Origin of the sequence: Roseovarius litorisediminis (assembly GCF_900172295.1) — a bacterium.
Classification (GTDB): domain Bacteria; phylum Pseudomonadota; class Alphaproteobacteria; order Rhodobacterales; family Rhodobacteraceae; genus Roseovarius; species Roseovarius litorisediminis.
This window is the reverse complement of the sequence record NZ_FWFL01000005.1, coordinates 113,876-340,617: the sequence shown is the minus strand read 5'-3', so window position 1 is coordinate 340,617 and position 226,742 is coordinate 113,876. Positions and strand designations below refer to the sequence as shown.

The window sequence follows — 226,742 nt, the reverse complement described above, 5'->3', positions numbered from 1 at the left end:
AAACCCGCACATTCCCGCGCTGGACTGGCAAGTAGGGCTGGATCAGCGCGTATTGATTTTCTGTTATCTCATTCATAACAGATACTTAGCATCAAACAGCACTACGTAATAGTGTTAACAGGCCCTAGACAGTCTGTTAACTTGGCGATCAGCAACCAGTGCCACGCACAACGACCAAAAAGGTACAGAGAATAATGCGGACATCGTTCTTCAGAGATACGTTGTTGTTATATTGGTCATCAAATTCGGCACGTGCAGCGAAAGAACTACTGTTACGGTCTGAAACTTGCCAAGGCCCGGAAACACCAGGGCGCAGCGTAAAATAGGACAATCCCGGGTACAAACGACGTTGCTCCGGCATCATTGGACGCGGCCCAACCAGACTCATGTCGCCGACAAGGACGTTCCATAACTGTGGCAGTTCATCGATTGAACATTTTCGAATCAAGGCACCTAACCGGGTCACCCGAGGGTCGTCAGCCAGCTTTTGCTTTTCATTCCATTCGTTGCGCGCTGACGCATCGTCTGCCAGAAAATCTTCTAGTTTGTTTTCGGCGTCGGGAACCATAGTGCGCAATTTCCACATAGTGAAATTACGACCCGCGCGCCCAACGCGAACCTGGCGGTAAAATGGGTTATGCCCATCTCGTGAAATGAACAGCGCTAACAAAAGGACAACCGGGACGACAAAAGGTGCTGCCATAAGGACAAAGAAGAGATCCAAAAGACGTTTAAATAGATTGCAATAAATTCCGCCTCGTGCAGTTCCCGAAATGTTAGCACGAAAGGTCTCTACGGGGCTGGAGTCACTATTTGTAAAATTCTCTCGTTGAATAGTCATAATACACTCCCCAGAGGCACACATACACGAACCGACTAATAAATTGCCGGGACAAAATCACACTGCTCTGTTCCGAAACTCATCCTGGCTAAAATTAGCCTGAACTTGGGCCTCACAACTCATACTGCGGGTTTAAACGCAATCTGTAATAAAATTATTATGCCTCATCCTCTGCCTCAACAATAGCAAGCCCTCTACTAACAACCATGCCGCGAACAATGCCTCAATTTAGCCGCAGTCATACAATTTTTGTTTCTATTTTGCAGGCAAAGCTAACAAATTTTAAGCTATTGTTTCTCGAAAAACTCCAGAAGATACCGAATCAATGGCTACGCTGATGGCCAGTTCGTATCACAGCTTTGCCTTACCTCTGACTTCTTGATGCCATCTGAACTGGGTAAAACCTATTTAACATCTTGGTATTTTGACACTTTTGACCAGTTGACTCAAAGGCCCTATGATTTCTGAATGCCGGACAGAGAAAGAGTAATAGTTCTTGATTAAACAATCGTTCGGTACTGATGGGGTGCTTTTGCCACATTTTATCCACAAACTCAGGTTCTTTCTACGTTCTCGGAAAAAAAGCCGACCGGTTTCGGATGTTTCGGATACTGGAGACGCCTACCCGTCTCCGGACGTCTTACGTGAGCGGGCAGATGAACAAGTCAATTCCGCCACGCCAAACCAGCCTGTTAAAGGCCCGCTTAAGCTGCAATCAGACTTCCTGATTGCACCAATCGGGACAAACGAGTCTCCGATTGGTGCACAATTCGAAACAAATGAAGGTGGTTTCGACAAAATCGACCCTCCGGAACCCGTCAGAGAGGTAAAAGAACAGTCCTCTGAAAATTCGATACTGGATATATACACTGATTATTTTGGGCTGAACGTGCGACCGTTTTCATTGGTTCCTGACCCTGATTTCATTTTTTGGTCACCGGCCCACAGACGTGCTTACACAATGCTTGAATATGGCTTGCTGACCCGCTCACCGATCACACTGATCACCGGCGAGGTTGGATCCGGCAAAACAACCCTTCTGCATCACCTGCTAAAGAACATTGATGACCGGATAAAAGTTGGCTTGGTTGCGAATGCCCAAGGCTCACGTGGCGAACTGCTGCGGTGGGTTATGATGTCACTCGGAAAACGCATATCGGCTGATACAAACTATGTAGATATGTTTGAAGCTTTCCAGAAGTTGCTGATTGATGAATACGCACAAGGTGGCCGAGTCGTCATTATTTTTGATGAAGCGCAAAATCTCAGCCGCGAATCCCTCGAAGAACTACGGATGTTTACCAACATCAATTCAAACAAGGATGAGTTGCTGCAGTTGGTGATTGTCGGCCAGCCCGAATTGCGCGAAATGATTCGGCAACCAGGATTGCGGCAGTTTGCCCAAAGAGTGGCCGCAAATTTTCATCTTGGCGCCATGGATTCGACAACTGTTTATGATTACATAGGCCATAGGCTTCGTGCGGCAGGGGCCGCCAAGAACCTTTTCCACAGGTCAGCTAGTGACTTGATCTTTGAAAAAACCAACGGTGTTCCGCGCCTGGTTAATCAGCTATGTGACCTTGCTATGGTATATACTTTCACCAACAACCAGAAGATTGTAACTTACCGCACTGTTCAGCAGGTTCTCGATGACGGTGCGTTTTTTGGTGCCGGAAGTTTTGACAGTTCAGAAAGTTCAAATTTATGAGTATCGACTTGAAGTTTTATCTGGCCGTATTCATGCGTCGGCTGCATTACTTTCTTTTGGTGGCTCTGGCTGTTGCGGGTGTTGGCCTGACCATCGCCTACACTCTGCCCCCCACCTACAAGGCTAATGCCACACTCCTGGTTGAATCCGCTCAGATTCCTGGCAATCTGGCAGAGTCTACGGTGCAAGTCGAAGCAGCAGAATTCCTCCAAATCATCAGGCAGAGAATTCTGACACGGGCTAAACTTCTTGAAATTTCTCGCAAATTCAATGTCTTTCCAAATGCATTAGAAATGTCCGCCGATGATATTGTCGAGGGAATGCGGCGACGCATTTCCATGAGCTTGCCGCGCCGCAATGATGTCGCCTCTTTCGTGACCGTTTCCTTTGAAGCTTCGAAAGGTCGGCTTTCAGCGGAAGTAACCAATGAACTGGTTACGTTGATCTTGGAAGAAAACCTTGCTTTGCGCACAGCCGCGTCCGGGCAGACCCTAGCGTTCTTTGAACGTGAGGTCGCCCGCCTTAATCTGGAACTTGCTGATCGCGGCGACGCCATTCTCAAATTCAAGATGGAAAACAAAGACGCCCTGCCTGACAGTCTGGATTTTCGCAGGAACAGCCAGAAATCCCTTCAGGAACGTGTTTTGAACATTGACCGCGAGCTTTTAAGCCTGCGCGACCGCAAGTCGCGCCTGCAACAGCTTTATGATCAAACTGGCCGGGTTGCGGGATCGGGCAATGCTCGTATGGACCCAGACGTAGCACGCCTTCTGGAACTTCAGGACCAGCTTGCCTATGCCCTGACGCTTTATTCCGAGCAGAATCCAAAGGTGAAAAATCTACGTATCCAGATCGAAGCGATGGAAAACAAGATTGGGAAACTCACAGACTCACTGAGTGAGGAAAATCCCGGCATTACCGCATTTGATCTGCAGGTGCTGGACATAAATGGTCAGATTGATTTCCTGGCTGACCAGAAGAAAAACGTAGAACAAGAGCTAGCAAACCTGGCAAAATCCATTGATGCAACTCCTGCCAATGCGGTCCAACTGGGGTCGCTTGAACGTGATTACGAAAACCTGAGGATTCAGTACAATCAAGCTACCGCCGATTTGGCCAAGGCGCGCACCGGCGATCAGATCGAAGCGCAATCGCGTGGTCAACGAATTTCTGTTATTGAACAAGCTGTTGTACCCAACGAGCCAACCGATCCGAACCGCAAGTCAATTGCCTTTGCAAGTATCATTCTGGCGCTTGTTTCTGGTTTTGGTTTTATCGCTTTGCTTGAGTTTTTCAATCGGTCTGTACGCCGTCCCGTTGATCTAACGAAAAGTTTGGGCATCGCACCGCTGGTCACGATTCCCTATATTTTCACCTCCAGGCAAGTTTTGGCCCGTCGGGCCTTGATTCTGTCTGCTCTGCTTGTGGTAACGATTATGATACCGGCGGGCATTTACATGTTGCATCTTTACGTCATGCCAATCGACATGATGGTGGATAAAGTCCTTACCAAATCTGGTTTATCTGACCTTTTGGAAAAACTTGGTCTGAAAGTAGGATAGAGGGTTAGTTTATGGAACGCATCCAATCAGCAATAGAAAAAGCCCGCAAAGCGCGGACAAAAGCGGAAACGCGGGCAAAAGGCGACCGATCCGTAAAAGCAGCGGAAATAGAAGCGGTGCCGGCGGATCAGACTCTGAATTCCCAGCATTCCGTCTCCGCTCAAGAAGACGCCGAAAGAAATCTGGCTTGGCAGAAAATAAAACAGCTCAAGCTTGACGACAGGCACCTGCAGATCAGCCGCATTGTAGCCCACAAATCTTGCCAGGAGGCCAACCCATATGATGTGCTGCGTACAAAATTGCTACAGCAGATGAACAAAAACGGCTGGAAGCGCGTCGCGATCACATCGCCGACCGCAGGATGTGGTAAGTCGACGATCTGTGCCAATATCGCCTTTAGCCTGGCGCGGTATGTCGATTTCCGGGTCATGGTGGTCGAGCTTGACTTGCGCCGCCCGTCTCTGAAGAAAATCATTGGTCTGGCTGAGAAACATCAGTTTTCGCAGGTTCTTAAAGAGTCGGATGTCGCTGAAAACCATATGGTGCGCATCGGCGAAAATCTGATTTTTGCAACAAATAGTTCCAGCGTTTCAAATGCCGCTGAATTGCTGCAGAGTGTGGGTGCTGCCAGCGTACTGGACAAGCTTGAGGCTACTTACCGACCCAACATAGTGATTTTCGACACCGCACCAATTTTGACAGGTGATGACACGTTGGAGATTCTTGATCAGGTTGACTGTGCTTTGCTGGTTGCAGAGGCAGAAAGTTCGCGTTCCAGCGAAATTGACAAGTGCGAACACGATCTCTCTGAAAGAACGAACTGCGCCGGGATTGTACTGAATAAATGCCGTTACATGGATCGTGGTGATAGCTACTATTATTCACCTTGAACGTTTGGCAACACGCTGGGCCCAATTCGGGCCCGTTTCAAAGCGATGAAGTTGGCAAGAGGTTTGAGGCTTGTTTGCAGCTAATTTGTTCGCGGTTTAGCTGTTGAGCAAAAAGAAACCGCTTTGGCAGCAAGCAACCTGGAAGCAATCGCACCTGTTGTTCTATTGATTGCTTTTCTAGTCCGTGAGGTCGTAGCTCTTTACCCAGTGCTCGATATGCAACAGGCTCACCACCCAGCAAACCACGACGCTTGCTACCAATGTTGAGACGCCGGACAGGACGTATGCCAAAAACGCCATGCCAAGGGACGCACCATTAAGCAATGCGAGCATGGCAGATATCGCGGCGGTAATTATTGCCAACACGATCGAGCCAACAATCATTTTCACCTCCCTTTTTAGCCTTTGTCGAAATATCCGCCATCAGGATTTGTCAGATTGACACTATTCCAAAATCTGATTGGCAATTACGGCGTTGGTAAGGCGGTGTGATTAAAATTTTGCTAAAGCCCCTGTGAAACCTGCGCGTCTTGTCTTTTTTACTATTCTAAACCGGGGGGCGCCTGTGGCTCGAACGACACTAAAGCGTCAACATGCCCTTGCAACCGGTTATTCTTAATAAATATTCTTTCGCTATTGAATATATAAGGGTATCCTGTTCCAAAATGGTTAATTGAAAACCTGGAAGAGAGTGCACTATGAAACGCGTATACGTCCTGCTTGCAGCCCTTTTGTTCATTCCTTTGACATATACCAACGCCGTTGCTCAGGAGCGGTATACAGTGAAGCCGGGTGACGTCCTTCGAATCGAGGTATTAGAGGACAACACGATCAACCGCGAGACACTTGTGCTGCCTGACGGGCAGATTTCAGTTCCACTCGCAGGCACGGTTGCCGCGAAAGGAAAGACGCTCAGCCAGATCAAGGCAGATGTTGCCAGCGCGCTGGCGCCCAATTTTGCAAACGTGCCAACTGTTTTTGTGTCGCTGGCCAGTCTTGCCGTCCCACGTAGTTCGGGGCGATCGACGTCCGCAGCCACGTCAAAGGTAGATGTGTACGTTCTGGGCGAAGTGGCAAAGCCTGGTAAGGTCGAGGTTGAAACCGGTACGACATTGCTGCAGGTGCTTGCCGAAATCGGCGGGTTTTCGAAGTTTGCAGCCAAAAAACGCATTCAGCTTCGCAGGGCTGACTCGGCAGGTGTTGAGAAAGTCTATAGTGTGAACTATCAGGATATTCTTGCAGGAAAAACAAACATCGGAATGACTGTTCTGGCGCCGGGAGATGTGATAATTGTCCCGCAAAGAAAGCTTTTCGAATAACTTAGAAGCGAGAGAGCAGGGTTGAAATACGGGCCACTATTTACGGTCGCAACGGCAGGTGCATCAGCTTTTGTTGTTCTTCCATTGTTTGCACAGGAAGACGGCGGGCTTTCTGTAAGCTTGGATTTCAGCCAGCGCTTTGAAACAGCGTCAAATCTGGGTTTGGAAGTTCCGGACGAAGGCAACACCAACCTTGCGACAACATCCTTGATGTTAAATCTGGATTCCCAGACCCGCACTCAGGACTTTTCCCTCTCTTTTGGCGGCCTGTTTCGGGAAGGCGACATTCCGACAGGTGCCGGGGCCGAAACCGGGTTCGTAGAGCCTCAGGCAGCGCTGTCCTTCACCCAAGAAGGCGCCAATGCCGAGTTCAAGCTCGACGCAAAATTCCGGCAAACCGATATAGCATTTGATATACCCTTGTCAGATTTTGTTGACGCCACGGGTATTGTGGTCATTCCTCCCGATTTTGACAATCTGTCGGGAACCGGAAAACGCAACAACTTCAGTTTTGACACAAGCCTTGAGACCGGCAAAAACTCTACGGTCGGCTTCTTGTTCGAGGCTGGTGTCAGCGACTTGAGCTATGAAAACACCTCGTCCTCGTCTCTTGTCGACAATACCCGAACAAATTTCGACGCAACCATGTTTTTGCGCCCGTCAGAGACCCTGACAGGCCGGACAGAACTGCATTACGATCTCTTCGACGATCAGGATACCCTCGATACGGAACGGGAAACATGGTCAACCCTATTTGGTCTGGAAAGTGAGATTTCCAGCGGAACAATGGTTGATATTTCTCTTGGATATGAAGAGGTTATCACCGACCGCAATACCGGAAAGACAACTGAATCCGGCCTGATTGGCGGCCTGGGCATTGATCACGAGCTTGCAAACGGATCAGTCTTTGGTGATTTTACTCTAAGCCGGAACCAGGACGGTCAGCGGTATACAGTCAATGTCGGTCGTGAGATTGAGCTGCCCCGCGGAAGCCTTCGTGGATCGGTTGGGACAACCAGTCTTGAGGGCAACAGCTACGATTTCGTATTTAACGCGCTATTCGTTCACCAGCTTCCACAAGGCGCTATCAACCTGAGCGCGGACCGTCAGGTGAGCACAGACGATAACGATAATGAACGGATCGCAAGCAGCCTTGATTTTGGCTATGATCACAGCATCAACAACATCTCTTCCGTTGGGCTGGATATCAAATTTGGATTGGTCGAAAGCACCAGCACCGCCTCCGAGGTAGAGCGCTACGATATTACGGCCAGCTACAATCGCGAACTGACGCGTGACTGGAGCATGGTATCGGGTGTCAGCTATCGCACACGGGATTCTTCCTCTGTTGGCTTCGCTGATTCAACATCGGTTTTCTTCACCCTTGACCGCTCTTTTGATCTGATAAAAAGATAATCAGATCTGATTTTGCGGTCGAGTAGTCCGGCTATTTTCGTATTGTCACATCCGAAGATGATCTTTGCTCTACTGCCGCGGCGACTCCCGGCAATTCTGGCCATCATCGTGATTGCCTGCGCCCTACCAGAGCTGGTTTTGCAGGGCGCTGACAGCGGGCTGTGGGGGTCTGCCCGGTGGCGGCCTCTTTCCTATGCTCACGGCGCTTTTTGGGTAGGGCTGCTGCATGGTTGGGCCCCCAACTTTGAGTTCCAGCGATGGACAATGTTCATCACCTACTCATTCCTGCATGCAGGTCTGGGGCATCTGGTGGTCAACATGATTGCCCTGGTCTCGCTTGGCTTTCCGATCATTACCCGCATTGGGCAACCAAAGTTCAGCATTCTTTATATTGCCTCTCTGTTTGGGGGGGCCATCGGCTTCGCCTTGTGTACCACCAAACTGCAACCTATGGTCGGGGCGTCCGGTGCGCTTTTCGGTTTGCTGACAGCTCAGCTAGTCTGGGATTTCATGGACGCGAAACGCAAAAAGACCAAAACCGCAGGTCTTGTGCTTTCGACGCTCTGGTCGATGGTTCTGCTGATCCTGTTGAACATCATTATGTATTGGGTGGCTTCCGGAAATCTGGCTTGGGAAACCCACCTCGGCGGCGCGATTGCCGGCGCTGTTATGGCGCCGTTCTTACTTGGCAAAACAAAGTAGGTCCCGTTTCTACGATTATCGTTTTTTACGTTTTCACCCTCACTGCGACGCCTTCCAAATACGTCAGTGTGTCCTTTTTTTTGCCCGGTCAAACTGTCAAAAAAAATCGTGATTTGCTTGCGTGAAATGTGGTCTTAATCTTTTGCGCTTTTCTCAAACCAACCTGATTTTGGCGCCTGGCATAAACTGCACCCAGGAAAGAATCACCACCAACTTTTTGCCTTAATACAACCGCAATTCGCGCATAAGGCGAATATTTAAAGGGCTCTTAAGGTCAATTTTTTCCTTGATTAACGGCTGTTTCCCATTCATTCGCCCGAATTTGACGAAATTGTGATCAATTCAGAAACATTCGGGGCGAATTTAACCTTTTCACTTTCCTCGAATCGCATCCCGCGGTAGAACTATTGCCATAGTTGGGTTGCGCTGTTTTGTATCCCGACACGGTGGGGGCTTGAGGGTAATAAGCTCTGATTGTAACGCTCGGGCGTAATAACGTCCGGGTTTATGGGTGTAAGCCTGAATATTTGGAGGTTTAGTAGATATGAAAAATGGAATCAAAGGTCTCGCTCTTGCATGCGGCCTGTTTGCTGCATCATCAGCGTCAGCTGTAACACTGGACGTGACGCCAAGCGGTGGGCCAACAGGCGACAACCGGTTCTTGGCTGATATTGTTGCGTTCTTCGGCGTAGCTATCTCCGATATCGGCTTTGGCACGCTGAACGAAGTAACCATTGATGCTAATGGTGAGCAGCTGCAGTTCAAAGAAGCTGCTGGTGAAAGTGCCTTCGACAGCACGCTTAGCCTTGCCGGTGGGGCATATTCGAAAACCGAAACAGTGAACATCTTTAATAAATTTGGCGCGCTGGTTACGGACGCTATTTGGACTCCGGGTGCTGCCGGAACGACGTTAAGCAGTCTGGGCGGAATTGAGTTTTCGTCGACAAATGGGCTTATCGCAGGTTTTGGCGATGTCGAAATGGGTGTATTTTGGGACAAGACCAAAGGCTCCGACTCGTTCATCCTGGCGTTTGACGACAACAACAAGAACATCGGTCTTTTCGACGATGACAACCACGATGACTATATGTGGGTTGTTTCGACATCTCAGGGTGGCGGTGGCGTAAACATCGTTCCGCTTCCGGCTTCGATACTTCTGCTGGGCGGTGCTCTGGCTGGTCTTGGCCTGACACGTCGTCGCAAGCAGTCGTAAGTCGACCAATTAAAGTTTAAAAAACGCCAAGGGTATCCCTTGGCGTTTTTTTTGCGACTCAGGCCTTGCAGATTGTTAGCAAAACGCGTCGGCAACGCGTTGGCCTGGGGGCGGTGAACGCCACCGCTGCCCGTCTTCCCTACCGCATCGCCTACCGAGGATCCTGCTCTGCTGTCAGTGCGCTGGTGTGGCCGGTATCCCCTGTGGAATTGCGATGTCCGTCAGAGGCTGGTGGACCATAGACCCCAGAGCGGGCGACCACAATTTGGGGATGGGATCAGCAATCAGGCCCAGAGTTCCACAAACAGCCTTGTCAACGGCAGCCAAATACCCCGTTCCGATCAGTTGGTGGAATCTTGCATTACCAGCTGTTTGAATTCTTTCTTACGAACGGTTTTATATGTGGCGGCTTTCAGCTCGCTTTGCTGCCCGGGAACAGGCAGCGGGATATCCTGACCCTTTAGGCGGCGCGTCCAGCTTTGCATTTCCCCGTCGGTCCCATAGCTGAATTCGTCCTGCCATTTTGCCCACCAGTGAAGCAGCGGATCGAACGGCCGTTTGGCCTTACGTGCGGAATAGTCAATTGAAACAAGCTTGATCTCGCCATTCTTGCCAACCGGTTGGTAAACCCGTTTATGATGGTTGGAAAAACTGACCGAGATAATCGCTGGCGCGCTGTAATGCACGCCGTTCCAGGCAAAAACGCCAATGTCTACGCGATTGGTTGAACGTGGGGAAAGGCTTTGGGTGATCCAGGTATCGTGCCAGTCTAGTGAAATTCTCGCGCGTTCAGCCCTTTCACCCTCGGGTTCAATCCGAACTTTGTCCGGATCGCCACTTAGCAAAACCCACCGGAATTTCAGATCTCTACCGTTTGGATCCACGGTATTTTGCGTCGAAACGGCCATGTATTTTGTATAGTCGTTCCCTCGCCAGACCCGTGCAATCGCCGAAGGCGTGTCGAACAGTTTTTCCGACATTTTGGCAAGATCGGCATTATCTGTAAAACTTTCCTCTTCGACCGTAAGCTTGATAATCGGTGGAATATCCTCAGGCAAAAGCGATGCGGCTAATCCTACCATTCGTTGCAGATCAAGTCGTTCCTTGTCGAATACCGGGGGATGTACAAGCCCAGACAGATAGGCCTCATAACTGCCAAGCCCCAGTTGCGACCTCCGCAAGATCATTTGCAGGGTGGGTGCCACCAGGCGTTTTTGACGCAAAAATTCCCGCGTATCTTTTGGAAGTGCGGCCAGAGCCATCAGAATGGCATGTAGAAATGGCTGATCCGAATAGGATGACCCCTGACTGGTAATGGTATAAGTCCAGTTGGCATGAAACAGGTCGTCAGCGTCATGATCTTTATGTTCAGGATAAATGTACAGATGATTGTTGGCATAGGTATGATAGGCGCGCGACGCTTCGACCTGGGTGGTCATCGCTTGCCTTGTCTGACTTCTTGCAATCGGAAACTGTGTTATCGCTGTCGAAGAGTTTCCGATGACGATGGCCGGCAGAAAAATTCGGCCTGCCAACCCATAATCCAGATTCTGAGCACGTAGTTTGGGGCCGAATTTCAATTGCGTCAGTTGCGGAAAGTCTTCGGGGCTTAATGGCGAGTGTCCCCGGTCCCTATTTTCATAGACGACGCCTTCAAACCCGCTGGCCAGCCCACGGGCCCATAAACCGCGCAACATATCTGCACCGGGGCCGTCCAGCCTTGGGCCAACAATGGGTTGCCTCAGGTTACGGTTTGGAAAAGCAAAATTTGGTGCAAGCCACCCGACCGGTCCGACGCTGACAAGATCATCAGCCATCAACAGCTGAGTGGGTTGCGCCTGAACAGACTGGGCCGCCATTACAACTGAAAAAGCCGTTGCAACAATAGTGCGTATCCAAGACGTCAGTGCGAGCATGTGCGCGTTTCTCACAGGTTTTGAAAACGGTCTGACTGCTCCCGTTATTTCAGCAAGAGCCCATATCCCCCTCAGTCAGGCACAAACCCTTGAAGCGGACCGAAAAGGGAATACATCACCTCCGAAAGTCTGCGTTCAGCGTTTTCGTCAGTCTCTTTAAGCCCCATTTGTGTTGTCAGTCTGATGATTGCACTGTCATTTCTGCCTTTCATGAACTTGCTAAGCATCAAATTCAATTTTGCGTCGAACATCGAAGCCGTGCGTACGCCCTGCTGTTCGTACCAGTAATAAACCATCATCCGGGTGACACCTTTTTGAATGATTGCCCGATTTATGGTGAACGGCCGACCGGTTTCACTCCTTGGGGTGACGTCAATTTGTTCCAGCTTCGCGATTTCCCAACCCGCGCCAGGCAGGCACACTTCCGGGGAATGTACGCCGCCACGGTCCTGATTTTTGTACCAAGCCGTAAAAAGCTCAACAGGCGCGCCCTGTCCTGGTTTGGTCAGCGTAACCGACATATAGTCATCGGCCCCGAGAACCCGCTCAATCTCGACGTCCAGTGGCTTGTGAGGCCCAGTCCGCCAGTCGCCAATCCGGGTCGGAAACAACAGGAAAGGATCGCGTTCGATGACGACCGCCTGACGTTTTGGAATCATCGCCCATGCCGACGCCAGCGAGATTACTAGCACCGCAGCAGTAATCAGAGCAGCTGACGGGCGGACCAACCCGATGCGCTTGGCTTGGGTTCCCAAGCCATCGGTGTCCAGATCCAGAGCCTCTATCAGGCCAACCCGGTCGCGACGCAATTTGACCAACACCCAAGCCAGCGCGAACAGGATCAGAACGCAAATGATGAAAATTACCCAGCCTTCGAAGAAATGAGAAAAGCCTTCCAGATGGCTCAGACCAAAGTGATTCACGATGATTCCGGCAACAGCAATGCGAACCGAATTCATGAAAACCGTAATCGGAACGGCTGAAACCAACAAAATTGCTTTGTGCCAGGTTGGGCCTCTATAGAGCACCGCAAAGATGTAAGAAAAGCTGAGGATCGGGAACAGGTAACGCAGCCCCGAACAGGCCTCGGCGACCTGAAGCTTGTATACGCCAAGGTCGATGATATTGCCTTCAAGAAACACCGGTACGCGCAGTAGCTGCAGTAGATATACACCGATTTCTGAAGACACACCCTGCAAATAGGTCGAAACCCCATAGTACAGCGCCCCTGGAAGCGGCAACATATAGATAAGGTGTACAACCGGCGGCCAGAAATGTTTACCTGTGCGCCAACCGAAACTGATCAGCAAAAGCGCCCCGACCCAAAGGATCAGTGCATAAGCGACAATGTCGCGTATTTCGATCAGTTTGCCCGCAGCCCCCAACAAAACGGCCAAAATCAACAAGAAAACCCCTGGGCCGCGATCGGTAACCTCGCCGGCATTCACGGGGACGGTTTTCAACTGCCGTAAAAACAACAGCCCCGACAAAACAGGGATCAGCGGTCCGTGGCTGTATTCAGGCAGTTGCCAGGCTTTCAGTAGCTCGGCGATGCCTTCGTTGAAATACGCTCCAGCGCCAATGACGGCCAGCAAAAGCCAAAATGTGCCCCAATGGAAAAAGCCCTCAAACGGCTTGACCGAAAGGGAAAAACGAGACGGTTCTGCAATGGATTTTTTCAAGGGTATGAATCTTGGGTGCGTGACCCAACCTCTGTAAATACTATGTACGTTTTAACAGTGCTAATTATTAATTGATTCTTACCTTTAAAGCCATATGAAACCACCCGTTAAGCATTCTGATTATCGAAACTGAATCATTCATCTCAGTTTATTTTTTTAAGGTTGCAGCGGCTAAATCTTTGTAATTTTTAAAAAATCACCTTTATTCAGAAGCTTAGCGTTGACTGAAGAGAAATTCCTGTTTCTGTTTCAAAGGTGCCTGCTGGCGCAGCCTTGTATGGAAAAGGGGCAATCCACCGCGGCCTGTAAAAAACTCAAAGCAAGAATTGTTTTCGGATAGTAGGCTGTTCCCCTGTTTCTTTGACATTGTTTCTTGCGCTAGTGGGGCCGCAATCAGCCCGCAGGCCCATCAATGTTGCCCCCCCTTGGGGCGGAATCTTCGGAAATATGCCTCCAACGTTCTAAAACTGACCTCCGCTATCAGGTATGACACCGCAAAATACAGGATCAGAGTGGCCCATTTTTCAGGCTGTCCCGACAGTGGATTTAACCTGCTAACTATATCCAGTGCTATGAGATGATACAGATATATCCCATAACTGACCAAGCCGATCCGCGCGATAAGAGGCTCTGTCAAGAACCGTGAGATCGATGTGTTGTCGCGCACTACCAGCGCAATCAGCGTGAAGCTCATGGTCAGGTGCAGAACAAGGTTCGGCCATCCCCGAATATCCTGAGGTAAGAATTGCATCTCGAAACATAGCAGGATGAAGCCCGCCACTGCGGCATTGCGTGATCCCGTCAGCCGGTAAAGCCATCCGAATGTCGGACGACGGTTAAGCAGAATCGCCGCGATCGATCCCATAATGATTGGCGCATAGGTTGCGTTGGGCAATTTGAAAACAAGCATTCCCCACTTGTAAGGCGCCAATCCCAACAGGCCTTGGGATATGACAACGTTGAGTGCGACCACAAAAAAGGCAATTGGCAGTATCATGCGCGGCGGTATCACCAAAAGCAGCAGCGGCCACACAAGGTAATATTGCTCTTCCACTGAAAGGGACCATGTGATGCCCAGCATCGGGATATGATCCGTCAGAAAATTCGACAAAAACAGAAAATAATAGGGCACCAAATCTGCCATCTGGGCTTGGCCCTTGATCAGGATAAAGTAGGTCGAGACCACAGCAACGACAAAAAAGTAGACCGGTACGATGCGCAGAATGCGCCGTATGTAAAAGTTTTTGAGTGAAAAGGATCCGTCTCTTGCAGCTTCGCGCAACAACAGGGTTGTGATCAGGTAACCACTTAGGACAAAAAAGAAATCTACGCCTAGGAAGCCTCGCTTCAGGGCAGGTAAACTATCCAGTTTAACGGGCTGTGCATGATGCCAGATCACCATCGCTATACATACGAACCGCAGGCCATCCAGATTGGTAAAATGACGCCGGGCAAGGTAATCATCAAAGGCTTGCCCCGCTGTCAACTCTGATGCTGCCATAAAACTTCTTTCTGGATCTCTGATCGTGCGATCTGCTGTCCTGCGTAGCGACATCGTGGCCAACAGGCGTTCAGGCACGGTAAAGCATCAAATATTTTTGGTATCAACGTATATCTTGCGAAGCATTTCAATGAGAATTTTTGCCTGCCAGATAGTCAGAACCTTTGCTTAATCTTCAATAATCGGAAATCTGAATGGCCGCCGGGGGGCCGCTTGGGGCATATCCTGCAGTCAGATATCCCGGTCTGAGAAAACCCAGCCCGGGATACCCGGTGTTATATCGTTATGCGATTGTCACGGCGTCACCGTAGATGGTTTCGTACCCCATGTCTTCCAAAGCCGCGATGCTCATATCTGACAGGTAGTTGCCATTGGCGCGCAGGCTTGAGCTGAGCAACTCCTTGGTAAAGGTGGCATCGTCCCAGTGCACACCGGCTGTGCCCGACCCGCCATCGGTTTCCACAGGGACACCAAACAGCGACAGCGCATCATTCGAAGCGATAGACGCAAACTCCGAGTTGTAAGCCTCAATCGCATTTGTTCCTGTAAAACGCAGGTCGCCGCTGTAATCCTGGACAAGTCCCATGGCTTGCCAAGCCGTGCCAAAGCCCAATGAGTGCAACATCTCATGCAGCATCAGATCTTCCCACAGGCCGTAGTTCTCGATTGTGGCTACATCAGCTGTATCAAAACGCATATAGCCTGTGCTGGGCAGCTTCGTGTCGGTGCGCAGCGTGCTGTAACCACCCCAGCCCCAATAACCGCCGGTGCCATCAATGCTTGTCATCGTCGCCGTGATGCTGATGTCATCGACACCGTTATAAGATGGAATATCTGCCGTGATGATGTCGCTTACAAATTCGGCCACGTTCTGGATGTGCTGGCGCAGCATATCACTCCAATCGCCGATATAAACGATCTCCACGTTAAACCCATCAGGGTTATCCATCCCGCTGACATAAACGTTGGGGTCGTTGCTGCCGGTGTTGGTTTCACCGGTATCTGTCCCGCCTGTCGTGGTGCCACCTGTGTCTGTCCCGCCTGTCGTGGTGCCGCCGGTGTCTGTCCCGTCTGTCGCGGTGCCACCTGTGTCGACCGTATCTTTGTTTTTCCCTTTGCCGCCGCCGTCTTTTCCACCCCCGGCATGGGCGGGTTTTGCGCCCGCGCCATCCAGTGGCTCTTCGGAGGTAATTTCATCCGCAACAACTGGCTGCGTGCGCAAGGGTTGGGCCAGATCAGCCAGATCAACAGGCGCAAACGCGTCGGCGGCCTCTAAAGCGTCAACTGCGTTCTGGGTCGCAACCGGAATCTCGGGCAAATCTTCGATGCCCGGATACGATGCTATTTCAGACGGTGCTGTCTCTGGCTGTGCTTCCGCGCGGTCCTGTGCTTTCCTGCCAAATCGCCCATAAGCGTGATCGCTGGGTTCGGGGAGTTCAACCAGTGTATTAGCAAAGAAAGAGGAAATGTCCTGCGCGTCGAATTCAGGGGGCAATACATCTGTGATGGGGGTTGCTGGCCCCTGCCAAAAGTTCCGATTCTTCATGTACCGTCTCGCTCAATTTTTTACCGCCCCCGCAGGGGTCATTTTTTAATTAAAGTCTACGGCAAAAATAAGGCACCCATCAAGGGTGCCCTATCCTCTCGTATATGTGGTCGTTGTAAACTTAAGCGGATTTCCGCGCCCGGCGTCTTGCGATACCGACGATTCCAAGGGCCGAAAGCAACAGGGGCAAACCTGCAGGAAGCGGGACAAGACCCGTACCGCCACCGCCACCGCCGTCGAGACCGCACTGGGTGTTCGCGTCATAAGGATCGGTGGTGGTTCCATCAAATGAAACCGCGATACAATCGATACGCACTCTCGCCGTGGAAGAAGCGGACCAGGTCACCTTGGTGATATCGTCAAACCCAGAAAGACCAGACACATCGACGATATACTTGCCATTCTGAGAAATTGCACCAGCGGCCGTGCCGTCGGGATAGTTTGTCATATTTGCGTATGTAGTACCGAAATCGAACTGGTGCGTTATGGTGCCGTCAAAAATCGAGAAATAGTTCGTGCTGCCCGTACCCTGAACGCTGACGTAAAACGACAAAAGCGAGAAAGTGTTGTCGCCCGTCAAACGTGTCATATCCGTAACAACGCCGTTGCCGACCTCGTGAACACAACTTCCGTTGCCGCCGGTGGTCGAATCCGCACAATTTCCAGATGCCAGGTTGGTCGGATTGAAGAAGAAGTTTCCGTCCGCCGTCGTGTAGGTCGGGGCGCCGTTGGTGGCGTCATCGAAGTGAATTAGCTGAGTCACGGCGCTTGCCGAACTGGCAGCGAACACCAAGCCCATCGCAGCGACAACATTTCTCACGTTTTTTAACATATCAAACTCCTAATAAATGAGGTGCAACCTCTCACCGGGGGTTCACCTCTAACTTAACCCGTTCGCAGCAAGCTACACGCTCATGCACTGCCAAGATTATGCCACATTTCAACTACTGAAAGAAGGTGAATCACCGTTAGCTATTGATATCTCACCAATATTCTATCTCAGATTGCATTATTCTTGCCCTTGGTAGAATTAGCCTGTGCGTTTGTGTGCAATGACATATCGTTTTCACGTTATTGTGTATTTTTTCGGAGCAATCTTTTGCAACCTCGGTTTCTGGAACTGATTCGTTTCGCGAAACGACGTGTTTTGATGGTACCGTCAAGTTGACGGCGTGCGTTTGGGTTCGTACGGGCCAGTATGACCAAAGCCACTCAAACTGGATCCTTCAAAGGTCACCGATTTCCACCAGAAGGGATTTCCTCTGCCGCCTGGGCATAGTTTGGGTTTGCTTTGAGCTTATGCGATGTTGACGATCTTGTAGCCGAACAGGGCGTTGTTGTGAGTTATGAGACGATCTGCGCTTGGGTTGCGAAGTTTGGAAAGCAATACGGCCAAACCCGGATTGTTATCGCCGACAAGCTTAATCAATTCTCGCCGCACACGATCAGATCACCTGCTTATTTCGTCCCCGCCGTCACGCTTTTTCCGCCACTTCAAACCACCACTTAAGATTCAGACGCTCACGTGATCTGGCTCGATACCACATGTGAATGGCAGGTGGGCTAAATAGGCAATGACTTGTTTTTTTATTCATTTTCAATGACTAATCTCCTATGCCCGTAAATATCCCGGGGTTCGTTTGAATTCTTCGGAACCTCGGCGTGAGGGGCGGCACCCCTCACCCAACTGGGCACAGCGCGGCGCAACCGCTCGGCTTTCTAAGGTTCAGTAGCAACGGCGGATTTCCGACATGTCAATCCCCGCTCCCGGCTTCGCACTTGACCACGGCCCGCGGCCAAGGCATCACCTTTGCATGCTGATTTACAAGATTTTCCAGGCCAGCGAATGGGCCGCCCTGCGCGCCGATGGCGAAACCAAAGGCGCACCGGTAGACGTCGCCGATGGCTATGTGCATTTCTCAGCCCTTGAACAGGTGCCCGAAACTGCCGCCAGGCATTTCGCGGGGCAGGACAAACTGATGCTGCTGGCGGTCGAATCTGACGACTTAGGTGACGCCCTGAAATGGGAAGTCTCGCGCGGGGGCGCCAAGTTTCCGCATCTCTATCGCGTACTGCGCCTTGAAGACGTGCATTGGGCGCAGCCCCTGCCACTGGTGGAGGGGCAGCACCAGTTCCCGGCCGGATTTTCATGAAGGCTCTTGAACGTCTTGGTCTTGCCGCCCTGCGGCGCTGTGATCCCGAAACTGCGCACGGGTTGGCGCTAAAGGCGCTGCGTGCGGGGCTTGTGCCGCTGCCGGGCCTTGTTACTTCCCCGCGACTGCGCAGTCAGGTGGCTGGTCTGCAACTGCCCAATCCCGTGGGACTAGCCGCCGGATTTGACAAGAACGCCCAAGCGCTTTTACCCCTCAGCCGCGCCGGGTTTGGTTTTGTCGAAGTGGGGGCCATCACGCCACGCGCCCAGCCCGGCAACCCCAGGCCGCGGCTTTTCCGCCTGACCGAGGATGCTGCGGTGATCAACCGCTTCGGCTTTAACAACGAAGGCATGGAAGCCGCCGCAGCGCGCCTTGCCGCGCGTCCGCGCGATGCCGTCATTGGCCTCAACCTGGGGGCCAACAAGGACAGCGCCGACCGCGCCGATGATTTTGCCCGAGTGCTGGCCCATTGCGGCCGGTATCTGGATTTCGCCACGGTCAACGTCTCAAGCCCCAACACCGAAAAACTGCGCGATCTGCAAGGGGCTGCGGCCCTGTCTGCGCTTTTGAAAGGTGTAATGGAGGCGCGTGACTGGCTGCCGAAACCCATCCCGGTCTTTCTGAAAATTGCACCCGATCTCAGCGATGCCGAACTTTCGGAAATTGCCGATGTCGCCCGCACCTCTGGCCTTAGTGGCATCATCGCCACCAATACCACGCTGGACCGGGGCGGGCTGCAAAGCCCGATGAGGGATCAGGCGGGTGGCCTTTCAGGAGCGCCATTGTTTGAAAAATCCACCCGCGTACTGGCCCGACTGTCGCAGCTGACAAAAGGCGAGATCCCCCTCATCGGCGTCGGCGGTATCGCCTCGGCTGAACAGGCCTATGCCAAGATCCGTGCCGGGGCCTCGGCGGTGCAGCTTTATTCGGCGCTGGTCTATCATGGTCTGTCGCTGGCGGCAGATATTGCCCATGGCCTTGACCGGCTATTGGAAGCGGATGGATTCGATAATATCTCACAGGCTGTTGGCACCAACACAAAGGACTGGCTATGATCACCATCTGGCACAACCCCCGCTGTACCAAATCCCGCCAGACCGTCGCCCTGCTCGAGGAGGCAGGTCACAAGTTTACGATCCGTCCTTATCTGATCGATACGCCCGGCGCCGATGAAATACGCGCCACCATTGCCGCGCTTGGTGGGCGCGCGATAGACATGATGCGCCCTGGCGAAAAGCTGTTCAGGGAACTGGGGCTGTCAAAAGACGACGATGACGAAGCCCTGATCGCCGCCATGGTCGAAAATCCGATCCTGATCGAACGCCCGATCGTCTTTTCGCAGGGTCGAGCCGCCATCGGCCGGCCGCCCGAGGCGGTGCTGAACATTCTCTAATCTGTTGCACCGGCGCGACCTGCCGCTATATCTGGTCTGAAACGCCCCTTAGACAGGCCGCCGATGACCCTGAGCAAGACCTTCAATAGCTGGATTGATGCGGTTCTGTACGATTTGGCCCGCCAGATGCGCTGGACCTACCTGCCGCCGCTGATGATCTATTTTGCCGCTGGTTTTTCGGGGTTGACGGCCATTGTGGGTACGTTTTTCGTCAAGGATTTTCTTGATCTTTCCGCCGCCTATCTGGCCGGGCTGGCGTTCTGGGCAGGCCTGCCTTGGGCGTTGAAAATGCCTTTGGGGCATTTGGTTGATATCATCTGGAAATGGAAATGGCTGCTGGTCTATCTGGGCGCCGGGCTGATCGCGCTCAGTGTTTTTGTGATGTTTCTGATCGTTGCCCACCGCCCGATGATGGAAGCGATCATGCCTGTCAAGGCGTGGTATGTCCTTTCGTTTCTTCTGGCCCCATCAGGGCTGGTCATTCAGGATGCTGTAGCCGACGCCATGTCGGTCGAGGCCGTGCCGCGTGTGGACGACGACGGCGCGCCGATCCCCGAAGAAACCTCAAGGGCGATGCATACCACCATGCAGACCCTTGGCCGTTTTGCGCTGATTTCCGGCACCGTCGCGGTGGCGCTTTTGAATATCTACATGTTCTCGGGCATCGCTGACATGACCGAGGCGGACAAGGTCGACACCTATGCGCAGATATACCTGATGGCGCTGGCGATTCCGCTGTTGTCCGTATCCGGCGTTGTGCTGGCCGGGGTTCAAAAATATCGCGCCCGCCACAACCTGCTGCGCAAGGGACTAAGCCACGCCGATGCCGATGCACTGTTCGAACGACCGGACGAAGACACCAAAACCAACCCGTGGTATTTTATCGGTGGTGCGGCTTTTGTCGCCCTGACCCTGACCATTGGCCTGACCGAAATTCCCTTTGGGCAGGAAATAATCTTTGCCGGTTCCATGGCGATTGTGCTTTTGCTGATGCGTCAGCTTATTGCAGTGCTCAGCCGCGCGCAGGCCCGTGCACTGGTGGGCACGGCGCTTATTATCTTTGTGTTCCGCGCCACCCCCCTGCCTGGCCCCGGTCTGGGCTGGTTTGAGATTGACGTGCTGGGTTTTGATCAGCAGTTCCTGTCGGTGCTGTCGCTGATCGTTTCGGTCCTGACTCTGGTAGGCATTGTTGTGCTGCGCCCTCTGATGGCGCGCCGAACGATTGTCTACATCGTGGCGATGCTGACTGTCGCCGGTGGCATCCTGTCACTGCCCAATATCGGGCTTTACTACGGTATCCATCACTGGACCTCTCAGATGACCGGCGGTGTGGTGGATGCGCGTTTCATAGCCATCATTGACACGGCAGTGGAATCGCCGCTGGGGCAGGTCGCCATGATCCCGATGCTGGCCTGGATCGCGCGCAATGCGCCTGCCAATCTCAAGGCCACGTTCTTTGCTGTAATGGCGTCGTTCACCAATCTGGCGCTGTCAGCCAGCGCCCTGCTGACCAAATACCTCAACCAGATATTCGAAGTGACGCGCCAGGTCACCGATCCGGTAAGCGGGGTCATCACCACCCATGCAGATTATTCGCAACTGGGCTGGCTGTTGCTGGTGGTTACCGCCATTGCCGTGGGCATCCCGCTGCTGGTGATCTGGATCGTGCAATCCTCGCCCCTGCGCACAACCGACTGAGCGCAGGCTCAGCCCGCCTGCAGTTCCTTCAGCAACGCGGTCAGCACCTCCATGCCAGCACCCCATCCTTTACCAAGCCCTGCAAGCGCATTGGCGAAACAGGCTATCTCGGCCTCGCTGGCGCCTTCGGGCACCCATGTCAGGCGCATTCGTGTCTGGCCATCTTCTTCGGTGAAAATCACTGTCGTCAGCAATACCTTTGGCCAGTCGGGCATCATCGGGTTGGCAGTGATATTCCAACCGGCATCTGCCGCTGAATGGCGCCAGACCAGCCGTTCGGGTGCGGCCACCTCAAGATATTCCATGCGCTCATAATGGCTGCCTTTGCCCATCCGCATCTCGTTCAACCACAGACCGCCCGGTGTCACGTCCAACTGGTGTATTACCGTTTCCACGTTGGGCCCGTACCAGCGCGCCAGCAGATTGGGATCGGTGAATGTTTTCCACACCAGATCACGCGGTGCATCAAACACCCGGTCCAGCACAAAAGTCGGTAAATCACTCATGCTGATCGTCCTTTTTTTCTGTGGCCTTCAACTCGTCCAATAGGCTGTCCAGTTGATCGAATTGTGTTGACCAGTGTTTGCGAAAGTCTTCCAGCCAATCCACCGCCTCGGCCAGAGGCTGGGGCTTTAGCCGGGCGGGGCGGCGTTGTTTGTCAATCGCCCGCTCTATCAGCCCGGCACGTTCCAGAACCTTGAGGTGTTTTGATACCGCGGGCTGGCTCATCTCAAAGGGCTCGGCCAATTCGTTCACGGCGGCGTCACCCTTGACCAGCCGCGACAGGATCGCGCGCCGCGTCGGATCCGCCAGCGCCGCAAAAACTGCGTTCAGGGACTGGGGGGCAGATGCATAACCAACTTGTTCCATAACTAAATGGTTATATTTTTCCCAATCTGAAGTCAAGAACGACCTGATGTTACAGGTCTCGCACGTTCCAAAGCTGGTTTTCAAACGAGACATCCGTATAGAGCCTAGCCTGCAATCCGGGCAAGAAAGGCGTTTTGACACCTGTCAGGAACTCGGCGAGGGTCGCTGTGTAAACACAAACGGCCCCGCAGGGGTCACCAGCGGGGCCGTTCAGCAAGGTTTGAATTGGTCAGTGACCGAGGATCTGGCTGAGGAACAGTTTGGTCCGTTCGGATTGAGGGTTGTTGAAGAACTCTTCAGGTTCGTTCTGTTCCACAATCTGTCCGGCATCCATAAAGATCACACGGTTCGCGACCTGACGGGCAAAGCCCATCTCGTGGGTCACGCAAAGCATGGTCATGCCTTCTTCGGCCAGTTCGATCATGGTGTCGAGCACCTCTTTGATCATCTCGGGGTCAAGCGCCGACGTCGGTTCGTCAAACAGCATGATCCGCGGCTTCATGCACAGCGAACGGGCAATGGCCACACGCTGCTGCTGACCGCCGGACAGTTGCCCGGGATATTTATCGGCCTGCTCTGGAATCTTGACCTTTTCAAGATAGTGCATCGCGACTTCTTCGGCTTCCTTTTTGGGCGTTTTACGCACCCAGATCGGGGCCAGAGTCAGGTTTTCGAGGATCGACAGGTGCGGGAAAAGGTTGAAGTGCTGGAACACCATCCCCACTTCGCGGCGGATTTTGTCGATATTCTTGAGGTCGTTCGACAGAACCGTCCCGTCCACAACAATCTTGCCCTGCTGGTGTTCCTCCAGCGCGTTCAGGCAGCGGATCAAAGTGGACTTGCCCGAGCCCGAAGGCCCGGCAATCACGATACGTTCGCCCTGATTGACGGTCAGGTTTATATCGCGCAGTACGTGGAAAGCCCCATACCATTTGTTCATGCCGTTGATTTCGATAGCGACTTCATCGCTTACCGTCATCTTCGAGCGGTCGATTTCACGGTCAGTTTTTAGTTCAGACATATGCGTGGCCCTTTCTTAACGATGGCCAGTCTGAAGCTTGCGCTCCAGATACATGGAATAGCGGGACATGCCGAAGCAGAAGACGAAGAAGAACAGCGCGATAAAGCCGTAAAGCTCCCACACGATGCCATTCCAGTTTGCGTCGGCCCTGATACCCTGGGACAGGCCCAGCGGGTCAAGAAGCCCGATGATCGACACCAGCGTGGTATCCTTGAAAAGCCCGATAAAGCTGGAAACGATGCCAGGGATCGAAATCTTCAGTGCCTGCGGCATGATGATCAACCGCTGCGCCTGCCAATAGTTCAGGCCCAGACTGTCGGCGCCTTCATACTGTCCTTTTGGAAGGGCTGCGAGGCCGCCCCGGACAACTTCGGCCATATAGGCGGCCGAGAAGAGGGTCGCCATGATGATAACCCGCAGGATGATGTCAAAGTTGGTACCCGGCGGCAGGAAGATGTTCAGCAGCGTCGAAGCCACGAACAACAGCGTGATCAGCGGCACACCACGAATGAACTCGATAAAGCCCACGCAGATCGCCTTGACGATCATCAGGTCCGATTGCCGGCCCAGTGCCAGCACGACGCCAAGCGGCAACGACACGACAATGGCAACAATCCCGATGGTAATCGATAGCATGAACCCGCCAAACTGACGGCTTTCGACAACCTCAAATCCCAAGGGGATGATGCTGGACAGACCAGCCACCACTGGCCCCAGCAGGACCAACCACCACACAATCGCTGCAACCACCGCAGCAATCATGGCTGCAATCGACCCCACGGCGGTATCGACAGCCTTGTAGACGAAGTAGGCAATCGCAAAGCCTGCAACGACAGCAATCGGGTTCCAGACGGTGCCGCCCCAAAGCATCCAGGGCATCAGGAACGGAAACAGGGCCGAGAACCAGATCAATTTGCGCGGAACGTATTCAGCGAAAAGGACGGGTGCCAAGGCCACGAACAGCAGCACGAAGGCCAGGATCGGACGCCAATACAGTTCGGGCGGATAGAAACCGAACAGAAGTTGGATCCAACGTTCGCGGATCACACCCCAGCAAGCCCCCGAGAAGTGCCCCTCGCGGCCTAGCTCTGCCAGAATCTCGCGGCAGTTGGCCAGTGACGTTGCCTCCCACGTGGGGGATACCATCCAGGGGACGACAATCGACAGAACCATGTAGATGAACAGGACTGCGGCGATAGTCAGGATCGAGTTGAACCAGCCTGAGAACAGATTTTCGCGCATCCACCCGATGATACCAACCGCCGTGGCCGGGGGGGCCTGTTCAGGCAACATTTCTGTGCGGACATAAGAAAGATCGCTCATGTTACCTCTCCACCATTTTGACGCGCTCGTTGTACCAGTTCATCACCAGCGAAATCGAAAGCGAGATTATCAGGTAGATCAGCATTCCCAACATTACCGTCTCAAGCTCGCGCCCGGTCTGGTTAAGGGTAATGCCCATCAGAGTCCCTGTGATATCCATGTAACCCACCGCAATCGCCAGCGACGAGTTTTTAGTCAGGTTCAGGTACTGAGAGATCAGGGGCGGAATGATCACCCGCAGAGCCTGCGGAAGAACGACCAGGTTCATGATCCTTTTCGGACGCAGGCCCAGGGCTGCTGCGGCCTCGGTCTGGCCATGGCTGATCGCCATGATACCAGCGCGCACGATTTCGGCGATGAAGGCCGCCGTGTAAAGGGAAAGAGCCAGCCACAGGGCAATCAGCGAGTTGCGCATATGCGTCCCGCCCGCAAAGTTGAAGCCCTTCAACTCAGGGTAGCCAAGGTGAAAACCCAGTGCGATCAGAACGATGACAACCGGAATAACCACCACGCCCAGACGCAGATACCACGTGGTCGGCCTTTCGCCCGTCGCCTCTTGTATCCTGTCAGCACGGTGTTTGATGCGCCCCGAGACAAACAGCCCGGCAACAAGCACTGCCACCAGAAGAGCCAGATCAAGGCTGATGTTGAAATTCAGCGCGGAGTTTCCAAACAGATGCAGATCCCCCAAGCTGCGCGAGAATAACGGTTCGGGTACATAGACACCACGATTGGTAAGGGCAACCGTATCAAAGACCTTTAGCGTGGCCTCGGGGTCTGCGCCCCTGAAGGCACTTGGTGAGGGCAGGGTTTCAATCATGATGGCCATGACCAGCACGATCCAAAGCAGGACCGGCACGTTGCGGAACATTTCCACATAGACGGTCATGATCTTGGCAACGACCCAGTTTTTCGACAGGCGCAGGACGCCGATTGTAACACCCAACACCGTCGCCAGGGCACAGCCCATGACCGCGACAAGCAATGTGTTCAGAAGGCCGACAAACGCCGCACGCAAATGCGGACTTTGAGAATCATAGTCGATCAGGCGTTGGTTGATGTCATATCCCGCCGGTTCGCCAAGGAAGCGGAAGGAGGGTTCTTTTCCGAGTTCTGCAAGGTTTTGTGCCGTGTTCGAAATCAGCCAGCCAATCAGGATCAGAAACGCGATAAGTGCCAGGACCTGAAAGGTCGTTGAACGATAGCGCGTGTCGTAGATCAGCATGGACAGTCGAAACGACTCCTTGGGAGGGTCGGTGAGTGTCGTCATCTGGGTAGTTCCCCGTTTTTTCAGCCCGGTTTGGATTTATATTCAGCGTCAGGCGCCGTGGGCCGATTATTTGTATCCGTCGTGTGAAAAGGGCGCGGAGTGTCCCGCGCCCTTTATCGTTTCAGGTCTTAGCGGAAGGGCGGCGAATAAAGCAGGCCGCCGTTGGTCCACTGGGCGTTCAGGCCACGGGCCAGACCGACCGGTGTGTTTTCGCCAATGTTCTTCTCGAACAGCTCACCATAGTTACCACCCGCCATGATGGCGTTCTTGGCCCAGTCAGCCGACAGACCCAGCATTTCGCCCAGGTTGCCCTCGGTGCCGAGAATACGGTTGATTTCAGGGTTGTTACCCGGAGCGGCCGACAGATCACCTATGTTGGCGCTGTTGATGCCAACCTCTTCGGCGGCGATCAGGGCGTTCAGCGTCCAGCGGACCACGTCACCCCATTCGTTGTCGCCGTGGCGTACAAGCGGACCCAGAGGCTCTTTCGAGATGATCTCGGGCAGCAGAACGTGTGCTGTGGGATCTTCGAACGCCGAACGTGTTGCAGCCAGACCCGACGCGTCTGTTGTGTAGACGTCACAGGCACCTGCCAGATACTGCTGCTGGGCTTCAGCGTTGGTTTCGATCGGAACCGGCTCGTAGCTGATGTTGTTCGAACGGAAATAGTCCGCCAGGTTCAGCTCGGTTGTGGTGCCGGTCTGGATGCAGACGGTGGCGCCATCCAGTTCCGTGGCCGAGCTTACGCCCAGTTCCTTGGGAACCATGAAACCCTGACCGTCATAATAGTTCACGCCAACGAAAGTGAACTTGAGGTCCACGTCGCGCGAGAAAGTCCAGGTTGTGTTCCGGGCCAGCATGTCGATCTCACCCGACGCAAGCGCGGTGAAACGGGTTTTGCCGGTTGTGGGAACGAATTCGACAGCGCTTGCGTCACCCAGAACAGCCGCAGCAACGGCGCGGCATACACCAACGTCAAAGCCTTGCCATTCGCCGTTGGCATCGGGTGCGCCAAAGCCGACAACACCGGTGGTCACGCCACAGTTCAGCTTGCCACGTGCTTTCACGTCGTCCAACGTGCCGGCAGCGGCCGCACCGGCCGCCAGGCCAGCGGCGGTGAGCGCGCCAAGAAATACGGATTTTTTCATTTTTACCTCTTCCTGATTTTCCACCCTTCTGGGGGCGGTTCGTTCGGCCCGTTTGGGCCGGGGCGATACTGTAAAAAGGGAATTCCCCTTTCAGTGGTCGCGAGTTTGTGTGGATTCATCACAAAACGTCAAGACCCGGTTCACGAAAAACGATAGCCATTCGGCCTGATTTGGCATGAAAGGTTAGCCATTTTTACTGTGTTCCGTTACGTTACCTGATTTTCCGGCCAACGCTACTGGATTGACCGCGCAAGATCATGAAAGCGTTTGGCATGAAGAAAGTCAGATTCTTTCCTTGCCGCCATTTCGGCGGCTTCTTCGTCTTCGCCCCACTGTTCTTCCTGCCAGATTTCATCAATCCGGGACAGGCGCCAAAGAGTTTCGGGCGAATGCAGGTCATGGGTGGCAGCAAAGCCGATGATCAGCGAGCCGGTCAGACTGACAAGATCGTGAAAGGCTGTGAGCGCAAACGCATCCATTGCGTGCACGCGGGCCGAAAGTCGCTGCAGCGCTGCGCCATCCTGCGGTGCGTGTATGACACCGGTCACCGGGTTCAGACGTACATTCAAAACCGATTCGGCCCAGTCCAGCAGCGGGTCCCAGGCCTCGACCTGCCGGGCAACTAGCGCTTTGGGGCCGTCGGCACGATAACAGGTCAGATCGGCATCGCCATACGCGGCAATCAGGTCGGCCACTTCGGCATGCTGGTGGGTCACCTTGTCGATTGCGGCATTGGCCGAACGGGTGGTCGGCATGGTGGCAGGCGCAATCTGACCTTCCTGCGCATCCCATTCCGCGGCAATTTCCTGCGCCATGGTGCGGGTGGGGACCACCAGCGCCGCCTTGGCCGGCGTCCGGACCGGGCGGTTATCAAGGTGCACAGTATACCCGCCGTCGGCGGGAACGACGTTGACCTCTTTCCAGAAACGTTTGGCTTTCCAGGCGCTCATTGGCTGATTTCCCACAAAGACTCTAGACAGGCCGGCAATTGGCGAAAGTCGTCGATGATCTGGGTGGCCGCACTCAGAACGTCAGCGGCGTGATAGCCCCAGCTTACGCCGATGGCGGGGATGCCGGCAGCGCGGGCCATTTCCATGTCAAAGCTGGTATCGCCGATCATCACCGCATCGCGCGCATCAATCCCGGTTTCCGACAGGGCCGCCCGCAACATCGACGGATGTGGCTTTGACGGGTGGTGGTCAGCAACCTGCTGGGTGGCGAACATATGGCGCAACCCGTGGCCGTCCAGCAGCTTGTCCAGCCCGCGACGGGATTTGCCGGTGGCCACACCAAGAATATTCTCCGGCACCGCATGCAGGGCCCGTAACGTGGCAAGGGCGTGAGGATAAAGCGGTGACGATTCAGCAACGCCGGTTTTGGCGCGCAGGTCCATATAGGCCTCTTTGTACCACGCGACGATCTGCGCGTGCAGGGACACATCCAGCAAGGGGGCCAGCCGGGGGATCGCCACATCCAGCGAAAGGCCGACGATGCCAAGGGTTTCATCCCGCGTCGGCACCGGTTGACCAGCACGTTCAAACGCATGGGTCATGGCACCCAGAATGTCGTTTTGACTATCGACCAGCGTCCCGTCGACATCGAATATAATAAGCCGCAAGGCGCGGGTCATGCCATATCCTCAAGCGGGTCTTCGGGGGCCTCGGAGGGGATCCACTGAAAAGTATCCCAGGTGCGCGCCATATGATCAGGCAAGGGGGCGGTAAGATGCAGGATGGCGCGTGTGACCGGGTGCTCGATCTTGAGCGAGCGCGCGTGCAGATGCAGTTTGCGGCTGATATCACCGCCCAGCTGCGCACCCCAGCCATCCCCAAGATTCTCCTGACCCGAACCACCGTACTTGCCATCGCCAATAATCGGATGGCCGATCTCGGCCATATGCGCACGCAGCTGGTGGGTCCGGCCAGTGACGGGGATCAGCGCCACCCACGAGGTCCGGCTGCCCGCAGCCTCGATCACCGCATAGTCGGTCGTGGCAGTTTTTGCGCCAGGTGTGTTGTCGACGTCGCGGGGGTGCAGGCAAAGCATTTTTTCGCCCTCACCCTTGGCCCCGTGCCCCGGGGCCTTGACCAGCCCGTATTTGATCGTGCCCATGCGTGGATTGGGCACGCCGGCGACGGCAGCCCAGTAGATCTTGCGCGTGGCACGGTGGCGGAAGGCGGCGGTCAGCCCCTTGGCGGCAAGGCGCGTGCGGGCCAGGATCAAAACACCCGAAGTATCCTTATCAAGGCGATGCACCAGCCGCGGTTTTTCTTCCATCCCAAAGCGCAGCGCCTCGGCCAGACCATCGACATGCCGGGTCTGTTTACTGCCGCCCTGCACTGGCAGGCCGGGGGGTTTATTGAGCGCGATGATATCGTCATCGCGGTAGATCACGCAGGACTGGATGAACCTGGCATCAGCGTCCGAAATACGGGTTTGGTCATAGGTTGGCCTCTCACCCGGTTCGGGCAGCGGCGGAATGCGCACCTGCTGTCCCTCGATCAGGCGGGTGTTGGATTTTACCCGGCCGCCATCCACTCTGATCTCGCCTTTGCGGCAAAGTTTCTCGATCCGTGCCTGTCCCAGATGCGGGAAATAATGACGCAGCCAGCGGTCCAGCCGCTGATCGGCGGCATCGGCGGTTACGTTGAACGTTTGTACCCGGCTCATGCCCAGATCCCCCTTGCCAGCCAGACGCCCAGCACCAATGCGGCCAATGAAACCCCGACCGACAGCGCCACATAAGCCGCAGCCGCCGCGAACTGACCCCGCTCAAACAACGTAAACGCCTCAAGCGAAAAGGCCGAGAAAGTGGTGAAACCGCCCAAGACCCCGGTCATCACAAAGGGATTGAGGTACTGAACATCCCGATGAAAGGAATACACCACAAAGACCCCCATCACAAACGATCCAACAATATTGACGAACAAAACCCCTAACGGAAAATTGGTACCGCCCAGACGCAGAATCGCCAGGCCAGAGCCAAAGCGCAGGCAGGCGCCGATTGCGCCACCAAGGGCCACGGACAGAAAGGTCATGAACATAGCCGCGTCTGTCGCGCGCCGCCCCTTGTTTGTCAAGGCGGCGTCGTTGCGTGGCGCATCTCATCCGGCAATTAAAGCAGGATGAAGACTTGGCCAGCCTCCTGCTTTCGCTTTTCCCCAAATACTCATCTGCACCGACTGCCCGACACAGCACCGCCAGTCGATCTGCCCAACGCCGCCCCTCGCGTCAGTCAAAAAAAGAGCGTGCGCCTGCGCACTCCGCTTAACAACGTAAAGGCTGCGGATATGATGCGACAGGTGCCGCGAATGGCCTGTTTCAGACGCCGAAGGGCGGTTAGGGTGAGGCGACGATAAGATAAGGATGCCCGATGCAAGACCCTCTGCCCTTCCTCAGGCGCCTCTTTGACCGTGCGGTCGAGGTAGCCGATCCAATGCAAAGCCTGCACCATGCGCTGCCACCCCGTCCGGGCGGGCGGCTGGTGGTGGTTGGCGCAGGCAAGGCCAGTGCGCGTATGGCCGAGGCAGTCGAGGCGCAATATGGCCCCTGCCAGGGGTTGGTGATCACCCGCTATGGTTACGCCCGCCCCTGCAAGGGTATCGAGATTGTCGAAGCCGCGCATCCGGTGCCCGACGAGTCCGGGCTGCGCGCTACACGGCGGATGCTGGATCTGGTCAGCGGACTGGGCAAAGACGACATGGTGCTGGCGCTGATCTCGGGCGGGGCCTCGGCCCTGTTGGTGCAGCCCGCCGGTGATATTTCGCTGGAAGAAAAACAGGCAGTCAATCAGGCGCTGCTGGCCTCGGGGGCTGCGATCGGACAGATGAACACCCTGCGCAAACATCTCAGCCGGGTGAAAGGTGGTCAGCTGGCAGCAGCGGCGTATCCGGCACGTATGCTGGCGCTGATGATCTCAGACGTGCCGGGGGATGACCCGGCGATGATCGGCTCAGGCCCCACGGTAGGCGATACCAGCACGCCCGCTGATGCGCGGGCAATTCTGGAGCAGCACGGAATTGCCATGCCTGCCTCAGTGCAAGCAGTACTGGAGGGGCCACGACAGGTGATTGACCCCGGCGATGAACGGCTGACCCGGGTGGAGAATGTGATTTATGCCGCCCCCTCGCAATCGCTGGCAGCGGCGGCGGCTTTGGCGCGCGCCGAGGGCGTTGATGTGCAAATGCTCGGTGATGCACTGGAAGGCGAGGCACGGGATGTGGCGCGTGGGCAGGCCGAGATGGCCTGGAAAATACAGGAGGGTCTGGACCCTAGCGATGCGCCGGTGCTGCTGCTGTCCGGCGGCGAACTGACAGTGACCCGGCGCGGCGATGGTGTGGGCGGGCCCAATGCGGAATTTGCGCTAGCCCTGGCTTTGGCGTTGAACGGGACAAACGACATTTATGCCATTGCCTGCGATACCGACGGCGTGGATGGCGCAGCCGAGGTTGCAGGCGCCGTGATCACGCCGGACACGCTGAGCAGAGGCACCGATGCCGCCGAGGCATTGGCACGCAATGATGCGCATGGGTATTTCGGACGGATCGGCGATCAGGTAGTGACCGGGCCAACGCTGACCAATGTCAACGATTTTCGGGCTATTCTTGTTTCACCCACAAGAAACTGAATCGCCAAACGCCATTTGAAATGCAAGAATCTAAGGCCTTACATCCGGAGGATTTCATATGTATCGCAGATTATTCATGACCCTTGCCATGACCGCGTTGGCGTTTCCTGCGCAGGCGGACAACGGCGCAGGGAACAAGCCCCTGGCCATTCAGATAAATGCGGCGCAAATTCAGGAATTGTTGTCCGGGAACACCATTGTTGGTACATGGGCGGGATCAAATTACAGTCAATATTACTTTGAAAACGGGCGCACAATTTATGCCCCCGAAGGCGGGCGGCCTGACGAAGGTAAATGGAGGGTCCGGGCCGACACCAACCAGTATGACAGCTGGTGGCGCAGCACAGACTGGACGCCCTATACGATTGTAATGACCAACGACGGATTTGCCTGGGTGAATGGTGAGAACCTGGAACCTTTCAAAGTGCTGAAGGGCAAGCAGGGTGATTGGTGACAGATGCCGGGCATTCAGGACCCACACCAGCCAACCTGAAATTTGAATTGCACGCTTTTCACGATAGATCAGGGGCTAGATTCTGCGCCAGCCAAGATCTTCGAAGAAACGAAGCAGGTAGCCATCAGGATCCGCAACGATAAACTGCCGGTTCCCCACTTCACCACGATCCTTGCGGTACCATTTATCTTCCGGGCCCAGAAAAATCGGCCATTTGGCGGCCGACAGGGCATCTATCATAGGCTGAATTTGCGGAACTTTGATTTGAAGGTTGAGACCTTTTCCAAAAGGGTATCGTTTCGGCAAATGGCCATCGTCGAAATCCCGTCCAAGGCCGATCTGATCAATCATCAGTTCCGCTCCACCCAGGTTCAAATAACAAAATCCATCTTCCTCGCGTTGATACAGGCATTCAAAGCCAAGGATGTCGCAATAGAACCGCCTTGAAACACGCCAGTCAGATACGGCCAGTTCAGGCACCAGGACATTTCCCAAGATGTAACTCTCCGTTCAGGTTTTCGCAGTGGACTCTGAGGCGTTTTAAACGGTGGGTAACAATGACCCACTAAAGGTCACACATGTCTTTGCGAATGGGAACCCGCCGCACAATTCCCAAAGACCTAGCGCAGTGCCGGCAGGCCGATGCCTGTGGCCTCGAACCCACCATCTGCCGCGATGATCTGACCGGTGACATAGCTGGCCTTGTCCGAGCACAGGAAGGTGATGACCGCCGCAATCTCATCCTCGGTGCCATAGCGGTTAAGCGGAATTGCGTCGTGATAGGCGGCAATGATCTGGGGCGAATGCACCGCCATCGCCAGTTTGGTCGCCACCGGGCCGGGGCAGACGCAATTGGCGCGCACGCCATATTCGCCCAGTTCCACCGCCTGCTGCTGGGTCAGGTGTTTGACTGCCGCCTTCGATGTGCCATAGGCCACCCGCAGGGTTGACGCGCGCAGACCCGAGATTGATGCGATGTTAACGATCGCCCCCTTGGCAGTGCACAGCTTGTCCCGCAGCGCCTGCGACATCAGAAAAACACCATCCAGATTGGTTTCCATCACGGTGCGCCAGCGGGAGAAATCCGTTTCGGCAAGGGGGCCGAAATCAGCCACGCCTGCATTATTCACCAGCGCATCAATGCTCGCGCAGCTTTCCGCCAGATAGGCCGCCATCTGATCGACCTGCCCGGGTTGTGACACGTCGCAGATGACCGAATCGACATCCTTCAGCGGCGTGGCTGCCTTTTCCAGTTCAGGCGCATCGCGATCAATCATGACAACACGCCACCCCTGATCCAGGAACTGTTTGGTAGTGGCCAGCCCAATCCCGCGGGCGGCGCCGGTGACAACGGCAGTTTTCATTGGTTTTCCTCATTCACACCTATTGGGCCAAAGTTTACGCTGGAACGGACGAGGATGACCATAACGCTTGAGCGCAAAAAGGAATTCCGACAGGGTGGCGCCACGAAGGGAGAGACCGCGATGCTCAAGACGACGCAGCTACAAGATGAAATGACCGCCTGGCGGCATGATTTTCACCGCCGGCCTGAATTGCAGTTTGACCTGAACAGCACCTCGGACCTAGTGGTGGATCTGCTGGCCAGCTTCGGGCTGGAGGTTCATCGCGGGCTGGGCCAGACCGGGGTTGTCGGCATTTTGCAGAAGGGCAACGGCACGCGCAGCATCGGCATCCGCGCCGACATGGATGCCCTACCCATTCACGAGGCTAACGCATTTAAATACCGATCACAAACCGACGGGCAGATGCACGCCTGTGGCCATGACGGGCATATGGCCATGGCACTGGGGGCTGCAAAATATCTGGCGAACCACGGCGAATTCAATGGGCGGGCCGTGTTCATTTTCCAGCCCAACGAGGAATTTGGCGAAGGCGCCGCCGCGATGATTTCCGATGGCCTGTTCACGCAATTCCCGGTGGATGAGGTATTTGGCATGCATAATATTCCCGGCATGCCGGTGGGCCATTTTGCCACCCGCGCCGGGCCGATCACCGCAAGCGAGGCGCTGTTCGAGATAAAGATCACCGCGCGAGGGGGGCATGCCGCCCTGCCCCATATGGGTGTCGACGCGATTACCGTTGGGGCCGAGGTGGTGGGCGCCTTGCAAACCATTGTCGCCCGCAAGCTGGACCCGGCGCAAAATGGCGTCGTGTCTGTTACTGAATTTATCACCGACGGCAAACGAAATGTCCTGCCCGGAAGCGCCACCTTAAGCGGCGATGCAAGGGCGCTGACACCTGAAACGAATACGGGGATCGAGGCGTCGATGCGTATGATCGTCGATGGGATATGTGCCGCCCACGGGGTAAGCGGCACGGTCAGCTATAACACGATCTTTCCACCGACAATCAACGCGTCCGGCGCGGCCCGGGCTGCTGTTGAGGCGGCTCACGGAGTGGCCGACAGGGTGGATGGCGATTGCCCTCCCAAACTGTTCTCGGAAGATTTTGCGCATATGGCCAATGCGGTGCCGGGGGCTTTTGTGCTGATGGGCAACGGGGTTGAAGGCAGCTTTGCCCGACCGCTGCATTCGGCTGATTATGATTTCAACGACGCCGCCCTTGTCCCGGGGTCATCCTATTGGGTTTCACTGGTCGAGCAGCAATTACAGGGCGATCCCGATGTATGAAACACGCATGGCAGCATTGCGGCGCCGGATGGCCGAGGCGGGTATTGATGTTGCTTTGATCACTGATGACGACAACGTTTATTACCTGACCGGCTACTACGATTACCTGCATATGGAATTTGGCCGCCCGACAATCCTTATGGTGTCGCGCGATGGCGATACGCTGCTGATCACCCCAACAATCGACCTTGTGATGGCCGAAGCCGCTGCACAGGTGGATCGCGTCGCGCCGTGGAATGATGGTGCGGGGAATGAATGGCGCGAAGAGCTGCCTGCCGCCCTGTCTGGCACTGCGCGTGTCGCGATTGAACCGGATCATATGCCACCATTGGTGCGCGGCTATGTGGACACGCTGGTTGACGCAGCAAAGCTGGGCAATGTGACGCCCATTCTGGCCGATATGCGGATGATCAAAACCGGGCCCGAGCTGCAACAGGCGCGTCACGCCGGTGAGGTGGCCACGGCAATGATGGCCGCAGGCCGCGCGGCCATTGGCGATGGCGTACCGGAATACGAGGTGGCAATCGCGACCTCTCAGGCGGGCACGCGCAAAGCGGCCGAACTGCTGGCGGCGCATTACGTTGACGCCGACATGTCACCCAATACCCATTTCCTGCAGATCATGGCGTCGGGGGATACGATCACCAAAACCCATCACCGCGCCACCACGCGGGTTATGCGACACGGCGAACCGGTTTTCCTGTGCTTTTGCGGTATGACCAATTTTCACCGCTTCAAGCTGGGGTTTGACCGGACCTTCTGGATTGGTGAGATTGCGGATAAATCACAGGCTGCGGTCTATGAGGTGGCTTTGGCCAGCCAGCAGGCGGCATTGAAGGCGTTGCGCCCCGGTGTGACGGCGGAAAGCGTGCACACGGCCTATGCCGAGGTTATTCAGGGTGCGGGGTATGATTACCCGTTTCGATGCGGGCGGGCGACGGGGTATAGTTTTCTTGAAAAACCCCAGCTGGTAACCGGGGATAAAACCATTCTGCAGCCGGGTATGGTGCTGGCGGTGGATGGATCGGTTTCGGTTCAGACATTCCGCGCGCAGGTAGGGGATAGTTTTATCATCACCGAAGACGGCTATGAGCAGATCACACAGCATCCGAAAACGATTGAAGATATCATTCTTTGAGATACGATTTTTATGTGACCAAAAGCGCCAATGACCGCTGTGAGCCCAATGCGGTCCAAATTGCTTTTCCTCACCGCGCGAGGTTGGCAATTGATTTAATTGGAATTTCGACGCGCCAAAAATTCGAGAAATATCCCTACAGCTAGCGAGCCAAGAGCTATCATGTAGGGTAGATTTAAGACCCACTCACCAAAGCTGTGTGCCGCGAATGCAGCTTGATAAGTGTAGAGGATCAATATACCGCGACCAAATTCTAAAACAAAATTAGGGAGGTAATCTTCAAAGTAGCCGCCCAAAACAAATAGAGCAGGAATTGCCAGCATAGTTGAACCAAGCAATACCAGCGACCCGCCATTATAACTCCTAAAACGGAAGCGAAACACATAATCCTCGCGACGCAGCCTCTTTTCGACAAAGTATCAGAGATGGCGATGAATGCTTTGACTTACGTCAACAAAAGGAAGCCGGGAACTTCCTCTTCGTCCGCATAACAACCCTGCCCTTTCAGGTAAAATTCAGTCGTTGCCCTTTTCGGATGCGCGCTCAAACCCGGCGCGGCCGACGCTTTCGTAAGCGTCGAACCCGGCGCGTTTGGCGTCTTTTACCGAATAGATGTTGCGCAGGTCGGCAAGGTGCCGGGTGGCCATCTTTTTGGCGATGCGTTTGAGATCAAGCGCGCGGAATTCGTTCCACTCGGTCAAAATAACCAGCAGATCGGCATTGTTGGCGCATTTATAAGGATCCTCAACCCACGAGACGCCGGGCAAAAGGGCCTCACCCTCGTGGCGGCCTTGGGGGTCGGTCACCCGCACCTTGGCACCTCCGCCCACCAGTGCGGGGATGATGGTTAACGCCGGGGCGTCACGCATATCGTCGGTGTTGGGCTTGAACGTCACGCCCAGAACGCCGACGGTTTTGCCGTTGAAAGAGCCGCCGCACAGATCCAGCAGCTTGTCGATCATCCGGCGCTTGACCTCTTCGTTGATCTTGATCACCGTTTCGGTGATCTGCATCGGCAATCCGTGCTCTTGGCCAATCCGCGCCAGCGCCTTGGTGTCCTTGGGAAAACAACTGCCGCCATACCCTGGCCCGGCATGCAGGAACTTGTTACCGATACGGCCATCAAGGCCAATGCCATGGCTGACCTGCTTTACGTCTGCACCAGTTCGCTCACAGAGCGCAGCGATTTCATTGATGAAGGTAATCTTGGCCGCCAGAAAGGCATTGGCGGCATATTTGATCATCTCGGCGCTTTCCAGATCGGTGGTCAGAATCGGAAAGTCGCGCAGATAGAGAGGGCGGTAAACCTCGTTCATGATTTCGGCGGCGCGCTCGGACTGGACGCCAACAACGACGCGGTCGGGCTTCATGAAATCGTCAATGGCTGCCCCTTCGCGCAGGAATTCGGGGTTTGAGGCGACGTCGAAATCCAGATCAGGGTTGGCCTTTTTGACCACCTGCTTGACCTGACGATTGGTGCCCACAGGCACGGTGGATTTGGTAACGATGACGACATAGTCGCTGGCAATCTGAGCAATCTCTTCAGCGGCGGCCATCACATAGGTCAGGTCAGCATGTCCGTCACCCCGCCGCGTAGGTGTCCCGACCGCGATAAAAATGGCTTCGGACCCCTTGATCGCCGCAGCCAGATCGGTGGTAAACGACAAACGACCAGCCTCGACATTCCTGGCCATCAGCTGATCAAGGCCGGGTTCGAAAATCGGAACTTCTCCGCGTTCAAGCATCGCGATCTTGTCGGGATTTTTGTCAACACATACCACGTCGTGACCGAAGTCGGAAAAGCAAACACCAGAAACAAGCCCGACATAGCCCGTTCCGATCACTGCAATTTTCATAAAATCCGCCTTTTGAATTCCAACCTAGCCTTGGCCTTTAATGCGGTCACCCCGCACATTAGTCAACATACCGGACCTCCGGGAAAGCATCGGTGTTGCAGGTATTGGACAGGCACGATCGTGGCGGTTAAGAGTCGGAGTCAACAAGGTCCCGGTCGGGCCCGGGCAGGACACGAGTAGGAGTAACCCGATGTCACAGAAACTCTTTGGCACGGATGGCGTTCGCGGGCGTGCCAACAGCTGGCCGATGACAGCGGATATGGCTTTGCGTCTGGGCGCTGCCGCCGGTCGGTATTTCCGACGTGACCAGCAGGAACACCGCGTGGTGATCGGCAAGGATACGCGCCTGTCAGGTTACATGATCGAATATGCCCTGACGGCCGGATTTACCTCGACCGGCATGAATGTATTTTTGCTGGGGCCGGTGCCGACGCCTGCGGTGGGCTATCTGACCAACAGCCTGCGCGCCGATGTGGGCGTGATGATTTCGGCCAGTCACAACCCCGCCAGCGACAATGGCATCAAACTGTTCGGCCCGGATGGTTTCAAACTGAGCGATGAGGCTGAAGCGGGGATCGAATCCATTTTGGCCAAGGGCGTGACCCCGGCAGCGCCGGAAAACATCGGTCGTGCCAGACGGTTCGATGATGCGCGCGGGCGCTATGTTGAATATGCCAAAACCACCTTCCCACGCGGCAAGCGGCTGGATGGGCTGCGGATCGTGGTGGATTGCGCCAACGGAGCCGCTTATCGCACAGCGCCCGAAGTGCTGTGGGAATTGGGCGCCGAGGTGATCGCCATGGGGATCGAACCCAACGGGACCAATATCAACCTTGAATGCGGATCGACCCACCCCGAGGCGGCCGCCAAAAAGGTTGTCGAGACGCGTGCAGATATCGGCATTTGCCTGGATGGCGACGCCGACCGCGTGGTTTTGATCGACGAAACCGGCCATGTGGCAGATGGCGACCAGATCATGGGCCTGATCGCCAGCCGCTGGGCCCAGGAGGGCCGGCTGGCCGGCAACACCCTGGTGGCGACGGTGATGTCAAACCTCGGGCTTGAGCGCTATCTGAACGATCAGGGAATCGCGCTGAAACGCACGTCCGTGGGTGACCGCTATGTCGTCGAGGAAATGCGCGCCAACGGACACACACTGGGGGGTGAGCAGTCTGGTCATATCGTGATGACAGACTACGCCACCACCGGGGATGGGCTGATCGGGGCGCTGCAGTTTCTGGCCTGCATGGTTGAAACGGGCCAGAAGGCCAGCAAACTGGCACGTGTGTTCGACCCGGTGCCCCAAAAGCTGATTAACGTGCGCTATGATGCCGGGAAAGCTCCGCTTGAATCGGCTTTAGTACAAGAAGCTATTGCCAAAGGTGAATCCGAATTAAGCAGCGAGGGGCGCCTATTGATCCGCAAGTCGGGAACCGAGCCGTTGATCCGCGTCATGGGCGAGGCGGTAGATCCGGCGCTGTTGGACAAGGTTGTAAACAGGATTGTGGAAGCGGTAAGGCAAGAAAGCTGATCTTTGGCTCTGTATAAGAAATTGAAATGACGCTTTTGTCGGGTCATCCCAGCTGCGGCGCCCGGTTAACATGAAAAATGGACAAACGGCCAGATGACCAAAAAACCCACCCCGCCCCCCCTGCCCAATTTGCTGAACCGGGCGCTGGCCCAGCTGGATTCGGGCAGTCAGAAAAAAGCGCAGACAGTATTGAAGGAAATCACCAGTGACACGCTGCAGGTGATAAAGCAGGTTCAGCCACTCTTGCGCGCCACAAGGTTAGCAGGGCGCGCAGCCATGCCAGAACTAGCCCGACGTTGCGCAAAACGGGCATTGGAAATTGAGCCCCAAAACCCGATCCTGCTGAGCGAGATTGCCGACCTTGATCTGAAACAGGGACGGCCGGTGGACCTGGCCCAACTGCCCGATGAAATCACTGCAGCAACCGATGCACAAACCGCGAGATATCTTTTTATCCGGGGCAAAGCCCTGCAGGCGGCGGGGCAAAATTCACAAGCGGTGAAACATTTCAGGCGGGCCGCTGCCAAAATGACGGACAACGCAGAATATCAGGCGCGCCTAGCACAAGCGCTGCTCCAGGATCTGGCATTTGACGAAGCCGGGACCGTGGCCCGTTCCCTGCTCAAGAAGCAGCCCGACAACCCTGCCTGCAGCGCCGTATTGGCCCGTTTGGCGTTGCAAAATGGTGACTTGGTGCAGGCACAGACGCTGATCACCAAGGTTCGCCAGAAGGCTCCGGGCAACTTTGAATATCTCATGGTGCAGATAGACACGCTGACGGCCGGGGCCCGTTTTATTGAAGCAATCAAAGCGCTGACGGACTGGTTAAGTGACCACCCCCAGCATAACAGGTCCAGGCTGAAATTGGCCAGTTTGCTGACCCAGCAACGCGAGCTGAAACTGGCCGAAGCCGTGATGCGCGATTTTGACCTGGGAAAGGCCCCGGGCCTTGTTGCTGAATATGGTCAATTGATGACAGTACTGGGCCATTCGGAAAACATGGTAATGCAACTTCAACACCTCTTGGATGAAGGCGGTGCTTCGGCTGCAATGCATGTCGAACTGGCCCGGCAGTTGACCTTGTTGAAACGCCATGAAGAACGCGAGGACGTGATCCGGCGGTGTCTTGCGCAATTCCCGGGAAATAGGCAGATGCTGCTTTTTGCCCTGGAACAAGGCGACCTGCCACCAGAGCCCGAAATGCTGAATAAGCTTTTGGGGCACACGCCAAAGCCACGGGCGGTCAATGCCATTGCCAGCAGCCTGCATGCAGTTGGGGATTACAATGCAATGCTGGCACATCTGCGCACGCCCACCAATCGCACCGCAACCGTGCAGCGCAGTGCGTTCATTGCCCGGGCGTTGGTCGGTCTGGCCGAGTTGGGATTGGCAATCCGCTATTTGCGCTTTGCCCTGCGACGTTGGCCTCTGGCGATGGAATTACAGGGCCTTCTGGTTCAGGCACTGATAAAAAGCGGCCGATTTGATGACGCCCTGAAGCTGATCAAGGATCAACCCCATCCAGCCAAATCTGCCCGGATGCGGCAATGGCAGATGACAGCCAGTTTATATGTTCACAAGGCTGATCTGCCCCGGGCCGAGGCCGCCGTAAACGAAGCCAGAAAACTGGACCCCGAAAGCCGCTATCATGCTGCGGATTTACTGCGCCAGTACATTTCTCTGGGCCTGTATGAAAAGGCCAGATTCGAGCGCACTTACAATGACAACCTGTCTACGGACAGACATCCCCATTGGTCGATATCGTTAAATGGCCAGCTTTACGGCGAGCTGGAAATCGAACATCGCAATGGATTGAATTTTGCATCGGAACCCATGGGAGTGGACCGTCTGGCCGAGGAGGTGCTGAAGCGCCCCCGATCCAATATCGCGGCGCTGCGTTTTCTGGCCGAATGGATGCAGGACGAGAGGCGGCAGCCGAACCCTGATCAGGCCCGCCCCATCCCGGCGAAGATCTATCAATACTGGGACAGATCTGACCGACCCCGCGAGGTGGACCGCCTGATGCAAAGCTGGCAGGACTTGCCGGGGATAGACTGGCAGGTTTATGACCGCCCCGGCGCGCTGGCGCTGTTGCGCAAAAGTTTTGGTCCAAAATGGGTGCAGGCCTTTAACCTGGCAAACAATCCCGCAGAAGAGGCTGATCTGCTGCGGTTGTGTCTGCTGACCCGTTACGGCGGCATCTGGGCGGATGCTGATGACCGGCTGGTTGGCGATCTGACTCAGTTGCTTGCCCCCGGTAATGGTCTGGTCCTGTTTCACGAGGCCTTGGGCAACGCGGTAGGGAATAACTTTATCGCATCTCAGCCAGGCCACCCCGCCTTGATCTTGGCCGCGCGCCGGGCGCGGGGCGCTTTATTGCAGCGTTCCAATGAAACGACATGGTCGAAAACGGGCCCCGGTTTGCTCAGCCGGTCGGTCACCCATATTCTGGCTCAGAGGGTTGCGGACAACGGAACTCACGCGATCCGCATTCTGGAAGGGGGCAAAGCCGAGCGCGAAATCGTCATGCACAACCGGCTAAGCGCAAAACTGGGCAGCCAACATTGGCGCCAGACCAGCACCGGTAAGGCTAAACCGCTTGCCAAAGATCTGCTGGCGGCGCTGACAGGCGGGTAAGTCGCGGCTTTTCAATTCTACAGGGGAAAAAAAGCAAAAGACGGCATGGCCGTTCCCGCAGCGCAGTGGTTCAGATAGGTATCCGCAGTGTCCAGCGCCTCCCGGATTGTCACGTCCATATCCAGATAGCGGTAGGTGCCCAGACGACCAACAAATGTGACACCCTCGGCCTGATCGGCACGCCTGACATACGCGGCCAACATTTCTTTTTCCTCAACCAGCCGGATCGGGTAATAGGGAATGTCGTTTTCGCCGGCCGCACGGCTGAATTCGCGGTAACAGACAGACCCGTCATGCTGTTCCCAGGGTGCAAAGTGTTTGTGTTCGGTGATACGCGTGAAAGGCACCTCGCGATCGCCGAAATTCATCACGGCACAGCCCTGATAATCGCCCTGATAGTTGAAACGTTCAAAATCCAGCGTGCGATAGCCCAAACGACCCAGAGCATAGTCGAAATACCCGTCCAATGGCCCGGAATAGAACACGTGATCATAATCCGGGGCGCGCAATGGATCGAACCGGACGTCAAGATGCACATCAATGCCGGAGTGATCGAGAATGCGTGCAATCATCTGGGTATAGCCATTTTCCGGCATGCCCTGAAACCGATGGAAAAAATAATTGTCATTGTAGTCGAACCGCACTGGCAGGCGCTTGAGGATCGAGGCCGGCAACTCTCGCGGTGAACAGCCCCACTGCTTTTCAGTATAGCCCTTGAAAAACGCTTTGTAGAGATCGGGACCAACAAAACGAAGGGCTTGTTCCTCAAAGGTTTGGGGGTCGGAGATGCTGGTATCTGCCTGACTTTCGATAAACTCGCGCGCCTCATCCGGGCGCAGTGTGCGGCCATAGAACTGATTGATCGTATGCAGATTTATGGGCAGCGAAAAAACCTGTCCCTGGCTGGTGGTTTTCACACGGTTTATGTAGGGAAGAAACGTCTCAAAGCCGTTGACGTAGTCCCAAACTCCGGCGTCATCGGTATGAAAGATATGTGGCCCGTAAACATGCACAAGAACGCCGGTTTCCGGATCGCGTTCGGTATGGCAGTTCCCGCCGATATGGGACCGCCTGTCGATGATCGTGACCCGGTGACCTGCCTCGGCCAGCTTGCGGCCAATCACAGCGCCGGATAGACCCGCCCCTACCATTAGAATGCTCAACCTACCTGGTCCTCTACACCTGGATAACTTGCGGGCATGTTGCACAGCCACCTGGCCAAGGCAACATCACCACCCGGCAGTGCACTACCGACGCCAATCCAATCAGGCGGATCGGTAAAGAGACAGTCAGCCTCACGGCAACTTGAAGTGGCATCGACGAAACACCCAGAAATTCAAAAGCGTTTTGCATTTTACCCGGCTCGCGGATCGCACGCAAAAGGCCCACAATATCCGGGACATCTTGTTTGGCGCCTGAAATATTGTATCACCCTGACCCGGCCCCAAAAACCAACCTTCCGGACCTGGACCAAACCACAGGGTTGGCAGGTGTGCTCTGAGTCAGCATTTCAAGAGGCGCTTTACAGTTTCACACTCGCGCCAGGGCACCGACACTGCCGGATCATATATCACTTCCCGACCTTCCGCAGTAAGCGCCAGGTATCGGCGGTACTCTTCGGCATTATTGAAATGCTGGCCCCGGGCCACTTCGGCCAAGGCCTTTTGCCGGAAATGGGCATTATATTTGAAATGCCCAAAGATCATTTCGGCCTGGGCCTGTTTGACATCAGCGACATAATGAAGCCCGGCCGAAAGCCGCATCCAGGGTTTGTATTTCAGCAGGGCGATTTTTTGCGCCACAAACAGATCGCGCCGCGATGACGGCAACAACCGGTGACGCAGCGCCGAAGAAACCGTATGGCCATCCGAAAACGGGCCTCGCCCCGAAGGGTTGTCGATGAAGGGGGTTTTATCAACGAAACCTGCCTCAGAAAACGGATCGCCACTTTTGAATTCTACGTCACTCAGCCGCCTCTGGGGATACATGTCCAGCATTAAGATCCGGACGGCATCAGTGTCCTTGTAATCGCGGCCCGCAAGAAGTTTCGGCAGTTTGGTCTTTTCCCAACCCGGATAGACCAGTAATTCGTCAGCATCGGCCAGCAAAGACCAGCGGCCCACCCTGAGATTGGCCAGAATGTTGATCTGCCAGGCAACGCCATACTGCGAATCTTTGTAAAGAGTATCGACCGAAAAAACTGCCACATCCGGTTGATCCAGCAGGTAATCCAGCGTGCCATCGTCAGAGCAGTTGTCAGCTACCAGAAAGGCCTTAACGCCCAATTTGCGATAATGCGCCAGGAAATGCGGCAGCATGAACATTTCGTTGCGCACACAGGCAACAACAGCCAGCGGCTCGGCGTTGAGCTTTTCAAGTTTGCTCTGATCGCTGATCAGTTCCAGAATATTGGTGGCGTCGCCCAGACGGGCCTTGCCATAGGTGGGCCAGATTTTCTTGGGGAAAAGCCCCGAGGATTTCAAACCCTGAAAGGCGGATTTCTGATCGGCCTGATTATCAAGATGCACCTGCTTGACCGGCGTTGACGACCCTGCATTGAAACTGTTTTCCCACATCGCCACCGGTGTGGCGTCTTTGTAACTGCGTCTGCGAATGGACACGTAATAGTCTTCGTCTGCAACGCGAATGTTGCTCATTGCAAGCAGGTCACCGACGGTCTTGTCCTCCATGAAACTGGCACTGACAAGCCGTTGGCCCGCTTCCGTCTGGCTGTTGCGGGTGATGCATTGCATGGCTTTGCGGCTAAGCGCATATCCACTACCACCATCGGCGTATTCGGAAGGCTCGGGGGATTTGTCCAGTTCTTTGCGACCCCGCTCAGAGGTGGATTTCGAGAAATGCCATGTTCTGTCCATCTGGCCCAAAACCCGCTCCAGACGCCGCCCGTAATAGTCAAATTTGCGATAGCTTTGTGACAGGAAAAATTCTTCGGGGTCCAGAAAACAATCATCATCAATCTTGAACATATGCGAAAACGACGTGTTCTCGTAGACCCACTTGACCGAGGCCAGCGTTTTTTGCGGAAGCCCTTCGTAGCTGTCACTGGCATCGACATGTAACACGTCATCGACCAGCTGCCCCTCGCCGTCACCGACAACCACCAGAAAGGGGACACCCAGTTCTTGCAGTTTGGACAACCAGCCGTCGCGCATGCTGGCCACGCGGCTGTTGAGATTTTGCTTACACGAGAATACCACCACAAGCGTGTCAAACAAAGCCGAGCCAGCATTCCTTTGCTTTGCCATGGGCCCGCCGACAGGCAGATCTATCGCCTTTGGGTCAAAGCGCGGGAACAAGCGGGAAACACTGTGCCCCAGTTCACTACCAAGCCCTTCAGCCGTCACATGCAATGACATCAGCGCGCAATGTATTGCGGGTGCTTCAAACAGGCCTACCTGTTGCTCTTTCGGAAGTTCGGCCCGGATTGCCCCGATCCAGGCCATGACATGCAGCGCCAGATCTTCGCGGTCGATCTTAATCAGTAACTGAAAAAGATTGATCGCCATCCCGATGCCCAGAAACTCGCTTTGCTTTGACGAAAGCAGCTGAATTCTATCCAAAATTGCCCTGAGGGATTCAACTCGATTTCCGCTGTCTTTGGTGTCTAAACTGGCAGTAAAATCAATAATATACCGACTGATATCAAACTGCAGATTATAATATGGCGCCTTTTTTGACTTGAGGTATCGAGCACGTACGGCATCACGAGCAACCATGTCCAAAGCGCCTGATCTAGGGGCTTGCACGCCCGGAAAACCAAGGTACCGCATCACACTTTCAGAGGGGTCTCGCCCTGATATCAGCAGAGCATCAAGAATATCCTTGTCCTTTGGTCGTTGGAGTCCGAGCGGGCCCAGAAGCTCGAGCCGGAATCTTTCTACATCCACGGTCTTGAAAGCTTGGAAAAAGGCAAGGGCAGGTTCAACATCCACAGTCTTGTCGGACATACGTTGACGCATCAGATCGAAGCAGGACGCACCCGTTTCAAGGCGCGGACTGGGTTCTATGTTGCCGTTGGATATCTCGTCGGCGACCCGTTCCCAAAAATGGTTTGAAAGCCCAAAAACCCGCAGCGCAAATGTTTCAATTTCGCCGCCAAAATCTTCCGGCAAACGGTCTGAGTTTGATAGCAACGTTGTAGTGGCATCGATCAATTCGGTACTTGGGGTGAAATCGAAATAGGCAAGACTGCATTTATCAACCAAAGCGAAAAATGCGTAGATGAATTGCTTCAGATAATCAAATTTGGACGGCGTGTTGCACTCGGTTATGAAGAATCTGATGCTCCAATTCAGAGCGGAAGTTACCAGCCACCCGCTTTTCCTACCACCTTCGCCATGAGTATTTGCAATTTGCCACATAAGCGCCTGCGCGTCTTCCAGGCGTCCTTCCCGGCAAAGGTACGGCAAAGTTGACGTATTCCGCCAATTGTCTTCAGCGGGCCCAAATCCCCTTAGACCATAAGAATGCGCAAGACCATAAAGCTCGTGAAAGCTGCCTGCCTGGCAGAATTCTTCGGTGAGAGTTAAAACCAACTCGTGCAGCCTGGCAGGCGCCAGCGGGTAGTCGTCAAGCAGTTTTCCCAAAATCGCGATGCGATCCGGGTTCTGTGTCTGCGACAGGTATTCAGCGTACAAGCCCCGTATTTTTCCAAGCAAACGGCTTTCGGGTTCTTCAGGTTGAACACGTACCGCACCGGTATCAGAGGTGTTCAAAAAGTCGGAAACCCCGAATGTTGTCGCTGCTTTTTGCAGTACGGCCTGCGCGTGTGGCGACAGGGCCTCCCAAAATTCACCAAAGTGAACATGTTCTATCGCCAGAAGTTGCTCAAAGGTATTATTTTCGGCCGAGTCCTGACGGCACATACGTTCGATCCGCTGAAGAACCTCTTTGCGGGTCAGGATCAGCGGTTTGCCACAAGCAAAACCATTGTTACTCAGGCTGATTGTAAGATTTTCGCCGTCTGGCGCTGCCTCCCATATACGCCCGGGCAAAACTGCATAGATACCAACCTGAGGATCAGACAAGCCATGCGCCGCAGCCAGATTCAGCATTGGCCTACGTTCAACCAGGATGGCTTCGGTCAGCCCTTCAATCGTTATCTCAGGGTTTTGGCGCGGCAGTCCGGGGTCGATGGACCAGCCCTGAATATCAAGATATCCGGCAAGCTCAAGACTGCCCAGACTTTCGCGGTTTTTGTTTGCCGGGCCCTGAACTTCAAGGCTGTCCTGTACCAGGCCGCCATTGAACTCAACAAGCTGGATTTCGCTGAGGCCGGCAAAATCACCTTCAAAACTAAACAGATCGTTGCCGTTCAGACGAACGCAAACAAAATCATTCTTTTCAAAATTTATTGTCACCTTGTCGCCCCGGCGGGCGAGGGTCACTTCCTTGTAAATCTCGTCGGCCCACGTGCCATCCAGCCGTGTATTGATAACTGCAAGTCCGGTTTTGCGCCGCAACGAAAGGTGAAAGGGGATGTTTTTCCGGTGCTTGTCGAAAAAAGATACATTGGCATAGTCATATTCGGAAAAGTCCACCAAATAGCCGAAATCTGCACCGCCAATCGTCCGGAAATCAAACATCTTGTAACTCCTCACAACCCGCATTGATAAGGGTCGTCGCCTATTCCTTTTTGACGATATTTTAACCGGGACGCAAACCTTAGTCCGCACATCCGGGGGTTTAATTCTTTATCTTCCTGAAGATCTGGTCCTGTCACAGGCCCAGAATTCGGCGAACCCGCGGGCCAATGAAAGGATCAAGCGATTGTGTCTGCGCCAGTCCGGGGATCTGGCCGGAAATTTCCCCGGCGTCCGCTTCGAATGCGTCGCGTGCGGCCTGCGTCTGGAAATCGGCGAAATTCACTTTTTCCCAGATGGCGCGCGCCCATAGCCGGGCCTGCCAGCCTTCAGGCAGGACATCAGGCGGCAGGGTATGTGCAATCGACTCTAACGCAGCAGCCAATTGCGCCGCTTCGACCGGAGCTCGCCAAAATATCCGCGTTTCAGGTCGGACAGCGATACGTGCCGGATGCCCACGCAACCCCACAATCCGCGAGGCCTGCGTCACAGCCGCAATTAAAAACCCCCAGGACGACAGCGGATGGTCCGCAAAGGTGATCGCATGACGCAGCAGAAAATCACGTTTGAAAATCTTGGCCGAAGGATGGGCATGGATTTCAAGGGCGTCGCCCGTATCCGGTTCAAACCCTGTTTCAGAATTTCGCCGTTCGGGTGCGATTCCGGTATGGTCATGCAGACCCTCATGAGGCGTATTACTTCCGCCCATGAAAAATCGCGAAAACCCCATGTCTGCGTCGGCCAGGTGTAACTGATTGTGCCAAGCCATAAGCGCTTGCGGCGGCACCTTGTCGCCGGCGTCCAGAAAAACAACCGTTTCACCGCGGGCAGCGACTAGCCCACGATTGCGCGCGTCCGGTACACCCGATGCACCAGCCACAACCGCGACATTTGGGCGGGATCGGGTCTCTGCAAGAATTGCCGCGTATGTATCAGACCCTGCGGTGGTGCGCCTCTCGTCGGGAACAACAAGGATTTCAGTCTCGCGCAGGGATTGGGCAGACAGAGCGGTCAGCGTATCGCATAAAGGACCGGGGTTGCCGTCGCTGGGAATGACAATGGTCACCGGAATACGCCCCTGCAGGGAACTGATCCAGCTGGCCGGAACACCCAAAGCAGCATCAGGCGTCAAGGCGCAACCTGCTAACCAGTCGCGCGCCCTGTTTAAAAAATGAACCCGGCGTTTCGGATCGGTAATTGCCGTAGACCGCTCAAAACTTAGCCTTGTGGCAATCTGTGCCAGCGCCTGCGCCCCGCCCGATTTGCCCGACACTGCGACGATATCGGCCAGGCTATCCAAAACTGTAAATTGCTCGAATACCCGGTCCGAGCCATCCCGGGTAATCTGCCCTTCACGCCCCTGTGTCTGCAGGTAAAGGGATTTGGAGAGGCGCAAGAGATGATCCGTTTTTTCAGCGCAGCGCCAGAAAAATGCGTGATCTTCATACAGAAGATCCTCATCAAACCGGATGTCGCCAATCAGGGACCGGCGATAAAGTTTGTTCCACGCCGAGGGAAAATGGCGTGCAACCTCACGCCAGTCGCTGAAATCATGCCGCTCGGGCGGTGTTTCGGGCGAAACCGAAGGTGCCCCGTGAACGGCGGAATGGGGTTGTGGTGCAGCACCCGGATGGCAGAATCCTACAGCGCAGGAGACCCAATCAGCACCACTTTCGTGCAGGGCGGTCATCAACTCTGACAGGTAATCGGGCGCCACCCGGTCATCACTGTCGACAAAGGCCACAAATGCACCACGGGCGGCGTCGATCCCGGTATTGCGGGCTTTTGAAAGGCCACCATTGGGCTGGTCGATAAAACTAAAGCGCGGATCCCCTGCCGCGATCTTGCGGGCGATCCGGTCGCTGCCATCTGTTGATCCGTCGTTGACGACGATAACCTCGAAATCGGTAAAATTCTGTTCTGCGACCGACATTATACAGGCCGCAACATGGTCGGCCACGTTGTAGACCGGCACTATGACTGAAACCTTTGGCAGGCTCATCGCCCGGCCTGTGCAAGGCGTTGTCGTGCAGGAGTGTCGGATACAGCCATTGATGCCCCCATACCGGCCGGTCCCTGCGCATCGGGCGGCCTTGTCATCACCCTAGTTTTTACCCCTCATCTCGTCCAGCACGTGGTGCAATCCCTGCCGCCAGTCAGGTCGGGAAATGGCAAAATCAGCCGCCAGGGCGCTGCAATCCAGACGCGAGTTGAGCGGGCGCGTGGCCGGCGTCGGAAAATCTCGGGTCGGGATTCCTGTCACCGTCACATCCCTGCCCGCCTGATCAAAAATCTCGCGGGCGAACCCGGCCCATGTTGTGTCGGGTTGACCCGCGAAATGATAGGTGCCGCCCGGCTGCCCCTGAACCATGGCATGGGCCATCTTAACCAGTGCCGCAGCAATATCTGCCGCGGGGGTTGGTCCGCCGTGCTGATCACTTACAATCGACAGCGCGTCGCAAGTTTCGGACAGGCGCAGCATGGTTTTGACAAAATTCGCCCCATGAGATGAAAACACCCATGAAGTGCGCAGAATGGCATGCGGACCGCTTGCCGCCCGCACGGCATTTTCCCCAGCCAGCTTGCCGCGCCCATAAGCGTTTTGCGGCGCAACGGGATCGGTTTCTTTCCTGGGGGTCTCGCCCGCGCCGTCGAACACGTAGTCGGTCGAAACATGCAGAAACGGCAGGCCTCGGTCCGCACAGGCGCGCGCCATGGCGCCGGGCGCATCGGCGTTGATGACCATTGCCTCGGCCTCGTGCTCTTCGGCGTTGTCCACGGCAGTCCAGGCTGCGGCGTTGATCACCGCGTCGGCCTGCGTCTCCGTTATGATCGCCGCGCACGCTTTGGGGTCGGACAAATCGGCCTGATCGCGGGGCAAAAACACCGCCTGGGTAAATGCGTCGCCTTCAAGGCGCGCCAGTTCTGTGGCGACCTGACCGGTTTTGCCAAACACCAGCAGCTTCATTTCGCGGGCCCTGATGTGCCGGTGCCCAGCCGTTTGCCCACGCCGTCGCGCGCCTGCAACGCCTGCCACCAGGCCTCGTTATCAAGATACCACTGCACGGTTTTCTCTAACCCCTCTTGCAGCGTGACCGAAGGTTTCCAGCCCAGTTCTGTCCGGATGCGGGTGGGATCAATAGCATAGCGCAGGTCATGGCCGGGCCGGTCAGTGACAAAGGTGATCTGATCGGCATAGGGCGTTTCGGCCGGTTTCAGACGGTCCAGAATGGCGCAGATCATACGCACCAGATCTATGTTCTTCGCTTCGTTTTCGCCGCCGACATTATAACTGCGACCGCGTTCGCCATTTTTCAGCACACACAAAAGAGCATCGGCGTGATCCTCGACATACAGCCAGTCGCGCACGTTTTCGCCCTTGCCATAAACCGGGATCGGCTTGCCCGCCAACGCATTCAGGATCACCACCGGCACCAGTTTTTCGGGGAAATGATAGGGGCCGTAATTGTTTGAGCAATTGGTGATCACCACCGGCAGGCCATAGGTTTCGGCCCAGGCCCGCACCAGATGGTCGGATGCTGCCTTGGACGCAGAATAGGGACTGTTGGGCGCATAGGGCGTATCTTCGGTAAACAGGCCGGTATCGCCTAATGTACCGTACACCTCGTCGGTCGAGATATGATGGAACCGAAACGTATCCGGCCTGCCCTTCCCCTCCCAATAAGCACGTGCAGCCTGCAGCAGGTTATAGGTGCCGGTAACGTTGGTTTCGATAAAGGCACCGGGCCCGTCAATCGAACGGTCGACATGGCTTTCTGCGGCCAGATGCATCACTGCGTCGGGCTGATGGGCATCAAATACAGTCTCAAGCGCGTCCGGATCACGGATATCGGCCTTGACGAAATGATACAGCGGGTTGTCGGCCACCGGGGCCAGGTTTTCAAGGCAGGCGGCATAGGTCAGCGCGTCGAGATTAACCACTTCAATGCCACGCGATACGGCCAGCCGCACAACGGCAGACCCGATAAACCCCGCCCCCCCGGTCACCAGCAGTTTCATTGTGAGCCTTCCCAGATGAACGGATTGTCCAGATCGGCCAACAGTGGCGCCCCGGCATCCTTGTCAGACAGGATTGCTTCGCCCGCATCTATTCCCCAGTCGATGCCAATCTCGGGGTCATCAAAGCGCAGGCTGCGGTCACACTCGGGGGCGTAATAATCACTGCACTTGTAGATGATTTCGGTATCAGGGACACACGTGACAAAGCCATGGGCAAATCCCTCCGGAATCAACAGTTGCTTGCCGTTCTCGAAACTCAGTTCGATACCCACCCATTTGCCAAAGGTAGGGCTCCCTTTTCTGAGGTCTACGGAAACATCCAAAAGCCGCCCGCGCCCACAACGCACCAGCTTGGCCTGCGCATGGGGCGGGGTCTGAAAATGCAAGCCACGCACCGTACCCTGCGCCACAGAAAGCGAGTGATTATCCTGCACAAAGTCGAAATCCAGACCGTGCTCTGCCATTCTCTGGCGGTTCCAGCTTTCGGAAAAGAAGCCGCGAGCATCACCGTAGCGCGCGGGCGTCAAAACAACCAGTCCGGGCAAAGCCGTAGGTTCAATCAGCAACGTCGAAAACTCCTGTCTCAATAATGGATGACGTTTACCAACTGCATTTGGTTTTGTCACTGCTTACAAAGGCTTCTGGCACTTTACAGGAAACGACGCGAGTTTGGGAACACCACAGGTATTTGACACCAGTCCCTATTTGTGAGTTTTGCTTAAGAAATCGCTGCAAAAAGAATCGGTGAATATGTCAGACCTTGATGCGAAAACAGCGGGCCGGCTGGTTGCAGTGGTGGTGACGTATAATCGTCTGGAACACCTGCGGCAGACGGTCACCCGGCTGCTTGAAAGCCCTGCCAGTTTGCTTGCATCGGTGGTTGTCGTTGACAATGCCAGTTCAGATGGCACCGCCGAATGGTTGCAGGCCGAGACAGCTGGAAATGCAAGGCTGCATGTTATCCGCCAAAAGACAAACAGCGGCGGTGCAGGCGGTTTTTCAACCGGCCTGCGTGCGGCGGCATCCACCTTTGACCCCGATTGGGTTGTGGTGATGGATGACGACGGGCGACCCGCCACAGATGCCATAAGAAAATTTCACGAACTTGATCATTCCGGCTGGGATGCGGTGGCGTCAGCCGTGTATCTCCCAGGCGGTGAGATATGCGATATGAACCGCCCTTCACGAAATCCGTTCTGGCACCTGCGGGTGTTTCTGCGCACTCTGATACTGGGCGGAGGTCGCGACGGCTTTCACCTGAAACCAGCAGACTACAAAGGTAGCACTGCGCGCCATGTCGATATCACCTCATTCGTCGGTCTTTTCCTGTCCCGCAGGGCAATTGATATGGCCGGATACCCGGATCCGGCCCTGTTTGTTTACGGCGATGACGGCATCTACACTCTTGGACTCAGCCAGCAAGGCGGTCGCATCGCCTTTCAACCCGAAATTCATTTTGAGCACGCGTGTTCAACCTTTTCCGGCGAGCGACGGCGTTTTAACCAACTTTGGAAAGTCTATTACTACCACCGGAATCTGATGATGCTGTACCGAATGGCTGCGGGTTGGATGTTCTGGCCTCTGCTGTTGCTGATCTTGCCTAAATGGGTGTTGAAAGTCGCCGACCACAGCGGCGTGCGCCGGGGCTATCTGCGCTTGCTATGGGTTGGAATTCTTGATGGTCTAAGATGCAGAACCGATCGCCCGCACACGGCGGTGATCGCACTGTCACAAGAACAGGCCTGACCAACAATCCCTTTGATTAACAGATGAACGCTTTTGGGGCTTTTACCGGTTCAGGATGTCCTGATGATACCTTGCCAAAAGTACAAACCCCAGGGCCATGGTGATCAAGGCAACGGAAACGACATAGGTTACGCTGATATAGCCGGGTGAATACATCGGGTAAAATCCCATCCGCATCAAACCGCTGATATGGACCAGTGGATTGTACCAAAGGAGATTCTGGGTAAACGGGGGCAGATCTTCAACAATGAAAAAGACCGCGGAGATCAGAAACATCGGGCGCATCGCAATTGACCAGACATGCTCCCACACAGGGAACAATCCGATCAAAAGGCAATTCAGCGCGCCCGTTCCAAGGCCCAGCAACATGGCAAGGGCCATGGACAGAACAATCGGGCCCATATCCAGAACGGTGCGCGTCTCGGTAACAATCATGATCCCGACCAAAAGGATATAGCTGACCAGAATCGCTGTCAGAGAATTCAGAATGAACCTTGCCAGCAACGCATCCATCCACGTGACAGCCGGATACCCCAATAACGGTCGGGAAAACCAGATTGCCCGCATGATCATGCCATTCAGGCTTTGGTAAAGGTTGAAAGGCAGAAACCCGGTTGCATAAAACAGCAGAAAGCTGCTGCCCAGCGATGGGGTGCGCAAAACCAACGAAAACGCGGCACCCAGAATAATGATCATGCCCAATGGCTCGGCAATCGCCCAGGCGTACCCCCCGGGGGACGCCCCATAGCGGGTAGACATCTCACGCAGCATGAGAGCCGTAATTGTGCGGGGCGTTGCAAAGCGCCGTCTTCGCAGTCCAGTTATTCGCGCCGGAGGTTGGGTTTGGGGGTCACCAGAGGACATATGGCCTAAATTCCGATGCTAGCGTTTCCTGGCGCGATTATGTAGAAAGAACAGGCTAAGATCAAACCGGATCGCCAAAGGGTAAGATATTGACAAACAACGACAATACAAATCCCAGGCCAAATGTGGGCAACAACCAGCCAGGGGGCGCCAATAAAGGGCAAGTGGCGATACAGCCAAAACCGGCGGGGCCGCAGGGCAAAGGCCCGGGCGGCAATCCATTACCGCATCAGGATCAAGGCCCCAATAAAGGGCACGCCCCGCAACAAGGCCAAAGACCCGGACCCGGTAAAAAGCCGGGGCCAAATCCGGGGCCTGGGCAACAACAGGGTCAAGGGCCTGCCCAACCCCCCATTATTCAGGTGCTTCCCATCGCGGAAACTGCAACCATGCATCGCCGCCATTGGGGCCTTCTTGCCAGTTTTGCGGTCCTGGTTCTGCTGCCGCTGGCAGCGATTGTGCTGTATCTTTGGATGGTTGCCGTTGATCAATACAGCTCGAACACGGGCTTTACGGTGCGCCAGGAAGAAAGCGGCGGTGCCTCGGACCTTTTGGGAGGGTTGGCACAATTCGCAAGCACCCCCGCCTCTGCGGACAGCAACATTCTGTTCGAATACATCCAAAGTCAGGAAATCGTTCAGAAAATCGATTCCGAACTTGGTCTCAAGGATTACTACGCAACCAACTGGCAACGCGATCCTTTGTTTTCGCTCTGGCCCGACGCCAGCGACGAAGATCTGCTGTGGCACTGGCAACGCGTCGTGCGGGTGTCACATGATCAGGCGACAGGCCTGATCGACCTTCAGGTTATGGCATTTGATCCCGGGATGGCACAGAGCATCACCCAGGCGATCGTGCGCGAAAGCCAGGACATGATCAACGCTCTCAATACCGCCGCCCGTGACGACGCCATGGGGTATGCCGTGGATGATCTGAACGCAGCGATTGACCGGCTGAAACAGGCGCGCGAGGCGTTGACACAGTTCCGTACAAGAACCCAGATTGTCGACCCGGTTGCGGATATTCAGGGCCGAATGGGCGTTCTCAATAACCTGCAACAGCAACTCGCAGAGGCGCTTATTGACAACGATCTTTTGCTTGAGACAACTACAAACGTCAACGACCCCCGCCTGCTGCAGGCACGTCGCCGGATCGAAGTAATCCGTGATCGTATCGCCGACGAACGTCAGACCTTTGCAAGCGATGGCAACGACGTAGGTGAACTGGGTGAAGACTATCCGACACTGATTGCCGAGTTCGAAAGTCTGACTGTGGATCGGGAAGTTGCTGAAGAAACCTACCGCGCCGCTCTGACAGCGATGGATGTCGCCCGCGCCAATGCCTCGCGTCAAAGCCGCTATCTGGCGACCTATATCAAACCGACGCTTGCCGACGAATCCGAGTTTCCCCGCCGGTTTGTACTTTCCGGTCTGGCGGCGCTGTTCCTTGGCCTGAGCTGGTCAATCATGGCGCTGATTTATTACAGCATCCGTGATCGCAGCTAAGCTAAAAGGGCGCAGGGCCGATGATCCGCTTCGAATCCCTATCAAAAAGCTTTATGGTACGCGGGCAGCGCAAGCTGGTTATCGACAACCTGAATCTGACCCTGCCCACCGGTGTCTCGCTTGCTTTGTTGGGGCGCAATGGCGCTGGCAAGTCTACCCTGCTTGACTTGATCGCCGGCACCCAACGGCCCAATAAGGGCCGGGTCGTAAGTGATGGGACTATTTCATGGCCTGTCGGTTTTGGCTCGTCCTTTCACCGCGAAATGACCGGCGCCCAGAACGTACGTTTCATCGCCCGGATTTACGGCGTTGATACGGATGCGCTTGTGGCCTTTGTGGAAAATTTTGCCGAGTTGGGAAAACATTTTTACATGCCGGTTCGCACCTATTCTCAGGGTATGCGGGCCCGGTTGGGCTTTGGTACTTCGATGGGCATTCAGTTTGATACCTATCTTGTGGATGAAGTCACTTCGGTGGGCGACGCCTCTTTCAGGAAAAAAAGCCACGCCATCTTTCGTGAACGCGTCAAGTCCAGCAGCGCCATTCTTGTCAGTCATGACATGAGACAGATAAAGCAATTCTGTGACGCAGGTATTGTTCTGGAAAACGGGCGTCTGGAATATTTTGAGGACCTGGACGAAGCAATCGCGTTGCACCGCAAACTCTTGTCCTGACAACGATGGCATTAAGCATACTGCATGGCAGCGTGGTATAAGTCCTACGGCTTTCCCCTGAAACCAGACGCCAGCGCGTGAATACCGCCCTGCCGCAAGATTAACGTAACACGATCATTTGTTGCTAAATTCCAAACTTTGGCCGGAATATCGGCACGCTTGTCTCAAGCTGCATGTCCACCTTGGGCTTCCAGAGGTTGGCAAGGAATTGAGCAATGCTTGATTTGCGTGTTGGGGGCTGGATCGGGGCGTTAGCCTCACCTCTGACAATGAATATAGTGGATCTGCATATCGTGCCCGGCAGCGCCGGGCCGGTCCTGACGTCTGTCACCGGCGCGGGCGGAGGATTGGTGCGTTACGCTCTTTCTCAAGGCGGCCTGCCGGTACCGGTTGACGAGGTGTACTTTCCAAACCTGCCGATTGGTGCGCTAAGTGGTGGCTTGTCATTGCTGGAACTTGGGGCGCAGTCGCTTCTGCTGGTTGGCGCTGCAGATGGTAATGCGCTGTGGGGCTACACAGCCACTGTATCGGACGGTATCGGTGCACAGACGCAAATTTCAATGACGGCTAACGGTGGGCCGGGGATCAGTGGGCTTTATGTTGCCGCCGCCGGTTATGTTTATGCGGCAATGGCAGATGGGCAGGGCATCGGCGTCTACGCGCCTGACGGCCTTGGGAACCTGGCCGAGGTATCCCGGGTGCTGGACGGGGACGACAGCCATGTGCTTGATCTTGCGGAAATGACCAGCATTCGATTCAGCGAAAACGATTTTGTCGTTGCTGCCAGCGGGTCGGAAACCGGTTTGAGTAGTTACAGTGTCGATCCCGGCACGGGCGCACTGACACTGCGCGGCGTGATCGGAACGGAAAATGGCCTTGGTCTTCTGCCTGCAATCACTGCAATCGAAGCTGTTACAGTTCAGGGTAACGCCTATGTGCTTGTTGCGTCTTCCAGCACCACCGGCGAAATGGGGGCCCTGTCTGTGCTGCGATTGACGCCGACGGGTGAACTGGTTGCAACGGATCATGTACTGGACACGCTCAACACACGGTTCGGCCAGGTCCAGAGCGTCGCGACCCTTGCCGTAAATGGCCTGACCTATGTCATCGCAGGCGGCGGGGATGATGGCATCAGTGTGCTGGCCCTGTTGCCACACGGCCACCTTGTTCATCTTGCCAGCCTTGCCGACAGCAATCTCACCGGGCTCCAGAACATATCCGCAATAAGTGCGGTGCAGATCGGGGACGAGGTTCTGATACTGGTTGCTGGTCAGGGCGAGGCCGGCATCACGCAGCTTTCCTTTTCGGTTGCCAACAGCGGTTCGGTTTTCATCGCTGCGCCTGCAGCGGGTGATCTGTCTGGTTCAGCAGGCGATGACCTGCTGTCCGGGAATGCCGGGATTGACCGGATTTCTGGCGGGACAGGTGACGACATCCTTTTCGATGGTGCCGGGCAGGATACCCTTACCGGGGGCGCAGGCGCCGACCTTTTTGTGCTTGATGCAGATGGCGCGGTTGATCGCATTGCCGACTTCAACGTCGTCCAGGACCGCCTTGATCTGACTGCGCTGCCATTTCTTTACGATCCCACATTTCTGAACATTACCAGGACCAGCTTTGGCGCGGTGATTGAATGGCGCGGCGAACAGTTGGAACTTTACAGCCATGACTCTACGCCGCTCGAACGGGCAGCAGTGTTGGCTTCCATCCAGAATGGCCCGGACAGGCCCCTGTTGCTGGTTCAGCGTAACATCAAAGGAACGAATGGAAATGATACAATCACCGGCCACGCAGGAAAGGATGTCATCGAAGCGTTCAGTGGCGATGATCTTATTTTCAGCTATGACAGCGGTGACCGGCTTTTGGGGGGGCTGGCCAGGATACTTTGGATTCCGGCGCCGGCGATGACACGGTCGATGGCGGCGATGGAAGCGACCTTGCCCGTCTGGGTTCTGGCAATGACACCTATCAAGATAGTGCGGAGTCTGGCGCTTTTGGGCAAGATACGATCCTTGCCGGTAATGGCAATGACACGGTCAACGGCGGCGGCGGCGATGACGTGATCTATGGCCAGGATGGCCATGACGTGCTGACCGGAGGCACCGGAAACGACCTGCTGGTCGGCGGCGGACAGTTTGATACCCTCTACGCCGGGGATGGAAATGACGTCGTCGATGGCGGCAACGGTCGCGATGTTGCCTATCTGGGGACGGGTGACGATATCTTCGATGACAATGACCAAACTGGCTATTACGGCGCCGACACCATTTATGCCGGTGATGGCAATGACACGGTCAACGGCGGCGGCGGTGATGACGTGATCTATGGCCAGGATGGCCATGACGTGCTGACCGGAGGTGCCGGAAACGACCTGCTGGTCGGCGGCGGGCAGTTTGATACCCTCTACGCCGGGGATGGAAATGACGTCGTCGATGGCGGCAACGGTCGCGATGTTGCCTATCTGGGGACCGGTGACGATATCTTCGATGACAATGACCAAACTGGCTATTACGGCGCCGACACCATTTATGCCGGTGATGGCAATGACACGGTCAACGGCGGCGGCGGCGATGACGTGATCTATGGCAATTGGCACAATGACCTTCTGATCGGTCGCGAAGGAAATGACAGCCTGTTTGGCGGGCGCCACGATGACAAGTTATTTGGCGGTGACGGCGACGACTGGATTGATGGCGGTTTGGGCCGCGACCTGGCCTATCTTGAGGCCGGCAACGATACCTATGTCGATTCTGACCAGTCGGATATCTATGGGCGCGACACAGTTTTTGGCGGCCAGGGCAACGATACGATTGACGCCGGTGGCGGCGATGACCAACTAAACGGGGGCGCCGGGGCCGACGTGTTTGTTTTCCGCGTAGCGGCAGGCAACCGCAGGATTACTGACTTCACGCCGGATGTTGATGTTTTGAGCGTTGCCAAACCGTCAGCGTCTGTCACCTTTGACGATACGCCCGATGGGCTTTTTCTTAGTTGGCAGGACGGCAGCGTGTTGCTTGAGGGACTCGTGTCAGCACAGATCGGCGACCAAGACTTTATCTTTCTCTGACCGATGCGGCACAAGGGGGACAAGGGGGACAAGGGGCTTTGCCCATCACAACAAAACCCTGTTTGTTCTCTTGGCAGGTTTCGGCAACGGTTTTCCGGCTGGCATGGCAGATGGCATTTGGGCAATGGGCCGTGCAGGAACAGCGTAGTGCTTGCGCAATTCCGACAGATGGTCGTCCATTGTATAGGGGGCCATAGCCCCCGCCCAATAGGCCTCTATCGATAGTTTTCCTGACAGGACTTTGCCTAATACCCTTGCAAAATCGCTTACATCGCCCGCCTTGAACACAAGATCGGGGCAACGCCCCAACTCTTGCGCGCCCCCCAGATCTGACGTCATCAGAGGAATATGCCGCGCATGCATTTCAATCGCGACCTGCGGAAGGTTGTCTTCCCATAAAACCGGGATCAGGCCCAGATCAACATCCGACAACAACTCGTCCAGCTGATCGTGGGCATAGCCATCGGCAAACAAAACTGACGCAAACTTTTCTGACAACTGCGTAATTCTGTCCATCGTTTGGCTGTCTACAAGCTTGGAACAGATCACGACATTTATCCTGGCCGCGTCCTTGACCGGCAGCGCCTCAAGCGCATCAAGAAGAAAGAAAAATCCTTTGTCGCGCCTCATATACCCAAGATAGGCAAGGGTGACGGTGCCATCCGGCTTGACGAAACTGGACGCCGCCGAGGTTGCCGCGAACTTTTCAGCATGGCGGGTTCCGATATACCCTGTCTTGATCAATGCCGGGGAAATGCCGAACCGGGCAGCGACTTCACCAGCTTTTTCAGAAACGCAAAGCACATGGTCGCAATAGGTATTTATCATTTCCACCATGGCACTGCGCCGCCTGGCAAACTTTGGGTAAGCCGGTTCAACCCGTTCCAGCAAGCCTGTGGTTTTCACCTTGTCCTGCCTGGGTGCCGCGCCCGTTCCATTTTTTCTGAAACGTCGGTTGTATAGTCTTACACTCCGACCAGCCCAACGCATGCTGGGCCCAAAACCGTGGTCAAAAATCCATGTCCCGGGGCGCATGCCAAGTTTCTTCAGCCGAAAGGCAACAGCATTTGCCAGACGTACAACTCGATCGTCATGACGATGCTCAAGACAATCGGTACAACGTCGGCCACCGTCGAAATCCAGGCAGTTTTCCTTTTCATGCCACCATAGATTCACCTGCGGGCAAATCGGATAATAGTTGTGAAGGGAAAAAACCACACGGGTGTCCGGCCAAAGTTCTTTCAGGGAAAGCACCTTGGCAGGCAGGCCTTCCAGATTGTTGAAATGTACCACGTCAAAGGGGCCGTTCTTGCGGATAAAGTTGAAAAAGACCTCAGTCGTCGCCCGGTCTTCAATCTGTCTTTCGTCACCAAATGAATGATGCGCTGGCGACAGAACACCCGAATTGACGATTTCAAATCGCAACTTCCGATCTTCACTGCTACCGTGCCTGACCCTTTCCCACCGCGGCGCTGTTCCGAACAGGTCATAGGAAATACCCGACGACAAAAAAAGGCACTCAACATCATCAGAATCACCCAATGCGTGGATCAGGTTTTTCTGATAAACGCCCACACCTCCGCCACGTTTTTCGTCATCCAGATAATCAACCCAATTGTAAAAGAGAATTTTCATTCGCGCGCTTCCAGTTCCTGAATCTTGCGCTCAAGTTCAGTGATCCGGGCAGTGACCTGTTTGGCCTCGATGCGGTTAACGCGTTGGCGAAGGCGAATAAGTTCTGAAAAAATGAACCCCATCAACAGATTGGTTTCGACTTTTTGCTGCGGTATTTCTTCAGGCAGAGCATTCGTAAAATCTTCGACGGGGATGGCGCTTAATGGCAGATCGGAAAGCCATTCAACCCCGGCGCGCGCGCGTGCACGGACCATTTCCATTCCTCCACCCTTTTCCAATGCGCGGGCGTCCTGAATCTCAAGGTAGGATAGTAACTGTGTGCGAATTCTTTCTATCGTGACCGGTGGAAACTCCATGTTCTGCATCAGGCGCAACAACTCGATCGCCCGATCATCCAGACGTGGATTAAGGTTGCCGAATTCCACTGCCAGATCTTGTTTCGTTTCGACGCCGATTGCCTTCAGAAAATCGCGGTGCAGGGCCGCAGGGTCGTCGTGTCCGTCAATGTAGGGGCGGACAATCACATTCTCCGGCCCCAGAAGATCGACCCATGGGTTGATTGCCCGTCTGTAGTCAAAATGGATATCCTCGATTTCGCAATCGACTGCCTGATTAAGCTCTGGCAGGGGAAATTCCATTTTGATCAGTTGATTGTACCAGGATTCAAGGTGTGAGGCCGGATCGCGCAAATAGACGATTGCCCTGACATTCAGACCTTCAGGCCGGCCCTTCAGAACGTCACCAAGTATTTTGGCAGCGGCCGGGAACTGACCGATGCGCATTAACTCTTCGGAACTGATGATGGTGGTTTCAAGGTCTGAGTTTTCGATCGTCTCAAACAGTTCTCCCCACATTTCCCTGGGGGTGTAGGGTTTGCCATAACCATGCATAAAATTCTCGACACCGGCAGCACGCAGGATTGAAAAGGCAAAATCCGAATGCTTGGAATACTCCAGTCGAACCAAAGAATATTCGCAGCCGATCGTTTCCAGAAACGGGGCATTTTCTTCAAGAAACACCTGAAGAGCTGTGGTTCCCGTCTTGTAATGGCCGATATGAATTATCAGGGTTTTCGTCATGATTTCGGATTGTCTCAATCAACGTTCCTTGGGACTACCCCAAATTGCCATTGCGCATGAATGTCTGTGCAACAGTCGGCCTAGCCGGTCAAGAGCGCGACCACAGGTTTTTGGGACTCCTTGAGCACGAGCCTTGGGAAAGGGCCCCGACAGTTTCATGGATCTGAAATGCCAAAGTCACGTCATAATTTGTGGCCAATTGGTGCATAACCGTACCATTTTTTTCAGTTTCCCATGTAGCTGAAACATTCCACACGGAAGTTTTGAGCGCTCCGGCCAAGCACTGCTGGAACGTTGCCGCAGGGGCAGATGTCTTTGTTTTCTCGGACGCCTGTTTCAGCAATGACGTGATCCAGAACTTTTCAACAGCGATGTACGCTATAGAGTACGATCTACTGCGGTTTGCCGACGATACCACAGAAGTCGGGAATTTCGCCGATTTTGTTGCCCCATCCACGCAGGCCGGCAACAACATCGTCTACGACCCTGGTGATGACGACCTGAATACGATTACGATTCTCAATACCTTCCTGGTCAACCCGACAGTGGGTGATTTCAGTTTCCCGCAAGGCTTTGGCAGCAGGGCAACACGCTATTGCTTCAAAGGGTTGCATTGAATTTATTTCCATTTGCGATTCCAATTGCGGATCAATAATGTCCGTGGTTCTGATGATGCACGCTTTCACTATGTACCGGGAACCATTGAGCAATGGACGAGAGGCCTTGGATCATCTTGACGCTTCGCCGAACCGGCGGCACCTCTCTGACCTCTTTTCTTGCCAGGATATCCAGCTTTCCGACCATTGAACACGAGCCGTTCAATATTGACAGGTCTCTGGGCCACATCACGCGCAGCTTTCAGAACGACGGTGATATCGCCGCGATGGAGGCCGCAATTGACACCGCCCTCGATCAAAGCCCGAACATCAAGCATTGCGTCGAAATCATGCCGCCCGAACTTACACGCGCCCTGATTGACGCCTGCCTTAAACGCAATTACCGCTTTATCGTCCTGCTGCGCCGGGACGAGACGCGCCGCCTTGCATCCCTGTTTCTGGCAATTTCAACGCAGGCCTGGGGCCCCGAGGCTGCCGCCCAAATCTATCCCAGGATTATCTCGGGCGAAATTACCCCCGCTCCTATCGACCTGAAGAATGTCCGAGGTCGCGTGCGCATGGACTATTTTTCGGTGGGTCAAACGCTCAGCCTGCTACGCAACCGGCAGATTGATTTCGGCTGGTACCTGTTTGAAGAGCTGTATTTCGGCGACACCAAAATAGAAAAGCAAGCCGTTGATATCGCAGCAACACTGGGGATTGCGATTGACGCCGAGGATGAACGTCTTGAGGAGTTTTCTGATGAAAAGGGGCAGAAGTCTTCTGAAATTGGCAAATATGTCCCTAACTATGATCGGGCTATCGCGCTTTTGTCGAAATTGTGCGCCCAGTAAAGAAGCGATCTAAAGCTTTTTCACCACGCAGACCGAAAATCCAGTTTGAGGAAGCCAGTCAATCAGGACAAAATACTGAATGCTTCGTAATCCTTTTCATTCAGCTTCTTCAACTTGGCAAGCTGCTGCGGCTTGAGACTTTCGATACCAATTTTCGGACCGCCAGTCTGCATGCGCCCCAATTCAAGATTCGTACCCATGTGATCATTCATGTCCTGCATGAATTCATCCAACTCTTCTATTTTGTATATCCGCGTGAAGTATTTTTCATCATCGCCAATAAAGTCAGCCATCGGACGGGTGTGGTGGAAAATTGAATCATGCGCCTGAACATAGCCTTCAAACTTGTCGATAAAGGTATCCAAATCAGGGTCGGGCGCCAGATCAAGCTCCCGCAGCTTCTCGCCTGCAATTTCCATCGACAATTCCTTAAGAGCAACGACTCTGTTGCTGTAAGCAGACAAAAATCTTTTGACAGGATCACGCACCACAGAAACTCTGCGGAAATTCTCGATTTGCGCCTCAGGATACCTGGCCCTGAGCATGGGTCGGTAAGCAGCATTATGTATGTGTTTTCGAACGCCGTTGGCTGTAAAAGGCCGGAATTCAAAACCGTTCTCAGCCTGAAAAAACATATGATTGATGGATGTGCAGGCCGCTTTGGGTACCGCACCGTAAAACAATTTGAACTTTGCAAGGACGACGGTCATCTGGTGTTTTTGCCTGCATCTTGGATGGCGCGGTCCATAGCACCATATTGGACGTCATGAAAGTTGTTTGCCCGCTTTCCCGCAGCACACGCCGCGAGGAAAAAGGCGGTTCCGAGTTGGACCGCCCCAAATTCTGGTTTGCATGTCTATTTCTTCAGAACAAATTCTGCCAGGCACTCCCGTCATAACACCGCAGTTTTGCTGTGCTACTGTCAAAATAGACAGTGCCCTGCAGCGGGCTGACAGGCTCTGCGGACCGGGGCTCAAGTCGCAGTATGTCTTTCACATGAAGTGCCACATCCGGACCCGACCGGCCAATTGCCACTATGCCATTCGCCGGGATCTGCATGTGTTCGTTGGCGTCCACCTCGAAGGAAATAAAGCTTTGGGTGTTGCCGGAATTATTATCGTGATCGGCACTGAACACCAAACCTCTGTCGGCGGCGATTTTCGACGCGTTGCCACTCCAGTTTTGCAGGCGTATCGAAATCGGCGCATCTGGTGCACTCTTGACGATGGTCAGCGGAGATGGCGGGGTCTGTGATCCGATCCCGATATAACCGGTAGCCGCATCTACGGTAAAGGCATCAGTCCATGCCGTACCATCCGGTGAAACTTTGACCGAAAAATCATCATTACCTGTCAGGCCCATCTCGGCGCGGCCGGAAAATCCGGTCTGAAACAGCAACGATGCCGTATCCGCCAGGGTGGCCTTGTTCACCTTCAACTGGTGCCCTGCCCCCTCGTGGCTTAGCAGCGTCGCAGGTGATTGTATCGCCAATCGGTTGGTGGAATCAGACGTCGTTTTGATACCGACCCCATCCAGGTTCTGCGGCTGCCCACCGGTCTGAACCCACGCACCGGCGCTCCAGCTCAGCAACTCCTGACGGTCTTTGGCCCATGCGCGCCAACCTTCCTTCAGGGCCACAAAGTGCCAGGCCCCGTCGGCAAAACTGGCGATCTCTTCATCATGACCAGCCCAGGCACCACTGGCGCCAAACCCCAGCGCATGGGTCTCGCCTTCAACTGGCACAGCAGGCGGCACCAACGCATCGACACTCTCGACGACCAGCTGAACAAGCACGTCCAATTGTGTCAGCGCCTCGTTGTGGGTGACGTGTTTTTGCGCCTGCGAAGGCTGTAGATAGGGAAGCGACAGGATGGAGGAGGTATCAGACATAAATCTCTCACAACGGTTGAATTCGGATATCTGCAAACCTGCGCTGCGAAAGATGAAGAAAATGCACCGGCAGCGTACGCACCTTGATTACGCGGCCAAGATTTTGGGTGGACGCAGGTCGACAGGGCTGGCAAAGAAGTGCAAATTGAACGATTAAAGGGATTTTCAGGTATGACAATGCGCAAGGGTATCATCCTCGCTGGCGGTTCCGGCACCCGGCTCTACCCGATCACTCTTGGCGTATCCAAACAGCTTTTGCCAATCTACGACAAGCCGATGATCTTCTATCCGCTCAGCGTGCTGATGCTGTCGGGCATTCGCGACATTGCCATTATCACCACGCCCACAGATCAGGCTCAGTTCCAGCGCACCCTTGGCGACGGCAGCCAATGGGGCCTCAGCCTGACCTACATTGCACAGCCCAGCCCCGATGGGCTGGCCCAGGCTTATCTGCTGGCTGAATCCTTTCTGAACGGCGCGCCATCGGCGATGGTCCTTGGGGACAATATCTTTTTTGGTCACGGGCTTCCCGAACAACTCGCCGCCGCCGATGCCCAGAAAAGTGGTGGCACTGTGTTTGGCTATCGTGTGTCCGATCCTGAACGCTATGGTGTGGTCGATTTCGCGCCCGATGGCACCGTGCGCGGCATTATCGAGAAACCGGCGAACCCGCCTTCGTCCTATGCGGTCACGGGACTTTATTTTCTGGATGGCAGCGCCCCCGAACGTGCCCGGACGGTCAAACCCTCGGAACGCGGCGAGCTTGAAATCACCTCACTGCTCGAGCTTTACCTGGCTGACGGCACGCTGCAAGTGCAACAAATGGGCCGTGGCTACGCCTGGCTGGATACCGGCACGCACGCCAGCCTGCTGGACGCCGGCAATTTTGTACGCACCCTGTCCGAACGCCAGGGCCAGCAGGTTGGATCACCCGAAGAAATCGCCTATGCAAACGGCTGGATCACCGATCAGGAACTCTTGGTTCGCGCCGATCTCTTCGCCAAAAGCAGCTATGGGTCCTACCTGAAGCGGCTTTTGTGACGGTCAAATCCCGAAGTGTCGATTGCCGGGCATCAAAAATTCCTTGTGGCAAAAGCCTTCCGAAAATCCAATGGCCTTAAAAGGTTGCAAAAATAGCCTTACATTGGTCAAGAAACTGTAAAATAAACTCAGCAAAGTAGTTACAGCGACAAAGGGCAGACATGCACACGATTACTCCTGTTATTCTTTGCGGTGGCTCCGGCACCCGTCTGTGGCCCCTGTCACGCAAAAGCTACCCCAAACAGTTCGCGCATATTCTTGGGGATGAAAGCCTGCTTCAGGCCTGCGCCAAACGCCTCAGCGGCGGCTCCCGGGGTGTTTCCTTTGCCGCTCCGCTGGTGCTCACCAACTCTGATTTCCGCTTTATGGTCACCGAACAATTGCTTGAATGCGGGATTGACCCCGGGGCCATCCTGATCGAGCCCGAGGCGCGCAACACCGGCCCCGCCATTCTGGCCGCAGCCCTTCATGCCGCCGAAACCGATCCCGATGCGATCCTGCTGGTGGCCCCGTCCGATCATGTTATCCCCGATCACGACGCGTTTCACGCCGCCGTCGCCGCTGGGGTCAAGGCCGTCGAAGCGGGCCGGCTGGTGACCTTTGGCATTTCTCCCACCTACCCCGAAACCGGCTATGGATATCTTGATCTTGCAGCCCGGCCTGATGACACGGGTGCGGCCATCGAACTGAATCGCTTTGTCGAAAAACCCGATGCCGCCACTGCCGCGGACATGCTCAAGGCCGGGCACTACCTGTGGAACGGCGGCATTTTTCTTTTCGCCGCGCGCGATATCATTGCCGCCTACAAAGCACATAGCCCCAACATGATCCCTGCCGTGAAAGACGCCGTGTCAGGCGCCCAGGCCGATCTTGGCTTCCTGCGGCTGGACTCCGGCGCCTGGGGCCGCGCCGAAAGTATCTCGATCGACTTTGCCGTGATGGAAAAGGCGGACAATCTGTCGGTCGTGCCTTTCACCGGCCACTGGTCAGATCTGGGCAGTTGGGCCGCTGTTCTGCGTGAAAGCACGCAAGACGAAAATGGCGTCGCTACCTCGGGTCCGACCACGGCAATCGACTGTTCGAATTCCTTGCTGCGCTCGGAAAATGACGGGCTGCAACTGGTCGGCGTGGGATTGGAAAACATCATGGTTGTCGCAATGCCCGATGCCGTGCTGGTGGCTGATATGAACCGTACGCAGGATGTCGGCAAAGTCGTCAAAACCCTGCGCGACAAAAAGGCGGCACAGGCCGAAAGTTTCGCCCGCGATCACCGCCCCTGGGGCTATTTCGAAACACTGGCCCTCTCAGACCGGTTTCAGGTCAAACGCATCGTCGTCAAACCCGGTGCCGCCCTCAGCCTGCAAAGCCACGTGCACCGCTCCGAACACTGGATCGTTGTTTCGGGCACCGCCAAGGTAACCGTTGATGAGACGATCAAACTCGTTAGCGAAAATGAATCCGTCTATATCCCCCTCGGGGCCGTGCACCGGATGGAAAACCCCGGCAAACTGCCCATGGTCCTGATCGAGGTCCAGACCGGCGCCTATCTGGGCGAAGATGACATTGTGCGCTACGAAGATGTCTATTCACGCGGTCAGGGCGCCAAGGGCTAACGTCACCGCAGAAAAATCGTGTCTTCTCTTTATCCGGTCACTCAGGCCGGCACGACCTCAGTCATACCGGTGTTCACCTCGGCGCGCCGCAGTAGCCTTGGTGTCAACTTCCCCGGCGTTGCCCAAAACGACGCCGAATAGTGCCTCGGCTTGCTGCACTGTATATCGGCCCAGCCGCACATCTTCGGCCACCGCAACCGGGTCACGGGTGAACGGATCACCATACCCGCCACCGCCCGGCGTTTTCACCCGCACCCGATCGCCCGGGGTCAGTGGAATGTCCTGTTCTTTCGACAGATGCTCGGGCGTATAGGGCTTGCCCGATTGCCAGACGGTCACCTCGTTGGGCGCGCCATCGCTGCCACCCAGCGCCCCTTGTGGCCCAAACCGGCCATGATCCATTACAAAGCTGGCCTGCGCCTGACCACGTCGCAATTCCAGTTCGTAATCCAGCCCAAAACCGCCGCGATGTTCCCCGGCTCCGCCTGACCCTTCGCGCAGCGCATAGCGGTGATAAAGTACCGGAAAGGCCTGCTCCATGATCTCAACCGGGGGGGCCTTGGAAATGCCGATGGTCGAACACCCGTTGCTTAGACCGTCACCGTCCACATACCCGCCATAGCCGCCGCCCGACAACTGATACATCACAAAATCACGCCCCCGCGCCGGGTCATGCCCGCCCAGTGCAAAGTTGCCACTTGTGCCTGCGGGCGCCGCCGTTACCCGGTCTGGCAGCGCCTCGACCAGGGCTGCAAAAACCGCCTCGGCAATGCGCTGGCTGACCTCTGCGGCGCATCCCGACACAGGACGCGGATACTGCGCATCCAGAAACGTGCCTTCAATCCCGGTCACGTTCAGCGGCTCGAACGCGCCCGCACTGATCGGCACCTCGGGGAAAATATGACGCATCGCCAGATAGACCGAGGATAACGTCGTTGCCCGCACCGAATTCATCGGCCCTGCACAGGGCGCGCTTGAGCCGGTAAAATCAAAGGTCAGACCATCCCCGTCACGGCGCACTTCCAGCCGGATTGCCAATGGCTCATTCACCACGCCATCGCTGTCGATCCAGGCCACTGACCTGTGCACGCGGTCCGGGATCAGACTGACAAAGCTGCGCATTTGCTCTGCCGCCCGCCGTCTTAGCTCGGCGATTGCCTTACGGACCACGTCATCGCCGTACCGATCCATCAGCATGTTCAGCCGTGTCTCGCCCATCTCAAGTGCTGCAGCCTGCGCCTTGACGTCCCCAATCCGCTGATCAGCAACCCGGATGTTGGAACAGATGATGCTGTAAATCTCGGTGTCCATCACCCCCTGCTTGAACAATCTTACCGGGGGCAGGCGCAAACCCTCTTGCTCCACCGATGTTGCCGAGGCCGAAAAGCCGCCCGGCACCGCACCCCCTGTGTCCGGCCAATGGCCTGTATTGCTCAGCCAGCAGAACAATTCTTCTTTGCGATAAAACGGACGTGCAAACCGAACATCCATCAAATGCGTGCCGCCCAGATACGGGTCATTGACGATATAGACATCCCCCGGCTGCGGCGCAGCCACACGTCCGTCGGTGATCATTTCGATCAAGGTGCCTGTCGAATATTGCATCGTGCCGACAAACACCGGCAACCCGCCTGCGCCCTGGGCAATCAGCGAACCATCAACCGCGTCGTAAATACCGTCCGAGCGGTCATTCGCCTCGGCGATCACCGGCGAAAAAGCCGCGCGGCTGAAACTCAGGTCCATTTCATCACAGACCTGTTGCAAGCCCGCCTGAATGACCGACAGGGTGATCAGATCAAGGCTCATGCCGCAACCCCAACACGAATGATGAGATTGCCATGCGCATCCCCCTCGACCTGATCATGCGGCTCGATCAAAACGGTTGTATCCATCTGCTCGATGATCGCAGGCCCCTCCATCTTTAAGTTCAGCGGCAGGTGATCGCGCCAGTAAACCGGCGTCTCGTACCAGCGATCTTCAAACCACACTTGCCGACTCCCGGTCTGCGCCGCCTCCAGCGTATCCTTGCGCCCTGCCGGGTCGATCAAGGTCGACAAATCCAGCGGCGGGCGCACCCCGATTACCGAACAATTCGCGTTCACCACATTGGCCCGGATTTCGGCCAGTTCGACCCGGAACCGCCTGAAATAGGCCTCTTCAAACAGACGCCGCAGCGTGGCATTGTCCACATCTGGCCTCTCCAGATCGACCCGCAACAGATGGGTTTGGCCGACAAATTGCATATCCACGCTGTACAGGCGTCTGATCTCGCGAACCGCAACTGTCTCCTTGCCAATCAGACGTTCACCTTCCGCCACTTGGCCTGCAAAAATCTCGGCCAACCTGCCCGGCTCCAGCGCATCCACAGGCCGGTTGATGGTACGCACGAAATCATGCCGCAAGTCAGCCACGACACAGCCGATCGCATTTGTAATCCCCGGGCGCGCCGGCACCAGAACATGCGGCACACCCATTTCCCGCGCCAAAGCCGCCGCATGCAGCGGTCCTGCGCCACCAAAGGCAAACAGCGCAAAATCCCTTGGATCCGCGCCCAGCGAAAGCGATACCATCCGCGTGGCGCCTGCCATTTTCGTATTGGCCAACCTTATCACGGCTTCTGCGGCTTCCGTCACCGTCAGCCCCAGGGGCCTGGCCAGCTTTTTGCCAAAAATGTGCGCGACCTCATCCTGGTCAATCCCGTGGGTCTTGGCCAGCTGAGCGGGGTTCAGCCGCCCCAAAAGCAGGTTCGCATCCGAAATCGTCGGCTCGGTTCCGCCGCGCCCGTAACAGATTGGCCCCGGATCAGCCCCCGCACTTTCCGGCCCGACCTCCAGCAGCCCGGCAGCATTGACCCTTGCGATTGATCCGCCACCAGCCCCTACCGTGCGGACATCGACCATCGGCACATGAATCGGCATGGCATATTCGATCTCGATCTCGTTAGACACTGCCGGCTGCGCCCCCCGGATCAGCGCCACATCGGTCGAGGTGCCGCCCATGTCGTAAGTGATCAGATCCGGCAGGCCAGCCACACGGCCCGTATAGGCCGCCGCCATCACCCCCGAAGCCGGGCCCGACATCACCGTCTTGGCCGCCTCTGCCGCCACCCGTTTTGATGACACCATGCCGCCGTTGCCATTCATCACCAGCACATCACCGGGATAGCCACCTTTCTCCAGCTCCTCGGTCAAGCGCCGCAGATAACTGTCAAGTATCGGCTGCACGCTGGCATTCACCGCCGCCGTCACCCCGCGCTCAAACTCTCGGCTTTCGGACAGAATCGCATGGCCAAGCGTGATATGATCGTTGGGCCAGATCGTGGCCAGCACCTCGCCGGCGCGCCGCTCATGATCAGGGTTGGCATACGCATGCAGGAAATGCACCACCACCGAGGTACAGCCCGCCTCAAGCAAAGTCTTGCCCGCCACCAGAACAGCCGCTTCATCCAGGGGTGTTACAACCTCGCCGCCCGCATCCACCCGCTCGGGCACTTCCAGACGCAGATCGCGCGGAATGATCGGCACAAACTGCCCGGTCATGCCATAGGCCTGCGGCCTTGTGCGCCGTCCCAGCTCCAGCACATCGCGAAATCCCGCCGTGGTGATCATCCCGGTCCGGCTCAACTTTCGCTCCAACACCGCATTGGTGGTCGTCGTGGTGCCATGGACAATCAGTCTCAGGGCAGGCAGATCACACCCGGCGGCTGCCAGCGCCTCCAGCACACCAAAAGCCTGATTATCTGTCGTGCTTGGCACCTTGGCCAACCGCACCTCACCGGTGTGCTGATCCAGCCCGACCAGATCGGTAAAGGTCCCGCCCACGTCGATCCCAACCACCAGCCCTGATCGTTTTTCCACCATGCGCCTCTGCCCCTGCCATCCGGCCCGAGAGTTGGCGAGGTCTGGTCAAAAGTCAACGCTGCTCACCTGTCGGTTTTACCGTCGGGCGGGTGGCCCACTGCATTTCTTCTAAGAAAGAATCTCAGGGTTCGTTGAAACTTTCCAGGTTTCAACGTGAGGGACAGCGTCCCTCATTCCAAAAACGGACAGGCGCGGCGCAGCCGCTCATTCAGAAAACCCCACCCTGACCCGTCACGGTCCATCGTCGCCCCAATTCAGGCTGCGATACTCAAACCCTTCCTCCAGCGTTGGTTTTACCACCCGGAAATAGGGCGACAGGTCAAAATCCCGCGGCGTGAACAGTGAATGATGCCGGATATGAAAAATCTCCCGCCGCACATAATCCCCCCGTCCACCTTCCACCTTCACCTCGGGCAGGATCGGATAGCGGATCGATTGAAATGACTGCGCAATCAGGGACGAGCAGATCGCCCGCGTCGGATCGCCAGATCCAAAGGCCAGCATCCTGCGCCGCCAGCGCACAGGCACAGGCGGCGTGGGAAAGAAAAACCGCAGCAGATCGAAAATGTTGCGCAGATCATAGCGCAGCCCAAGCTTGTCCACCATGAACCCCACAATAGCCGCCCGGCCCTCGTCAGTCAGGCCCGTCGCCCGGCAGATACGGGTATTATAGCTCTCGTATTTGGAAAGAGGCACCGCCACACATCCTTCCCCAAGGTTGACTTCAATCAGACGTGGCCGTTCAGACCCATCGTCGGGGTCCGGCAGTGCATCGCCGACAAAAAACGCCGCATGGGACCAGGTGGATTGGGTCAGATATTTAATGGCGCTGGAAATACGTTCGTTGCCTTCGATCAACACAACATCACCGGGCTTCAACGTGCGGCACAGCGTGTCAAAGTCAGACGGCGTATAGGGTTCATAGCCCGAGCTTTGTTTACGCAGCTTGCGCGCCATCCGGCGCCCAAGCCAGTCCAGAGCATCATCCAATCTTGTGCCCTCACGAACGGTCATGCGGCCCCTCCGGTTCCTGCTTGCGCCTTTGCCCCGCCGCAACAACACCGGGGCATTCCAAAATATCTTCCAGACTAACCCGGATTGGCAGGATCCAAAGTATCGCAAACTGTTGTATCACAGTATTTTTATTCGCCGCGAGATATCAGGGACGCGCCAATTTGCCCCTTTCCCTGCGCGACGTGGCGGGTAATCTCGGGCCATGACAAAAAGGCAGGCCATGCGGTCAATCACAGTTCTGGCGTTTCTGGTTGTTCTGCCCGGCATTGTCTTGGCACATGCATCCGAGCAGGGGTTCGTCCTGCTTTTGCCCACTGATATCTACATCGCTGCCGGGGCGGCTTCGGTGGCGCTGACCGTGCTGCTGCTGGCCCTGCTGCCCGACTGGGTCGCGGAAAGGCTTTTCAGGCCTTTGCGAACAGTCCCCGTCAGAAAATTACCGCTGCGCCACCTGGCCAGTTGCCTGTCCGCCGTTTTCCTCGGCTTTCTGATCTGGCGAGGCCTAACCGGCCCGCATGACCCCCTGGCCAACCCGTTGCCCCTGTTTATCTGGACAGTCTGGTGGATCGCTCTGGTCGCGCTGCAAGGCCTTTTGGGAAACCACTGGCGCTGGACCAACCCCTGGACAGGCCCCGCCGCCCTGCTTGGGCGGCTCGCCGAAACACGCGCGCCGCTGCGCTATCCGCGTGTACTCGGATACGGGCCCGGTATCGCCAGCTTTCTGGGGTTTGCCTGCTTTTTGCTGGCCGATCTGGCGCCTGCCGATCCAACCCGCCTTGCTGGATTTGTCGGCTTTTACTGGCTGTTCACCTTGGCCGGGCTATCCCTTTTTGGCCCCACCTGGATGGTTCGCGCCGAGGGGATCACCATCGTGATGCGCGTCTATTCCCGTATGGCGCTCATCGGTCGCCGCAATGGCCGCCTCGCTTTTGGCCTGCCCGGATGGCAGGTGCTGACTCGGCCCACACCCCGGCTGGGTCTGGCCTTGCTTGTCGTGATCCTTCTGGCCACCGGCAGCTTTGACGGGCTGAATGAAACCTTCTGGTGGCTTGGCCTGCTGGGTATCAATCCGCTGGAGTTTCCCGGCCGCTCGGCTGTTGTCTCCCAGAACCTGACCGGGTTGTTCGTGGCAAATATCACCCTGATAACGGCCTTCACCACCTGTCTGTGGCTGGGGGAACGTATCGCCGGCACCCACCGCCCTTTGTCCCACGCGTTCTGCCTGTTTGCGCCTTCGATCCTGCCCATAGCGCTTGGTTATCATATAGCCCATTACCTTCCCGGCGCCATGGTCGATGGCCAATATGTGCTGAAGTTCCTGACCGATCCGCTGGCCAGCGGCGCCGATCTGCTGGGTCTGGGCCAGTTCTACGTGACCACCGGGTTTTTCAATACGCCCGGTACCGCCAAACTGATCTGGCTGACACAGGCAGGCGCCGTCGTGGCGGGCCATGTCATCGCCATTCTGCTGGCGCATGCCCTGGCCCTGCGCGGCGCCATCAGCACCCGTCGTGCGCTTCTGGGGCAGGCTCCGCTGGCGGCATTCATGGTGGCCTATACCTTCTTTGGCCTCTGGCTTCTGGCTTCGCCCAGGGGGCTTTAGCCTGTCAAAACGCTGGACAACACGCGCTTCAATTCGCACACTCACGCCAATTGCGGGCAGATCACCGCCCCAAAACTCAGACAGGGAGACCTGAGGCCATGACCAATTCCACCAAAACCACCCGCCGTGGTGCGCTGAAAACCCTAGCCGCCGGTGCGGGCGCTGCCACGCTGCCGATGTGGGCGCGCTATGCGCAGGCGCAAACCTCGGAACCCATCAAGATCGGCTTTCAGGTCCACCGCACCGGTATCGGCGCTGCCTATGGCCGCTGGTATGGCCGCACCACCGACGCCGCCGTCAAACTGATCAACCAGGGCGGCGGCATCAACGGCCGCATGGTTGAAGTCGTCGCCGAGGATGACGGCACCGACCCCAAGCGCGGCGCCGAAGTGGTCGAAAAATTCGCCACACAGCACAATTGCGACGTGGGTTTTGGCACACTCTTCAGCCACGTGGTTATTGGCTCGTCCCCGCGCGCGGGCGAGTTGAAACTGCCCTATTTCGTTGTCTCTGAAGGCCACCACGTGGCCAGCGGCATGCTCAACCGCTATACCCTGCAACCCGGCATAACGGACGTGAAAAGCCAGGTACAGGCGATGGCCCCCTACGTGGCCCAGAACCTTGGCAAAAAGGTAACCATGGTCTTTCCCGATTTTGCCTTCGGCCATGACCACCGCGATTATTTCACAGCGGCAATCGAGGCACAGGGCGGCGAGGTGCTGGCCCATATCGCCATTCCCCCGTCCGAGACATCCTTTACCAAATACTTCCCCAAGATCCCGCGCGAAACCGAGGTGCTCTATCACGTCATGGTCGGCCCCGCCGTTCTGACCTTCGTCAAGGAACTGGGCGAATTCTTTGGGCCGCAACGCCCCGAAATGTTCGGCTTTATCGACAGCCTCGAGGCGGTGGATATCCGCAGCCCGGGCCTGGAATACCTCGAAGGCACCTATTTCTGGGAGGGCAACCCGCGCGAGGCGCAACCCGACCAGTCCGAGCATGACAAGTTCTACCGTGCAGCCGTGGGCGTGGACGACAAGGGGGCCTCGGTCAGCGACCCCACCGATGTATCCACCTACGCCCATATGTTCGGCTGTTGGGAAACCCTGCATGTCATCAAAGCAGGGATGGAGACTGCGGGCTATACCGGCCCCGCCGACCGTGCCGCTTTGATCGAAGCGGTCGAGGCCATGACCGACATGCCCCATAGCCGCGCGCACCCCCAGGGGGCCAAACGCTTCAACGGCAAGACCCATCAGGTGTTCGGCCATCAGTATATTTCCAAGGTGACAAACGGCAACCTGCTCTGTGTCCACAAAACCTCAATCGAGGACACGCTTTATCCAGACGAGGTGGATTACACGACCCGGTCGTTCTGATACAAATCGCCCCGGGCAATTGCCCGGGGCCTTTGGTGTATTGACCTGCGTCCGATTTCCAGTAGCCAACCATCTTGGCAACGCTCAAGTAAGCCGCGGCGGCGCAGGTATGAGATTGCGTTCAGGCAGGATTGCGGGCGGATATCACCCACGATGAGCTGGGAGCCCATATGCCATCCTCGTCCCGCTCTTGACTTTCAAAATATTCACGCATCTCACTTTCGATCACTGCACGCTTGGCTTCAGCAAGCTCCTCTCCGGCCTCGCGAAAGACCTCTCCTCCGGGACCGATTGCCAAAGCAAAGGCGATGCATTCTTCCGGTGTTGTTCCGATCATGATCTTTTCATCCACACGCGTGAATGTAACATCCTCATACCCTGCACTTTTCATCATGAGCCCTGCCACTTCTTGATTTGCCATCGAAAATGGGCCGGGTCCACAGGTGTCGGCATCTTCACCGGGGGGCGGAAGATGTCGAAGCGTAATGTCTTTCGCTTTTTGCCATGCCGGATTGTCTTCACGCCGACGCCAGACAATATGTGTCATTTGCCCGCCGGGCTTAAGTGCCAGACGCATACGCCGCAATGCCGCCACCGGATTTGTGAAGAACATCGTTCCAAATCGCGCAATAACATAGTCGAACTCGTTCTCGGGCAGCGCGACCTCAGCGTCACCGCGGGAAAATTCAACGTTCGACAGGCCTTTCGCGACGGCGTCTTTCCTTCCCTCTTCCATGAACGCGTCGACGCAATCGATGCCAAGAATACGGCCTTCCGGCCCGACGATTTCGGCGACCTGAAGCGACATGTCCCCCCACCCGCAACCAACATCCAACACGGACATGCCTTCTTTCAACGGCAGCTTCGGGATGACTGCCGCAGAATGGCGTGACAATCCGCCCTGCAGGATATGCCGGTATCTGGTGAATTTTGGCTCCAGAACCGCGTTCCAGAATTTAACGAAATCTGTGTCGTCGTCTTGTTCCATAACCATGCTGCATCCCCCCGTTTGCGGTCAGAGTATCACAGTTGCAGTTGACGGCCTAATTCTGCTGAGGCGAAGCGGGCATGATCAGAAAGACCGCTTTGGGCAAAAGCAGTCATCTGACGCAATCGCTCAGGTTTCATCGCGGTTTTGATGGGCTGGATGCCTGCTATGCGGACATTGCTGCCGTTGAGTGCCGGACGGTGCCCGACCGCGGGTGGGCGCACATCCGGTCATGGCTGTCGCTTTATCATGCAACCAACATCCAACGATTTTATTGGAGTTCAACGTTGCAAAAGCGCCCGCCCATGGGGCGGTCGGGCGCTGCCCGGCGGCGCGGTGCGCCTTGATTCCGGGCAAGGTGTCAGTTCTGCAAAGGGCTCAAATCGATCATTCGGTGCGACCTGCACCTATGACTGCTATGCGGACTAAGCCGCAGTCCGATGACGAGCGAAGCTTGCCGACATCACAAGTATCTAGCGCCGCTAAGAAAAACAGCGCTTTAGGTAATTTTCGTGTTCAGGCAGCGGCGGCACGGCACAGGCAACTTGCACGGATCGGGATGTCGGCGCGCGCAATAGCCTGATCAAGTAGAAGCTTTACATGCGGCAGCTCCACACTCTCGCCGCGTCTTGCCAGACACTCGTGCAAGCCGTGCAGCGCCCAGACGTTACGGGGGTGCTGACTTGGACGCGGTAGTTTGCCATCCAGGCCCAGATCCGCTCGATAGGCTGCTTCGGCCTCGTTGTATTCGCCTGCTTCCATGAGCAGTGCGCCCAAAGCGTGGCGCGTGGGCTGTGGCCAAGACCAAGGTTCTTCGTATTCCAGATTGTCGTCCAGATCGACGGCCTTGCGAAGATGGTCCAGCCCTTCCTCGCGGCGACCCGCTTTGAAGGCGATCTCCCCTTTCATCATCTCTTCGGCCACGGCAAGAACATCGCGTGCCTTGTTGTTAAACAGCATCCGGCTTTCAGGGACCTTCGCATAGGCCGAAGTAAAACTCGCCATCGCAGCCTTGGCTTCTTCGTGTCGGCCGAGATTAGCAAGCGCCACCGCCTTGGCATAGAAGATCAGGGCATTGGTGGTCACATACAATTCCTTGTCTTCGGGCTGAGCGAGTTCAAGTATCTCGGACCACATACCGAATCGGATGTAGACGTGCGGTGCAGCGGCCACAAAGGTTTCAAAGATATCGGGGTAAGAGCGTACGACCTCATCGGGAACTTCTTCACGTAGACGTAAGGCTGCATCGACCGCCGCGGCTTTCTGGCCAAGAAACATTGCGCCATAAAAGGCGAAATGCAGATTATGGATACGATAGAGCGCGTAGAAATTTGCCGGACCAGCGTAGGCTTTGAATTTTTCATCTACTTTGGCGGCCGCAAGATTTCTGTAGAGGACGTTCTGGTAGTCACCGCACAGCACATCGATGTGGGTTCCCATGTGCACCAAATGGCCTGCGTCAGGCACCAGGTCCTTCAGGCGGTCGCCGTGGCGCAGGGCGCGTTCAGGATGCGGCGACATCTCCATCAGATGAATATACATATGCAGCAAACCGGGATGGTCCCAGGCCCCGGCGGTTTGGTCGAAAGCCCGCTCAAGCACGGCCATCGCCTCGGGCGTCGAGGCATCAGGGTTGGGAACGCCCCTATGAAAGTCCCAAAGCTGCCAAGGGGTTCTGTTCATCATCGCTTCAGCATAGGAAAAAGCGATATCCAGATCGTCGGAATTAGCCTCGTAAACTGGCTTCATTGCAGCTGCGAACCCGTCATTGAAGGGCTGGTAATCTTCGATTTCCGGATCAGTTGGGTAGCGCGACGCAAGCGCTTGGAGCAGGGCGCGCTCTACCGGCTTGGCGTTTTCCAGGGCGAGGCCCGCTTTAAGCGCTGTGTGTGCGCGTTCCAGGGCCGGTGCCTTCTCCTCCGGAGTAAAAAATTCCCATGGTTTGTTGTAATTCGGACCGATGGCATAGGCGATCCCCCAGTGTGCCAGAGTGCAGGCTGGATCAGCCTCCAGCGCCTTTTCGAAACAGACAATGGCTTCTTCATGATTGTAAGCGAATAGCCAGACAAGGCCGCGATCAAACCACATTTGTGCATCAGAAACATCACTTGCTGGGCGACTGTAGCTACCCAAGTTGAAATAATCTGACATGGAAATACTCCTCGTTGGTTTATCAACGATATCACAAACTCGACGCTCAGTCAGCCCGGCCAGATATTTCCTGAACGCTTTGCGGCGCCGTCGGCTTTGGGCTCACAGCGGTCTATTGGCTATCTGAAACGCTTCAAAAAGGTTCAAAAATACCCCAAGGATGCTTCACCACACCCGAAATTGCGTACGAAACGTACGCTCTCTTTGCGCCATGCCCCGCACGGCGTACGAAATCCACGTACAATTCGTACGAAACGTACGCGTAACCCTGATTTAGTTTATCAGCCCGGCATGGCGCATGGCGTCTTCGACCAGAACCTTGGTTTCGTCGCTCAGGCCGGTCAGGGGTGAGCGGACCTCTTCACTGCAAAGGCCCAGACGTGACATGGCGTATTTCGCGCCAACCAGCCCCGGTTCGGTAAAGATCGCCTTGTGCAACGGCATAAGTTTGTCCTGATATTCCAGACCCTTGGCAAAATCCCCGGACAGTGTTGCGTTCTGAAACTCAGCGCAGAGTTTCGGGGCAACGTTGGCGGTTACCGAAATACAGCCAATGCCGCCATGGGCATTAAAGCCAAGTGCGGATGCATCCTCGGCCGAGAACTGCAAAAAGTCCTTGCCACAGCTTGCCCGCTGTTCACTGACCCGCGCCATATCCGCCGTGGCATCCTTTACCCCTATGATTCTAGGGAGTTTTGCCAGCTCGCCCATGGTATCGGGCGTCATGTCAACAACAGACCGACCGGGGATATTGTAGATAAAGATCGGCAGCTCACAGCAATCATGCAAAGCCGTGTAATGGGCGATCAAACCGCGCTGTGTGGGCTTGTTGTAATAGGGGGTGACCACCAGAGCCGCATCGGCACCAACCTTTTCGGCATGCTGCATAAACCGGATGGATTCCAGCGTGTTATTGCTGCCTGCCCCTGCGATTACAGGGATACGACCACCCACCGCACGCACCACCTCTTCGACCACGGTTTCATGCTCTTCATGCGACAGGGTCGGGCTTTCACCGGTTGTCCCAACTGGTACCAAACCATTGCTGCCCTCACCGATGTGCCATTCGACCAGCTTCTTGAGCGTCTCAATATCCAGTTCGCCGTTCTTGAACGGCGTGACCAAAGCAGGAAAAGATCCTTTGAACATGACACGCTCCTTTCATATCGTGGTGGCGGACATTAGGCCCGGCATCAAATGCGTTCGCCTCAGCGGGTTGCCGCCAACCTGCCCGCTTTGTGAATGGACGGGCCCGGCGTGCACGCTTAGGCTGGCGATGTCTATCCTTCGCAATTGCGGGAAATGCAAGAGATGTTGCGCGCCTTAACGCTTGTTTTGTTGCTAACCATTGCAGCTTGGCCGGGATTTGCGGCTGATACGCCACGTCTTGCACCCCGCCCGCTTGCCAGCGCACTACATGCCATGCAGGCCGGTCGGTGGGAGGTTGCAGCGCAATTGGCGGCGCGTGACGGTCACGCGGCCCGCGATCTTATTGAATGGTATCGCCTTCGTGCAGGTCAGGGTTCTCCAGCTGACGTGCTGAATTTTATTAAGCGTAATCCCCACTGGCCAGGCCTTGGCTATTTGCGCCAGCAAAGCGAAGACGCCCTTACACGAGCCCGTTTTGACGACGTGCTGACGTTCTATAAGGGGTATCACCCTCAAACAGGGACGGGCGCCCTAAACTATGCTCGGGCTCTTACTGCCCGGGGGAAGGCAGACAAGGCAGACGCCGGCCTTGTTAAGGCCTGGCTGACCATGGACCTGAGCACTGAAGAACATGACGCTTTTATCGACGCGCATGCGAAATTGCTTGAGCCGCACCATGCCGCCCGCCTGGACATGGCGCTCTGGCGTGGACTGCGGGATGTTCAACAGATGCTGCCGCTTGTTACCGAGGACCAGCGCAAGCTGGCCGAAACCCGTCAGATGGTAGAAGGTGATCGCAAGGGACTGGAGGCCCATCTTGCGACCCTTTCCAAGAAAATGCTGGCTGATCCCCACGTTGCTTACGCCTTGTTCAACCGCCACATCCGCAACAACAAGACTGAGGCGGCGATTGACCTGATTCTAACCCAAAGCCACATCAAGGAGGGGTTGGGGCAACCCGAGCGATGGGCAGGCTGGCGTCGTGCACTGGCCAGGTCGCAGATGCGCGAGGGTAAGGCGCAACTAGCCTATGATCTAGCTGCAACCCATCAACTGACCGATGGTGCAAACTTTGCGGATCTGGAATGGCTTTCGGGATATCTGGCGCTGACCTACCTGGATGAACCCGAATTGGCCCTAGATCATTTCCAGCGTTTTCGAGTTTCCGTAAATTCGCCAATTTCGTTGGGGCGAGCAGGATATTGGATTGGCCGCACCCAAGAGGCCTTGAATGATCCCGAAGCAGCGCAACTGGCCTATGCGCACGGAGCAGAGCACCAGACCAGCTTTTACGGCCTGCTGGCTGCAGAACATGCAGCCTTGCCCGCAGATCCCAGGCTTGACGGAACGAACTCCTTTCCCCCCTGGCGCGATGCCCCTTTTGCTGCAACCGATCTGCACGAGGTAACCGTTCTGGCGTTGGCAACCGGCCAGCTAAACCTGGCCGAGCAATTCGTTACCCATTTGTCAGAGATCCAGGATCGCACAGGCCTGGGCCAAATGGGAGAGATGCTGCTGGAGCTGGAGCAACCGCATCTTCAGGTCATGCTGGGCAAGGCCGCCGCCCGGCGCGGTATCGTGTTGCCGGGGCCGTATTACCCGTTGCACCCGATGACCAACGAAACCCTACCGGTCCCGGCAGAACTGGCTTTGGCAATCGCCCGTCGCGAAAGCGAATTTGATTTCAACGTTGTGAGTGGCGCAGGCGCTCAAGGACTGATGCAGTTGATGCCGGGAACTGCCCGTGATGTCGCCAATGATTTGAAACTGGAACATCAGCGCGGCCGTGTAATGAGTGACTGGCGCTACAATGCCTTGCTGGGATCAACTTATCTGGCGCAACTGGCCGATAGGTTCGATGGCAATGTGGTGATGGTATCCGCCGCGTATAATGCTGGGCCTGGGCGTCCTGTGAAATGGATTGAACAGTTTGGTGATCCGCGCGGCAAAGACGAAAAAGAAGTTGTCGACTGGGTCGAGCACATCCCATTTCGAGAAACCCGAAACTATGTCATGCGCGTTGCCGAAAGCCTTCCCGTCTACCGTGCCCGGTTAGGGGAAAAACCGCTGCCTGTACCTTTTAGTCAAGAGCTGACCGGCAGCAGCGTCGCGCGTCTGGCTGACAAAATAGACTAGGGTGGCCGCCAGACCACCCTAAAATTGTACCTCAGAACGCCAATTGCCAGCCGGCTGTCAGAGTCCAGTCCGTTTCCAGCTGAAATCCGTTCAAATTCTGATAGACTGGCGCGCCGACCTCCAGTGCAAAGCGGTGACCGCGCATTGCGCCACGCTGAGCAATCAGATTGACACCACCGAAAAGGGACACTGTTTCACCCCCATAGTTGTCCGGGTTCAGCGTTGGTGACGGGCCGATCATTTCGGAATCAATCCCACTTATATCGCCCACGGTTTTTGCCTCGATCCGGCCAGACAGGCTGATCCAGGGTTTCGGTTGAACGCTGGTCCAGGCGGTCAGCCTGGCCTCATTTCCCAAGCGATAGCCATTGTTTTTGCCGGTGCGGACCACGCCAGTCAATTGCGCACCCCAGCCGATATTGCCCTGTTTGCCGATATAGGTAATGCCCGGCAACAGGTCGTAGGTACCCGAACCCAGTTGCATCCCATAGGGCATACGTACATTCATCAACATCCCAGTGGGCGCCAAAGCGTTCGCGCGCTCAGTGGTCGAGCCCGTGGGCAAACTGAAGCCAAAATTCAGATGAACCTTGTGATTGCCACGTTCCATCAGGCCATAAAGGGCTGAAACCTTGATGTCGCCCAAGCCCTCGGATTTAGTCGAGAAATTGCCAAGCACCGTAGTCCCGGCGGGGCCTGCAAACGTGATGTGATCCATTCTCTTGGTGATATAAGGGATCATTGCCATTAAGGTAAGCTGATCGTTAGGGGCATACATCGCCCCGAACATATGCATATCCATTGTCATACTGGTCGGCACGATCCGGATAGTAGGCGGTTGCATTGGGAGGCCGAAAAAGCGGTTCGGCACGGTGGTGGCAATCGTATTTGGGTCAACCCTGTTGGTGCCGCTTCGATATCCATCCATGTCCATATGCATAAAGCGATAGGACAACATCACTTCGCCCGTCTTGTGTCGGTGTTCACCCATCACGCTGATTGGGGCGTGGCCATCCGCCCGAAGAGGGGCAGGACCGCTGGCAGTCGGAGGGGTTTTTTCTCCATGGGCATGGGCCGCAGATGCGGCAAGCATTGCGCTTAAAACAAGCGCATTAAAAAAGGGGGGTTTCATTTCCTGATCTTCTCGTTTCAGCAAGCCAAATGGCGGCTGGGTATTAATAGTCTTATGGTGAGCAGACGTTCAGCAACGCCCCTGTCCGTCGATCCCGGTGATGCCTGATCCGTGACACTTTGGTGCAAAAATTTACACCACTGACGTGCTGGCATTCCGATAGATATCTATCAGGTAGCCCAGACTTGAAGGTGACCCCGCTGGAGAGGGATCCCGGCGCACAACCACCGGTTCAAAACAGGAATCTGGACAGGGGCGTTGAACCTAAGACCCGATTGGTGGCGCGCGCGCCTCATATCCGGCAATAGCTGCGTCAGTACCCGAATGGACGGCAGCGGGCAGTGGCCAGCTCCAAGAGTAGACCTGATCGCTAAAACCAAAAACAACTTCGCTGGCCGGCAAAATGCCCGGCGCCATGAAGAAGGGACAGAGTGAATTCAGAACATTTTCGTCATGTTCGGGACCATCGCCGACAAGGGGCAACCCACAAAGATCACCAACCGAGTAGGGAATACCTGTTACGGCCTGAGCAGTACGCGCGGTTTGCGCTGCAAGTTCGTGCTGACATTGAATGGCTGGTGACGCCGCGACCCGTACAGCCAACAACAAAACCAGAAGCATCGGGAAAATCCCGATCGACTTTTTGCCATTAACTGTTGATCTAACACGCATCTCAAACACTATCCCGACCACGATATCCCGGTCAGCCAATTCCAATCTTCAGGCACCGCTGATGTATCCAAAACGCTGCCCATGTACAAAGCGTAAGCCAGTTACCGATTCCATACAAGTTATTGCTTTTCGAAAGAAAATTATCTCACTTTGCGCTGTCGCCAAAGGGTGAATAGCCCCGCTGCAACAATCAGCCCCGCACCTATCGCGACATTCATCCTGATCGTTTCGCTGAATACGGTTATTCCGATTGCACTGGCAAAGACAAGTTGCAGGTAAGCAAAAGGCTGCACGGCGCTGGCTTCGGCAACCTCGTAACATTTAATCAACGTCCAATGACCCAAAGCCCCGGCAATACACAAAATGCCCATCCAGCCCCAATCAGGGGTCGTCATCGGTTCCCAGAACCACATACCAACCGCCGTCATCGCAACGGAGCCCACAGTGCCCGTCCAGAAGAAACTGGTGGCCGCACTGTCCTTTCGCGCGGCAAACCGGGTCAGCAATCCATAAAGTGCAAACATCAATGCTGCTGCCAAAGGCACGACTGCCGCGGGTTGGAACACGGCGAAACCCGGCTCGAGGATGATGGTCACCCCAATAAACCCCAGACCGATTGCTGCCCACCGCCGCCAGCCCACGTGCTCTCCCAGAACAGGGCCGGAAAGTGCTGCGATCAACAGGGGGTAACAGGCGAAAACCGCGTGTACCTCGATCAACCCGAGCAAAGTAAAACCCAGGATCATCACGCAGATTTCAGCTACCAACAACACTGCCCGGAACGCTTGCAAAAGCGGCTGCGCGGTGGCAGCGGCCGCCCTCACCCCGCCGGCCTTGCGCCCCGCAACCGTGATTACAAAAGCTGCGAAGAACCAGTATCGAATCATCACGATCATCAGAACGTTGTATTCACTGGCCAAGTGGCGCGAAATTCCGTCCTGTGCCGCAAAGACAATCGTGGTGGCAATCATCAGCAGAATGCCGAACCGGGTGTTTTGTTCGCCCATTGTTAGTTCTTCACCGCCGCGGTCATATGCCGTTTGCGGCCAAAGCCCGGCCGGCGCGAAACGGAAAACCCCGCAGCCTCAAGCCCGCGCCGAACAAAACCCGCGGCGGTATAGGTGGCTATCGTACCCCCTGGCACGGTATGTGCGCCAACGCTGGCCAATAGTCCTTCTTCCCAAAGTTCAGGGTTTTTAGCCGGTGAAAACCCATCCAGAAACCACGCATCCGCACACCCATTCCAAATGGGCAGTGTTTCCCGAGCATCGCCGCATATCAAAGTGAATTCCAGATCAGGCAAGGTAATCCGGGAGGGATACTCTTGCCAATACGGGGCCAGTTCGGCAGCTATATCCGTCAGTTCAGGAAACGCTTTGTGCGCGCGTACCATTTCGTTCGCGGACATTGGAAATGCCTCGAACGAAGTATAATGCAAAACGCCACGGACCCCGGCCAACCGCCATTCTGCCAAAGACGCCAACAGGTTCAAACCTGTTCCAAATCCAAGCTCGGCAATTTGGAAGCCATCAGAAAATCTTTCCGGCAGACCGTTTCCGGACAAAAACACATGCTGCGTCTCTGCCATGCCATTGTCCAGGCTGAAATAGGGGTCATCAAACCGGGTTGAAGCCGGCACATCGCCGTCCCGCCATTCCAGTTCAGCCCGCTGGTTCTGCATCGATGCATCCTTTAGAAGAGGGTCTATATCGTGGCGACCATGAAGAGGGATACAGAATTTGGCAATGGTCGATGTAACTGTGATGGGGGCTGGAATTTTCGGGCTTTCGGTGGCCTGGAGCTGCCTGTTACGCGGCGCCCGCGTGCAGGTGATCGACCCGGACGGCCCTGCGGCTGGTGCCTCGGGCGGCGTTGTGGGCGCATTGGCGCCGCATGTACCGGAAAACTGGAATGACAAGAAAGCGTTTCAATTCGAAAGTCTGATCATGGCAAAGGCGTTTTGGCGCGGGGTCCAAGAGGTATCGGGACTATCGCCCGGTTATGCCCGCCTGGGGCGGCTGCAACCGATCCCGGATGTGCATTCACTCGAGATGGCCCGGCAACGCGCTGAGAATGCACGCGCGCTTTGGCAAGGCAAGGCCGAGTGGCAGATTGTCAGTGTCGAAGATCACGACTGGGCACCGATTTCACCTACCGATTATCTGATCCGCGACACCCTGACTGCCCGCATCCACCCGCGCCGCGCCTGTGCTTCCCTGGCGGAAGCCATCCGTATGCGTGGCGGCACAATTACGCAGGAAGGCACCGCACAGGGTATGGTTATCTGGGCCACCGGCGTGGCCGGGCTGGAATATTTATCTGCCGCCCATACCCGAACTGTCGGCAATGGTGTGAAAGGACAGGGCGCGCTGTTGCATTTCAACGCCGCTGAACTGCCTCAAATCTTTGCCGACAGCGTGCATGTCGTCCCGCATGACGATGGCACTATCGCGATCGGTTCAACCAGTGAACGCGATTATGACGACCCCACCAGCACCGATACAGCCCTGGACGATGTAATTGCGCGCGCGATGCAGGCCATGCCCATTCTACACGGCGCGCGCGTGGTTGAGCGGTGGGCCGGTGTGCGGCCTCGTTCCCGATCTCGCGCCCCGATGCTGGGAGTACACCCTTTGAACCCAGGGCAATTCATTGCCAACGGTGGTTTCAAGATCGGGTTTGGCATGGCGCCTAAAGTGGGGCAAGTCATGGCTGACCTGATGTTGGAAGGGATGGATACAATCCCTCAAGGGTTCCGGCCTGAAGCGTCTTACTGAGCCGTCCTGAATGCGCATCTGTCAGCCGAAAAAACGGCCAATGGCCTGCAAGCTGAACGGTTTACCCTACAGCATGAGCTTGCATACATTGCCGCCCATCTGGCCCGCGTACCCAGGCAGCGCCGTCAATCCAACACAGCTGCGCCTGTTCGAAATGCAGTAACGGAGCAGTTGCCCGGAATTCGAAACTTGTCAGCGAACCCAACTGCTTCTCGGCCAGCAGAATCAACAGTTGAGCCAGCAATGGCCCATGGACAACCAGCCCACCATAACCCTCAACTTTCTTGGCGTAATCAATGTCATAATGTATTCTGTGCCCGTTGAACGTTAGTGCAGAGTAACGAAAAAGCATTGTTGAATCAAAGCACTGGACCTGGCAAACCTTTTCGTCCTGACGGGCCACAGGTGGGTTTGGTTTCGGCACATCCCGATCGGGGTCCTGGCGGTAAACCAGATCCTGCCAATCAGTGATACACAGCTGCCCCTCTTGCCAGATTTCGTGGCGCAAGGTGACAAACCCCAACGGTCCGCTGCGCCCTTGTTTTCGCTCTGTCATCTCAACGAAAGACACTCGTTTAGCGCCTTGACCTGCAATAAGCGGAGCATGAAACTTCAAACGCCCACCAGCCCACATGCGCCTTGGCAGACCCATATCCGGTATGACGCCACCCACCTTTGGGTGGCCATCCCGGCCAAGATTTTCGGGCGGCTGCGGATCCCAAAAATAAAGCTGATGAAAGAAGGGCGGCAAAGACATCCCATTTTCAATTGCCACGTCATGGCCTAGAATGGCCTGCATTGCGCGGGCGCGGGCCGGGTCGATAACATCTGAAAGGGTTTGGATGGCCTCGCTCATGTTTGCAAGCTAAGATACCGGCAAAAAAGGAACAATCCAAAAAATGCCACCTGCGGTATCCACGCTAGATCATCTGGTCCTGACTGTCGGTGATCTGGACGTTACCATTGCGTTCTACCGCGATGTCCTGGGGATGGCCCCTGAACAATTCACGCCTGCCAAGGGCGCGCCACGCTGGGCCTTGAAATTCGGTTCACAGAAGATCAACCTGCACCGGGCTGGGGCTGAATTTGAACCCAAGGCGGCCAGGCCAGTGCCGGGTTCAGCCGATTTGTGCTTTTTAAGTGAAACGCCTATTGAAGAATGGCAAAAGCACTTCGAAACCATTCGCATTCCCATCGAACATGGCCCTGTTACCCGAACCGGGTCAACAGGGCCAATTCTATCAATCTATCTGCGTGATCCTGATCAAAACCTTTTGGAAATCTCGAACATGATTGCTGATTGATCTCATATTTTCGGGTGGAAACTAAGTTGGCACGACCTCGGCACGCAGGGCTTGCATCCGAGTTGTCAGCGTCTTTTTATAGAGCTCATTCTTCAGGTTCCCATTTTCGTCAAACTCATTGCTGGCTGCGGCCACCAATACCGAAGGTCCTGGCATCAAGCGTACCTGTAACTGTGTCAAACAGCTTAGCACCATGAATTGTGCCGTTTCGCCCCCGGTACGCCCGGCCGCCGCCGATACTACCACGGTTGGTTTACCGTTCAGAACAGCCCCCGGCACGCGGCTTACCCAGTCCAGCGCGTTTTTCAGGACGCCAGGAATGCCTTTGTTGTATTCAGGTGACGAAATCAAAACCGCATCCGCCGCACTTATCTGATCAGCCAGCGCTTGTACTTGCGCGGGAATGCCTTTGGACTCTTCCAAATCGCCGTCATAAAGCGGCATGTTCAGGTCGGCTACAAGCACCTCGGCATCACCAAAAGCCCTGGCAGCCTCATGCATCAGCATTCTGTTGAAGGAACCTTTGCGCAAGGAACCCGAGATCGCCAGCAAGGTTGGCTTTGTCATTTGAATTTTCCTTCGTATTGACCTTTTTGTTAACGACAATCTGAGGGTCCATCACGGTCAAGGCAATATGCAGCGTTGCACAGTTCTTGTGCGACGCAGTTTTGTACCAGGTATTTTTTCCACGGCGCACAAAATCAAAAACCCCGAGCGCAGTAAACGTCCGGGGTTAAGATACCTGAAGATGAGTGGAAAATGTTACCAGTCGGTCGGGCCTTTATCAGCAAATGCATGTACCAAAAAATCAATGAAAGCGCGCACTTTGGGTTGTGTAAACCTTCCGGGCGGATAGACCGCATAAATACCTTGGGTTTCTACGGGTAATTCCGGAATGGCATCTTCAACCAAACCTTCTTCCAGAGATTTAGAGTAAAGGAAACTTGGCAGATACGCGATGCCAAGGCCGGAAATGGCGGCGTTCAAAAGCGACTGCCCATCGTTGACCGAAAGCCCACCTGCTGTTCGGACCTGGCGCTTCTCCCCAGAAGGTGCTGTTAGTTTCCATACAGATCCGTTTGACTGGCTGGAATAATGTAAAAGCTTGTGATCATTGAGATCGTCTATCTTGGTTGGCCGGCCATATTTTGCGAAATAGGCTGGGCTGGCGATCATACGTTTTGTGGTCTCAGTCAATTTACGCGCGCGTAGGGTGCTGTCTTCCAACTCACCAATACGAATAGCCATGTCGAAACCTTCGGAAATCAATTCGACATAGCGGTTATTCAATACCATATTGACGGTAATATCCGGGAATTCATCAAGAAATTGGCCTAAAACCGGGCTGAGGTGATTGACCCCAAAATCGGTTGCAACTGAAATGCGCAACAGACCCGACGGGTCAGATTGCATCGAACTTACAAGGGCGTCAGCCTCTCCCGCATCGTTCAAAACGCGCAAGGCACGGTCATAATAAGCCAAACCTATTTCAGTAGGGCTGACGCGACGTGTGGTCCGGTTCAACAGGCGGGCCCCCAAACGCGCCTCAAGAGACGAGACGTGTTTTGAGACGGCGGACTTTGAAATCCCCATCTTCCGGGCGGCGTCTGTGAAACCTCCTTGATCCACAACCGTGGCGAAGGCCTCCATTTCGGTAAGGCGATCCATTAATTGATACCTCTGTCCTTTAGTTCACACCGGCAGTTATTGTTGCTAAATCGGGCACAACTGGGGCGCGCGCCAGACAATATCTTGGTTTTGTTTGGAACGGCTCGGAGCAAAATCCCGTCGAAACCCCGAAATGTGAAAAACTGGAAACCCATGGGTATCGAGTTAAGCTCACTGGATAAACCAATAGTATAACGAGAGAAGTCACCTTGGACCCAAGATTGGTGACGCCATTTGTTGTCGGATTTTTACGGTAACGAATATGGCAAGTGTTGGCGAAACGCTGACACCGCAAGGGTCGGCCGTTTGTTTTGTCTACATACAGGAGGGTGCGAATGTGACATCGCCAGTGAAAGTGGTATCGCGGGATATCAACCATATTCCGCACAACCCGCCGGTTGGGTCAGAAACAATCACCGTTTGCGTCAATTAAGATCCGGCAGAATCGACCAGGCGTCTGGCTCTGCTTGCAGCGATCTTTTCTGTCATAATGCCGCAGCCAGCCGGGTGCCTTGGTTAATGGCGCGTTTGGCATCCAGTTCCGCAGCCACATCCGCACCTCCAATTACGTGCGGTGACATCCCCTTGGACTCAAGCGCATCCGCCAAAGACCGGTCGCTGATCTGTCCGGCGCATAACACAATTGTATCGGCCTGAATGCAGGTCGGGTTTTCGCGTGCTTCGCCGTGGCTTATATGCAGGCCTTCTGCGTCGATGTATTCGTAGTTGACGCCACTGAGCATCTGCACATTCTTCATCTTCAATGCTGCGCGGTGAATCCAACCGGTGGTCTTTCCCAGCCGCTTTCCCGGTCGTTCCGCTTTGCGCTGCAAGAGCGTTACAGTCCTTGCAGGTGCATCTGGTTGCGGGCCGTCTGGCGCCAGGCCACCACGATCATCGGACGGATCCCCAATTCCCCACTCTTCTTTCCAGGCGGCAAGGTTTTCGGTTGGGCTTGTGCCTGACTGCACCAGATACTCGGCAACGTCGAATCCAATACCCCCGGCCCCAATAATGGCGACGCGATCACCAACAGGGACCTTATTGCGAAGAACATCTATATAGGACACAACATTCGGCCCATCCTGACCGGGAATGCCAGGGTCGCGCGGCACTACCCCCGTGGCGATGATAATCTCATCAAAACCGGTCAGATCGCCAGTTGTCACATTCCGTCCCAGTTTAAAGGTGATCTCAAGGTCGGCAGTCATGGTCCGAAACCATTCGACCAGCCCGTTAAACTCTTCCTTTCCGGGGATGACACGTGCCATATTCAACTGCCCTCCGATTTCTTCAGCCCTGTCGAACAGGGTAACGTCGTGGCCCCGACTGGCAGCTGTCATCGCGGCAGACAGGCCTGCAGGCCCTGCCCCAACAATTGCAACAGATTTCGGCCTGTCGGTTGGTATTATGGTAAGTTCAGTTTCATAACACGCCCTTGGATTGACCAGACAGGTGCTAATCTTACCACTGAACGTATGGTCCAAACAGGCCTGGTTACAGGCTATACATGGCGCAATAGTATCAGGGTGGCCATCCTTGGCCTTTCTCACAAAATCCGGATCAGCCAGAAACGGGCGCGCCATTGAAACCATGTCCGCAGCCCCTGATGCCAGCACCTCCTCCGCGACACCCGGCGTATTTATGCGATTCGAGGTGATGACAGGAATGCCTACATTCCCCATCAGTTTTTTTGTCACCCACGCGAAGGCGGCGCGGGGGACGGAAGTGGCGATGGTGGGGATGCGGGCCTCGTGCCAGCCGATGCCGGTGTTTATGATTGATGCTCCCGCCTTTTCGATTTCCTGCGCCAGTTGGATCACCTCGTCAAAGGTGCTGCCATCGGGCACGAGATCAATCATGGAAAGGCGATAGATGATAATGAAATCTGCGCCCAACGCTTTGCGCGTGCGTTTGACGATTTCAATGGGCAGGCGCATCCGGTTTTCATAACTACCGCCCCAGCGATCCGTCCGCCTGTTGGTGTGGGTCACAAGGAACTGGTTGATGAAATATCCTTCAGAGCCCATGATCTCGACCCCGTCATATCCGGCTTTGCGGGCATGGACAGCAGCGGTCACGATGTCGGAAATCTGTTTCTCGATCCCCTCTTCGTCCAACTCTTTTGGTGGGAAAGGCGAGATGGGGGATTTGATTGGCGAGGCTGACACACATTCCGGCCCGTAGGCGTAGCGCCCGGCATGCAGGATCTGCATCGCAATAAGACCATCTGCGTCGTGCACACGGTCGGTTACTAATTTGTGGTTGGCAATGTCCTCATCTGTAAAAAGTCCCGCAGCTCCAGGAAAGACGCCGCCTTCGCGGTTTGGTGCCATGCCGCCGGTAACCATCAGGCCAACTCCGCCCCGCGCCCGCGCCGCATAGAATTCGGCAACGCGATTCCAGTCCTTGGTTTCCTCCAGCCCGGTATGCATCGAGCCCATCAGAACGCGGTTTTTCAGTGTTACATGCCCGAGATCGAGAGGGGCAAGAAGATGGGGGTATGTTGTCATGACGGGTCTCCGGTTTTCCGCGGCCAGCATGGCGTGAAGCAGGGGTGATGTCACCCCGGACGCTGCGTTAAACATTGTGCGAAAACCAACCGGTGTTTTTGCCAGCCAGAACTGCCCGACTAATTCCAGAGCAACGAACCATCGAACAAAAGGTTTGTAAGTGGATTTTGTACAAAATCCGAGAGCAACTCGGGAGGCCGAGTACAAACCGTACAGAACCTTTGCCGTGTGGCCGGGATTTTGGGACTGCTAAAGGAATGTGCCCGTCCAGGTTTACTGTTTGGCAGAGGAAAGCTTTTCCCCTGCAACAAACAGTGTCGCTGCACCAGTAAATGACAACAATGGGTTTCCAGTTCCAAGGTCCGTCTTCGTCGGGAGGGTTTCGAAGGTCGTGAAGTGTAGATATGTACGGACTCCCGGGACACTTCCTATAAATTCCCCGATTTGGGGTGGTGGAAGTTTTCATGATGAACGGAGAACGTGAAATTCAGCGTAAACGAAGATTGCTGCAACATGCCGAGAAGATCGGCAATGTCAATTCCAAGCCAACTTCCATTGGCTCGTTGAAGACAAGGGCATTCGACGCGCCTACATCAAACGTGGAACGCCACAACTCAACGGGAAAGCTTAACGCTCTCACCGATCCGATCAGAAGGAATTCTTTCAGCTCCTCAGTTACAAGGGTGACGTCGATCTGGAAGCGAAGCTGGACGAATGGGAGCAGTTCTACAACTTCGCCAGACCGCATGGCGCGCACAACGGTCAGACACCCAACGAAGCTCTCAGAGATAAGCTACATTAACGCCACAAGTGTCCCGTAGGTTCGCTAAATTACAATTTCTTCGCTTCTTCAGTTTCCTGTTCCCGGTTATCCCATCTGGTAACCCGGTGTAGAGTTGGATATTGCGCGCTCTTCGTCGTCCATATCTTCGGGGATGCCTTCAAACAGTGGCGTGGTAAGGTACCTTTCACCGGTGTCGGGCAACATACATAGGATGACCGAGCCAGGGGCGGCGTTCGCAGCGATCTGCAGAGATACAGCAAATGTTGAGCCACCCGAGATACCGGTGAATATTCCCTCTTTGGCAGCCAGCGCACGGGCTGCGACGATGCCGTCAGGTCCGGCGATAGGGATCAGTTCGTCATAGTAGTTCTTGTCGATCGCCTCTTGCAGGACCAGCGGGATGAAATCGGGGGTCCAGCCCTGAATTGGGTGCGGTTCAAAATCCGGGTGGCTGACGGCGGGGGCGCCATCGGCGCTGCGTTCCTGCGAGTGGCCGCCGCCGACGATCTGGGCATTGGCAGGCTCGGACAGGATGATTTTGGTATCGGGGCGTTTGTCACGTAGCACGCGGGCGATGCCGGTGACGGTGCCGCCGGTGCCATAGCCGGTCACCAGATAATCCAGTTTCTGCCCGTCAAAATCGGCCAGAATTTCCTGCGCGGTGGTGGCCGCGTGAATGTCAGCATTGTCGGCGGTTTCGAACTGATGCGCCAGGAACCAGCCATTGGCTTTGGCCAGTTCTTCGGCTTTTTTATACATGCCAAGGCCCTTTTCGGCGCGCGGTGTCAACACCACTTTGGCCCCCAGCATGCGCATCAGGCGGCGTCGCTCGACCGAAAAGCTATCAGCCATGGTCACCACTAGTGGATAACCCTTTTGCGCGCAGACCATAGCAAGGCCGATGCCGGTATTGCCGCTGGTGGCCTCTACCACTGTCTGGCCGGGTTTTAGGCGGCCGTCACGTTCAGCTGCTTCAATAATGTTAACGGCAAGGCGGTCTTTAACCGAAGCAGCAGGATTGAACGCCTCGGCCTTGACGTAGATCGTGACGTGATCGGGGCCAAGGTTATTGACCCGGATCACCGGCGTATCGCCGATTGTATCGAGAATGCTGTCAAAGAGGCGTCCGCGCCCCTTGGTTGTCCGTATTCCTGAATCGACCATGTTCCTGTGCCCCCCGTTGACGGTTCCTGATGTATGCAGTCAACTTAACACGGGATGGTCAGCTTCTGTAAAGCTTTCCGGTGCCATCAAGCGGTTGGGGTTGCACACCTCTGCTATCCGGCAACCCGGAACGTGTCAGGCGTCTTCGCAGATCTTATCCTGCGTCTGGGTCTCGAAATCGCTGGCGTTATGGCGTTCATGCAGTTGCAGTTCTGGTTTGCCAAAGGTGCGGTTAACCATGCGGCCACGCTGAACGGCAGGGCGGTCGCCGATCTTTTCGGCCCATTTCACTACATTGGTATAGCTTTTTACGTCCAGAAATTCACCCGCGTTGTATTGGCGCCCCAAAACCAGATTGCCGTACCACGGCCAGATCGCCATATCAGCGATAGAATAGTCGTCGCCCGCAATGTAGGGCCGTGTCGCCAGTTCCCGGTCAAGCACATCAAGCTGACGTTTGACCTCCATCGCATAGCGGTTGATCGGGTATTCCCATTTCTCGGGCGCATAGGCGTAGAAATGGCCAAATCCACCACCCAGATACGGCGCGCTGCCCATCTGCCAGAACAGCCAGTTGAGGGTTTCAGTGCGCGCCGGGCCACTGGTGGGCAGGAAGGCACCGAATTTTTCCGCCAAATGCATCAGGATCGATCCGGATTCAAACACACGCAGGGGGGTGTCACCTGTATGATCCACGAGTGCCGGAATTTTCGAATTGGGGTTAATTTCGACAAAGCCACTGCCAAACTGATCGCCGTCACCGATGCGGATAAGCCAGGCGTCATATTCGGCGGCATGGCCAGCGGCCAGCAGCTCTTCGAACATGACGGTTACCTTGACCCCATTGGGCGTGCCCATGGAATAAAGCTGGAACGGGTGCTGACCGACTGGCAGCTCCTTGTCGTGCGTGGCGCCCGCGATGGGGCGATTGATGCTGGCGAATGAACCGCCGGATTCAGCTTCCCATCTCCAGACGTCGGGCGGGGTGTAGGTAGTGTCGCTCATTTGCGGGCTTCCTTCGGATTGTGTCGGGAAAGAAATAGTCAACGACCGGTCGAATGCAACGTGCGGGCTTGCACAGATAGCTGTGCGGGAAGATCAGTTAGCCAGAGCCAGATCTTCGGGCAGCGGCTCGGTCGAGGGATCTGATGCATCGACAAAGCGCTGACCCTGTCGGCGGGCGCGTTTCATGGCAAAGACCTTTTCGCGGGGTACCCAGGTGTATTTTTCGTCCTTGTTTGTGGGGGCCCAGTATAGCGTGCCGCCATAACGCCAGGGATCAAGCACCATGCCCTGAAACATATCATCGCCCTTGCTGCTGACGATGACAGTGGAATGATCGATCAGTAGGCGGGTATGGCCATTGGCGATAGCGCGGTGCAGGTCGAGAGTTTTGAAATTCTCCTGCGCGAGGCGGGTTTCCATGTCTTGAGCCCAATGCCAACACAAACCGCGCGGGCGTGCGCCGGAATTGACCTTGATGTTATGCAGCAGTGGCGGGTCGGTGACACCGTATTGGCTGCGCAACTGCTTGGGATAGTTGACAGCAATATCAGCGGCGCGCGTGGCTTCGGCGGGATCAATCTCAGGTGAAAGGGCACGGATGCTGGCGGCAAGCCTGGAAACTTCGTCGGGGGCCTGTTCCGGGGGCGTCGAACAACCAGCCAAAAGCGCAAGAACCGACAGGAGACAGGCAATTTTTCTAAGGATCGTCACTGGATGGGCGTGCCTTCAAAACCAATTTCCATAGGGGTAACGCGCGATTATGCAGTTGTCGAGGTCAGGCACGCGCGTTCGGCGCCAATGCCGATCACAAATGCGTAAATCAGGCAAAACCCGGCCAGCATCGTGATTGGTGTCAGCACCAATCACGATGCTGGAAACAGGAGGCAATCTTTGCTGAAACAAGGCACTTTGCCACGCCTGTGGGTGGTGTACGGTCCGCGCGCCCAAGGCTGTCTATGATGTCAATGCCGGCTTCGCTTATACGCTCCCGGATTGAGGCCTGCGACGATCAGATCGGCGCAGGCCTCCAGCTTCTGTGATTTTCCAATTACCCGCCCGCCCGGCCATGTCGGTCGATGTCGAGCGTTCGGCAGTGGTCTCGTCGGCTGCAGCCGGACGCCTCAGTACAGGACGACGGATCGGATTGATTCGCCTTTGTGCATCAGTTCAAAGCCCTTGTTGATGTCCTCCAGCGGCATGGTGTGGGTGATCATCGGGTCGATCTCGATCTTGCCGTTCATGTACCAGTCGACGATTTTGGGCACGTCGGTGCGGCCGCGCGCGCCGCCGAACGCCGTGCCACGCCAACTGCGCCCGGTCACCAGCTGGAACGGCCGGGTCGAGATTTCGGCCCCCGCCGGCGCCACGCCGATGATGATCGATTCACCCCAGCCCTTGTGCGCCGCCTCCAATGCGGTGCGCATCACGCCGACATTGCCCGTGGCGTCAAACGTATAATCCGCGCCGCCACCCGTCAGCTCGACCAGATGCGCCACCAGATCACCCTCCACCTCGGACGGGTTCACAAAATCGGTCATGCCGAAACGCGTCGCCATCTCGACCTTGCCAGGGTTCAGGTCAACGCCGACAATCTGATCCGCCCCCGACAGGCGCAGCCCCTGAATCACGTTCAGGCCAATGCCGCCCAGGCCAAACACGATGCTGCGGTTGCCGATCTCGGCCTTGGCGGTGTTGATCACCGCCCCGATGCCGGTGGTCACGCCGCAGCCGATGTAGCAGATCTTGTCAAATGGCGCGTCCTTGCGGACCTTGGCCAGCGCAATTTCCGGCAGCACCGTATAGTTCGAGAACGTCGAGCAGCCCATGTAATGCAGGATCGGCGTGCCATCCAGCATCGAGAACCGGCTGGTCCCGTCGGGCATCAGCCCGGCCCCCTGCGTGGTGCGGATCTTCTGGCACAGGTTGGTCTTGGGATTGAGGCAATAGTCGCATTCGCGGCACTCGGGCGTGTAAAGCGGGATCACATGGTCGCCCACCTCAAGACTGGTCACACCGGCGCCCACCTCAACCACAACTCCGGCCCCCTCATGGCCCAGTATCGACGGAAAGGCGCCCTCGGGATCGGCCCCCGACAGGGTGAAATCATCCGTATGACACAGACCCGTCGCCTTGATCTCAACAAGAACCTCACCCGCCTTCGGACCCTCAAGGTTCACTTCCATGATCTCCATCGGCGACCCTGACTCAACCGCAACCGCTGCTCTCGTCCGCATCAGATGTTCCTTTCACTTCAATTGATTTGTTTCGACTGTGCGCGAAACCCCAAGTTTTTTCAACAAATGCCTAACAGCATCTTGCGGCGACGCAAGTTTTTCTGATCTTGTGGCGGAAACAAAAGCGGATGTGTCGGATGCGGTCACGAAAGCATTTTGCTTTCGATCCTGCGCAAAGGGCGGGGGTTTGGGTTTTGACTTCGTTTAATAGAGTTAGGAGACGCTGCTCGGCTTTCGCATCGCCGACCGGGAAATCTGCGATGGGTCTTGTTATGGTCTTCACCGCCCTGACGGCCTGCGCGCCCGGCGCCAATGATGGCTTTGATATCACATCGCCAGAATCGCCCTGTGGCGCAAAGAGGCTGCAACATCTGATTGGCGTCCGGCCGGATGATTTTGTATTTGAGACGCTTGGCGTGCCGTTCAGAATTTTGCCACCCGGGTCGGCGATGACAATGGACCACAACCCGAAGCGGCTGAACGTATCTGTGGACGATGCCAATCGGATATCGCGGCTTTGGTGCGGCTGAAAGGGCGGGATGCCTGAAGAAACCATTTTGCCCGCCAAGGTGCCAAATATTCGGTCGCGTTTGCGGTTACGGCGCCAACACCGGCCTGAGGCTGTCAGGGTTTAAAGACGCATGCGATCGGGCCAACGATTGACCTGGGTCGCGAATTTTCTTGATTTGCGGCCACGAGCGCGCAAATCTGGTTGCATGAGCTTTGAATCTCCCACCCCGTTTCCGGGGCCACAAGTCACCCAGCAGGTGGCTTTTCACCGAAGCGAGTTATCAATCATCATGTCGCTTTACGGCCGTATGGTCGCCGCCGGAGAATGGCGTGACTACGGAATTTCCTGTCTGCGCGACGCCGCGATCTTTTCGGTCTTTCGGCGCACGGCAGAGAACCCGCTTTACCGGATTGAAAAACGCCCAAAACTGCGCGGCAAACAGGGCCAGTATTCGATAATCGGAATTGACGGGCAGGTTCTGAAACGCGGCGCTGATCTGAAAGCCGTACTGAGGGTGCTGGAGCGAAAACTTATTCGTGCCGTGAAATAGCCAGTTAACCCCGGACAGCTGTACACAAGTTCAGCGCCGCGGGCACACGCATACCTGCGGGCGTTTCGTATTTTTTCATTGCCTTGGCGACACCGTCCTCGATGGCGTGCGCATCGTCGGAACTGCCCTCAAAATACTGCAAGGCCCGTGCGGCGATACCAACCCGGGTGGAAATTGCCGCCGCTCCTGCCACCCCATCGGGGGGAGTCAACAAAACGTTCACTTCGGACACGGAAACATCCTTTAATCCGGCCGATGTCAGAATGTCGCTGACATAATTGCGCTCGGCAAAGGCCATGGGGCCGGGCGCGCGGGGCTCGGGTTTGGGCAGGGGACCCAACTGGTCAAAGGCCACCTGACGGGGCACATCGAACCATGGATTTTTCTGCAGGTCTGCCCAACTCAGGAATACCAGCCTCCCGCCCGGTTTGAGAGCGCGGGCAATATTGGCAAAGGCAGCCACCGGATCTTCAAAGAACATCACGCCAAAACGGGACATTGCGCAATCAACGCTGGCCGGGGCGAAATCATAGATTTGCGCATCACATTCCAGGGCACGGACATTTTCGCACCCTGCCTTTGCAATCCGGTCTCGGGCGCGGCTTAGTAACAGGGACGAGATATCGGCGCCCATGACCGCACCCTTTGGCCCGACCGCCTGTGCAATCGACAAAAGGCTGGCGCCGGTGCCACAACCGATATCAAGAACGTGTTCGCCGGGGCGCAGACAAGCCTGTTCCAAAAGGCCCGTTAGAACCGGGGCCAGGGTGGCATCCAGTGTTTCCTGGTGGTCAACCCATTTTTGCTGGGCCGACCAGTACTCGGCCTGATCCTGATTGGCGCGGTCAGTCATGATTTGCCCTTTTGGATCTCACGAATTGGCCTGAGCGGCCATCACACAAAGCAGTTCAAACATGATCGACATGCCCAGGAATGCGGTGCCGCCCGAGGGATCAAATGGCGGCGAAACTTCCACCATATCGGCGCCAATAATGTTGACGCCTTCCAGTTCGCGCACCACCTGAAGCGCCTGATAGCTGTTGGGCCCGCCCACCTCGGGCGTGCCGGTGCCGGGGGCATAGGTAGGATCGACAAAGTCAATATCATAGCTGATGTACGTGCTACCATCGCCCGCGATATCACGTGCCTCGGCCATTACGTCGGCGACGCCGCGATCATGGAATTCTTCGATCAGGATCAGGCGGATGCCGTTGGCGGCAGCAAAATCGCGATCTTCGGTATCGTACATTGTGCCGCGAAGGCCGATCTGGACCACGCGTTTGGGATCAAGCAGCCCTTCTTCCACAGCGCGACGGAACGGTGTGCCATGGGTGTACATGGTGCCGCCGAAATACGAATGAAACAGGTCGGTGTGGCTGTCGAAATGGATCATGCCCATCGCCCCGTGCACCTTGGCCAAAGAACGCAGAACCGGCAGCGACGTCAGGTGATCACCCCCGGCGGTAAGCGGGGTGATCCCGGCAGCAAGCACCTGATCATAAAACGCCGTGATGCGGGTCATGCTGTCGAGGATATCAGCGGGGTTGGGGCCGACATCGCCCAGGTCGGCGCAATTGACCGTCTCGTAAGGGCGCATGCCGCTGGTCGGGTGCTGCGCGCGGATCATCGTCGAGGCATCGCGCAACTGGCGCGGCCCATGGCGCGGGCCGGGGCGGTTGGTGGTGCCACTGTCCCACGGCACGCCGATCAGGCCGATCTGCACATCGCTGTAGCGTTCATGCCCGTGCGGCACATAAGGCAGGCGCATGAAGGTGGGCACACCGGCAAAGCGCGGCAGATCAAAGCCCGAAACGGGGTGAAAAAACGGGTCGCTCATGATGGTCCTCCCAGACGTTTGCGTGCAGTTACCGGGCCTTCGCCCTGATCTGCAATACGTTTAATGGCGTGTTCAATCGTTTCATAGGCCACGGCCATGTCATTGGCGTTGGCGTGAAGGATGGTTTCTGGGTCGCAAACCCAAGCCACGTGGCCTTTCCAGAACAGAAGATCACCGCGTAGCAGCGCGCTGTCCGGCGGTAGCGCCTTGCCCAGACGTTGTTCCTGGGGCCAGCTGTCCGGGGGGCAATCCATCCCGCAGGCAATCATCGCCGCCTGCACGAGGCCAGAGCAGTCGATTCCCCAGACGCTGTTGCCGCCCCAGAGATACGGTGTGCCAAGATACATTTCGGCCACCGATACCGGATCGGTGGCGCACTCATCACTTAGATGAGATGTTGGAATCCATCCAAGCTCGGTTTCAGTAAACCGTCCCTCCTGCTGCCCCGCTGCGACGCGCGAGAGATGGGTCAGCGCTGCACTTTCAGGTGCTTTAAGATCCGGTTCAGGATAGACATGGGTCTGGCGAACGGCAACCACATGGGTCGGCGCAGGGCGGTTATCCGGCGGTGCGATGGCGTCGCTTGGAACCCAGCCCATACAAGGAGCCGTGTCCGAGGAGCCGAAAACCCATCCTTCCTTGCGCTCAGATACGCCAAAATGTTCACCGTAGCGTAACTGTCGGTCGCGGTTGCGGTCGGGCTGCTGGCGCAGGTCAACCAGCGGATTGACAATATAATGAGGTTCGGGGTCGCGGTGAAAAGCATCGCGATCAATGAACTTGTCCGTCATAACCCAAGCACCTCTGGAAGCGCCGCCAGCAGCGCACGCGCGCCCATGCCGACACCGCCTTTGGGACGCGCGGGGGCGGCGGTGGGGTTCCAGCCGTAGATGTCAAAATGGGTATAGGGTGTATTCCCGGTAAAGCGGCGCAGGAAAAGAGCGGCAGTGATTGATCCGGCAAAACCACCCTTGGGCGCGTTATCCAGATCGGCGATGCCGGGTTCGATCATCGCCTCGTAAGGCACATGAAACGGCAGGCGCCAAACCGGATCGGCAACCTGCGCAGCTGCGGATTCCAATGCAGTGACCATGGCGGCGTCATCAGTGAAATAGGGCGCCAGGTCAGGGCCGACTGCGACGCGTGCGGCACCCGTCAAGGTGGCCATCGAGATCATCAAGTCAGGCGCGCCTTCGGCGCCATACGCCAGCGCGTCAGCCAACACCAACCGCCCCTCGGCATCGGTATTGTTGATCTCGACGGTCAGACCATTGCGCGCGGTCAGAATGTCACCCGGGCGGAAGGCATTGCCGCTGACCGCGTTTTCCACCGCCGGGATCAGCACCCGCAGTTGCACTGGCATGCCAAGCGCCATGATCATATGCGCAAGGCCCAGCACCGTGGCGGCCCCGCCCATATCCTTTTTCATCAGCGCCATGCTGGATCCGGGCTTGAGGTTCAAGCCGCCGGTGTCGAAACACACGCCTTTGCCGACCAGTGTCAGTTTCGGACCGGATGTGCCCCATCGCATGTCAATCAGGCGCGGGGCCTGTTCGGCGGCACGGCCCACGGTGTGGACCATCGGAAAGTTCCGTTTCAGAAGCGCCCCGCCGCGGATCACCTCAATCTCGGCGCCCTGTTTTCCCGCCAGTTCTGCGCAGGCCGATTCAAGCTCGGCCGGGCCCAAATCGGCTGTGGGAGTGTTGATCAGATCGCGGGTCAACGCCTCGCCCGCTGCAATTACTTCAAGCCGGGTAGCATCAACGCCTTTGGGCGCGACGAGCCGCGCTTTGGCCGGGCTTTGATCGCGATAACGGTCAAAGGCATAGCCTGACAGCAACCAACCTAACGCCTCTTCACTGGCACGTTCGGGGTCCAGACCTTCCAAGTGGTAATTGCCCTCGGGCAAGGAGGTGGCAACAGCTGCCAGATGAAACCGGCCCCGGGCACGGGTTTTCGCAGTGCCATACCCGGCCAGTGCCATGTCAATCTTGCCGTTCTTGCCGGGTACCAACAGGGTGCTGCCCAACCCGGCAGTAAAACCCGCGCTTGCCACCCAGTGCGCCACATGTTTGGGCTGTTGACCGGTCCAGTCGTCCAGCGCATCCTGCCCAATCACATGCAGGGGGATGGCATCCGCTTGGGGGGGGGCGAATTTAAGACTCATGACGGCGGGCACCTTTCAGCCTGGGTTTAAATCCACCCCAGCCTATCCGCCTTCGCGCCGCCTGCAAGCCATCAAATGGAAAGATCCTGCAAATCCCAGATTTTGCTAAGCGATCCTTCTCCGATTCTGATCAATCGCGACAGGGTGGCGGCCAGTGCTGTCTGGTCACCGCAGTCGATACTGGCTGTCACGTCACCGGCAACCTGCGCCAGCATCTGCATGCCGACCTGATCAGCGATGGCAATCAGGCTGCGGGCACTTTTACGCATGTCCCGCAATCGCATTTCGCGATAGCAGCGTTCCGTATGCGACAGGCGCGCGGCCAGCTCTTCCAGTGCGCGGCATACCACATCTTCGGCACCAGCCTCGCCCAGTTGGAAATAGAGTTCCTTAAGGCGCCCGGGATCCAACTGAACCCGTTCATCCTGATTCAACAAAGTTACCTGTTCCACAGTCTCACCCATTTTTACACATCAGCGCCCCACGGCCGAAATGCACCCTGCAGTAGGTAGAGTTCCAAAATCGTTGCCTGTGACATGATTTCTCTCTCGAATTCTCTTAAAATCCAGACTATTTAGCAGGTGCAGCAATTTTCATGACGGGGTTTACCATGCAACACGCCCGCCCTTTGCCAACCTATCTGGTTCAGCGCTACCACGGCTGGAAAGCCACTTCGTATTCGGAAAATCAGGCCTGGTATCGGCGTTTAGCAGATGGCGGGCAGCATCCGCGCGCGATGGTGATCTCGTGTTGTGACAGCCGGGTGCATGTCACCTCGATCTTTGGCGCAGACCAGGGCGAATTCTTTATCCACCGGAATATCGCCAATCTGGTGCCTGCCTACTCGCCCGACGGGGCGCAGCACGGCACTTCGGCCGCAGTGGAATACGCGGTGACCGCGCTGAAGGTGGCGCATGTAATCGTCATGGGCCATTCAAATTGCGGTGGCGTTCAGGGTTGTCTGGACATGTGCACCGGCAAAGCCCCGGAACTGGAAGAAAAATCCAGTTTTGTTGGCCGCTGGATGGATATACTGCGCCCCGGCTATGAACGGGTAAAAGATATCGAGGATGAGGTCAGACAGCGCCATTCTCTTGAGAAAGAGGCGGTTGTTGTGTCGTTGGAGAATCTTATGACATTTCCGTTTGTCGCCAAGGCTGTCGAGGACGGCACGCTGACGTTGCATGGCCTATGGCATGAGATCGGCGAAGGTGGGGTAGAGCAATTCAGTTCGAGTACGTCCGGATTTGTACCGATCTGAATTTGAAGGGCAGGCATGAGGGAACGCTGTCCCTACGGTGTTTTACCAGAAAACCCGCGCGCCGTTTGTGGCGCGCAGGTTTCTTTTTTGTACTGCCATCAGGCAGCGTCGGCCTGCAGGCCGAAGCGTGCATAGAAGCTTTGGTTTTTCTTGGCCATTTCGCTCAGCAGGTCGGGCGTGGTGAAACGCGGGCCAAACTGTTCGACCAGTTGATCGCAACGCTCGGCAGCGTAAGGCGAGCCGATGATATCCAGCCAGCTGAACGGACCGCCTGACCAGGGGGCAAAGCCCCAGCCCAGGATGGCGCCGACGTCGCCTTCGCGGATGTCTTCCAGAACGCCCTCTTCCAGGGCGCGCACCGCTTCAAGCACCTGTGCGAACATCAGGCGATGTTGCACAGTGATCAAATCGGGCTGTTCGTCGGCGCGGGGGTATTGCGCCTTCAGGCCTTCCCAGTATCCAAGGCGCTTGCCCTTTTCGTCATAGTCGAAGAAGCCAGCACTGGCCTTACGGCCCAGACGGCCCTGACCTTCCATCCAGAAGATCACCTCGTCCACGGCCTCGTCAGGGTAATCGTCACCCATCGCGGCACGCGTGGCGCGGGCAATTTTGGCGCCCAGATCAATCGAGGTTTCATCGACCAGCTGCAATGGCCCGACAGGGAAGCCCAGCTGACGCGCTGCGTTGTCGATCAGCGCGGGGACCACACCTTCGGCAACCATGCGGATGCCTTCATTGATGTAGGGGATGATGCAGCGGTTGGCGTAGAAGAATCGCGCGTCGTTGACCACGATCGGTGTCTTGCGGATCTGGCGAACATAGTCCAGCGCCTTGGCCACAGCCCGATCGCCTGTCTTGGCGCCCTTGATGATTTCCACCAGCAGCATCTTTTCGACGGGCGAAAAGAAATGGATGCCAATGAACTGCTCGGGTCGTACAGATGCCTTGGCCAGTTCCGAGATCGGCAGGGTCGAGGTGTTGGTCGCAAAGATACAATCCTCGCCAACCACTGCTTCGACCGCTTTGGTCACTTCGGCCTTGATCGCCGGGTCTTCAAAAACGGCCTCAATGATCAGATCACAGCCTTTGAGGGCGGAATAATCTGTGGTGGCAGTGATAAGAGAAAGGGTTTTCTCTTTCTTTTCAGCAGTGCCTTTGCCGCGTTTGATGCCTTTGTCCATGTAATCAGCGGTGTAGGACTTGCCGCGATCTGCGGCTTCTTGTTTCTGGTCAATCAGCACCACCTCGATGCCCGCCATGGCCGAGACCAGCGTGATGCCGGCCCCCATCATACCGGCCCCCATGACGCCGACCTTTTTGACGGTCTGGTCGGGGGCATCGGGACGATTGGCGCCTTTTTCCAGCGCTTCCTTGTTGATGAACAGGGTGCGGATCATGGCCGAAGAAGAAGGATTCATCAAGACATTGGTGAACCAGCGTGCCTCGATCTTCAGCGCGGTGTCGAAGGGCACCAGCAACCCCTCGTAAACCGCTGAAAGCAGTGCTTGGGCGGCCGGGAAGGCGCCCTGGGTTTTGCCGTGGACCATGGCAGAGGCGCCAACAAAGGTCATGAAACCCGCGGGATGGTAGGGCGCGCCACCGGGGATTTTGTAACCCTTTTCGTCCCAGGGTTTCACGAATTTTGGTTTGGACAAGATCCATTCTTTGGCCGCGGAAAGCAGCTCATCCGCGGGTACAACCTCATCCACCACACCGGCGGCCTTGGCTTTCTTGGGGTCGTTCAGCTTGCCTTCGAGCAGCAGCGGAGAGGCGGCCATTGCGCCAAGCTTGCGGGAAAGGCGCGCGGTACCGCCCATGCCAGGGAAGATGCCGACCATGATTTCGGGCAGCCCGATCTTGGCCTTTGGGTTGTCGGCGGCAAAGATGCGGTGGCAGGCCAGCGGAATTTCCAGCCCGATACCCAGGGCGGTGCCGGGCAGGCAACAGGCGATCGGCTTGCCGCCCTTATTCTTGTCGTCCATGCCGCCGCGTTCGATTTTGCGCAACATGCCGTGGGTCTGCATCAGCCCCTCAAACAGGCCCTTGGCAGGGTTGTCACCGGCGCTTTCCTTCATCCTGGCGATGATATTCAGATCCATACCGCCCGCGAACGAGCCTTCTTTGCCGGAGGTGATGATCACACCCTTGATGGCGTCATCTGCCAATGCCTGATCAATCAGAGCGTCAAGGTCGATGAAGCCTTGCTGATTCATCACGTTCATCGACTTTCCGACCGTATCCCATGTGATGATGGCCACGCCATCGGCATCGGTTTTCATATTAAAATCAGTCATGTCTTATTCTCCGATCTGCTCAGCAGTCAGGGGGCTGCCGTCTTTGCGGGTAAATTTGAAGCCGGTTGCGTCCATCGTCACCTTCATGTCGAGGTCGCTGTAATGCCCGGTTTCGGTTTCGGTGCGTGTGCCCACCACCAGAAACAGGGCGGGCGCATCGGATTTGTTCACAAGGTGATGGCCATTGGCGTCTCCTGCTGGGAAGGTGGCACAATCACCGGGCTGCATTGTATGCTCACCATCGTCGTCGATCAGAGTGCAGGTGCCTTGGGTGACAATGACAAACTCGTCCTGCTGCATGTGGTAATGCCGCAGGGATGAGGCAGCACCGGGCTCCAGCCGCACCATGTTGACGCCATATTGGGTAAGACCACCAGCATCGCCCAGCCGTTGACTGCTGCGCCTGGCCATCGCCTGCGCCAGTTTGCCGGGATAGGTAGAACCACCCTTGAAAGGGATTTGGGAGAGGTCCAATTTCGGCATCACACGCGCTCGATGATTGTGGCCGCACCCATGCCGGAAGCAATGCACAGCGTGGCAAGGCCCACCTCTTTGTCAGTGCGCTCCAGTTCGTCCAGCAATGTGCCGATGATGATCGCGCCAGTGGCCCCCAGCGGGTGGCCCATGGCGATTGAGCCGCCGTTGACGTTGACCAGTGCGGGATCTACATCAAACGCCTGCTGGAAACGCAGAACCACGGATGCAAATGCCTCGTTCACTTCAAAAAGGTCGATGTCACCAATCTGCATGCCCGAATCCGCAAGGATTTTCTGCGTCGCAGGCACCGGACCGGTCAGCATGATTGTGGGGTCGGTGCCGATCTTGCAGGTCTGACGGATGCGTGCGCGCGGTTTCAGCCCGTATTTCTTGCCAAATTCCGCATTGCCGATCAGCACCCCGGCCGAGCCATCAACGATGCCTGATGAGTTACCCGCATGGTGGATGTGATTGATCTTTTCCAGATGGGGATATTTCAGTTTGGCCACGGCATCAAAGCCCGGCATCACCTCGCCCATGGCCTGAAAGGCAGGGTTCAGCGCGCCAAGCGTCTGCATATCGGTGCCGGGGCGCATGTATTCGTCATGATCCAGAATGGTCAGGCCGTTTTGATCCTGCACCTCGATGATCGACCTGGCAAACCGTTTATCTTTCCAGGCCGCAGCCGCACGTTTTTGCGATTCCATCGCCAGGCTGTCGGCGTCATCGCGGCTAAAGCCATATTCGGTGGCGATGATATCGGCGCTGATGCCTTGGGGGACGAAATAGGTTTCCATCGCGACGCTGGGGTCCACGGCAATAGCAGCGCCATCGCTGCCCATGGCAACACGCCCCATCATCTCGACACCACCTGCGATATAGGCCTCACCGGCGCCGCCCTTGACCTGATTGGCGGCCAAATTGACGGCTTCCATGCCGCTTGCGCAGAAACGGTTGATGGCCAGACCGGGGATCGATTCATCCAGATCCGAGGCCAGCACGGCGGTGCGCGCAAGGCAGCCGCCCTGCTCCATCACCTGGGTCACGTTGCCCCAGATAACGTCTTCTACCGCGTGGCCATCAAGGCCGTTTCGATCTTTCAGGGCATTCAGCACCTGCGCGGACAGGCGCACGGATGTCACCTCGTGCAGGCTGCCATCCTTGCGGCCCTTGCCGCGCGGGGTACGCACGGCGTCATAGATATAGGCTTCGGTCATTTGGGTTCTCCTTGGTCAGGTGCGGTCAGCGGGGCTGCCGGGCATCAGGTCATAGGGGTGTTTCCAGCCGGGGGTATTTTCGATGTTCGCCAGCCACCGGTCGATATTGGGCCACTCAGCACGATCAAAGCCGAAAGGTTCGGGATAAAACAGGTACCCGCAGCAGGAGATATCGGAATTGGTGATCGCTTCGCCGACGATCCAGTCGCGCCCCTCAAGTTGGTCGTTGAGCGAGTTGTAGGCGGCCCTGAGACGGCCCTGAGTAAAGGCAATCACCTCGGCAGGGCGTTTATCTGGCGCCAGGAAATTCATCAGAAAACGGGTCATACCCGCCTGACTGCTGAGTTTGTGATTGTCCCAGAAAACCCACCGCATGACTTCGCGCCGCTCTTCGGGGGTATTGCCGCCGAACTTGCCGGTTTGCTCGGTGATGTACATCTGCATTACGCCGGATTGGGTCAGCGTGATATCACCGTCCACCAGCACCGGCACCTCACCCATGACGTTGATCTTGCGAAATTCGGGGGTCCTCGTCTCGCCGCCGAAGAAATCCACATAGATCGGCTCCCAGGCCAGCCCGCTGAGTTCCAGCGCCAGAGCGGCCTTATAGGCGTTGCCGCTTTCGCCCATACAATAAAGTTTGACCGTCACTTTCCCGCTCCTGTTGTCGCGCCCGTGGGCTTTGTGGATATTGAGTATTTTTGCCAAGAAGAAACAGGACCGCCTTTACGCAGAATTAACGTTAACGCGCTTTGATAGGGGGCACGGTACAGGCTGGAGAGCCGATGGCCGCCCAAGGAGAAGCTTCGCCGTCCCGCCTGCGTTCCATGTGATGGTCGGGCCGGATGGCGGAGTGGACCTTGATCTTCTTCTTGGCAAAAATACTCCCGCCGGAGGCATCCGACCTCTGCAATTCGCGAAAGCGGCTGAGTGGTCATAGCGACCTCGCAATCAGTTCTTTCATGATTTCGTTGGTGCCACCGTAGATCCGCTGTACCCGCGCGTCAGCCCACATTTCCACGACCGCATATTCCTGCATGAAACCATAGCCGCCATGCAGCTGCACGCATTCGTCCAACACCTCGCATTGGGTATCGGTCATCCAGTATTTGGCCATGGCAGCCTTTTCGACGGTCAACTCACCGCGCATGTGTTCGGCCATACATTCATCAAAAAAGGCGCGAGCGACGCGTGTGCGGGTTTGGCATTCAGCCAGTTTGAAGCGGGTGTTCTGGAATTGCATCAGGGTGCCGCCAAATGCTTCGCGTGTCTGGCAATAGTTAATCGTGCGTTCCACCGCACCTTCCATGGCACCCTGCGCGCCGCAAGCGATGATCAGGCGTTCCTGTGGCAGCTGTTGCATCATCTGGTAAAAACCACGGCCCTCTTCACCGCCAAGGATGTTTTCAGGTGAGATTTCGACATTATCAAAGAAAAGCTCGGAGGTGTCCGCCGCGTGCAGGCCGACTTTGTCAAGGTTCCGACCGCGGCTGAATCCGGTTGCACCGTCGGTTTCGACCACTATCAGCGACGTTCCTTTGGCGCCTGCCTTGGGGTCGGTTTTTGCGGCGACGATGATCAGGCCGGCATGCTGGCCGTTGGTGATAAAGGTCTTCTGCCCCGACAGGCGATAGGCATTGCCGTCGCGCACGGCCTTTGTCTTGATGCCCTGCACATCCGATCCGGCGGCGGGTTCTGTCATCGCCAGGGCGCCCACCATTTCGCCCGAGACCATCTTGGGCAACCAACGCTTTTTCTGCTCTTCAGAGCCATAGGCGAGAATGTAATGAGCAACGATGCCGGAGTGGATCGGGTTGCCCCAACTTGCGAGATTGGCGCGCGATTGCTCAATGCATATCACCGCCTCGTGGCCGAAATCACCGCCAGCGCCGCCGTATTCCTCGGGGATCGACGGGCAGAGCAGGCCAAGTTCGCCGGCCTGCTGCCAGGTCTCGCGGTCCATCTGGCCAGCTTTGCGCCAGCGTTCGAAATGCGGTGCCCATTCAGTTTCGATGAACGAACGGGTCATGTCGGCCAGCATTGCGTGTTCATCTGTCATCCAGGTGGATGTCATCGGATCGCTCCCGTTACTTTTTGCGGGCTTCCAGCTCGGAATTGAAAATCCGCAGCCTGTGGCCAAATGTGTCTTCGTTGATCACGCTGTCGAAGTTCTCAAAAAGGAAGGACAGTGCCTCACCTTCGTCCAGCCCGGCCTCGGCTGCGAATTTTCGAAGACGACGATACCCGTCTTCGGTCATAGCGGCGTTGAAGCGGCGGGTCAGGCGAAAGCGTTTGGGCATATCTGTCTTTCCTCAAAGGGTGGAGTTTGAACCACGATGCATTAAAACTGATCAGCCTTCAGCGCCATCACCGGATCGGCACCGGTTTCAATGCGCGCCAGATGCATCGCGGTCGCGGGCAGACGGCGTTTCATGTAGTAACGCCCGGTGGCCAGTTTGGTTTCATAAAACGCTTTGTCCGATGTCCCACCATCGAGAGCGGCCTGTGCGGCCTTGGCCGAGCGCGCCCACATAAGGCCAAGGCAGACATGGCCGAAAAGGTGCATGAAATCATTCGATCCCGCCAGCGCTGCGTTAGGGTTTTTCATGCCGTTCTGCATAAAGAACATGCCTGCCGACTGCAGATCCTTTGAGGCCGCTTTCAGAGGCTCCAGAAAGTCGGCCTTAAGCGCGTCGTTGTCGCCACTGTCCTTGATGAAGGTTTTCACCAAGTCAAAGAAGGCCATTACATGCTTGCCACCATCCTGCGCCAGTTTTCTACCCACCAGGTCAAGTGCCTGAACGCCATTGGCGCCTTCGTAGATCATGGCGATACGGGCGTCGCGGGTGAATTGGGACATGCCCCATTCCTCAATATAGCCGTGGCCGCCATACACCTGCTGGGCCTTTACGGTCATGTCGTAGCCTTCGTCGGTCAGGAAGCCTTTGATCACTGGGGTCATCAGCGACACCAGCCCTTCGGCAGCCTCATCCCCGCCGCGGTGTGACTGGTCAATCAACTGAGCGCCCCATAGCAGGAAAGTGCGCGCACCCTCGATGAAGGATTTCTGATCCATAAGAGAGCGGCGGATGTCGGGGTGTACGATCAGCGGATCAGCCGGGCCATCGGGGTTTTCGTCACCTGTCACGGCACGGCCCTGCAAGCGATCCTTGGCATAGGCCACGGCATTCTGATAGGCCACTTCAGCTTGCGCCAAACCCTGCATGCCCACACCGATCCGCGCCTCGTTCATCATAGTGAACATGGCGCGCATGCCTTTGTGTTCCTCGCCCAAAAGCCAGCCGGTGGCGCCGTCATAGTTCATCACGCAGGTCGAATTGCCGTGAATACCCATTTTCTCTTCGATCTTGCCACAGGAAACACCATTGCGGTCCCCCAGTGATCCGTCTTGCTTGACGATGAATTTGGGCACGATGAACAGCGACACACCTTTGATGCCCTCGGGGCCGCCGGGGATTTTGGCCAGCACCAGATGGATGATGTTATCGGCCATGTCATGTTCACCGGCCGAAATGAAAATCTTTTGGCCGGTCACCTTGTAACTGCCATCGTCCTGCGGTTCGGCCTTGGTACGCATGAGGCCCAGATCGGTTCCGCAATGCGGCTCTGTCAGGTTCATGGTGCCAGTCCAGTCGCAGGATGCCATTTTGGGCAGATAGGTTGCTTTCTGATCGTCTGTCCCATGCACCAGAATGGCCGAGGCCGCGCCGTGAGTCAGACCCTGATACATGGTGAACGCCTGGTTCGCGCCCGAGAACATCTCGCCCACCGCAGTGCCTAGAACATAGGGCATATGTTGCCCGCCAAATTCTTCGGGAAGGTCAAGCGCTGTCCAGCCGCCTTCGCGAACCTGATCGAACGCCGCCTTGAAACCGGTCGGGGTCCGGACGACACCGTTTTCCAGAACGCAGCCTTCGGTGTCTCCTACGGTATTCAGGGGTGACAACACTTCGGAGGCCAGTTTGCCCGCTTCTTCCAGAACAGCACTGGTGAAATCGGCGTCAAGCTCGGCATAGCCGGGGGTGTCAGACTGGCTAACATTCAGTACGTCGTGCAGCACGAATTGGAGGTCTTTCGTGGGGGCGGTATAGCTTGGCATCTGGCTCTCTCCCTTAAGCGGATATTCCCGGCCGCAATGTTTTATTCAGCAGCTTTTTTTGAGTGTTTCAGCGAGGCGATCATCTTTTCCCCCCACTTCATCTGGTCACGTAATTCATCAATGGCAGCCGTCAGTTCGACTCGTTCCTGTTCCATATCGGCCAGACGCTCACGGGCGATGTCGATTGTGCGGCTGATCTGGGTGAATTGCTGATCGCCGTGATCATAAAGGTTCAGCAACTGCCGGATCTCTTCAAGGCTGAAGCCGAAACGCTTGCCGCGCAGGATCAGCTTGAGCCGCGCGCGATCACGCTTGGTGAAAAGCCGCTTCTGGCCAACGCGTTCGGGAAAAAGAAGTTCTTTTGATTCGTAAAACCGCAGTGTCCGGGGCGTTACGTCGAATGCATCGCACATCTCTCGGATTGTCATCGTTTCATTGGTCATCGGTTTGCCTACTCATACACGATTGATACCGTGCATCTGGGTCTTCTCGGGATTTGATACAACAATAAGATGCGTTGACGTAAGCGGTACGTCACGTCACTTTGAAGTTGACGCAAGATCAAGCAACGTAACCCCACGTCGAAAGAAATTTTATTAAGTGACCAAAAGCTGATCAGGCCTTGGAAAGCGATCCGGCTGTTTCGTCGCGCAACGCTTTGAGCTCTTGCATGGCGTCGTCCAGTTGGGAGCGCTGTTCTGCAAGTTCGGCCAGTTGCCTGTCGGCTTTTTCAATCCAGTCGCGCATCTGAGCATCAGTGCCTTCGTGTTCGTACATCTGAAGCCACTGACGGATGTCTTCCAGCGAGAACCCGAACTTTCGGCCTCGCAGGATCAGCGTCATCCGGGCGCATTCTCGGGCGCCATAGAACCGGGCACGCCCCTCACGCGTGGGGTGCAGCAACTCGATATACTCATAATAGCGCAATGTACGCGGTGTTACATCGTATTTCGCGCACATTTCCTTGAAGGACAGGCGTTTTTCAGACATCAGCATAAATTCCCTGATGAGAAGGATAAATTCATCCGCCGCCAAGAGCAACAGGTGCTCTTGCAGGAGTTGCGAATTAAGGCCCATAAAGGGCGCACCCAAACCGCGAGGCACCAATGAGCGTGGACAAGACCAAATTTGCGCAACAATTCATGTCGGCCCTGCCGCACGCTTGTGCACTGGGGATGAACCTGACCAAAATGGGTGACGGCAAGGCCGAGATCGCGATGGATTATGATGAACGTTTTGTCGGCGATCCCGAAACGGGCGTGATCCATGGCGGGGCGGTGTCGGCCTTGATGGACACATGTTGCGGGGCTGCCGCAATGAGCCATCCAGCCGCTACCGGAGGCACGGCCACAATTGATTTACGAATTGACTATATGCGCCCGGCGACACCGGGACAGCCCATCAAGGCACGGGCAGAGTGCTATCACATTACCCGATCGGTGGCGTTTGTGCGGGCGCTGGCCATGGACGAAGACGAAACGCGCCCAGTTGCCACAGCCACAGGCACATTCACAGTGGAGGGTAAATGATGGCCCGGCCTCGTCCAGAACCCGTACAGGTTGTCAAACAACGACGTGATGCGGCATTGCATGCGCTGGTGCATGGCGTGCCCTATATCCAGTTTCTGGGGATCGAGTTTGACCGGCGTGGCGATGAACTGACTGCGATCATGCCGTTCAAGGAAACGCTGATTGGCAATCCGATTCTGCCCGCCCTACACGGCGGGGCAACGGCGGCCTTTCTTGAGGTCACAGCAATCATAGGGTTAAGCTGGTCCACGCTGTGGGAAGAGATTGAAAGCGGCGCGCTGGATGCCGGCGTACTGGCCGCCGGGAAATTACCGCGACTGCCGAAAACCATCGACTTTACTGTGGATTACCTGCGCTCGGGTCTGCCGCGCGATGCCTATGCACGGGCGCAGGTAAACCGGTCGGGGCGGCGCTATGCCAGTGTTCATGTCGAGGCCTGGCAGGACAACCGCCTGCGGCCCTTTGCGCAGGCAACCGGGCATTTCCTGATGCCGCGAAAGGATGGCTGAGGCGTCGCAGGCGATTACCCATCGTCGGGTTCTGAATATCGCCGTTCCCATCGTTTTGTCCAACGCCACCGTGCCGATCCTTGGTGCCGTGGATACCGGCGTAATCGGGCAATTGGGACTGGCTGCACCAATTGGTGCGGTGGGAATTGGCGCGATTATCCTGACCTCAATCTACTGGATTTTCGGGTTTCTGCGCATGGGCACCAGCGGACTGACCAGCCAGGCCCATGGTGCCGGACAAACCGGCGAAGTGGCGGCAATGCTGACCCGGGCGCTGATGATCGGATTTGCCGCCGGACTGGCCGTGATATTCTTGCAAATCCCCGTTTTCTGGGCCGCTTTTCAGATTGCGCCTGCCAGTTCCGAAGTCGAATCCCTCGCGCAGGACTATATGCGGATCAGGGTCTGGAGCGCCCCTGCGATCATCACCTTTTATGGAGTTGCTGGCTGGTTGATTGCACTAGAGCGCACGCGGGCCGTGCTGGCCATTCAGGTGGTGACAAACAGTGTGAACATCGTTCTGGATCTGTGGTTTGTACTGGGACTGGACTGGGGAGTCGAGGGCGTTGCCTGGGCCACTTTTATCGCCGAATGGGTCGGATTGGGGTTGGGGTTCTGGCTGTGCCGCGATGCCTTTCGGCAGCCCGCATGGCGGGACTGGGCCCGGATACTTGAGCGCAAAAGGCTAAAGCTGATTATTTCAGTCAATAGCGATATCCTGCTCAGAACACTGATGTTAGAAGCTATTTTTGTCTCCTTTCTGTTTCTGGGCAGTGATTTTGGCGATGTCACGCTGGCAGCCAATCAGGTGCTGATGCAATTTCTACATATCACAGCCTATGCGATGGATGGCTTTGCTTTGGCCGCCGAAGCGCTGATCGGGCAAGCAATGGGTGCGCGCGACAGGCCAAGACTGCGGCGTGTGGCGATCATGACAAGCCAATGGGCAGGGGTGACAGTGGTGGTGCTGGCCGCGCTTTTCGCGTTGCTTGGCGGCACGATCATTGATCTGATGGCCAAGGCACCTGAGGTGCAGCAGGTGGCACGTACCTACCTGATTTACATGGTTCTGGCCCCTCTCGCAGGGGCAGCTGCCTGGATGTTTGATGGCATTTTCATTGGTGCGACGCGGTCCAAGGACATGCGAAACATGATGGCGATAAGCCTGGCTGTTTACGTGGTGTCGGTCATGGCATTGGTGCCTGCATTCGGCAATCATGGACTGTGGCTGTCGCTGCTGATTAGTTTCGTCACAAGAGGGATCACTTTGGGCCTGCGCTATCCTGCACTGGAGCGGGCATCGGCGGGGCGCTGACCCATTGCATTCCGCTCGCATTTCAGATTCGAACCACCCCCTTTCAGCGGCTTTACAACAGATACCAGGGTATGCGTGGGCCTGCCTTAAACCGGCGGGTCAATGCATCGGCAGTTTGTCCGGGTTGCGCAGGATGTAGATCCAGTCAATCTGGCCCTGATCGTTGGTTGCAACAGTGCATAACATATCGTCTTCGCCACCACTCAGGATCGCGATTGCAGGGGCGCCGTTAACTGAAACAACCCGCAACCCGGACAAATCAGACTTGCCTGCAGCGATCGAAAGCAGAACCTGGGCCACCTCCTGGGCGCCATTCAACGGCCGGAATGCCGCGCGGACCTTGCCGCCGCCATCACTGATGGCCACAACATCCGGCGCCAGCAAAGCCAGCACTGTCTTATGGTCCTGTGCTGCAGTGGCCTGAGCAAAGCGGGTAAGCATGATCAAAGTCTCGTTGGGGTCAGGATCAAACCGGGGGCGGGCTGATCTGACCTGCTTTGCTGCGCGGCTGACCAGCTGTCGGCAGGCGGACTCGGTTTTATCCAGAATATCGGCAAGTTCGGAGTACTCGGTATCGAAAACCTGCCGCAGGATAAACGCAGCACGCTCTTCGGGTGTCAGGCGTTCCATCGCCCAGAGCAGGGCCAATTGGCATTCCTGTGCGAGGGCAAAACTGTCTTCGGGGCTGGCCTGATTGTCGGACAAAAGTGGCTCGGGCAACCACGGACCGACATAGACCTCGCGCCGGTGTCGGGCGGAACGCAGGGCGTCGATGGCCAACCGCGTCGTGACGCGGTGCAGCCAGCCCGAAGGGTTGTCGATGCCCTGAGCGGCAGCACCAGACCAACGCAGCCAGACCTCCTGCACCACATCTTCGGCCGCCGAACGTTCACCGAGCATCCGGTAAGCCAGCGCGATCAGGCGCTGGCGTTCGGATTGGAAAATATCGACCGCATCAACTTTCATGCAGTCAGCCTTACAACAGTATGGTCAGTATCGCCCAGTCTGATCTGCTGGCAGGCCTGCCCATGACCAAGCCCGCGTTTGAGAACCGGATACACCCGACCCGAAGCGGCGGCATAAGAGGCGGCAATCACTGCTTTTTGCCCATAAGCGTGAAAAATCGCAACGCGAAGGGTATCCACCTCGGGCCTGTCATGAATTGCGGCCTCGGCAAAGCGGAAGGCGAGACCGACCGCACCGGCGCGCTCAAAATCGCGGCGCAGGCAGGCGGCGATCTGATCAGGGTCGACCCCCGCTTTGACCGCCATGTTTACCACCAGTTGGGCGCAGGGGCCGCAATCGCCCTCAAGCGTCGAGGCAATGACCGCGCCCGCCCAGATTTCCGCTTCCGGGCCGCGCGTCTGACTAAAGATTGACAGGCCCAGATAGCGCAGGCTACCCCCTGGCCAGGCATCGGTAACCTCGTGCATATAGCTGGCGTCATAATCAAAATCGGATTCAAACTTTCGTAACATGCGGTGCAACAGAGCCTTGATCATGCGGCACCCCCTTTGACGCGCAGCGCCAGCAGAAGAGTCAGGATGGCAAGGCCGGCGGTGGGAAAGAGTTCGGCCATGGCGGGCAGCGAAAACGGAACCCCGCCCTCCAACCAATGCATTACATGAAAGCCGCCATGCAGCACCGGGTAGGCCGCGCCAAACAGCACCAGCCTGCGGTCGCCTTTGAGTGCACCGAATCCAATTGCCGCGCCACTTGCCAGAAAGGCAAACCCGACATCGCGCATGAAGTGACTGTTGTAAGGACCGCTATCGGATACACCGGGAATGTTTTCGTAAAAGGAATGCGGGGCAAGCAGCAGATAAGCCGCCACAAAGATAAACCAGGCGCAAAGGCCCAGAAGGATCGTCTTGGTCATGTTTGGTCTCCTTTTCCAAACATGACGAGATAGCCACATGGTTTGTGACAGAAGATCAGAAGTTTCATCAGCTCTGCGTCAGACAAGCTTGTGCATGACGCGCAGGTCTGTCCCGCCGGTTTGATCGATCAACCGGGCGCGTAACTGCTGCATGGAAGCAAGCCATTTGTCGTAATCGGCAGATTTGAAACGGATGTATGCAGCGACCTGCGGATGGGGCAGGATCAGGAAGCTTTCACGCCTGACCCCTTCGACAACGGTTTGGGCCAGCGCGTCAGGTGTCAGCACACCAGGCAGGTCAGCGGCGGTCTCCGGGTCGTCGTAGCCCAGCAGGGGCGTGGCCACATATTTCGGGCAGATGACAGAGATACGGATGCCCTGATCGCCATGGCTGATGGCAAGGGATTCAGCAAAGCTGACGGCAGCATGTTTGGTCGCAGAATAGGCGGCATCACCAATCTGATTAAGCAGGCCCGCAGCCGAAGCCATTTGCAAGAGATACCCCTGCCCGCGGTCAATCATCCCCGGCAGGACAGCACGAGCGGCATAGACATGTGCCATTACATGCACCTGCCAACATGCCTGCCAGACATCATCGGGGGCCGAGGCGGCATGCGCGCCTTCGCCCCGCGCCAGACCCGCATTGGAGCAGAAAAGGTCGATAGGTCCGAAATGGGCTTCAGTCGTTCTGACAAGTGCCTGAATGTCGGATTCAAGCGTGACGTTACAGCGCACGGCCAGCCCGCCGATCTCATCGGCGATTGAAATGGCACCGTCGCCGTCGATATCAGCCACAACTACACGGGCACCCGCAGCGGCAAAATGGCGGGCTAGGGCTGCGCCAATACCGCTGGCGGCGCCGGTGATGACAGTGGTTTTACGCCTCAGATCCATGAGCCAGCCGTTGCCGAAGCGGTTTGTGGTCCGCTCAAAAGTGTCGTTGCTACGTTTCGCCACCGCGGGTCGGTTGCGGATGATACGGCCGGTTTCTCATATAGGACCCTGGCCATAGGCATGCCTTTTCCGGGTTGCGTCTGCTGCCAGACTGCCGCGAAACCACAGGCTTTGCAATTGCGGTTCAGGCGGCGGGCAAGGTAGCCGTCAGCGGCGCGTAAGCGTCCGGATCAGCGTTGTCCAGCGGGGCACGCAGATTGAGCCAGCGGTGGTCACCTGATTGATGCGCCTTCAGTGATTTCAGTGCCGGGATCAACCCACCGGCCTGGATTGCCTGCCGGTGGGCATTGATCGGTGCCAATGCGGCTTCGGCGGCGTCCCAATTACCGGCGGCGGCCAGATCGTACATCTTGCGGATCGCTGTAACGTTTGAATTGCAACTGGCCGAAATACACCCGCCACCGCCCAGTTTCATCGCCTGCAACATGAAACTTTCCGAGCCAGGAAAGACGGAAATGCCGGGGGCCGCTTCAATCACAGCCTGGGTGTTGCCCCAATTTCCCGAACTATCCTTATAGGCCACGACAGTGTCGGGAAATGCTTTGTTCAGCCGGCCCGCAAGCGCCGGTGAAATCCCGATGCCGGTGTTTTGCGGGATATTGTAGAGACAGATTTTCAGCGCGCCCGAGCCGACGCCTTCGATCAACTGACTGAAGTAACGGTACATGCCATCGTCGCCAGCGGTGACATAAAAGAACGGTGGCAGTGTCATGACCGCGGCGCAGCCCATTTCCACGGCGTGGCGGCAAAGGGTCAAGGTATCCTCAAGCGAACAAAGTCCGGTACCTGGCATCAGTTGATCGGGACGGGCCGAGCCCGAATCTATCAGCGCCTCAAGCGCTTCCATCCGCTCACGTATGGAATTCGACAACGCCTCGCCCGTGGTACCAAACGGCGACAGGTAGTGCGCGCCGCCTGCCAGGCAGCTTGCAGCATGATACAGGTAAAGTTCCTTCGAGATACTGGCGTCGTCGTTGTAGGGCGTGAGGATGGGGGTAATAACCCCGCGAAACCTATCGTCTGTCATCGGATTGGCCTTTATTGCCTTGCGTCAGTAGCCGCGAGCGGGGCTGACAATATTCTTCAGTGGCGAGCCCGCCTGCCAGCGGGCAAGGTTTTCGAGAAACAACTCGAATGACTGCATGGCCCATTCGGCGTAAACCGCCGAGCAATGCGGCGAGATGATCACGTTGTTCAATCCCCAAAGCAGGCTGTCAAACGGCAGTGGTTCGGTTTCAAATACATCCAGCGCCGCACCTGCGATGGCACCGGCGCGCATGGCATTGATCAGCGCCGCATCATCCAGAACACCACCACGAGAGACATCAACGAGGATCGCCGAGGGTTTCATCGCGGCGAAGGATCGCGCGTTGATCAGGTGGTGGGTGGTAGGCAAAAGCGGCAGCGACAGGACGACGAAATCGGCCCGGTGCAACAGGTCATGCAAGTCGGATGAGGCGTGCACCTCGTCGACGTTATCCATAGGTTGCGGCCGGGCGCGGGTACCAATCACATGCAGGCCAAATGCCTTGGCACGGGCTGCAACCGCCTGCCCGGTGTGGCCAAGGCCGACGATCAGCATGGTCTTGCCCTTCATTGGCGTCATAAGGCGTGCGCTGCGCCACTCCCGCTCGGCCTGATCGACGGCAAGACCAGGAACATCCAGGGTGAAATGCAAAATCGCCCCAAAGACATATTCAGCCATCATCGGGGCTGCGACCCCCGCGGAATTGGTGACTGTCACCTTGTCGACATCCCATGTCGCCAGATGGTCAATGCCAGAGCCACCCACCGAAATCCATTTCGGCCCGTCGGGGCCCAGCAAAGCCTCACTTGGGAAACCAGCACGGCCCTTGAAACAGATTGAATAGGCGATGTCTGGTCTGAAGTCGGCCAGCAGAGCAGACAGGCTATCGTAGCTGTTGCAGGTGGCAATCTCGACCTCGGGTGCGACTTCGGACAGGCGCGCGACCAGTTCATCGGTCTGACTATTGTGGATCAGAATGCGGGTCATTGGGCCTCGGGCGCTGGATGGATCAGGCTTGCAAGATCGGCGAAGCGGGTGCCGGGGTCAAGCAGGGCGTCACGCATCGCCCAGATGGCGTTGATGCGTTCGCCGGGCAATGCGCCACCCGCCATGAAGTGGAGCTTTTCCACTACTTCGGCATCGGTCAACGGTTCCTGAAATCCGCCACGGGCGTTGATATCGCCAGAGTGCAGAACCTGGCCATCGCTCAGCGTAACGTCGATATCCGACCAACGACCCGAAGGGAAGCGGGCGCAATGGCGCGTCTCTTCGCTGACAGTGATCTTGGGTACGATTGCGGCCACTCGGGCATCGTACAACCCATCGCCCGAGATATGTTCAGGTCCGATGCGACCATGAACAAGCTGGGTCGCCACCGCATAATGGAGTGAATATTGCGCCTGCGAGGTACTTTCGGGAACACCGGCAAAGAGGCGAGAAGATTCGGTGAAAGTTCGCACATGGATCGACACAACATTTTCGGCAGTGATGCCATTTTCAAGCATCAGCTTGCGCACGCAGTCAATCGGAGCATGGGCCCAACGACAGATCGGATAGGGCTTGATATAGTTCTGCGCCACTGTCCATGTCTGGCCCAGATCGGCCCAGAAACCCACTGTCTCGGGGGACTCTGCGGTGATCGCAGGCGCGCCGGTGAAGCCACGCATCGCCAGCAGGGTCGACGAGCAACCGACCAGAGCGCCCATGCCCGAACCGTCGTGCAGCATGGTGGGGTTGTCAATCTCGCGCATCATCTGGCTGCGGGGGCCATGATACTCTGCAATGCCCATAGCCTGACGTAAGATGTCAGCACTGGTGCCTTCCAGATGACAGCCCAATGCCGCCACACCCAATGCGTTCCATGCGCCGGATGTGTGGTAGTCGCTGACCGTGGCATGCAACGCCAACCCGGCACGGGCCGAGACCTCGTACGACATGGCAAGCGCTGTCAGCGCCTGCGGGCCGGTCAGGTTCGGGTGACGTTCGGCAAAGGCGAAAAGGGCGGGCACCACGGCCACACCAATATGGCCTTTGACAGGGTTGAAACCATCGTGCCCGTCAAGGTTGTCGATCTGTGTGGCTAACGCCCAGGCAGCGCCCGGCAGGCTGACGCGGCGGCCATCAAACAACATAGTAGCGGCATTGGCAGGACTGCCAGCGGCGTGGAAATCAACGGCAAAATCACGGGCAATCTGCGAAACCTCAAGCGCCACAGCCCCGGCGGCGATGCCAAGCGTGTCAATCAGCAGAGTTGAAGTATAGTGCAGGGCGTCGTCGGGCACGCAAAGATCGCGGTTGAGGGCAAAATCGGCAATCGCGTCAAATTGCTCATCATTGGGTTGGTGGATCATCGGGGGAGCCTTTCGAAAAGCTGGCCTAAGCTGGTTACGGTGGGAGAGATTTTCAGAAACTGAAAGGCCTGGAACATGAGCGCCTGATTAGGGGTGACGACGGGCTTGCCAAGGGCCTGTTCCAGCCACTCTATCACTTCGACGCTGCGCATATCGGTACAAGACAGCAGCACCGCCTGTGCCTGCGGGCTGTCGGCGCGTTTGCCAAGATCAAACACGGCATCGGGGGTCACCGCGCCCTGCCCGACGTTGTCCAGTGTCCCGGACACATCGGCGCGGGACACGGTGGTGATCCCTTCGTCCGCCAGATAGGCAATGGCAAGGTCATTAAGGCCGGGCACATAGGGCGAGGCGAAACAGATGCGGGCGCGGCCGCGCGTGGGGCTGGTCATTGACTTACCTTTCTGTCGGTCCGATTCTTGTGCAGCTTGGTTAACAAGTCCCTGCCACCAGCGACACCAACCGTCGCAGACAGACAAATGCAGCAGATCCCGCCGACGCCGCATGATGCACACCATTCTAGTGAACCCGTCTTTGGCCACCGACAGCGGACCAACTTGCGTTTGGTGGTATTTACTGCTAGCGAAAGCCATCCGTTGGGGTGCCCGCTTGCCGGGCTGAGAGGCGCAGAGCCGACCCATCGAACCTGATCCGGTCAGTACCGGCGGAGGGAACGGAGCGCACGCCAAAGAGACGTCAGTGCCCCTTTTCTTTCCGTTGGTCAGAAAGAAGGCGAAAACAGCACATGGTGGCAACAGCCCTGACAATCGCGGGATCCGACAGCGGCGGTGGTGCCGGCATTCAGGCCGACCTCAAGGCGTTTTCAGCGCTTGGGGCGTATGGCGCCAGCGTGATCACCGCGATTACAGCACAGAACACCTGCGATGTGATGGCGGTAGAGCCAGTTTCGGACGCCATGGTGGCGGCACAGATCAAAACAGTTCTGAGTGATATCCGTGTGGATGCCATCAAGATCGGGATGCTGGGATCACCAGGGCTGATCAGAACCGTGGCAAATTGTCTTGATGGGTTTGACGGGCCGGTGGTACTGGATCCGGTGATGGTGGCCAAATCAGGGACCCGATTGCTGACGGATGACGCCCGTGCAGCGTTGATGACGCATTTGCTGCCTCGTGCCGATCTTCTGACACCAAACCTGCCCGAAGCGGCCAGTCTGCTGGGCAGAGCCGAGGCCGAAACCGCCGATGAGATGCTGCAACAGGGGCATGAACTGCGCGCAATCGGCGCGCGGACCGTACTCATGAAAGGCGGGCATGCAAGCGGGGAGACCTGCGTTGACTGGCTGATCGGCGATCAGGTGACACGGCTGGAAGCCCGCCGGATTGCAACGCGCAACACCCATGGCACAGGGTGCTCTCTGTCTTCGGGCATCGCCGCAGGCCTGGCGAAAGGGCTGCTTTTGGAGGATGCCGTTCGTCAGGCGCATGTGTGGTTGCAGGGCGCCATTGCCACGGCAGATGCGCTGGATGTCGGCAAGGGTCACGGGCCCATACATCATTTTCATGCGGTGTGGGGATGAGCGTCGCCATCACCATACGCGGTGCCGGTGTGGTCGGTCTGTGCGTGGCCACGGAACTGGCGTCGCGTGGTTTTCAAATATCAATTCACGATCCTGCACCAACGCCCGGACCACAGGCCTGTTCGTGGTGGGCCGGTGGCATGCTGGCGCCTTTCTGCGAGGGCGAATCCGCCGAGGAACCTGTGGGTCGGCTGGGGCAGCAAGCTGCCGACTGGTGGGCGGCGCAGGGGGTTGAGGTGGTTCGTAACGGTTCGCTGGTCGTAACACTTGGACGCGACCGACAGGAACTGGACCGGTTCACACGGCGCACTGAGGGACATGTGACACTGGACAGTGGGGCGCTTGCCAAAATCGAACCGCAACTTGAAGGCCGATTTGACCGCGCGCTTCATTTCCCCGACGAGGCGCATCTGAACCCGCGTCGGGCCCTGATGGCCCTTCGGACCCGGCTGGAGGCCGCAGGTGTCCGGTTTGAAAAAAGCGATGCGATGCCTGACGGTCAGGTCATCGACTGTCGCGGGCTGGCGGCGCGCGATACGCTGACCGACCTGCGCGGTGTCAAAGGTGAAATGGTTATCCTGCGCGCGCCGGATGTTGAATTGCTTCGCCCGGTGCGCCTGCTGCATCCACGCTTTCCGCTCTATATCGTGCCACGCGGCGATGGGGTTTTCATGCTGGGGGCAACGCAGATCGAAAGCGGCGAAAGAGACCGTGCGACGGTGCGATCAGTGATGGAATTGCTGTCAGCCGCATATGCCTTGCATCCCGCCTTTGGTGAGGCGGAATTGGTTGAGATTGGCGTCGATGCACGGCCTGCGTTTCCAGACAACCTGCCGCGTGTTCGGCGCAGGGGCCGGGTAATTTACGTCAATGGCCTGTATCGGCACGGCTATCTGCTGGCTCCTGCCCTGGCCCGCATGGTGGCAGACCTGCTGATTGAAGGCAACCGACCGGAGGTGATGGATGAAGATCGTGGTTAACGGCGACCCAACTGAATTTGACGGAACGACTCTCACAGACCTTCTTAAGGTGCTTGGGCATGGCACGGCCAAGGTGGCCACAGCTGTCAACGAGGCGTTTGTGGCGGCGGCCGCACGGGACACCCATACGCTGGAGCCCGGAGACAGGGTTGAGATCGTGGCACCACGGCAGGGAGGCTAAGATGCCTTTTTTTTACGGCACTGAAATCGCATCGCGGCTGATGCTGGGCACGGCGCAATACCCTTCGCCGGCTATCCTTGCTGATGCGTTCAAACGGTCAGGCGCGGGGGTTGCCACCGTATCGATCCGGCGCGAGGCAGGAGGGGAACGTGCCGGGCAGGATTTTTGGGATCTGATCCGCGATCTGAATGTGCAGGTGCTACCCAATACCGCCGGTTGCCATTCGGTACGCGAGGCGGTGACCACGGCGCAAATGGCGCGCGAACTGTTTGATACCCGCTGGATTAAGCTGGAGGTCATCGGCCATGCGGATACCTTGCAGCCTGATCCCTTTGGCCTGGTCGAGGCGGCGCGCATTCTGACTGAAGATGGCTTTCAGGTGTTTCCTTACTGCACCGAAGATCTTGTTCTGTGTGACCGGCTTTTGAGCGCGGGTTGTGGGGTGCTGATGCCTTGGGGCGCGCCGATAGGCACCGGGCTGGGGCTGAACAATATTTACGGGTTGCGCAGCCTGCGTGCGCATTTCCCCGATGTGCCGATGGTTATTGACGCGGGCCTTGGCCTGCCCAGTCAAGCAGCCCAGGCGATGGAAATGGGGTTTGACGCGGTATTGCTAAACACGGCGGTGGCCAAGGCCGGTGACCCGGCGGCGATGGCAGAGGGGTTTGCAAAGGCGGTTGAGGCAGGCACACTGGCCCGTCGGGCCGACCCGATGGAGCCGCGTGATATGGCGGCACCGTCGACACCCGTTCTGGGAAAGGCGTTTCTGGAATGACGTTAAGCCGCTTTTATCCGATCTTTGACAATATTCGCTGGCTGGAACGGTTGCTGCCACTTGGTGTGAAACTGGTGCAACTGCGCATCAAGGACACGCCTGAACCGGAGCTGCGCGCCGCAATTGAAAAAGGTCAGGCGCTTTGCCGTCACCACGGTGCAGTGCTTGTGGTGAATGACCATTGGCAGATAGCCATCGACGCGGGCTGTGACTGGATTCATCTTGGTCAGGAGGACCTGGACGAGGCCGATGTTCCGGCGATCCGGCGGGCGGAGCTTAAACTGGGGTTGAGCACCCATGACCGGACGGAACTGGATCGCGCCCTGTCGCTGGACCCCGACTATGTGGCACTTGGGCCGGTTTATCCGACGATCCTTAAAAAGATGAAATGGCACCAGCAGGGGCTGGAAAAGCTGACCGAATGGAAGGCGTTAATAGGGGATGTCCCACTGGTTGCGATCGGTGGCATGTCTGTTGAACGCGCAGGCGGGGCCTATGCTGCGGGGGCGGATGCTGTCTCGGCAGTCACAGACATCACGCTGAACGACAACCCCGAAGGCCGCGTGCGACAATGGCTGGAAGTTACCAAATGACTCGCTATTCCCGCCAGATTGCCGTGCCCGAATTTGGGCCGCAGGCACAGGAAAAACTGCGTGCCGCGCGGGTGTTGGTTGTGGGCGCCGGTGGGCTGGCCTCCCCGGTGCTGCAATATCTGGTGGGGGCCGGTGTGGGCAGGATCACCCTGGTGGATGGCGATTGCGTGGCTGTAAGCAACCTGCACCGGCAGACGATTTTCCGGGAAAGCGATATCGGACAGCCCAAGGCCGAGGCAGCCGCGCGACACCTGCGCGCCCTGAACCCCGATTGCGTGCTCAAACCCGTGACCAAACGTCTTGACCCTGCCAACGCAAAATTACTTTGCATGGGTAACGATCTGATCCTTGATTGTGCCGACAGTTTTGCCGCCAGCTATATCCTGTCCGATATCTGCGTGGCACTTGGAGTGCCACTTATCAGCGCCTCGGTTGTCGGCACCGAGGGCTATTGCGGCGGCTTTTGCGGAACAGCTTCTTCTTTACGGGCCGTGTTTCCCGACTTGCCAGAACGGTTGGGAAGTTGCGATGCCGATGGCGTGCTGGGCCCTGCCGTGGGTGTGATTGGGGCGTTGCAGGCGCAAATGGCACTGGCGGTTCTAAGTGGGATGGAACCTTCGCCTCTGGGGCAGTTGGTAAGTTATGACGCGCGGCGCCTGCGGTTTGGCGGGTTCCGCTTTGAGGGAGCATTAGAGCAACCGGGTGGTTTTGCCTTTATTGCCGCAAGCCAGATCCGAAGAAACGATCTGGTGGCGGATCTGCGCGCTCGCGAGGAACCCGGGCCCACCCTGCCCGGAGCGACACGTCACGCAGTGCAGGATTTTGACAATGATATCCTGCGTCCGGACCCCGGTCAAAGAACCATTCTGGCCTGTCGGTCGGGCCTTCGGGCCTGGCAGGCGGCAAACCGTCTCAGACAACACTGGGACGGCGAAATTTTACTGGTCGCGCTTGGCGACGCATGAAGGAGTGAAAGACATGAAATACATCGTTGCCCTTTTGGCCCTGATGACCGCCGCCCCGGCGTTGGCACAAGACAAGATGACGATCATGCTGGACTGGTTTGTGAACCCCGATCACGGGCCGATCATCGTGGCGCAGGAAAAGGGTTATTTCGCAGATCAGGGGCTTGAGGTCGAAGTCATCGCCCCTGCCGACCCGTCTGATCCGCCCAAGATGGTGGCCGCCGGTCAGGCCGATCTGGCAGTTTCGTACCAGCCGCAGCTGCATTTGCAGGTGGCCGAAGGCCTACCGCTGGTGCGGGTTGGCACGCTGGTAGCAACACCTTTGAACTGCCTGCTGGTCCTGCAGGACGGGCCAGTAAAAACCATTGCAGATCTGAAGGGCCGTAAGATTGGGTTTTCCGTGGCCGGCGTAGAAGAGGCCCTGTTACAGGCGATTTTGGGCAAACACGGGCTGACACTGGACGATATCGAACTGGTCAATGTGAACTGGTCGCTGTCGCCTTCGCTGATGTCCGGTCAGGTCGATGCGGTGCTGGGCGCCTTCCGGAACTTCGAGCTGAACCAGATGGAAATCGAAGAGGTCCCCGGCCGCTGTTTTTATATCGAGGAAGAAGGCGTGCCAACCTACGATGAGTTGATTTACGTCGCTAATCCCAAGCAAATGGACAAGGGCAAGATCCGCCGTTTCCTGCAGGCAACGGAACTGGCAACGCAGTATATCGTGAACCACCCCCAGGATGCATGGGACGTGTTCTCGGGGACCTCGTCAGAATTGCAGGACGAGTTGAATGCCAAAGCCTGGGTCGATACATGGCCGCGTTTTGCCCTGCGCCCCGAAGCTCTGGATGCGGGCCGCTATACCCGGTTCGAGGCGTTTCTGCAGGACGCCGGTCTGGTTGAAGGTACCAGGCCCCTGTCGGATCTGGCGATTGATCTGGGTGCGGAATGACGCAGTACGGCGATACCTTTTCACTTTGGCGCAGGGCGGCGGGCACGGCGTGGGGCGACTATACGCGCCACGCCTTTGTCGAGAGCCTGGGAAATGGCAGTCTGCCGCGCGCTGCCTTTCTGGCCTATCTCAGACAGGATTACCTTTTCCTGATCCATTTCTCACGGGCCTGGGCGCTGGCAGTGACCAAAGCCGACACGGTGCACGAGATGCGCCTGTGCGCCGCCACGGTGGACGGGTTGATCAACCACGAGATCGCCCTGCATATTGAGACCTGCGCCAAAGAGGGGCTAAGTGAAACGGATCTTTTTACCTCTGAGGAAGCCCCGGAGAACATCGCCTATACCCGCTATGTACTGGATGCCGGCCATGCGGGTGATTTTCTGGATTTGTTGGCGGCTCTGGCCCCCTGTGTACTGGGTTATGGCGAGATTGGCGCGCGCCTGAAAACGGCAAAAAGCAATGCGACTTATGCTGACTGGATTAACGTCTATGCCGGTGATGACTATCAATCTGTCTGCCAGCAGGTGGGCGCATTGATTGACAGCGCGATGGTCCGGCGCCTTGGGGTCGCGCCGCAGGAGAGCCCGCGTTGGGCGCGCTTGTGTAATCGTTTCACCACAGCAACACGGCTTGAGGTTGGTTTTTGGCAGATGGGGATAAGGTTAGGCGGGGCGGGATAGAGACTAACTCGGCCTGCCCAGACGGAAGTTGGCGGTGCCTCATGCAAAGCGTTTTGCCCCCGCCACGCAGAAAACGACAAAAACTGTGATACCGATCATTGTCGGCGCCACGTACTCGTGCAGCAAAAGCCCGGCCAGCGCAAGGCCAAGAAACGGCTGCAAAAGCTGCAACTGCCCGACGCCTGCAATCCCGCCAAGCGCCAGCCCGCGATACCAGAATATAAACCCCACCAGCATCGAAAAGACAGACACGTATCCAAGGCTGATCCATGCGGGGACGCTGATACCTACCCAGGTTTCCGGCAAGGTGACCAGTGCCTGAATGATCATGACAGGCAGGGACAGAACCAGCGCCCACGAAATGACCTGCCAACCACCCAGACGGCGCGATAGTGTGGCCCCTTCGGCGTATCCAAAACCGCACAGGACGATTGCCGCCAACATCAGAAGATCACCTTTCAAAGAAACCTCGGCGCTTTGTGTCAGGGCAAAAATAGCAACCGACATGCTGCCGACGCAGGAAAAAAGCCAAAACATAGGTCTGGGCCGTTCGCCCCCGCGAAGCACACCAAAGATCGCCGTTGCAAGGGGTAACAGTCCGATGAAAACGATCGAGTGGGCCGAAGTGATATGCTGTAAAGCCAACGCGGTGAGCAGGGGAAAGTCGACAACCACGCCAAGCGCTACAAATGCAAGCGCGGCGATATCACCCTGCCCGGGGCGTGACTGTTTCATCAATACAAGCAATGCACTGCCAAGAAACGCGGCAATCACAGCGCGTGCCGATGTCAGAAACAGGGGGTCGAATCCGCTGACGGCAACCCGTGTCGCAGGCAGGGACCCGCTGAAGATCAGTACCCCAAGCAGCCCGCTTCCCCATCCGGCTGTTGTGTGTCGATTCAATGTTGTCTGCATGCTGCTGCCCACTTTGTGTTTCACACGACTTTAGTTTCTGAGGGCTGGCCCAGACAGGCACAAACCAGTACAAATTTCAAAAACTGTATTGGTTCAGATATCCTTACAAAGTGAAGGGAACGCCATGAAACAAGGCACACGTACCGCACGCGTGATCGACGCGGTGCGCCGCAAGATCACAAGTCGCGCCCTTGAGCCGGGCGAGAAACTGCCATCGATCCGGGGATTTGCCGCGACCATGAATGTTTCACCTTCAACCGTTGTAGACGCGTATGATCGATTGACGTCCGAGGGCGTAATCCATGCACGCCGTGGGTCGGGGTTTTACGTGGCAGACAGCACTTTGCCCTTTGCGGTCACCGAGGTCGGTCCATCGCTTGACCGCGAAATTGATCCTTTCTGGGTATCGCGACAATCACTCGATGCCGGCCCTGATATGGTAAAACCCGGCTGCGGTTGGCTTCCGGCGGAATGGATGCCAAATGCGTCGATGCGCCGGGCGATCCGGCAATTGGGCCGCGCAGACGACGCATTGCTGTCCGACTATGGCAGCACGCGCGGTGCCCTGAACCTGCGCCGCCTGCTGGCGCGCGGGTTTGCGGAAGAGGCGATACCCGCGGGGCCAGACCAGATACTGCTGACGGCATCAGGGACACAGGCGATTGACCTGATCTGCCGCTTGTTGCTGCGCCCGGGTGACGCGGTGCTGGTGGACGACCCATGCTATTTCAACTTCCAGGCCCTGCTGCGGGCTCATCAGACGCAATTGGTCGGCGTGCCGTTTACGCCCAATGGGCCGGATACGGAACTGTTTGAACAGGCTCTGATTAAGCATAAACCCAGACTATATATCACCAACTCGGCGTTGCATAACCCAACAGGGGCAACGATTTCGCCGCAGATTGCGCACAAGGTACTGAACATGGCTACCGCCCACGATCTGATCGTCGTCGAGGATGATATTTTCGCCGGGTTCGAGCCTGATCGTTCACCGCGTCTGGCATCCCTGGATGGGATGGATCGGGTGATCCGCATCGGCAGTTTCTCCAAAACCCTTTCGGCCTCGGTGCGGTGCGGGTATATCGCGGCGCGACCGGACTGGATCGAAGCGTTGATTGACCTGCAGGTGGCGACGAATTTTGGTGGGCCAAGCCCGGTGGCCGCCGAACTGATCTATGCCACGCTAAGTGACGGACACTATCGCAAGCACATGGAGGCCCTGCGCCGCCGCCTTGCCGGGTGTCGCAGCGAAACCGGGGCCAGGCTGGCCGGACTGGGAATCACACCCTGGCTTATGCCACGAGGCGGGTTTTATCTTTGGTGCCAGTTGCCTGATGGGGCAGATGCGACCGAGATGGCCCGTGTAGCCCTAGCCAAAAACATAGTTCTGGCGCCTGGAAATGTGTTCAGTGTTTCACAGGCCATGGCAGGTTTTATGCGGTTCAATGTCAGTCAGATGGGCGGGCCTGAGATATATGATATCCTGAACCGCGCCCTGAAAGGCAAAACGTAGCACCGCCCTGCGGATAGGCTGACAGCGTAGGATGTTGGCGGAAAGCTATGGGCGTCCACAATGTGCTGGACGCCCTGACAGCGATCAGAAATCCAGGTTTTCGACGTTCAGCGCGTTTTGCTGGATGAATTCGCGGCGCGGTTCGACCACGTCGCCCATCAGTTTGGTGAAAAGGTCATCGGCTTCGGCCACGTCATTGACCTTGACCTGCAACAGCGTGCGCGCTTCGGGGTCAAGCGTTGTTTCCCACAGCTGACCTGGGTTCATTTCGCCCAGACCCTTGTAGCGCTGCAGGGTCAGACCCTTTTCGCCCTCTTTCAGAATCGCATCCAACAGGTCGAGCGGACCAAAGATATCCTGCACCCGGTCCTTGCGCACCAGTTGGGCAGGAAGGGTATAGACTTCGCGCAGCGCGCTGGTCATCTGGCCCAGTTTGCGTGCTTCGCCCCCGCGCAAAACAGGGCCGTCAAGGGTCCGCATTTCTTCGACACCGCGCACTGTGCGGGTCAGGCGAATACCGTGATCCTGTGTGGGGCGCCCTTGCCAGCCGCGTTCGTATTCAACAGCAATCAGGTCAAGCCGGGCAGCAACAGCATCGGCCACGCCCTGCAGGTCGGTATCAACGCGGCCCGAAACGAATGCTTCTGCGATGACCGCCTGTTCCAGAATGTGACGTGGGTAGTGCGTTGGGAATGCTTCCAGAATTCGCCTTGCCTGCCGGGCTTCTTCAACGACACGGATCAGATCCGACCCAACGATTTCTTCGCCACTGCCAAGACGCAAAACCGCTTCATCTGTGCCCTGTTTCACCAGATAGTCATCCATTTCCGCCTGGTCTTTCAGGTAGACTTCGGATTTCCCCCGGCTGACCTTATACAGCGGCGGTTGCGCGATATAGAGATAACCACCCTCGATCAGTTCGGGCATTTGCCGGTAGAAAAACGTCAACAGAAGCGTACGGATATGGGCGCCATCGACGTCGGCATCAGTCATGATAATGATTTTGTGGTAGCGCAGTTTTGAGATATCAAACTCGTCCCGGCCAATACCCGTGCCAAGCGCCATCACCATATTGCCGATTTCCTGACTACCAAGCATCCGGTCAAAGCGGGCACGTTCGACGTTCAGAATCTTACCTTTAAGTGGCAAAATCGCCTGCGTGCTACGATCGCGCCCGGTTTGTGCCGACCCGCCGGCGCTGTCACCCTCGACGAGGAACAATTCGGTTTTCGATGGATCCTTGTCAGAGCAATCCTTGAGTTTGCTGCTCAAGAAATTCATGTCCATAGGGTTTTTTCGGCGCGTCAGGTCGCGCGCCTTGCGGGCTGCCTCGCGGGCCAGAGCGGCCTCGATGATCTTACCGACAATCATCTTGGCCTCGTTCGGATTTTCCTCGAACCACTCGGCCAGCTTTTCATTCATCAGACCCTCGACCGCCGGACGGACCTCGGAGCTGACCAGTTTGTCTTTGGTTTGGCTGGAGAATTTCGGATCAGGCACCTTGACGCTGAGCACACAAGTCAGCCCTTCTCGTGCGTCGTCGCCAGTGAAAGTGACCTTTTCCTTTTTGGCGATGCCAGAGGACTGGGCATAGTTGTTGATCGTACGGGTCAGCGCGCCGCGAAAACCGGCCATATGGGTGCCCCCATCACGCTGGGGGATGTTGTTGGTAAAAGGCAGCACGGTTTCGTGGTAGCTGTCGTTCCACCACATCGCCACTTCGACACCGATATCGTCCCGCTCGCCGGTAATGAAGATGGGTTTGGGGATCATGGGTGTCTTGTGGCGATCCAGGTACTTGACGAATTCCATAACACCACCTTCGTAGTGCAATTCGGATTCCAGCGGCTCGGCGGGACGTTCGTCGCGCAAAAGAATGCGCACACCAGAGTTTAGAAAGGCCAGTTCGCGCAGGCGTTTTTCAAGGGTTTCAAAACTGTATTCAAGGTTCGAAAAGGTATCGGTGGAGGCCAGAAAGCGTACTTCGGTGCCCTTGCGGCCATTGGCATTCCCCACAACCTTGAGGTGTTCAACCGTGTATCCACCTTCAAACCGGGCGACATGTTCTTTGCCATTGCGCCAGACCCGCAGTTCCAGCCAATCGGACAACGCATTCACAACGGACACGCCAACACCGTGCAAGCCCCCGGAAACCTTGTAGGAGTTGCTGTCAAATTTGCCGCCCGCATGGAGTTGGGTCATGATGACCTCAGCCGCAGACACGCCCTCTTCTTCGTGAATATCAACCGGGATACCACGGCCGTTGTCGCTGACGGATACTGAAGAATCTGCATGAATAGTCACGATGACCCGGTCGGCATGACCAGCCAGGGCCTCGTCAATTCCGTTATCGACTACCTCATAGACCATGTGGTGCAGACCCGAGCCGTCATCGGTATCGCCGATATACATACCGGGACGCTTTCGAACCGCCTCTAACCCTTTGAGAACCTTGATTGAATCGGCGCCGTATTCTTCGGGCACCGGTGCTGCTTCGGACATACGAAACTTCCTTCGTCTTTTTGCAATTTTATACGATTTTCTGGGGGCAATGTCACGCGCCGACCACAAGATTTTGTGTTTTCAGCGCATAGATTGCAGGCAAGCCGCCTCGTATCACAACCCGGGCCGGCAGAGTTGAATACCCGGCCCTTCGCAATGGGCCAAAAGCTACATCTTTTACTGCAGGTATCAGACCCTTCACGGGGGACAGATTATGTAAGGTCTATAAATTTCTTAACTGTGATTTGGTCCAAATTTCTGACAGCCTGCACAAAATTAACTGCCGCGCTAATCACGCACGGCGCGATCCAGATTCCTGGCCTTCCAAAGCGTTGGATTGCTTGCACCAGTTATGTTGATCAGACGAGTCGACGTCAAATTCGCACCGCTTAGATCCGCCCCCTTGATACTGGCACCAGTCAAATCAGCCCCGGCCATTTCGGCGGTGGCAAGATCAGCGTTGTCAAACCTTGCGCCACGCAGATCGGCAAATTCGAAAACGACGCGCAACAGCCCCGCGTTGGAAAAATCTGCGCCCTGCGCCGTGACACCTGCCAGAATCCCGCGCATCAACCCCATTGACTGATTGGTGGTGTCAGCCCCCAGATTGGCGCCAACGAACCTTGCCCGCGTCAGATCAGCCTTGGTGAAATCCGCAGGCGCGCGTGCACCCGACAGATCAACGTCCTTCATCGAGGCTTTGGTAAGTTGGGTTTGAAACAGGTTGGCCTGTTTCAGTGACGCGCCATCCAGATTGGCACCTGTCAACCAGGCTTGTGCCAAAATCGCCCCGTTCAAGTTAGCCCCGGAAAGATTGGCCTTATTCATCCGCGCAGCGCGAAAGGTGACGCCGGTGAAATCAAGCCCCGACAAGTCAAGGCCGTTCAACCGCGCGTGGCTGAAATCGGCAGGGGCGTCTTTGGTCGCGGCGGCGAGGCGTGCGACAACCTCATCACGCGTCATCTCGGCCTCGGTCATAGCAGGAGATGTCAGATCCACGCCGGACATGACCGATTGCGCCCCTGCTGGCGCGGAAAGGGTGACTATTGCGCAGATCAGGGCAATTGTTCGGATCATTTCCTTGCCTCCTAAAAAGAAGAATATCACAACCAAAGCGCGTAAATTTACATTGTTATAAATTTTTTGATCCGCTCAGGTAAACGGAATGATCAGGCCCACTATCATCAAAAGCACGCCAGCGCTGATATTCGTACGACGTATCGCACGGGGGGAAACCAAAAGTAACTTCACCCGTCCCACGAAAAGTGCAAGCGACAGGTTACCTGCCAACGGGACGAAGAATGAGATCAGGACAATCACCGCGATATCGGGAGGGGTAACACGGCTCAGATCGAAGAACCCGGGTAAAAGCCCCATATAAAACAGGATGGCCTTCGGATTACCCAGGATCACCGCTAGTCCGGCCATGAAGCCCGGCCAAACTCCAGGTCGCGTCAGACGGCTGTCTGAGGCGATGGTGCGGTCGGCATGGCGGATCAGCAACATGCCCATGCCAAGAAACATGAACGAGGCGATGACCCGCATTACCACCATGAACCCGTCAAAGACAGAAACGATCCATGTCACCCCAAGGACCGCCAGAAGCGGCCAGAGTATGTCGCCGGTGGCCACACCAAGCGCCAGGGGCGCTGCAGCGGCAAACCCGCCCGACATCGCCCGCGCCAGTAGCGCCACCCAGACCGGTCCGGGGGTGATGAAAAGGATCAGCATAGCGCCGGCATAGAGGGCGATATCACCTGCTGTCAGGGTCATGTCATCACGACATTGGAAGTGCCCGTATCCTCGGCCACTTCGATATGCTGCGCGCGATCGCCCAGTTCGGTAAAAAGCTCGGCCCCGGTTCCTGTCATCCATGCCTGAGCGCCAAGCGCGCATATTTCGTCGTAAAGCGCGGCACGGCGGCTGGCATCAAGATGGGCGGCGACCTCATCTAGCAATAAAATCGGTGGCGCGCCGAAATCACGGGCCAGCGCTCGGGCGTTGGCAAGGATCAATGAAACCAAAAGCGCTTTTTGCTCGCCCGTTGAACAATCGCGGGCCGGTACACCTTTGGCGGCATAAACCCCATATAGGTCGGCGCGGTGTGGGCCGACAAGCGAGCGCCCGGCAGCCAGATCGCGAAAGCGGCTTTCGGATAGGGCATCGCGCAGGTCGGATTCTGTATCGGGCATTTCGCCCTCACTGACTATCAGTTCCAGTTCGGCCGTAGGAAAGGCGGTTTCCGCCTCTGATTGCGCCGCCTGAAGCTGGGCCAATGCAGCTTGGCGGTTGGTGTGGATTTCTGCGCCTGTCTGCGCCATCTGGCGCTCCAGCGCGATATACCAATGGGCATCGCGCACCTGATCTTTGAGCAGGCGATTGCGTTCGCGCATCGCCTTTTCATAGGCCAGCGCGGCCTCGGCGTGGGACGGCGTGAAACTCATCGTCATCCGGTCCAGAAAACGGCGGCGGCCCTCGGCGCCTTCAATCCAGAGCCGATCCATTGACGGGATCAGCCACAAGACGCGTGCAATGCGGCCCAGCGCCACCTGAGCGGCGGCTTTGCCATCAATCCGGGTCTGACGGGCTGCCCCCTCATCCGACCAGATTTCGATCTCATGGGTCCGGTGCAGAGACTGCAGGATACCGATGATTTTCCAGCCCAGCGTTTCAGGTCGGCGCGCCATTTCCTGCGCTGCCGCCCGGCGCAGCCCGCGGCCGGGTGAAAACAGCGAGACCGCTTCAAGGATATTGGTCTTACCCGCGCCATTGGAACCATGGATCGCAACCGGGCGCGCATCCAGTTCCAGCCGCGCTGATTTATGCGAGCGGAAATGCGAAAGAGTCAGGGCAGAGAGGTAAAGACCGGGCATTCTCGGCCTTTCATTTTTCTATCAATACTCCCGCCGGAGGCATCCGACAGGTGTCACACACGCATCGGCATGACGACGTAGACAGCGCTGGTATCATTGCCTTCGCGCATCAGAGTCGGGTCACCAGCGGAATTAAACAGGAATACGGCATTCTCGCGGTCCACCTGGCTGGCAATTTCCAGCAGGTATTTGGCATTGAAACCAATCTCTAGCCGCTCGTCACCGTAAGCCACGGCAAGTTCTTCTTCGGCGGCACCGCTGTCGGGGGCGTTGACCGACAGGATCAGGCGATCTTCGTCCAGCGACAGTTTGACCGCACGCGAGCGTTCAGAACTGACAGTGGCAACACGGTCAACCGCCCTGGCAAACTCTGCAGCGTCCACCTCCATCTTGCGGGTGTTGCCGGTGGGGATGACACGGGTGTAATCGGGAAAGGTGCCGTCGATCACCTTGGAGGTCAGAGTGATGTCGGGGGTGGCAAAGCGAATCTTTGTCTCTGAGACCGACACGGCAATTTTCATGTCATCGTCTTCCAAGAGCTTGCGCAGTTCGCCTACGGTTTTACGCGGCACGATGACGCCAGCCATGTCGGCGGCCCCTTCGGGCAGATCTGCATCAATGCGGGCCAGACGGTGACCATCGGTGGCCACACAACGCAGCACCTTACCACCCTCGGCTTCGGCCACGTGCATGTAGACACCGTTGAGGTAATAGCGGGTTTCCTCGGTCGAGATGGCGAATTTAGATTTATCGAACAGGCGGCGCAGCACTGGCGCCGGCGCGCTGAAATTGCTGGCGTATTCCGACGAGGCCATGACCGGAAAGTCTTCTTTCGGCAGGGTGGCCAGATTGAAGTTTGAGCGACCGGCCTCGACCGTCAAGCGCCCCGAGGTACCATCGTCGGCGAGGGTAACAAGCGCACCGTCGGGCAGTTTGCGCACGATTTCATGCAGGGTAACGGCTGATACGGTGGTCGCCCCCGCGCGCTCAACCTGCGCCGGGGCCTTGTCGACCACTTCGATGTCCAGATCCGTGGCGCGAAAATGCACGGAATCGCCTTCGGCCTCGATTAGCACATTGGCGAGGATCGGAATGGTATTGCGCCGCTCCACAACGGATTGTGCCTGTGACACGGCCTTGAGCAGCGTGCCGCGTTCGATGCTGAGTTTCATTCCATCGCTCCCTCGTGAAGATGCCGGATTTGACGCCGGGAGGGGCACGGTAGCAACTTCCCCCTTCGGCTCAAGTCTTTTCTTGGTGTTTTCGGTTGTATTGCGGGCATCGTCAAGGGCAAGGGCCTGCGTAAACCATCAGAGCGTTATGATGGTCGATCCCGTGGTTTGCCTGCTTTCCAGTGAGCGATGCGCATCCGCGATCTGTTCAAGTGGAAAAGTCTGACCGATGTTGACCTTGATATCGCCACTGGCGACCTTGGAGAACAGATGCGTTGCCATGTCCTGACAGCGCTGGTGATCGGCGAGAAAGGTGAACAACGTCGTGCGTGTCATCTTGAGTGAGCCTTTGGCAGCCAGCGTCAGAAGGCTGACCGGCTCGACCGGCCCCGATGCGTTGCCAAAGGAAATCATCATGCCAAGTGGCTTGATGCAATCGAGAGAGCCATCGAAAGTATCCTTGCCGACGCCGTCCATCACGACATCGACGCCGTTACCTGCCAGTTTTTGTACCTCGGGCACAAAATCATGGTCACGGTAGTTGATGCAGTGGGTTGCGCCGTTTTCAAGCGCGAGCTGACATTTTGCGTCTGTCCCGGCTGTGCCAATCAGTTCTATGCCTTCTGACTTTGCCCACTGACAAGCCAGAAGCCCGACACCGCCTGCGGCGGCGTGGAACAGAACCGTATCCCCGGATTTGAGCGGCCAGACCCTGTGGAAGAGATATTCAACCGTCATCCCCTGAAGCATGATGGCGGCGGCTTCTTCGAAGGAAATGCTGTCGGGCAAAGGGCACACCTGGGCCGCAGGCATGACCCGCGCATCCGAATAGGCCCCCGGCGGCATCGAGGCATAGGCCGCGCGGTCACCGGGTTTGAGATGGATCACGCCCTCGCCCACGGCCTCGACAATCCCGGCAGCCTCCATACCCAGGGCATGCGGCAGAGTAAGTGGATAGAGGCCAGTGCGCTGATAGACGTCGATGAAATTGAGACCGCAGGCCTTGTGGCGGATGCGAATTTCGCCGGGGCCGGGGTTACCGACATCGACATTGACGATCTTCATGTTTTCGGGGCCGCCGGCATTTTCGATGATGACGTTGCGTGACATCGGATCTTACTCCTGATCTTGATTGAAGGTTTTACAGGATTGTAGGGTACTGATCCTAATGTGCGAAGAAGATAGTTGTTCTGCGCATTTTACAACCGGGAAATTGATTTTGTCGAAGACGATAAAAAGGTTGTGCGTGCGCCCAGCAATTAAATGCCCCCGAACGCGTCACCCCCGCCAGAATGACGGGGGGTTTTTTGAAAAATGCAGGAAGTTCAGCTTTCCAGCGTACGGCGCAGCAATTCGAGGTCTTCGGCAATCTGACCATCCTGAGTGCGCAACTCTTCTATGCGGCGCACGCCGTGCATGACGGTGGTGTGGTCACGTCCGCCAAAGCGGCGACCGATTTCAGGCAACGACCGGCTGGTCATCTGTTTGCACAGATACATTGCCACCTGACGCGGGCGGGCAAAGCTGCGCACCCGTTTGGGGCCAATCATGTCGGAAAGTCGGATGTTGTAATGCTCGGACACTTTGCGCTGGATCTCTTCAATTGAGATCTTGCGCTCGGACGCGCGCAGCACGTCGGCCAGACAATCCTGCGTCAGTTCCAGGGTGATCTGATGACCAACCAGCGAGGCAAACGCATAGAGACGCGTCAGCGCGCCTTCAAGTACACGCACGTTGGTGCTGATCCGGTGGGCCAGAAATTCAAGCACGCCGCTGTCCATTTGCAGGTCGGGGTATTGCAGGCGATACTGATCGACCTTGGACTGCAGAATACCAAGGCGCAGTTCATAATCAGTGGGGTGCAGATCAACCACAAGACCACATTGCAGGCGCGATTTGATCCGCTCTTCAAGATTGGCAATCTCGCCCGGCGCGCGGTCGGCGGAAATCACGATCTGCTTATTCTGGTCGACCAGCGCGTTGAAGGTATGAAAGAATTCTTCCTGAGTGCTGTCCTTGCCTGCAATGAACTGCACGTCATCCACCATCAGCACATCGACCGAGCGAAACATTTCCTTGAAATCCATCATTCTGCGGTCGCGCAGGGCCTGCACGAAGCGATACATGAACTGTTCGGCCGACAGATAAACGACATTCAATTCGGGCCGTTTTGTCTGCAACTCCCAGGCGATGGCGTGCATCAGATGGGTCTTACCAAGGCCGACACCGCCATAGAGAAAAAGCGGATTGAAGGTGACAGGGCCACCTTCGGCGACACGCTTGGCCGCAGCATGGGCCAGTTCGTTAGGTTTGCCGACAACAAAGGAGTCAAAGGTGAAGCGATCATCCAGCGGGGCCGTCGGGATCTGGCCCTCGGCGGGCTGGGCAAAAGATGTCTGTGGGGTCAGCTTGAAAGCAGTAGCCGGCCTTGCCGGAGTGTTGGCCGCCACCTGAAAGTGGATACGGCGAATATCAGGCGCCAGCGTGTTCATTTGATATAGAATCAGATCGCCAAAATTCTGCGATACATAATTTCCCAGAAAGCTGGTCGGAACACTGAAGGTCGCGACGCCGTCGGTTACCCCCGACAGTTCTAACGGTTCGATCCAGTTTTTATAGTTATGTGTTCCTACCGAAGTCCGAAGCTTTTGTTTCAGCTGGCCCCATTGTTCTTTTGTCATGCTTCCCCGTTTCGCAGCTTTGCCATACCGTTTCGTCTATGCGGCCGGAGTCCGGCCCATTTGAGCAAATCACGGGTGTCCAGCCGAAAACAAACCGGTAAGCCGTCACCACAAGGCAACGGACTTAACCGCCCAATTTCGGACCAATATGCACAGTTCAACCCTTAGAACTTTGGCGCGGACTGCCCCCAATCCGCGTTAGTTCCTGATAGAGTTCGCGTGCATACTTGCTGGACTAGGCAAGACCAAAGGTCTCGGAACGGATGCCGCCAAATTGCAGTTTTTGGCTATGATGGCATCCGATGCAGCCTGTCCCCCCAAGCGTGAATCGCATGCCAGACGCTACCAAGTTGGAGGGGCTTGCGGCAACTGATCTTCGCGCTTGACAGGGGCTTTGCGCAAAAAGAATCTGTTGCCCTGATTTTTGTCTCAAAAATACAAAAAAGGCACCGGGTCGAACGGTGCCTTTTTCTTCAATAGTTTAACGTATTCTAACTGTGGTATTTAGCATCACATCAGATGCGGCACAGTTGCAACACTTCCGGTGGATTGCCAATTCTTAATTGCTGAGTTGGAAGATCCGCAAAAGGCGTCTGCCAGAATCGCTTAGCCGAGGGCCTTCACACGGGCCGACAGGCGCGACATTTTGCGCGAGGCGGTATTCTTGTGGAAGATACCTTTGGTGACGCCGCGCATCAGTTCGGGTTGTGCAGTGCGGAGTGCGGCGGTGGCGGCCTCTTTGTCGCCCGAGGCAATCGCCTCTTCTACTTTCCGCAGGTAGGTGCGGACGCGCGAGCGGCGTGCCTTGTTGATTGCGAAACGGGTTTCGTTTTGACGTGCGCGTTTCTTGGACTGTGGTGTATTTGCCATGTGAATCAGGCCCTTACGTTAGTTCGGTGTATGTTGTTTAACACGTGAAGATACCCCGACCGGCCCCCCATTTCTGAGGTAATGATTCTTGCCTGAGCGGGCATCACGCGCATGTATGACGCGGTCTATAACCAAATTTCCCGCGAATGCAAACCAGAAACGACAGCCCGCCCTGACCGTAAAGCCCGTAAAGGTTTGCAACCAGATTTTGCAAGGTTGAATCTTTAACCAAACTGTTTGCCGCCAAACTGAATCTCAACGCCACTTTGACCGTTCAGAAGGCGGCCAAGGTGGAAAAGGGCAAGCGGATCATTCCCGCCGTCTCCGACGATGGCTGCAAAAGCCTGCCGTGCGGTGGGGTCGGCGGCGCGGAGTTTCTCGAAGGCTTTTTGATAGGCCAGTACTTCAGGGTTGTTTGCATGTTCCGACGTCAGGGGTTCGTAGGCGTTCAGACCGGTCGTTTTACCACGCAGCCGCAGTGTTCCGACCGGGCGCCGGGGAATATCACCTGCGTGATCAACCACGCCTTGCCCAATGCAGATGCGCGTCCCCAAAACCTTGTTCGCCTGCTCGACCCGGGCTGCGGTATTAACCACATCGCCGTAAGCCGAGTAATCGAAGAAATCCTTGGTGCCAAAACTGCCGATCGTGGCTGGGCCAGTGTTAAGGCCAATACGGGTAGCCCCTAGTGCAATGCCTTTTTCTGCCTGCCACTGGCGAAAGGTTTCCGCGAATGCGTCCATGGCCAATGCACATTCAACGGCGTCGCGGGCGTGGTCGGGGGTCTCAAACGGGGCGCCGAAAATCACATGCACACTGTCGCCCATGATTTTGGTGACGGTACCACCATGTTTAAAAATAACGTCAATCACACCCGCCAGGTAATCGTTTAGCAGGGCAGCAATCTGTTCGGGCGAAGAGGTTTCAACCAGCCCGGTAAATCCGGTGATATCTGTGAACATGAACGTCGCCACCCGCCGTTCGCTGCTTTGGCTGAGATAATCCGGGTCTTCGGCGAGGGCCTCTACCACCGCCGGTGAAAAATATCGCGACAATGTGGTTTTAGCACGTTCAGCAATGGCTTTTTCTGCCCTGAGGCTGCGCATCAGATGCAGATGCCCCAAGGTTTTGCCAATTGTCCGTTCGAGATCGGTAAAATCGATGGGTTTGGTCAGGAAATCAAAGGCGCCGCTGTTCATCGCTTTGCGGATATTATCCATGTCGCCATAGGCTGACACGATCACGGTTTCCAGGTTTCTATGAATGTCTTGCAGGTGTGCCAGCAGGGTCAGCCCATCCATCCGGGGCATGTTGATATCGCTTAGAACAATATCCACATCGGGGTGTTTCTGTAGCACCTCAAGCGCGCGCACGCCGTTTTCTGCATAAAGAAAATCGAATTCGCCGTTGCGAATCTGGTGGCGCAGGTGTTGTTTTACCAGCACCTCAAAGTCGGGTTCGTCATCAACCAGCAGAATAAGTGCCGGGCGGTTCGTCATCCGGGTTGCTCGATTGAGTTTGCCAGCCGTCTCTTGAGCTGAGCAAAATCTACCGGTTTGGTCATCAGGTTGCTGGCGCCCAGACAAGTGGCCCGCCGGGCGGTTTCGGGATCGCCGTAGGCGGTGATCATCACAACGTCAATTTCGGGGCGTTCACGGCGGATATGTTCCAGTAGTTCAAGTCCCGACATGCCCGGCATATTTATATCCGACAGCACCATCAGAACCTTTGGCGGCTCACCCGTGCGCAGCACTTCCAGCGCATCCTCGCCAGAACGGGCGAAATCGAAGCTGTAGAGTCCCTTGCGAATTTCACGGCGAAAATTCTGCCGAAACAGTTCGCAGGCATCTGCTTCGTCATCGACCATGAGGATTCGCGCCGTCATGCCTTCACTCCGTTATCGCTTTTGAGTTTCAACGGGATTTCAATCGTAAAGCACGTGTATTCACCGGGTTCACTTGCAACTTTAAGCTCTCCGCCATGTTGGGTCACTATTATGTCGTAACTTAGCGATAGTCCAAGGCCTGTCCCATCACCGGCAGGTTTTGTGGTGAAAAATGGCAGAAATATCTGGTCACGTTCCGCCCTGGAAATCCCAACGCCGTTATCAGAAATGGTGATGATCGCGTTGCGCCCCTTGGCCTGGGTTGTCAGGGTCAGCTTTGGCTGAAATTCCTGACCGGATGCAGACTGTTTCTGGTTGGCGGCGTAAATCCCGTTTGAAATGAGGTTCAGCAACACCCGCAACATGGCCTGCGGGTAGCATTCAATCTTGATCAGTGCGGGATCAAGCGATTTTTCAATGGTGATGTTGGAACCCGGAAATTCAGCGCGGGCACCATGATAGGCAAGGTTCAGGGCCTGTTCGGCAAGTGTATTGAGGTGAACGGTCTGCGGCTCGGTGGGGCCTTCGCGCGAATGCAGCAGCATATTCTTGATGATTGAATCGGCACGTTTGCCGTGAGATTCGATCTTCACAAGGTTTTCGCAAACCGAAGTCAGCAGTTCTTCGGCTTCTGCGCGCGTCTTGGGATCAAGCTGGGCAATGGGCCCCTGCAAAAGTTGAGACAGTTCGCCAAGCATTTCGTTCGAGACGGCCGAGAAATTATTGACGAAGTTCAGCGGGTTCTTGATTTCATGGGCGATACCGGCTGTAAGTTGCCCAAGGCTGGCCATTTTTTCGGCTTGCACCAGCCGTTTCTGCGCATTCTGCAGATCGCTGAGCGCGGTTTCGGCGGCCTCTTTGGCCTGCATCAGAGCCGTTTGATTGACTTCCAGGTCAGACACCGCGCGGGAAAGTTCGATTTCGCGACCTTTGAGTTCACGCGTGCGTTCAACCACCCGCTGCTCCAGCGTGTCGCGGATGTTGCGCAACTGGTTTTCATAGCTTTCCTGTTTTTCCTGCAAGTCGTTATAGGCGGTGACGATCGTACCGATTTCATCGCTTGTCGCCCAATCGACTGGTTGGCGGATGTTTTCTTCGCGGGCAAGGCGGATACTGCCAAGCAACCGCAACAAGGGGCGTCGAACCGTCAGGCGGAGGGCCATCAGGGCGCTGGCCACACTTGAAATTGTCAGCAACGCCGCGATGCCAAGCGCCTGATACAGCCGCTGGCGCGATGCGAGCTTTAGGTTTTCTTCGGAAAAGGCGATCTGCAACTGCCCAAGGTCAACTGGTGGCTGGTCATTGCCGCGGTAGAACACAATCGGCTTTTCCAGGATGTTCAGCTGTTCCGCGGTCGTCTGCATCATGCCGACCTGGGCCACGACGCTACCAGTTTCGTCCTGCACCATGGCCCCGACAAGATCGGGGTCGTTGGCCATCGCCCGCAGGATCAGCGCAGTCTGGTCGATGTTAAAGTTCCACAACAGCCCGGAAATGGCCGCGCTCTGAATCTCGGTTACCTTTACCATACGCGCATGCAGCGCCTCGCGGGCGTTTTTGACCGAATTCACATGAACGACGGCGAAAAAGCAGGTCACCACAAGCAGCAAAAGCGGCACGGTGATCAGCAGAAACTTGGCCTGCAGAGAGGCTGACGGCCAGAACCCAAGCTTTTTGTCAGTCATTCAATTGGTCAATTCTTGATTAATAGCGTCCTGAAAGGCGTGGCCGAGTAAGACGTGGTGCCGCAAGCCTGTCAAGGGTGGGCTCGTGGATGTGCCCACAGTTGTAGACGGGTTGCAAAGCTACTGCTAGCATCAGCGAAAGGGACATGTGAAACACGGGTGACAATGAAACAGAATGACAATGCCTTGCTGGAGCTGGTTGCAGAATGTTTGACAGCAGCGCCCGGGCAAGCCGCGATGGTGCCCGCCGAAAAGATACTGGGCTGGATCGAACAAACAGGCGGTACAAAGCAAGAGTTCATGGTAGGCTGTCTGCCGTTGGCGCAGGCCTATTCCAGACCCGCCATATCGGGGTTTCCAGTCGGCGCCGTGGCCATGGGGATGCCGGTGGACGGCATGCCTTTCGCACTGGGCAATGTCTATTTCGGGGCCAGTTTCGAATTTCGCCATCAATCCCTGACCCTGGTGGTGCATGGTGAGCAATCGGCGATCAACAACGCGCTGTTGCAGGGTGAGCATGGCGCCCAATATGTGGCGATTACCGCGCCGCCCTGCGGGTATTGCCGGCAGTTCATGTACGAGGTAACGACCGCGACACATGGGCTGACCATCATTCTGGCCAAGGACGGCACCTATACCGAAACGCTGCTGACCGGGCTGCTGCCCGACGCGTTTGGCCCCGCTGATCTGGGGCGCGACCCCGATCTGATGAAAACCCAGAAAAATGGCCTGAGCCATGCCAGCACCGACCCGATGGTGCAGGCCGCGCTAAAGGCTGCTAATGCCAGCTATGCCCCCTATTCCAAGGATTTCTGCGGTGTCGCACTGCAAACGGGCGATGGCAGCATCCACATCGGCCAATATGCCGAGAACGCGGCCTATAATCCCAGCCTTTTACCAATGGCCTCGGCCCTGAGCCAAATGAACCTGAGTCAGCCTGCGCAGGCAACGCTGGACATCATCGGCGCCTGCCTGCTGGAGGCTGAGGCACCGATCAGCCAGATGCCAGCGGCAGTAAATTCCCTGTCGGTCATCGCGCCTGATGTCGAGATCAACCATGTCGTTTTGACGGCGTGACCCCCTGGCCATTTTCCTTTAACCAAACGGATTTCAATTTATGATAAAAATCAAAATCGAGCTTGGCGGCTCAGATCGTGTCGCAATTTTATTTTCCTTTCCCAACAACAAATCCCTTGGCTGGAGCCTGGAGGAAACCGTTGTTCACTGGATTAACCAGACCCTGACGCGGGATGGATATAACGCTGCCGGACTGCCACCAGTCATCGTAGCCGAGGTTGAAATTTCAGGTGGCAATGTAACCTTGGTCCTCTCATCCGAGGTTGATCTGGCACATGTGCTGACCCGGTATCAGGCGATCATTCCAAAGTTCCTTGAAATCGGATGGAAGGCCTACTCGACTGTAGTACCGATCCTGAAAAAGGAAGGGCGGTGGGATCCGCGCGGCAAGGGATGGCGGTTTTTTCTGCCCCTAGGCCTGCCGATGCTGAACCAAAAAACGCTGCAATTCTTTCACTACCCGCCCATCAAGATGCTGCAGGCGATGCAGGACTATCTGGATGATCCAGTGCCCCATCGGCTGGAAAACCTGCTGATGGTCAACGGGGTGTCTGACCGGGCCGATGCCCAGACCTATGAAACCATCGTGGATGGCGCCCCGATTGCAGCGCCTGACGATGAAGGCTCGGCCAAGTGTTCGAAATGTGATCCGGAATGGGGCTGTATCCCGATTCAGTTTTTCATGGAGTATCAAAAGGGCATGGTCGAACTGTTGTTGCACGAAAGCGCCAACTGCCCCGGCTATACCCTTCCGATCGTTGTCTATGGCAGCCATCCGCGCAAGATTTTCAGTGAGCAGTTTCTGGGTGGCGATATGGTCAAGGTCAATGTTCCAGTCTGCGCCGAAATTGTGCCGGGCCTGAAAACCTGGATCATCGGGGCGAACCATCCCTATAATTTCTACTGGACCGCACAGGCAGATAGCGACCCTGAAAAAGGCTCGGTCGGCGATGGTGAAATGAACCTTGCCCATTGTGCCAGTCCGCCCTCGGAGGGGGGTAAAAGCGCGGTTGACCTGATGCAGGGCGATCTGATCACCACACGCTGGCAAAAGGACATGGCTGGCAATCCGTCGATGGATGGCAACATGGTGTTGCGGGCCGCGCAGGCGCATTGGACCAATCCCGAGAATGACAATATGCGCTGCGCGCTGACTCAATCACAGGCCACATTGCTTTATACAAACAAGGAACAGACGACTTTCACCTTCAGGGTTGGAGTGGAAGACGCGGCAAAGGCTTGTAGCGATAATGAAAACAAGACCTGTAGTTTCAAAGTTTAAGAAACCGGTATCCGCGGGGGCCAGAATGATCAAAATTGTTGCGACACTGATTACTGTTTTTGCAGGCGCCTTTTCAGCATCAGCACAGGCGGATGTTTTGAAAATTGCGTCATCCCCGGCAGTGCCGCCCTATATCATCCCCGAAACCAACAATGGAATCGAGATTGATATCGTCCGCGCCGCACTGGCAGTGGTGGGGCATGAGGCCGAGTTTTCGACATTGCCGTTCCCTCGGGTTGTCGCCCGGATGCGGGATGGTGAGTTTGATGCGGCGCTGACGATTTCAAAGTCAGCAGACCTGCCTTTGGGCAATAGCCATTATTCCGACAACCACATCACCTTTCAGAACGTGGCAATCACACTGAAAGACCGGGACCTGAAGATTGAATCGATTGCCGATCTGAGCGACAAATCCATTGCCGCCTTTGAATTTGCACGTGAATATCTGGGGCCGGAATTTGCTGCGATGGCCGCGAAAAATCCGCTTTACCGCGAGATTTCACCCAGTACCTCGCAGTTGTTGCCGACATTGTTTTCGGGGCGGGCAGATGTGATCGTGATTGAAATCAATATCTTCAAATATCACAGGCTGGTCTATGACCTGCCGCGGGACACGGGCCAGGGCGTTACCTTTCATCCGATTTTTCCACTTAATCCGTTTCGGGTAGCGTTTACGGATGAAGGGTATCGAGACGATTTCAACGAAGGACTGGCCCAGATTCGCAAGAGCGGCGTATTTGATGATATCATCGCGCGATACACCAGCATCACCGGACAGTAGGGCCTGACCCGTATATAGCAGGGTACTGAAGCGTGGGATGAAAAAAGGACAGGATAAGCCCCTGCCCTTTTTTGTTCTGAGTCCGAAAACAGTTGTTATTTGTCCCGGAACTGGGCCTCGCGTTTTTCCATAAAGGCGGCCATGCCCTCTTTCTGGTCTTCGGTGGCAAAAAGCGACTGGAACACGCGCCGTTCAAACAACAGCCCTTCGCGCAGGGTCGTTTCGTACGAGCGGTTTACCGACTCCTTGACAGCCGCCGTTGCGATCATCGATTTTTCGGCGATCTTGTGGGCGGCTGAAATCGCCTCTTCCATCAGCTTTTTGGCAGGAACGACGCGGGAGACAAGCCCCGAACGTTCGGCCTCGTCCGCATCCATGAACCGACCGGTCAGATTCATGTCCATCGCCTTGGATTTCCCGATGAATCGGGTCAGCCGCTGGCTGCCTCCGAGACCCGCCATAACGCCGAGATTGATTTCGGGCTGGCCGAATTTCGCGGTGTCCGAGCAGATGATGAAATCACACATCATCGCCAGTTCACACCCACCGCCCAGCGCATAGCCGGAAACGGCGGCGATTATCGGTTTGCGGATCCGCATGATCGCATCGGCCTCGGGGCCAAACAGATCTTCGGTGAACACTTCGACGAAGGACTTGTCGCTCATCATCTTGATATCGGCACCGGCGGCAAAGGCCTTTTCCGAACCAGTAATAACAATGCAACGCACCTTGTCGTTTTCCTGAGCCTCGTTCAGCGCAACCACCAGCTCACCCAGCAGGTGATCATTCAATGCGTTCATTGCATCGGGGCGGTTGAGTTTGATAAGGGCTACGTGGTCTTCTATTTCGACGATGATCGTCTCAAAGGCCATGAATTTCGCTTTCGCTTGTTGTCGACAGACCTGATTCATTACCACTGTGGTCGCCGGGTTCAACCTATCTTTGGCATAGGGTGCAATAGAAGCTGGAGCGGCCGGACTGGACGATGCGGGTCACTTGACCTGTACAACCTGGCGTTCTGCAGGAATGGCCTTCGCGGTCATAGACGTCGAATTTGTGTTGAAAATAACCTAATTCTCCGTCGGTTTGGCGAAAATCACGCAGGGAAGAGCCGCCTGCAGTGATGGCATCCGAAAGAACATCGCGGATGATAGGAACCAGCGTAGCGACACGGGTGTGAGAGATGTTCCCGGCGCGGCGCTTTGGGGATATTTTTGCGCGAAAAAGCACCTCGCAGACATAGATATTGCCCAGACCTGCAACGATTCGCTGATCCAGAAGGGCGGATTTCACGGGCGTATTTTTACCTTTGAATGCGCTTTGCAGGTAAGATTCGCTAAAGGAATTGCCCAGCGGTTCGGGACCGAGTTTGGCCAGAAGCGGGTGGGCGTCAGCGTTGGCGGTTTCCATCAGGTCCATCGCGCCAAAACGACGAGGGTCGTTGAAGGTGATACGTGCGCCGTTCTCCATATGCAGGACAACATGGTCATGTCGTTCAGGGGCTGGGTGATCATGCACGAACTGACCCAATGGATCCCCCGAGATCAGCATCCGCCCCGACATGCCAAGGTGTATGAGCAGGGTTTGCCCCGAACTGAGATCAGCCAGGATGTATTTCGAGCGCCGTCGCAGGCCCAGAACCTTTTGCCCGGTCAGGCGCGCGGCCATATTTTTGGGAAATGGCCAGCGCAGATCAGGCCGGTTGATATCGGCGCGGGCAATGATCGCCCCCTCCATCACCGGGGCAAGGCCGCGGCGAACAGTCTCAACCTCTGGCAATTCGGGCATATCGCGCTCCTTCCCGTAAAGCGGCGCATTGTAACCGACCCGCAGCGCCTTATAAGAAGGGCGTGAACAAGGAACGGCAAGGCCCATGAACGAGAAAACCACACATTTCGGATTTGAAACCGTGCCCGAGGCTGAAAAGGCCGGGCGGGTCAGGGGCGTGTTTGGCAGTGTGGCCAGCAAGTACGACGTGATGAACGACGCCATGAGCATGGGTATCCACCGTATCTGGAAGGATGCGATGATGGACTGGCTAGCGCCAAGGCCTGGGCAGGCGCTATTGGATGTGGCCGGTGGGACAGGGGATATTTCGTTCCGGTTTCTGAAACGGGCAGGCAGCGGGCATGCGACGGTGCTGGATCTGACCGAGCCAATGCTGGTGGAGGGCCGCAAACGGGCCGAGGCAGATCAGATGGCGCAGAGCCTTGATTGGGTGGTGGGCGATGCAATGGCACTGCCGTTCGAGGACAACACCTTTGACGTCTACACGATCAGTTTTGGCATCCGTAATGTGACCCTGCCTGCCCAAGCGCTGGCCGAGGCCTTCAGGGTGTTGAAACCCGGCGGGCGGCTGATGGTGCTGGAATTCAGCCAAATCCCAAATGACATGATGCAGAAGGTCTATGACCTGTACTCGTTCAACATCATCCCGCGCATGGGGCAGATGATCGCGGGGGACCGTGACAGTTATCAGTATCTGGTGGAATCGATCCGGCAGTTCCCGGATCAGGAGACATTCTTGCAAATGGTCAAAGATGCCGGTTTTGAGAATGCCAAATATCGCAACCTGACCATGGGCATCGCCTGTCTGCACTCGGGCTGGAAAATCTGAATGCGCGGACCCCATAATATCCTGCGACTGATCAGAACCGGCGCCACGCTCGAGCGTACCGGTGCAATGGGCCTGATCATGGACGCGTTCGAGGCGCCCCCGCTGGTGCGGGGCACGATGCGCTTTCTGGCATGGCCATTTCAATGGCTGGGCTACAAGGGCGATCCTGCTTCGCCACCTGCACCACGCGCGCTGACCGCCCTGGGCCCGGCCTATATCAAATTTGGGCAGATCCTGAGCACTCGACCCGACCTGGTGGGCGAGGATCTGGCCACACACCTGCGCGTGTTGCAGGATAAATTACCCCCCTTCCCTGTCGAGGTGGCCAAAACCAGTGTGGCGCATGAACTGGGCCACACGGTGGACGAACTGTTTGAGAATTTCAGCGAGCCGGTGGCGGCAGCCTCGATCGCGCAAGTCCACAAGGCGACTGTGCGAGGCACCGGAGAGGAGGTGGCCGTCAAAGTGCTGCGCCCGAAGATTGAAAAGGCGTTTCGCAGGGATATTGATGCGTTTTATTTCGCGGCCAGGATGATTGAACTGTTATCGCCCGCGTCGCGCCGGCTGCGACCAACGGATGTCATTGCGCATTTCGAAGGCGTGGTGATGGGTGAGTTGGATTTGCGGCTTGAAGCTTCTTCAGCTTCGGAGTTTCTGGCGAACACTGCGGAGGATGAGGGATTTGAGCTGCCCACAGTAAAATGGGAATTGTCGGGACGGCGAGTGATGACCATGGGCTGGGCTGATGGTGTCCCGTTGGGGGATAACGCGGCATTGGATGCAGCAGGCCATGATCGTGTGGCATTGGGCGAACGGGTGTTACAACTGTTCTTGTCCCATGCGCTGCGCGACGGGTATTTTCATGCGGACATGCATCAGGGCAACCTGAAGGTAGCGGCCGGCGGCAATATCATTGCCTATGATTTCGGGATCATGGGCCATATCGATGAATATACCCGCCGGGTTTACGCCGAGATCTTGTACGGGTTCATCAAGCGCGATTACCGCCGCGTCGCCGAGGTGCATTTTGAGGCTGGATACGTTCCTGCCGATCGCGATGTAGACGAGTTTGCAAGGGCGCTACGCGCCGTGGGCGAGCCAATTTTCGGCATGGATGCGAACCGTATCTCGATGGGTAGCCTGCTGAGTTATCTGTTTGAGGTGACCGAGCGTTTTGGCATGGAAACCCGAACCGAGCTGATCTTGTTGCAGCGCACCATGGTGGTGGTTGAAGGTGTGGCACGTTCGCTTAGCCCGCAGATCAATATCTGGCAGGTTGCAAGGCCCGTGGTCGAATCCTACATCAAAGACAGCATAGGCCCGCGTGCCGCCGTTCGGGATCTGGGCAAAACACTGGCAGTGCTGGCGCGCTATGGGCCGCGCCTGCCGGCGATGGTGGAAAAGGCGCTGATCCGACAATCTGAAATGCCTGAACCGCCGCGCACGACACACTGGCTTTTCTATCTTATTTCGGTGATTGCGGGCTGCGCCATTGGTGTGGCGGGCATGTTGTTGGCTGGATTTTGGCCCTGATCGATCGCTTTTTTTACGACAGTGCATCGTAACCCAAGCTTTTGGCAAAAGGGTCGTTGTCGTGGAATCTCGATTTCGGTAAGGTAACCGCGAGGCTTAAAAATGGTGGAGTGGCGATAAGTGACCCGCAAATACGGCAGTGTTGTAATTGCTACGGTTATCATTTCGTGGCCGTTGGCGGCCTTGGCCAATAACCTGACCACAACCGTGACGAACAACTTTGGCACGCCCGGCGGTTTGGTGGACATGCCTACTGCTGAAATGGCGCCGGAAGGCCAGTTGTCGACGACCGTTGCCCACTATGACGGCACCACAAAAACGACACTGAGTTTTCAGGTGACGGACCGTCTTAGCACAAGCTTTCGCTATTCCGCGATCAAGGGGCTTATTCCCGAACCGGGTCGACCGCCGTTTTCTACATTCTATGACCGCAGCTTTGATCTGAGTTTTCGCATCCTGGATGAGACGCAGTATCGCCCGGCGGTGGCCATTGGCCTGCAGGATTTCATCGGCACAGGCCTGTTTGGCGGCGAATATATCGTTGCCACCAAATCAATTGGTAATAAACTGCGTGTGACCGGTGGGGTCGGCTGGGGGCGTCTGGGCAGCGAAGGTAGTTTCGGCAAAACCGGGTCGCGGCCGACGGGATTATTGGGTGAAGGTGGCATTCCCACCTATGACAGGTGGTTCCGCGGCGACGTGGCCGCCTTTGCCGGGGCCAGCTATGCGGTGACCGACCGGCTGAATTTCAAGGTAGAATATTCATCAGACGCCTACGACCGCGAGGTTCTGGACGGAATAATCAATCACAAGACACCGTGGAATTTCGGTGTCGACTACAAGATCAGTCAATCGGCACGGCTTAGCGCCTATTCGCTATACGGTGATGAAGTGGGTGTTAACCTGACCTTTGCCATCAATGCCCGCAAACCCGCCGTGAACGGGGGCGTGGAAACTGCGCCGCTACCGGTGGCCGTCCGGGCGCCCGGAGACCACAACGATCTGGGTTGGACTCAGGATAACATCCGTCAGTCGAATGTGCGAACTGCTGTTGCAGATGGTCTGAAGACCGAAGGCATGGCCCTGCATGCCATTGAATTGGACAGCCGCAGCGCCCGTGTCATGGTGCGCAATAGCCGTTTCGACATGCGCCCACAGGCGATTGGCCGCACCGCGCGGGTACTGAGCCGGACATTGCCGGCATCGGTTGAAACCTTCACCATCACGCAAGTGGTTCAGGGTATCCCGACAAGTTCTGTCACGCTGCGCCGCAGTGATCTTGAGCGGCTTGAAAATGCCCCAGCCAGCGAAATGTTGCAGGCGGTCACTTTTTCAGACGCCCTGGCCCTGCGGCAACCGGACGTCCTGCAGCCCGATGCCTATCCGCGTTTTGGCTGGTCGATCGGGCCGTTCCTGCGGTTCAGTGTCTTTGACCCCGACAATCCGGTGCGCGCAAATGGTGGCATTCAGTTCAGGGGTGACTATCGGATCGGAACTGGTTGGGTTGCCTCGGGCTCGGTTTCCGTCAAACTGTTCGGTGATCTGGACAAAGTATCGCTGCCGGGTGCCTCAGGCCTGCCAAGGGTACGGTCGAACGTGGCGCTGTATTCGCAAACCGACGACCCGACCATCGACTACCTGACTGTTGCGAAATACAGTCGGCCCGCGCAGAATCTGTATAGCCGGGTGACCGTGGGGTATCTGGAAAAGATGTATGCCGGTGCCTCAGCCGAGGTGCTATGGAAACCGGTCGATAGCCGTCTCGCGTTTGGCGGCGAGGTGAATTATGTCCAGCCGCGCGACTTTGATCAGCTTTTCGGAACCCGAACGCGGCAGACAAGCGGCGGGACCGTTCCGGAATTCAACGGTCACCTTTCAGCCTATTATGATTTCGGTTTCGGGTTCCACGGACAACTGGACGCTGGCCGGTATCTGGCCGGTGACTGGGGGGCAACCATAGCACTGGACCGTGAGTTCGCAAACGGTTGGCGGGTCGGAGCCTATGCGACGAAAACCGACGTTTCCTCGGCCACATTCGGCGAAGGATCGTTTGACAAAGGCATTCGCATCTCTATCCCCCTTTCGTGGGGCACCGGGCAGCCAACGCAGCGCAGATCGAATACGGTTATCCGGTCTCTGTCGCGCGACGGTGGGGCGCGGCTTGACGTGAACGGACGGCTTTACGAGACCATCCGCAATACCCACGAACCTGAAACGGCCAAGACCTGGGGGAAATTCTGGAGATGAACGCAAGACATTTTCGGAAATTGATGCTGGGTTTGACCTGTATGATGCTGGCATCCTGTAGCAGCGGCGATGACTATGAGGTCAATGCGGTCACGGTGGCCAAGGGTTTTTTCTCCAAAAACAAGAAACCGGCGCAACCCGACCAGCAGCAACTTGCAGCAAGCGTGCAGGCTGCCATGAACGCCACTGACGCGCCCCTAATCCTGGTCGCGATTTCCGGGCGTAACGTGGTATCGGTCATGCAAAAGATTGAGACCAACGGGCCTTATGATACCTATGGCACGTCAGACCGCCGCAGTATTACCCTGAAACGCGGTATTCTTACGGCCAGCCGTGGCCTGGGCGAAGATATCATGTCATCCGACGTAGCGCCGGTACTGTCGCTGGTGACAAATCGTCGGGCAGGTAGTGCGCAACGGGTACATCGGTATCTGGACGGTGAGAATGTCATCGTACCACTTGAGGCCACCTGCACAGTTCGACCCGGTGGGCGGGTACGTGTTGTTGCCGGTGATTTGAATCGCGAGGCGATTGCCGTGACAGAAGATTGCAGGGCGCAAACGACAGAGTTCCAGAATAGTTATCAGGTTGATGTCGCGTCAGGCCGCATTCTTCAATCCAGGCAGTGGATCAGTCCGATGAACGGCTATATCGTGATTCAAAGCCTGCGCTGAAAATAATGTTCGTGCAGGCATAGTAAAGGCGGCCTACTGGACCGCCTTTAAAAACTTCATAAACGTGACCCTGATTCAGGTGTCGTCGCTTGATTCAATTTTTGCAACTGCGATCGCAACAGCGATCAACGTGCCAAGAACTGCGCCGCCAACCCCAATACCAATCTGGCCTTGCGAGGATACAAACGGATCAGCATTAACTTTTGCTTCATCCGCAACAACAGGTGCTGCTGCCGACAGTGCAACAGCGGCGGCGGCTGCGAGGGTTGTGAATTTTTTCATATATACTCTCCAAACCAGTGCTAAATTTCGTGAATCCCAATGGGACATAGGCGAACTATTGCACAAAAAGATTATCAAACAAACCCGTTATTCGAGTGTTCCGTGGATAGAGTTCAAATTGCGCAAAATTATCACATCATACATTAAGTTTCTGATTTATTTATTTTATTTTGAAATTTACACCCCTCAATCGCATTGCAAATTATGGAATTAAAAACATCTGATACTACCTATGCGGTAAAATTTCCCAAATTCTGGCCAGCAAGCTTTCGGATGCGCGCAGCTTTGCGCAAATCAGGCAAGGCCCATAGTTTGACGGCGACGGTTGGCCTGGCTGTGCATAACAGAGCCCAGATCAGGTATCGGGTTGACGCAGGCCCAGAACAAGGCTGGCGGGCACCTGTTGACCGTTTTCCATGTACAAAACCGGTGCGCCGTTTTCACTGCGGGCCTCAATGATGCGACTGTGAATTTCAACCTGATGGCTGGCGATCAGATTGTCGCCGCTAAATGATTCAACCGCAATTTTGTAGATTCCGTCGGGGAGCGGGATGCCCGCCACATCTTCACCGACCCATTGGATATCAGTGCTGCCCAAAGCAAGATCCTGTCTTTGCACAACGATGCCTTGCGCATTGGTGACAACAAGCTGGGCCGCAGTCGCAATATCGTCGATATGGGCAGACATAGAGACTGGATTTCCGTCGAACTGCACAGGCATTTTTGCCCGCGCGTCCATGCCAACCCAGCCCGAAAGCTGCCCGACACTGAGCGCACCCATCCGATCCCCCAACGAGGTGAGAAGGTCGTTTGTTCCTACCTGTTGTTCCACAGTCGAGAACGTTGCCAACTGTACAGCGAAATCTGCGGAATCAACCGGGTTGAGCGGATCCTGATTTTGCATCTGAGTGGTCAGCATTTTTAGGAAGGTTTCAAAATCCGAACTTAGGACGCTACCACCACTAGGCGGTGTTGCAGAGGTGGCGCGTGCGGCTGTTCCGGTTTGCGTAGGGCTGGTAATTTCCATGAATTGGCCTTTCTAGAGTCTGATATCGACGCGGTCGAGGGTAATACTTGGGGTGGTTACCGGGGTAATGCTGTCTGTGGCTGGATCGACCGACAGGGTCTGCCCCTGTCCGCCATGCTGCGTTTCACTGCGGTGTTCCGACGTGCTTTGCCCAAAAGAAAACTGGGACGAACCATAGCCGATATCGCGAAATTCCTGCGCCAGAACGTCGATATGGCGCCGCATCAGATCCAGCGTTTCGGGCCTGTCGGCCACCACCGTGACACTGACGCCGGCATCTGTGGTGGTCATGCTGATCTTTACCCGGCCAAGTTCTGCGGGATTAAGCAGCAAGCTGATCGGTTGGTCGGCGCCGGCTCGGTGCACCGCGCCAGCAACCTGCAGGGCAAGATGGCGAGGTATCTGAGATTGGAAAACCGGGTCTGCCGCAGATTTTGCAGTGGAACCAAGATCGCTGAAACTTCGGGTGTCGGATATCACGCCGGTGTCAGTGTTTGGTATATGGCGATCAGCTTCCGGCGTATTCCCGGCAAAAGGGGCCAGACCTGCAAGGGCGGGGGGCGGTATTATCGCCATGCTCACCCGTGAGGCAGATGCGGCGCGCACATGCTCAACTGCAGACACCGAATATCGGTCTGATGCCTGTCGGGCAGGATCAGATACAAGCTGATCTTGGGTATCTTCTGCGGTTTTTGCTTCGGTTTCAGGCTGGTTTGTGACTTGTACTGCCGTCAAAGACCCGTTGGCAGGAACCTGCAGAATCCTGTCAGACCCTGCCAATGGCGACATGGTTTGGGACTGGCCTTGGTTTGCCTGTCCTGACGATTGGGTTACCGGTACCGAAGCCAAATCAACCGCCTGTGGCAGCTTGGCACCCTCGTCATCAACCAGCACGGATAAGTCCGGTATCTGGGTTTGGGTTTGATAGGGATTGCCATGGGATATGCGACCTTGCGCGTCAGCCCATGCACCTGACCCGGCTGGGTTCAATAGATCGGCAGGATCGTAGAAATTGCCTATAATAGAGACTGATTTTACTGGCTGCCGCATTGCGTCGGCATGCGTCCGGACGAATTCAGGCGCTGAACCAGCGAAGGTATTTTCCTCTCCCGTCGCAAGCCCGTCTTTATCAATCTGCTCTGATAGACCCTGTACCGTGCCGGTTTGGTCGCCGGCACCCTTCAGATACGGGCCAGATTTGTCATCTGCCTTGGTTTGTAACGGTCGATCGCGGACAATATCATCAGTGTCAGCCGTTTCAAAATCCCCTTCGCCGCCCCGACCATCTGCTTGATCGAGACCACCAGGCCTTTCGGTATCTTCGATATCGGCCGGCCGCGTTGCAGTTTGTCTGGGTTCACTGGTCTTGGCAGCATTTTCGGCAGGCGGACCTCCAAAAACATTGTGAAAATTGTCGTCGCCGGCTTTTGGCCCCGTGCCCTTTCTGGATGGGGCAGGCTGGGGTGACCTGATCGCATCAGCATGCGCGTTAGCGGCAAATGGACCAGTGAGGGGTATCGGCATGATGTATCTCCGGGATTTCTTCCGCGTTTCGCCGATCATGCCAAAAGCTGGTTACCGCTTCTTTACCGGTTTGCGCTCAAATAACGCAGAGTTCCTTCAATTCGAGGTAATCCCGTGACTAATTTTTTACCAATTACCCCCGGCAACCAACCAACAGCCCCGCCGAAACAGAATATCGCCTTGCGTGCCGTTGCCGAAAAGCTGGAAGCCAGTTTTCTGGCCGAAATGCTGAAATCCGTCGGTGTGGGCGAGCAGGAAAATTCGTTCAGCGGGGGCGTTGGCGAAGATCAGTTCGCCTCGTTCCTGCGACAGGCGCTGGCTAACAAAATGGTCAGCAGTGGTGGCATCGGCCTTGCTGAAAGTTTTTATAATTCCCTTATGGAGAAAAGTAATGACACATGAATCAGATCAGAAGATCATCGACCGGCTGGAGGAGTTACTGGACACCGAACGTTCGGCTCTATTACAGGGCGATCTTGAAAAGATTGCCGGTTTGGTCGAAGAAAAAGAAAGCCTGATTGACGCATTAAACGTGCTGGACGCAGGCCCCAGGCAAAAGCTGGAAGCCCTGCAGAAGAAGGTAATGCGCAATCAGGCGCTGCTGGATGGCGCACTACAGGGGATCCGCACGGTAGCGGCCCGCATGGCCGCGTTTCGGCGCATTCGGCGATCACTGGAGACCTATGATGAAAGCGGGCAAAAGCAAATCATCCAGGGCGAGATTGAACGCAAGGTCGAGAAACGCGCCTGACGCGATTTGACTCAAATACCAGCTAGATCGAAAGCCGGATTTAGCGTTCCGTTAGCACTATGCGGGCCAATCTGCGCCTGCATCCGAAATCGGGTGGCGCAGCCGGGAACATACCGTTTGCTGCAGATGTCAGAACGACAGCTTGGGCCGTTCCTGTTTTGGGAACGGAATATGTAACCGGTGCAAAAGCACCAACAGCCAAAGGAAATGCTATAGCGACTTTCCAGGCACCGCCATGATGACCGCCGCCGCTAACGACCTTTTTCCTTTTGATGATGACTGGCGCCGCATTACTTTGCGTACTCATATCCGCCACCTGCTTTTCTCACCCACAATCAGGCCTAGCAGAACAGGTGTTACACTTGGTTTAACGTTTAAACTTGTCAGGATTTCACCGCCAAATGAGCATGCCTTTCAAGGTGCTCAAGCCCAAGCCAAACGTTAGGCGAGGCTGGGCAACCATAATACAATCGCGGGGAAGGCCACCAAAATACCGATGGTTATGGCATCAGCAACAAAGAAAGGCATCACACCTTTGAACACGTCCTGCACGCTCAGATCAGGGCGCACCCCGGCGACGACAAAACAGTTCAGCCCAATGGGCGGGGTGATCAGACAAAACTCCGCCATTTTCACCACCAGAATGCCGAACCATATCGCGCACATCGGCCCGGACATTCCAAAGGCGCTGTCGGCTGCGGCGACGGTTTCACCACCATTCAGAGCCATGACGGCAGGATACACCACAGGCAGAGTCAGCAACAGCATACCGATGGCATCCATAAACATACCCAGCACCGCATAAGCCAAAAGTATACAGATCAGGATCAGCATGGGTGACATCGTCAGTGACGTGATCCAGTTGGAAAAGGCATGAGGCAGATCAGCAAAGCCCAGAAAACGAACATAAATCAAAACCCCCCAGATAATGGTAAAGATCATCACGGACAGTTTGGCGGTTTCAATCAGTGCGTCCTTTAGATCGGGCCACCGCATCCCATGCCATAGGGCCATACAGAACACGATGAATGCTCCAATTGCCCCCCCCTCTGTCGGGGTTCCCCAGGCATCGCCGCCCAATTGGAAGGGGCCGATAACCACCCATTCGGGCAGCGGATTGTAGACAAAGAAGATAATGATGACGACGACAAGTACGATCGGCGCGGCGGGCAAAAGTGATGAAAATCTCTGGCCCCAGGTAAAGCCGCGCACTGGCGGGCCGAAGTTTTTGATTGTCATCGCCATCCCGATAATCAACGCTGCGTAGACCAGTGCCGAGAATACGCCGGGAATGAACCCAGCAAGCAAAAGCTTGCCAACGTCCTGTTCAACAATAATGGCGTAAATCACCAATATGGCCGAAGGTGGTATCAGACTGGCAAGCGTACCCCCTGCAGCCACAACTCCCGCTGCAAAGCGTTTGTCATAACCAATCTTCAGCATCTCGGGGATGGCTATACGGGCAAATACTGCGGCAGTCGCAACCGACGCACCCGACACAGCAGCAAAGCCAGCGGTGGCAAAAACAGTGGCAACTGCCAATCCGCCGGGCACCCAGGCAATCCAGCGCTTGGCGGCCTCAAACAGCGCCTGCGTCAGGCCAGCGTAGTAGGCAAGATACCCAATCAGAATGAATGTCGGAATCAGGCTGAGCGGTTGAAAGGAAACCTTCGAATGCGGCACCTGACCGGCGGTTTTAACCGCAATCGTCAACGCCTTGCCAAACTTGTCAGGCGCATACCCGAACTTGGCCCAGAAAATCCAGATCAAGCCCGTCATGCCAGCCAGCGCTGCGGCAAAGGCCACGCGCATGCCCAGCACTACCAGAACCAACATGATGCCCGTCACCACAAGACCAATTTCAATCGGTTCCATTTTCAGGGCCCCCTATTTGTCGTGGCCCGAGACGTGCTCGGCTTCCAATGCGGCCTGTGTTGCGGCGTCCACCACCAGGGGCACTGCCGCTGGTTGCTCGGCCCCGGTGACAAAGGCGTGGGCATAGCCCCATGTCTGAAGCACCAAGCGCAAGCTTAGGACGCTGAACGCCACCGGAACCAGCAACTTTGCTGGCCAGATCGGAATGCCTATATCAATTGAACTATCGCGGCTCCACAGCGGGGCGGCGAAATCAAAGCTGCGCCCGAAATGTGACCAACTACCCCAAATGAGCAACAGGATCAGTATTAGAATAGCCAAGGTCGTAATAAATTCGACCAGCCACAATACCCGGCCTTTCAGGGCCCCCACAACGATATCCATGCGGATATGCCCGCCATCCCGCTGCACATAGGCTATTCCCATAAAGGCAATCAGCGGCAGCACCTGTTCGATCCAGTCAACGTAGCCCGGCAGGGGTTTCCCCAAAAAGTTACGCCCGCTGACAGAAACAACCGCCAACACCATAAGCGAGAACACCGCCAAACCGCTGACAAGTGCCAGAAACCGCTCAAGCCGGACCAAACCTTGATCAAGGCGGCTAAGAAGGCTGTCGTCTTCATGAACGGTGCTGCTGCCTGCCATGGGTTGACGTCCTTTTGAGAATGCTAAACTGAGACGGGCGATCCGTAGGATCGCCCGTCGAAAACACTGCGCGGTCAGTTGCCGCGCATATCTTTCAGTGTGGTCTGAACCAGATCATACAGTTCCTGACCCGGCAGGCCCTGTGCTTCCATGTCGGCAATCCACTTCTCGCGGATCGGATCAGCAGCAATCTTGCGGAATTCCTCCAACTCGGACTCGGCGAACTCAACCTTAGTCACACCTTTTTCCGCCAGAATGGTTTCCCACTGGTCCAGCAGTTTGCCATAGTTGCTAACATAAAAGTCGATGGCTTCCGGAATCGAGCTGTCCAGCGCCTCACGCTCCGAATCGCTCAGATCATTGTAGGCGTCGATGTTCACCACCACCGGGCAGTTCACGGTGCCGGGGTTCAGGTTGGCGGTCCACCAGTCGGCCTTGTTGATTGTGCCAAAGCTGAGGTGCGCGTGCTGGGCAAAGGCCACGGTATCTACAACGCCCGATTCCATCGCCTGGTAGGCCTCGGATGCGGTCACCGACGTGGGCACCGCGCCCACAGCTTCGAATGCCTGACCGATGCCGCCGGTGGCGCGTACCCGCATACCTTCAAATTTCGCCAGCGTATCGCGCGGCTCACCGGTACCGACGATGTTGTATTGCGGCATAGGGCTGGTCATCAGCGGTTTGGCATTCCAACGCTCCAGATCTGCCAGAACGGCGGGGTGGGCATAAACTGCCCGGCCTACTGCGACCTCTTCAGCAAGAGTATTCACGCCCAGAAACGGCAGTTCCAGCACTGTGATTGTCGGATTCTTGTCGCGGTGATAGCCAGCACAAAACTGCGCCATTTCGAACGCGCCAATGGAAATCCCGTCAAGATTTTCCTTATTTTTACTCAGACCACCATAGCTGATGTTCATCGTGAACTCACCGTTGGTCTTTTGGCTGACCAATTCAGCAAGTTTTTCGACATTTTCTGTAAACGCGCGACGCTTACCCCAAAGTGATACGTTCCACTCGGTTGCCAAGGCTTCACCGGCAAAACTTAATGCCAACGCCGCGACTGCGGCGCGACCTGCAAATTTATGCATGTTTGTTCCTCCCTAAGGTCATGCTGATTTGATGACTTACATACTAGTGAATTTGTCCACGATGCCCACGACATATTCAAGGGCACATATCCTTTTGAAATATTTCACCTATCAGTAAGGCTAATTCCCCAGCATTGAATGCCGGGGATACCTGACGATACATTGGTCTGAATTTCTAAAAAACCCAGACGTATCAGCGCACGACGTAGACCGAGCAATCCGAATGACGCACGACCCGCGAGGCGTTGGGGCCTAGCAGGTAATCCTTGAAATCAGGTTTGTGTGCCCCGATCACAATCAAACCTGTACCGGCCAGATTGGCAGCCTTCAAAATTTCTTCATAGGCGTTGCCGGTAGAAACGATATGGCGAATGTTTTCATTAGCGTCTGCGCCAAGCGTAGTTTTCACCAAATCGTTCAGCCTCCGTTGCGCTTCTTCAACAGCTTTGTCGTGATAGTCACCTTCAAAAAAACTGCCCACAACGCTCATGCCAAAATCTGGTAATACAGTGATCACATCCAGCTTTGCATTGTCCATCGATGCAAGCCTTGCAGCCTTCTTCAGAACTTCGACATCACGGTTTTGGTTGCTGATATCGACAGCACACAATACGGGTTTCGTGCTCATGCCGGCTCTCCTTGTTTGTTCACGCGGCCGCGCTGCATCAGGACAATCAGCCCCAACAACAAAAGCGCCGGGATAAAGACCAGTTCCTTCGGCATCTGATCGGACGGTGCCTTGACCGTTTTCACAACGACAGGGTCATCGCCATAGAAATCATACCCTTGCATTGTTTCGGCAAAGGGAGAACCAAACAGCGGCTCTTCCAGCTTCACCGCCCCATCTTCTTCCAGCAAGGTAAGACCGAACTGGTTAAGACGATCTGCACCGCTTCCTTCACCTTCAATGGCCAGCATCAGCGAGGTGTCTTTCTGCTCACCAGTGTCAAAGTCAGGCCCCGAGACGATCATGCGCAATTCCTGACCCGGTTTGGCGGCATCCAGCGCCTGTTCAAATTGAGCAGGTTCAATGACCGCGAAAGGCGGCTGCAACCGGTTCATGATATAGTCAGGCCGGAACAGGGCAAAAGCCACGACGACCAACAATACACTTTCATAGAAACGGCTTTTGGTCAGGAAATACCCCATGGTTCCGGCGGTAAATACCAGGATCGCTATCGTCGCGGATATTGCCACCAATATGCCCTGGGTCCAAGTGACGTCTATCAACAGCAGGTCGGTATTGAAGATGAATACAAACGGCAGCGCCACAGTGCGCAGGCTATAGAAGAAGGCGACAAAACCGGTACGGATCGCATCGCCACCTGACACGGCAGCTGCAGCAAAGCTGGCCAGCCCTACTGGGGGCGTCACATCTGCCATAATCCCGAAGTAGAAGACAAATAGATGCACAGCGATCAAGGGCACGATCAACCCGGATTGCGCGCCCAGCTCAACAACTACCCCGGCCATCAATGAGCTGACAACGATATAGTTGGCTGTGGTCGGCAGACCCATGCCCAGCACCAGACTAAGTAGCCCGACCATGATAAGCATCAGAATCAGGTTACCGCCCGACAGGAATTCAACCAGATCAGCCATCACCTGACCAACACCGGTCAACGTAACGGTGCCCACAATCACACCAGCCGTTGCCGTAGCAAGACCAATACCGATCATGTTGCGCGAGCCGTCAATCAGGCCCTGCCAAAGATCCATAACGCCGAATTTAAAAGCTGCAGCCAGATCGCTTTCACCCCTGAAAATTGCCTTGATCGGGCGCTGCGTCAGCAAGATTACGAACAACAACATCGAGGCCCAGAAAGCCGACAGGCCCGGTGATTTCTGCTCAATCATCAAGAAGTAGACCAACGTGATGATTGGCAGCAAGAAATAGAGGCCCGATTTGTAAATCTCGCCGACCACCGGCAATTTCACCTCTTCGGCATTGGGATCATCGGGCTCAAGATCAGGACCTTTTGACGCCAGCCACAGCAGGGCGACATAGGCCACACAGATCAGTACTGACAGGATCAAGCCAGATGAGGGCAAAGCAGAAGTGATCCATCTCACCGGGTATTGCACGCCATAGCAAAGCGCGGCAAATCCTGCAAAAAACACTGCCATACCGCCTATGGTCTTACCCATAGACACCACGCGGTCACCCAGAACAGGCATGTTGTTTTTCACCGCTTCAAGGTGAACGATATAAACCAGCGCGACATAGGAAATCGCCGCGGGCAGGAAGGCATGCGTAATAACCTCGACATAGGAGATGCCCACATATTCCACCATCAGAAAGGCTGCGGCCCCCATAACCGGAGGCATGATCTGCCCGTTGACCGAACTGGCAACCTCAACAGCGCCTGCTTTTTCACTGGAAAACCCCACGCGCTTCATCAGCGGAATGGTGAATGTACCCGTCGTCACAACGTTGGCGATGGATGAACCCGAGATCAGGCCTGTCGCCGCCGAACCTACCACGGCCGCCTTGGCGGGGCCACCACGCAGGTGGCCAAGGGCACCAAAGGCCATCTTGATAAAATAGTTCCCGGCACCTGCTTTTTCCAAAAGTGCGCCGAACAGAACAAAGAGAAAAACGAATTTGGTTGAAACGCCAAGTGCGATGCCAAAGACGCCCTCTGACGTGATCCACATATGGCTCATCGCCTTTTTCAGGCTGGCCCCTTTCCAGCGAATTACCTCAGGCACCCATTCCGAGGAGCCGAAGAAAACATAACACATAAAAATCGTAGCGATGATCGCCATTGCGGGCCCAAGCGCGCGGCGGGCACCCTCAAATAGCAAAATCAGCCCTAACAGGGCGACCCATTTATCAGTGTCATCCGCCAATCCCCCGGCGTTAACGATCTTTTCATAGAAAAACAGGCCGTACAGGGCAATGAATGCCCCCAGTAGTCCCATTACCCAATCGTGTATCGGGATATAATGGCGGGGCGATGACTTCAGCGCCGGATAGGCCATGAAGGCCAGGAAGATTGCAAAGGCCAGATGGATCTGGCGCGAGTTGTTGATCATGTCGCCGGGCAGCACGTAAGGCGCGACCGGCGAGGCCAAAAGAACCTGAAACACTGACCAGACAACAGCGACAATCGCCAATAACGTCCCAACCGATCCGGCCGGGTCACGCGCGCCCGCATCGGACGAGGCGACAAGTTCCTGAAGTTCTTCTTCGCTTAGAGGGCGTCCGCCCTTTTGGTCTTCGGCCATCGTCACTGTCTCCCTGAGTGCCGCATCATTGGGCGGCGTATTGGGCGTTTTCACCCAATAATTGAAACAAACTGCGGGGGCAGCGCACCGCCCCCGCAAGAACCAGGTGGATTATTCAATCCAGCCTTTTTCTTTATAGTATTTGGCCGCACCGGGGTGCAGTGGTGCCGACAGGCCAGCGGTGGCCATTTCCTCAGCTTTCAGGTTGGCAAAGGCCGGGTGCAGCTTTCTGAAGTCGTCGAAGTTGTTAAAGACGGCTGCGACAACCGCGTAAACCGCCTCTTCCGATACAGCGTCCGAAGTCACAAAGGTCGCGCCCACACCGAAGGTGGTGGTTTCGTTGTCCGAGCCACGATACATACCGCCAGGGATGGTGGCAGTACGGTAGAACGAGTTGTCGGCGATCAGACCGTCAATCGCCTCACCGGTTACGTTCACCAGAACCGAGTCACACGCTGTGCTGGCTTCCTGGATAGAACCCGAAGGGTGACCAACCGTGTAGATCATCGCGTCGATCTGATTGTCGCAGAGGGCCGCGGACTGCTCAGCCGCTTTCAGCTCGGACGCGAGGGCGAAGTCATCCACAGTCCAGCCCAAAGCGTCCAGAACCACGTCCATCGTGCCGCGCTGACCGGAACCCGGGTTACCGATGTTCACGCGCTTACCTTTGAGGTCTTCAAAGCTGCTGATCCCGGCATCGGCGCGTGCCACAACAGTAAAGGGCTCTGGGTGTACCGAAAACACCGCACGCAGACCTTCGAATGGGCCAGCATCCTCGAATTTTGACGTGCCGTGAAACGCATGGAACTGCCAATCTGACTGAGCCACACCAAATTCCAGCTCGCCTTCGCGGATGGTGTTGATGTTGTACACCGACCCGCCGGTTGATTCCACTGAGCAACGAATGCCGTGTTCCTTGCGGCCCTTGTTGACCAGACGGCAGATCGCGCCGCCGGTAGGGTAATACACGCCAGTCACACCGCCCGTGCCAATTGTGATGAACTCTTCGGCAAACGCTGCCGGAGCCATCACAGCGGCCATTGCGGCACCCGCTACGCTGAATTTAAACTTGGAAAACATCATTTTCTCCCTTTTTATCTGATGTCGGTTGTTTTCACTTAACCATCGCGGACTTCTTCCAGACGGCGGTTTCGGTTTTCGACCTCGGCAATCCGTTTTGTAGCATCGGGGCCAACACGGCCCGCCAGCATTCCGATAATGGTTTCGACCAGAAAAACGGTTGCCACATAGGACGAATAAAAATGCGGACTTTCAGTTGCGATCAAAAAGCCTGAATTGGCATGACGCAGCGCCGGGCAGTTATGGCTGTCAGTGATAACGACAACATAGGCGCCGCTCTGGCGGGCGACTTCGGCGGCAAGAATCGACTTGCGGGCGAAGGGTGGTTTGGTCACGATTATAAGTGCGTCGCGCTCATCCAGACCTGCCAATCCGCTGCCCAGCGACGCGCCCATGCGCCCGGCCATGTGCCAGTTATCAGACAGAAAATTGGCCATATATGACATGTATTCTGCAATTCCTGTTGACCCCAGCGCACCAAGAATAAGCACCTTTCGCGACTGGTAAAGTCGATCAACTGTATCGTTCAATTGATGGACGTCAATACTCTCTGAAAGTGTTTGAATATTCTGCAGGCAAGCCCCGCAGTGGGCTTCGAAAAAATTGAGCGTGCCGGATTCATGCCCTTGCCGAAGACGATCAGCGCGATCGGCAAAGCTGTTGACCCGCCGGTCAATCTTGTGACGCATAACCTCACGTATTTCTTCGAAAGTTTCGTATTCCAATACGCGTGCAAGACGTGAAAATGTTGCAGGGGCAAGTCCGGCATCCGTAGCGACTGATCGCAAGCTGCGCGTGGCGGTATTGATCGGGTTTTCAGCGACATAATCGCCGGCCTCCCTCAACCGCTTGCTCAGCCCGTCATATTTTTCAGCCAGCCTTTGTTCGAACGTCCCGTCCAAATCCACAGCCCCCCCGATAGTACCAGATTTTTGAATGTTCCAAATGTTTCATATCTTGTCAACAAATGATTCATGTGTTTCAAGTGCAGGGGCACAGCTCACGTAGGGAAGCTTTCGATGAATCACGTTTTTCCGCGCCATACCAAAGCGCTTCCACCCGTCGCGGTCCGGGGCGAAGGATCTTATCTTTATGACGAAAGTGGAAAACAATACCTGGATGGATCCGGCGGCGCAGCAGTGTCATGCTTGGGGCATTCAGATCCGGATGTGATCAACGCAATCAAGGCGCAAATCGACGCAATGGCGTTTGCCCATACCGGGTTTTTCACGTCCGAGCCCGCGGAATCACTGGCAGATCAACTAATCGCCCATGCGCCCGAGGGCATCGACAGGGTTTATTTCGTTTCCGGCGGATCCGAGGCGGTTGAGGCGGCGCTGAAATTAGCCAGGCAATACTTTTTGGAAATCGGTCAACCAAAACGCTCGCGCTTCATTGCCCGGCATCAAAGCTATCATGGCAATACGCTTGCAGCATTGGCCACTGGCGGCAATGCCTGGCGAAAAGAGCCCTTTGCTCCATTGATGATCGGTACCTCACATATTTCGCCCTGTTACGAATATCGGGGCCGCGAAGACGGTGAAACACCAGAGGCTTATGGCCTTCGGGTCGCCAACGAACTTGAAGAAGAACTGCTGCGCCTTGGCCCGGAAAATGTCATCGGGTTTATCGCAGAGCCGGTTGTCGGGGCCACTTTGGGTGCAGTGCCGCCGGTGCCCGGATATTTCAAACGCGTGCGCGAAATCTGTGACCAGTATGGCATTCTTCTGATTCTGGACGAAGTTATGTGCGGGATGGGGCGGACAGGTACACTTTTTGCCAGCGAACAAGAGGGGATTAGCCCCGATATCGTAACCATCGCTAAAGGACTTGGTGCAGGTTATCAGCCTATCGGCGCCACGCTTTGCAGCAAAGCCATTTACGAGGCTATTGAAAACGGGTCGGGCTTTTTCCAACACGGCCACACTTACGTGGGCCATCCCACGGCCTGCGCGGCTGCAAATGTCGTCGTGGGCAAGCTGACCCATGGCGGGCTAACCGCGCGGGCAAAGATTATGGGTGAAAAACTGGATTCTGCCCTGCAGGCCGCTTTTGCGCAGCATCCGCACATTGGTGATATTCGAGGCCGCGGGATGTTTCGTGGACTGGAAGTTGTCGAAGATCGCGCCACAAAGCAACCCTTCGATCCGGCACTGGCGATCAACAATAAACTGAAAAAGGCTTGCTTTAACGCTGGCTTGATCTGCTATCCAATGGGGGGCACCATTGATGGAAAACGGGGCGATCACATCCTTCTGGCGCCACCTTTCATCATCACCGACGCCCAGATCGACGAGTTGGTTTCAAAGCTTGATCAGGCCTTTCTGGAAGTTCTGTCATGATACCGCTACCCCGCCTGATGGTCGCCCCAAACGGGGCGCGGTTGGGTCCGAAGGATCACCCAAAACTACCGGTCACACTGCCACAGATTATCGATACAGCACGTGACTGCTTTGCTGCAGGCGCCGACGGCCTGCACCTGCATTTACGTGATACCGAAGGCAAACATATTCTTGACACCGGTCTTTACCGCGAGGCACTGGCGCAACTTACCGCGACATTACCGAATATGTCGGTACAGATCACAACCGAATCGAACGGGCTGTATCAACCACCGCACCAAAGAAAGATCGCTCTTTCTTCAGGCGCGCGCCTTGTCTCGGTGTCTGTCCGGGAAATGGCCAGCGATACAACAGACGAAACACTAGCAGACTTCTATGCCCAATGCGTCGCAGCGGGTATCGCCGTTCAGCATATTCTCTATGATGTTTCGGATTTTTCTTTGCTGCGCCGCGTGCTTCCTGAAACCCTGTTTCACAAACCTGAACTACAATTGATTTTCGTACTGGGTCGCTATTCTGAAAGCAACGAGGGCAGTCCATCTAATCTGGATCCTTTCTTGCGCTACATGCAGGCCCATGCGTTGAAACCAGATTGGGCAGTCTGCGCCTTTGGTGCTGGCGAAACCGCTTGCCTTCGGTACGCACATGAACTGGGGGGTAAATGCCGTGTCGGGTTCGAGAATTCGATGTTCCGCGAGGATGGCGCGATTGCCCAGGATAACGCTCAACGAGTTTCTGATATCGCGGCTACAATTGCGCTGCGGCAAATCGCATAGATATCCAACAACACCATCTGCTGAATGATGTGCCGCTGGTCAAATCTCAAAATAGGGTTGCTGGGCCGCGTCAAAACCTAAAGACTGTAATCCAGTCAAATATCCCATACTTGTGATTGCTATCAGGTCTTATCTTGCTGTTTTATCAATAGGGACACGCCATGTCGCACGCTGAAAATATGGACGCCGCCCGCAAATCACTTCTGTTGCGCACTTTGCCAGACACTCTGGTTGAACAGCTGCTGTCAGACGCCGTCAGCCGAAAATTTGGACGCGGTGAAACGGTTTTTTTGCAAGGCGAAGAGGCGCGTGTGATCCATGTGGTAATTGACGGCTGGGTAAAGCTTTACCGCATTTCACCTAACGGCAATGAGGCGGTGGTGAGCGTTTTTACCAGAGGTCACAGTTTTGGCGAAGCAGTCGCGTTTCAGCGCGGCAACTACCCGGTTTCCGCTGAAGCCGTAACCGACTGCACCCTTTTGCTGATCTCAGCCCGAACTTTTATCGCCATGCTCAAACACGAGCCGGAAGTTTGCGTTGCCGTTCTGGCCGCAACATTTCAGCATTTACATCAATTGGTTAGCCAGGTTGAACAGATGAAAGCGCAAACCGGTGCGCAGCGCGTCGCCGAGTTTTTGCTGGAACTGTGTGATTGCAGTCAAGAGGGGTGTGTTGTGAAACTGCCTTATGACAAGGTCTTGATTGCAGGGCGTCTGGGGATGAAACCCGAAAGCCTGTCGCGGGCCTTTTCCAAACTAAAACTTGTCGGCGTACGGGTAGCAAAAAATCACGCTACTATCATGGACATAGACGCGCTGAGAGCTTTTGCAAAAGAGGATCCGGCCGCCGCCTGGAATAAAGCTTTATGACTCGCCTTGAAACGGTGCTTGCCGCAATTGATGCGACCAACGCGGCTGACCCGGATTGCAGAGAAGGTCAACCTGCGGCACAGCTTTACGGGCAACGGATGAGCGCTGAGCTTGCGCGGCTTTTTCCAACCGCATCCGAACCGTTGCAGATCGCTGCCCGCGGTCAGCATATTGAGCGTTGGATATTGAAAAGAAAGGATTTTCCGGAGGGGCGTATCGGCTATTTGACTTGGCGGAAAGAGCTGGCAAAACACCACGCAAACCGGGTTGGGGAAATCATGATCGCAACCGGATACTCCCGCGAAGAGGCCGACGCTGCGGGTCGGATGATCCGCAAGGAAGGGATCAAACGCGATGCACAGGTGCAGGCGCTGGAGGATGTGATCTGTTTTGTCTTTCTCAAATGGTATTTCGCACCGTTCTCGGGCACGCAAAGCCCTGAAAAACTTGATCGAATTGTCACCAATACCGCAAAAAAAATGTCTGCTGAGGGCCGTGCGCGGGTGCTGAAAGAATTTGATCTGCCAGAACAGTTTGCCACCGCTTTCCGGGATTAGATCCGCACCAACACGGCCCATTCGTTAACAGGGCGGACGTGTAAGGTCTGTAAGGTTTGTACGTGGATTTCGTACGAAATCTGGGGGTCTTTCACGTAGCAGCGTACGAAACATACGCAATTGACCTGATCCGGAGGGATTGGAGCGCTTTTGGGTGAGGTGCTGACGGCAGCACTGCGGACAAACTGCCATTTCGCTGATGGCCGCTATGTCAGCTCGACAAGATCCCATTTCGCAATCTCAGTCGCGGTACGTCGCCGTTTTTCTGTCTTGCACATCGCGAGTTTCCGCCGAACGTCGCCGACCGTCAGGCAATCCCGCGCCAGAGGGCCGTTCAGGGCGGCGTCGGATAGATGGTCTGTCCCGAACAGAGCAGCCAACTGCGCTTTTTCCATGGCCGTCAGCCCCTGCACCACCATCGGCCCTAACAACAGCGATTCAGAGTTGCAGCCGTTGGCCATGACAACTTCGTGGCGCGCGCAGGCGAAATGGACCCACGTGATGGTGCGTTTTCCCGCCATGAACCGAATGCCGGGCAGGCCGGTCAACGCCTTTGCCGGGACAAAAACCTCGCGCGCGAATGCGTCGTCGATCTGGCCCTGTCCGCCGACGAGGATACGGTGCTGTGGCGACACAATCAGATCCCGTGCCGGACGACCAGGGCCAAGCGAACCGGCCTTGATCAGCACCGGTTTGCCATCCGGCGCGGCCGCATCCAGCGGTTGGTCAGCCGCACGGGTCCAGAGTATGTCCTGATGACCATTGTCCAATGTCATGACGCGATCGCCGGGTTGCAGGTTTTCAACCTTCCTGTAGCCTGTCGGCGTCTGGATATCGGTACCCTCAGCGTAGCAGATAAAGACCTCGGGTGGCGAGGTGTCCACATTGGTCAATGCAACAGCGCCATTGCCGAACTGATCCATCAAGGCCATCGTGCCCGAACCATCAGTGACAAAGAAAAAGCGCTCGTAATTTCCGTCTATTATCACCGAAATAACGGTGATCTGGCTGCCCTCTAGAACATCCGGCACTTTGCCATTATTCAAAGGCAGATTACCGGTTTGTTCCACTATGAAGTTGTAAGACGTGCCGTTGATGATCACGGTGGTGTCAGGATCAACGTCGCCGCCATTGGACTCAAGCACGATATCGCCCGTCGGTCCGCTATCGAACGTGATAAGCGTGGTCGGCTGTTGTGACGTATTTTCGATATTCAGCGCCGCGTTATTCGCGGTTGAACCATCGCCGCGCGCATAGAAGCTGAGGGTTGTCACGGTCTCTGTCCGTTTTGGATCATTGTTTTGATTTCACAAATAATTAACCATTTGTTAACTGTATATTAACTTTAAATTAACCATGGGTTTGGGTGGCGTCAACAGCGGCGTAAAAGTAGGCTATTTTGGAGTGCACGGCTCTGGCTGAGGCGGTAGCTTTCGCCCTGCATTTCCAGGATGTTCACAGGTGGAATTTGGGTGGGAAGAAGCGCAATTCAGGCAAACATCGGACACGTGTGGCGACGGTCTCGCAGACGGTCCCGAACCAAGACACAACGGTTTCAGGAATTTGGTGGCGCTTTCCTGATGAGGCGTCGAAATGACGATGCAACGAGCCCGAATGCGGTGTTGAATGTAATCAACCAACTGCGTTGCAAACCGCAAGAATACAAAGCTTTTGGCTTGGGCAACATCAACAATTGCCGAACGGCGCGACAGGATAGGCGCGCAGAACGGGATTTGTCGTTTCAGGCAAATGCGGGGATCAGGTAGAGGCCCAGAAGCAGGGCGCAAAACACCGCCAGGGATATCCCGAACCCTCGCTGCCAGAACGGGGCGGCGGCAAGGCCCAGGTAACGCGACAGAATGATGCGGGCCTTGAGCCATGCCAGCGTCAGGATCACCGTCCCTGCCAGTGCCGTCATTTTCGGCGGCCAGTGCCAGAGCGACACGGCGGTAGAGCCGAGGCTAAGCCCGATCAGCCAGAGCCATGCGCGCAAGAGAGGATCAGAGAGCATTGATCTACCTCAGCAGGTAGATGACAGGAAAGAGAAGCACCCAGACCAGATCGACCATATGCCAGAAGGCGGCGCCGGCCTCGATATTGGCGGGGGCGTCCTTCCACGCGACCAGCAGCAAGACGACAACACCCGCCACCACATGAGCCGCGTGAAACCCGGTGAGCAGGTAGTAGAAGGTAAAAAACGGATGTGTGTCCCAGGCGATGCCGTGGGCGGCCTTGCTGGCGTACTCAAGGCTTTTGATGACCATGAAGACCACGCCCAGAAATGCGGCGGCGACAAGGGTGATACGTGCCTTGCCCCGCCTCCCGGACTTGCGCAGAAGAAGGGCCCATGCGGCCAGGGCTCCGCTGGTTACAAGCACCGCGGTATTGATGCCAGCCCCGGTACGCGACAGCATATCCTGCGCGGCGGCAAAACCGGCTGGGTCGGTGATGCGCACGGCAAGAAACGCGGCCAGACCTGCGCCGAACACCAGCAATTCGCTGATGATCAGCACCCAGATCATCAAATCACCGGGAAGATCGTCAAAAACCGTTGTTTCGCTCATGCGCCAACCAGTTCGCGGTAGATCAGCGGCAGGGCCTCGGTCAGTTTTTCGGGGTTGGGAATGACGTGGAAACCGCCGCGCCCGAAAAGCCTTGGGAACCAGCTTTTGGCCTGACGGTCGATGGTAACGCCAAAGACTGAATGCCCGGCGCGGCGGGCCTCGCGCACGGCCATGGCGGTGTCTTCGATACCATGGCGGCCCTCGTAATGATCCAGGTCATTGGGTTTGCCATCGGTGATCACCAGCAACAGGCGGCGTTTTTTGCCCTGTTTCGACAGATCGGCCGAGGCATGGCGGATGGCGGCGCCCAGGCGGGTGTAGAACCCGGGACGCAGGGCGCCGATGCGATCCTCGATCCGGGTGCTCATGGGTTCACCGAAGGCTTTGCATTCCTGAATGTAGACGCGGTTGCGTTTAAGGGACGAAAAAGCGTGGATCGCAAAATCGTCGCCGCAACCATCCAGACCCCAGGACAGGGCGGCCAATGCCTCGCGTTCGATATCGATCACGGCGCGACCGGTGACCGCGCTTTCGGTGGAGCGCGACACGTCCAGCAGGATCGAGACGGCCAGATCACGGGCGACGGGGCGGGTTTGACGCCAGATGCGGTTGCTGCCCACGCCATTGGCCATGATATCGACATGTGCACGCACGGCGGACTCCATATCCAACTCGTCCCCGTCCAGATGCCCGGGGGTCGAGACGCGACCGGGGCGAAGGGCCTCGAACTGACGTTTGACCTGTCTGATGCGGCGCATGGCACGGGGGTCTTCGCGGAAGGATGGCACGGTATCGCCCGGTTCGGCGATGGAGCGCAGAACGCGCACGTGATCGGGCAGATAGGCACCGCTGCGCACGTCCCATTCGGGGTAGGTGCTGACGCCCGAGAGACGTTCGCGATCGACATCCTCGGGGGCCAGATCAAGGTGGAGTTTCAGCCGGGTGGCGGGGGCCTTGGAAATCTGGCCAAGGCCGATTTCATCCTGATCGTCGCCGGCTTTTTTGGCTGAATCCGGGTCGTCATCATCGACGCGGCGGTTGAGATTGAGGAACTCTGCCCAGCTGAGGATGGCCTCGAACTTATGCAGGATCAGGCTGTCGCGGCGTTCAGCCTGATCGGCATTGCGGCGGCGGGCACGGTGGGTGCCCTGGCTGCCTTCTTCGGGCGGGCCGTCGGTGTCGCGGCTTTCAACCTCGTCCGTGGCCGAAAAGACCAGCGCGCGCAGATCGGGCCAGAGCGCAACCGGCCGGAAGGGGCGATAGTTGCGGGGGGCGCGAATGCGGGTGAAATCATCGGTTTCAAGCGCGGTTTTGAACGTGGTTGCACGGGGCGATAGCGGGGTGGAGTCGCCCAAATAGTGGCGGATCAGAGTCTCAATTGTCTGTTCATCCGCCGGCAGGGACTGAGCCGCGCGGTAGTGAAGCGTGGCCGAGCACAGCGATGTGTAAAGGTCGCGCAACCCCGGAGCGGCCCCAAGCGCGGCATTGGTCATGGCGCGGGCGGCCTGAAGGGCGCGCAGATCAGCGCAGAGGGGATCGGTATCGGCGATATGGGCCGGGGCATGGGCGACGGCAGCCACCAGCCAGAGATAAAGCGCACCATTGGCGGCGCGATCGGGAAAGACCGCTAGGCTGTCGGGCAGGCGCAGTATTTCACCGTCAAAACTGGCGCGGGGGGTGATTTCAGACTCGGTGCCCAGACGCCGAAGAAATTTCAGACGGTGGTGGCTGACTTCAGGCGAGACCGGGCGGATTTCAATTGAATGCGCGCCGCCCAGGCCCCGGAAAAAGACTGCCAGCCGCCCGCTGACCTCGGAGAGGTCAACCGCGGCTCCGTGATGCACCTTGGGTGCATCGAGGCGACTGGCAAAAGCGTGCCACAGTTTCCCGATGGTTTCTTCGGGTTCCCATGGCTCGATTTCGATCCCGGTCACGGCCATGCCTCACCCAAAGACGGCCGTTACAAGATCGAGGAGCCCGCGTTTCACATCCGCATCATCGGTGAGCGGTTCAATCATTGCTGCCTCAATCGCGCGGTCCACGCTCATGCCGGTGGCGATGAGGGTGGCCGCATAGACGATAAGACGGGTTGAGACACCTTCCTCAAGGTCCTGACCTTTCAGGCCGCGCAGCTTGCCGGCAAGACGGACAAGCGGGGCGACGCGATCGGCGGACAGGCCGCTTTCCTGCGCGACGACCTTGATCTCAAGCTCGGGCGTGGGAAAATCGAACTCCATCGCGACAAAACGCTGACGGGTTGAGGGTTTGAGGGTCTTGAGGATGTTCTGATAGCCCGGGTTATAGGACGCCACGAGCATGAAGCCGGGGGCGGCTTCCAGTTCTTCGCCGGTGCGGTCAATGGGCAGAATGCGCCGGTCATCAGTCAGGGGGTGCAGAACAACTGTGACGTCTTTGCGGGCCTCGACCACCTCATCGAGGTAACAGATCGCGCCCTCGCGCACTGCGCGGGTCAGGGGCCCATCGACCCAGACGGTTTCACCGCCCTTGAGAAGGTAACGACCAATCAGATCCGCCGCCGACAGGTCATCATGGCAGGCGACCGTATAGAGCGGGCGACCCAACTGCGCGGCCATATGCGATACAAAGCGGGTCTTGCCGCAGCCTGTCGGACCTTTGAGCAGAACCGGCAGGTTGTTATCCGAGGCGGCCTGAAACAGGGCGCATTCATCGCCCTGTGCCAGGTAGAAGGGGGCGTCGGCCGCCCCCTTTTGTTGTTGTGTCATGGCTCCGTCCATCTGTCTCACTCCGCAGCGACAGTGGCGTCGGTCGAGATCACCTCTTTACGTGGAACCAGCAGGGCATAAAGGAAGAGCAATACGCCCAGCAGAACCACCACACCGGCGCCAAAGCGCATCCAGTAGAAGATGGTGATCGAGTCCTGCACGTCCATGTAATATTCGCCCACCACGCGTTGCATATGGGTCTGAACGGTGCCTGCAAATGTCAGCGTGAAGGTCATGAAGACCATGCCGCTGGACATCAGCCAGAAGGACGCCATGTTGAGCACCTGGTTATAGGGATCACGGTTGCGCAAGATTGGCATTGCATAGCTGAAGATCGCCAGATTGAGGCAGACATAGGCACCATAAAAGGCCAGGTGCCCGTGCGCCGCGGTGATCTGCGTGCCGTGGGAATAGTAGTTGACCCCGTGTAACGTGTGCAGAAAACCCCAAACGCCCGCGCCAAAGAAGGCCAGTGTGGCACAGCCCAGCGACCACAGCAGAGCGGCCTTGTTGGGGTGATCCCGGCGGCCCTTCCAGACCATGACAAAGGCAAAGGCCATCATCGCGAAGAAGGGAACAATTTCAAGGCTGGAGAAGATCGAGCCGATCCACTGCCAGTACCCCGGCGAGCCGATCCAGTAATAGTGGTGGCCAGTGCCAAGGATGCCCGAGAACAAAGCGGCGGCGACAATGACATAGAGCCATTTTTCAACCACTTCGCGGTCAACCCCGGTCAGCTTGAGCATCAGGTAGGCCAGGATCGAGGCCATGATGAGTTCCCAGACGCCCTCGACCCAGAGGTGAACAACGTACCACCAGTATTGTTTGTCGAGCGCCAGGTTTTCCGGGTTATAAAAGGCGAACAGGAACAAGAGCGCCAGTCCCCAGAGGCCCAGCAACAGGATATTGGTGATCGCGGTCTTGCGGCCCTGAAGCACCGTCATGGTGACGTTGTACAAGAATATCAGCGCGGCCACGACAATGCCTAGCTTGACCCATTTGGGCTGTTCAAGAAACTCGCGTCCCTCTTTACCCAAAAGCCAGTTGCCTTCGAACAGGTTGAAGACATAGGTCAGCACCACGCCCAGTGTACCGACCACAAGGATGATCAGCTGGAGGTAGGCCAATTTGGTCGAGTGAATCTCGCGCTCGGCCTCTTCGGGGATCAGGAAGTATGCCGCGCCGAAGAAACCCAACAGCAGCCAAACGATAAGAGAGTTGGTGTGCAGCATGCGAATGATATTGAAGGGCAGAAGTTCGGATAGGGTGTTGGGCATGACATAGACCCATCCCGCCAGAAGCCCGCCAAGGATTTGAACCGCGAACAGCGCCAGAGCCACCCCAAAGTAGGCCAGCGCGATTTTCTGTGATTGGTATTTCATTGGTTTGATCCTTTCTCAGCCGGCGTCATTCGGCGGCCAGCCCTGTGCATCGATGGAATCGACCCAAAGCAGGAAGTCGGACAGGGCACGCACCTCTTCATCGGTGAGGTTGAATTGGGGCATCTGACGTCGGCCTTCGATGCCGCTTGGTTGTGCGTCCATCCATCCCTTGAGGGTTTCAAATGCGGCCTCGGGGTCATCAGCGACGCCCCAGCGGGTCGTCACGTTGGCCAGTTCCGGTGCAAAATACGCGCCTTCACCCATGATAGTATGGCAGTTGATGCAGGCGTGTTTTTCCCAGAGCTTCTTACCGTGGGCGACGCTTTCAGTCAGCGTTTCGGCATTGGTCGAAGTATTGACTATGTAGCGGTGCGAATGCACCGACAGGCCAAGGAAGATGATGATGAAGAACAGTGACCCGCCGTAAAAGATGTTCCGGGCCATGCTCTTGGTCATGACTTCGCGCATTGCGGTCTCCTTTGCGCGTTAATGCGAATGGAGGAACTGTGCGGGGGTGCTGCAAGATGATCCTTGACCAAAGTCAACGGCAGGGGTGTGATTGGTTAATTCTGGGCATAATGGTCAGGTTTCGCGCTGTTTCTTGGGGCCCGTGAAGGCGGGCCAGAGGGAAACCGTGAAAAGGACAAAGGCCGCAATCCATAGTGCGCCGGTGGCCAGAATCGCTGGGACATACACGTCACCCGACAGCGTTGAGGCAATCCATCGCAGCCCGGCAGCAGCGGCGATCAGGCCATAAGCCAGCGCCACGGCACGCGGGGCGATGAGCGCGCGGCCGGTATGGCCAAGGATTGCGCGGCTCATGACGGCGACGGTCATGCCGCCAATTGCGCCAATGCCCAGAACATGCAGGGATGCCACCTCGCTGCCCCACCCCAAAAGACTGGCCCCCCATAGGATCAGCCCCAGACCCAGCATTGCCATACCCAGATGCAGCGCCCAGAGGATGGGCTGGCCAAGTGTCCAGAGTGGACGCCAGAAGCTGATGCGCAACAGGTGCAGCACGCCGCCAGAAGCAGCCAGCGCACCAGTCAGGGTGTCGGGCGCGCGCAAGAGCAGAGTTAACGGGACAAGGGCGATCAGCAAGATGGCGGCCAAATCAACGGATTTGCGGGTACGCGGTAAGGTGTTTTCGGCCACGCCTGCGCGATTCATGGCATTGCGGGTAAAGCCCGGCGTGACGCGTCCGCCCAGTACGGCGATCATCAGGCAAAGCGACAAAAGCCCGACGCGAAGGCCGGTATAAAGCGTATCGTCGGCCAGGCCCATCCATTCCAGATGCACCATCAGGTTCCCGGACCATACAAGCGCCAGAAAAGCCAGAAATGCCATGTTTTGCGGTTTGGGGCGTTTCATCAACATCAAGGCAATCTTGACGCCCAGCAGGGGCAGAAAGGCCAAATCAATCAGGGCAACACCAGCGGGCGGTAGGGTGCCCGAAAACCAGACCGCCAGGCGACCCGCCAGCCAGATCAGCGCCGCGAGGGTGACAAAGTGTTTCGCGGCCCCCTTGCCGCCGGTCCAGTTGGGCACGGCCGTCAGAAAGAACCCGCCCAGCGCGGCGCTGGCATAGCCAAAGATCATCTCGTGCGCGTGCCAAAGGTGCGCGGCGCTGGCGAATGGCATGTCGCCAACCGTGCCGCCGGCAGCATGGATGCCCAACCAGACCTCCCACACCAACAGGGCGAAGATGGCGTAGAGGCCAGCGGCCAGAAAGAAGATGCGATGGGGTTCGGAAAGGACACGTTTCAGATCGGTTAGCATCTCTTTCACCATTTCTATTTGCGAGCTCGGCGTTTCAGGACCGGGCAGGTTTCGGCGTCATTCATCACCACCTGGCAACGCAGGCAGAGAACGCATTCATTTGGGTTGATCCGGCCCAGAGGGTCGATCGCGCCAACAGTGCATTTGGTTTCGCACAAACGGCATTCGCGGCCGCATTGCGGGCGGCGGTGCAGCCAGTCGAAAATTTTGAGTTTTGCGGGGATCGCAAGCGCCGCCCCCAGCGGGCACAGATAGCGGCAGTAGAACCGTTCGATGAACAGGCCAGCGGTCAGCAGGGCCAGAACAAAAAGAACAAAAGGCCAGGCGCGGATCATACGCAGGGAAATGGCGGTTTTAAACGGCTCGGCCTCGGCCAGGATCAGCGCGTCCTTCATCGAATAGAACGACAGGGCAAGGATCGTCACAAAGAGGGTATACTTGATGATCCACAGCCTTTCGTGCAGCGCGTGGGGTACGGCAATCTGCGGCACGCCAAAGCGCCGGGCGGTAACATTGGAAAGCTCCTGTAACGCGCCGAACGGGCAGAGCCAGCCGCAAAACACGCCCCGGCCCCAGAACAGCATGCCCAGCGCAACACCGCCCCAGAGGGTGAAGATCACCGGTTCGATCAGAAAGGTTTCCCAACGGAAGCCCGAGAGCAGCGATTGCAGGAAGGCTACCACCTGCACCACCGAAAGCTGGCCGTTAAGGCCCCAGCCCAGCCAGAAAAGGGTAAGCGTCAGGAAGGAAAGGCGCAGACGCAGCCAGAGCCGGGGGCGGCGCACCAGCGATTCCTGAAACAGCATGATCAGGGTCAGAAAGCCCATCATCGCCATGACACTTGCCGTCGCAAAGCGTTTTTCCAGCCAGCGCTGTTGCCATAGGGGGGCGGCTTCGGGTGGGGGCGCGATGATATAGCTGTCGGGCAGGGTATAGGCGACAGAGGTGGTAAAGCTGACATCACCCCCCGCAGCAGCAGGGCGCGAGGCGGTGAGTTCCAGTGTAAAGGGTTGGGCCGGATCAAACCCGTCACCGGGCAGCTGAAAAATGCTGCGTTCCTTGAATTCGGGGGCGCCGAGGGCCGCAAGATGGTCGATTCGGGTATAGCCCGATTTGGTCAGGGCGATACGTGCCTCGCCCTGCACCAGTTCAAGGCGGTCAAAGGTGCCTGATTGGCGCCATTTGGTACCGCGATGGGAATAAAGGCCGCGCGAGGCAACAAAAAGCGCCGCCTCGCCCGGGCCCAGCGCACCGACGGCGCGGGAATACTGCTGCTGACCCAGAATGTTACGGCCAATTGTGGGCGGATCAATCAGGGCGATCCATAGGTCGATGAAAGGCGCCTCGCCCTCTGGCACGGGCACCTTGGCGCCTTGCAGGGCCGCAGCCGCCTGTGTGAGGGTTACGGTTTGACGGGCAAGGGCGCCCTGGGCGGTCAGCGCCTCCCAACTGCGGGTTTCAAAAGTGATGCGGTCGATACCGCCTCCGGGCAAAAGGCCCCGGCCAATGGCAAGCGTACGCGCCGTGCGCAGGATCGAATCGCGAATTACACCGGTCGAGACCGTAGCGCGCGAGATGATGTCGGGCATGTCGGGGCCATCGCCGGGGCCATCGGACGCCATCAGGTCGACACCTGCAAAACCCCCGACAAACCGCGCGATGTCCTCATCGGACAGGCCAAGAGTAAGAATAGGTTCGCTGTGACGCATCAGTCTTGCCCCGGCAATCCGGCCCTTCAGGTCAACCGCAACCAGCACATCCAGCGGCTGCCCCGAATAGCCGACCGAGCGGGCAATTTCCCAGGTCGAGGCGATGTGACCCACAACGCCGGTCGAATCAGACACTGTCCAACCCGGAACAGGTTCGGCCTGTCGCTGAACCGTTGCCCCGCCTGAAAGAATCAGCAGCTCTGATGCAAGCCTTCTGGTTGGAACGCTGGGCTGGATGGCGCTTTCGGACAAAGGGCGTGCCACACTCTGCGCGTGCACGGGCAGGCCAGATATCAGGCCAGTAGCGAGAATACCCAACAGACAGGCAAGAGTGGTCATGTTCCGGATCATACCGCGACTGTCGCGCTGCGCGGCGCGCAAAGCGTTGACTTTTGTCAAGGCAGCAATGGCTTTGCCACGTCAGGCTGGCAACGCCTCACCAGCGGAATGGAGTTACCCAGATGAAACCTAGAAATGCCAGATGGCACACGGCGCTTTTGTCCGGCGCGGCCATGGCCCTGAGCCTTGCAGCCTCGGGCGTGTCGGCACAAGAAAAGCCGAAAGATCACGGCGATGATGCCTCAGCAGCCTATCAACCCAGCATGACAACGCTGGGGCAGATTCAGGTTGAGATTCCTGGTCGTAAGCCAGGTGACCCGGTCATGACGCCCAGCGAATACCAAAAAGCCAACACGATTTATTTTGAGCGTTGTGCCGGCTGCCATGGTGTGTTGCGCAAAGGCGCGACCGGCAAGGCCCTGACACCCGATGTGACCCGCGAAAACGGATTTGAATACATCAAGGACTTTATCACCTATGGATCACCGGCAGGGATGCCCAACTGGGGAACCTCGGGCGATCTGACCGAAGAAGAAGTCGACATGATGGCCCGCTACATCCTGCTGGAGCCAGCGGCGCCGCCAGAATTTGGCATGCCGGAAATGCGCGCAAGCTGGAAAGTACATGTGGCCCCTGCTGACCGGCCTACAAAAAAGATGAACGATATCGACATCGACAATCTGTTCTCGGTCACATTGCGCGATGCAGGTCAAATTGCCCTGATTGATGGTGCCACCTATGAAATCCTGTCGGTGATCGACACCGGCTATGCGGTGCATATCAGCCGAATTTCAGCCTCGGGGCGGTATCTGTTTGTGATTGGCCGCGATGCCAAGGTCAACATGATCGACCTGTGGATGGAAGAACCCGCAACGGTGGCGGAAATCAAAGTCGGCACCGAGGCGCGTTCGATCGAGACATCGAAAATGCATGGTTGGGAAGACAAGTACGCGATTGCCGGTTCCTACTGGCCGCCGCAATACGTGATCATGGATGGCGACACACTGGAGCCGCTCAAGATCAAGTCGACCCGGGGTATGATCTTTGACGAGCAGACCTATCACCCCGAGCCGCGGGTTGCTGCGATCCTTTCGTCGCACTTCCGGCCCGAGTTTATCGTGAACGTCAAGGAAACCGGCAAGATCCTGTTGGTTGACTATTCAGACATCAAAAGCCTGAAAGTGACCGAGATCGAAGCCGAGCGTTTCTTGCATGATGGCGGTCTGGACAGCACGAAGCGCTATTTCCTGACGGCGGCCAATGCCCGGAACAAGGTGGCGGTCATCGACACTAAAGAAGGTGATCTGGAAGCGATCATTGAGACCGATGGTCAGACACCTCACCCCGGTCGTGGCGCCAATATCAACCATCCAACGTACGGACCCGTATGGGTAACGTCGCATCTTGGGGATGATACGGTCGCGATAATCGGGACAGATCCCGAAGGGCATCCTGAACATGCCTGGAAGATGGTGCAGCAGCTTTATGCGATGGGCGGCGGATCACTTTTCGTGAAAACCCACCCGACGTCCGAACATCTGTATGTCGATGCGCCGCTGAACCCGGATGCCGAAGTTTCAGGTTCGGTCGCAGTCTTCAAGGTGGCTGATCTGGCCCAGGAAGAGCCCGAGTTCACCGTGCTGCCAATCACGGAATGGTCCGGGATTGCCGAAGGCCAGCCCCGCGTTGTGCAGGGTGAGTTCAACAAGGACGGGAACGAGATCTGGTTCTCGGTCTGGAACGCGGCGGATCTGGAATCGGCCATCGTGGTGGTCGACGACAAGACGCTGGAGCTGAAGCATGTGATCAAGGACGAGCGCCTGGTCACACCGACCGGCAAGTTCAACGTCTACAACACCCGCGCCGACGTTTACTGACGGCGCCCGCCGGGGGGCCCATGCCGGGCCCCCCGGTATTTCAGGACTTCATAAAACCACCCAAGGAGCCAGCGACATGACAGGGACAGGCAAGGTCTATCTCATCGGGGCCGGACCGGGTGATGTTGATCTTATGACCATGCGCGCGATGCGCATGCTGGGCGAGGCAGATGCGGTTGTGTATGACCGGCTGGTCAGCCCTGAAATTTTGCAGCTTGCCCCGGCGACCGCACAGATGGTGCCGGTGGGCAAAGCCCCGAAATGCCATACGGTCCCGCAGGGTCGTATCAATGAAATTCTGGCTGAACTGGCCCGCGACGGCCTTACGGTGGCGCGGCTGAAGGGCGGTGATCCGCTGATATTCGGCCGTGGCTCGGAAGAGGCCGCCTATCTGATGGATCGCGGTATTGCGGTGGACTATGCGCCGGGGATTACCGCGGCACAGGGCATGTCCGCTGGCACCGGAGTGCCGCTGACCCACCGTGGCCTGGCGACTGGCGTGCGCTATGTCACCGGGCATCGCGCCGCCGACAAGCGGCTGGATCTGGACTGGAAAAGCCTGGCCAGCGAAGAAACCACTTTGGTGGTTTACATGGGGGTGGCCAATATCGCCGAGATCGCCTTGCGGCTGATGGGCGAAGGGATGCCCGCCACTCTGCCGGTCATGGCCATCTCGAATGCCACGACCCCGCGTGAGACACGGTTGGTTTCGCGACTGGACCGTATTGGCGTCGAGATCGCCGAGGTGCCGTTACGCGCGCCGGTGCTGTTTGTGATTGGCCATGTCGTGTCGCTTTATCGTGAAAGGGCGGTTGCCGAAACCCTGCCCGAAGCTGCGGTGATGGTGGGTGAATAGGGTCACGCTCATTCTGGCGTTTACCGCCCTGCCCGCCGTGGCGGGTGAGCCCGATGCCCTGGCGCTGGAGCGGCTGGTGCGGCAGGATTGCGGATCGTGCCATGGGCTGACCCTCAAGGGCGGGCTGGGCCCCGACATCCGACCCGCCGCACTATCGCATTACAAGACCGATACGCTGAAAGCCGTGATCCTTGACGGCATTCCCGGCACGCCGATGCCGCCATGGCGACCATTGCTGAGCGATTCCGAGGCGGGCTGGATTGCCGAATATCTTCTGACGGGAGAGAGCCCATGAAACCTGTCCTTCGTTTTATAAAAAACTCTGCCCCCACCGAAGGCATCCGATGTCAGATATTGGCGATGGCGATAGCGGTTCTTGCGACCTGCAGCACCCCGCAAGCTTTGCGGGCACAGGCGACGGGCGACCTGGGGCTGGTAGTAGAGCGCGCCAGCGGATCACTTTTGGTAGTCGACCAGTCAGATCGTGCCAGCATCGGGCGGATCACCGGGTTGGGTGATCTTTCCCATGCCTCACTGGTCTATTCGCCGGATGAGCGATTTGCCTATGTTTTCGGTCGCGATGGCGGGCTGACTAAAGTGGATATTCTGGCGCAAAAGATTGTGCGCCGGGTCATGCAAGCGGGCAATTCGATCGGCGGGGCCATTTCAGATGACGGGCGGCTGGTGGCTGTTTCAAACTACGAGCCGGGCGGCGTACGGGTGTTTGATACAGACACGCTGGAGATGGTGGCCGATATTCCGACGGGCTGCAAAACCATCGGGCTTGTGGATGTTCCGGGCACAAAATTTGTGTTCTCGCTGTGGGACACGGGCGAGACATGGATTGCCGACCTGTCTGGGGATGCCCCGCAGATCACCAAGATTCCCGGCATGGGCGCCAACCCCTATGACGCGCTGGTGACTGGCGATGGACGGACGTATATTGCCGGGCTTTTTGGCGAGGATCACCTGACCGCTCTGGACCTGTGGCAGGAACATCCCAAGCCGCAGACCATCCTGCCCGGATATGCCAAAGGGCGAGAGGGTCTGCCGGTTTACAAGATGCCGCATCTGGAGGGCTGGGCGCTGGCAGGGCATGATTTTGTGCTGCCCGCCATGGGCCAGCACGAAGTGCTTTGGGTCGACGCACGGACCTTGAAGGAAACCGGCAGAACAGCAACCCATGGACAACCGGTTTTCGCCATGGCACGTCCGGACGGACGGCAGGTCTGGGTGAATTTTGCGCACCCGCTGAACGACACGATTCAGGTGATCGACACGGTCACGAAAAAGATCATCCATCATTTCGAACCCGGCCCCGGCGTATTGCACATGGAATTCACCCCGCGGGGCCACGAGGTGTGGCTGTCGGTGCGCGATGCCGGCAAGATCATGGTCTATGACACCGGCACGTTTGAAAAGCTGCGCGAGATCGAGGCGGAAAGCCCGTCGGGCATCTTTTTTACCGCCCGCGCGCACAAGACGGGATTGTAAGCAATGGAAGGTGTAAGCGATCCTATCAATCAGGCATTGCTGGACGACTGGCAGCGCGGATTTCCGGTGACAGAGCGCCCGTTCGGTCTGCTGTCCGAATTTCTGGGCACAACCGAACAGGACGTAATCAATCGGCTACAAACCGCTATTACCACCGGCCGCGTGACCCGGATTGGTGCGACCTGCGCGCCCAATACGATATCCGCCAGTACATTGGCGGCCATAGCCGCCCCCGAAGACCGGATCGAGGAAGTGGCTGACATAATCGGCGAAGAGCCGGGGGTGAATCACTCATACCTGCGGGAAAACGACTGGAACCTGTGGTTTGTAGCCACTGGCCCGGATCGCGCCCATGTGGACAGGGCGCTGGCCCGCATTCAGAAACGCAGCGGATTGAGGGTTCTGGATTTGCGGCTTGTACGCCCATTCAACCTGGACCTTGGGTTCAGCCTTCGTGGTGGAGGCGCACGTTTACCTGTGGCGCGCCCTCCGGATACGAGCGTATTGCAGGAGGGTGACCGTGATGTCATGCAAGCCCTGATGCGGGGCCTGCCGATGGAAGAACGGCCCTATCAGGCGATCGCACGGCAACTGGCGCGTCCACAGGCAGAGGTGATCAACCGGATAAAGGTGCTGATTGGTGCGGGCATCATCGCCCGTCTCGGGGTGATTGTCAGACATCGCGCGCTGGGTTGGCGGGCAAACGCGATGGTGGTCTGGGATTTGCCCCACGATGCCATAACCGACGCTGGCCCGATGTTGGCGGCACATCCGGGGGTCACGCTGTGCTATGAGCGCACGCCGGTTGAAGGGGTCTGGCCCTATCGCCTGTATTCGATGATTCACGCCCGCAGCCGGGCCGAAGCTCTGAGTCACCTTGAGGCCGCAACGGAGTTGCCCGGATTGAAGGGTGTGCCGCATCTGGCGCTGTTTTCCAGCCGCTGTTTCAAACAGACCGGCGCGCTGGTGTCGGACAGAAAGGAAATCGCATGAGCCTTGATGCCACTGATCGTCTGATCCTAAATCATCTGCAGGATGGATTTCCAATCGGGCCAAGCCCCTATCTGAAGGTCGCGCAAGACCTGGGACTGAGTGAAGATGAACTGCTGAGCCGTCTGCAGCAAATGAAGGAGGCACGTGTCATCACCCGCTTTGGCCCATTTTTTGATGCCGAGGCGATGGGTGGCGCCTTTTGCCTGTGTGCCATGGCGGTGCCTGACGGAGAATTCGAAACGGTCCTGACTAAAGTCAATGCCAGACCCGAAGTCGCGCATAATTATGAGCGTAGTCATCGGCTGAACATGTGGTTCGTTCTGGCAACGGAATCCGAGCACGAGATTGAGGCGGTGGCCAAGTCCCTGGAGCGGGAAACAGGGCAGCGCGTGCTCTGTTTCCCGAAACTCAGGGAGTTCTTTATCGGATTCAGGGTTGCCGCATGACCATCGACGCCACAGACCGCCGGATCATTGCCGCCACCCAGGGAGGGTTGCCGCTGGTGCCCGAGCCCTATGCGCAGATCGCCGAAGACCTGGGCATAGAGGAAGCGGCGCTGTGTACCCGGCTGCGCGCGATGCAGGACCGTGGCGTGATCCGCCGGATCGCCGTGGCGCCAAACCACTATGCGCTTGGAATGACAGCGAATGGTATGTCGGTCTGGGATGTGGATGACGCGCGGATTGCGGAACTGGGCGCGAAGGTGGGCGCGCTGGAGTATGTCAGCCACTCTTACGAGCGGCCCCGCGCCCTACCCGACTGGCCCTATAATCTGTTTGCCATGATTCATGGATCCAGCCGCGAAGAAGTCGAGGAAAAGCGCGCACAGATCGCGGCACTGCTGGGTGATGCTTGCCGAGGCCGTGATATACTCTATTCGACCCGAATTTTGAAGAAAACCGGGCTGCGGCTGCGGTCAAAGGAGGGCTGAGATGTTTCGCCTGACAGAATACATGCACCAGCTGGTCGCCCCCACACCCGTGCGCCACCGGCGCGGATCGGGCGGCGTGAAACCAGTGGTGATCTGGAATCTGACGCGGCGCTGCAACCTGAAATGCCGCCATTGCTATACCGTGTCGGCAGATGTGCATTTTCCCGGTGAGCTGAGCCATGATCAGGCGATGGCGACACTGGATGATATGGGGGAATTTGGCATTCCAGCGCTTATCCTGTCGGGGGGCGAGCCGCTGGACAGGTTTGATTTCTACGACATTGCCAAGGCTTCCCGCCCTAAGGTTCGAATGCTGGCCCTGTCTACCAATGGTACCAAAATCCATGGTGAAACCGCTGACAGAATTGCCGATATCGGGTTTGATTATGTCGGGATATCCATCGATGGGATTGGCAAGACCAATGACTGGTTCCGCGGCGTGGACGGTGCCTTTGATGATGCGGTGCGCGGCGTACGCGAGTGCAAGGCACGCGGCATCAAGGTGGGGCTGCGGTTCACCCTGACCCGTGACAATGCCGAGCAGCTGCCCGAGTTGTTACAGCTTTGCGATGACGAAGGCGTGGACAAGTTCTATCTTTCGCATCTGGTCTATGCCGGGCGGGGCGACAAAAACCGTGGCGAGGATGCGGTACATGACCATACACGCAACGCGCTGGATCAGCTGATCGATCGGGCTTGGGTGGCCGCTGCCGAGGATATGCCGCTGGATATCGTGACTGGCAACAATGATGCTGACGCGGTGTATCTGATGCGATGGGCCGAGCGGCATTTCGATCAGGCCAGGTTGGATAACCTGCGTGATCATCTTGAGGCATGGGGGGGCAATTCGTCCGGTCTGGGGGTCGCAAACATCGACCACCAGGGCAAGGTGCATCCCGATACCTATTGGTCGGACTACACAATCGGGTCTGTCAAAACGACGCCGTTTTCGCAGTTATGGACCGGGGACGATCCGATGCTGGCGCAGCTGCGCCTGCGACCCCGCCCGCTTAAGGGGCGCTGCGGGCAATGTGCCTTTCAAAAGGTCTGCGGTGGCAACACCCGTATCCGCGCACTGCAGCTGACTGGCGATCCCTGGGCCGAGGATCCGGCCTGTTATCTGAGCAATGCAGAGATCGGCATCGAGGATGCCGAACGCCTGACTGTCACTCCCTTCCGAGGCAAACGCCATGATCCGGTTCACCGCTTTACTTAGTTTTCTGGTGCTGAGCAGTACCATGATAACAGACACTGTTCAGGCCCAATCTGCCCAAATATACGCAAATCAATGCGCCGAATGTCATGGGCTCGATCGCCTGGGTGGCACGGGGCCAGCGCTGATCCCGCAAACGCTGGGGCGGATGCGTGGGCCGAACCTTGAACAGGTGATCGCTCATGGCCGTGCGGCCACGCAAATGCCGGCCTTTGACGAGGTGTTGACGTCCGAACAGATTGCCGCGCTGGCCGGTTTTCTGCATGAGCCGTTGAAAGACGTGCCCGCATGGAGGCCGGAACAAATTACCGAAACCCGGTGGCTTGATCCCGACTACGAGGCTGCAGATGCCCCGGTTTTTGACGCCGATCCGATGAACATCACGCTGGTGGTGGAAACCGGCGATCATCATGTCAGCGTGCTTGACGGGGACACGTTCAACGTGCTGGACCGGTTTGAGACACCCTTTGCGGTGCATGGCGGGCCGAAATTCAGCCCCGACGGGCGCTATGTGTTCATCATGTCGCGCGATGGCTGGGTGCAGAAATACGATATCTGGTCGCTGCATCAGGTGGGCCGCCTACGTGCAGGCCTGAACAGCCGCAACATCGCGATGAGCGTGGATGGCTTACATCTAGCAGTGGCGAATTACCTGCCGATGACGCTGACAATTCTGTCGACGGCTGACCTGACGGTTGAAACCGTGATGCCGGTAATCGGTAAAGATGGTCGGGCAAGCCGGGTGTCGGCCGTTTATCAGGCACCCCAGCGCCACAGTTTCATTCTGGCGCTGAAAGATGCTCCGGAGATCTGGGAGGTAGCGACCGACCCAAATGCCGAACCGGTTTATGAGGGGTTCGTGCATTCGCGCGAAAAGGGGATGGTTGAGGCAATCCCGTCGTCCGAAGGGTTGTTCGCGCGGCGCCGGATCATGTTGAACGAGCCGCTGGATGATTTCTTTTTCACCGATGACTACCGCCACCTGATGGGCGCCGCACGGGGCAGCAACAGGGGTGTCGTCGTGAACCTGAACGTAGGGCGCGAGATTGCCGAACTGCCCCTACCCGGCATGCCGCATCTGGGGTCGGGCATTTCATGGGAAAAGGATGGCCGCCGTGTAATGGCCACGCCACATCTGAAAGAGGGCATGCTGTCGGTCATCGATACGGCTGACTGGACCATTCTGAAGACCATCAAGACCGAAGGCCCGGGGTTCTTTCTTAGAAGTCACGAGAATTCGCGCTACTTCTGGGCAGATGTGTTTTTTGGGCCGAACAAGGACGTGATGCACGTGATCGACAAGCAGAGCCTTGAGATCGTGAAAACCCTGCGGCCGGTACCGGGTGCCACCGTGGCACATGTTGAATTTACCCGCGATGGAAGTCATGCGCTGGTGTCGGTCTGGGAGGATGACGGGGCGGTGATTGTCTATGACGCCGTAACCCTCGAAGAAGTGAAACGTTTGCCTATGCGCAAACCGTCAGGAAAGTACAATGTCTGGAACAAGATCACCTTTTCAGAAGGCACCAGCCACTAAAGGCCACGCTGTGATCGTGAGCCACGGACAACCCTCCGACCCCGGGCCGGCCGAGGCGGTTCTGGCGAATTTTGCGCGGCAGGTGGCCGCCGTGCTGCCCGGCTGGCAGGTGGAAAGTGCCACGCTGGCGGCACCCGGGGCGCTGGACCGCGCACTGAAAGCTGTTGGCCCTGCGCCGCTGATATATCCGCTGTTCATGACCCAGGGCTGGTTCACTGGCGATGCATTGCTGGAACGGCTTGATGACCAACATGCGCGGGTGTTGTCGCCGTTCGGTACAGATCCGGGCCTGCCCGAGATGGCCGCCCGCAGCTTGCAGGCCACGTTGCGCGACACGGGATGGCAAGCGGAGGAAACACGCCTGTTCATCGCGGCGCACGGATCGGGACGCAGCCGCAATTCTGCGCGGGACACACAGCGGTTTGCCAGGGCCCTGGCGCAATTGATCCATTTTAACGATCTGCGGGTGGGCTTTGTGGAAGAGGCGCCGTTTCTGGCGGATATGGCCTTTGATCTGGGGGAGAAATCAATCTGCCTGCCGTTCTTTGCTGCCAAGGGCGGGCATGTGATTGACGATATTCCCGAAGCACTGGCGCTGGCCGCTTTTGAAGGTCTGGTGCTTGAGCCCATTGGCTGCTGGGAGGCGGCCCCTGCCCTTGTAGCGCGGGCGTTGCAGACAGAAATCACTGCAAAGGTTCCGGCATGACCGAAACGGGCCCTGCCTTTTCCAGGCTATACCTGCTGCTTTATCCGTTCACTGCTCTTGCGGTGGCGATCAACCTGTTCCTGCTGGGGCTGATGTGGCAAGCGATAGGCCTGCCCGCGATACCACCGCTGACGGCGCTGATGGCCTGCGTTCCGCTGGGCCTGCCGGTAAACTGGTGGATCACTAAATGGGTGCGCGGCCTGATTGACGAGGCCGAAGGGCGCAAATGACAACACCGCCCCGCCCGAGAGGGCAGGGCGGTGTTCAGCGTTAAAAAGCGTCAAGGTTTACTCGAAGGTCGCCAGATAGGCGATCAAGTTTTCGATATCGTCGTCCTTGCGCAGACCGGCAAAGGACATTTTGGTGCCTTTGATAAAATTCTTGGGCTTAGCCAGAAACTCGGTCAGGGACGCTTCATCCCAGACCAGTCCTTCGGCCGCTTTTTCTGCCAAGGCGTCTGAATATTTGAACTCTTCGTCGGAACCGGCCGCTTTGCCGACGATGCCGTTCAAAATCGGGCCAACCCGGTTTTTGGCGCCTTCACCGACCTGATGGCAGGCTTTGCATTTCTTGAAAACCTTCTCACCTTTTTCGGCATCACCATTGGCCAGCACAGGCATCGCAAGGCTGACGATAAGTGCCCCCGCAGTAAGTACAGATTTCATCATGTTATCCTTCTCCTTTTTTGGTTGTGGATTCTGGTTTTAAGTCAAGACTTCAATGGCAGCTTTGTCAAATGCCCTAATAGTATTATCGGCTGCTTTGCCGCTGAGCATACACATAGCGGTAGAAAGCCCATCGGCAATGACGGCACGAGGGGCCGAGACCGAAACCAGTGTGTTTCGGGGCAACCGGCCTTTGGGATCAAAAATGTGACCCTGTGTGCCCGCGCGGTCCAGTACAGTCCCGAGAGGGGCCGACGTGGCCAGGGCCCTATCGCGAAGTTGGATCCTGTGCACGATCTTTCCATCAGGCGTGGCGATACCAGCGCGCCAGAACTTGCCATCCGGTTTCTGGCCCAGGCCCGCTATTTCACCCATATCCACCAGGATATTGTCAAAGCCCTGCGCCTTCAGCAACGCAGCAATGCGGTCGGTTACATATCCTTGGGCAATGCCGTTAAGCGTCAGCGCCATGCCGGGGCGTAGGAAGTCTGCGATTTCCGCGTCGAAACGCAGGTTTTGCCAACCGACAAGCGCACGGGCTGCAGCAATATCGCCGCCCGTGGCCAGCGCCTGCCAGAGCGGCTGCACGGTTGGGTCGAAAACGCCGCCGCTGGCGCGGTGGATAGCGTCACTGATACTAAGCACTTCCAACAATTCGGCAGGCGGAGCAGGCAGCTTACCCTCGCGATTGAGACGGGCTAGCGCGCTATCAGGACGGTACAGGCTGAAGATACGCTCAAGCCGCTCAAGTTCGGATTCCATCGCGGCAAAAATCGGGCGGGCCTTGATCCCGGTTACGCCGGCAAGGGTTATCGTGGCCCCTGCGCCAAGGGCCCAGCCGCGCCAGTGGGCCAGGGGGGCGGCCTTTGCAGCGCCCGGAAGCGCCAACGCAGCAGCAGCGATGGTCAGGAAACGGCGGCGGGTTTGTCTGAGCCGGGTCATGATTGTGTCTCCTTGTCCAAGTCGATTTCAACGGGAGAAAGTACAATTTCGGCTGGAATTGTGTCTAATGTCATTACCTCACCCCCCTTGCGGACGGCAAAGTCGCTGGCGACCTGCGCATCGGCGAACGGCACGATTTCAGGTGCGCCCATACCGCCGCGCACATCGGAGCCGACAACGAAATGTGCGGCTGGCGCGGGAACCCAATTGTCAGGCCCCAGATTTTCCCAGCTACCGGGCACACCCATGTCGCTGACATAAAACGCCAGTATATCGGCATCGCGTTCAGAGCCTTTGACATAGGCCAGGGCATCGCGCACCTGCGTGAAGAAGATGGGTTCTGGCAGGCCAGCCAGATGGATCTGCGCCTTGGGGCCGGGGTGGGCATCGACCTGCATCATGCAGAAATGGCCCAGCGCGTCGGCGGTAAGCGTAACCGGATCAGGCGCTTTGGCCTCGTCGATCTGGCAGGCGGCCAGAAGGAAGGCGGTGGTTAGAAAAAGACGATTCATGGCTCGACCCTCGCAAATGCCAGTCGCGCCATCAGCAACGCCAAGACCGGCCAGAGGAGAAGGGATAAGGGGGCGGCCCAGATGGGCAGGCCTGCGCCTGCGCCCGCCATACCCGAGACAAGCGCAACCTGTTCGGATCCGGCCACATTCCACAGGCGGAAAGCGTCAGCGGGGTTGGCGGCCAGAAGCCATGGGAAAACGGATTTGGTAAAGCTGCCGCCATTGTCAAAGACGACCGCCCCCAGCAGGCCCAGATCATAAAGGACGACGAAGACCAGCCACAGACCTACGGCCAGCCCCGCCGCCCCCGCAGCCGAGCCAGAGAGGGCCGAGGCCGCATAGCCGAGCGCCAGGAAACAGGCACCCAGTAGAATGGCCGTGGCGATGAGACGCGTAAGGGCAAAAAGACTGTCGGCACTTGCGCCCCCGGAAAGCGCCGAGGCCAGACCTGCCGCACCCAGCCCCACGGTGATGGCGATGGCAAGGGCGGTGAGATGTGCCAGAAACTTGCCCAACAGCATTTCGCCCCGCGACAGCGGATAGGTCAGCACAAGTCCCAAAGTACCACGCTCGACCTCGCCCGCGATCGCATCAAAGGCGATCATCAAGGCCAGAAACGGGGCAAGATAGACAGCCAGCGTTGTCATTGAAGCGACAGATACGGTCAACAGATCGACACCAAGCACACCCGTCGGGGCGGACCCGGCAAAGGTAAGCGCCAGCGCAAATAGCACCATCATCAGGGTCGCGGTAAAAACCCATCGGTTGCGCCTGACGGTACGGAATTCAGCCGCTGCAATGGCCAGGATGCGCGTGATCATTACATGCCCTCCCCACAATAATGGCGATAGAGGTCTTCCAGGCTGGGTGGGGCCATCTCGACGTCTCGAACGACCTCTCCCAGACCCGAAATACGGCTGAGCTGGGCCATTTTCTGATCGGTGGTGCACTGCAGGTCCACCGAACACCCATTCACACGGGTGCCGCCTAGTTGGGCCTGTACGTGGTCAGCGGCGCCTTCGCGCGCGGTCAGGCGGATGCGGGTAGGCAGAGCAGCTCTGGCACTGAGGCGGGCCAGAGTGTCATCCGCCACCAGTTCACCGCGGCGCATGATGGCGATCCGGTCGGTGCGGGCCTCAAGTTCGGTCAGCGCGTGGCTGGCGATCAGGACGGCGGTGCCGTTTGCCGCCATTTCATCAATGATGGCATAAAGGTCATGACGCGACATCGGGTCAAGCCCGCTGGTGGGTTCGTCCAGCAGCGCTACGTGGCGGTGCCCCAACAGCGCCTGCGCCAGCCCGAGGCGTTGTCGCATTCCCTTTGACCATGTACCGATACGCTGTTGGGCGGCAGGCCCAAGACCAACGCGATCCAACAAGGGCATCACGGTTTTGGGGTGTTCCCCTGCAAGGCGCGCGAACAGGGTGAGTTGTTCGCGCCCGGTAAGGGATTTGTGAAAGGCCACCTGCTCGGGCAAATAGGCGGTGGCGGTGCGCGCAGCGGTGCTGCCGGGGGCGTGCCCCGCGACGCTTATCCGACCGCTGCTGGGATGGGTAAGGCCCAAAATAAGCTTGATCAGGGTCGATTTCCCGGCACCGTTGTGACCCAGAAGGGCAACGCGTTCACCGGGGGCAACTGTGATGCCGATACCTTTGAGCACCTCCATCTTGCCATACCGCTTGCCCAGGTTCTCAACGATCAGGGCGTGGGTCGGATTATCCATCATATCGGGCCTCCCATTCAGGAACCGGGATATCAACTGGCCGCATCAGGGGGTGCATATCGACAACGCCGCCGGGCAGAAGCGCGGGAAAGGTGGATTGCGCCCATTTCACCAGCTGAACGGCGGGCGCACCCATCAGAAGTTTGGCGGCGGGTTGGGTCCAGATGATATGATCCATGCTGTCATTGGGACGGTACGGTGTGTCGGCCACGCCGTTGCCATCCAGATCGTAGGCTGCGAAATCGGACCAGTAGTTACCGCTTCCGTCCTGCGACCAGTCAACCCATGAGGTACCGACATATTTGACCTGCGTACGGTTACCGACAAACGAGTTGTCGGTGATCTGGTTGCGCTCGGACCCGGCGGTAAAATGGATCCCGGTCATGCAGCGTTCAAACCGGTTGCTGGTGATGGCGTTCTTGTGGGCGTTATAGATGAACAGGCAGCGATCCTTGCCGCCCCTTACCAGATTGCCCCTTATTGTCGAACTGTTGGTGTAGTTCAGCATGATGCCGTGCTGATCGTCATCAATAGACACGTTGTTTTCGATCTTCACGCCTTTGGAATACATCAGCGCATAACCAAGATGGTTGCCGATCGACAGGTTTCCGGTGACCTCGGATTTGTTGGCATACATGTAATGTATGGCGAAACGCAGATCGCGAAAGCGGTTGCCCCGGAAAGCGTTGGAATGCGAGGTGTTGACGAATACGCCGTCGCGGCCCCAGCGGATGTCGTTGCCAATCACATCCGAACCCGGCGCGTTCCAGACATAGACGCCATTGCCGCGCTCGTTCATGCGGTGATCCTGCCGGCCTTCGATCACGTTGCCCGCGACCAAAGCATTGTGGGCGCCGTGGATGTCGACACCGTAAAGATTGCCAATCAGGTGGTTGTCAATGACACGGGCGCCTTCGGCCCCTTTCAACAGGCGAATACCGCTGTCGATGTTTTCATGATCGCTGCCTGATCCAAGGATAGTGCAGCCGGTGATTTCTACATCAGGGGCAGTTACAATTAGTGCCGAACCCTGCCCCATTCCGTCAATTACTGCCCCCTCGGCGCAATCAATTGTCAGGGGCCTGGTGATCTCGATACTGCCCTGATGGCGGCCAGGACCAAGGCGGAGGGTGTCCCCCGCCCTGGCGCTTTCAATCGCATGTTCCAGCGCCCCGGCCCCGGCGGGCACATCGCTGATGCCGGCCCGGGCAGCCCCGGGCAGGATCAGGCAGAGTGCCAGCAGGATATGGCCAAGGCGTTGCATGGCTCAGGCGCTGCGCGGTTCAACAAACATCCGGCCGCGCATTTCCATGTGCAGGGCGTGGCAGAACCATTGGCAATAGAACCAGTGCACACCCGGACGATCCGCAGTAAAGGTGACCGACGCAGTGGCCTGTGGTCCCACCTCCATCGCGATGCCATGGTTCGAGATCGTCAGCCCGTGGGTCACGTCATCCACGTCATCCAGGTTGGTGACATAGATCGTCACCTCGTCCCCCTGTTTGACGGTGAACTTCTCCATGCTGAATGTCGGTGCCTGCGACCACATGTAGACCCGCACCTTGTTACCATCACGGATGGGTTCATCGGCGCCTTCTTCAAGATCGACGCCATCGGCAGCGGCCTGTTGACGTGCCTCTTCCCACATCGGGTCATCGCGGTTCCAGACAGAAACCGGATTTACCTTTGACCGATGCACGATAATGCAGTCATGCGGCTCGGCAAAAGTGGGGCCATCATGCACGACTTTCATGTCGTCAGTGGTAATGTCGATCAATTGCTCGTTCTCGGGCTTCAGGGGGCCCACATTGATGAACCGGTCTTTGGAGAACTTGTTCATCGAGACCAGCCATTTGCCGTCCGCCTCGGCGGTTTCACCCATCGAGGTGTGATTGTGGCCCGGCTGATACTGCACATCGACCTTGGAAATGATCGGATCTACATCTTCACCGGCATAGGCGCGCAGGGCCTTGTCGATGTTCCATTTCACAACCTGACTGTCGAGGAACAGCGTGGTGTATCCATTGCCCTTGCCATCGAACGCTGTGTGAAGCGGGCCAAGGCCCAGTTCAGGTTCGGCGACGATGCAAGACCGCGGATCAGCATTGTCAGCAAACAGCGCATCCACCTTGGTGACGTCGATAACTGACACGGTGGGCGATAGCTTACCGTTGATGACAACGTGCTTTTTGTCGGGTGCGGTGTTCACACCATGTGGGCTGTTGGGGATCGGTATGTAACGGGTATAGTTCTTGTTCTGGCCTTTGCGGCCATCCAGCACCTTAACGCCGTTCAGTTCCTGATAGTCCCCTGCAGCGACGCCAGCCTCGATCTCGGCAATGTTGAAAACCACCACGTGATCAAGCTCATTTGCGGTCATTTCGGCAAGGTTAGTGCCCATTTCCGAGTTGTAGCTGGTCGAGAAAGCGTATTTGCCCTGATAGTCGGCATCGCAGTTGTCCAGGTTGCCGCTGACGATCACCTGCCAGGAGATTTCCATCGTATCGCCGTCGATCGCGGTGAAGATGTTTACGTATTCTTCGGGTTTGTCGAGGATGTCGCCATTGTTGATTAGCGGGATCTCGTGTTCGCCATTTGCAAAGACATAACCGGTGCGCGGGAATTTCTGCGGGCGCAGACCGTGAATGTCACCGGCATTTGGGATTTCGATGACCTTGTCACATTTCATCACGTCGCAACGAACGCGGGCCACACGGGTGTTGGCCTTGTCGTTCATGAACAGATAACGACCGTCATAGGTGCCATCGGTAAAGGACATGTGCGGGTGGTGCAGGTCGCCGTTGTCATAGGTTTTCAGCCCTCGTGCCGCTAGGAATTCCTTGGTTTCCGGCATCAGGTTTTCGGTGAGAATCTTGAGGCTTTCGTTGGTCTGGCCCCAGCCGGTGGCTGAGCAGCGGTTGAAGACCGGCACGCGCATCAGCTCGCGCATGGATGGAAAGCCCATGATCCGCATCTCGCCAGTCTGACCCGAGGACCAGAAGCCATAGTATTCATCCAGATCGCCTGGCACCGGGGCGAAATCACCACTCGCGGCCTGCGCTGGTTGGGTGCCACCGAAAAGACCGGTCGCTGCCCCGGTTGTGGCCGCGATGGCACCGGTGGCTGTGGCCCCCAGCATCGCGCGCCGCGATACATTTACCTTGTCATTCTGGTCAGACATTTTGGGTCTCCTTTCATGTCTTGTGATCGGCCAGCACGCGGTTCATAGCGTCTTTGCTGGCCTCGGCAGCCGCGTGGTCACGCGCCCGCCGTTTCAGTTGCCGGATGATCACCGGGCATTTGGCGTCGGATTGATACAGAACCTGACAGTGCAGGCAGTTGACGCATTCGTTGGGGTTGATCTCGCCCGTGGGGTGGATGGCCTGCACCGGGCATTCGTTGGCGCAGGTCTGGCAGGGGTTACCGCAGTCGCGGTAGCGTTTGAGCCAGTCGAACATCCGCATACGCGCGGGAATGGCCAGGGCCGCACCCAGCGGACAAAGGTAGCGGCAGTAGAATCTTTCGACGAAAAGGCCGATCAGCAGCAGGGTCAGCGCGAAGACAACAAAGGGCCAGTCGCGCACAAATTTGAGGATGATCGCGGTTTTGAACGGCTCAACCTCGGCCAGTTTCTCGGCCATGGGCATCGAAGCCAGCGAGATTCCGAAAAGGACCAGAAAGATCATGTATTTGACGGGCCAGAGGCGTTCATGCAGGCCCCAGGGCAATTCCCATTGGGGGATGCCGACGCGGCGCGCTATGCGGTTGGTCAGTTCCTGCAAGGCACCAAACGGGCAAAGCCATCCGCAATAAGCGCCCCGGCCCCAGAACAGCAGGGCCGCTGCGATGGCGAACCACTGAATAAACACCAGCGGATCCATCAGAAAGGCATCCCAGGTAAACCCGGTACGTAGTGAACCCGCCAAGGCCATCAGGTTGACGACGGACAACTGCGCATTCGCATACCAGCCGATGAAGACCAGCGAGAAGACCAGAAACGTGACCCGAAAGATCTTGTAGGCGCGGGCGTGTGCGGTGATCTGCATCTGGAAGAAGAATGCGCCGGTCAGCACAGTGAGCATCACTGCCAGAATGCCGATTTCGGCCTTGCGGTCACGCCAGATACGCTGCCACAGAGCGGTTTTTGCAGCGGACTCTTCATCGGGCGCATTCAGCTGTGGCCGAGGGGCCAGCGGGGCCAAATAGGTGTCAGGCAGACGGTAGGCCAGATCGAAAGTGAGAAAGGTTTTTTCGACGGCACCAACAGCGCGCTGGACCAGAAGTTGCAGGCGCCAGGGCTGTGTGGGGTCAAATTCGGAATCGGCGGGGATGCGAAAGATATCAAGTTCATGGAAACTGGGGGCGCCAGCGGCAGCGACCTCGCCCAGCCGACGATGATCGCGGTCAAAGAACCGGACCGAACGGTCACCCTGGATAAGCTGTATGCGATCAAAGATGCCGCCGCGGACATAGCCCGACCCCTTGAAGGAATATATACCGCGACCGGCGACCAGAATGGCATGTTCGCCCTCGTTCAACCAGTTCTGCAGATTGCCGTATTCGGCATCACCCAGCAGGCTGCGGCCTATGGTGGGCACGCTGACAAGGGCGGCTTTCATGTCGATGAACGTCGCCTCGGGCGCGCCTTTTTCAGGGCGTTTGGCGGCACGGACATCGCCGCTGTCGGCAAAAGCCTGATTAATTTGGCCCACATCCAGCGTAAGACCCCGAACCGATCCGTCGCTCGCCAGCGCCTGCCAGTCGCGCAACTCGCCTTCACCGGGGTTCAGGGTGCGCCTTGGGCCTGTCTGCAGCACCGGCGCCAGACCGCCCAGCCCTAGCGCGCGCGCAACCTTGATGCCGCCGCGCACAAGGCTGTCGTCGATTACCATTACCGTCACTGTGGCGCCCGAGATGATATCCAGTTCATGCGCGGTGCCGGATTGAGCGGCCTCAATTTTGAGGTCCAGGCCGGTGTAACCTTCGATGACGCGGCGCATCTTGGCCTCGGGAATGCCAATAAGAACGATAGGCTCCGAGTGTTTGACCAGCTTGGCGCCGGTCATCACCGCATCGGGCGATAGGGCAGCGATCACGTGGATGGGTTTACCGGAATAGCCGGTGGTGCCCGCAAAATCTGAGGTCAGAAAAGCCCAGGCTATGACCTTGCCGTTTTGCAGGACCGGCGCCACGGGAACATCATCGCGTATTGCGCCAAAGGCATCCGCGCCCGGCATCAGTTCCGACGGTTCGACCTTGTTCAGAAAGCGGGGCAGTTCGGGTTGCGTCTGTGTCAGACTGGCGCTGGCAGACAGGAATACAATCGCCAGAGCGATCAACATTCTTGAAATCATCCAGTGCCACGCCTTGTTCAAGTCAGACCCCCCTTCGGGCGGACCTTGACGTGAATCGGAAGAAAACTAATTGACCAAAGTCAATGCTAGTGAAGCGAGCGTCTAGGGCGCCCGGTGGTGGATGCGGGCGTCTTGTGCATCAGCCACCAGAGGTTTGTCAGGCGTCCTGCTCCAGATGTGACACAGGTGCGCAACGCCAGCGCATAATCCGCCAGCGCGGATTCGATTGCGCCCATTTAGCCAGTTCGGGCTGGGCCGCCATCACACAGGCCATGGCCGAGATGTCTGTGTAAAGCAGGCTGCGTTCCTGACAATCAGCAGGCGATGCGCTGAGGCACGTTATAAAAATCAGCTCTATCATTGAAACCTCGTGTCAATCCAGACTTTGGTATCAATCCCAAAGATAAAGCATTCCGCGTTAAAAACCCTTGTAGAAATTCGTTTTTAACGCTGGTTTCGGTGCAATTCCCTGAAAAAACGCGCAAATTGTGACCAGAATTCAACGATTGGCGGCAAAAATGGCACTTAGGATTGCTGAAAGGCTGGCATGAAACAGGGCACGGCATCGCTCAAAGCAAGGCTTGGGATCGGGGCCGGGCTGCTGGGCCTGGTGGCGCTGGCAGCGGCGGCGATGATCATGCTTGGCGCGGATCGGTTATCTGCACGGATCGACGCCACCCTCGCCGCTGAACGCCGGATTGACCGGTATGCCGTGCTGTCGACGCAGGTTTCCAGCTTTATCGTTGTGGCGGCCGAGGCAATACAATCGGGGCTGACCCCTGCCGACAGGGCGGCGCGGCTGGATCGTATCGCAGAACGAGTCCAAGACACGTTCGCGCGCATTCGCAGCGATCTTGAAACCGCCGTGGCCGAAGCACGCGCACTTGGATTTGACGAGCAATCCCGCCGGGCCACGCAAAGTATCGGTATCGCCCGGATGGAGGCGCTGTTGGCAAGCACTCGCGACGGATTGCTAAGCGATACCCGTGATCGCGAAAAGTTGCAGGGGTTTATCGACATATTCACAATCGGGTTTGACCCGCTGCTAAATGCTGTCATCACCGATGAAGTGCGCGCGCGCGACAGGATCATTGCCAGCGTCGGCGCTTTACCCGCTTTGGAAAATGGCCGAAAGTTCTTCCCTCTTGCACGATATCTGCGCATTCAACCCTTTTACCCACGCGGTCGAACTGATCCGATTTTCGCTTTACGGATCCTTTAACCCATTGGCGCTGCTTTGGGTTGTTCTGGCCTTTGCTGCCTTTTTTCTGCTGGCCATGATCGGATATGATCCGGCTCGCGGTCTGAGCAAACGAACTGGCCGATCCGCCTGATACCAAATAGTCACAACAGGCCGCGCGGCAGGGTTTCGGCCCATTCCTTTGTCAGAACTTCGGTTTTATCGGCACCTTCAGTTGCCCGCACCCTGCGCCACAAATAGAAGTTTTCAGCGTCACAGGTCATGGTGTTTTCCGTGTCAATCGCAACCTGCCAGCCTTGTCTTTCAAAGGTGAAGTTCCAATCGGTCTTGAACTCTGCCGTGGCCGGGTCGTCAGGATGGATCGAATAGTGCATGTGCACATGGCTACCAACGATCAGCCCGTGATAGGGATCACGGGCTTTGCCATAGTCGTCAAACGTGTCCAGAACCAAGGTGCCGTCGTCGCACAGGTACCTTTCGGATGTGCCCGAGGGCGGACGCAACTGATCAACCCGCAAAGTCGGAAACTCTTGCGCCGGGCCAGGATCGGCAGGTGAAATTTCATCGGTCACCTGTCGTTCCGGCAGGATCAAAGCGCAGCCATCAAGATGCAGGGTGATCTCTGTTGCCTCTCCTGCGGGCCAAACGATAGGCCAGTATGAATTCGACAGCGCCAGACGCAAAACATGGCCTTTGTCCAGGTGGTGGGCGCATTCATTCAGGGCAATCTCTGCCTCATACCGTTCACCGGGCACCAAGGGCGCGGGTCTTTCGTGGCTGGTGTGATGGGTCAGATTTAGCGCGCGGTAGGAAATGCGCTGCGATACCCCGCCCGGCGCGACATCACACAGCCGGGCCATGATCTGCGCCACCGGCTTGTTGACACTAAAGGCAATTTTCAACCGGGGGCGGCCCAGAATCTCCAACGGGCTTACCATCGGCGGGGTATCAAAACAGGTCGAGAGTATGTCGTCAGGCGCCTGATCCTCGGGCAATTCGTTGTCGATGCGCATGCCTGCGCAAAAATATCCACCCGCTTGTCCGACATGGGCCGGGGATGTCATTTTAACGCTCCCGGTGGTGGGCTGATCTGAAAAACCCTGCCCGACCGGATACAGAGTCTTTTGATATATATTGCGCGAGGGCCATTCAGCCTCGGCGATCCAGCGGCCTTTGCGGGGGGTGTTTTTCTTTTGAGGGTTGAAATGTTCCTGCATGAACGTGCGGTAATCCGGCAGGTCCTCCACCCCGTTCCGGTCACCCTTCAGCCAGCGGTCGAACCAGCGGATGACTTCCGCATGGAAATCGCCCGCCCCCAGCTTCGAGATATGCGGATAGCGGTGCTCCCACGGGCCGACAAGCGCCTTGGCCGGACCCTGAAGATTTGCAGCAAGCGCGGGCGGTGCGTTGACATAGGCATCGGCCCAGCCGGTAATGGCAAGCACAGGCACATTTACGCGGCTCCAATCCTCGCAGATTGACCCGTGTTTCCAGAACGAGTCGCGCGTCGGGTGCCTCAGCCAGTCTGCCGCCATAAAAGGCAGGTTTTCCATCCGGGCAATCCAATCACTGCGCCAATCCGGTCTCAATTCGGGATCAGCCGGGCGTGACAGGTATGCAAACATCTGGCTGGACCAGTTGAAATTGTCACTCAGCAGACAGCCGCCCATATAGTGGATGTCGTCGGCATATCGGTCCACGGTTGAGGCCACGCTAACCACCGCCTTGAGCGGCGGGGGGCGACGATAGGCCATTTGAAGACCGTTGAATCCGCCCCAGCTGATCCCGATCATGCCAATATTGCCGTCGCACCAATCCTGTGAGGCCACCCAGTTCAGAACACCCTCGCCGTCGCTGAGCTCTTGTTCGGAATATTCGTCGTCGAACACGCCTTCGCTGTCACCGGTTCCAGTAATATCGACCCTAACACAGGCATATCCTGCCTCGGCAAAAACACGGTGGGTGGTTTCATCGCGCGGCGCGGTACCATCGCGTTTGCGATAGGGCAGATACTCCAGAATCGCCGGGAAGGGACCGGTGCCATGTGGCAACCAGATGCGCGCAGCCAGGTTTCTTCCATCCGGAAGCGGAACCCAGGTATTTTCGACAACCTTGATCTTGTTCGACACGCCGATCCCCTTTCAGAGCTAACGCCACAGGCGACGTTATTTGTATCCATCGGCACTTTGCAACTTTTCGCTGGCCTTGGCCTCAGAAAGAAATCTGAATAAGGGTATGAAAATCACTCTGACATGGTGTCGGAGGCAACGCTTTTCCCGGGGCTCCATGACATATCCAGAAACGATCATATTCGACCTTGATGGCACTTTGATCCACAGTGCCCCGGATCTTCAGGCGGCTATGAATGTGGCCCTGTCGTCATTGGGTCGCGAACAGCTTGATCTTGCAACGGTGATCAGTTTCATCGGCAACGGGGTCGAGGTTCTGGTCGAGCGCAGCCTTCGCGCCACCGGCAAGATAAGCAGCGAAATTCACCGCAGTGCGCTGGCGGCCTTTCTGGAAAGCTATAGTCAGAATATGACGGCTCTGACACGCCCCTATCCCGGTGTAATAGCCTGCCTTGAAGCCCTGAAGTCAGCGGATGTGCGTCTTGGAATTTGTACCAACAAACCCACCGGCCCCGCAAAGGACATTTGCGATCAACTGGATCTTAGCCGGTTTTTTGACGTCATCGCCGGTGCCGAACCTGACCAGCCCAAAAAGCCGGATGCGACGCCGCTACTGGCATGCATAGGGGCAATGGGCGGAACTGTTCCGAACTCGCTATACGTCGGCGACAGCACCGTGGACTATCAGACAGCAAAAAATGCGGACGTGTCCTTTCGCCTGTATTCCCGTGGCTATCTGAATGCCGGGATTTCCGACCTGGCCGATGAGTACCGATTCGATTATTGGACCCATGAAAATTTCCTCAGATCTTGATGGCCAAAAATTTTCTTTGTGAATCTGCAGGTTCCACACTAGCCTCTCGGTCAGGGAGGATAACTATATGAAAAACCTGATCACACTTATGTCCGGTGCAGCGCTGGCTGTAGGCATGTCGCTTACCGGTCCCGCTGCTGCCCAAGACTGTCCACGCGGCGACCTGGACAAACGGTTCTGCGACGTCGATGGCGATTTGCTGGCTGATACGCCAACGGATCCTGCCGAACAGCTCGACCCGGATACTCTGATTTTTGCCTATACACCGGTCGAGGATCCCGCTGTTTACAAAACTGCCTGGGCCGATTTCCTCACGCACCTTGAAAAAGAAACCGGTAAGAAGGTCGTCTTTTTCCCGGTGCAGAATAACGCAGCCCAGATCGAAGCGATGCGATCGGGCCGTTTGCATATTGCAGGATTCAACACTGGTTCTAATCCGTTGGCAGTAAACTGTGCAGGCTTCAACCCGTTCACGATCATGGCCGGTGAAGATGGCAGCTTTGGCTACGAAATGGAAATCCTGACCTATCCCGGATCAGGCATCGAAAAAGTAGAAGATATCAAAGGCAAACAACTGGCCTTTACATCACCGACGTCCAACTCAGGCTTCAAAGCGCCCAGTGCGATCCTGAAAAGCGATTTCGATCTGCTGCCGGACCGTGATTTTGAACCGGTTTATTCGGGCAAGCACGACAACTCGATTCTGGGCGTGGCCAACAAAGATTACCCAGCAGCGTCGATCGCCAATTCGGTTTTGGCGCGCATGCTTGAACGGAACGTCGTGACCGAGGATCAACTGGTTTCGATCTATAAATCGCAGACCTTCCCAACGACCGGCTATGGCGTGGTTTATAACCTCAAGCCCGAGTTGAAAGAGAAGATCAGAAACGCTTTTTTCAACTTTGAATGGGAGGGCAGTAGCCTGAAGGAAGAGTTCGAGAAAAACGGCGAGGGCCAGTTCCTTGAGATGAACTACAAGGATTTCTGGGATGTGATCCGCAAGATCGACGCGGCGAACGGCGTAAGCTACGCCTGCGAATAAGTCTCGAGCGGGCGGGCTATGATGCCCGCCCTTTCCAACAATATCAAATTTCCCACCACTTGGGGCAGGAGGCTTTCGTGCTGCGGCTTGAAAAGCTTGTGAAGACTTACAAAACCGGTGATCAGGCGCTGAAGGCAGTTGATCTTGAGATACCAGAAGGTCAGGTTCTGGCCCTTATTGGGCCGTCCGGCGCGGGGAAATCCACGCTTATCCGCTGCATAAACCGTTTGGTGGAACCCACCTCGGGCAATGTTTATCTGGCGGGTACAGAACTGACCGGGCTGTCATCCGGTGCATTGCGCAAAGAGCGCCGCCGCATGGGCATGATCTTTCAGGAATATGCGCTGGTTGAGCGCCTGACAGTGATGGAAAATGTATTGTCCGGCCGTCTGGGATATGTGGGTTTCTGGCGCAGCTTCACCCGGCGCTATCCGCAATCGGACGTGGACGAGGCGTTTCGTCTGCTGGACCGGGTGGGTCTGCTGGCCATGGCTGACAAGCGCGCCGATGAATTGTCCGGCGGGCAACGTCAGCGCGTAGGAATCTGCCGCGCGCTGATCCAAAATCCGGCGCTTTTGCTGGTGGACGAACCCACTGCATCGCTTGATCCCAAAACTTCGCGGCAGATCATGCGGCTGGTCTGCGAGCTTTGTCAGGAACGCGGCCTTGCCGCCATTATCAACATCCACGATGTGGCTTTGGCGCAAATGTTTGTGCAGCGCGTGATCGGCCTGCGCTTTGGCGCCGTCGAATTCGATGGCCCGCCCGAAGCGCTGACACCGGATGTACTAACCACCATCTATGGCGAAGAGGATTGGGAAGCCACGATCGCCAAGGTCGAAGACGAAGAAGAAATCGAGGTCGCCGAATGAGCAGCGAACTTCAGGCCCTGATCGGAAAAAACTGGAAAAAGCCACCGTTCATCCAGCGCCCCTGGCTGCGCTGGGCCTTTATTCTGGGGTTTGTGGTCTATCTGATTGCTGCGTTTCTGACAATCGACGTCAACTGGTCCCGCGTCTACGAAGGGCTGGAACGCGGCAAACAGTTTGTTCTGGCCTTTACCAGCCCCGATTTCACCTCGCGGTCAGGTGATATATGGGAGGGTATGCTGGAAAGTATCATTATGACAGTTGCCGCCTCGGTTGTGGGAATCGGTATTTCGATCCCGATCGCCCTTGGTGCTGCGCGCAACGTGGCGCCGCTGCCCGTATACCTGATCTGCCGGGGCATCATCGCCGTCAGCCGCGCACTGCAGGAAATTATCGTCGCAATCCTGCTGGTTGCCATTTTCGGCTTTGGCCCGCTGGCAGGGTTCCTGACACTCAGCTTTGCGACCATCGGTTTCCTGTCCAAACTGCTGGCCGAGGATATTGAAAGCATGGACAAAGTGCAGGCCGAGGCAATCCGGGCCTCCGGCGCCAGGTGGACGCAATGGATAAATTACGGCGTCCAGCCCCAGGTGATGCCGCGCCTGATCGGCCTCAGCATGTACCGGATTGACATAAATTTCCGCGAAAGCGCTATTCTGGGGCTGGTTGGCGCGGGCGGCATCGGGGCCACTCTCAATACAGCATTTGACCGGTATGAATATGACACGGCGGCGGCAATCCTGATCATGATCATCGTGATCGTCATGGCACTGGAATACCTGTCGGGCGTCATCCGGGCGAGGGTTCAGTAATGCCCGTCAGCGAGCGGAATGGCACCAAAGTCTGGCAACGCCGGACGGGCCGAGAAAGCCTTTTCCACTGGGTTCTGTGGTTGATCGGCGTCGCTGTATTTGCCTATTGCTGGCAGCAGATTTCCAACGCGACCACGTGGTTTTTCGTCTGGGATGCCCCCCGCATTGCCGGCGATATCTGGACCCGCGCGACACCGCCAAAGTGGGAATATATCACCCAACTGGGTAAACCAATCTGGGACACTCTGAACATCGCAACGCTTGGCACCATCATCTCGCTGGTACTTGCCGTTCCAGTGGCGTTTCTGGCCGCGCGCAATACCACGCCGTCACGCTTTATCATCAGGCCACTGGCGCTTTTGATCATCGTTTCAACCCGCTCGATCAACTCTCTGATCTGGGCACTTCTGCTGATCGCCATAATCGGCCCCGGCGTTTTTGCAGGGGTCGTTGCCATCGCGATCCGGTCGGTCGGTTTCTGCGCCAAGCTGCTTTATGAGGCGATCGAGGAAATAGACGAAACCCAGGTCGAGGCGATCACCGCCACCGGGGCTTCGCGCTGGCAAGTCATGGCGTATGGCATCGTGCCGCAGATCATGCCTGCCTTTGCGGGCATCGCGGTATTCCGCTGGGACATCAACATTCGGGAATCAACAGTGCTGGGCCTGGTTGGCGCTGGCGGTATCGGTCTGCAGCTATCCGCGTCGCTGAATGTGCTGGCATGGCCGCAGGTGGCCCTGATCCTGCTGGTCATTCTGGCCGCTGTCGTCATATCCGAATGGGTTTCCGCCAAGGTCCGCGGCGCAATCATCTGACCCCGCTCAGGCGATGCAAAACACTACAGGCTTTTGTACGGTTCAGTCTTGCATTTTTATGGTGCCGCTGAAGGGCATTGAAATACTATATCTTGGTGTTTCACGGTATATCGAAAAATGGAGTATACTTATAAAAACAAGAGTATTCTTGTATTAAGGTGTTCCAAGGTGCACCAGTCTATACTACATGTTGAGGGTGGTTAAAAAGGTGGTCAGGAAATGGTACGTTCCCTCAACAAGTTGTCAGCCTCTGCGGTCAAATCAGCCATTCCCGGCAAGTATTCGGACGGTGGCGGGCTTTGGTTTTACAAGCGCCAGGACGGCGGGGCGCAATGGTTCCTGCGGGTTCATGTCCACGGGCGGCGGCGTGAGATGGGTTTGGGGTCATATCCTGCGGTTTCTCTGAAAGAAGCGCGGGAACAGGCGGACAAGTATCGGGCGATGACGCGTCAGGGCTTGGACCCGATCAAGCAGCGCGAGCGGGAACAGCGCGAAGCGGTTCGCAATCTGCATATCCTGAAAGACGTGGCGCTTGATGCCTTCGAGAGCCGCAAGGCCGAATTGAAGGGCGACGGGCTGGCGGGTCGCTGGTTTTCCCCGCTTGAACTGCATGTCCTGCCCAAGCTGGGCAAGGTGCCGGTGTCAGAGATTGACCAGACCGACATCCGCGACACGCTGGCCCCGATCTGGCACACCAAGGCCGATACCGCCCGCAAGGCCATGAACCGTCTTAGCATCTGTATGCGTCACGCGGCGGCGCTGGGGCTGGACGTCGACTTACAGGCAACCGAAAAGGCCAAGGCGCTTTTGGGCAAACAGCGTCACAAGGCCCAGAACATACCGGCGCTGCACTGGAAGGACGTGCCGGACTTTTATCAAAGCCTGACAGATGGTTCCGTAACCCACCTTGCGCTCCGGCTTCTTATCCTCACGGCGTTAAGGTCCAAGCCTATCCGGTTTCTTCGGCTGGACCAGATTGAAGGCGATGTTTGGACAGTCCCCGGCGAGAACATGAAGAGCCGCAAAGACGCCGCGCAAGATTTCAGGGTTCCTCTTTCAACGGAAGCCTTGCGCGTTATTGATGAGGCGTCCGCATTTGCGCGGGATGGGTTCCTGTTTCCGAGCGTCCGCAAGGGCGTGATTTCCGATGCCACCATGTCCAGAATGATGGAGCGGCGCGGCATGGTTGAAAGGCCGCATGGTTTCAGGTCGTCGTTCCGGGACTGGGTCGCAGAAAACACCAATGCGACTTACGAGGTTGCAGAAACCTGCATGGGGCATATGGTTGGAGGTGCAGTTGAACGGGCCTATCGGCGGACAGATTTTCTGGAGCAGAGAAGAATGTTGATGGAACGTTGGTCACAAGTGCTGCTTGGTTCATCTGGTGCTTCGGTAAGGGTTTTGAACGCATGAGAGAAATACATCTTTCAGACCGCGAACACCATTTGCGGGACAATGCTTTTCTGGAATTAGATATGTATGGCATCTATCCAGAGGATGAGGCCAGCCGCCAACAAGCACATTTCCTTACTGGCCACGAAGCCCAGAGATGGAAGGCGTTGGGCGAAAGCAACTATTCGTCAAGCGGATTGGTAAAAACTGTTTTGGCGGATATAAGAAAATCACAGGGCAGACGCTTCACCTGTGGACTAGTGGCATTGTCAATGTGTGCTCTAGATAACGCTGGAAAATCGATGAGCCTTGAGAAAGCGGCTCATGTTGTAACCGAGTTTAACAATGCAAACGATAAGGTGCTCTTTCATTTCTGGAGGGGTGGAGAATGGTCTGAGCAAGATATCAGACTGATTGGCGATAACGCGGCCATAAAGCAGGCATTCCGGGAATACAGGTCTGTTGCTCATATCCATGCTGCAGGGATTGTGGCCTCAGAATACTTGAATTTAATGCAACCATTTGACCGTTCTATGGAGGCTGACGCGTGCTTTTTCGCGACAGTCCTTTATTTTCAGCATCGGTTAAGAAAGGCCAAAAATTTCAAAGACTGGAATCTTTGGGAGTTAAGGATGTCGCCACCATATCCACCCGAAGACTATCCCCCGCTGGAAGTTACGCCTCAGCAAACAGAGTATCTATTAGGGCCGTGGCTGAAAAACCGCTCTGATTGAATAGGGGGGGTCTTTCAAAGACCCCGGGGGTACTTCAACTACCCTGATTTCCTTACGCCATGCAGTGAGGCATATCGGTTCCATGAAGCGAGGTGATGCACCATCTCGCAACACGGAGCACAAGAATGCCAAACACGTACAAATCCAAAATCTACCTGTCTTTCTGCCAGCTACAGTCGAAGCTAGGTGGCCGAGGCAGGAGTTCGATTTACCGAGATGTTGATTTGGGCCGACTACCCAAGCCGGTAAAACTCGGTTCGCGACTGTATTGGAACGAAGCCGAAATCGACGCGGCGATTGAAAATCAAGCCGCATAAGACCCACCCCACCCAAGCGAGGTGCTTGGGCGTTGGGATGGGAATATATCTTGGCGGATACTCCCTCTACATACGCCCTGTGCCTTGTGAAATCAAATACAAGGAATATTCGATGAGCAGCAACCAATGGTACTCGGGCAATACGCAGGTTTTCTGGACCTGCAAGGCGCTTTTGGATGGGCGCACCATCTCTCACAAGACAGAAATCCGCGAAGTGCGTGGCTGGCGTCTTGGGGCTATAATCCACCGTTTGAAAACGGAATATCACTGGCCCATTCTGGTTGAATATCGCGGGCCGGAAAACATTGCGCATTACTGCCTGAACAAGGACGTAGAAACAGCCGCGTTGCGCTTCCCGCCTTCTGCAAAATCGCTAGGTTGCGAAGGCGGTGTGGCATGAACCGGCTCCGCATCACCAGCCTGCGCCGCCGCTACGGCTTGTCGGAAACCCGAGCGCGTCTGGTCGCTGAACTGTTCTTCGGAGGTGCGAAGAATGGCTGACAAATACAAACTCGGTCGCAAGGAAAATCACTGGCACATCATGGCCAGAAAGGGCGCAGGAGCGGCCACAGAGGCCGCGTGGGTATCCCTTGGCGGGTGCCCTGGCCAAATCGTCGCCGTGCGCGTCTATCTGGCGCTCAAGACGCGTGGTCGTCGCTGATGGCAGGGAAGCCTTACAAGGCCAACAAGAGGGGGGCTGGGCGTCACGTCCAGCTTCCCGAATGGGTACAGGCATCGGAGGCGTGGGCCACCCTGCCCCCCGGCCCGCGCGCGCTCTACATCGAACTCAAGCGGCGGTTCAACGGCAACAACAACGGCGAGATATTTCTAAGCCACCGCGATGCGGCAATTGCTCTGCATGTTCACCGCAACACGGTTGGACCGTGGTTCAAGCTGCTAGAAGAACGCGGGTTTATCCACCTGACCCGCGCGCCGCATCTTGGTCCCTCTGGCGTCGGTCGCGCCTCAACTTGGGCGTTGGCTGAGGCCCGCACGATGGATGGCGGCAAAGCATCCATGGCGTTCAAGAAATGGAGAATCCCCGCATGAATATTGTGCATGCCTTGTCACATTTCTTGTGCATCGTTTCGCGCTGGACAACGTCGTGCACTGAATTTGTGACGCAATGAACCGATTTCCAAAAAATACGCGTCACAAAAAACAGGACATATCTACATATAGCCATAGGCAGGTAATCAAATGAACGAACTGACAGACCAACCTGACGACCAAGTTGTCGAAATCGCACGACGGGTTTCGGAGCGTGACAAAAAGGCTCCGAACATTTCCGTTGAGATGGTGGATGGGATTGCGCGTCTCACAATTGTCAAGAACAGCGACCCCGACGAACGCCTGAGATTGATGGCGGCGATCGGCACCTATGACCTGGACTTTCTGAGCCCGCTTCTCTCTCAGATTGGCAATTCGGTTGCGGCCAAGGGAGAGATGCAGGAGGCGTCACTGCAATTCGTCATTGCGTTTATCAAGAGCATCGAACCTGAAAGCGAGATTGAAACGATGCTGGCGGCGCAAATGGCGGCGGTTCATATCTGCGCGCTAGACGCATCGCGACGGTATCTCTCGACCACGTCTTTGGCTGGCAAGGACAGCGCAGAACGGGCCATGACCAAACTCACGCGGACATTCACAACCCAGATGGAGGCGCTGAAACGTCATCGCGCCAAGGCCCAGCAAACGGTGCGTGTCGAGCGCGTGAATGTTGAGAGCGGCGGACAGGCGATTGTGGGCGATGTAAGCCACCGGGGGGAGGGTTGAAGGTGAAAAGTAACGGTAACCCCATGGACCCCACGCAAAGGCTCAGAGATGCGCCTAGATGCAGCGCTACAGCCAAGAGCACAGGGCAACGATGCCAATGCCCTTCTAAGCAAGGTTGGAACGTGTGCCGCCTGCACGGCGCAGGCGGTGGTGCGCCATCTGGTTCAGCCCATCCGAACTACAAACATGGCCTGCGAACCAAAGAAGCGGACGCCCTGCGGCGGCTTACACGTCTGCTTGGGAAAAGCGTCCGAGACTTTTGCTGAGGCACAAATGACTCGAACAAGCGGGTCAGAGCAATGACGTGGTTAGTTTTTCAGACTCTTGTTGAGCGAAATCTAGCCAAGCGCCCAATAGGAACAAAACAAAAACACTTGTCAAGACTATCATTCAGTTGTGTGTTCTTGTATCAATCTCTCAAAATATAGGGGCTAAAAAAGATGCCTCCAGGGAAAGAGGTTGAGATGCAGAACACTTCGCACGCAGTCATGGCTCAGCGGGTCGAGGAAAAAAATAGCCTTGATGACTTTCCTACTCCACCTTGGGCGACTAGGGCGTTGATTGAGCACATCATAGAAAGAGAAACCGGCACCAATAATTTGACGGTGCTAGAGCCAGCATGTGGGCGCGGATACATGGCTCAGGCCCTAGCCGAATACTTTGGGAGCGTAACCGCATTGGACGTGCATGATTACGGCTACGGTGACGTCGGCGACTTTTTGGGAAGCATATATGAAACGGATGCGTTTGACTGGGTCATTACCAATCCACCGTTTCGACTAGCGGAAGAATTCATTCAGCGAGCAATGCCAATTGCGCGAAGAGGTGTGGCAATGTTGGTTAGAACGGTTTTTATAGAAAGCGTCGGACGCTACCAGCGACTCTTTGAGATAAATCCGCCAACAAAATTGGCTCAATACTCCGAAAGGGTGCCGATGGTGAAAGGCAGAGTGGACAAAAAGGCATCAACTGCAACAGGCTACGCTTGGGTTATTTGGGAGAAGACTTTGGATGTCAGTCCAGCGCTGATTTGGGTTCCACCATGCAGGAAGTCGCTTGAGCGTCTAGAAGACTACGAAGCGAGTTTCGTAAATAGACAAGGCTCTGAATTTTTCATACCGACACAAAGTGAATTGTTCGGCTGAAATAAAGTATCAAGACTTCCAGAAAAGAACTAAGCGTCCGCGATAGTTTTTTTCAGTTCCTCAATACTCATGACAGTACCTTTTTTGAAGTGAACCAAGCGATGGCAGGTGGGGCACAAAGGCGATAAATCTTTGATCGCTTCTTTCAGTGGCTTTTTTGACGTGCCATGGACTGCAACGGGCTTCTTGTGATGGATTTCTATTAATCCCAACGCAACCTTGCCGTAGGCAGTTGACCCCTCAAAACCACATCCCTCGCACGAAATCCTACCATCTTTGTCAGCGAAGAATTTTAATGCGTATTCGCGTAGCCTTTTGGAGCGTTGGCGGACGGTGCGGCTGACGTGAGAAGAACTGCCCTCTTCAATAAACGTATACTCGAACTCCGGTCGCAGAGCTTCCTTTTTGTCATTTTCTGGAAAGCCTTGGGCACTATAGCTTTCATCAATTCCACCAAATTTTTCGATGAACGACTTGCCCGCTGGAGTCAGATGGTACCGTCCGTCAGCAAAATCAGCCAACCCGTCTCGCTCTAAGCGGTCATGAGACTTCAAGTTTCTAACCTTTTGGCTGAATTTATCGTCTCCGCGCCCCTCCAATAGTGCAAGGTCCTCCCCTTGCGGTTTCATCTCTTCCCTTAGAAGCAATTGCAGCTCTGTGGTCGACACTCCGGCATCTGCGTTTTTAACCAACGCGCGCAGTGTAGGAAGCACTAAGTCACTTTCAGTTATCAGTCCGCTCGCCACTTATCGAACTCCCCTTTTTTGGCTTGGGATTATCCCTTGGGACTAGCCACGTCGAATGGAGCCTAAAACATTTTTTCTAGACTTATAAGGTTTGAATTGTTCCGTTAGGCGACAGGCGCTCGCAAGCCTAGGGGTAATTCGCATCCCCACCCATGCCCGAGACGTTGACACCATTGAGGTCAGCAATTTGCCAGTTAGGCTAAATGGCGTTGACGGTCCCGAGTTGAATAAACGTGGTGGCCCAGCAGCCAAACGTTGGATGTAGCGCATGATACTGCGGAAGCCGATTGGTTGCTGGCTCACTGGCAAAAAGACCTACGACAGATGGGTTGGGACGTGTTTCGGTGCATCTGAGAGAGACATTGGAGCGCTTGCAATTAGCGCTGGCCAGGCGAGAGATTGTGCCCGCTATTCAGGCGGAAAGTACACATCTCTGGAGACTAAAGAGGGTAGAAAGCTGCCATCCCATTCATATTGCAAGTGACCGCCCTGCCCATCTCAATTATCAGCATGGATTGCGCATTAGGCAGATGGAAGAGGCACGGCGGTTGGATTCGCTTCTCAATAAGGAAGCTAGGGAGAGTCTTAATAGTACGGGTTGAATGCCGCAAGCGGGCTGCGAGGCCAAGGCGGCGCTGGCAGGGCAATTAACTTTAGTGAATTTTAGTCTAGGCTCTGCACCTATAAACGGGTCCCTGCCTCGACGGCATCCACGCAGGAAAGGTGGTCTATAGGGTGGACTGAACAACAAGTTAGCGGTTTAAGTAATTGATTAATATATATAAATATAGAAACATTGGTGCCGCTGAAGGGACTCGAACCCCCGACCCCATCATTACGAATGACGTGCTCTACCAGCTGAGCTACAGCGGCCCATTGCTGCGGCCCTATAGCATTGCCTCAAAAACTGCGAAAGGCTTATTTTGGGGGTTCTTGTCCCTCAATCTCTTCAACAATTTCAGCGTCTGCAACTTCACTATTTGTATCGTTGTCCTTGTGGTCAGAATGATCTTCAACCGCACCGACGATCAGGGGCAGCATTTCTACCCCGGTTGATTTCGAAAGGGCGGATTTCGGTGGGGTCTTCCAGCTGAGCGTATCGAAGGACTGACAGTTTTCGCAGGCAGGCACCCATTCGGCGTGGATGTGGTAACATTTGTCGCAGACCCATTGCGGGCCGCGCGGGGCCGACAGGGCCCGGGCCAGCCAGCCCTTGACCACCGCGTCGGGCGCGCCTTCACCACGTTCGACCGCTGCCATGATTGTCAAAACACGTGCATCCGGGTCGGTTTCGGCCAGATCGCCCAGTGCCCGCCGCGCCGCCGGGAAATTCTCGGCCGCGATTTGAAGCTCAGCCTCCAGCAGTTTGGTTTCGCGGTCATCCGGGTGAATCTTCAGAAGCTTGGCAAAGCGCTTCAGCCTCTGATCCGGCGTTTCCTCGGGTTCGATCTCGGCAAAGGCCGCCGCAAGATCAGGGTGCGGTCTGACATCCCAGGCTTTACGCACCACCCGCAGCGCATAGCGTTTGTTGCCCTGTTCAATATAATTCCTTGCAGCCATAACAGCGGCCGGGATCAGATCGGGAGAAAGTCGATTAGCCTCGATAGCTGCCTCGCGGGCCTCAATCGTATTGCCCTCTGCCAACACGTCTCGTGCCTCGGACAAGGCCAGCACAGCGTCGCGCCGTTTATGCACATCCCGCGGCAGGCTGCCATATTTCAGTTTGGCTTTCAGCGTCTCACGTGCGCCCTTCCAATCTTGGCGCTGGGCCTGAAGTTTGAGCAGTGTATCCTGCACCTCCTGATGCCGGGGCTTCAGGGCAAATGCGGTCTGTGCCAGCTTCAGCGCGGTCTCGGTATCTCCGTCTGCCAGCTTTTGTTTCATGATGCCGCGCACGCCGACAAACCGGGTTTTTTCGTTTTTCAGCAGCCGTTTATAAACTTCTTCTGCTTTGCGGCGGTCGCCCGACATTTCGGCAGCCTGGGCCGTAATCAGGTTGGTCAACGCAGGTTTGCGCAGATATTTTTCAGCGCGGCTGGCCTTGGCCATGGCCACATCGCCCTCACCCGAGGCCAGCGCCATCATGCCTTCCGACAACGCCCGGTAGCCCTTTTCCTGCCGGCTGCGATCGAAATATCGCGAAAGCGCTGTCTCATCCCCATTGATGAATTTCAGCACCGCGACAACAAGGGACGCCAGCTTGAGCAGCAGCCAAACCGCCAGCACCAGAAGGATCAACGCGATCACCGATTTCAATGGCGTCAGATTGATCTCGAATCCGGCCATGACAACACGCACACCGCCGTCCAGTTCCAGCAGATACCTGGCGAAGATAGCCGCCACCGCTACAAGGGCGAAGAAAACTACAATTTTGATAATTGACCAAAGCATGACGCCCGCCCTTTCGGTATTCAGTTCAAATTCTCGCCCAGCACCTGCGCGGCTGCAATCGCGTTCAGCCGCCGTGTGGCCTGCCCGGCCCAGTCTGACAGCTCTGTCCGGCCCTCTTCGGGCAGGGCTTCGATTTCTGCCAGCGCATCAGTCAGGCGGCCTTCTTTTAGTGCTGCCTCAGCGCGCGACAGGATAGCATCCGGGTCATCGCCTTCGCGTGGCTCAAGTGACCGCACGCCCAGCTGTGTTTTCAGAAATCCGCCAAACCCCTTGCTTTCGTCGCCAGCCGCTTTGCGTGACACGGCCAATGCAGCGCGCGCCGCCTCAGGAAAGCTTTCCTGCAGGACAATCAGCGATGGCGCGCCCTTGTCCGCGATTTGTGCCAGCGGCGCCGGGGCGTCGACCCCTGCCTTTTCAAGGTCGGCAAGCGCCGGGGCAAATCCGGTTCCGGCATCCAATGCCGTTTGGATCCGCGTCAGCGCGGCGCGACGCATTGTATCCTGCGCCTTTTCTTCGGCGCTTTCTTCCATCTGGCGCGCATCCGATGTCATCGCTTCGATCTCGGCACGCTGTTGCGCCATGGAATCCTGCAGCGCCTTCAACTCCCGCTCATAGGCAGCCACGGCAGCATCCGATGCGCCCTCGGCAATCGGCCGTTTTTCGACCTGCGTCAGCCGGTCTTCCATCCCGCTCAGCTGCGATTCGGCGGTCTCAATCCGCGTTGACAAGCTTTCTACGGCAGCCCCCAAATCCGATTGTGCCGCTTCGATCCCACTCAGATCCGGGCCCTTGGCCAGGGTCTCTATCCGGGAGCCAAGGTTTTCGATGGCGCTGGTCTGGCCCTGCAACTGCTGATCGATCTCTGCTTTCAACGTTGCCTGTCCGGTGTCGTCTTGGCCCTGCATAAGCCCAAAATAGGCCGCGCCATAGCCAATTGCAGCCGCCGCTGCACCACCCAGCAACATGGGCAGGAATCCACCCTTTCTCACAACAACAGGCTGATTGGTAACCGGGGCCAGAGTTGCCGATTCGGGCGTGGATTCTGTATCGGGGGTATCAGTTTCCGGTGTACCGTCCAGCTGGGCCGGTTCTTCTACCGCCGCTGTGTCGTCCTGATTTTCTTCAACCGGCTCAGCGATATCAACATCATCATCTTCAGATCTGGCACCTTCCACCTTATCGGCGGTGTCTGCTGTGGCATCCATCAATTCTTCGCTTACGTCGTCAGATGGTGTTTGCGAAATTTCTTCTACTTCCTCAGTTGCAGCCTGATCTTCGGCTACCTCTTTCGCAATCTTCGAAGATTTTTTCTTTTGTGCCACGTCAAACCACCCCCTGTACGAATCTCACCTGCCGATAAGCATCAATTGACCTTACTGCGCCCGATTTCCACCCTCAAGCTGCTTCGCTATGGCCAAAAGTTCGGGCAGCATCTCCAGAACCGCCTCTGCATCAGGCCGCCTGGCAACTTTCACCTCCTTGCAAATGCCTTCCGGCACGCAGGCTGCCACTTTTTCGCTGATACATGCGACCAATAGCGGCGCCGTAAGTTCCAGTTTCGCAAAGAATAGCCGGGCACTGCGCGGCGAGAAAAGGGGAAGGATAACAGGGCTTTCCCGCTTCAGCAGGGCCTTGGCAGCATCGCTCATGGGTATTGCGTCTTGCTTGTAGATGACCGCTTCTCTAGTCTCAATTCCGGCAGAATTCAGGTATTTGACGATCTCGCCAGTCACATGTTCCCCGCGAATATGCAGACATGGCCCCGCAACCCGATCCGCTTTCATTTGCCGCACCAGCGCGCCTGCATCCCCATGACACGATTTTGTCGGTAGCCCTGAAGTTTCCGCCAGGGTCGCTGTCGCGTCGCCAACGGCATAGCTTTCGATATCCAGGCGGCCCCCTAACGACAAATAGGCCCCAACCCCGTTGCGCGAGGTAAAGATCAGAGTTTTTATCGCGGAGAGATCGGGTAAAGGCCCGGTTACCTCAATCCGCATCATCGGTGAAAGCAAAACAGGCACGCCACATCCCAGCGTCATTCGCACCTGGTCGGCAAAGACAGAACCGGCGGGATCAGGCCGGGTAATCAGGATTGTGGGCGCCATTGCCTGTCCCCAGTTGTTTGCATGCCCCTCCGGTGTTACCTGCGTCACAGACTTCACGCAACGGGCGGTCGAATGACAGAGACTTTGACGATACTTGGGTTGGAAAGCAGCTGCGACGATACAGCCGCCGCAGTCGTGCGCATATCGCACGATCATTCACCTCAAATACTGTCGTCGGTCGTGCATGGGCAGACAGATCTGCATGAAAGTTTTGGCGGTGTCGTGCCCGAAATCGCCGCACGCGCCCATGCTGAAAAGCTTGATATCTGCGTAAAAGAGGCTCTGGCACAGGCCAATATGCTATTTTCAGGCTTGGATGCCATCGCCGTTACCTCCGGCCCTGGTCTGATCGGCGGCGTCATATCCGGTGTTATGTGTGCCAAGGGGCTTGCCGCAGGCGCCGGTCTTCCATTGATCGGCGTCAACCATCTTGCCGGCCATGCCCTGACCCCACGGCTGACCGATCAGATTGCTTATCCCTATCTGATGCTTTTGGTGTCTGGCGGCCATTGTCAGTTTCTTATCGTGCGTGGCTGCAACGATTTCACCCGCCTTGGCGGCACAATCGACGATGCCCCCGGTGAAGCCTTTGACAAAACCGCCCGCCTTCTTGGGCTGCCCCAACCCGGCGGCCCTGCGGTTGAAAGCGCGGCCAAAACGGGTGACCCTTCACGTTATAACCTTCCCCGGCCGCTTCTGGATCGTCCCGGGTGTGATATGTCATTTTCCGGTTTGAAAACAGCCGTGTTGCGCGCGCGCGACCAGCAAGTTTCTGAAAAAGGCGGGCTGTCGCTTCAGGATCGCGCTGATCTTTGCGTTGGGTTTCAGACCGCCGTACGTGATGTTCTGGCTGAAAAAACCCGGCGGGCGCTGTCGCTATATCTTTCCGAATCCCCCGAAACCCCCGCTTTTGCTGTGGCAGGGGGGGTTGCGGCAAATCAGGCTATTCGCGCCGCTTTAGAGACTGTATCGACCGATAGCGGCGCGCTTTTTATTGCCCCACCGTTGGCGCTTTGCACCGATAACGCAGCCATGATCGCCTATGCGGGGGCAGAACTTTTTGTGGGCGGGCATCGCGATGATATGGCACTATCCGCACGACCGCGTTGGCCGCTTGACCAAGCCAGCCCGGCAATGCTGGGCAGCGGAAAGAAAGGGGCAAAGGCATGATTACCATTCTTGGATCCGGTGCGTTCGGAACAGCGCTGGCCATTTCATTGTCCAAAAACAGTCGCGTTACCTTGTGGACACACAATGCCCAACACGCAATCGACATGATCCGCATGCGCGAGAATACCCGCCGCCTTGATGGCATTTCCCTTCCGGAAAACATCACTATTACTGCCGATCTGGACTCGATCGAGCCTATTCATCCCTGCCTTTTGACCGTGCCCACACAAAAACTGCGCGGCCTGCTGGAAAAGCATGGCGAAGCTCTTGGCAACCGCCCGCTTGTCGCCTGCTGTAAAGGCATCGAGCTTAGCACCGGCATCGGCCCGACAGCAATTATCGCCGATCTGGTCCCCACTGCGATTCCCGCAATCCTGACTGGCCCCAGTTTTGCCCGAGATATTGCCAGCGGCCTGCCCACGGCGCTTACGCTTGCTTGCGCTCAAAAGGCAGTTGGCAAAGCCTTGCAGCAATCTCTGACAACGCCCAACCTACGGATTTATCGCACTACTGACACGATCGGGGCCGAGCTGGGCGGCGCGCTGAAAAACGTGATCGCAATCGGTTGTGGTGCTGTCATGGGCGCCGGTCTTGGCGAAAGCGCGCGGGCCGCATTGATGACACGCGGTTTTGCCGAAATGAATCGGATGGCGATCGCCCTTGGCGCCCAGCCCGACACCCTTTCAGGTCTGTCCGGCTTTGGTGATCTGACACTGACATGTACCTCGAATCAGTCCCGAAATTACCGTTTTGGGCAAAGTTTGGGTCGGAATGACCCGTTTGATCCTTCTATCACGGTCGAGGGCGTCGCCACGGCACACGCTGTCGAGGCGCGCGCCCTGACCCTTGATATCGAAATGCCTGTTACCCAGGCTGTCACCGCCCTGATTGATGGAAAATTGCGCGTCGATCAGGCAGTGGATATGCTGCTGTCACGCCCACTAAAGGAAGAATGATGCTTATTGCCCTGATTGCCCGCGACAAACCCGGTGCCTTGCAAACCCGTCTTGATAATCGCGATGCCCATGTCGCCTATCTGAAATCCACCGGTGTTGTATCACAGGCAGGCCCGCTGCTGGATGACGCCGAACAGATGATCGGCTCGCTTGTTATCCTTGACGTTGAAAATATGCAGGCCGCGCAGGATTGGGCCAAAAACGATCCCTACGTCAAGGCCGGTCTTTTCGCCTCGGCTGAACTGGTTCCGTGGAAAAAGGTGATCTGATTCATGCGCTACTGGCTTTTTAAGTCGGAACCGTCAACCTGGAACTGGGACGATCAGGTGGCAAAGGGTGATACGGGCGAGGAATGGGATGGCGTGCGCAACTACCAGGCCCGCAACTTCATGCGCGAAATGAAGGTCGGTGACCGCGGCTTTTTCTACCACAGCCAGACAGAAAAGGCGGTTGTCGGCATTGTCGAGGTAATTGCCCCCGTCCATCCCGACAGCACCAGCGATGACGACCGATGGGAATGCGTGGATATCAAGGCGGTTTACCCCGTTAAAACACCGGTCACGCTGGACATGATCAAAAACGATCCACGCCTGTCCCAGATGGTACTGGTCAAAAACTCGCGCCTGTCCGTTCAACCTGTCTCTCCGGCCGAATGGAAAATCGTCTGTGATATGGCGGGTGTTTCACCTTGAGAAACCGCGTCATTACCCTGTCGCATGACAAAGGATGCATACAATGGAAATTCTGAATGTTCTGCTTGCAGCAATTGCCGCCTATGGCTTTGGTGCGGTGTGGTATATGGCTTTGGCCCAGGCGTGGATCAAAGCCTCGGGCGTCGCTGTAACGGAAGACGGAAAACCGGCTGGTGGTGTCATTCCCTATGTTCTGGCTTTCCTCAGCGCGCTGATCGTAGCGGGCATGATGCGCCATATTTTCAGCCTCAGCGGGATCGAAACCGCCGGTTCCGGGGTTGTCTCGGGGTTGGGTATCGGGCTTTTCCTGGCAAGCCCGTGGATCTTGACCTGCTACGGTTTCAGCGGCCGGTCTTTCAGGCTGATCCTGATCGACGGTGGGTTTGTCACCTTCAGTTGCATGATAATCGGGCTGGTTCTGACCTTGTTCTGAACGCGGATTAAGCCAGAACGGAGGGTGCCGATTCAAAAAGCCGACACCCTCCGCTACCCCACGTGCTCCCTACGCACCACACGTGTATCTGGATTAGGTCCCGGCCATACTGGCCCGTTCTTTGGTACCATAGCCGATGGCCCTGATTCCACCAAACACCAAGTAATTTGAATCTGTTTCAAATTCACTTGTAAGCGGCCTACGAAAAACGCCCGCCGGTTAGGGCGGGCGTTGACCGGTATCGCGTCCGGGGCTTAGCCGTAGACGGATTCTTTGCCGAAGTGTTTGGTCAGCATGTAATAGACAACCGCGCGGTATTTGTTGCGCTCGGACTTGCCATAGACCTCAATCACCTGATTGATCGCATCCATCAGTTTGGGGCTATCTTCCAGGCCCAGTTTTTTGATCAGGAAATTCTCTTTGACCGTTTCAAGCTCGGAAGGTTGAGTACCTGCCACGGTGGACGCATCAGCATTGTAAATCGCCGGCCCACAACCAATGGTTACTTTTGTCAACAGATCCATATCCGGTTGCATGCCACATTTGTTGCGCAGATCATCCGCATATTGAGCGATCAGGTCGTCCCGCTTTCCCATTTATTCTCTCCCACTATCCGGCGTTTCTGCCGGTTTACAGTTTCAATCCAAGCCCCTCATGGCGCAGGTTGCACGATAACGACAGAATTTGCCTGCACAAAGGGAAATCTTTGGCGCTTCTCCCCCTCGGCAATATCCCGAATAAAAAACGCCCCCGGGACTCATCCTGAGGGCGTTTTAGGTTCAATGAACTGATATCAGTAGCGGTAATGCTCGGGCTTGAACGGGCCGTCGGAATTCACTCCGATATACGCGGCCTGCTCTGCGCTCAACTGGGTCAGTTTTACGCCGATCCGGTCCAGATGCAGCCGCGCTACTTTTTCATCCAGATGCTTGGGCAGGATATAAACATTGTTGTCGTATTCATCACCTTTGGTCCAAAGTTCGATCTGGGCCAGCACCTGGTTGGTAAACGAGGCCGACATGACAAAACTGGGATGCCCGGTGGCATTGCCAAGGTTCAGCAGACGGCCTTCGGACAGCAGGATCAGACGATGGCCATTCGGCATCTCGATCATGTCCACCTGCTCTTTGATGTTGGTCCATCTGTGGTTTTTCAGGCTGGCCACCTGAATTTCGTTGTCAAAGTGGCCGATGTTGCCAACAATCGCCATGTCCTTCATCTCGCGCATATGCTCGATGCGGATGACGTCTTTGTTGCCGGTGGTGGTGATAAAGATGTCCGCGCTGGAAACGACGTCTTCCAGCAGAACCACCTCAAACCCGTCCATCGCCGCCTGAAGCGCGCAAATCGGGTCTACTTCGGTCACTTTCACCCGGGCACCGGCACCGCGCAACGACGCGGCAGAACCTTTGCCCACATCGCCATATCCCATAACCACGGCAACCTTGCCGGCCATCATGGTGTCCGTGGCACGGCGGATGCCGTCTACCAGCGATTCCTTGCAGCCATATTTGTTGTCAAATTTCGACTTGGTCACACTGTCGTTCACGTTGATCGCCGGAAACGGCAGGTGCCCCTTTTCCATCAGTTGATACAGACGGTGCACACCGGTGGTGGTTTCCTCGGATACCCCCTTGATCATGTGGCGCTGTTTTACAAACCAGCCGGGGTTTTCTTTCAGACGCTTCTTGATCTGGGCGAAAAACGCAACTTCTTCGTCCGATGTGGGGGTTTCGATCAGGTCGGTTTCACCCTCTTCGACACGCGCCCCGATCAGGATGTACATGGTTGCATCGCCACCATCATCCAGGATCATGTTGCAGCCACCTTCCTTGAATTGGAAAATCCGATCTGCGTAATCCCAATATTCTTCCAGCGTTTCACCTTTGACGGCAAAAACCGGCGTGCCGCCTTCGGCAATCGCGGCCGCCGCATGGTCCTGCGTTGAAAAGATATTGCACGAGGCCCAGCGCACTTCGGCACCCAATTCAACAAGCGTTTCAATCAGAACAGCCGTCTGGATGGTCATATGCAATGACCCGGCAATCCGCGCACCTTTCAGCGGTTTTGCTTCGCCATATTCAGCACGCAACGCCATCAGGCCCGGCATTTCGGTTTCAGCGATGTTCAGTTCTTTCCGACCAAATGCGGCCAGAGAGATGTCTTTCACGATATAATCTGTTGTCACGGGTATGCTCCAAGATTGCTGGCTCTGCCTTTAGCACAGCCGCTCAGGAAGTCACAATGGCAGTAAGAAACTGCGCCTCATGCAATCAGGCACTGAGACAGATTGCATTCAACAATCTTTTCAACCTTGATGTTTACTCGGCCTTTACCTGCCTTTTTCTGAGTTTTTTCCGGCTGACTGATAGACACGATCTTTTGTTGCTGAAGCAATGGCATCAGGCTCACCATCCGGTCTTTCTGCGATAAAACCACTTCGCCGTCCCGATAATCAAGATTCCACTGGTGCAAGCCAGCATAATTTCCGCCTTCCGCCTCATTTGGATGGAAGCTTAGCAACAGCCCCCCGCCTATCCTGCACACGTTGAGAAGATTGAACAGACCCAGAACCGGATCCAACGCATGGTCCAAAGAATTGCGGGACCAAACCAAGTCAAACGCTTCGGCTCCGAATTGTGTGGTTGCCGTTTCGAAATACCCACGCTCAGGTCGCGGCACACCGGTCACGTTTTTCTGATCCAGCAGTCGGTTGTACTCTTCTGCCAGAGGGTCAACGACAGTCAGGTCAATTGTATATTTTTCGCTGTTGGTTCCGATGAAACTGAGCGGACCGGCCCCTATATCCAGTATCTTCACCGTTCGATCTGCTGGAAGACCGAGACCATCCAGAAAATTCTCTACCTCTTTGGCCATCGGTGTAGTCGGATCGGTTCTCCGTTTGTACTCCTGTGGCCATCTGCTACCCTCGGTGAAAATCCAGTTCTCCCAGAAATTTACCTCCTCGGCTGAACGCTCACGCCAGCTGTCGATATCCATATTCGGTAAACTCGTCTGCCCCATAAAGCCCTTGCTTTCTTTTTAACACATCGAAAAACTAAACATTTACCGGAATGCGTGTAAAGCGGAAGAGCGGCCAGAAACCGTCCGGCGGCTAAATATAGTATGTCTGCCGCAGGTCGATTGCTCAGCGATGGTTCATCCAACAGCATGCTTGCAAACATGCTTCGTCTTTTACGTGTACCAAAACGGTCCATTGGCGACGAAGCAACATAGCCCACGCTTCATCAAACATGAGCATGCTTCTTGACTCATCACAATCTTGCATATGGGTCGATCGCCGGGGTCCATGTTAACTCGGGCCGGGCCTGATTGTTCGCACACGATGCTGTGCACGCCTGATGGTTACGTTTGCAGAAAACGCGTTCCCCCGGTATCGCCTTGGTCTAGAAAATCTTATCCGGGTCCATCATGGCAAAAACAAGATCACTCGAATTCTCTGGGCTGGCGGCAAGGCTGCAATACCATCTGCTTATGGGATTGTTCCGGTTGGCAGTGACGCGGGGACTATACGGTCGCTTTGCGCGGGGGCTAGGGCTGGTCTTTGATCCCGAAAACTCAGTGCTGCTAAGAACGGGCCAGAGCGCGCCGTTTAGGATACATCTCAACGATGGCTATTGGACCCGCTTCGCGCTTTACCACCATCCATATGAACCCGAGGTCGAAAATATCCTGACCACCGCCTCGGGCCTTACCGATCTTTTTTGCGATCTGGGCGCCAACAAGGGCTATTGGACAACGCGCGCGTCGTCTCTGTTTTCACGGGTATTGGCGGTCGAGGCATCAGCGCAAACCTTTCTGCATCTCTCCGAAAATGCCGCGCACCTTCCCAATGTCACTTTGCATCAGGCCGCCATCCATAGCACATCGGGGCAGCAGATGACCTTTCTCAACACCCACCTTAGCCATGCTTCGGCGCGACTTCTGGATACCGATTATGGCAGCCCTGAGGACAAAACCGAGCGGGTTCAGACACTTAGAATCGACGATCTGGTACCCTCCGGTACCGCCGCCCTGATCAAACTTGATGTCGAAGGTGCCGAGGTTTCCGCAATTGACGGCGCCACCCGTGCTCTTGGTGACGGCGCGGTTCTGATCTACGAGGACCACGGTTCAGATCCCGACTGCGTGCCAAGTGCGCATTTGTTGTCCCTGGGTGATATTAGACTCTATTCCATTGAAAAAACCCCAGAACCTGCCATTTCAGTTGCCGCCATCCGCGCTCTGAAAACCGATCGGTTCAAGGGTTACAACTTCCTTGCCGCTCGCTCGGATTCGCCCCTGCTTGCCGCACTGCTGGAACGTTTTGCAAAACCCTGAACTTGTCGGTAGCAATAGCGCGAGCCAATTTTTCGGAGACAAAATGCCCAAACCCCGCGCCTGGCAAAAGATGCTTTCCGGTCGCAGGCTCGACCTGCTTGATCCTACACCGGTGGATATCGAGATCGAGGATATTGCCCATGGCCTCAGCTTTGTCGCTCGCTGGAATGGTCAGACTGTGGGCGATTACGCCTATTCGGTGGCCGAGCATTCCCTGCTGGTAGAGTGTCTCTATTCACGCATGACGCCGCGCGCTCAGCCAAAATGGCAGCTCGCAGCACTTTTGCATGATGCGCCCGAATATGTCATCGGCGACATGATCTCGCCGGTCAAGACAGCGGTCGGCCCCGACTATGACGAGCTTGACAAACGTCTCACAGCCGCCATTCACATCCGCTTTGGCTTGCCCGCCACCATTCCCGTTGCAGTGAAAAAGCAGATCAAGAAGGCTGACAAGATCAGCGCCTGGATGGAAGCGACGCAAATTGCCGGTTTTGACCTGGCCGAGGCCGACAGATTTTTCGGCCGGCCGGACCCCTCCCTTATCCAGGGGCTGGACATCCACCTGCGCCCCCCGCTCGAGGCCCGCCATGACTATATCGCGCGTCACCACGCACTTCTGGGTCTGATCTGATGATCCATGTCCGCCGTGCTGGTTCGCTTGACGCAGGCGCCATGGCCGATCTGCTGAATGCGATCATTGCGCGCGGCGGCACGACGGCGCATACCCAGCTG

At 56.4% G+C, this 226,742-nt stretch carries 212 protein-coding genes, 1 tRNA gene, 6 pseudogenes and 1 riboswitch (1 of these 220 cut by a window edge); of the genes and pseudogenes, 96 read left to right on the top strand and 123 right to left on the bottom strand.

All coding sequences use genetic code 11. The features are described from left to right. Positions 1-148: 148 nt before the first annotated feature. Positions 149-841 (bottom strand): sugar transferase, encoded by a 693-nt coding sequence (locus tag PEL8287_RS12030; protein WP_085892664.1) that lies wholly within the window; start codon positions 839-841, stop codon positions 149-151. 496 nt (positions 842-1,337) lie between these two features. Between PEL8287_RS12030 and PEL8287_RS12025 the strand changes: the two genes are divergently transcribed. From PEL8287_RS12025 to PEL8287_RS12015, 3 genes are read left to right on the top strand one after another with little or no spacing between them, the layout of a single operon-like run. Further along, positions 1,338-2,549, top strand: coding sequence for an ExeA family protein (locus tag PEL8287_RS12025; RefSeq protein WP_235862288.1), 1,212 nt, complete (start codon positions 1,338-1,340; stop codon positions 2,547-2,549). After that, on the top strand, positions 2,546-4,111 hold the full coding sequence (locus tag PEL8287_RS12020) for a GumC family protein (protein WP_085892627.1): 1,566 nt from the start codon (positions 2,546-2,548) through the stop codon (positions 4,109-4,111). Before PEL8287_RS12025 ends, PEL8287_RS12020 begins: the two co-directional genes overlap by 4 nt. A gap of 11 nt (positions 4,112-4,122) precedes the next feature. Next, complete coding sequence (locus tag PEL8287_RS12015; RefSeq protein WP_085892626.1) at positions 4,123-5,001, top strand: CpsD/CapB family tyrosine-protein kinase; 879 nt, start codon at positions 4,123-4,125, stop codon at positions 4,999-5,001. 177 nt (positions 5,002-5,178) lie between these two features. Here the strand turns inward: PEL8287_RS12015 and PEL8287_RS12010 are convergent, their stop codons facing one another. Further along, the gene (locus PEL8287_RS12010) at positions 5,179-5,385 is read right to left on the bottom strand and encodes a hypothetical protein (RefSeq protein ID WP_085892625.1); all 207 of its coding nucleotides are present in this window, start codon (positions 5,383-5,385) and stop codon (positions 5,179-5,181) included. 314 nt (positions 5,386-5,699) lie between these two features. On the opposite strand from PEL8287_RS12010, the gene PEL8287_RS12005 reads away from it, so the two are divergent. From PEL8287_RS12005 to PEL8287_RS11990, 4 genes are all read left to right on the top strand, one after another. Next, a complete protein-coding gene (locus PEL8287_RS12005; RefSeq protein WP_085892624.1) occupies positions 5,700-6,320 on the top strand; it encodes a polysaccharide biosynthesis/export family protein in 621 nt (206 codons plus the stop codon). A gap of 120 nt (positions 6,321-6,440) precedes the next feature. Continuing rightward, a complete protein-coding gene (locus PEL8287_RS12000; RefSeq protein ID WP_139837782.1) occupies positions 6,441-7,736 on the top strand; it encodes a hypothetical protein in 1,296 nt (431 codons plus the stop codon). A 57-nt stretch (positions 7,737-7,793) separates the two neighbouring features. Next, complete coding sequence (locus tag PEL8287_RS11995; RefSeq protein ID WP_139837781.1) at positions 7,794-8,438, top strand: rhomboid family intramembrane serine protease; 645 nt, start codon at positions 7,794-7,796, stop codon at positions 8,436-8,438. Between the two features lie 544 nt (positions 8,439-8,982). Beyond that, complete coding sequence (locus PEL8287_RS11990; RefSeq protein ID WP_085892622.1) at positions 8,983-9,651, top strand: VPLPA-CTERM sorting domain-containing protein; 669 nt, start codon at positions 8,983-8,985, stop codon at positions 9,649-9,651. Between the two features lie 341 nt (positions 9,652-9,992). Here PEL8287_RS11990 and PEL8287_RS11985 read toward each other — a convergent pair whose 3' ends face one another. The 5 genes from PEL8287_RS11985 to PEL8287_RS11965 form a co-directional block, all read right to left on the bottom strand. Continuing rightward, positions 9,993-11,567 (bottom strand): hypothetical protein, encoded by a 1,575-nt coding sequence (locus PEL8287_RS11985; RefSeq protein WP_085892621.1) that lies wholly within the window; start codon positions 11,565-11,567, stop codon positions 9,993-9,995. A 71-nt stretch (positions 11,568-11,638) separates the two neighbouring features. After that, positions 11,639-13,249 carry a VPLPA-CTERM-specific exosortase XrtD gene (gene xrtD, locus PEL8287_RS11980; protein WP_235862287.1) on the bottom strand — a complete coding sequence of 537 codons (1,611 nt, stop codon included), beginning with the start codon at positions 13,247-13,249 and terminating at the stop codon, positions 11,639-11,641. A gap of 409 nt (positions 13,250-13,658) precedes the next feature. Then, entirely contained in the window at positions 13,659-14,750 is a 1,092-nt protein-coding gene (locus tag PEL8287_RS11975; RefSeq protein WP_176228629.1) for an acyltransferase family protein, read from the bottom strand. A gap of 283 nt (positions 14,751-15,033) precedes the next feature. Continuing rightward, positions 15,034-16,296, bottom strand: a complete 1,263-nt coding sequence (locus PEL8287_RS11970; RefSeq protein ID WP_085892619.1) for a leishmanolysin-related zinc metalloendopeptidase — start codon at positions 16,294-16,296, stop codon at positions 15,034-15,036. Positions 16,297-16,417: 121 nt separating this feature from the next. After that, positions 16,418-17,128: a hypothetical protein gene (locus PEL8287_RS11965; protein WP_139837778.1), complete on the bottom strand. Its 711-nt coding sequence runs from the start codon at positions 17,126-17,128 to the stop codon at positions 16,418-16,420. Positions 17,129-17,494: 366 nt separating this feature from the next. On the opposite strand from PEL8287_RS11965, the pseudogene PEL8287_RS20555 reads away from it, so the two are divergent. The 5 genes and pseudogenes from PEL8287_RS20555 to PEL8287_RS11945 all read left to right on the top strand — a co-directional run bounded on the left by PEL8287_RS20555 (position 17,495) and on the right by PEL8287_RS11945 (position 21,540). After that, positions 17,495-17,863: pseudogene (locus PEL8287_RS20555) on the top strand (hypothetical protein). A 247-nt stretch (positions 17,864-18,110) separates the two neighbouring features. After that, on the top strand, positions 18,111-18,449 hold the full coding sequence (locus tag PEL8287_RS11960) for a DUF952 domain-containing protein (protein ID WP_085892617.1): 339 nt from the start codon (positions 18,111-18,113) through the stop codon (positions 18,447-18,449). Then, positions 18,446-19,504 (top strand): quinone-dependent dihydroorotate dehydrogenase, encoded by a 1,059-nt coding sequence (locus tag PEL8287_RS11955; RefSeq protein WP_085892616.1) that lies wholly within the window; start codon positions 18,446-18,448, stop codon positions 19,502-19,504. Before PEL8287_RS11960 ends, PEL8287_RS11955 begins: the two co-directional genes overlap by 4 nt. Beyond that, entirely contained in the window at positions 19,501-19,842 is a 342-nt protein-coding gene (gene arsC / locus PEL8287_RS11950; RefSeq protein WP_085892615.1) for an arsenate reductase (glutaredoxin), read from the top strand. Before PEL8287_RS11955 ends, arsC begins: the two co-directional genes overlap by 4 nt. A gap of 63 nt (positions 19,843-19,905) precedes the next feature. Next, positions 19,906-21,540, top strand: coding sequence for an MFS transporter (locus PEL8287_RS11945; RefSeq protein ID WP_085892614.1), 1,635 nt, complete (start codon positions 19,906-19,908; stop codon positions 21,538-21,540). Positions 21,541-21,548: 8 nt separating this feature from the next. On the opposite strand, the gene PEL8287_RS11940 is transcribed toward PEL8287_RS11945, so the two are convergent. The 10 genes from PEL8287_RS11940 to crcB form a co-directional block, all read right to left on the bottom strand. Beyond that, entirely contained in the window at positions 21,549-22,046 is a 498-nt protein-coding gene (locus PEL8287_RS11940) for an SRPBCC family protein (RefSeq protein ID WP_085892613.1), read from the bottom strand. After that, a complete protein-coding gene (locus PEL8287_RS11935) occupies positions 22,039-22,410 on the bottom strand; it encodes an ArsR/SmtB family transcription factor (protein ID WP_085892612.1) in 372 nt (123 codons plus the stop codon). The genes PEL8287_RS11940 and PEL8287_RS11935 overlap by 8 nt, the downstream gene beginning before the upstream one ends. Before the next feature lie 229 nt (positions 22,411-22,639). Then, positions 22,640-23,431 (bottom strand): amino acid ABC transporter ATP-binding protein, encoded by a 792-nt coding sequence (locus PEL8287_RS11930; RefSeq protein ID WP_085892611.1) that lies wholly within the window; start codon positions 23,429-23,431, stop codon positions 22,640-22,642. Positions 23,432-23,446: 15 nt separating this feature from the next. Further along, positions 23,447-24,754: an amino acid ABC transporter permease gene (locus PEL8287_RS11925; protein WP_085892610.1), complete on the bottom strand. Its 1,308-nt coding sequence runs from the start codon at positions 24,752-24,754 to the stop codon at positions 23,447-23,449. A 1-nt stretch (position 24,755) separates the two neighbouring features. Continuing rightward, positions 24,756-26,024: an amino acid ABC transporter permease gene (locus tag PEL8287_RS11920; RefSeq protein ID WP_085892609.1), complete on the bottom strand. Its 1,269-nt coding sequence runs from the start codon at positions 26,022-26,024 to the stop codon at positions 24,756-24,758. A gap of 128 nt (positions 26,025-26,152) precedes the next feature. Then, positions 26,153-27,172, bottom strand: a complete 1,020-nt coding sequence (locus tag PEL8287_RS11915) for an amino acid ABC transporter substrate-binding protein (RefSeq protein ID WP_085892608.1) — start codon at positions 27,170-27,172, stop codon at positions 26,153-26,155. A gap of 233 nt (positions 27,173-27,405) precedes the next feature. Beyond that, positions 27,406-28,122 carry an ATP12 family chaperone protein gene (locus tag PEL8287_RS11910; protein WP_085892607.1) on the bottom strand — a complete coding sequence of 239 codons (717 nt, stop codon included), beginning with the start codon at positions 28,120-28,122 and terminating at the stop codon, positions 27,406-27,408. Further along, complete coding sequence (locus PEL8287_RS11905; protein ID WP_085892606.1) at positions 28,119-28,802, bottom strand: HAD-IA family hydrolase; 684 nt, start codon at positions 28,800-28,802, stop codon at positions 28,119-28,121. Before PEL8287_RS11905 ends, PEL8287_RS11910 begins: the two co-directional genes overlap by 4 nt. Next, positions 28,799-29,842, bottom strand: a complete 1,044-nt coding sequence (locus PEL8287_RS11900) for an RluA family pseudouridine synthase (protein WP_085892605.1) — start codon at positions 29,840-29,842, stop codon at positions 28,799-28,801. The genes PEL8287_RS11905 and PEL8287_RS11900 overlap by 4 nt, the downstream gene beginning before the upstream one ends. After that, on the bottom strand, positions 29,839-30,216 hold the full coding sequence (gene crcB, locus PEL8287_RS11895; RefSeq protein WP_085892604.1) for a fluoride efflux transporter CrcB: 378 nt from the start codon (positions 30,214-30,216) through the stop codon (positions 29,839-29,841). Before crcB ends, PEL8287_RS11900 begins: the two co-directional genes overlap by 4 nt. Positions 30,217-30,545: 329 nt before the next feature. Between crcB and PEL8287_RS11890 the strand changes: the two genes are divergently transcribed. Beyond that, positions 30,546-31,799 carry a glycerate kinase type-2 family protein gene (locus tag PEL8287_RS11890; RefSeq protein ID WP_085892603.1) on the top strand — a complete coding sequence of 418 codons (1,254 nt, stop codon included), beginning with the start codon at positions 30,546-30,548 and terminating at the stop codon, positions 31,797-31,799. A gap of 58 nt (positions 31,800-31,857) precedes the next feature. After that, positions 31,858-32,253, top strand: coding sequence for a hypothetical protein (locus tag PEL8287_RS11885; RefSeq protein ID WP_085892602.1), 396 nt, complete (start codon positions 31,858-31,860; stop codon positions 32,251-32,253). A 75-nt stretch (positions 32,254-32,328) separates the two neighbouring features. Here PEL8287_RS11885 and PEL8287_RS11880 read toward each other — a convergent pair whose 3' ends face one another. Continuing rightward, positions 32,329-32,748: a bleomycin resistance protein gene (locus PEL8287_RS11880; protein ID WP_085892601.1), complete on the bottom strand. Its 420-nt coding sequence runs from the start codon at positions 32,746-32,748 to the stop codon at positions 32,329-32,331. Positions 32,749-32,873: 125 nt separating this feature from the next. Then, a complete protein-coding gene (locus tag PEL8287_RS11875; protein WP_085892600.1) occupies positions 32,874-33,617 on the bottom strand; it encodes an SDR family NAD(P)-dependent oxidoreductase in 744 nt (247 codons plus the stop codon). A 54-nt stretch (positions 33,618-33,671) separates the two neighbouring features. On the opposite strand from PEL8287_RS11875, the gene PEL8287_RS11870 reads away from it, so the two are divergent. Together PEL8287_RS11870 and PEL8287_RS11865 are read left to right on the top strand one after the other, a co-directional pair. Then, positions 33,672-34,904, top strand: coding sequence for a M20 aminoacylase family protein (locus PEL8287_RS11870; protein ID WP_235862286.1), 1,233 nt, complete (start codon positions 33,672-33,674; stop codon positions 34,902-34,904). Beyond that, positions 34,897-36,042 (top strand): M24 family metallopeptidase, encoded by a 1,146-nt coding sequence (locus PEL8287_RS11865; protein ID WP_085892599.1) that lies wholly within the window; start codon positions 34,897-34,899, stop codon positions 36,040-36,042. Before PEL8287_RS11870 ends, PEL8287_RS11865 begins: the two co-directional genes overlap by 8 nt. 515 nt (positions 36,043-36,557) lie before the next feature. Here the strand turns inward: PEL8287_RS11865 and PEL8287_RS11860 are convergent. After that, on the bottom strand, positions 36,558-37,898 hold the full coding sequence (locus PEL8287_RS11860) for a UDP-glucose dehydrogenase family protein (protein WP_085892598.1): 1,341 nt from the start codon (positions 37,896-37,898) through the stop codon (positions 36,558-36,560). A 190-nt stretch (positions 37,899-38,088) separates the two neighbouring features. On the opposite strand from PEL8287_RS11860, the gene glmM reads away from it, so the two are divergent. Together glmM and PEL8287_RS11850 are read left to right on the top strand one after the other, a co-directional pair. Continuing rightward, positions 38,089-39,429, top strand: a complete 1,341-nt coding sequence (glmM, locus tag PEL8287_RS11855) for a phosphoglucosamine mutase (protein ID WP_085892597.1) — start codon at positions 38,089-38,091, stop codon at positions 39,427-39,429. A 93-nt stretch (positions 39,430-39,522) separates the two neighbouring features. Beyond that, positions 39,523-42,066 (top strand): tetratricopeptide repeat protein, encoded by a 2,544-nt coding sequence (locus PEL8287_RS11850; protein WP_085892596.1) that lies wholly within the window; start codon positions 39,523-39,525, stop codon positions 42,064-42,066. Positions 42,067-42,083: 17 nt separating this feature from the next. Here PEL8287_RS11850 and glf read toward each other — a convergent pair whose 3' ends face one another. From glf to rfbC, 6 genes are all read right to left on the bottom strand, one after another. Beyond that, the gene (gene glf, locus PEL8287_RS11845) at positions 42,084-43,229 is read right to left on the bottom strand and encodes a UDP-galactopyranose mutase (protein WP_306372187.1); all 1,146 of its coding nucleotides are present in this window, start codon (positions 43,227-43,229) and stop codon (positions 42,084-42,086) included. 339 nt (positions 43,230-43,568) lie between these two features. Next, positions 43,569-47,672: a glycosyltransferase family 2 protein gene (locus tag PEL8287_RS11840; protein WP_176228628.1), complete on the bottom strand. Its 4,104-nt coding sequence runs from the start codon at positions 47,670-47,672 to the stop codon at positions 43,569-43,571. Positions 47,673-47,805: 133 nt separating this feature from the next. Then, the gene (locus PEL8287_RS11835) at positions 47,806-49,713 is read right to left on the bottom strand and encodes a glycosyltransferase family 2 protein (protein ID WP_503167649.1); all 1,908 of its coding nucleotides are present in this window, start codon (positions 49,711-49,713) and stop codon (positions 47,806-47,808) included. A 60-nt stretch (positions 49,714-49,773) separates the two neighbouring features. After that, on the bottom strand, positions 49,774-50,637 hold the full coding sequence (rfbD, locus tag PEL8287_RS11830; RefSeq protein WP_085892592.1) for a dTDP-4-dehydrorhamnose reductase: 864 nt from the start codon (positions 50,635-50,637) through the stop codon (positions 49,774-49,776). Beyond that, positions 50,634-51,689 carry a dTDP-glucose 4,6-dehydratase gene (gene rfbB / locus PEL8287_RS11825; protein WP_085892591.1) on the bottom strand — a complete coding sequence of 352 codons (1,056 nt, stop codon included), beginning with the start codon at positions 51,687-51,689 and terminating at the stop codon, positions 50,634-50,636. Before rfbB ends, rfbD begins: the two co-directional genes overlap by 4 nt. Continuing rightward, positions 51,686-52,255, bottom strand: a complete 570-nt coding sequence (gene rfbC / locus PEL8287_RS11820; RefSeq protein WP_176228627.1) for a dTDP-4-dehydrorhamnose 3,5-epimerase — start codon at positions 52,253-52,255, stop codon at positions 51,686-51,688. Before rfbC ends, rfbB begins: the two co-directional genes overlap by 4 nt. Before the next feature lie 184 nt (positions 52,256-52,439). Here rfbC and PEL8287_RS11815 point away from each other — a divergent pair, with 184 nt between their 5' ends. Beyond that, on the top strand, positions 52,440-53,435 hold the full coding sequence (locus tag PEL8287_RS11815) for a glycosyltransferase (RefSeq protein ID WP_085892590.1): 996 nt from the start codon (positions 52,440-52,442) through the stop codon (positions 53,433-53,435). Positions 53,436-53,477: 42 nt separating this feature from the next. Here the strand turns inward: PEL8287_RS11815 and PEL8287_RS11810 are convergent, their stop codons facing one another. Further along, complete coding sequence (locus tag PEL8287_RS11810) at positions 53,478-54,299, bottom strand: ABC transporter permease (protein WP_085892589.1); 822 nt, start codon at positions 54,297-54,299, stop codon at positions 53,478-53,480. Positions 54,300-54,688: 389 nt separating this feature from the next. Between PEL8287_RS11810 and PEL8287_RS11800 the strand changes: the two genes are divergently transcribed. From PEL8287_RS11800 to PEL8287_RS20335, 5 genes and pseudogenes are all read left to right on the top strand, one after another. Continuing rightward, positions 54,689-55,804: a KpsE/RkpR family capsule polysaccharide export protein gene (locus tag PEL8287_RS11800; RefSeq protein WP_085892587.1), complete on the top strand. Its 1,116-nt coding sequence runs from the start codon at positions 54,689-54,691 to the stop codon at positions 55,802-55,804. A 20-nt stretch (positions 55,805-55,824) separates the two neighbouring features. Continuing rightward, positions 55,825-56,478 (top strand): ABC transporter ATP-binding protein, encoded by a 654-nt coding sequence (locus PEL8287_RS11795; RefSeq protein ID WP_085892586.1) that lies wholly within the window; start codon positions 55,825-55,827, stop codon positions 56,476-56,478. A gap of 215 nt (positions 56,479-56,693) precedes the next feature. Continuing rightward, positions 56,694-58,307, top strand: a pseudogene (locus PEL8287_RS20460) (calcium-binding protein); the annotation flags it as partial. A 56-nt stretch (positions 58,308-58,363) separates the two neighbouring features. Next, positions 58,364-58,522, top strand: a pseudogene (locus PEL8287_RS20550) (calcium-binding protein); the annotation flags it as partial. Positions 58,523-58,537: 15 nt separating this feature from the next. Further along, positions 58,538-59,545: a calcium-binding protein gene (locus tag PEL8287_RS20335; protein WP_268877818.1), complete on the top strand. Its 1,008-nt coding sequence runs from the start codon at positions 58,538-58,540 to the stop codon at positions 59,543-59,545. Positions 59,546-59,590: 45 nt separating this feature from the next. Here the strand turns inward: PEL8287_RS20335 and PEL8287_RS11785 are convergent, their stop codons facing one another. Both PEL8287_RS11785 and PEL8287_RS11780 read right to left on the bottom strand, forming a co-directional pair. Then, positions 59,591-61,180 carry a glycosyltransferase gene (locus PEL8287_RS11785; protein ID WP_085892584.1) on the bottom strand — a complete coding sequence of 530 codons (1,590 nt, stop codon included), beginning with the start codon at positions 61,178-61,180 and terminating at the stop codon, positions 59,591-59,593. Beyond that, positions 61,177-62,277 (bottom strand): sulfotransferase family protein, encoded by a 1,101-nt coding sequence (locus tag PEL8287_RS11780; RefSeq protein WP_235862285.1) that lies wholly within the window; start codon positions 62,275-62,277, stop codon positions 61,177-61,179. The genes PEL8287_RS11785 and PEL8287_RS11780 overlap by 4 nt, the downstream gene beginning before the upstream one ends. A gap of 173 nt (positions 62,278-62,450) precedes the next feature. Between PEL8287_RS11780 and PEL8287_RS11775 the strand changes: the two genes are divergently transcribed. After that, positions 62,451-62,876, top strand: a complete 426-nt coding sequence (locus tag PEL8287_RS11775; RefSeq protein WP_139837775.1) for a hypothetical protein — start codon at positions 62,451-62,453, stop codon at positions 62,874-62,876. A gap of 92 nt (positions 62,877-62,968) precedes the next feature. Further along, positions 62,969-63,709: a chlorophyll a-b binding domain-containing protein gene (locus PEL8287_RS11770; protein ID WP_085892581.1), complete on the top strand. Its 741-nt coding sequence runs from the start codon at positions 62,969-62,971 to the stop codon at positions 63,707-63,709. A 62-nt stretch (positions 63,710-63,771) separates the two neighbouring features. Here PEL8287_RS11770 and PEL8287_RS11765 read toward each other — a convergent pair whose 3' ends face one another. Both PEL8287_RS11765 and PEL8287_RS11760 read right to left on the bottom strand, forming a co-directional pair. Then, positions 63,772-64,419 (bottom strand): sulfotransferase family 2 domain-containing protein, encoded by a 648-nt coding sequence (locus tag PEL8287_RS11765; protein WP_085892580.1) that lies wholly within the window; start codon positions 64,417-64,419, stop codon positions 63,772-63,774. Between the two features lie 154 nt (positions 64,420-64,573). Then, complete coding sequence (locus tag PEL8287_RS11760; RefSeq protein ID WP_085892579.1) at positions 64,574-65,599, bottom strand: DUF2793 domain-containing protein; 1,026 nt, start codon at positions 65,597-65,599, stop codon at positions 64,574-64,576. Between the two features lie 171 nt (positions 65,600-65,770). Here PEL8287_RS11760 and rfbA point away from each other — a divergent pair, with 171 nt between their 5' ends. Together rfbA and PEL8287_RS11750 are read left to right on the top strand one after the other, a co-directional pair. Beyond that, a complete protein-coding gene (gene rfbA, locus PEL8287_RS11755) occupies positions 65,771-66,640 on the top strand; it encodes a glucose-1-phosphate thymidylyltransferase RfbA (protein ID WP_085892578.1) in 870 nt (289 codons plus the stop codon). A 161-nt stretch (positions 66,641-66,801) separates the two neighbouring features. After that, on the top strand, positions 66,802-68,253 hold the full coding sequence (locus tag PEL8287_RS11750; RefSeq protein WP_085892577.1) for a mannose-1-phosphate guanylyltransferase/mannose-6-phosphate isomerase: 1,452 nt from the start codon (positions 66,802-66,804) through the stop codon (positions 68,251-68,253). Positions 68,254-68,310: 57 nt separating this feature from the next. On the opposite strand, the gene PEL8287_RS11745 is transcribed toward PEL8287_RS11750, so the two are convergent. The 3 genes from PEL8287_RS11745 to PEL8287_RS11735 form a co-directional block, all read right to left on the bottom strand. Continuing rightward, the gene (locus tag PEL8287_RS11745; protein ID WP_085892576.1) at positions 68,311-70,059 is read right to left on the bottom strand and encodes a hydantoinase B/oxoprolinase family protein; all 1,749 of its coding nucleotides are present in this window, start codon (positions 70,057-70,059) and stop codon (positions 68,311-68,313) included. After that, on the bottom strand, positions 70,056-72,113 hold the full coding sequence (locus tag PEL8287_RS11740) for a hydantoinase/oxoprolinase family protein (RefSeq protein WP_085892575.1): 2,058 nt from the start codon (positions 72,111-72,113) through the stop codon (positions 70,056-70,058). Before PEL8287_RS11740 ends, PEL8287_RS11745 begins: the two co-directional genes overlap by 4 nt. Positions 72,114-72,344: 231 nt before the next feature. Next, entirely contained in the window at positions 72,345-73,127 is a 783-nt protein-coding gene (locus PEL8287_RS11735; protein ID WP_085892574.1) for a C40 family peptidase, read from the bottom strand. 220 nt (positions 73,128-73,347) lie between these two features. Between PEL8287_RS11735 and PEL8287_RS11730 the strand changes: the two genes are divergently transcribed. Together PEL8287_RS11730 and PEL8287_RS11725 are read left to right on the top strand one after the other, a co-directional pair. Then, positions 73,348-74,730, top strand: coding sequence for a hypothetical protein (locus tag PEL8287_RS11730; RefSeq protein WP_085892573.1), 1,383 nt, complete (start codon positions 73,348-73,350; stop codon positions 74,728-74,730). A 98-nt stretch (positions 74,731-74,828) separates the two neighbouring features. Then, positions 74,829-76,109, top strand: coding sequence for an ABC transporter substrate-binding protein (locus PEL8287_RS11725; protein WP_085892572.1), 1,281 nt, complete (start codon positions 74,829-74,831; stop codon positions 76,107-76,109). A gap of 121 nt (positions 76,110-76,230) precedes the next feature. Here the strand turns inward: PEL8287_RS11725 and PEL8287_RS11720 are convergent, their stop codons facing one another. Then, a complete protein-coding gene (locus tag PEL8287_RS11720; protein WP_085892571.1) occupies positions 76,231-77,103 on the bottom strand; it encodes a class I SAM-dependent methyltransferase in 873 nt (290 codons plus the stop codon). A 74-nt stretch (positions 77,104-77,177) separates the two neighbouring features. On the opposite strand from PEL8287_RS11720, the gene PEL8287_RS11715 reads away from it, so the two are divergent. Further along, positions 77,178-77,444, top strand: a complete 267-nt coding sequence (locus PEL8287_RS11715; RefSeq protein ID WP_085892570.1) for a hypothetical protein — start codon at positions 77,178-77,180, stop codon at positions 77,442-77,444. Positions 77,445-77,613: 169 nt separating this feature from the next. Here the strand turns inward: PEL8287_RS11715 and PEL8287_RS11710 are convergent, their stop codons facing one another. Together PEL8287_RS11710 and dapA are read right to left on the bottom strand one after the other, a co-directional pair. Continuing rightward, positions 77,614-79,248, bottom strand: coding sequence for a hypothetical protein (locus PEL8287_RS11710; RefSeq protein WP_085892569.1), 1,635 nt, complete (start codon positions 79,246-79,248; stop codon positions 77,614-77,616). Positions 79,249-79,521: 273 nt separating this feature from the next. Next, positions 79,522-80,397, bottom strand: a complete 876-nt coding sequence (dapA, locus tag PEL8287_RS11705) for a 4-hydroxy-tetrahydrodipicolinate synthase (RefSeq protein WP_085892568.1) — start codon at positions 80,395-80,397, stop codon at positions 79,522-79,524. 162 nt (positions 80,398-80,559) lie between these two features. Here dapA and PEL8287_RS11700 point away from each other — a divergent pair, with 162 nt between their 5' ends. After that, positions 80,560-82,533, top strand: a complete 1,974-nt coding sequence (locus PEL8287_RS11700) for a lytic transglycosylase domain-containing protein (RefSeq protein WP_306372186.1) — start codon at positions 80,560-80,562, stop codon at positions 82,531-82,533. A 31-nt stretch (positions 82,534-82,564) separates the two neighbouring features. Here PEL8287_RS11700 and PEL8287_RS11695 read toward each other — a convergent pair whose 3' ends face one another. The 4 genes from PEL8287_RS11695 to mnmC2 form a co-directional block, all read right to left on the bottom strand. Further along, complete coding sequence (locus PEL8287_RS11695) at positions 82,565-83,665, bottom strand: transporter family protein (protein ID WP_085892566.1); 1,101 nt, start codon at positions 83,663-83,665, stop codon at positions 82,565-82,567. Positions 83,666-83,929: 264 nt separating this feature from the next. Next, the gene (locus PEL8287_RS11690) at positions 83,930-84,382 is read right to left on the bottom strand and encodes a hypothetical protein (RefSeq protein WP_085892565.1); all 453 of its coding nucleotides are present in this window, start codon (positions 84,380-84,382) and stop codon (positions 83,930-83,932) included. Positions 84,383-84,477: 95 nt separating this feature from the next. Further along, on the bottom strand, positions 84,478-85,344 hold the full coding sequence (locus tag PEL8287_RS11685; protein ID WP_085892564.1) for a DMT family transporter: 867 nt from the start codon (positions 85,342-85,344) through the stop codon (positions 84,478-84,480). A gap of 2 nt (positions 85,345-85,346) precedes the next feature. Continuing rightward, positions 85,347-86,018, bottom strand: coding sequence for a tRNA (5-methylaminomethyl-2-thiouridine)(34)-methyltransferase MnmC2 (gene mnmC2 / locus PEL8287_RS11680; RefSeq protein WP_085892563.1), 672 nt, complete (start codon positions 86,016-86,018; stop codon positions 85,347-85,349). 64 nt (positions 86,019-86,082) lie between these two features. On the opposite strand from mnmC2, the gene PEL8287_RS11675 reads away from it, so the two are divergent. Continuing rightward, positions 86,083-87,114 carry an NAD(P)/FAD-dependent oxidoreductase gene (locus PEL8287_RS11675; RefSeq protein WP_085892562.1) on the top strand — a complete coding sequence of 344 codons (1,032 nt, stop codon included), beginning with the start codon at positions 86,083-86,085 and terminating at the stop codon, positions 87,112-87,114. 61 nt (positions 87,115-87,175) lie between these two features. Here the strand turns inward: PEL8287_RS11675 and PEL8287_RS11670 are convergent, their stop codons facing one another. After that, positions 87,176-87,970: an HTD2 family dehydratase gene (locus PEL8287_RS11670; RefSeq protein WP_085892561.1), complete on the bottom strand. Its 795-nt coding sequence runs from the start codon at positions 87,968-87,970 to the stop codon at positions 87,176-87,178. 43 nt (positions 87,971-88,013) lie between these two features. Here PEL8287_RS11670 and PEL8287_RS11665 point away from each other — a divergent pair, with 43 nt between their 5' ends. Continuing rightward, the gene (locus tag PEL8287_RS11665; RefSeq protein WP_085892560.1) at positions 88,014-88,418 is read left to right on the top strand and encodes a VOC family protein; all 405 of its coding nucleotides are present in this window, start codon (positions 88,014-88,016) and stop codon (positions 88,416-88,418) included. A 21-nt stretch (positions 88,419-88,439) separates the two neighbouring features. Here PEL8287_RS11665 and PEL8287_RS11660 read toward each other — a convergent pair whose 3' ends face one another. The 3 genes from PEL8287_RS11660 to PEL8287_RS11650 form a co-directional block, all read right to left on the bottom strand. Then, complete coding sequence (locus PEL8287_RS11660) at positions 88,440-88,985, bottom strand: NADPH-dependent FMN reductase (protein ID WP_085892559.1); 546 nt, start codon at positions 88,983-88,985, stop codon at positions 88,440-88,442. Between the two features lie 195 nt (positions 88,986-89,180). After that, entirely contained in the window at positions 89,181-90,086 is a 906-nt protein-coding gene (locus PEL8287_RS11655) for a LysR family transcriptional regulator (protein ID WP_085892558.1), read from the bottom strand. 485 nt (positions 90,087-90,571) lie between these two features. After that, positions 90,572-92,599, bottom strand: a complete 2,028-nt coding sequence (locus tag PEL8287_RS11650; RefSeq protein ID WP_085892658.1) for an NADPH-dependent 2,4-dienoyl-CoA reductase — start codon at positions 92,597-92,599, stop codon at positions 90,572-90,574. A gap of 532 nt (positions 92,600-93,131) precedes the next feature. Between PEL8287_RS11650 and PEL8287_RS11645 the strand changes: the two are divergent. Continuing rightward, positions 93,132-93,401: pseudogene (locus PEL8287_RS11645) on the top strand (integrase core domain-containing protein); the annotation flags it as partial. 66 nt (positions 93,402-93,467) lie between these two features. Here PEL8287_RS11645 and PEL8287_RS11640 read toward each other — a convergent pair. The 4 genes from PEL8287_RS11640 to PEL8287_RS11625 all read right to left on the bottom strand — a co-directional run bounded on the left by PEL8287_RS11640 (position 93,468) and on the right by PEL8287_RS11625 (position 97,786). Beyond that, positions 93,468-94,547, bottom strand: a complete 1,080-nt coding sequence (locus PEL8287_RS11640; protein WP_085892557.1) for a PLP-dependent cysteine synthase family protein — start codon at positions 94,545-94,547, stop codon at positions 93,468-93,470. Between the two features lie 135 nt (positions 94,548-94,682). Then, positions 94,683-95,552: a glutathione-dependent disulfide-bond oxidoreductase gene (yghU, locus tag PEL8287_RS11635; RefSeq protein ID WP_085892556.1), complete on the bottom strand. Its 870-nt coding sequence runs from the start codon at positions 95,550-95,552 to the stop codon at positions 94,683-94,685. A gap of 93 nt (positions 95,553-95,645) precedes the next feature. Beyond that, the gene (locus PEL8287_RS11630) at positions 95,646-96,263 is read right to left on the bottom strand and encodes a hypothetical protein (RefSeq protein ID WP_235862284.1); all 618 of its coding nucleotides are present in this window, start codon (positions 96,261-96,263) and stop codon (positions 95,646-95,648) included. 410 nt (positions 96,264-96,673) lie between these two features. After that, positions 96,674-97,786 (bottom strand): S-(hydroxymethyl)glutathione dehydrogenase/class III alcohol dehydrogenase, encoded by a 1,113-nt coding sequence (locus PEL8287_RS11625; protein WP_085892555.1) that lies wholly within the window; start codon positions 97,784-97,786, stop codon positions 96,674-96,676. Between the two features lie 260 nt (positions 97,787-98,046). Here PEL8287_RS11625 and PEL8287_RS11620 point away from each other — a divergent pair, with 260 nt between their 5' ends. Beyond that, positions 98,047-98,316 carry an I78 family peptidase inhibitor gene (locus tag PEL8287_RS11620; RefSeq protein ID WP_235862283.1) on the top strand — a complete coding sequence of 90 codons (270 nt, stop codon included), beginning with the start codon at positions 98,047-98,049 and terminating at the stop codon, positions 98,314-98,316. Positions 98,317-98,502: 186 nt separating this feature from the next. Then, the gene (locus PEL8287_RS11615) at positions 98,503-98,847 is read left to right on the top strand and encodes a DUF2794 domain-containing protein (RefSeq protein WP_085892554.1); all 345 of its coding nucleotides are present in this window, start codon (positions 98,503-98,505) and stop codon (positions 98,845-98,847) included. A 4-nt stretch (positions 98,848-98,851) separates the two neighbouring features. On the opposite strand, the gene PEL8287_RS11610 is transcribed toward PEL8287_RS11615, so the two are convergent. The 5 genes from PEL8287_RS11610 to PEL8287_RS11590 form a co-directional block, all read right to left on the bottom strand. Then, positions 98,852-99,700: a class I SAM-dependent methyltransferase gene (locus tag PEL8287_RS11610; protein WP_085892553.1), complete on the bottom strand. Its 849-nt coding sequence runs from the start codon at positions 99,698-99,700 to the stop codon at positions 98,852-98,854. Positions 99,701-99,718: 18 nt separating this feature from the next. Next, positions 99,719-100,684, bottom strand: a complete 966-nt coding sequence (speB, locus tag PEL8287_RS11605; RefSeq protein ID WP_085892552.1) for an agmatinase — start codon at positions 100,682-100,684, stop codon at positions 99,719-99,721. Beyond that, the gene (locus tag PEL8287_RS11600; protein ID WP_085892551.1) at positions 100,681-101,475 is read right to left on the bottom strand and encodes a C40 family peptidase; all 795 of its coding nucleotides are present in this window, start codon (positions 101,473-101,475) and stop codon (positions 100,681-100,683) included. Before PEL8287_RS11600 ends, speB begins: the two co-directional genes overlap by 4 nt. Then, a complete protein-coding gene (locus PEL8287_RS11595; protein ID WP_085892550.1) occupies positions 101,472-102,851 on the bottom strand; it encodes a leucyl aminopeptidase family protein in 1,380 nt (459 codons plus the stop codon). The genes PEL8287_RS11600 and PEL8287_RS11595 overlap by 4 nt, the downstream gene beginning before the upstream one ends. Before the next feature lie 71 nt (positions 102,852-102,922). Continuing rightward, on the bottom strand, positions 102,923-103,315 hold the full coding sequence (locus PEL8287_RS11590; RefSeq protein ID WP_085892549.1) for a hypothetical protein: 393 nt from the start codon (positions 103,313-103,315) through the stop codon (positions 102,923-102,925). A gap of 146 nt (positions 103,316-103,461) precedes the next feature. Here PEL8287_RS11590 and PEL8287_RS11585 point away from each other — a divergent pair, with 146 nt between their 5' ends. Further along, entirely contained in the window at positions 103,462-104,112 is a 651-nt protein-coding gene (locus PEL8287_RS11585) for a carbonic anhydrase (protein ID WP_085892656.1), read from the top strand. Between the two features lie 98 nt (positions 104,113-104,210). Here PEL8287_RS11585 and PEL8287_RS11580 read toward each other — a convergent pair whose 3' ends face one another. The 9 genes from PEL8287_RS11580 to PEL8287_RS11540 form a co-directional block, all read right to left on the bottom strand. Further along, positions 104,211-106,406, bottom strand: coding sequence for a 3-hydroxyacyl-CoA dehydrogenase NAD-binding domain-containing protein (locus tag PEL8287_RS11580; protein WP_085892548.1), 2,196 nt, complete (start codon positions 106,404-106,406; stop codon positions 104,211-104,213). A gap of 3 nt (positions 106,407-106,409) precedes the next feature. Continuing rightward, on the bottom strand, positions 106,410-106,889 hold the full coding sequence (locus tag PEL8287_RS11575; protein WP_085892547.1) for a cupin domain-containing protein: 480 nt from the start codon (positions 106,887-106,889) through the stop codon (positions 106,410-106,412). Next, complete coding sequence (locus PEL8287_RS11570) at positions 106,889-108,100, bottom strand: acetyl-CoA C-acetyltransferase (protein WP_085892546.1); 1,212 nt, start codon at positions 108,098-108,100, stop codon at positions 106,889-106,891. The genes PEL8287_RS11575 and PEL8287_RS11570 overlap by 1 nt, the downstream gene beginning before the upstream one ends. A 15-nt stretch (positions 108,101-108,115) precedes the next feature. Next, entirely contained in the window at positions 108,116-108,751 is a 636-nt protein-coding gene (locus tag PEL8287_RS11565) for a glutathione S-transferase family protein (RefSeq protein ID WP_085892545.1), read from the bottom strand. Positions 108,752-109,034: 283 nt separating this feature from the next. After that, the gene (locus tag PEL8287_RS11560; protein WP_085892544.1) at positions 109,035-110,174 is read right to left on the bottom strand and encodes an acyl-CoA dehydrogenase family protein; all 1,140 of its coding nucleotides are present in this window, start codon (positions 110,172-110,174) and stop codon (positions 109,035-109,037) included. A gap of 13 nt (positions 110,175-110,187) precedes the next feature. Continuing rightward, positions 110,188-110,400, bottom strand: coding sequence for a hypothetical protein (locus PEL8287_RS11555; protein ID WP_085892543.1), 213 nt, complete (start codon positions 110,398-110,400; stop codon positions 110,188-110,190). A 41-nt stretch (positions 110,401-110,441) separates the two neighbouring features. After that, the gene (locus PEL8287_RS11550) at positions 110,442-112,220 is read right to left on the bottom strand and encodes an acyl-CoA dehydrogenase C-terminal domain-containing protein (protein ID WP_085892542.1); all 1,779 of its coding nucleotides are present in this window, start codon (positions 112,218-112,220) and stop codon (positions 110,442-110,444) included. A gap of 41 nt (positions 112,221-112,261) precedes the next feature. After that, positions 112,262-112,663 carry a MerR family transcriptional regulator gene (locus PEL8287_RS11545; protein WP_085892541.1) on the bottom strand — a complete coding sequence of 134 codons (402 nt, stop codon included), beginning with the start codon at positions 112,661-112,663 and terminating at the stop codon, positions 112,262-112,264. A gap of 172 nt (positions 112,664-112,835) precedes the next feature. Continuing rightward, a complete protein-coding gene (locus tag PEL8287_RS11540; protein WP_085892655.1) occupies positions 112,836-113,210 on the bottom strand; it encodes a MerR family transcriptional regulator in 375 nt (124 codons plus the stop codon). Positions 113,211-113,326: 116 nt separating this feature from the next. Between PEL8287_RS11540 and PEL8287_RS11535 the strand changes: the two genes are divergently transcribed. The 3 genes from PEL8287_RS11535 to PEL8287_RS11525 are packed head-to-tail and all read left to right on the top strand — an operon-like array spanning position 113,327 to position 115,573. Next, positions 113,327-113,749, top strand: a complete 423-nt coding sequence (locus tag PEL8287_RS11535) for a PaaI family thioesterase (RefSeq protein ID WP_085892540.1) — start codon at positions 113,327-113,329, stop codon at positions 113,747-113,749. After that, positions 113,749-114,258 carry a PaaI family thioesterase gene (locus PEL8287_RS11530; RefSeq protein ID WP_085892654.1) on the top strand — a complete coding sequence of 170 codons (510 nt, stop codon included), beginning with the start codon at positions 113,749-113,751 and terminating at the stop codon, positions 114,256-114,258. The genes PEL8287_RS11535 and PEL8287_RS11530 overlap by 1 nt, the downstream gene beginning before the upstream one ends. Then, positions 114,251-115,573, top strand: coding sequence for an MATE family efflux transporter (locus tag PEL8287_RS11525; RefSeq protein ID WP_085892539.1), 1,323 nt, complete (start codon positions 114,251-114,253; stop codon positions 115,571-115,573). The genes PEL8287_RS11530 and PEL8287_RS11525 overlap by 8 nt, the downstream gene beginning before the upstream one ends. 99 nt (positions 115,574-115,672) lie before the next feature. On the opposite strand, the gene sigJ is transcribed toward PEL8287_RS11525, so the two are convergent. The 8 genes from sigJ to PEL8287_RS11485 form a co-directional block, all read right to left on the bottom strand. Further along, positions 115,673-116,539 carry an RNA polymerase sigma factor SigJ gene (sigJ, locus tag PEL8287_RS11520; RefSeq protein WP_085892538.1) on the bottom strand — a complete coding sequence of 289 codons (867 nt, stop codon included), beginning with the start codon at positions 116,537-116,539 and terminating at the stop codon, positions 115,673-115,675. Then, positions 116,536-117,075, bottom strand: a complete 540-nt coding sequence (locus tag PEL8287_RS11515; protein WP_085892537.1) for a carboxymuconolactone decarboxylase family protein — start codon at positions 117,073-117,075, stop codon at positions 116,536-116,538. The genes sigJ and PEL8287_RS11515 overlap by 4 nt, the downstream gene beginning before the upstream one ends. Beyond that, on the bottom strand, positions 117,072-117,452 hold the full coding sequence (locus tag PEL8287_RS11510; protein WP_085892536.1) for a hypothetical protein: 381 nt from the start codon (positions 117,450-117,452) through the stop codon (positions 117,072-117,074). Before PEL8287_RS11510 ends, PEL8287_RS11515 begins: the two co-directional genes overlap by 4 nt. 78 nt (positions 117,453-117,530) lie before the next feature. Beyond that, on the bottom strand, positions 117,531-118,346 hold the full coding sequence (locus PEL8287_RS11505; RefSeq protein ID WP_085892653.1) for an SDR family oxidoreductase: 816 nt from the start codon (positions 118,344-118,346) through the stop codon (positions 117,531-117,533). Positions 118,347-118,530: 184 nt separating this feature from the next. Continuing rightward, positions 118,531-119,433 carry a dihydrodipicolinate synthase family protein gene (locus PEL8287_RS11500; protein WP_085892535.1) on the bottom strand — a complete coding sequence of 301 codons (903 nt, stop codon included), beginning with the start codon at positions 119,431-119,433 and terminating at the stop codon, positions 118,531-118,533. 24 nt (positions 119,434-119,457) lie between these two features. After that, complete coding sequence (locus PEL8287_RS11495; RefSeq protein WP_085892534.1) at positions 119,458-120,420, bottom strand: D-2-hydroxyacid dehydrogenase; 963 nt, start codon at positions 120,418-120,420, stop codon at positions 119,458-119,460. Next, on the bottom strand, positions 120,417-121,784 hold the full coding sequence (locus PEL8287_RS11490; protein ID WP_085892533.1) for an MmgE/PrpD family protein: 1,368 nt from the start codon (positions 121,782-121,784) through the stop codon (positions 120,417-120,419). The genes PEL8287_RS11495 and PEL8287_RS11490 overlap by 4 nt, the downstream gene beginning before the upstream one ends. Beyond that, positions 121,781-122,176 (bottom strand): aspartate racemase/maleate isomerase family protein, encoded by a 396-nt coding sequence (locus PEL8287_RS11485; protein WP_085892532.1) that lies wholly within the window; start codon positions 122,174-122,176, stop codon positions 121,781-121,783. The genes PEL8287_RS11490 and PEL8287_RS11485 overlap by 4 nt, the downstream gene beginning before the upstream one ends. Before the next feature lie 195 nt (positions 122,177-122,371). Further along, positions 122,372-122,474, top strand: a riboswitch (TPP riboswitch). 55 nt (positions 122,475-122,529) lie between these two features. Here PEL8287_RS11485 and thiD point away from each other — a divergent pair. From thiD to PEL8287_RS11445, 8 genes are read left to right on the top strand one after another with little or no spacing between them, the layout of a single operon-like run. Further along, positions 122,530-123,324 carry a bifunctional hydroxymethylpyrimidine kinase/phosphomethylpyrimidine kinase gene (gene thiD / locus PEL8287_RS11480; protein ID WP_085892531.1) on the top strand — a complete coding sequence of 265 codons (795 nt, stop codon included), beginning with the start codon at positions 122,530-122,532 and terminating at the stop codon, positions 123,322-123,324. Continuing rightward, entirely contained in the window at positions 123,321-124,304 is a 984-nt protein-coding gene (gene thiO, locus PEL8287_RS11475; protein ID WP_085892530.1) for a glycine oxidase ThiO, read from the top strand. The genes thiD and thiO overlap by 4 nt, the downstream gene beginning before the upstream one ends. Continuing rightward, entirely contained in the window at positions 124,288-124,485 is a 198-nt protein-coding gene (thiS, locus tag PEL8287_RS11470) for a sulfur carrier protein ThiS (protein WP_085892529.1), read from the top strand. Before thiO ends, thiS begins: the two co-directional genes overlap by 17 nt. A gap of 1 nt (position 124,486) precedes the next feature. Beyond that, on the top strand, positions 124,487-125,260 hold the full coding sequence (locus tag PEL8287_RS11465; RefSeq protein ID WP_085892528.1) for a thiazole synthase: 774 nt from the start codon (positions 124,487-124,489) through the stop codon (positions 125,258-125,260). Beyond that, positions 125,257-125,853 (top strand): thiamine phosphate synthase, encoded by a 597-nt coding sequence (locus tag PEL8287_RS11460; protein ID WP_085892527.1) that lies wholly within the window; start codon positions 125,257-125,259, stop codon positions 125,851-125,853. The genes PEL8287_RS11465 and PEL8287_RS11460 overlap by 4 nt, the downstream gene beginning before the upstream one ends. After that, complete coding sequence (locus PEL8287_RS11455; protein WP_085892526.1) at positions 125,850-126,818, top strand: HesA/MoeB/ThiF family protein; 969 nt, start codon at positions 125,850-125,852, stop codon at positions 126,816-126,818. Before PEL8287_RS11460 ends, PEL8287_RS11455 begins: the two co-directional genes overlap by 4 nt. 13 nt (positions 126,819-126,831) lie before the next feature. Beyond that, positions 126,832-127,767 carry an ABC transporter substrate-binding protein gene (locus tag PEL8287_RS11450; protein ID WP_085892525.1) on the top strand — a complete coding sequence of 312 codons (936 nt, stop codon included), beginning with the start codon at positions 126,832-126,834 and terminating at the stop codon, positions 127,765-127,767. After that, a complete protein-coding gene (locus tag PEL8287_RS11445) occupies positions 127,764-128,450 on the top strand; it encodes a TenA family protein (protein WP_085892524.1) in 687 nt (228 codons plus the stop codon). Before PEL8287_RS11450 ends, PEL8287_RS11445 begins: the two co-directional genes overlap by 4 nt. A 39-nt stretch (positions 128,451-128,489) precedes the next feature. On the opposite strand, the gene PEL8287_RS11440 is transcribed toward PEL8287_RS11445, so the two are convergent. After that, complete coding sequence (locus PEL8287_RS11440) at positions 128,490-129,365, bottom strand: DMT family transporter (RefSeq protein WP_085892523.1); 876 nt, start codon at positions 129,363-129,365, stop codon at positions 128,490-128,492. A gap of 124 nt (positions 129,366-129,489) precedes the next feature. Here PEL8287_RS11440 and PEL8287_RS11435 point away from each other — a divergent pair, with 124 nt between their 5' ends. After that, the gene (locus PEL8287_RS11435) at positions 129,490-130,878 is read left to right on the top strand and encodes an aminotransferase-like domain-containing protein (RefSeq protein ID WP_085892522.1); all 1,389 of its coding nucleotides are present in this window, start codon (positions 129,490-129,492) and stop codon (positions 130,876-130,878) included. Between the two features lie 84 nt (positions 130,879-130,962). On the opposite strand, the gene gyrB is transcribed toward PEL8287_RS11435, so the two are convergent. The 11 genes from gyrB to PEL8287_RS11380 all read right to left on the bottom strand — a co-directional run bounded on the left by gyrB (position 130,963) and on the right by PEL8287_RS11380 (position 144,546). After that, positions 130,963-133,380: a DNA topoisomerase (ATP-hydrolyzing) subunit B gene (gene gyrB / locus PEL8287_RS11430; protein ID WP_085892521.1), complete on the bottom strand. Its 2,418-nt coding sequence runs from the start codon at positions 133,378-133,380 to the stop codon at positions 130,963-130,965. Between the two features lie 288 nt (positions 133,381-133,668). Continuing rightward, a complete protein-coding gene (locus PEL8287_RS11425; RefSeq protein WP_085892652.1) occupies positions 133,669-134,457 on the bottom strand; it encodes a pentapeptide repeat-containing protein in 789 nt (262 codons plus the stop codon). Between the two features lie 75 nt (positions 134,458-134,532). Next, positions 134,533-135,153, bottom strand: a complete 621-nt coding sequence (locus PEL8287_RS11420; protein WP_085892520.1) for a LysE family translocator — start codon at positions 135,151-135,153, stop codon at positions 134,533-134,535. Beyond that, a complete protein-coding gene (gene recF / locus PEL8287_RS11415; RefSeq protein WP_085892519.1) occupies positions 135,150-136,253 on the bottom strand; it encodes a DNA replication/repair protein RecF in 1,104 nt (367 codons plus the stop codon). The genes PEL8287_RS11420 and recF overlap by 4 nt, the downstream gene beginning before the upstream one ends. A gap of 53 nt (positions 136,254-136,306) precedes the next feature. Then, positions 136,307-137,425 (bottom strand): DNA polymerase III subunit beta, encoded by a 1,119-nt coding sequence (gene dnaN, locus PEL8287_RS11410; protein WP_085892518.1) that lies wholly within the window; start codon positions 137,423-137,425, stop codon positions 136,307-136,309. A gap of 138 nt (positions 137,426-137,563) precedes the next feature. Further along, on the bottom strand, positions 137,564-138,535 hold the full coding sequence (locus tag PEL8287_RS11405) for a quinone oxidoreductase family protein (RefSeq protein WP_085892517.1): 972 nt from the start codon (positions 138,533-138,535) through the stop codon (positions 137,564-137,566). A gap of 215 nt (positions 138,536-138,750) precedes the next feature. Continuing rightward, positions 138,751-140,106 carry a chromosomal replication initiator protein DnaA gene (gene dnaA / locus PEL8287_RS11400; protein WP_085892516.1) on the bottom strand — a complete coding sequence of 452 codons (1,356 nt, stop codon included), beginning with the start codon at positions 140,104-140,106 and terminating at the stop codon, positions 138,751-138,753. Between the two features lie 606 nt (positions 140,107-140,712). Then, complete coding sequence (gene rpsT / locus PEL8287_RS11395; RefSeq protein WP_085892515.1) at positions 140,713-140,976, bottom strand: 30S ribosomal protein S20; 264 nt, start codon at positions 140,974-140,976, stop codon at positions 140,713-140,715. 224 nt (positions 140,977-141,200) lie between these two features. Continuing rightward, complete coding sequence (locus PEL8287_RS11390) at positions 141,201-142,475, bottom strand: adenylate/guanylate cyclase domain-containing protein (protein ID WP_085892514.1); 1,275 nt, start codon at positions 142,473-142,475, stop codon at positions 141,201-141,203. Then, positions 142,472-142,861: a response regulator gene (locus PEL8287_RS11385; protein ID WP_085892513.1), complete on the bottom strand. Its 390-nt coding sequence runs from the start codon at positions 142,859-142,861 to the stop codon at positions 142,472-142,474. The genes PEL8287_RS11390 and PEL8287_RS11385 overlap by 4 nt, the downstream gene beginning before the upstream one ends. Then, a complete protein-coding gene (locus PEL8287_RS11380) occupies positions 142,858-144,546 on the bottom strand; it encodes a sensor histidine kinase (protein ID WP_085892512.1) in 1,689 nt (562 codons plus the stop codon). The genes PEL8287_RS11385 and PEL8287_RS11380 overlap by 4 nt, the downstream gene beginning before the upstream one ends. Positions 144,547-144,711: 165 nt before the next feature. Between PEL8287_RS11380 and cdd the strand changes: the two genes are divergently transcribed. The 3 genes from cdd to PEL8287_RS11365 are packed head-to-tail and all read left to right on the top strand — an operon-like array spanning position 144,712 to position 147,686. Continuing rightward, the gene (gene cdd / locus PEL8287_RS11375) at positions 144,712-145,623 is read left to right on the top strand and encodes a cytidine deaminase (RefSeq protein ID WP_085892511.1); all 912 of its coding nucleotides are present in this window, start codon (positions 144,712-144,714) and stop codon (positions 145,621-145,623) included. Positions 145,624-145,663: 40 nt separating this feature from the next. After that, on the top strand, positions 145,664-146,905 hold the full coding sequence (locus PEL8287_RS11370; RefSeq protein WP_085892510.1) for a hypothetical protein: 1,242 nt from the start codon (positions 145,664-145,666) through the stop codon (positions 146,903-146,905). Positions 146,906-146,930: 25 nt separating this feature from the next. Beyond that, positions 146,931-147,686 carry a substrate-binding periplasmic protein gene (locus PEL8287_RS11365; RefSeq protein WP_176228625.1) on the top strand — a complete coding sequence of 252 codons (756 nt, stop codon included), beginning with the start codon at positions 146,931-146,933 and terminating at the stop codon, positions 147,684-147,686. A gap of 95 nt (positions 147,687-147,781) precedes the next feature. Here the strand turns inward: PEL8287_RS11365 and PEL8287_RS11360 are convergent, their stop codons facing one another. After that, entirely contained in the window at positions 147,782-148,558 is a 777-nt protein-coding gene (locus tag PEL8287_RS11360; RefSeq protein WP_085892651.1) for an enoyl-CoA hydratase, read from the bottom strand. A gap of 64 nt (positions 148,559-148,622) precedes the next feature. Further along, complete coding sequence (mutM, locus tag PEL8287_RS11355) at positions 148,623-149,474, bottom strand: bifunctional DNA-formamidopyrimidine glycosylase/DNA-(apurinic or apyrimidinic site) lyase (protein WP_085892650.1); 852 nt, start codon at positions 149,472-149,474, stop codon at positions 148,623-148,625. 85 nt (positions 149,475-149,559) lie between these two features. Here mutM and ubiE point away from each other — a divergent pair, with 85 nt between their 5' ends. The 4 genes from ubiE (at position 149,560) to PEL8287_RS11335 (ending at position 154,757) form a co-directional block, all read left to right on the top strand. Further along, entirely contained in the window at positions 149,560-150,303 is a 744-nt protein-coding gene (ubiE, locus tag PEL8287_RS11350) for a bifunctional demethylmenaquinone methyltransferase/2-methoxy-6-polyprenyl-1,4-benzoquinol methylase UbiE (RefSeq protein WP_085892508.1), read from the top strand. Then, positions 150,304-151,836, top strand: a complete 1,533-nt coding sequence (ubiB, locus tag PEL8287_RS11345; protein ID WP_085892507.1) for a 2-polyprenylphenol 6-hydroxylase — start codon at positions 150,304-150,306, stop codon at positions 151,834-151,836. 120 nt (positions 151,837-151,956) lie between these two features. Then, positions 151,957-154,083, top strand: a complete 2,127-nt coding sequence (locus PEL8287_RS11340; protein WP_085892506.1) for a YjbH domain-containing protein — start codon at positions 151,957-151,959, stop codon at positions 154,081-154,083. A 23-nt stretch (positions 154,084-154,106) separates the two neighbouring features. Further along, positions 154,107-154,757 carry a YjbF family lipoprotein gene (locus PEL8287_RS11335; RefSeq protein WP_176228624.1) on the top strand — a complete coding sequence of 217 codons (651 nt, stop codon included), beginning with the start codon at positions 154,107-154,109 and terminating at the stop codon, positions 154,755-154,757. Between the two features lie 75 nt (positions 154,758-154,832). On the opposite strand, the gene PEL8287_RS11330 is transcribed toward PEL8287_RS11335, so the two are convergent. The 3 genes from PEL8287_RS11330 to PEL8287_RS20045 form a co-directional block, all read right to left on the bottom strand. Then, complete coding sequence (locus PEL8287_RS11330; RefSeq protein ID WP_085892504.1) at positions 154,833-155,039, bottom strand: hypothetical protein; 207 nt, start codon at positions 155,037-155,039, stop codon at positions 154,833-154,835. 355 nt (positions 155,040-155,394) lie between these two features. Beyond that, on the bottom strand, positions 155,395-156,066 hold the full coding sequence (locus tag PEL8287_RS11325; RefSeq protein WP_085892503.1) for a flagellar hook capping FlgD N-terminal domain-containing protein: 672 nt from the start codon (positions 156,064-156,066) through the stop codon (positions 155,395-155,397). A gap of 12 nt (positions 156,067-156,078) precedes the next feature. Further along, positions 156,079-156,960 (bottom strand): flagellar hook-length control protein FliK, encoded by an 882-nt coding sequence (locus PEL8287_RS20045; protein WP_176228623.1) that lies wholly within the window; start codon positions 156,958-156,960, stop codon positions 156,079-156,081. A gap of 744 nt (positions 156,961-157,704) precedes the next feature. On the opposite strand from PEL8287_RS20045, the gene PEL8287_RS11315 reads away from it, so the two are divergent. Together PEL8287_RS11315 and PEL8287_RS11310 are read left to right on the top strand one after the other, a co-directional pair. After that, positions 157,705-157,992, top strand: coding sequence for a rod-binding protein (locus PEL8287_RS11315; protein ID WP_370737923.1), 288 nt, complete (start codon positions 157,705-157,707; stop codon positions 157,990-157,992). Further along, positions 157,982-158,341 (top strand): flagellar export chaperone FlgN, encoded by a 360-nt coding sequence (locus PEL8287_RS11310; protein WP_085892501.1) that lies wholly within the window; start codon positions 157,982-157,984, stop codon positions 158,339-158,341. The genes PEL8287_RS11315 and PEL8287_RS11310 overlap by 11 nt, the downstream gene beginning before the upstream one ends. Before the next feature lie 201 nt (positions 158,342-158,542). Here PEL8287_RS11310 and PEL8287_RS20330 read toward each other — a convergent pair. The 8 genes and pseudogenes from PEL8287_RS20330 to PEL8287_RS11270 all read right to left on the bottom strand — a co-directional run. Next, a pseudogene (locus PEL8287_RS20330) lies at positions 158,543-158,648 on the bottom strand (chemotaxis protein MotB); the annotation flags it as partial. A 134-nt stretch (positions 158,649-158,782) separates the two neighbouring features. Beyond that, positions 158,783-160,216: a TRAP transporter large permease gene (locus PEL8287_RS11300; protein ID WP_085892499.1), complete on the bottom strand. Its 1,434-nt coding sequence runs from the start codon at positions 160,214-160,216 to the stop codon at positions 158,783-158,785. Between the two features lie 12 nt (positions 160,217-160,228). Beyond that, entirely contained in the window at positions 160,229-160,861 is a 633-nt protein-coding gene (locus tag PEL8287_RS11295; protein ID WP_085892498.1) for a TRAP transporter small permease subunit, read from the bottom strand. A gap of 74 nt (positions 160,862-160,935) precedes the next feature. Then, positions 160,936-161,949, bottom strand: coding sequence for a C4-dicarboxylate TRAP transporter substrate-binding protein (locus PEL8287_RS11290; RefSeq protein WP_085892497.1), 1,014 nt, complete (start codon positions 161,947-161,949; stop codon positions 160,936-160,938). 193 nt (positions 161,950-162,142) lie between these two features. Beyond that, on the bottom strand, positions 162,143-162,577 hold the full coding sequence (locus PEL8287_RS11285) for a universal stress protein (protein WP_085892496.1): 435 nt from the start codon (positions 162,575-162,577) through the stop codon (positions 162,143-162,145). Then, the gene (locus PEL8287_RS11280; RefSeq protein ID WP_085892495.1) at positions 162,574-165,180 is read right to left on the bottom strand and encodes a TRAP transporter permease; all 2,607 of its coding nucleotides are present in this window, start codon (positions 165,178-165,180) and stop codon (positions 162,574-162,576) included. The genes PEL8287_RS11285 and PEL8287_RS11280 overlap by 4 nt, the downstream gene beginning before the upstream one ends. A gap of 111 nt (positions 165,181-165,291) precedes the next feature. Continuing rightward, on the bottom strand, positions 165,292-166,260 hold the full coding sequence (locus tag PEL8287_RS11275) for a TAXI family TRAP transporter solute-binding subunit (protein WP_085892648.1): 969 nt from the start codon (positions 166,258-166,260) through the stop codon (positions 165,292-165,294). Between the two features lie 38 nt (positions 166,261-166,298). Continuing rightward, complete coding sequence (locus tag PEL8287_RS11270) at positions 166,299-167,168, bottom strand: MurR/RpiR family transcriptional regulator (RefSeq protein WP_235862282.1); 870 nt, start codon at positions 167,166-167,168, stop codon at positions 166,299-166,301. Between the two features lie 111 nt (positions 167,169-167,279). On the opposite strand from PEL8287_RS11270, the gene PEL8287_RS11265 reads away from it, so the two are divergent. From PEL8287_RS11265 to PEL8287_RS11250, 4 genes are all read left to right on the top strand, one after another. Beyond that, on the top strand, positions 167,280-168,602 hold the full coding sequence (locus PEL8287_RS11265) for an aspartate aminotransferase family protein (protein ID WP_085892494.1): 1,323 nt from the start codon (positions 167,280-167,282) through the stop codon (positions 168,600-168,602). Continuing rightward, complete coding sequence (locus PEL8287_RS11260; RefSeq protein ID WP_085892493.1) at positions 168,599-169,378, top strand: beta-keto acid cleavage family enzyme; 780 nt, start codon at positions 168,599-168,601, stop codon at positions 169,376-169,378. Before PEL8287_RS11265 ends, PEL8287_RS11260 begins: the two co-directional genes overlap by 4 nt. Before the next feature lie 161 nt (positions 169,379-169,539). Then, positions 169,540-170,247: a Crp/Fnr family transcriptional regulator gene (locus tag PEL8287_RS11255; RefSeq protein WP_085892492.1), complete on the top strand. Its 708-nt coding sequence runs from the start codon at positions 169,540-169,542 to the stop codon at positions 170,245-170,247. Then, entirely contained in the window at positions 170,244-170,804 is a 561-nt protein-coding gene (locus PEL8287_RS11250; RefSeq protein ID WP_085892491.1) for a DUF4202 domain-containing protein, read from the top strand. Before PEL8287_RS11255 ends, PEL8287_RS11250 begins: the two co-directional genes overlap by 4 nt. 206 nt (positions 170,805-171,010) lie before the next feature. On the opposite strand, the gene PEL8287_RS11245 is transcribed toward PEL8287_RS11250, so the two are convergent. The 9 genes from PEL8287_RS11245 to PEL8287_RS11205 all read right to left on the bottom strand — a co-directional run bounded on the left by PEL8287_RS11245 (position 171,011) and on the right by PEL8287_RS11205 (position 181,384). Then, on the bottom strand, positions 171,011-172,078 hold the full coding sequence (locus tag PEL8287_RS11245; protein WP_085892490.1) for a Hint domain-containing protein: 1,068 nt from the start codon (positions 172,076-172,078) through the stop codon (positions 171,011-171,013). Between the two features lie 467 nt (positions 172,079-172,545). After that, a complete protein-coding gene (locus tag PEL8287_RS11240) occupies positions 172,546-172,815 on the bottom strand; it encodes a hypothetical protein (protein ID WP_085892489.1) in 270 nt (89 codons plus the stop codon). 4 nt (positions 172,816-172,819) lie between these two features. Beyond that, positions 172,820-173,368 carry a cytochrome c oxidase subunit 3 gene (locus tag PEL8287_RS11235; RefSeq protein WP_085892488.1) on the bottom strand — a complete coding sequence of 183 codons (549 nt, stop codon included), beginning with the start codon at positions 173,366-173,368 and terminating at the stop codon, positions 172,820-172,822. Beyond that, the gene (locus tag PEL8287_RS11230; RefSeq protein WP_085892487.1) at positions 173,365-175,308 is read right to left on the bottom strand and encodes a nitric oxide reductase activation protein NorD; all 1,944 of its coding nucleotides are present in this window, start codon (positions 175,306-175,308) and stop codon (positions 173,365-173,367) included. Before PEL8287_RS11230 ends, PEL8287_RS11235 begins: the two co-directional genes overlap by 4 nt. Positions 175,309-175,311: 3 nt before the next feature. Then, the gene (locus PEL8287_RS11225) at positions 175,312-176,112 is read right to left on the bottom strand and encodes a CbbQ/NirQ/NorQ/GpvN family protein (protein ID WP_370737922.1); all 801 of its coding nucleotides are present in this window, start codon (positions 176,110-176,112) and stop codon (positions 175,312-175,314) included. Between the two features lie 17 nt (positions 176,113-176,129). Further along, positions 176,130-177,494, bottom strand: coding sequence for a cbb3-type cytochrome c oxidase subunit I (locus PEL8287_RS11220; RefSeq protein WP_085892485.1), 1,365 nt, complete (start codon positions 177,492-177,494; stop codon positions 176,130-176,132). Between the two features lie 15 nt (positions 177,495-177,509). Continuing rightward, complete coding sequence (locus tag PEL8287_RS11215; RefSeq protein ID WP_085892484.1) at positions 177,510-177,962, bottom strand: c-type cytochrome; 453 nt, start codon at positions 177,960-177,962, stop codon at positions 177,510-177,512. A 114-nt stretch (positions 177,963-178,076) separates the two neighbouring features. Continuing rightward, positions 178,077-179,276 (bottom strand): NnrS family protein, encoded by a 1,200-nt coding sequence (locus PEL8287_RS11210; RefSeq protein WP_085892646.1) that lies wholly within the window; start codon positions 179,274-179,276, stop codon positions 178,077-178,079. A gap of 14 nt (positions 179,277-179,290) precedes the next feature. Then, complete coding sequence (locus PEL8287_RS11205) at positions 179,291-181,384, bottom strand: NosR/NirI family protein (RefSeq protein WP_306372184.1); 2,094 nt, start codon at positions 181,382-181,384, stop codon at positions 179,291-179,293. 62 nt (positions 181,385-181,446) lie between these two features. Here PEL8287_RS11205 and PEL8287_RS11200 point away from each other — a divergent pair, with 62 nt between their 5' ends. The 11 genes from PEL8287_RS11200 (at position 181,447) to PEL8287_RS11150 (ending at position 191,161) form a co-directional block, all read left to right on the top strand. Then, positions 181,447-183,201 (top strand): nitrite reductase, encoded by a 1,755-nt coding sequence (locus PEL8287_RS11200; protein WP_085892483.1) that lies wholly within the window; start codon positions 181,447-181,449, stop codon positions 183,199-183,201. A gap of 76 nt (positions 183,202-183,277) precedes the next feature. After that, a complete protein-coding gene (gene cobA / locus PEL8287_RS11195) occupies positions 183,278-184,057 on the top strand; it encodes a uroporphyrinogen-III C-methyltransferase (RefSeq protein ID WP_085892482.1) in 780 nt (259 codons plus the stop codon). Beyond that, entirely contained in the window at positions 184,050-184,352 is a 303-nt protein-coding gene (locus PEL8287_RS11190) for a c-type cytochrome (RefSeq protein ID WP_085892481.1), read from the top strand. The genes cobA and PEL8287_RS11190 overlap by 8 nt, the downstream gene beginning before the upstream one ends. A gap of 65 nt (positions 184,353-184,417) precedes the next feature. Next, on the top strand, positions 184,418-185,551 hold the full coding sequence (locus PEL8287_RS11185) for a cytochrome D1 domain-containing protein (RefSeq protein ID WP_085892644.1): 1,134 nt from the start codon (positions 184,418-184,420) through the stop codon (positions 185,549-185,551). 3 nt (positions 185,552-185,554) lie between these two features. Next, positions 185,555-186,544 (top strand): siroheme decarboxylase subunit beta, encoded by a 990-nt coding sequence (gene ahbB, locus PEL8287_RS11180; RefSeq protein ID WP_085892480.1) that lies wholly within the window; start codon positions 185,555-185,557, stop codon positions 186,542-186,544. Further along, a complete protein-coding gene (locus PEL8287_RS11175) occupies positions 186,541-186,990 on the top strand; it encodes an Lrp/AsnC family transcriptional regulator (protein ID WP_085892479.1) in 450 nt (149 codons plus the stop codon). The genes ahbB (PEL8287_RS11180) and PEL8287_RS11175 overlap by 4 nt, the downstream gene beginning before the upstream one ends. Beyond that, the gene (gene ahbB, locus PEL8287_RS11170) at positions 186,987-187,475 is read left to right on the top strand and encodes a siroheme decarboxylase subunit beta (protein ID WP_085892478.1); all 489 of its coding nucleotides are present in this window, start codon (positions 186,987-186,989) and stop codon (positions 187,473-187,475) included. Before PEL8287_RS11175 ends, ahbB (PEL8287_RS11170) begins: the two co-directional genes overlap by 4 nt. A 1-nt stretch (position 187,476) precedes the next feature. After that, entirely contained in the window at positions 187,477-188,691 is a 1,215-nt protein-coding gene (gene nirJ, locus PEL8287_RS11165) for a heme d1 biosynthesis radical SAM protein NirJ (protein ID WP_085892477.1), read from the top strand. Further along, positions 188,666-190,225 (top strand): nitrite reductase, encoded by a 1,560-nt coding sequence (locus tag PEL8287_RS11160; RefSeq protein WP_085892476.1) that lies wholly within the window; start codon positions 188,666-188,668, stop codon positions 190,223-190,225. The genes nirJ and PEL8287_RS11160 overlap by 26 nt, the downstream gene beginning before the upstream one ends. Beyond that, positions 190,182-190,931: a CbiX/SirB N-terminal domain-containing protein gene (locus tag PEL8287_RS11155; protein ID WP_085892475.1), complete on the top strand. Its 750-nt coding sequence runs from the start codon at positions 190,182-190,184 to the stop codon at positions 190,929-190,931. Before PEL8287_RS11160 ends, PEL8287_RS11155 begins: the two co-directional genes overlap by 44 nt. Continuing rightward, positions 190,928-191,161, top strand: coding sequence for a hypothetical protein (locus PEL8287_RS11150; RefSeq protein WP_085892474.1), 234 nt, complete (start codon positions 190,928-190,930; stop codon positions 191,159-191,161). The genes PEL8287_RS11155 and PEL8287_RS11150 overlap by 4 nt, the downstream gene beginning before the upstream one ends. 57 nt (positions 191,162-191,218) lie before the next feature. Here the strand turns inward: PEL8287_RS11150 and PEL8287_RS11145 are convergent, their stop codons facing one another. From PEL8287_RS11145 to PEL8287_RS11105, 9 genes are all read right to left on the bottom strand, one after another. Next, the gene (locus PEL8287_RS11145) at positions 191,219-191,599 is read right to left on the bottom strand and encodes a c-type cytochrome (RefSeq protein ID WP_370737921.1); all 381 of its coding nucleotides are present in this window, start codon (positions 191,597-191,599) and stop codon (positions 191,219-191,221) included. Between the two features lie 36 nt (positions 191,600-191,635). Further along, positions 191,636-192,538, bottom strand: a complete 903-nt coding sequence (locus PEL8287_RS11140) for an FAD:protein FMN transferase (protein WP_085892473.1) — start codon at positions 192,536-192,538, stop codon at positions 191,636-191,638. After that, positions 192,535-193,050 (bottom strand): nitrous oxide reductase accessory protein NosL, encoded by a 516-nt coding sequence (locus tag PEL8287_RS11135; RefSeq protein ID WP_085892472.1) that lies wholly within the window; start codon positions 193,048-193,050, stop codon positions 192,535-192,537. The genes PEL8287_RS11140 and PEL8287_RS11135 overlap by 4 nt, the downstream gene beginning before the upstream one ends. Next, positions 193,047-193,868 (bottom strand): ABC transporter permease, encoded by an 822-nt coding sequence (locus PEL8287_RS11130; protein ID WP_085892642.1) that lies wholly within the window; start codon positions 193,866-193,868, stop codon positions 193,047-193,049. The genes PEL8287_RS11135 and PEL8287_RS11130 overlap by 4 nt, the downstream gene beginning before the upstream one ends. A 2-nt stretch (positions 193,869-193,870) precedes the next feature. Next, complete coding sequence (locus PEL8287_RS11125) at positions 193,871-194,773, bottom strand: ABC transporter ATP-binding protein (RefSeq protein WP_085892641.1); 903 nt, start codon at positions 194,771-194,773, stop codon at positions 193,871-193,873. After that, positions 194,766-196,037, bottom strand: a complete 1,272-nt coding sequence (locus PEL8287_RS11120; protein ID WP_085892471.1) for a nitrous oxide reductase family maturation protein NosD — start codon at positions 196,035-196,037, stop codon at positions 194,766-194,768. Before PEL8287_RS11120 ends, PEL8287_RS11125 begins: the two co-directional genes overlap by 8 nt. Before the next feature lie 3 nt (positions 196,038-196,040). Further along, positions 196,041-197,954 carry a TAT-dependent nitrous-oxide reductase gene (nosZ, locus tag PEL8287_RS11115; protein WP_085892470.1) on the bottom strand — a complete coding sequence of 638 codons (1,914 nt, stop codon included), beginning with the start codon at positions 197,952-197,954 and terminating at the stop codon, positions 196,041-196,043. Between the two features lie 13 nt (positions 197,955-197,967). Continuing rightward, positions 197,968-200,115, bottom strand: coding sequence for a NosR/NirI family protein (locus PEL8287_RS11110; protein WP_085892469.1), 2,148 nt, complete (start codon positions 200,113-200,115; stop codon positions 197,968-197,970). 169 nt (positions 200,116-200,284) lie between these two features. Further along, positions 200,285-200,488 (bottom strand): hypothetical protein, encoded by a 204-nt coding sequence (locus PEL8287_RS11105; RefSeq protein ID WP_085892468.1) that lies wholly within the window; start codon positions 200,486-200,488, stop codon positions 200,285-200,287. Positions 200,489-201,224: 736 nt separating this feature from the next. Here PEL8287_RS11105 and PEL8287_RS20325 point away from each other — a divergent pair. Beyond that, positions 201,225-201,461, top strand: a pseudogene (locus PEL8287_RS20325) (ABC transporter permease); the annotation flags it as partial. 10 nt (positions 201,462-201,471) lie between these two features. Here PEL8287_RS20325 and PEL8287_RS11090 read toward each other — a convergent pair. After that, a complete protein-coding gene (locus tag PEL8287_RS11090; RefSeq protein WP_085892466.1) occupies positions 201,472-203,457 on the bottom strand; it encodes a CocE/NonD family hydrolase in 1,986 nt (661 codons plus the stop codon). A 157-nt stretch (positions 203,458-203,614) separates the two neighbouring features. Between PEL8287_RS11090 and PEL8287_RS11085 the strand changes: the two genes are divergently transcribed. From PEL8287_RS11085 to PEL8287_RS11030, 13 genes are all read left to right on the top strand, one after another. Further along, on the top strand, positions 203,615-204,271 hold the full coding sequence (locus PEL8287_RS11085) for an HAD-IA family hydrolase (protein WP_085892465.1): 657 nt from the start codon (positions 203,615-203,617) through the stop codon (positions 204,269-204,271). Positions 204,272-204,338: 67 nt separating this feature from the next. Continuing rightward, positions 204,339-205,313 carry a phosphate/phosphite/phosphonate ABC transporter substrate-binding protein gene (phnD, locus tag PEL8287_RS11080; RefSeq protein ID WP_085892464.1) on the top strand — a complete coding sequence of 325 codons (975 nt, stop codon included), beginning with the start codon at positions 204,339-204,341 and terminating at the stop codon, positions 205,311-205,313. Between the two features lie 77 nt (positions 205,314-205,390). Then, complete coding sequence (gene phnC / locus PEL8287_RS11075) at positions 205,391-206,185, top strand: phosphonate ABC transporter ATP-binding protein (RefSeq protein WP_085892640.1); 795 nt, start codon at positions 205,391-205,393, stop codon at positions 206,183-206,185. After that, positions 206,182-206,994: a phosphonate ABC transporter, permease protein PhnE gene (gene phnE, locus PEL8287_RS11070; protein WP_085892463.1), complete on the top strand. Its 813-nt coding sequence runs from the start codon at positions 206,182-206,184 to the stop codon at positions 206,992-206,994. The genes phnC and phnE (PEL8287_RS11070) overlap by 4 nt, the downstream gene beginning before the upstream one ends. Next, a complete protein-coding gene (phnE, locus tag PEL8287_RS11065) occupies positions 206,994-207,809 on the top strand; it encodes a phosphonate ABC transporter, permease protein PhnE (RefSeq protein WP_085892462.1) in 816 nt (271 codons plus the stop codon). Before phnE (PEL8287_RS11070) ends, phnE (PEL8287_RS11065) begins: the two co-directional genes overlap by 1 nt. A gap of 219 nt (positions 207,810-208,028) precedes the next feature. Beyond that, positions 208,029-209,222, top strand: a complete 1,194-nt coding sequence (locus PEL8287_RS11060) for a tyrosine-type recombinase/integrase (protein ID WP_085892461.1) — start codon at positions 208,029-208,031, stop codon at positions 209,220-209,222. Continuing rightward, on the top strand, positions 209,219-209,935 hold the full coding sequence (locus PEL8287_RS19780) for a hypothetical protein (RefSeq protein ID WP_139837773.1): 717 nt from the start codon (positions 209,219-209,221) through the stop codon (positions 209,933-209,935). The genes PEL8287_RS11060 and PEL8287_RS19780 overlap by 4 nt, the downstream gene beginning before the upstream one ends. A 95-nt stretch (positions 209,936-210,030) precedes the next feature. Then, a complete protein-coding gene (locus tag PEL8287_RS11050) occupies positions 210,031-210,252 on the top strand; it encodes a helix-turn-helix transcriptional regulator (RefSeq protein ID WP_306372183.1) in 222 nt (73 codons plus the stop codon). A 112-nt stretch (positions 210,253-210,364) separates the two neighbouring features. After that, a complete protein-coding gene (locus PEL8287_RS11045; protein ID WP_085892458.1) occupies positions 210,365-210,652 on the top strand; it encodes a hypothetical protein in 288 nt (95 codons plus the stop codon). A gap of 93 nt (positions 210,653-210,745) precedes the next feature. After that, positions 210,746-210,913: a hypothetical protein gene (locus tag PEL8287_RS20035; protein ID WP_176228621.1), complete on the top strand. Its 168-nt coding sequence runs from the start codon at positions 210,746-210,748 to the stop codon at positions 210,911-210,913. Beyond that, on the top strand, positions 210,913-211,302 hold the full coding sequence (locus PEL8287_RS11040; RefSeq protein WP_085892457.1) for a hypothetical protein: 390 nt from the start codon (positions 210,913-210,915) through the stop codon (positions 211,300-211,302). Before PEL8287_RS20035 ends, PEL8287_RS11040 begins: the two co-directional genes overlap by 1 nt. 150 nt (positions 211,303-211,452) lie before the next feature. Next, positions 211,453-212,028: a hypothetical protein gene (locus PEL8287_RS11035; protein ID WP_085892456.1), complete on the top strand. Its 576-nt coding sequence runs from the start codon at positions 211,453-211,455 to the stop codon at positions 212,026-212,028. A 464-nt stretch (positions 212,029-212,492) separates the two neighbouring features. Beyond that, positions 212,493-213,173, top strand: a complete 681-nt coding sequence (locus tag PEL8287_RS11030; RefSeq protein ID WP_217807676.1) for a class I SAM-dependent methyltransferase — start codon at positions 212,493-212,495, stop codon at positions 213,171-213,173. Positions 213,174-213,202: 29 nt separating this feature from the next. Here PEL8287_RS11030 and PEL8287_RS11025 read toward each other — a convergent pair whose 3' ends face one another. The 5 genes from PEL8287_RS11025 to PEL8287_RS11000 form a co-directional block, all read right to left on the bottom strand. Then, complete coding sequence (locus tag PEL8287_RS11025; protein WP_139837772.1) at positions 213,203-213,919, bottom strand: HNH endonuclease; 717 nt, start codon at positions 213,917-213,919, stop codon at positions 213,203-213,205. A 797-nt stretch (positions 213,920-214,716) separates the two neighbouring features. Then, a tRNA-Thr gene (locus PEL8287_RS11015) sits at positions 214,717-214,792 on the bottom strand. 45 nt (positions 214,793-214,837) lie between these two features. Next, positions 214,838-216,310, bottom strand: coding sequence for a heme biosynthesis protein HemY (locus PEL8287_RS11010; protein ID WP_085892454.1), 1,473 nt, complete (start codon positions 216,308-216,310; stop codon positions 214,838-214,840). A 20-nt stretch (positions 216,311-216,330) separates the two neighbouring features. Continuing rightward, complete coding sequence (locus PEL8287_RS11005) at positions 216,331-217,632, bottom strand: COG4223 family protein (protein ID WP_085892453.1); 1,302 nt, start codon at positions 217,630-217,632, stop codon at positions 216,331-216,333. Between the two features lie 51 nt (positions 217,633-217,683). Further along, the gene (locus PEL8287_RS11000; protein WP_176228620.1) at positions 217,684-218,415 is read right to left on the bottom strand and encodes a uroporphyrinogen-III synthase; all 732 of its coding nucleotides are present in this window, start codon (positions 218,413-218,415) and stop codon (positions 217,684-217,686) included. Between the two features lie 72 nt (positions 218,416-218,487). Between PEL8287_RS11000 and tsaD the strand changes: the two genes are divergently transcribed. Genes tsaD through PEL8287_RS10975 form a run of 5 tightly spaced genes read left to right on the top strand, consistent with a single transcriptional unit; the run spans position 218,488 to position 221,666 of the window. Continuing rightward, the gene (gene tsaD / locus PEL8287_RS10995; RefSeq protein ID WP_085892452.1) at positions 218,488-219,585 is read left to right on the top strand and encodes a tRNA (adenosine(37)-N6)-threonylcarbamoyltransferase complex transferase subunit TsaD; all 1,098 of its coding nucleotides are present in this window, start codon (positions 218,488-218,490) and stop codon (positions 219,583-219,585) included. Continuing rightward, complete coding sequence (locus PEL8287_RS10990; RefSeq protein ID WP_085892451.1) at positions 219,582-220,541, top strand: NAD(P)H-dependent glycerol-3-phosphate dehydrogenase; 960 nt, start codon at positions 219,582-219,584, stop codon at positions 220,539-220,541. The genes tsaD and PEL8287_RS10990 overlap by 4 nt, the downstream gene beginning before the upstream one ends. Continuing rightward, positions 220,541-220,810, top strand: coding sequence for a YciI family protein (locus PEL8287_RS10985; protein WP_176228630.1), 270 nt, complete (start codon positions 220,541-220,543; stop codon positions 220,808-220,810). Before PEL8287_RS10990 ends, PEL8287_RS10985 begins: the two co-directional genes overlap by 1 nt. Before the next feature lie 3 nt (positions 220,811-220,813). After that, positions 220,814-221,233, top strand: a complete 420-nt coding sequence (locus PEL8287_RS10980) for an EVE domain-containing protein (RefSeq protein ID WP_085892449.1) — start codon at positions 220,814-220,816, stop codon at positions 221,231-221,233. 43 nt (positions 221,234-221,276) lie between these two features. After that, positions 221,277-221,666, top strand: a complete 390-nt coding sequence (locus PEL8287_RS10975) for a DUF1761 domain-containing protein (protein WP_085892638.1) — start codon at positions 221,277-221,279, stop codon at positions 221,664-221,666. 254 nt (positions 221,667-221,920) lie between these two features. Here PEL8287_RS10975 and PEL8287_RS10970 read toward each other — a convergent pair whose 3' ends face one another. From PEL8287_RS10970 to PEL8287_RS10960, 3 genes are all read right to left on the bottom strand, one after another. Then, the gene (locus PEL8287_RS10970; RefSeq protein ID WP_085892448.1) at positions 221,921-222,262 is read right to left on the bottom strand and encodes a DUF2853 family protein; all 342 of its coding nucleotides are present in this window, start codon (positions 222,260-222,262) and stop codon (positions 221,921-221,923) included. A 197-nt stretch (positions 222,263-222,459) separates the two neighbouring features. Then, positions 222,460-223,854: an adenosylhomocysteinase gene (gene ahcY, locus PEL8287_RS10965; protein ID WP_085892447.1), complete on the bottom strand. Its 1,395-nt coding sequence runs from the start codon at positions 223,852-223,854 to the stop codon at positions 222,460-222,462. A gap of 77 nt (positions 223,855-223,931) precedes the next feature. Then, a complete protein-coding gene (locus tag PEL8287_RS10960; protein WP_139837771.1) occupies positions 223,932-224,690 on the bottom strand; it encodes a class I SAM-dependent methyltransferase in 759 nt (252 codons plus the stop codon). 408 nt (positions 224,691-225,098) lie between these two features. Here PEL8287_RS10960 and PEL8287_RS10955 point away from each other — a divergent pair, with 408 nt between their 5' ends. The 3 genes in view from PEL8287_RS10955 to PEL8287_RS10945 are tightly spaced (at most 43 nt apart) and all read left to right on the top strand, a layout consistent with a single transcriptional unit that may run on beyond the window. After that, complete coding sequence (locus PEL8287_RS10955; RefSeq protein WP_085892445.1) at positions 225,099-226,007, top strand: FkbM family methyltransferase; 909 nt, start codon at positions 225,099-225,101, stop codon at positions 226,005-226,007. 43 nt (positions 226,008-226,050) lie between these two features. Continuing rightward, the gene (locus tag PEL8287_RS10950; RefSeq protein WP_085892444.1) at positions 226,051-226,641 is read left to right on the top strand and encodes an HD domain-containing protein; all 591 of its coding nucleotides are present in this window, start codon (positions 226,051-226,053) and stop codon (positions 226,639-226,641) included. Further along, on the top strand, positions 226,641-226,742 hold the 5' portion of the coding sequence (locus PEL8287_RS10945) for a GNAT family N-acetyltransferase (protein WP_085892443.1). The gene runs 384 nt beyond the window's last position; the window shows 102 of its 486 coding nt (coding positions 1-102); the start codon lies at positions 226,641-226,643; its stop codon lies off the right edge, out of view. The genes PEL8287_RS10950 and PEL8287_RS10945 overlap by 1 nt, the downstream gene beginning before the upstream one ends.

Excerpts from the sequence above, each read along its gene's own strand:
- PEL8287_RS11575 (WP_085892547.1), bottom strand. The coding sequence starts at position 106,889 with ATGCCGAAATTGGACCTCTCCCAAATCCCTTTCAAGGGTGGTTCTACC.
- PEL8287_RS11380 (WP_085892512.1), bottom strand. The coding sequence starts at position 144,546 with ATGACTGACAAAAAGCTTGGGTTCTGGCCGTCAGCCTCTCTGCAGGCC.
- ahbB (WP_085892478.1), top strand. The coding sequence starts at position 186,987 with ATGACCATCGACGCCACAGACCGCCGGATCATTGCCGCCACCCAGGGA.
- ubiE (WP_085892508.1), top strand. The coding sequence starts at position 149,560 with ATGAACGAGAAAACCACACATTTCGGATTTGAAACCGTGCCCGAGGCT.
- PEL8287_RS11360 (WP_085892651.1), bottom strand. The coding sequence starts at position 148,558 with ATGGCCTTTGAGACGATCATCGTCGAAATAGAAGACCACGTAGCCCTT.
- PEL8287_RS19780 (WP_139837773.1), top strand. The coding sequence starts at position 209,219 with ATGAGAGAAATACATCTTTCAGACCGCGAACACCATTTGCGGGACAAT.
- PEL8287_RS12020 (WP_085892627.1), top strand. The coding sequence starts at position 2,546 with ATGAGTATCGACTTGAAGTTTTATCTGGCCGTATTCATGCGTCGGCTG.
- PEL8287_RS11505 (WP_085892653.1), bottom strand. The coding sequence starts at position 118,346 with ATGGATCTGAGGCGTAAAACCACTGTCATCACCGGCGCCGCCAGCGGT.
- PEL8287_RS11985 (WP_085892621.1), bottom strand. The coding sequence starts at position 11,567 with ATGCTCGCACTGACGTCTTGGATACGCACTATTGTTGCAACGGCTTTT.
- PEL8287_RS11105 (WP_085892468.1), bottom strand. The coding sequence starts at position 200,488 with ATGATAGAGCTGATTTTTATAACGTGCCTCAGCGCATCGCCTGCTGAT.
- PEL8287_RS11960 (WP_085892617.1), top strand. The coding sequence starts at position 18,111 with ATGCTGATTTACAAGATTTTCCAGGCCAGCGAATGGGCCGCCCTGCGC.
- PEL8287_RS11200 (WP_085892483.1), top strand. The coding sequence starts at position 181,447 with ATGAAACCTAGAAATGCCAGATGGCACACGGCGCTTTTGTCCGGCGCG.
- PEL8287_RS11390 (WP_085892514.1), bottom strand. The coding sequence starts at position 142,475 with ATGACGAACCGCCCGGCACTTATTCTGCTGGTTGATGACGAACCCGAC.
- PEL8287_RS11160 (WP_085892476.1), top strand. The coding sequence starts at position 188,666 with ATGATCCGGTTCACCGCTTTACTTAGTTTTCTGGTGCTGAGCAGTACC.
- PEL8287_RS11330 (WP_085892504.1), bottom strand. The coding sequence starts at position 155,039 with ATGAAAAAATTCACAACCCTCGCAGCCGCCGCCGCTGTTGCACTGTCG.
- PEL8287_RS10955 (WP_085892445.1), top strand. The coding sequence starts at position 225,099 with ATGGCAAAAACAAGATCACTCGAATTCTCTGGGCTGGCGGCAAGGCTG.
- PEL8287_RS11600 (WP_085892551.1), bottom strand. The coding sequence starts at position 101,475 with ATGACGGACAAGTTCATTGATCGCGATGCTTTTCACCGCGACCCCGAA.
- PEL8287_RS11045 (WP_085892458.1), top strand. The coding sequence starts at position 210,365 with ATGAGCAGCAACCAATGGTACTCGGGCAATACGCAGGTTTTCTGGACC.
- PEL8287_RS11865 (WP_085892599.1), top strand. The coding sequence starts at position 34,897 with ATGTATGAAACACGCATGGCAGCATTGCGGCGCCGGATGGCCGAGGCG.
- PEL8287_RS11770 (WP_085892581.1), top strand. The coding sequence starts at position 62,969 with ATGGACGAGAGGCCTTGGATCATCTTGACGCTTCGCCGAACCGGCGGC.
- PEL8287_RS11640 (WP_085892557.1), bottom strand. The coding sequence starts at position 94,547 with ATGGTCGATTCAGGAATACGGACAACCAAGGGGCGCGGACGCCTCTTT.
- nosZ (WP_085892470.1), bottom strand. The coding sequence starts at position 197,954 with ATGTCTGACCAGAATGACAAGGTAAATGTATCGCGGCGCGCGATGCTG.
- PEL8287_RS11010 (WP_085892454.1), bottom strand. The coding sequence starts at position 216,310 with ATGCTTTGGTCAATTATCAAAATTGTAGTTTTCTTCGCCCTTGTAGCG.
- PEL8287_RS11405 (WP_085892517.1), bottom strand. The coding sequence starts at position 138,535 with ATGTCACGCAACGTCATCATCGAAAATGCCGGCGGCCCCGAAAACATG.
- PEL8287_RS11325 (WP_085892503.1), bottom strand. The coding sequence starts at position 156,066 with ATGGAAATTACCAGCCCTACGCAAACCGGAACAGCCGCACGCGCCACC.
- PEL8287_RS11695 (WP_085892566.1), bottom strand. The coding sequence starts at position 83,665 with ATGAAACCCCCCTTTTTTAATGCGCTTGTTTTAAGCGCAATGCTTGCC.
- PEL8287_RS11545 (WP_085892541.1), bottom strand. The coding sequence starts at position 112,663 with ATGACCAATGAAACGATGACAATCCGAGAGATGTGCGATGCATTCGAC.
- PEL8287_RS11550 (WP_085892542.1), bottom strand. The coding sequence starts at position 112,220 with ATGCCAAGCTATACCGCCCCCACGAAAGACCTCCAATTCGTGCTGCAC.
- PEL8287_RS11700 (WP_306372186.1), top strand. The coding sequence starts at position 80,560 with ATGTTGCGCGCCTTAACGCTTGTTTTGTTGCTAACCATTGCAGCTTGG.
- PEL8287_RS11435 (WP_085892522.1), top strand. The coding sequence starts at position 129,490 with ATGAAACAAGGCACACGTACCGCACGCGTGATCGACGCGGTGCGCCGC.
- PEL8287_RS11295 (WP_085892498.1), bottom strand. The coding sequence starts at position 160,861 with ATGGCAGGCAGCAGCACCGTTCATGAAGACGACAGCCTTCTTAGCCGC.
- PEL8287_RS11555 (WP_085892543.1), bottom strand. The coding sequence starts at position 110,400 with ATGCCCAAACGCTTTCGCCTGACCCGCCGCTTCAACGCCGCTATGACC.
- PEL8287_RS11570 (WP_085892546.1), bottom strand. The coding sequence starts at position 108,100 with ATGACCGAAGCCTATATCTATGACGCCGTGCGTACCCCGCGCGGCAAG.
- PEL8287_RS11500 (WP_085892535.1), bottom strand. The coding sequence starts at position 119,433 with ATGACAGACGATAGGTTTCGCGGGGTTATTACCCCCATCCTCACGCCC.
- phnE (WP_085892463.1), top strand. The coding sequence starts at position 206,182 with ATGAGCAGCGAACTTCAGGCCCTGATCGGAAAAAACTGGAAAAAGCCA.
- PEL8287_RS11275 (WP_085892648.1), bottom strand. The coding sequence starts at position 166,260 with ATGTTTTCCAAGTTTAAATTCAGCGTAGCGGGTGCCGCAATGGCCGCT.
- PEL8287_RS11800 (WP_085892587.1), top strand. The coding sequence starts at position 54,689 with ATGCATCGCCGCCATTGGGGCCTTCTTGCCAGTTTTGCGGTCCTGGTT.
- PEL8287_RS11940 (WP_085892613.1), bottom strand. The coding sequence starts at position 22,046 with ATGAGTGATTTACCGACTTTTGTGCTGGACCGGGTGTTTGATGCACCG.
- ubiB (WP_085892507.1), top strand. The coding sequence starts at position 150,304 with ATGCGCGGACCCCATAATATCCTGCGACTGATCAGAACCGGCGCCACG.
- PEL8287_RS11745 (WP_085892576.1), bottom strand. The coding sequence starts at position 70,059 with ATGAGCCTTGATCTGATCACCCTGTCGGTCATTCAGGCGGGCTTGCAA.
- speB (WP_085892552.1), bottom strand. The coding sequence starts at position 100,684 with ATGAGCGACCCGTTTTTTCACCCCGTTTCGGGCTTTGATCTGCCGCGC.
- PEL8287_RS11765 (WP_085892580.1), bottom strand. The coding sequence starts at position 64,419 with ATGACCGTCGTCCTTGCAAAGTTCAAATTGTTTTACGGTGCGGTACCC.
- PEL8287_RS11615 (WP_085892554.1), top strand. The coding sequence starts at position 98,503 with ATGAGCTTTGAATCTCCCACCCCGTTTCCGGGGCCACAAGTCACCCAG.
- PEL8287_RS11310 (WP_085892501.1), top strand. The coding sequence starts at position 157,982 with ATGACACATGAATCAGATCAGAAGATCATCGACCGGCTGGAGGAGTTA.
- PEL8287_RS11235 (WP_085892488.1), bottom strand. The coding sequence starts at position 173,368 with ATGAGCGAAACAACGGTTTTTGACGATCTTCCCGGTGATTTGATGATC.
- PEL8287_RS11420 (WP_085892520.1), bottom strand. The coding sequence starts at position 135,153 with ATGACCCTGACAGCAGGTGATATCGCCCTCTATGCCGGCGCTATGCTG.
- PEL8287_RS11990 (WP_085892622.1), top strand. The coding sequence starts at position 8,983 with ATGAAAAATGGAATCAAAGGTCTCGCTCTTGCATGCGGCCTGTTTGCT.
- PEL8287_RS11660 (WP_085892559.1), bottom strand. The coding sequence starts at position 88,985 with ATGACAAAGCCAACCTTGCTGGCGATCTCGGGTTCCTTGCGCAAAGGT.
- phnE (WP_085892462.1), top strand. The coding sequence starts at position 206,994 with ATGCCCGTCAGCGAGCGGAATGGCACCAAAGTCTGGCAACGCCGGACG.
- PEL8287_RS12030 (WP_085892664.1), bottom strand. The coding sequence starts at position 841 with ATGACTATTCAACGAGAGAATTTTACAAATAGTGACTCCAGCCCCGTA.
- PEL8287_RS11485 (WP_085892532.1), bottom strand. The coding sequence starts at position 122,176 with ATGACCAGCCCCACGCGCGGCCGCGCCCGCATCTGTTTCGCCTCGCCC.
- PEL8287_RS10975 (WP_085892638.1), top strand. The coding sequence starts at position 221,277 with ATGGAAATTCTGAATGTTCTGCTTGCAGCAATTGCCGCCTATGGCTTT.
- PEL8287_RS11795 (WP_085892586.1), top strand. The coding sequence starts at position 55,825 with ATGATCCGCTTCGAATCCCTATCAAAAAGCTTTATGGTACGCGGGCAG.
- crcB (WP_085892604.1), bottom strand. The coding sequence starts at position 30,216 with ATGTTCATGACCTTTCTGTCCGTGGCCCTTGGTGGCGCAATCGGCGCC.
- gyrB (WP_085892521.1), bottom strand. The coding sequence starts at position 133,380 with ATGTCCGAAGCAGCACCGGTGCCCGAAGAATACGGCGCCGATTCAATC.
- PEL8287_RS11110 (WP_085892469.1), bottom strand. The coding sequence starts at position 200,115 with ATGTTGATCGCTCTGGCGATTGTATTCCTGTCTGCCAGCGCCAGTCTG.
- PEL8287_RS11365 (WP_176228625.1), top strand. The coding sequence starts at position 146,931 with ATGATCAAAATTGTTGCGACACTGATTACTGTTTTTGCAGGCGCCTTT.
- PEL8287_RS11445 (WP_085892524.1), top strand. The coding sequence starts at position 127,764 with ATGACGCAGTACGGCGATACCTTTTCACTTTGGCGCAGGGCGGCGGGC.
- PEL8287_RS11665 (WP_085892560.1), top strand. The coding sequence starts at position 88,014 with ATGCCACCTGCGGTATCCACGCTAGATCATCTGGTCCTGACTGTCGGT.
- PEL8287_RS11140 (WP_085892473.1), bottom strand. The coding sequence starts at position 192,538 with ATGACCCGGCTCAGACAAACCCGCCGCCGTTTCCTGACCATCGCTGCT.
- PEL8287_RS10950 (WP_085892444.1), top strand. The coding sequence starts at position 226,051 with ATGCCCAAACCCCGCGCCTGGCAAAAGATGCTTTCCGGTCGCAGGCTC.
- PEL8287_RS10985 (WP_176228630.1), top strand. The coding sequence starts at position 220,541 with ATGCTTATTGCCCTGATTGCCCGCGACAAACCCGGTGCCTTGCAAACC.
- PEL8287_RS11585 (WP_085892656.1), top strand. The coding sequence starts at position 103,462 with ATGCAACACGCCCGCCCTTTGCCAACCTATCTGGTTCAGCGCTACCAC.
- PEL8287_RS10980 (WP_085892449.1), top strand. The coding sequence starts at position 220,814 with ATGCGCTACTGGCTTTTTAAGTCGGAACCGTCAACCTGGAACTGGGAC.
- PEL8287_RS11250 (WP_085892491.1), top strand. The coding sequence starts at position 170,244 with ATGACTCGCCTTGAAACGGTGCTTGCCGCAATTGATGCGACCAACGCG.
- PEL8287_RS11145 (WP_370737921.1), bottom strand. The coding sequence starts at position 191,599 with ATGATGAAATCTGTACTTACTGCGGGGGCACTTATCGTCAGCCTTGCG.
- dapA (WP_085892568.1), bottom strand. The coding sequence starts at position 80,397 with ATGTTCAAAGGATCTTTTCCTGCTTTGGTCACGCCGTTCAAGAACGGC.
- PEL8287_RS11710 (WP_085892569.1), bottom strand. The coding sequence starts at position 79,248 with ATGTCAGATTATTTCAACTTGGGTAGCTACAGTCGCCCAGCAAGTGAT.
- PEL8287_RS11860 (WP_085892598.1), bottom strand. The coding sequence starts at position 37,898 with ATGAAAATTGCAGTGATCGGAACGGGCTATGTCGGGCTTGTTTCTGGT.
- PEL8287_RS11530 (WP_085892654.1), top strand. The coding sequence starts at position 113,749 with ATGGCCCGGCCTCGTCCAGAACCCGTACAGGTTGTCAAACAACGACGT.
- thiD (WP_085892531.1), top strand. The coding sequence starts at position 122,530 with ATGGTGGCAACAGCCCTGACAATCGCGGGATCCGACAGCGGCGGTGGT.
- PEL8287_RS11715 (WP_085892570.1), top strand. The coding sequence starts at position 77,178 with ATGATCAGAAAGACCGCTTTGGGCAAAAGCAGTCATCTGACGCAATCG.
- PEL8287_RS11240 (WP_085892489.1), bottom strand. The coding sequence starts at position 172,815 with ATGCTCTCTGATCCTCTCTTGCGCGCATGGCTCTGGCTGATCGGGCTT.
- mutM (WP_085892650.1), bottom strand. The coding sequence starts at position 149,474 with ATGCCCGAATTGCCAGAGGTTGAGACTGTTCGCCGCGGCCTTGCCCCG.
- nirJ (WP_085892477.1), top strand. The coding sequence starts at position 187,477 with ATGTTTCGCCTGACAGAATACATGCACCAGCTGGTCGCCCCCACACCC.
- PEL8287_RS11185 (WP_085892644.1), top strand. The coding sequence starts at position 184,418 with ATGGCGATAGCGGTTCTTGCGACCTGCAGCACCCCGCAAGCTTTGCGG.
- PEL8287_RS11265 (WP_085892494.1), top strand. The coding sequence starts at position 167,280 with ATGAATCACGTTTTTCCGCGCCATACCAAAGCGCTTCCACCCGTCGCG.
- recF (WP_085892519.1), bottom strand. The coding sequence starts at position 136,253 with ATGCCCGGTCTTTACCTCTCTGCCCTGACTCTTTCGCATTTCCGCTCG.
- PEL8287_RS11735 (WP_085892574.1), bottom strand. The coding sequence starts at position 73,127 with ATGACCGTTCGTGAGGGCACAAGATTGGATGATGCTCTGGACTGGCTT.
- PEL8287_RS11440 (WP_085892523.1), bottom strand. The coding sequence starts at position 129,365 with ATGCAGACAACATTGAATCGACACACAACAGCCGGATGGGGAAGCGGG.
- rpsT (WP_085892515.1), bottom strand. The coding sequence starts at position 140,976 with ATGGCAAATACACCACAGTCCAAGAAACGCGCACGTCAAAACGAAACC.
- PEL8287_RS11030 (WP_217807676.1), top strand. The coding sequence starts at position 212,493 with ATGCAGAACACTTCGCACGCAGTCATGGCTCAGCGGGTCGAGGAAAAA.
- PEL8287_RS11670 (WP_085892561.1), bottom strand. The coding sequence starts at position 87,970 with ATGAGCGAGGCCATCCAAACCCTTTCAGATGTTATCGACCCGGCCCGC.
- dnaN (WP_085892518.1), bottom strand. The coding sequence starts at position 137,425 with ATGAAACTCAGCATCGAACGCGGCACGCTGCTCAAGGCCGTGTCACAG.
- PEL8287_RS11040 (WP_085892457.1), top strand. The coding sequence starts at position 210,913 with ATGGCAGGGAAGCCTTACAAGGCCAACAAGAGGGGGGCTGGGCGTCAC.
- PEL8287_RS11335 (WP_176228624.1), top strand. The coding sequence starts at position 154,107 with ATGCTGGGTTTGACCTGTATGATGCTGGCATCCTGTAGCAGCGGCGAT.
- PEL8287_RS11150 (WP_085892474.1), top strand. The coding sequence starts at position 190,928 with ATGACCGAAACGGGCCCTGCCTTTTCCAGGCTATACCTGCTGCTTTAT.
- sigJ (WP_085892538.1), bottom strand. The coding sequence starts at position 116,539 with ATGAAAGTTGATGCGGTCGATATTTTCCAATCCGAACGCCAGCGCCTG.
- PEL8287_RS11955 (WP_085892616.1), top strand. The coding sequence starts at position 18,446 with ATGAAGGCTCTTGAACGTCTTGGTCTTGCCGCCCTGCGGCGCTGTGAT.
- PEL8287_RS11915 (WP_085892608.1), bottom strand. The coding sequence starts at position 27,172 with ATGAAAAAATCCGTATTTCTTGGCGCGCTCACCGCCGCTGGCCTGGCG.
- thiO (WP_085892530.1), top strand. The coding sequence starts at position 123,321 with ATGAGCGTCGCCATCACCATACGCGGTGCCGGTGTGGTCGGTCTGTGC.
- PEL8287_RS11230 (WP_085892487.1), bottom strand. The coding sequence starts at position 175,308 with ATGGCCGTGACCGGGATCGAAATCGAGCCATGGGAACCCGAAGAAACC.
- PEL8287_RS11675 (WP_085892562.1), top strand. The coding sequence starts at position 86,083 with ATGGTCGATGTAACTGTGATGGGGGCTGGAATTTTCGGGCTTTCGGTG.
- PEL8287_RS11385 (WP_085892513.1), bottom strand. The coding sequence starts at position 142,861 with ATGACGGCGCGAATCCTCATGGTCGATGACGAAGCAGATGCCTGCGAA.
- PEL8287_RS11495 (WP_085892534.1), bottom strand. The coding sequence starts at position 120,420 with ATGACCCGCATTCTGATCCACAATAGTCAGACCGATGAACTGGTCGCG.
- PEL8287_RS11650 (WP_085892658.1), bottom strand. The coding sequence starts at position 92,599 with ATGACAACATACCCCCATCTTCTTGCCCCTCTCGATCTCGGGCATGTA.
- PEL8287_RS11125 (WP_085892641.1), bottom strand. The coding sequence starts at position 194,773 with ATGGATAATCCGACCCACGCCCTGATCGTTGAGAACCTGGGCAAGCGG.
- PEL8287_RS11220 (WP_085892485.1), bottom strand. The coding sequence starts at position 177,494 with ATGAAATACCAATCACAGAAAATCGCGCTGGCCTACTTTGGGGTGGCT.
- PEL8287_RS10960 (WP_139837771.1), bottom strand. The coding sequence starts at position 224,690 with ATGGGGCAGACGAGTTTACCGAATATGGATATCGACAGCTGGCGTGAG.
- mnmC2 (WP_085892563.1), bottom strand. The coding sequence starts at position 86,018 with ATGCAGAACCAGCGGGCTGAACTGGAATGGCGGGACGGCGATGTGCCG.
- thiS (WP_085892529.1), top strand. The coding sequence starts at position 124,288 with ATGAAGATCGTGGTTAACGGCGACCCAACTGAATTTGACGGAACGACT.
- dnaA (WP_085892516.1), bottom strand. The coding sequence starts at position 140,106 with ATGACAAAAGAACAATGGGGCCAGCTGAAACAAAAGCTTCGGACTTCG.
- PEL8287_RS11870 (WP_235862286.1), top strand. The coding sequence starts at position 33,672 with ATGACCATAACGCTTGAGCGCAAAAAGGAATTCCGACAGGGTGGCGCC.
- PEL8287_RS11510 (WP_085892536.1), bottom strand. The coding sequence starts at position 117,452 with ATGACCAAGACGATCCTTCTGGGCCTTTGCGCCTGGTTTATCTTTGTG.
- PEL8287_RS11255 (WP_085892492.1), top strand. The coding sequence starts at position 169,540 with ATGTCGCACGCTGAAAATATGGACGCCGCCCGCAAATCACTTCTGTTG.
- tsaD (WP_085892452.1), top strand. The coding sequence starts at position 218,488 with ATGACAGAGACTTTGACGATACTTGGGTTGGAAAGCAGCTGCGACGAT.
- PEL8287_RS11525 (WP_085892539.1), top strand. The coding sequence starts at position 114,251 with ATGGCTGAGGCGTCGCAGGCGATTACCCATCGTCGGGTTCTGAATATC.
- cobA (WP_085892482.1), top strand. The coding sequence starts at position 183,278 with ATGACAGGGACAGGCAAGGTCTATCTCATCGGGGCCGGACCGGGTGAT.
- PEL8287_RS11850 (WP_085892596.1), top strand. The coding sequence starts at position 39,523 with ATGACCAAAAAACCCACCCCGCCCCCCCTGCCCAATTTGCTGAACCGG.
- PEL8287_RS11920 (WP_085892609.1), bottom strand. The coding sequence starts at position 26,024 with ATGACGACACTCACCGACCCTCCCAAGGAGTCGTTTCGACTGTCCATG.
- arsC (WP_085892615.1), top strand. The coding sequence starts at position 19,501 with ATGATCACCATCTGGCACAACCCCCGCTGTACCAAATCCCGCCAGACC.
- PEL8287_RS11720 (WP_085892571.1), bottom strand. The coding sequence starts at position 77,103 with ATGGTTATGGAACAAGACGACGACACAGATTTCGTTAAATTCTGGAAC.
- PEL8287_RS11620 (WP_235862283.1), top strand. The coding sequence starts at position 98,047 with ATGGGTCTTGTTATGGTCTTCACCGCCCTGACGGCCTGCGCGCCCGGC.
- PEL8287_RS11905 (WP_085892606.1), bottom strand. The coding sequence starts at position 28,802 with ATGACCCGCGCCTTGCGGCTTATTATATTCGATGTCGACGGGACGCTG.
- PEL8287_RS11910 (WP_085892607.1), bottom strand. The coding sequence starts at position 28,122 with ATGAGCGCCTGGAAAGCCAAACGTTTCTGGAAAGAGGTCAACGTCGTT.
- PEL8287_RS11000 (WP_176228620.1), bottom strand. The coding sequence starts at position 218,415 with ATGGCGCCCACAATCCTGATTACCCGGCCTGATCCCGCCGGTTCTGTC.
- phnD (WP_085892464.1), top strand. The coding sequence starts at position 204,339 with ATGAAAAACCTGATCACACTTATGTCCGGTGCAGCGCTGGCTGTAGGC.
- PEL8287_RS11945 (WP_085892614.1), top strand. The coding sequence starts at position 19,906 with ATGACCCTGAGCAAGACCTTCAATAGCTGGATTGATGCGGTTCTGTAC.
- PEL8287_RS11685 (WP_085892564.1), bottom strand. The coding sequence starts at position 85,344 with ATGGGCGAACAAAACACCCGGTTCGGCATTCTGCTGATGATTGCCACC.
- PEL8287_RS11050 (WP_306372183.1), top strand. The coding sequence starts at position 210,031 with ATGCACCATCTCGCAACACGGAGCACAAGAATGCCAAACACGTACAAA.
- PEL8287_RS20035 (WP_176228621.1), top strand. The coding sequence starts at position 210,746 with ATGGCTGACAAATACAAACTCGGTCGCAAGGAAAATCACTGGCACATC.
- PEL8287_RS11135 (WP_085892472.1), bottom strand. The coding sequence starts at position 193,050 with ATGAATCGTCTTTTTCTAACCACCGCCTTCCTTCTGGCCGCCTGCCAG.
- PEL8287_RS11595 (WP_085892550.1), bottom strand. The coding sequence starts at position 102,851 with ATGAGTCTTAAATTCGCCCCCCCCCAAGCGGATGCCATCCCCCTGCAT.
- PEL8287_RS11120 (WP_085892471.1), bottom strand. The coding sequence starts at position 196,037 with ATGCAACGCCTTGGCCATATCCTGCTGGCACTCTGCCTGATCCTGCCC.
- PEL8287_RS11810 (WP_085892589.1), bottom strand. The coding sequence starts at position 54,299 with ATGTCCTCTGGTGACCCCCAAACCCAACCTCCGGCGCGAATAACTGGA.
- PEL8287_RS11455 (WP_085892526.1), top strand. The coding sequence starts at position 125,850 with ATGACTCGCTATTCCCGCCAGATTGCCGTGCCCGAATTTGGGCCGCAG.
- PEL8287_RS11535 (WP_085892540.1), top strand. The coding sequence starts at position 113,327 with ATGAGCGTGGACAAGACCAAATTTGCGCAACAATTCATGTCGGCCCTG.
- PEL8287_RS11155 (WP_085892475.1), top strand. The coding sequence starts at position 190,182 with ATGTCTGGAACAAGATCACCTTTTCAGAAGGCACCAGCCACTAAAGGC.
- PEL8287_RS11815 (WP_085892590.1), top strand. The coding sequence starts at position 52,440 with ATGTCAGACCTTGATGCGAAAACAGCGGGCCGGCTGGTTGCAGTGGTG.
- PEL8287_RS12010 (WP_085892625.1), bottom strand. The coding sequence starts at position 5,385 with ATGATTGTTGGCTCGATCGTGTTGGCAATAATTACCGCCGCGATATCT.
- PEL8287_RS11560 (WP_085892544.1), bottom strand. The coding sequence starts at position 110,174 with ATGACATCCACCTGGATGACAGATGAACACGCAATGCTGGCCGACATG.
- PEL8287_RS11450 (WP_085892525.1), top strand. The coding sequence starts at position 126,832 with ATGAAATACATCGTTGCCCTTTTGGCCCTGATGACCGCCGCCCCGGCG.
- PEL8287_RS11900 (WP_085892605.1), bottom strand. The coding sequence starts at position 29,842 with ATGAGCCGGGTACAAACGTTCAACGTAACCGCCGATGCCGCCGATCAG.
- PEL8287_RS11460 (WP_085892527.1), top strand. The coding sequence starts at position 125,257 with ATGACGTTAAGCCGCTTTTATCCGATCTTTGACAATATTCGCTGGCTG.
- PEL8287_RS11970 (WP_085892619.1), bottom strand. The coding sequence starts at position 16,296 with ATGAAGAATCGGAACTTTTGGCAGGGGCCAGCAACCCCCATCACAGAT.
- PEL8287_RS11840 (WP_176228628.1), bottom strand. The coding sequence starts at position 47,672 with ATGTTTGATTTCCGGACGATTGGCGGTGCAGATTTCGGCTATTTGGTG.
- PEL8287_RS10970 (WP_085892448.1), bottom strand. The coding sequence starts at position 222,262 with ATGGGAAAGCGGGACGACCTGATCGCTCAATATGCGGATGATCTGCGC.
- rfbB (WP_085892591.1), bottom strand. The coding sequence starts at position 51,689 with ATGAAACTGCTGGTGACCGGGGGGGCGGGGTTTATCGGGTCTGCCGTT.
- PEL8287_RS11060 (WP_085892461.1), top strand. The coding sequence starts at position 208,029 with ATGGTACGTTCCCTCAACAAGTTGTCAGCCTCTGCGGTCAAATCAGCC.
- PEL8287_RS11085 (WP_085892465.1), top strand. The coding sequence starts at position 203,615 with ATGACATATCCAGAAACGATCATATTCGACCTTGATGGCACTTTGATC.
- PEL8287_RS11580 (WP_085892548.1), bottom strand. The coding sequence starts at position 106,406 with ATGACTGATTTTAATATGAAAACCGATGCCGATGGCGTGGCCATCATC.
- PEL8287_RS11760 (WP_085892579.1), bottom strand. The coding sequence starts at position 65,599 with ATGTCTGATACCTCCTCCATCCTGTCGCTTCCCTATCTACAGCCTTCG.
- PEL8287_RS11925 (WP_085892610.1), bottom strand. The coding sequence starts at position 24,754 with ATGAGCGATCTTTCTTATGTCCGCACAGAAATGTTGCCTGAACAGGCC.
- ahbB (WP_085892480.1), top strand. The coding sequence starts at position 185,555 with ATGGAAGGTGTAAGCGATCCTATCAATCAGGCATTGCTGGACGACTGG.
- PEL8287_RS11035 (WP_085892456.1), top strand. The coding sequence starts at position 211,453 with ATGAACGAACTGACAGACCAACCTGACGACCAAGTTGTCGAAATCGCA.
- PEL8287_RS11655 (WP_085892558.1), bottom strand. The coding sequence starts at position 90,086 with ATGGATCGCCTTACCGAAATGGAGGCCTTCGCCACGGTTGTGGATCAA.
- PEL8287_RS11610 (WP_085892553.1), bottom strand. The coding sequence starts at position 99,700 with ATGACTGACCGCGCCAATCAGGATCAGGCCGAGTACTGGTCGGCCCAG.
- glmM (WP_085892597.1), top strand. The coding sequence starts at position 38,089 with ATGTCACAGAAACTCTTTGGCACGGATGGCGTTCGCGGGCGTGCCAAC.
- PEL8287_RS11935 (WP_085892612.1), bottom strand. The coding sequence starts at position 22,410 with ATGGAACAAGTTGGTTATGCATCTGCCCCCCAGTCCCTGAACGCAGTT.
- PEL8287_RS11425 (WP_085892652.1), bottom strand. The coding sequence starts at position 134,457 with ATGATCCGAACAATTGCCCTGATCTGCGCAATAGTCACCCTTTCCGCG.
- cdd (WP_085892511.1), top strand. The coding sequence starts at position 144,712 with ATGAAACAGAATGACAATGCCTTGCTGGAGCTGGTTGCAGAATGTTTG.
- PEL8287_RS11975 (WP_176228629.1), bottom strand. The coding sequence starts at position 14,750 with ATGGCAGCATCAGAGTTGACAGCGGGGCAAGCCTTTGATGATTACCTT.
- PEL8287_RS11965 (WP_139837778.1), bottom strand. The coding sequence starts at position 17,128 with ATGTTAAAAAACGTGAGAAATGTTGTCGCTGCGATGGGCTTGGTGTTC.
- PEL8287_RS12005 (WP_085892624.1), top strand. The coding sequence starts at position 5,700 with ATGAAACGCGTATACGTCCTGCTTGCAGCCCTTTTGTTCATTCCTTTG.
- rfbD (WP_085892592.1), bottom strand. The coding sequence starts at position 50,637 with ATGAAGCTGCTGGTGTTTGGCAAAACCGGTCAGGTCGCCACAGAACTG.
- PEL8287_RS11215 (WP_085892484.1), bottom strand. The coding sequence starts at position 177,962 with ATGCGCGAAGTCATGACCAAGAGCATGGCCCGGAACATCTTTTACGGC.
- PEL8287_RS11890 (WP_085892603.1), top strand. The coding sequence starts at position 30,546 with ATGCAAGACCCTCTGCCCTTCCTCAGGCGCCTCTTTGACCGTGCGGTC.
- PEL8287_RS11995 (WP_139837781.1), top strand. The coding sequence starts at position 7,794 with ATGATCTTTGCTCTACTGCCGCGGCGACTCCCGGCAATTCTGGCCATC.
- PEL8287_RS11785 (WP_085892584.1), bottom strand. The coding sequence starts at position 61,180 with ATGAAAATTCTCTTTTACAATTGGGTTGATTATCTGGATGACGAAAAA.
- PEL8287_RS11590 (WP_085892549.1), bottom strand. The coding sequence starts at position 103,315 with ATGGGTGAGACTGTGGAACAGGTAACTTTGTTGAATCAGGATGAACGG.
- PEL8287_RS11540 (WP_085892655.1), bottom strand. The coding sequence starts at position 113,210 with ATGTCTGAAAAACGCCTGTCCTTCAAGGAAATGTGCGCGAAATACGAT.
- PEL8287_RS11930 (WP_085892611.1), bottom strand. The coding sequence starts at position 23,431 with ATGTCTGAACTAAAAACTGACCGTGAAATCGACCGCTCGAAGATGACG.
- PEL8287_RS11225 (WP_370737922.1), bottom strand. The coding sequence starts at position 176,112 with ATGACACAACAACAAAAGGGGGCGGCCGACGCCCCCTTCTACCTGGCA.
- PEL8287_RS11300 (WP_085892499.1), bottom strand. The coding sequence starts at position 160,216 with ATGGAACCGATTGAAATTGGTCTTGTGGTGACGGGCATCATGTTGGTT.
- PEL8287_RS11725 (WP_085892572.1), top strand. The coding sequence starts at position 74,829 with ATGACCAATTCCACCAAAACCACCCGCCGTGGTGCGCTGAAAACCCTA.
- PEL8287_RS11740 (WP_085892575.1), bottom strand. The coding sequence starts at position 72,113 with ATGGTGGAAAAACGATCAGGGCTGGTGGTTGGGATCGACGTGGGCGGG.
- PEL8287_RS11490 (WP_085892533.1), bottom strand. The coding sequence starts at position 121,784 with ATGATCCACCAACCCAATGATGAGCAATTTGACGCGATTGCCGATTTT.
- PEL8287_RS11290 (WP_085892497.1), bottom strand. The coding sequence starts at position 161,949 with ATGCATAAATTTGCAGGTCGCGCCGCAGTCGCGGCGTTGGCATTAAGT.
- PEL8287_RS11175 (WP_085892479.1), top strand. The coding sequence starts at position 186,541 with ATGAGCCTTGATGCCACTGATCGTCTGATCCTAAATCATCTGCAGGAT.
- PEL8287_RS11260 (WP_085892493.1), top strand. The coding sequence starts at position 168,599 with ATGATACCGCTACCCCGCCTGATGGTCGCCCCAAACGGGGCGCGGTTG.
- rfbA (WP_085892578.1), top strand. The coding sequence starts at position 65,771 with ATGACAATGCGCAAGGGTATCATCCTCGCTGGCGGTTCCGGCACCCGG.
- PEL8287_RS11370 (WP_085892510.1), top strand. The coding sequence starts at position 145,664 with ATGATAAAAATCAAAATCGAGCTTGGCGGCTCAGATCGTGTCGCAATT.
- PEL8287_RS11515 (WP_085892537.1), bottom strand. The coding sequence starts at position 117,075 with ATGATCAAGGCTCTGTTGCACCGCATGTTACGAAAGTTTGAATCCGAT.
- PEL8287_RS11210 (WP_085892646.1), bottom strand. The coding sequence starts at position 179,276 with ATGCTAACCGATCTGAAACGTGTCCTTTCCGAACCCCATCGCATCTTC.
- PEL8287_RS11730 (WP_085892573.1), top strand. The coding sequence starts at position 73,348 with ATGCGGTCAATCACAGTTCTGGCGTTTCTGGTTGTTCTGCCCGGCATT.
- PEL8287_RS12015 (WP_085892626.1), top strand. The coding sequence starts at position 4,123 with ATGGAACGCATCCAATCAGCAATAGAAAAAGCCCGCAAAGCGCGGACA.
- PEL8287_RS11625 (WP_085892555.1), bottom strand. The coding sequence starts at position 97,786 with ATGCGGACGAGAGCAGCGGTTGCGGTTGAGTCAGGGTCGCCGATGGAG.
- PEL8287_RS11750 (WP_085892577.1), top strand. The coding sequence starts at position 66,802 with ATGCACACGATTACTCCTGTTATTCTTTGCGGTGGCTCCGGCACCCGT.
- PEL8287_RS11280 (WP_085892495.1), bottom strand. The coding sequence starts at position 165,180 with ATGGCCGAAGACCAAAAGGGCGGACGCCCTCTAAGCGAAGAAGAACTT.
- PEL8287_RS11465 (WP_085892528.1), top strand. The coding sequence starts at position 124,487 with ATGCCTTTTTTTTACGGCACTGAAATCGCATCGCGGCTGATGCTGGGC.
- PEL8287_RS11285 (WP_085892496.1), bottom strand. The coding sequence starts at position 162,577 with ATGAGCACGAAACCCGTATTGTGTGCTGTCGATATCAGCAACCAAAAC.
- PEL8287_RS11875 (WP_085892600.1), bottom strand. The coding sequence starts at position 33,617 with ATGAAAACTGCCGTTGTCACCGGCGCCGCCCGCGGGATTGGGCTGGCC.
- PEL8287_RS11885 (WP_085892602.1), top strand. The coding sequence starts at position 31,858 with ATGTATCGCAGATTATTCATGACCCTTGCCATGACCGCGTTGGCGTTT.
- PEL8287_RS10990 (WP_085892451.1), top strand. The coding sequence starts at position 219,582 with ATGATTACCATTCTTGGATCCGGTGCGTTCGGAACAGCGCTGGCCATT.
- yghU (WP_085892556.1), bottom strand. The coding sequence starts at position 95,552 with ATGAGCGACACTACCTACACCCCGCCCGACGTCTGGAGATGGGAAGCT.